General features: G+C 41.3%; 233 protein-coding genes, 1 tRNA gene, 7 pseudogenes and 1 riboswitch (2 of these 242 only partly in view). Of the genes and pseudogenes, 171 read left to right on the plus strand and 70 right to left on the minus strand.

The window, feature by feature from the left end; translation table 11 throughout:
• The 3 genes from gerPC to BQ4305_RS17560 all read right to left on the minus strand — a co-directional run.
• Window positions 1-391, minus strand: partial view of a spore germination protein GerPC gene (gene gerPC / locus BQ4305_RS17550; RefSeq protein WP_110929048.1) — the 5' portion only. 203 nt of this gene lie to the left of the window's left edge; only the first 391 of its 594 coding nucleotides appear in the window; it begins with the start codon at window positions 389-391; its stop codon lies beyond the left edge, outside the window.
• A 72-nt stretch (window positions 392-463) separates the two neighbouring features.
• Window positions 464-673 (minus strand): spore germination protein GerPB, encoded by a 210-nt coding sequence (locus BQ4305_RS17555; RefSeq protein WP_110929049.1) that lies wholly within the window; start codon window positions 671-673, stop codon window positions 464-466.
• A 14-nt stretch (window positions 674-687) separates the two neighbouring features.
• Window positions 688-909, minus strand: a complete 222-nt coding sequence (locus BQ4305_RS17560) for a spore germination protein (protein WP_110929050.1) — start codon at window positions 907-909, stop codon at window positions 688-690.
• A 158-nt stretch (window positions 910-1067) separates the two neighbouring features.
• On the opposite strand from BQ4305_RS17560, the gene BQ4305_RS17565 reads away from it, so the two are divergent.
• The 3 genes from BQ4305_RS17565 to BQ4305_RS17575 all read left to right on the plus strand — a co-directional run bounded on the left by BQ4305_RS17565 (window position 1068) and on the right by BQ4305_RS17575 (window position 4356).
• The gene (locus BQ4305_RS17565; RefSeq protein WP_110929680.1) at window positions 1068-2660 is read left to right on the plus strand and encodes a long-chain-fatty-acid--CoA ligase; all 1593 of its coding nucleotides are present in this window, start codon (window positions 1068-1070) and stop codon (window positions 2658-2660) included.
• 71 nt (window positions 2661-2731) lie between these two features.
• A complete protein-coding gene (locus BQ4305_RS17570) occupies window positions 2732-3898 on the plus strand; it encodes a DUF418 domain-containing protein (RefSeq protein WP_110929051.1) in 1167 nt (388 codons plus the stop codon).
• Between the two features lie 104 nt (window positions 3899-4002).
• Entirely contained in the window at window positions 4003-4356 is a 354-nt protein-coding gene (locus tag BQ4305_RS17575) for a YisL family protein (RefSeq protein WP_110929052.1), read from the plus strand.
• 340 nt (window positions 4357-4696) lie between these two features.
• Here the strand turns inward: BQ4305_RS17575 and BQ4305_RS17580 are convergent, their stop codons facing one another.
• A complete protein-coding gene (locus tag BQ4305_RS17580) occupies window positions 4697-5266 on the minus strand; it encodes a DUF2777 domain-containing protein (protein WP_110929053.1) in 570 nt (189 codons plus the stop codon).
• A 232-nt stretch (window positions 5267-5498) separates the two neighbouring features.
• Between BQ4305_RS17580 and asnB the strand changes: the two genes are divergently transcribed.
• Window positions 5499-7349 (plus strand): asparagine synthase (glutamine-hydrolyzing), encoded by a 1851-nt coding sequence (gene asnB / locus BQ4305_RS17585; RefSeq protein ID WP_110929054.1) that lies wholly within the window; start codon window positions 5499-5501, stop codon window positions 7347-7349.
• An 18-nt stretch (window positions 7350-7367) separates the two neighbouring features.
• Here the strand turns inward: asnB and BQ4305_RS17590 are convergent, their stop codons facing one another.
• Complete coding sequence (locus tag BQ4305_RS17590; RefSeq protein ID WP_110929055.1) at window positions 7368-9131, minus strand: glycoside hydrolase family 13 protein; 1764 nt, start codon at window positions 9129-9131, stop codon at window positions 7368-7370.
• A gap of 269 nt (window positions 9132-9400) precedes the next feature.
• Here BQ4305_RS17590 and BQ4305_RS17595 point away from each other — a divergent pair, with 269 nt between their 5' ends.
• The 4 genes from BQ4305_RS17595 (at window position 9401) to BQ4305_RS17610 (ending at window position 15243) form a co-directional block, all read left to right on the plus strand.
• Window positions 9401-10672, plus strand: a complete 1272-nt coding sequence (locus BQ4305_RS17595) for an extracellular solute-binding protein (RefSeq protein WP_199880745.1) — start codon at window positions 9401-9403, stop codon at window positions 10670-10672.
• A 121-nt stretch (window positions 10673-10793) separates the two neighbouring features.
• A complete protein-coding gene (locus BQ4305_RS17600; RefSeq protein WP_110929057.1) occupies window positions 10794-12284 on the plus strand; it encodes an alpha-amylase family glycosyl hydrolase in 1491 nt (496 codons plus the stop codon).
• An 86-nt stretch (window positions 12285-12370) separates the two neighbouring features.
• Window positions 12371-14032 (plus strand): glycoside hydrolase family 13 protein, encoded by a 1662-nt coding sequence (locus BQ4305_RS17605; protein WP_110929058.1) that lies wholly within the window; start codon window positions 12371-12373, stop codon window positions 14030-14032.
• A gap of 167 nt (window positions 14033-14199) precedes the next feature.
• Window positions 14200-15243, plus strand: a complete 1044-nt coding sequence (locus BQ4305_RS17610) for a LacI family DNA-binding transcriptional regulator (protein WP_110929681.1) — start codon at window positions 14200-14202, stop codon at window positions 15241-15243.
• Between the two features lie 47 nt (window positions 15244-15290).
• On the opposite strand, the gene BQ4305_RS17615 is transcribed toward BQ4305_RS17610, so the two are convergent.
• From BQ4305_RS17615 to BQ4305_RS17630, 4 genes are all read right to left on the minus strand, one after another.
• Window positions 15291-16160 carry an SDR family oxidoreductase gene (locus BQ4305_RS17615; protein WP_110929059.1) on the minus strand — a complete coding sequence of 290 codons (870 nt, stop codon included), beginning with the start codon at window positions 16158-16160 and terminating at the stop codon, window positions 15291-15293.
• Window positions 16161-16322: 162 nt separating this feature from the next.
• Window positions 16323-16814, minus strand: a complete 492-nt coding sequence (locus BQ4305_RS17620; RefSeq protein ID WP_110929060.1) for a YajQ family cyclic di-GMP-binding protein — start codon at window positions 16812-16814, stop codon at window positions 16323-16325.
• A gap of 114 nt (window positions 16815-16928) precedes the next feature.
• Window positions 16929-17060, minus strand: coding sequence for a DUF3941 domain-containing protein (locus BQ4305_RS17625; protein ID WP_110929061.1), 132 nt, complete (start codon window positions 17058-17060; stop codon window positions 16929-16931).
• Window positions 17061-17132: 72 nt separating this feature from the next.
• Window positions 17133-17996 (minus strand): DegV family protein, encoded by an 864-nt coding sequence (locus tag BQ4305_RS17630; protein ID WP_110929062.1) that lies wholly within the window; start codon window positions 17994-17996, stop codon window positions 17133-17135.
• A gap of 166 nt (window positions 17997-18162) precedes the next feature.
• On the opposite strand from BQ4305_RS17630, the gene BQ4305_RS17635 reads away from it, so the two are divergent.
• From BQ4305_RS17635 to tnpA, 4 genes and pseudogenes are all read left to right on the plus strand, one after another.
• Window positions 18163-19008, plus strand: coding sequence for a YitT family protein (locus BQ4305_RS17635; RefSeq protein ID WP_110929063.1), 846 nt, complete (start codon window positions 18163-18165; stop codon window positions 19006-19008).
• 122 nt (window positions 19009-19130) lie between these two features.
• Window positions 19131-19394 (plus strand): annotated as a pseudogene (locus BQ4305_RS17640) (KGG domain-containing protein); the annotation flags it as partial.
• Between the two features lie 141 nt (window positions 19395-19535).
• Window positions 19536-19910 (plus strand): glucose starvation-inducible protein GsiB, encoded by a 375-nt coding sequence (gene gsiB / locus BQ4305_RS17645; protein WP_110929065.1) that lies wholly within the window; start codon window positions 19536-19538, stop codon window positions 19908-19910.
• A 175-nt stretch (window positions 19911-20085) separates the two neighbouring features.
• Window positions 20086-20568, plus strand: coding sequence for an IS200/IS605 family transposase (tnpA, locus tag BQ4305_RS17650; protein ID WP_110926080.1), 483 nt, complete (start codon window positions 20086-20088; stop codon window positions 20566-20568).
• Window positions 20569-20701: 133 nt separating this feature from the next.
• Here the strand turns inward: tnpA and BQ4305_RS17655 are convergent, their stop codons facing one another.
• From BQ4305_RS17655 to BQ4305_RS17660, 3 genes are all read right to left on the minus strand, one after another.
• Window positions 20702-20893: a DUF3813 domain-containing protein gene (locus BQ4305_RS17655; protein ID WP_110929066.1), complete on the minus strand. Its 192-nt coding sequence runs from the start codon at window positions 20891-20893 to the stop codon at window positions 20702-20704.
• Window positions 20893-21042: a hypothetical protein gene (locus BQ4305_RS21650; protein WP_199880746.1), complete on the minus strand. Its 150-nt coding sequence runs from the start codon at window positions 21040-21042 to the stop codon at window positions 20893-20895. Before BQ4305_RS21650 ends, BQ4305_RS17655 begins: the two co-directional genes overlap by 1 nt.
• 101 nt (window positions 21043-21143) lie before the next feature.
• On the minus strand, window positions 21144-21956 hold the full coding sequence (locus BQ4305_RS17660) for a Cof-type HAD-IIB family hydrolase (protein ID WP_110929067.1): 813 nt from the start codon (window positions 21954-21956) through the stop codon (window positions 21144-21146).
• 307 nt (window positions 21957-22263) lie between these two features.
• Between BQ4305_RS17660 and BQ4305_RS17665 the strand changes: the two genes are divergently transcribed.
• The 11 genes from BQ4305_RS17665 to clpB all read left to right on the plus strand — a co-directional run bounded on the left by BQ4305_RS17665 (window position 22264) and on the right by clpB (window position 36260).
• Window positions 22264-23052, plus strand: coding sequence for an alpha/beta fold hydrolase (locus BQ4305_RS17665; RefSeq protein ID WP_110929068.1), 789 nt, complete (start codon window positions 22264-22266; stop codon window positions 23050-23052).
• Window positions 23053-23112: 60 nt separating this feature from the next.
• Window positions 23113-23421, plus strand: coding sequence for a metal-sulfur cluster assembly factor (locus tag BQ4305_RS17670; protein ID WP_110929069.1), 309 nt, complete (start codon window positions 23113-23115; stop codon window positions 23419-23421).
• Window positions 23422-23718: 297 nt separating this feature from the next.
• Entirely contained in the window at window positions 23719-24753 is a 1035-nt protein-coding gene (gene argC / locus BQ4305_RS17675; RefSeq protein WP_110929070.1) for an N-acetyl-gamma-glutamyl-phosphate reductase, read from the plus strand.
• 17 nt (window positions 24754-24770) lie between these two features.
• Entirely contained in the window at window positions 24771-26003 is a 1233-nt protein-coding gene (argJ, locus tag BQ4305_RS17680) for a bifunctional ornithine acetyltransferase/N-acetylglutamate synthase (RefSeq protein WP_110929071.1), read from the plus strand.
• A gap of 14 nt (window positions 26004-26017) precedes the next feature.
• Window positions 26018-26791, plus strand: a complete 774-nt coding sequence (gene argB / locus BQ4305_RS17685) for an acetylglutamate kinase (RefSeq protein ID WP_110929072.1) — start codon at window positions 26018-26020, stop codon at window positions 26789-26791.
• Entirely contained in the window at window positions 26788-27939 is a 1152-nt protein-coding gene (locus tag BQ4305_RS17690; RefSeq protein WP_110929073.1) for an acetylornithine transaminase, read from the plus strand. Before argB ends, BQ4305_RS17690 begins: the two co-directional genes overlap by 4 nt.
• Before the next feature lie 79 nt (window positions 27940-28018).
• The gene (locus BQ4305_RS17695; protein ID WP_110929074.1) at window positions 28019-29104 is read left to right on the plus strand and encodes a carbamoyl phosphate synthase small subunit; all 1086 of its coding nucleotides are present in this window, start codon (window positions 28019-28021) and stop codon (window positions 29102-29104) included.
• On the plus strand, window positions 29097-32210 hold the full coding sequence (locus BQ4305_RS17700) for a carbamoyl phosphate synthase large subunit (protein WP_110929075.1): 3114 nt from the start codon (window positions 29097-29099) through the stop codon (window positions 32208-32210). Before BQ4305_RS17695 ends, BQ4305_RS17700 begins: the two co-directional genes overlap by 8 nt.
• A complete protein-coding gene (argF, locus tag BQ4305_RS17705) occupies window positions 32207-33166 on the plus strand; it encodes an ornithine carbamoyltransferase (RefSeq protein ID WP_110929076.1) in 960 nt (319 codons plus the stop codon). The genes BQ4305_RS17700 and argF overlap by 4 nt, the downstream gene beginning before the upstream one ends.
• A 130-nt stretch (window positions 33167-33296) precedes the next feature.
• Entirely contained in the window at window positions 33297-33476 is a 180-nt protein-coding gene (locus BQ4305_RS17710; RefSeq protein WP_110929077.1) for a YjzC family protein, read from the plus strand.
• A 195-nt stretch (window positions 33477-33671) separates the two neighbouring features.
• Window positions 33672-36260: an ATP-dependent chaperone ClpB gene (gene clpB, locus BQ4305_RS17715; RefSeq protein WP_110929078.1), complete on the plus strand. Its 2589-nt coding sequence runs from the start codon at window positions 33672-33674 to the stop codon at window positions 36258-36260.
• Between the two features lie 69 nt (window positions 36261-36329).
• Here the strand turns inward: clpB and BQ4305_RS17720 are convergent, their stop codons facing one another.
• A complete protein-coding gene (locus BQ4305_RS17720; RefSeq protein WP_110929079.1) occupies window positions 36330-36521 on the minus strand; it encodes a YjzD family protein in 192 nt (63 codons plus the stop codon).
• A 270-nt stretch (window positions 36522-36791) separates the two neighbouring features.
• Between BQ4305_RS17720 and BQ4305_RS17725 the strand changes: the two genes are divergently transcribed.
• The 7 genes from BQ4305_RS17725 to BQ4305_RS17755 all read left to right on the plus strand — a co-directional run bounded on the left by BQ4305_RS17725 (window position 36792) and on the right by BQ4305_RS17755 (window position 42824).
• Window positions 36792-37517 (plus strand): lipase family protein, encoded by a 726-nt coding sequence (locus BQ4305_RS17725; RefSeq protein ID WP_110929080.1) that lies wholly within the window; start codon window positions 36792-36794, stop codon window positions 37515-37517.
• Window positions 37518-37608: 91 nt separating this feature from the next.
• Window positions 37609-38415 carry a hypothetical protein gene (locus BQ4305_RS17730; RefSeq protein WP_110929081.1) on the plus strand — a complete coding sequence of 269 codons (807 nt, stop codon included), beginning with the start codon at window positions 37609-37611 and terminating at the stop codon, window positions 38413-38415.
• Between the two features lie 129 nt (window positions 38416-38544).
• Entirely contained in the window at window positions 38545-38727 is a 183-nt protein-coding gene (locus tag BQ4305_RS17735) for a ComZ family protein (protein WP_110929082.1), read from the plus strand.
• A gap of 208 nt (window positions 38728-38935) precedes the next feature.
• Window positions 38936-39871 carry a beta-ketoacyl-ACP synthase III gene (locus tag BQ4305_RS17740; RefSeq protein WP_110929083.1) on the plus strand — a complete coding sequence of 312 codons (936 nt, stop codon included), beginning with the start codon at window positions 38936-38938 and terminating at the stop codon, window positions 39869-39871.
• A gap of 23 nt (window positions 39872-39894) precedes the next feature.
• Window positions 39895-41133: a beta-ketoacyl-ACP synthase II gene (gene fabF, locus BQ4305_RS17745; protein ID WP_110929084.1), complete on the plus strand. Its 1239-nt coding sequence runs from the start codon at window positions 39895-39897 to the stop codon at window positions 41131-41133.
• A 69-nt stretch (window positions 41134-41202) separates the two neighbouring features.
• Window positions 41203-42009 carry a DUF2268 domain-containing putative Zn-dependent protease gene (locus BQ4305_RS17750; RefSeq protein WP_110929085.1) on the plus strand — a complete coding sequence of 269 codons (807 nt, stop codon included), beginning with the start codon at window positions 41203-41205 and terminating at the stop codon, window positions 42007-42009.
• Window positions 42010-42068: 59 nt separating this feature from the next.
• Window positions 42069-42824 (plus strand): YjbA family protein, encoded by a 756-nt coding sequence (locus tag BQ4305_RS17755; protein ID WP_110929086.1) that lies wholly within the window; start codon window positions 42069-42071, stop codon window positions 42822-42824.
• 231 nt (window positions 42825-43055) lie between these two features.
• On the opposite strand, the gene trpS is transcribed toward BQ4305_RS17755, so the two are convergent.
• On the minus strand, window positions 43056-44045 hold the full coding sequence (gene trpS, locus BQ4305_RS17760) for a tryptophan--tRNA ligase (RefSeq protein WP_199880800.1): 990 nt from the start codon (window positions 44043-44045) through the stop codon (window positions 43056-43058).
• Window positions 44046-44143: 98 nt separating this feature from the next.
• Complete coding sequence (locus BQ4305_RS17765; protein WP_110929088.1) at window positions 44144-44497, minus strand: DUF3899 domain-containing protein; 354 nt, start codon at window positions 44495-44497, stop codon at window positions 44144-44146.
• Between the two features lie 374 nt (window positions 44498-44871).
• Here BQ4305_RS17765 and BQ4305_RS17770 point away from each other — a divergent pair, with 374 nt between their 5' ends.
• The 11 genes from BQ4305_RS17770 to pepF all read left to right on the plus strand — a co-directional run bounded on the left by BQ4305_RS17770 (window position 44872) and on the right by pepF (window position 58166).
• On the plus strand, window positions 44872-46530 hold the full coding sequence (locus tag BQ4305_RS17770) for a peptide ABC transporter substrate-binding protein (RefSeq protein ID WP_110929089.1): 1659 nt from the start codon (window positions 44872-44874) through the stop codon (window positions 46528-46530).
• Between the two features lie 127 nt (window positions 46531-46657).
• Window positions 46658-47587 carry an oligopeptide ABC transporter permease gene (gene opp3b / locus BQ4305_RS17775; RefSeq protein WP_110929090.1) on the plus strand — a complete coding sequence of 310 codons (930 nt, stop codon included), beginning with the start codon at window positions 46658-46660 and terminating at the stop codon, window positions 47585-47587.
• Window positions 47587-48615, plus strand: a complete 1029-nt coding sequence (gene opp3C / locus BQ4305_RS17780) for an oligopeptide ABC transporter permease (RefSeq protein ID WP_110929091.1) — start codon at window positions 47587-47589, stop codon at window positions 48613-48615. Before opp3b ends, opp3C begins: the two co-directional genes overlap by 1 nt.
• Window positions 48616-48632: 17 nt before the next feature.
• The gene (locus BQ4305_RS17785) at window positions 48633-49676 is read left to right on the plus strand and encodes an ABC transporter ATP-binding protein (RefSeq protein WP_110929092.1); all 1044 of its coding nucleotides are present in this window, start codon (window positions 48633-48635) and stop codon (window positions 49674-49676) included.
• Window positions 49676-50611, plus strand: a complete 936-nt coding sequence (locus BQ4305_RS17790) for an ABC transporter ATP-binding protein (protein WP_110929093.1) — start codon at window positions 49676-49678, stop codon at window positions 50609-50611. Before BQ4305_RS17785 ends, BQ4305_RS17790 begins: the two co-directional genes overlap by 1 nt.
• Before the next feature lie 217 nt (window positions 50612-50828).
• Entirely contained in the window at window positions 50829-52019 is a 1191-nt protein-coding gene (locus BQ4305_RS17795) for a putative glycoside hydrolase (protein ID WP_110929094.1), read from the plus strand.
• A gap of 182 nt (window positions 52020-52201) precedes the next feature.
• Complete coding sequence (locus tag BQ4305_RS17800; protein WP_110929095.1) at window positions 52202-52780, plus strand: GNAT family N-acetyltransferase; 579 nt, start codon at window positions 52202-52204, stop codon at window positions 52778-52780.
• Between the two features lie 663 nt (window positions 52781-53443).
• A complete protein-coding gene (gene spxA / locus BQ4305_RS17805) occupies window positions 53444-53839 on the plus strand; it encodes a transcriptional regulator SpxA (RefSeq protein ID WP_110929096.1) in 396 nt (131 codons plus the stop codon).
• 382 nt (window positions 53840-54221) lie between these two features.
• Window positions 54222-54896, plus strand: coding sequence for an adaptor protein MecA (gene mecA, locus BQ4305_RS17810; protein WP_110929097.1), 675 nt, complete (start codon window positions 54222-54224; stop codon window positions 54894-54896).
• 222 nt (window positions 54897-55118) lie between these two features.
• A complete protein-coding gene (locus BQ4305_RS17815; protein WP_199880747.1) occupies window positions 55119-56264 on the plus strand; it encodes a competence protein CoiA in 1146 nt (381 codons plus the stop codon).
• A gap of 84 nt (window positions 56265-56348) precedes the next feature.
• Window positions 56349-58166 (plus strand): oligoendopeptidase F, encoded by a 1818-nt coding sequence (gene pepF / locus BQ4305_RS17820; RefSeq protein WP_110929099.1) that lies wholly within the window; start codon window positions 56349-56351, stop codon window positions 58164-58166.
• A gap of 931 nt (window positions 58167-59097) precedes the next feature.
• On the opposite strand, the gene BQ4305_RS17825 is transcribed toward pepF, so the two are convergent.
• The 4 genes from BQ4305_RS17825 to BQ4305_RS17840 all read right to left on the minus strand — a co-directional run bounded on the left by BQ4305_RS17825 (window position 59098) and on the right by BQ4305_RS17840 (window position 61791).
• Complete coding sequence (locus tag BQ4305_RS17825) at window positions 59098-59994, minus strand: ClpXP adapter SpxH family protein (protein ID WP_110929100.1); 897 nt, start codon at window positions 59992-59994, stop codon at window positions 59098-59100.
• A complete protein-coding gene (locus tag BQ4305_RS17830) occupies window positions 59991-60395 on the minus strand; it encodes a globin domain-containing protein (protein ID WP_110929101.1) in 405 nt (134 codons plus the stop codon). The genes BQ4305_RS17825 and BQ4305_RS17830 overlap by 4 nt, the downstream gene beginning before the upstream one ends.
• Before the next feature lie 162 nt (window positions 60396-60557).
• Window positions 60558-61205, minus strand: a complete 648-nt coding sequence (locus tag BQ4305_RS17835) for a lytic transglycosylase domain-containing protein (protein ID WP_110929102.1) — start codon at window positions 61203-61205, stop codon at window positions 60558-60560.
• Window positions 61186-61791 (minus strand): CYTH domain-containing protein, encoded by a 606-nt coding sequence (locus tag BQ4305_RS17840; protein WP_110929103.1) that lies wholly within the window; start codon window positions 61789-61791, stop codon window positions 61186-61188. The genes BQ4305_RS17835 and BQ4305_RS17840 overlap by 20 nt, the downstream gene beginning before the upstream one ends.
• 316 nt (window positions 61792-62107) lie before the next feature.
• On the opposite strand from BQ4305_RS17840, the gene BQ4305_RS17845 reads away from it, so the two are divergent.
• Genes BQ4305_RS17845 through BQ4305_RS17855 form a run of 3 tightly spaced genes read left to right on the plus strand, consistent with a single transcriptional unit; the run spans window position 62108 to window position 64499 of the window.
• Window positions 62108-62737 (plus strand): GTP diphosphokinase, encoded by a 630-nt coding sequence (locus BQ4305_RS17845; protein WP_110929104.1) that lies wholly within the window; start codon window positions 62108-62110, stop codon window positions 62735-62737.
• A 32-nt stretch (window positions 62738-62769) separates the two neighbouring features.
• Complete coding sequence (locus BQ4305_RS17850) at window positions 62770-63564, plus strand: NAD kinase (protein ID WP_110929105.1); 795 nt, start codon at window positions 62770-62772, stop codon at window positions 63562-63564.
• Window positions 63565-63578: 14 nt separating this feature from the next.
• Window positions 63579-64499 carry an RluA family pseudouridine synthase gene (locus tag BQ4305_RS17855; RefSeq protein WP_110929106.1) on the plus strand — a complete coding sequence of 307 codons (921 nt, stop codon included), beginning with the start codon at window positions 63579-63581 and terminating at the stop codon, window positions 64497-64499.
• A 97-nt stretch (window positions 64500-64596) separates the two neighbouring features.
• Here the strand turns inward: BQ4305_RS17855 and prpE are convergent, their stop codons facing one another.
• Window positions 64597-65343: a bis(5'-nucleosyl)-tetraphosphatase PrpE gene (gene prpE / locus BQ4305_RS17860; RefSeq protein ID WP_110929107.1), complete on the minus strand. Its 747-nt coding sequence runs from the start codon at window positions 65341-65343 to the stop codon at window positions 64597-64599.
• A 117-nt stretch (window positions 65344-65460) separates the two neighbouring features.
• On the opposite strand from prpE, the gene mgtE reads away from it, so the two are divergent.
• The 11 genes from mgtE to BQ4305_RS17910 all read left to right on the plus strand — a co-directional run bounded on the left by mgtE (window position 65461) and on the right by BQ4305_RS17910 (window position 72387).
• On the plus strand, window positions 65461-66837 hold the full coding sequence (mgtE, locus tag BQ4305_RS17865; protein WP_110929108.1) for a magnesium transporter: 1377 nt from the start codon (window positions 65461-65463) through the stop codon (window positions 66835-66837).
• Between the two features lie 175 nt (window positions 66838-67012).
• The gene (fabI, locus tag BQ4305_RS17870) at window positions 67013-67786 is read left to right on the plus strand and encodes an enoyl-ACP reductase FabI (protein ID WP_110929109.1); all 774 of its coding nucleotides are present in this window, start codon (window positions 67013-67015) and stop codon (window positions 67784-67786) included.
• Window positions 67787-68010: 224 nt separating this feature from the next.
• Window positions 68011-68301 carry a hypothetical protein gene (locus BQ4305_RS17875; RefSeq protein WP_110929110.1) on the plus strand — a complete coding sequence of 97 codons (291 nt, stop codon included), beginning with the start codon at window positions 68011-68013 and terminating at the stop codon, window positions 68299-68301.
• A gap of 13 nt (window positions 68302-68314) precedes the next feature.
• Window positions 68315-68917, plus strand: coding sequence for a hypothetical protein (locus BQ4305_RS17880; RefSeq protein WP_110929111.1), 603 nt, complete (start codon window positions 68315-68317; stop codon window positions 68915-68917).
• Window positions 68918-68921: 4 nt separating this feature from the next.
• Window positions 68922-69287 (plus strand): DUF1360 domain-containing protein, encoded by a 366-nt coding sequence (locus tag BQ4305_RS17885; protein ID WP_110929112.1) that lies wholly within the window; start codon window positions 68922-68924, stop codon window positions 69285-69287.
• 53 nt (window positions 69288-69340) lie between these two features.
• Complete coding sequence (locus tag BQ4305_RS22055; protein ID WP_267888128.1) at window positions 69341-69466, plus strand: hypothetical protein; 126 nt, start codon at window positions 69341-69343, stop codon at window positions 69464-69466.
• A 201-nt stretch (window positions 69467-69667) separates the two neighbouring features.
• Entirely contained in the window at window positions 69668-70159 is a 492-nt protein-coding gene (locus BQ4305_RS17890; protein WP_199880748.1) for a YhcN/YlaJ family sporulation lipoprotein, read from the plus strand.
• Between the two features lie 15 nt (window positions 70160-70174).
• Window positions 70175-70648, plus strand: coding sequence for a stage V sporulation protein AC (spoVAC, locus tag BQ4305_RS17895; RefSeq protein ID WP_110929114.1), 474 nt, complete (start codon window positions 70175-70177; stop codon window positions 70646-70648).
• A gap of 3 nt (window positions 70649-70651) precedes the next feature.
• A complete protein-coding gene (spoVAD, locus tag BQ4305_RS17900) occupies window positions 70652-71683 on the plus strand; it encodes a stage V sporulation protein AD (RefSeq protein WP_110929115.1) in 1032 nt (343 codons plus the stop codon).
• A 16-nt stretch (window positions 71684-71699) separates the two neighbouring features.
• Entirely contained in the window at window positions 71700-72056 is a 357-nt protein-coding gene (spoVAE, locus tag BQ4305_RS17905; protein ID WP_110929116.1) for a stage V sporulation protein AE, read from the plus strand.
• Between the two features lie 73 nt (window positions 72057-72129).
• The gene (locus BQ4305_RS17910) at window positions 72130-72387 is read left to right on the plus strand and encodes a sporulation-specific transcription regulator SpoVIF (protein ID WP_110929117.1); all 258 of its coding nucleotides are present in this window, start codon (window positions 72130-72132) and stop codon (window positions 72385-72387) included.
• 42 nt (window positions 72388-72429) lie between these two features.
• Here BQ4305_RS17910 and BQ4305_RS17915 read toward each other — a convergent pair whose 3' ends face one another.
• Window positions 72430-74700, minus strand: a complete 2271-nt coding sequence (locus BQ4305_RS17915) for a UvrD-helicase domain-containing protein (RefSeq protein ID WP_110929118.1) — start codon at window positions 74698-74700, stop codon at window positions 72430-72432.
• Between the two features lie 140 nt (window positions 74701-74840).
• Here BQ4305_RS17915 and BQ4305_RS17920 point away from each other — a divergent pair, with 140 nt between their 5' ends.
• A complete protein-coding gene (locus BQ4305_RS17920) occupies window positions 74841-75134 on the plus strand; it encodes a hypothetical protein (protein WP_110929119.1) in 294 nt (97 codons plus the stop codon).
• Between the two features lie 48 nt (window positions 75135-75182).
• Here BQ4305_RS17920 and BQ4305_RS17925 read toward each other — a convergent pair whose 3' ends face one another.
• The 5 genes from BQ4305_RS17925 to BQ4305_RS17945 all read right to left on the minus strand — a co-directional run bounded on the left by BQ4305_RS17925 (window position 75183) and on the right by BQ4305_RS17945 (window position 78156).
• Window positions 75183-75686 carry a spore coat protein gene (locus tag BQ4305_RS17925; protein WP_110929120.1) on the minus strand — a complete coding sequence of 168 codons (504 nt, stop codon included), beginning with the start codon at window positions 75684-75686 and terminating at the stop codon, window positions 75183-75185.
• A gap of 124 nt (window positions 75687-75810) precedes the next feature.
• On the minus strand, window positions 75811-76053 hold the full coding sequence (locus tag BQ4305_RS17930; protein ID WP_110929121.1) for a hypothetical protein: 243 nt from the start codon (window positions 76051-76053) through the stop codon (window positions 75811-75813).
• Window positions 76054-76375: 322 nt separating this feature from the next.
• Window positions 76376-76801, minus strand: a complete 426-nt coding sequence (locus BQ4305_RS17935; RefSeq protein ID WP_110929122.1) for a GNAT family N-acetyltransferase — start codon at window positions 76799-76801, stop codon at window positions 76376-76378.
• Window position 76802: 1 nt separating this feature from the next.
• Window positions 76803-77324, minus strand: a complete 522-nt coding sequence (locus BQ4305_RS17940) for a YjcG family protein (protein WP_110929123.1) — start codon at window positions 77322-77324, stop codon at window positions 76803-76805.
• A 106-nt stretch (window positions 77325-77430) separates the two neighbouring features.
• Window positions 77431-78156 (minus strand): alpha/beta hydrolase, encoded by a 726-nt coding sequence (locus BQ4305_RS17945; RefSeq protein WP_110929124.1) that lies wholly within the window; start codon window positions 78154-78156, stop codon window positions 77431-77433.
• 166 nt (window positions 78157-78322) lie between these two features.
• Here BQ4305_RS17945 and BQ4305_RS17950 point away from each other — a divergent pair, with 166 nt between their 5' ends.
• A complete protein-coding gene (locus BQ4305_RS17950) occupies window positions 78323-78880 on the plus strand; it encodes a phosphatidylglycerophosphatase A family protein (protein WP_110929125.1) in 558 nt (185 codons plus the stop codon).
• A gap of 26 nt (window positions 78881-78906) precedes the next feature.
• Here BQ4305_RS17950 and BQ4305_RS17955 read toward each other — a convergent pair whose 3' ends face one another.
• Entirely contained in the window at window positions 78907-79131 is a 225-nt protein-coding gene (locus tag BQ4305_RS17955) for a hypothetical protein (protein ID WP_110929126.1), read from the minus strand.
• A 188-nt stretch (window positions 79132-79319) separates the two neighbouring features.
• Between BQ4305_RS17955 and BQ4305_RS17960 the strand changes: the two genes are divergently transcribed.
• Window positions 79320-79392: transfer RNA gene (locus tag BQ4305_RS17960), tRNA-Val, on the plus strand.
• Window positions 79393-79711: 319 nt separating this feature from the next.
• Here the strand turns inward: BQ4305_RS17960 and cspC are convergent.
• Window positions 79712-79912 carry a cold shock protein CspC gene (gene cspC / locus BQ4305_RS17965; protein ID WP_010331195.1) on the minus strand — a complete coding sequence of 67 codons (201 nt, stop codon included), beginning with the start codon at window positions 79910-79912 and terminating at the stop codon, window positions 79712-79714.
• Between the two features lie 728 nt (window positions 79913-80640).
• Here cspC and BQ4305_RS17970 point away from each other — a divergent pair.
• The 12 genes and pseudogenes from BQ4305_RS17970 (at window position 80641) to BQ4305_RS18025 (ending at window position 89879) form a co-directional block, all read left to right on the plus strand.
• Window positions 80641-81318 carry an HAD family hydrolase gene (locus BQ4305_RS17970; protein WP_199880749.1) on the plus strand — a complete coding sequence of 226 codons (678 nt, stop codon included), beginning with the start codon at window positions 80641-80643 and terminating at the stop codon, window positions 81316-81318.
• 159 nt (window positions 81319-81477) lie between these two features.
• Window positions 81478-83319 carry a BglG family transcription antiterminator gene (locus BQ4305_RS17975; RefSeq protein WP_110929128.1) on the plus strand — a complete coding sequence of 614 codons (1842 nt, stop codon included), beginning with the start codon at window positions 81478-81480 and terminating at the stop codon, window positions 83317-83319.
• A 17-nt stretch (window positions 83320-83336) separates the two neighbouring features.
• Window positions 83337-84464 carry an amidohydrolase/deacetylase family metallohydrolase gene (locus tag BQ4305_RS17980; RefSeq protein WP_199880750.1) on the plus strand — a complete coding sequence of 376 codons (1128 nt, stop codon included), beginning with the start codon at window positions 83337-83339 and terminating at the stop codon, window positions 84462-84464.
• Entirely contained in the window at window positions 84445-84798 is a 354-nt protein-coding gene (locus BQ4305_RS17985) for a PRD domain-containing protein (RefSeq protein WP_110929130.1), read from the plus strand. Before BQ4305_RS17980 ends, BQ4305_RS17985 begins: the two co-directional genes overlap by 20 nt.
• Window positions 84799-84815: 17 nt before the next feature.
• Window positions 84816-85190 (plus strand): SFCGS family glycine-rich protein, encoded by a 375-nt coding sequence (locus BQ4305_RS17990; protein ID WP_110929131.1) that lies wholly within the window; start codon window positions 84816-84818, stop codon window positions 85188-85190.
• Window positions 85183-85485, plus strand: coding sequence for a DUF4312 family protein (locus BQ4305_RS17995; protein WP_199880751.1), 303 nt, complete (start codon window positions 85183-85185; stop codon window positions 85483-85485). The genes BQ4305_RS17990 and BQ4305_RS17995 overlap by 8 nt, the downstream gene beginning before the upstream one ends.
• A 16-nt stretch (window positions 85486-85501) precedes the next feature.
• A complete protein-coding gene (locus tag BQ4305_RS18000) occupies window positions 85502-86287 on the plus strand; it encodes a DUF4311 domain-containing protein (RefSeq protein ID WP_110929133.1) in 786 nt (261 codons plus the stop codon).
• 3 nt (window positions 86288-86290) lie between these two features.
• A complete protein-coding gene (locus BQ4305_RS18005; protein WP_110929134.1) occupies window positions 86291-86941 on the plus strand; it encodes a DUF4310 family protein in 651 nt (216 codons plus the stop codon).
• Between the two features lie 5 nt (window positions 86942-86946).
• On the plus strand, window positions 86947-88071 hold the full coding sequence (locus tag BQ4305_RS18010) for a DgaE family pyridoxal phosphate-dependent ammonia lyase (protein WP_110929135.1): 1125 nt from the start codon (window positions 86947-86949) through the stop codon (window positions 88069-88071).
• Window positions 88061-88780: a KDGP aldolase gene (locus BQ4305_RS18015; protein ID WP_110929136.1), complete on the plus strand. Its 720-nt coding sequence runs from the start codon at window positions 88061-88063 to the stop codon at window positions 88778-88780. Before BQ4305_RS18010 ends, BQ4305_RS18015 begins: the two co-directional genes overlap by 11 nt.
• Window positions 88781-88918: 138 nt before the next feature.
• Window positions 88919-89380, plus strand: a pseudogene (locus tag BQ4305_RS18020) (GNAT family N-acetyltransferase).
• Between the two features lie 67 nt (window positions 89381-89447).
• A complete protein-coding gene (locus BQ4305_RS18025; protein ID WP_110929137.1) occupies window positions 89448-89879 on the plus strand; it encodes a terpene synthase in 432 nt (143 codons plus the stop codon).
• Window positions 89880-89933: 54 nt separating this feature from the next.
• On the opposite strand, the gene BQ4305_RS18030 is transcribed toward BQ4305_RS18025, so the two are convergent.
• Window positions 89934-90428 (minus strand): potassium channel family protein, encoded by a 495-nt coding sequence (locus BQ4305_RS18030; protein WP_110929138.1) that lies wholly within the window; start codon window positions 90426-90428, stop codon window positions 89934-89936.
• A gap of 195 nt (window positions 90429-90623) precedes the next feature.
• Here BQ4305_RS18030 and BQ4305_RS18035 point away from each other — a divergent pair, with 195 nt between their 5' ends.
• Complete coding sequence (locus tag BQ4305_RS18035) at window positions 90624-91709, plus strand: tartrate dehydrogenase (RefSeq protein ID WP_110929139.1); 1086 nt, start codon at window positions 90624-90626, stop codon at window positions 91707-91709.
• A 53-nt stretch (window positions 91710-91762) separates the two neighbouring features.
• Here the strand turns inward: BQ4305_RS18035 and wecB are convergent, their stop codons facing one another.
• Window positions 91763-92887, minus strand: a complete 1125-nt coding sequence (gene wecB / locus BQ4305_RS18040; protein ID WP_110929140.1) for a non-hydrolyzing UDP-N-acetylglucosamine 2-epimerase — start codon at window positions 92885-92887, stop codon at window positions 91763-91765.
• Between the two features lie 179 nt (window positions 92888-93066).
• Between wecB and BQ4305_RS18045 the strand changes: the two genes are divergently transcribed.
• From BQ4305_RS18045 to BQ4305_RS18055, 3 genes are read left to right on the plus strand one after another with little or no spacing between them, the layout of a single operon-like run.
• Window positions 93067-94266, plus strand: coding sequence for a glycosyltransferase family 4 protein (locus BQ4305_RS18045; protein WP_110929141.1), 1200 nt, complete (start codon window positions 93067-93069; stop codon window positions 94264-94266).
• A gap of 29 nt (window positions 94267-94295) precedes the next feature.
• The gene (locus tag BQ4305_RS18050; protein WP_110929682.1) at window positions 94296-95615 is read left to right on the plus strand and encodes a glycosyltransferase; all 1320 of its coding nucleotides are present in this window, start codon (window positions 94296-94298) and stop codon (window positions 95613-95615) included.
• Between the two features lie 25 nt (window positions 95616-95640).
• A complete protein-coding gene (locus BQ4305_RS18055; protein ID WP_110929142.1) occupies window positions 95641-96942 on the plus strand; it encodes a nucleotide sugar dehydrogenase in 1302 nt (433 codons plus the stop codon).
• Between the two features lie 78 nt (window positions 96943-97020).
• On the opposite strand, the gene BQ4305_RS18060 is transcribed toward BQ4305_RS18055, so the two are convergent.
• Window positions 97021-97386, minus strand: coding sequence for a transcriptional activator HxlR (locus tag BQ4305_RS18060; protein ID WP_110929143.1), 366 nt, complete (start codon window positions 97384-97386; stop codon window positions 97021-97023).
• A gap of 190 nt (window positions 97387-97576) precedes the next feature.
• Here BQ4305_RS18060 and hxlA point away from each other — a divergent pair, with 190 nt between their 5' ends.
• The 19 genes from hxlA to BQ4305_RS18155 all read left to right on the plus strand — a co-directional run bounded on the left by hxlA (window position 97577) and on the right by BQ4305_RS18155 (window position 116944).
• Window positions 97577-98209 (plus strand): 3-hexulose-6-phosphate synthase, encoded by a 633-nt coding sequence (gene hxlA / locus BQ4305_RS18065; protein WP_110929144.1) that lies wholly within the window; start codon window positions 97577-97579, stop codon window positions 98207-98209.
• Window positions 98210-98214: 5 nt separating this feature from the next.
• Window positions 98215-98775, plus strand: coding sequence for a 6-phospho-3-hexuloisomerase (hxlB, locus tag BQ4305_RS18070; RefSeq protein WP_110929145.1), 561 nt, complete (start codon window positions 98215-98217; stop codon window positions 98773-98775).
• 425 nt (window positions 98776-99200) lie between these two features.
• Window positions 99201-100223, plus strand: a complete 1023-nt coding sequence (locus BQ4305_RS18075) for a TRAP transporter substrate-binding protein (protein WP_110929146.1) — start codon at window positions 99201-99203, stop codon at window positions 100221-100223.
• A gap of 34 nt (window positions 100224-100257) precedes the next feature.
• Complete coding sequence (locus tag BQ4305_RS18080; protein ID WP_110929147.1) at window positions 100258-100812, plus strand: TRAP transporter small permease; 555 nt, start codon at window positions 100258-100260, stop codon at window positions 100810-100812.
• Entirely contained in the window at window positions 100809-102083 is a 1275-nt protein-coding gene (locus tag BQ4305_RS18085) for a TRAP transporter large permease subunit (RefSeq protein ID WP_110929148.1), read from the plus strand. The genes BQ4305_RS18080 and BQ4305_RS18085 overlap by 4 nt, the downstream gene beginning before the upstream one ends.
• An 86-nt stretch (window positions 102084-102169) precedes the next feature.
• A complete protein-coding gene (locus tag BQ4305_RS18090; RefSeq protein WP_110929149.1) occupies window positions 102170-103216 on the plus strand; it encodes a TRAP transporter substrate-binding protein in 1047 nt (348 codons plus the stop codon).
• A 24-nt stretch (window positions 103217-103240) separates the two neighbouring features.
• Complete coding sequence (locus BQ4305_RS18095) at window positions 103241-104515, plus strand: nickel pincer cofactor-dependent isomerase, group 22 (protein WP_110929150.1); 1275 nt, start codon at window positions 103241-103243, stop codon at window positions 104513-104515.
• A 34-nt stretch (window positions 104516-104549) separates the two neighbouring features.
• Window positions 104550-106751 carry a dihydroxy-acid dehydratase domain-containing protein gene (locus BQ4305_RS18100; RefSeq protein WP_110929151.1) on the plus strand — a complete coding sequence of 734 codons (2202 nt, stop codon included), beginning with the start codon at window positions 104550-104552 and terminating at the stop codon, window positions 106749-106751.
• A 54-nt stretch (window positions 106752-106805) separates the two neighbouring features.
• Window positions 106806-107576, plus strand: a complete 771-nt coding sequence (locus BQ4305_RS18105; protein WP_110929152.1) for an IclR family transcriptional regulator — start codon at window positions 106806-106808, stop codon at window positions 107574-107576.
• 33 nt (window positions 107577-107609) lie between these two features.
• Window positions 107610-108497: a fumarylacetoacetate hydrolase family protein gene (locus BQ4305_RS18110; protein ID WP_110929153.1), complete on the plus strand. Its 888-nt coding sequence runs from the start codon at window positions 107610-107612 to the stop codon at window positions 108495-108497.
• A 13-nt stretch (window positions 108498-108510) separates the two neighbouring features.
• Window positions 108511-108810 carry a UxaA family hydrolase gene (locus tag BQ4305_RS18115; protein WP_110929154.1) on the plus strand — a complete coding sequence of 100 codons (300 nt, stop codon included), beginning with the start codon at window positions 108511-108513 and terminating at the stop codon, window positions 108808-108810.
• Window positions 108800-109972, plus strand: coding sequence for a UxaA family hydrolase (locus tag BQ4305_RS18120; protein ID WP_110929155.1), 1173 nt, complete (start codon window positions 108800-108802; stop codon window positions 109970-109972). The genes BQ4305_RS18115 and BQ4305_RS18120 overlap by 11 nt, the downstream gene beginning before the upstream one ends.
• Before the next feature lie 19 nt (window positions 109973-109991).
• A complete protein-coding gene (gene gucD, locus BQ4305_RS18125; RefSeq protein WP_110929683.1) occupies window positions 109992-111461 on the plus strand; it encodes an alpha-ketoglutaric semialdehyde dehydrogenase GucD in 1470 nt (489 codons plus the stop codon).
• Between the two features lie 102 nt (window positions 111462-111563).
• Entirely contained in the window at window positions 111564-112475 is a 912-nt protein-coding gene (locus BQ4305_RS18130) for a dihydrodipicolinate synthase family protein (RefSeq protein ID WP_110929156.1), read from the plus strand.
• Window positions 112472-113419: a U32 family peptidase gene (locus BQ4305_RS18135; RefSeq protein WP_110929157.1), complete on the plus strand. Its 948-nt coding sequence runs from the start codon at window positions 112472-112474 to the stop codon at window positions 113417-113419. The genes BQ4305_RS18130 and BQ4305_RS18135 overlap by 4 nt, the downstream gene beginning before the upstream one ends.
• Before the next feature lie 43 nt (window positions 113420-113462).
• Window positions 113463-114422 (plus strand): C-terminal binding protein, encoded by a 960-nt coding sequence (locus BQ4305_RS18140; protein WP_110929158.1) that lies wholly within the window; start codon window positions 113463-113465, stop codon window positions 114420-114422.
• A gap of 17 nt (window positions 114423-114439) precedes the next feature.
• The gene (locus tag BQ4305_RS18145) at window positions 114440-115303 is read left to right on the plus strand and encodes a fumarylacetoacetate hydrolase family protein (protein WP_110929159.1); all 864 of its coding nucleotides are present in this window, start codon (window positions 114440-114442) and stop codon (window positions 115301-115303) included.
• Between the two features lie 24 nt (window positions 115304-115327).
• The gene (locus BQ4305_RS18150) at window positions 115328-116284 is read left to right on the plus strand and encodes a sugar kinase (RefSeq protein ID WP_110929160.1); all 957 of its coding nucleotides are present in this window, start codon (window positions 115328-115330) and stop codon (window positions 116282-116284) included.
• Window positions 116285-116299: 15 nt separating this feature from the next.
• Window positions 116300-116944: a bifunctional 4-hydroxy-2-oxoglutarate aldolase/2-dehydro-3-deoxy-phosphogluconate aldolase gene (locus BQ4305_RS18155; RefSeq protein WP_110929161.1), complete on the plus strand. Its 645-nt coding sequence runs from the start codon at window positions 116300-116302 to the stop codon at window positions 116942-116944.
• A 77-nt stretch (window positions 116945-117021) separates the two neighbouring features.
• Here the strand turns inward: BQ4305_RS18155 and BQ4305_RS18160 are convergent, their stop codons facing one another.
• Window positions 117022-117939, minus strand: a complete 918-nt coding sequence (locus BQ4305_RS18160) for a DMT family transporter (RefSeq protein ID WP_110929162.1) — start codon at window positions 117937-117939, stop codon at window positions 117022-117024.
• 373 nt (window positions 117940-118312) lie between these two features.
• Between BQ4305_RS18160 and BQ4305_RS18170 the strand changes: the two genes are divergently transcribed.
• From BQ4305_RS18170 to BQ4305_RS18180, 3 genes are all read left to right on the plus strand, one after another.
• Window positions 118313-119311, plus strand: coding sequence for a C40 family peptidase (locus tag BQ4305_RS18170; RefSeq protein ID WP_110929164.1), 999 nt, complete (start codon window positions 118313-118315; stop codon window positions 119309-119311).
• A gap of 189 nt (window positions 119312-119500) precedes the next feature.
• Window positions 119501-120229 (plus strand): ZIP family metal transporter, encoded by a 729-nt coding sequence (locus tag BQ4305_RS18175; RefSeq protein ID WP_110929165.1) that lies wholly within the window; start codon window positions 119501-119503, stop codon window positions 120227-120229.
• An 85-nt stretch (window positions 120230-120314) separates the two neighbouring features.
• Window positions 120315-121574, plus strand: a complete 1260-nt coding sequence (locus BQ4305_RS18180; RefSeq protein ID WP_110929166.1) for an MFS transporter — start codon at window positions 120315-120317, stop codon at window positions 121572-121574.
• Between the two features lie 53 nt (window positions 121575-121627).
• On the opposite strand, the gene cyoE is transcribed toward BQ4305_RS18180, so the two are convergent.
• Window positions 121628-122545 (minus strand): heme o synthase, encoded by a 918-nt coding sequence (gene cyoE, locus BQ4305_RS18185; RefSeq protein ID WP_110929167.1) that lies wholly within the window; start codon window positions 122543-122545, stop codon window positions 121628-121630.
• Window positions 122546-122822: 277 nt separating this feature from the next.
• On the opposite strand from cyoE, the gene BQ4305_RS18190 reads away from it, so the two are divergent.
• On the plus strand, window positions 122823-123164 hold the full coding sequence (locus BQ4305_RS18190) for a metal-sensitive transcriptional regulator (protein ID WP_110929168.1): 342 nt from the start codon (window positions 122823-122825) through the stop codon (window positions 123162-123164).
• Window positions 123165-123180: 16 nt separating this feature from the next.
• The gene (gene copZ, locus BQ4305_RS18195) at window positions 123181-123387 is read left to right on the plus strand and encodes a copper chaperone CopZ (protein ID WP_110929169.1); all 207 of its coding nucleotides are present in this window, start codon (window positions 123181-123183) and stop codon (window positions 123385-123387) included.
• Between the two features lie 72 nt (window positions 123388-123459).
• On the opposite strand, the gene BQ4305_RS18200 is transcribed toward copZ, so the two are convergent.
• Window positions 123460-124383, minus strand: a complete 924-nt coding sequence (locus tag BQ4305_RS18200; protein WP_110929170.1) for a nucleoside hydrolase — start codon at window positions 124381-124383, stop codon at window positions 123460-123462.
• A 57-nt stretch (window positions 124384-124440) separates the two neighbouring features.
• Window positions 124441-125088 carry a PAQR family membrane homeostasis protein TrhA gene (gene trhA / locus BQ4305_RS18205; protein ID WP_110929171.1) on the minus strand — a complete coding sequence of 216 codons (648 nt, stop codon included), beginning with the start codon at window positions 125086-125088 and terminating at the stop codon, window positions 124441-124443.
• A gap of 133 nt (window positions 125089-125221) precedes the next feature.
• Here trhA and BQ4305_RS18210 point away from each other — a divergent pair, with 133 nt between their 5' ends.
• The 3 genes from BQ4305_RS18210 to BQ4305_RS18220 all read left to right on the plus strand — a co-directional run bounded on the left by BQ4305_RS18210 (window position 125222) and on the right by BQ4305_RS18220 (window position 127860).
• A complete protein-coding gene (locus BQ4305_RS18210) occupies window positions 125222-125818 on the plus strand; it encodes a DUF1836 domain-containing protein (protein WP_110929172.1) in 597 nt (198 codons plus the stop codon).
• 166 nt (window positions 125819-125984) lie between these two features.
• A complete protein-coding gene (locus BQ4305_RS18215) occupies window positions 125985-126563 on the plus strand; it encodes a nitroreductase family protein (protein ID WP_110929173.1) in 579 nt (192 codons plus the stop codon).
• 134 nt (window positions 126564-126697) lie between these two features.
• Window positions 126698-127860 (plus strand): IS3 family transposase gene (locus BQ4305_RS18220; RefSeq protein ID WP_110929174.1). Its coding sequence is split into 2 segments (ribosomal slippage): window positions 126698-126974 and window positions 126974-127860, totalling 1164 coding nucleotides; the frame shifts between segments, so codons are not numbered across the junction.
• A gap of 64 nt (window positions 127861-127924) precedes the next feature.
• Here the strand turns inward: BQ4305_RS18220 and BQ4305_RS18225 are convergent.
• Entirely contained in the window at window positions 127925-128377 is a 453-nt protein-coding gene (locus BQ4305_RS18225) for an RrF2 family transcriptional regulator (RefSeq protein WP_110929175.1), read from the minus strand.
• A gap of 169 nt (window positions 128378-128546) precedes the next feature.
• On the opposite strand from BQ4305_RS18225, the gene hmpA reads away from it, so the two are divergent.
• Entirely contained in the window at window positions 128547-129758 is a 1212-nt protein-coding gene (hmpA, locus tag BQ4305_RS18230; protein ID WP_110929684.1) for an NO-inducible flavohemoprotein, read from the plus strand.
• A gap of 104 nt (window positions 129759-129862) precedes the next feature.
• Here hmpA and BQ4305_RS18235 read toward each other — a convergent pair whose 3' ends face one another.
• Together BQ4305_RS18235 and BQ4305_RS18240 are read right to left on the minus strand one after the other, a co-directional pair.
• Window positions 129863-130231, minus strand: a complete 369-nt coding sequence (locus tag BQ4305_RS18235) for a YidH family protein (RefSeq protein WP_110929176.1) — start codon at window positions 130229-130231, stop codon at window positions 129863-129865.
• 394 nt (window positions 130232-130625) lie between these two features.
• The gene (locus BQ4305_RS18240; RefSeq protein ID WP_110929685.1) at window positions 130626-131399 is read right to left on the minus strand and encodes an SDR family oxidoreductase; all 774 of its coding nucleotides are present in this window, start codon (window positions 131397-131399) and stop codon (window positions 130626-130628) included.
• A 186-nt stretch (window positions 131400-131585) separates the two neighbouring features.
• Between BQ4305_RS18240 and BQ4305_RS18245 the strand changes: the two genes are divergently transcribed.
• The 12 genes from BQ4305_RS18245 (at window position 131586) to BQ4305_RS21655 (ending at window position 142638) form a co-directional block, all read left to right on the plus strand.
• Complete coding sequence (locus tag BQ4305_RS18245; protein ID WP_110929177.1) at window positions 131586-132569, plus strand: Gfo/Idh/MocA family protein; 984 nt, start codon at window positions 131586-131588, stop codon at window positions 132567-132569.
• An 82-nt stretch (window positions 132570-132651) separates the two neighbouring features.
• Entirely contained in the window at window positions 132652-132960 is a 309-nt protein-coding gene (locus BQ4305_RS18250; protein ID WP_110929178.1) for a heme biosynthesis protein HemY, read from the plus strand.
• 35 nt (window positions 132961-132995) lie between these two features.
• Window positions 132996-134117, plus strand: coding sequence for an NADH-dependent flavin oxidoreductase (locus BQ4305_RS18255; protein ID WP_110929179.1), 1122 nt, complete (start codon window positions 132996-132998; stop codon window positions 134115-134117).
• Window positions 134118-134642: 525 nt separating this feature from the next.
• Entirely contained in the window at window positions 134643-136073 is a 1431-nt protein-coding gene (locus tag BQ4305_RS18260; RefSeq protein ID WP_199880752.1) for a carboxylesterase/lipase family protein, read from the plus strand.
• A 194-nt stretch (window positions 136074-136267) separates the two neighbouring features.
• Window positions 136268-136582 carry a hypothetical protein gene (locus BQ4305_RS18265; protein ID WP_110929181.1) on the plus strand — a complete coding sequence of 105 codons (315 nt, stop codon included), beginning with the start codon at window positions 136268-136270 and terminating at the stop codon, window positions 136580-136582.
• A gap of 524 nt (window positions 136583-137106) precedes the next feature.
• On the plus strand, window positions 137107-138552 hold the full coding sequence (locus BQ4305_RS18275) for a C40 family peptidase (protein WP_456061851.1): 1446 nt from the start codon (window positions 137107-137109) through the stop codon (window positions 138550-138552).
• Window positions 138553-138735: 183 nt separating this feature from the next.
• Window positions 138736-139182: a hypothetical protein gene (locus BQ4305_RS18280; RefSeq protein ID WP_324611601.1), complete on the plus strand. Its 447-nt coding sequence runs from the start codon at window positions 138736-138738 to the stop codon at window positions 139180-139182.
• Window positions 139170-139466, plus strand: a complete 297-nt coding sequence (locus BQ4305_RS18285; RefSeq protein WP_110929184.1) for a YxcD family protein — start codon at window positions 139170-139172, stop codon at window positions 139464-139466. Before BQ4305_RS18280 ends, BQ4305_RS18285 begins: the two co-directional genes overlap by 13 nt.
• Before the next feature lie 111 nt (window positions 139467-139577).
• Window positions 139578-140552, plus strand: a complete 975-nt coding sequence (locus BQ4305_RS18290; RefSeq protein WP_110929185.1) for an aldose 1-epimerase — start codon at window positions 139578-139580, stop codon at window positions 140550-140552.
• 103 nt (window positions 140553-140655) lie between these two features.
• Window positions 140656-141444: a serine hydrolase gene (locus BQ4305_RS18295; protein WP_110929186.1), complete on the plus strand. Its 789-nt coding sequence runs from the start codon at window positions 140656-140658 to the stop codon at window positions 141442-141444.
• A gap of 85 nt (window positions 141445-141529) precedes the next feature.
• Complete coding sequence (locus tag BQ4305_RS18300) at window positions 141530-142399, plus strand: alpha/beta fold hydrolase (RefSeq protein ID WP_110929187.1); 870 nt, start codon at window positions 141530-141532, stop codon at window positions 142397-142399.
• A gap of 62 nt (window positions 142400-142461) precedes the next feature.
• Complete coding sequence (locus BQ4305_RS21655) at window positions 142462-142638, plus strand: hypothetical protein (RefSeq protein WP_199880753.1); 177 nt, start codon at window positions 142462-142464, stop codon at window positions 142636-142638.
• Between the two features lie 71 nt (window positions 142639-142709).
• On the opposite strand, the gene BQ4305_RS18305 is transcribed toward BQ4305_RS21655, so the two are convergent.
• On the minus strand, window positions 142710-143942 hold the full coding sequence (locus BQ4305_RS18305) for an aminopeptidase (protein WP_110929188.1): 1233 nt from the start codon (window positions 143940-143942) through the stop codon (window positions 142710-142712).
• Window positions 143943-144320: 378 nt separating this feature from the next.
• Here BQ4305_RS18305 and BQ4305_RS18310 point away from each other — a divergent pair.
• Window positions 144321-145580, plus strand: a pseudogene (locus BQ4305_RS18310) (IS1182 family transposase).
• A gap of 203 nt (window positions 145581-145783) precedes the next feature.
• Here the strand turns inward: BQ4305_RS18310 and BQ4305_RS18315 are convergent.
• A complete protein-coding gene (locus tag BQ4305_RS18315) occupies window positions 145784-147268 on the minus strand; it encodes a peptide MFS transporter (protein WP_110929189.1) in 1485 nt (494 codons plus the stop codon).
• A gap of 304 nt (window positions 147269-147572) precedes the next feature.
• A complete protein-coding gene (locus BQ4305_RS18320) occupies window positions 147573-149060 on the minus strand; it encodes an aldehyde dehydrogenase family protein (RefSeq protein WP_110929190.1) in 1488 nt (495 codons plus the stop codon).
• Window positions 149061-149274: 214 nt separating this feature from the next.
• Between BQ4305_RS18320 and BQ4305_RS18325 the strand changes: the two genes are divergently transcribed.
• The 4 genes from BQ4305_RS18325 (at window position 149275) to BQ4305_RS18340 (ending at window position 153089) form a co-directional block, all read left to right on the plus strand.
• Window positions 149275-150492 (plus strand): MFS transporter, encoded by a 1218-nt coding sequence (locus tag BQ4305_RS18325; RefSeq protein ID WP_110929191.1) that lies wholly within the window; start codon window positions 149275-149277, stop codon window positions 150490-150492.
• A 288-nt stretch (window positions 150493-150780) separates the two neighbouring features.
• Complete coding sequence (locus tag BQ4305_RS21660) at window positions 150781-150951, plus strand: hypothetical protein (protein WP_199880500.1); 171 nt, start codon at window positions 150781-150783, stop codon at window positions 150949-150951.
• A gap of 158 nt (window positions 150952-151109) precedes the next feature.
• A complete protein-coding gene (gene ltrA, locus BQ4305_RS18335) occupies window positions 151110-152369 on the plus strand; it encodes a group II intron reverse transcriptase/maturase (protein WP_110926047.1) in 1260 nt (419 codons plus the stop codon).
• Window positions 152370-152620: 251 nt separating this feature from the next.
• Window positions 152621-152726, plus strand: a riboswitch (SAM riboswitch).
• A gap of 180 nt (window positions 152727-152906) precedes the next feature.
• The gene (locus tag BQ4305_RS18340; RefSeq protein WP_110929192.1) at window positions 152907-153089 is read left to right on the plus strand and encodes a Fur-regulated basic protein FbpA; all 183 of its coding nucleotides are present in this window, start codon (window positions 152907-152909) and stop codon (window positions 153087-153089) included.
• Between the two features lie 269 nt (window positions 153090-153358).
• Here BQ4305_RS18340 and BQ4305_RS18345 read toward each other — a convergent pair whose 3' ends face one another.
• Complete coding sequence (locus BQ4305_RS18345; protein WP_234397001.1) at window positions 153359-153859, minus strand: GNAT family N-acetyltransferase; 501 nt, start codon at window positions 153857-153859, stop codon at window positions 153359-153361.
• 291 nt (window positions 153860-154150) lie between these two features.
• Here BQ4305_RS18345 and BQ4305_RS18350 point away from each other — a divergent pair, with 291 nt between their 5' ends.
• The 17 genes from BQ4305_RS18350 to ltrA (BQ4305_RS18430) all read left to right on the plus strand — a co-directional run bounded on the left by BQ4305_RS18350 (window position 154151) and on the right by ltrA (BQ4305_RS18430) (window position 170144).
• A complete protein-coding gene (locus BQ4305_RS18350; protein ID WP_110929193.1) occupies window positions 154151-154837 on the plus strand; it encodes an SGNH/GDSL hydrolase family protein in 687 nt (228 codons plus the stop codon).
• A gap of 113 nt (window positions 154838-154950) precedes the next feature.
• On the plus strand, window positions 154951-156474 hold the full coding sequence (gene istA, locus BQ4305_RS18360) for an IS21 family transposase (protein WP_234396927.1): 1524 nt from the start codon (window positions 154951-154953) through the stop codon (window positions 156472-156474).
• Entirely contained in the window at window positions 156471-157229 is a 759-nt protein-coding gene (istB, locus tag BQ4305_RS18365) for an IS21-like element helper ATPase IstB (RefSeq protein WP_110927700.1), read from the plus strand. The genes istA and istB overlap by 4 nt, the downstream gene beginning before the upstream one ends.
• A gap of 268 nt (window positions 157230-157497) precedes the next feature.
• A complete protein-coding gene (locus tag BQ4305_RS18370; RefSeq protein WP_407640175.1) occupies window positions 157498-158055 on the plus strand; it encodes a M15 family metallopeptidase in 558 nt (185 codons plus the stop codon).
• A gap of 126 nt (window positions 158056-158181) precedes the next feature.
• A complete protein-coding gene (locus BQ4305_RS18375; protein WP_110929194.1) occupies window positions 158182-158700 on the plus strand; it encodes an acyl-CoA thioesterase in 519 nt (172 codons plus the stop codon).
• A 432-nt stretch (window positions 158701-159132) separates the two neighbouring features.
• On the plus strand, window positions 159133-160155 hold the full coding sequence (locus tag BQ4305_RS18380) for an ABC transporter ATP-binding protein (protein WP_110929195.1): 1023 nt from the start codon (window positions 159133-159135) through the stop codon (window positions 160153-160155).
• The gene (locus tag BQ4305_RS18385; protein WP_110929196.1) at window positions 160136-161062 is read left to right on the plus strand and encodes an ABC transporter ATP-binding protein; all 927 of its coding nucleotides are present in this window, start codon (window positions 160136-160138) and stop codon (window positions 161060-161062) included. Before BQ4305_RS18380 ends, BQ4305_RS18385 begins: the two co-directional genes overlap by 20 nt.
• A gap of 12 nt (window positions 161063-161074) precedes the next feature.
• Window positions 161075-162040 (plus strand): oligopeptide ABC transporter permease, encoded by a 966-nt coding sequence (gene opp4B / locus BQ4305_RS18390; RefSeq protein WP_110929197.1) that lies wholly within the window; start codon window positions 161075-161077, stop codon window positions 162038-162040.
• Window positions 162041-162056: 16 nt separating this feature from the next.
• Window positions 162057-162962 (plus strand): ABC transporter permease, encoded by a 906-nt coding sequence (locus BQ4305_RS18395; RefSeq protein WP_110929198.1) that lies wholly within the window; start codon window positions 162057-162059, stop codon window positions 162960-162962.
• Window positions 162963-162980: 18 nt separating this feature from the next.
• Window positions 162981-164741, plus strand: a complete 1761-nt coding sequence (gene opp4A / locus BQ4305_RS18400; RefSeq protein ID WP_110929199.1) for an oligopeptide ABC transporter substrate-binding protein — start codon at window positions 162981-162983, stop codon at window positions 164739-164741.
• Between the two features lie 146 nt (window positions 164742-164887).
• Window positions 164888-165079: a hypothetical protein gene (locus tag BQ4305_RS18405; RefSeq protein WP_110929200.1), complete on the plus strand. Its 192-nt coding sequence runs from the start codon at window positions 164888-164890 to the stop codon at window positions 165077-165079.
• Window positions 165080-165109: 30 nt separating this feature from the next.
• Complete coding sequence (locus tag BQ4305_RS21665) at window positions 165110-165253, plus strand: hypothetical protein (RefSeq protein ID WP_199880754.1); 144 nt, start codon at window positions 165110-165112, stop codon at window positions 165251-165253.
• A gap of 95 nt (window positions 165254-165348) precedes the next feature.
• A complete protein-coding gene (locus BQ4305_RS18410; RefSeq protein ID WP_110929201.1) occupies window positions 165349-166395 on the plus strand; it encodes a M42 family metallopeptidase in 1047 nt (348 codons plus the stop codon).
• A gap of 275 nt (window positions 166396-166670) precedes the next feature.
• Window positions 166671-166841, plus strand: coding sequence for a hypothetical protein (locus BQ4305_RS21670; RefSeq protein ID WP_199880500.1), 171 nt, complete (start codon window positions 166671-166673; stop codon window positions 166839-166841).
• Window positions 166842-166999: 158 nt separating this feature from the next.
• Window positions 167000-168259 (plus strand): group II intron reverse transcriptase/maturase, encoded by a 1260-nt coding sequence (ltrA, locus tag BQ4305_RS18420; RefSeq protein WP_110926134.1) that lies wholly within the window; start codon window positions 167000-167002, stop codon window positions 168257-168259.
• 296 nt (window positions 168260-168555) lie between these two features.
• On the plus strand, window positions 168556-168726 hold the full coding sequence (locus BQ4305_RS21675) for a hypothetical protein (RefSeq protein ID WP_199880500.1): 171 nt from the start codon (window positions 168556-168558) through the stop codon (window positions 168724-168726).
• Between the two features lie 158 nt (window positions 168727-168884).
• A complete protein-coding gene (gene ltrA / locus BQ4305_RS18430; RefSeq protein WP_110926455.1) occupies window positions 168885-170144 on the plus strand; it encodes a group II intron reverse transcriptase/maturase in 1260 nt (419 codons plus the stop codon).
• 212 nt (window positions 170145-170356) lie between these two features.
• Here ltrA (BQ4305_RS18430) and BQ4305_RS18440 read toward each other — a convergent pair whose 3' ends face one another.
• The 3 genes from BQ4305_RS18440 to BQ4305_RS18450 form a co-directional block, all read right to left on the minus strand.
• Entirely contained in the window at window positions 170357-170785 is a 429-nt protein-coding gene (locus tag BQ4305_RS18440; RefSeq protein ID WP_110929203.1) for a pyridoxamine 5'-phosphate oxidase family protein, read from the minus strand.
• A 242-nt stretch (window positions 170786-171027) separates the two neighbouring features.
• Window positions 171028-171807, minus strand: a complete 780-nt coding sequence (gene yidC / locus BQ4305_RS18445; protein ID WP_110929204.1) for a membrane protein insertase YidC — start codon at window positions 171805-171807, stop codon at window positions 171028-171030.
• A 27-nt stretch (window positions 171808-171834) separates the two neighbouring features.
• Window positions 171835-172122, minus strand: a complete 288-nt coding sequence (locus BQ4305_RS18450; protein ID WP_110929205.1) for a hypothetical protein — start codon at window positions 172120-172122, stop codon at window positions 171835-171837.
• A gap of 277 nt (window positions 172123-172399) precedes the next feature.
• On the opposite strand from BQ4305_RS18450, the pseudogene BQ4305_RS18455 reads away from it, so the two are divergent.
• Window positions 172400-172870: pseudogene (locus BQ4305_RS18455) on the plus strand (sugar O-acetyltransferase); the annotation flags it as partial.
• 96 nt (window positions 172871-172966) lie between these two features.
• On the opposite strand, the gene BQ4305_RS18460 reads toward BQ4305_RS18455, so the two are convergent.
• Together BQ4305_RS18460 and BQ4305_RS18465 are read right to left on the minus strand one after the other, a co-directional pair.
• Window positions 172967-173383, minus strand: coding sequence for an organic hydroperoxide resistance protein (locus BQ4305_RS18460; protein ID WP_110929206.1), 417 nt, complete (start codon window positions 173381-173383; stop codon window positions 172967-172969).
• A 223-nt stretch (window positions 173384-173606) separates the two neighbouring features.
• Window positions 173607-173810: a cold-shock protein gene (locus BQ4305_RS18465; protein ID WP_110929207.1), complete on the minus strand. Its 204-nt coding sequence runs from the start codon at window positions 173808-173810 to the stop codon at window positions 173607-173609.
• 694 nt (window positions 173811-174504) lie between these two features.
• Between BQ4305_RS18465 and BQ4305_RS18470 the strand changes: the two genes are divergently transcribed.
• The gene (locus tag BQ4305_RS18470; RefSeq protein ID WP_324611602.1) at window positions 174505-176079 is read left to right on the plus strand and encodes a peptide chain release factor 3; all 1575 of its coding nucleotides are present in this window, start codon (window positions 174505-174507) and stop codon (window positions 176077-176079) included.
• A gap of 35 nt (window positions 176080-176114) precedes the next feature.
• Here the strand turns inward: BQ4305_RS18470 and BQ4305_RS18475 are convergent, their stop codons facing one another.
• On the minus strand, window positions 176115-176867 hold the full coding sequence (locus BQ4305_RS18475) for a YqjF family protein (RefSeq protein ID WP_110929209.1): 753 nt from the start codon (window positions 176865-176867) through the stop codon (window positions 176115-176117).
• Window positions 176868-177114: 247 nt separating this feature from the next.
• Here BQ4305_RS18475 and nhaC point away from each other — a divergent pair, with 247 nt between their 5' ends.
• Window positions 177115-178497 (plus strand): Na+/H+ antiporter NhaC, encoded by a 1383-nt coding sequence (gene nhaC, locus BQ4305_RS18480; RefSeq protein WP_110929210.1) that lies wholly within the window; start codon window positions 177115-177117, stop codon window positions 178495-178497.
• A 153-nt stretch (window positions 178498-178650) separates the two neighbouring features.
• Here nhaC and BQ4305_RS18485 read toward each other — a convergent pair whose 3' ends face one another.
• The gene (locus BQ4305_RS18485) at window positions 178651-179850 is read right to left on the minus strand and encodes an FtsW/RodA/SpoVE family cell cycle protein (RefSeq protein WP_110929211.1); all 1200 of its coding nucleotides are present in this window, start codon (window positions 179848-179850) and stop codon (window positions 178651-178653) included.
• Between the two features lie 328 nt (window positions 179851-180178).
• Between BQ4305_RS18485 and BQ4305_RS18490 the strand changes: the two genes are divergently transcribed.
• Entirely contained in the window at window positions 180179-181723 is a 1545-nt protein-coding gene (locus BQ4305_RS18490) for an aldehyde dehydrogenase family protein (RefSeq protein ID WP_110929212.1), read from the plus strand.
• A gap of 286 nt (window positions 181724-182009) precedes the next feature.
• The gene (locus BQ4305_RS18495) at window positions 182010-182768 is read left to right on the plus strand and encodes a TerC family protein (protein ID WP_110929213.1); all 759 of its coding nucleotides are present in this window, start codon (window positions 182010-182012) and stop codon (window positions 182766-182768) included.
• A 108-nt stretch (window positions 182769-182876) separates the two neighbouring features.
• Here the strand turns inward: BQ4305_RS18495 and BQ4305_RS18500 are convergent.
• Window positions 182877-184068: pseudogene (locus BQ4305_RS18500) on the minus strand (IS3 family transposase).
• Window positions 184069-184659: 591 nt separating this feature from the next.
• Here BQ4305_RS18500 and sigI point away from each other — a divergent pair.
• Both sigI and BQ4305_RS18510 read left to right on the plus strand, forming a co-directional pair.
• The gene (sigI, locus tag BQ4305_RS18505; protein WP_110929214.1) at window positions 184660-185403 is read left to right on the plus strand and encodes an RNA polymerase sigma factor SigI; all 744 of its coding nucleotides are present in this window, start codon (window positions 184660-184662) and stop codon (window positions 185401-185403) included.
• Window positions 185400-186620, plus strand: coding sequence for an anti-sigma factor domain-containing protein (locus BQ4305_RS18510; protein ID WP_110929215.1), 1221 nt, complete (start codon window positions 185400-185402; stop codon window positions 186618-186620). Before sigI ends, BQ4305_RS18510 begins: the two co-directional genes overlap by 4 nt.
• Window positions 186621-186660: 40 nt before the next feature.
• On the opposite strand, the gene BQ4305_RS18515 is transcribed toward BQ4305_RS18510, so the two are convergent.
• A complete protein-coding gene (locus tag BQ4305_RS18515; RefSeq protein ID WP_110929216.1) occupies window positions 186661-186852 on the minus strand; it encodes an alpha/beta-type small acid-soluble spore protein in 192 nt (63 codons plus the stop codon).
• 227 nt (window positions 186853-187079) lie between these two features.
• Here BQ4305_RS18515 and BQ4305_RS18520 point away from each other — a divergent pair, with 227 nt between their 5' ends.
• Window positions 187080-188432, plus strand: a complete 1353-nt coding sequence (locus BQ4305_RS18520) for a TrkH family potassium uptake protein (RefSeq protein WP_110929217.1) — start codon at window positions 187080-187082, stop codon at window positions 188430-188432.
• 131 nt (window positions 188433-188563) lie between these two features.
• Here the strand turns inward: BQ4305_RS18520 and BQ4305_RS18525 are convergent, their stop codons facing one another.
• A complete protein-coding gene (locus BQ4305_RS18525; RefSeq protein ID WP_110929218.1) occupies window positions 188564-189274 on the minus strand; it encodes a TIM barrel protein in 711 nt (236 codons plus the stop codon).
• Window positions 189275-189560: 286 nt separating this feature from the next.
• Here BQ4305_RS18525 and BQ4305_RS21680 point away from each other — a divergent pair, with 286 nt between their 5' ends.
• The gene (locus BQ4305_RS21680; protein ID WP_199880755.1) at window positions 189561-189719 is read left to right on the plus strand and encodes a hypothetical protein; all 159 of its coding nucleotides are present in this window, start codon (window positions 189561-189563) and stop codon (window positions 189717-189719) included.
• Window positions 189716-189877, plus strand: a complete 162-nt coding sequence (locus tag BQ4305_RS21685) for a hypothetical protein (protein ID WP_199880756.1) — start codon at window positions 189716-189718, stop codon at window positions 189875-189877. Before BQ4305_RS21680 ends, BQ4305_RS21685 begins: the two co-directional genes overlap by 4 nt.
• A 110-nt stretch (window positions 189878-189987) precedes the next feature.
• Here BQ4305_RS21685 and BQ4305_RS18530 read toward each other — a convergent pair whose 3' ends face one another.
• The gene (locus BQ4305_RS18530) at window positions 189988-191763 is read right to left on the minus strand and encodes a B12-binding domain-containing radical SAM protein (protein ID WP_110929219.1); all 1776 of its coding nucleotides are present in this window, start codon (window positions 191761-191763) and stop codon (window positions 189988-189990) included.
• A gap of 133 nt (window positions 191764-191896) precedes the next feature.
• Window positions 191897-192931 (minus strand): acyltransferase family protein, encoded by a 1035-nt coding sequence (locus BQ4305_RS18535; protein WP_110929220.1) that lies wholly within the window; start codon window positions 192929-192931, stop codon window positions 191897-191899.
• Window positions 192932-193177: 246 nt separating this feature from the next.
• Here BQ4305_RS18535 and BQ4305_RS18540 point away from each other — a divergent pair, with 246 nt between their 5' ends.
• Window positions 193178-195316: a PAS domain S-box protein gene (locus tag BQ4305_RS18540; RefSeq protein WP_110929221.1), complete on the plus strand. Its 2139-nt coding sequence runs from the start codon at window positions 193178-193180 to the stop codon at window positions 195314-195316.
• A gap of 213 nt (window positions 195317-195529) precedes the next feature.
• Window positions 195530-195772, plus strand: coding sequence for an aspartyl-phosphate phosphatase Spo0E family protein (locus BQ4305_RS18545; RefSeq protein ID WP_110929222.1), 243 nt, complete (start codon window positions 195530-195532; stop codon window positions 195770-195772).
• A gap of 151 nt (window positions 195773-195923) precedes the next feature.
• Here BQ4305_RS18545 and BQ4305_RS18550 read toward each other — a convergent pair whose 3' ends face one another.
• Together BQ4305_RS18550 and BQ4305_RS18555 are read right to left on the minus strand one after the other, a co-directional pair.
• A complete protein-coding gene (locus tag BQ4305_RS18550) occupies window positions 195924-196655 on the minus strand; it encodes a ZIP family metal transporter (protein WP_110929223.1) in 732 nt (243 codons plus the stop codon).
• A 106-nt stretch (window positions 196656-196761) separates the two neighbouring features.
• Window positions 196762-197997: pseudogene (locus BQ4305_RS18555) on the minus strand (MFS transporter).
• Between the two features lie 285 nt (window positions 197998-198282).
• Between BQ4305_RS18555 and BQ4305_RS18560 the strand changes: the two are divergent.
• The 3 genes from BQ4305_RS18560 to BQ4305_RS18570 all read left to right on the plus strand — a co-directional run bounded on the left by BQ4305_RS18560 (window position 198283) and on the right by BQ4305_RS18570 (window position 201770).
• Window positions 198283-198720: a MarR family winged helix-turn-helix transcriptional regulator gene (locus BQ4305_RS18560; protein ID WP_110929224.1), complete on the plus strand. Its 438-nt coding sequence runs from the start codon at window positions 198283-198285 to the stop codon at window positions 198718-198720.
• Between the two features lie 215 nt (window positions 198721-198935).
• Entirely contained in the window at window positions 198936-200633 is a 1698-nt protein-coding gene (locus tag BQ4305_RS18565) for a M3 family oligoendopeptidase (protein ID WP_110929225.1), read from the plus strand.
• Window positions 200634-200747: 114 nt separating this feature from the next.
• Entirely contained in the window at window positions 200748-201770 is a 1023-nt protein-coding gene (locus BQ4305_RS18570) for a YkvI family membrane protein (RefSeq protein ID WP_110929226.1), read from the plus strand.
• A 27-nt stretch (window positions 201771-201797) separates the two neighbouring features.
• Here BQ4305_RS18570 and BQ4305_RS18575 read toward each other — a convergent pair whose 3' ends face one another.
• Window positions 201798-202385, minus strand: coding sequence for a hypothetical protein (locus BQ4305_RS18575; protein ID WP_199880757.1), 588 nt, complete (start codon window positions 202383-202385; stop codon window positions 201798-201800).
• Window positions 202386-202543: 158 nt separating this feature from the next.
• Window positions 202544-202720, minus strand: a complete 177-nt coding sequence (locus BQ4305_RS18580) for a YkvS family protein (RefSeq protein WP_110929689.1) — start codon at window positions 202718-202720, stop codon at window positions 202544-202546.
• A 347-nt stretch (window positions 202721-203067) separates the two neighbouring features.
• Between BQ4305_RS18580 and BQ4305_RS18585 the strand changes: the two genes are divergently transcribed.
• Window positions 203068-203262: an abortive phage infection protein gene (locus BQ4305_RS18585; protein ID WP_110929228.1), complete on the plus strand. Its 195-nt coding sequence runs from the start codon at window positions 203068-203070 to the stop codon at window positions 203260-203262.
• Window positions 203263-203601: 339 nt separating this feature from the next.
• Here BQ4305_RS18585 and BQ4305_RS18590 read toward each other — a convergent pair whose 3' ends face one another.
• The 3 genes from BQ4305_RS18590 to BQ4305_RS18600 all read right to left on the minus strand — a co-directional run bounded on the left by BQ4305_RS18590 (window position 203602) and on the right by BQ4305_RS18600 (window position 204759).
• Entirely contained in the window at window positions 203602-204075 is a 474-nt protein-coding gene (locus BQ4305_RS18590) for a sigma-70 family RNA polymerase sigma factor (RefSeq protein WP_110929229.1), read from the minus strand.
• A 251-nt stretch (window positions 204076-204326) separates the two neighbouring features.
• Window positions 204327-204539 (minus strand): thermonuclease family protein, encoded by a 213-nt coding sequence (locus BQ4305_RS18595; RefSeq protein WP_110929230.1) that lies wholly within the window; start codon window positions 204537-204539, stop codon window positions 204327-204329.
• 34 nt (window positions 204540-204573) lie between these two features.
• A complete protein-coding gene (locus BQ4305_RS18600) occupies window positions 204574-204759 on the minus strand; it encodes a hypothetical protein (protein WP_110929231.1) in 186 nt (61 codons plus the stop codon).
• Between the two features lie 123 nt (window positions 204760-204882).
• Here BQ4305_RS18600 and BQ4305_RS18605 point away from each other — a divergent pair, with 123 nt between their 5' ends.
• From BQ4305_RS18605 to BQ4305_RS18635, 7 genes are all read left to right on the plus strand, one after another.
• Complete coding sequence (locus tag BQ4305_RS18605) at window positions 204883-205521, plus strand: ABC transporter ATP-binding protein (RefSeq protein WP_110929232.1); 639 nt, start codon at window positions 204883-204885, stop codon at window positions 205519-205521.
• The gene (locus BQ4305_RS18610; protein WP_234397005.1) at window positions 205511-206305 is read left to right on the plus strand and encodes an ABC transporter permease; all 795 of its coding nucleotides are present in this window, start codon (window positions 205511-205513) and stop codon (window positions 206303-206305) included. The genes BQ4305_RS18605 and BQ4305_RS18610 overlap by 11 nt, the downstream gene beginning before the upstream one ends.
• 211 nt (window positions 206306-206516) lie before the next feature.
• Complete coding sequence (locus tag BQ4305_RS18615; RefSeq protein WP_110929233.1) at window positions 206517-206783, plus strand: phosphocarrier protein HPr; 267 nt, start codon at window positions 206517-206519, stop codon at window positions 206781-206783.
• Window positions 206783-208510, plus strand: a complete 1728-nt coding sequence (gene ptsP, locus BQ4305_RS18620; RefSeq protein WP_110929234.1) for a phosphoenolpyruvate--protein phosphotransferase — start codon at window positions 206783-206785, stop codon at window positions 208508-208510. Before BQ4305_RS18615 ends, ptsP begins: the two co-directional genes overlap by 1 nt.
• 219 nt (window positions 208511-208729) lie before the next feature.
• Complete coding sequence (locus tag BQ4305_RS18625) at window positions 208730-209515, plus strand: SDR family oxidoreductase (RefSeq protein ID WP_110929235.1); 786 nt, start codon at window positions 208730-208732, stop codon at window positions 209513-209515.
• A 14-nt stretch (window positions 209516-209529) separates the two neighbouring features.
• Window positions 209530-210405, plus strand: a complete 876-nt coding sequence (locus BQ4305_RS18630; protein ID WP_110929236.1) for an NAD(P)-dependent oxidoreductase — start codon at window positions 209530-209532, stop codon at window positions 210403-210405.
• A 61-nt stretch (window positions 210406-210466) separates the two neighbouring features.
• Window positions 210467-210832: a hypothetical protein gene (locus BQ4305_RS18635; RefSeq protein WP_110929237.1), complete on the plus strand. Its 366-nt coding sequence runs from the start codon at window positions 210467-210469 to the stop codon at window positions 210830-210832.
• Window positions 210833-211045: 213 nt separating this feature from the next.
• Here BQ4305_RS18635 and BQ4305_RS18640 read toward each other — a convergent pair whose 3' ends face one another.
• Complete coding sequence (locus BQ4305_RS18640) at window positions 211046-212212, minus strand: aminotransferase A (protein WP_110929238.1); 1167 nt, start codon at window positions 212210-212212, stop codon at window positions 211046-211048.
• 123 nt (window positions 212213-212335) lie between these two features.
• Here BQ4305_RS18640 and corA point away from each other — a divergent pair, with 123 nt between their 5' ends.
• On the plus strand, window positions 212336-213313 hold the full coding sequence (gene corA, locus BQ4305_RS18645; RefSeq protein ID WP_110929239.1) for a magnesium/cobalt transporter CorA: 978 nt from the start codon (window positions 212336-212338) through the stop codon (window positions 213311-213313).
• 167 nt (window positions 213314-213480) lie between these two features.
• Here the strand turns inward: corA and BQ4305_RS18650 are convergent, their stop codons facing one another.
• Together BQ4305_RS18650 and BQ4305_RS18655 are read right to left on the minus strand one after the other, a co-directional pair.
• Window positions 213481-214692, minus strand: coding sequence for an MFS transporter (locus tag BQ4305_RS18650; RefSeq protein ID WP_110929240.1), 1212 nt, complete (start codon window positions 214690-214692; stop codon window positions 213481-213483).
• 9 nt (window positions 214693-214701) lie between these two features.
• Window positions 214702-215121: a MarR family winged helix-turn-helix transcriptional regulator gene (locus tag BQ4305_RS18655; RefSeq protein ID WP_110929241.1), complete on the minus strand. Its 420-nt coding sequence runs from the start codon at window positions 215119-215121 to the stop codon at window positions 214702-214704.
• A gap of 211 nt (window positions 215122-215332) precedes the next feature.
• Between BQ4305_RS18655 and BQ4305_RS18660 the strand changes: the two genes are divergently transcribed.
• Window positions 215333-216235 carry a chemotaxis protein gene (locus BQ4305_RS18660; RefSeq protein ID WP_110929242.1) on the plus strand — a complete coding sequence of 301 codons (903 nt, stop codon included), beginning with the start codon at window positions 215333-215335 and terminating at the stop codon, window positions 216233-216235.
• A 122-nt stretch (window positions 216236-216357) separates the two neighbouring features.
• Here the strand turns inward: BQ4305_RS18660 and BQ4305_RS18665 are convergent, their stop codons facing one another.
• The 3 genes from BQ4305_RS18665 to BQ4305_RS18675 form a co-directional block, all read right to left on the minus strand.
• A complete protein-coding gene (locus BQ4305_RS18665; protein WP_110929243.1) occupies window positions 216358-216864 on the minus strand; it encodes a YkyB family protein in 507 nt (168 codons plus the stop codon).
• Window positions 216865-217438: 574 nt separating this feature from the next.
• Window positions 217439-217684: a hypothetical protein gene (locus BQ4305_RS18670; RefSeq protein ID WP_234397006.1), complete on the minus strand. Its 246-nt coding sequence runs from the start codon at window positions 217682-217684 to the stop codon at window positions 217439-217441.
• 289 nt (window positions 217685-217973) lie between these two features.
• On the minus strand, window positions 217974-218783 hold the full coding sequence (locus BQ4305_RS18675) for a metallophosphoesterase (RefSeq protein WP_324611603.1): 810 nt from the start codon (window positions 218781-218783) through the stop codon (window positions 217974-217976).
• Window positions 218784-219003: 220 nt separating this feature from the next.
• On the opposite strand from BQ4305_RS18675, the gene BQ4305_RS18680 reads away from it, so the two are divergent.
• From BQ4305_RS18680 to BQ4305_RS18700, 5 genes and pseudogenes are all read left to right on the plus strand, one after another.
• The gene (locus BQ4305_RS18680) at window positions 219004-220860 is read left to right on the plus strand and encodes an SLC13 family permease (protein ID WP_110929244.1); all 1857 of its coding nucleotides are present in this window, start codon (window positions 219004-219006) and stop codon (window positions 220858-220860) included.
• A gap of 345 nt (window positions 220861-221205) precedes the next feature.
• A pseudogene (hutG, locus tag BQ4305_RS18685) lies at window positions 221206-222063 on the plus strand (formimidoylglutamase).
• A 92-nt stretch (window positions 222064-222155) separates the two neighbouring features.
• Window positions 222156-222515, plus strand: a complete 360-nt coding sequence (locus tag BQ4305_RS18690) for an avidin-fold protein (RefSeq protein WP_199880758.1) — start codon at window positions 222156-222158, stop codon at window positions 222513-222515.
• Between the two features lie 189 nt (window positions 222516-222704).
• Window positions 222705-223910 carry an EAL domain-containing protein gene (locus BQ4305_RS18695; protein ID WP_110929245.1) on the plus strand — a complete coding sequence of 402 codons (1206 nt, stop codon included), beginning with the start codon at window positions 222705-222707 and terminating at the stop codon, window positions 223908-223910.
• Window positions 223911-224122: 212 nt separating this feature from the next.
• Complete coding sequence (locus tag BQ4305_RS18700; RefSeq protein WP_110929246.1) at window positions 224123-224719, plus strand: DUF3993 domain-containing protein; 597 nt, start codon at window positions 224123-224125, stop codon at window positions 224717-224719.
• A 35-nt stretch (window positions 224720-224754) separates the two neighbouring features.
• On the opposite strand, the gene BQ4305_RS18705 is transcribed toward BQ4305_RS18700, so the two are convergent.
• Together BQ4305_RS18705 and BQ4305_RS18710 are read right to left on the minus strand one after the other, a co-directional pair.
• Complete coding sequence (locus BQ4305_RS18705; RefSeq protein ID WP_110929247.1) at window positions 224755-224988, minus strand: glutaredoxin family protein; 234 nt, start codon at window positions 224986-224988, stop codon at window positions 224755-224757.
• A 20-nt stretch (window positions 224989-225008) separates the two neighbouring features.
• Complete coding sequence (locus BQ4305_RS18710; RefSeq protein ID WP_110929248.1) at window positions 225009-225962, minus strand: MBL fold metallo-hydrolase; 954 nt, start codon at window positions 225960-225962, stop codon at window positions 225009-225011.
• 179 nt (window positions 225963-226141) lie between these two features.
• Here BQ4305_RS18710 and BQ4305_RS18715 point away from each other — a divergent pair, with 179 nt between their 5' ends.
• From BQ4305_RS18715 to BQ4305_RS18725, 4 genes are all read left to right on the plus strand, one after another.
• A complete protein-coding gene (locus BQ4305_RS18715; protein ID WP_110929249.1) occupies window positions 226142-226381 on the plus strand; it encodes a YkuJ family protein in 240 nt (79 codons plus the stop codon).
• Window positions 226382-226488: 107 nt separating this feature from the next.
• Window positions 226489-226635, plus strand: coding sequence for a DUF8106 domain-containing protein (locus tag BQ4305_RS21690; protein ID WP_199880759.1), 147 nt, complete (start codon window positions 226489-226491; stop codon window positions 226633-226635).
• Window positions 226636-226752: 117 nt separating this feature from the next.
• Window positions 226753-227193, plus strand: a complete 441-nt coding sequence (cbpB, locus tag BQ4305_RS18720) for a cyclic-di-AMP-binding protein CbpB (protein WP_110929250.1) — start codon at window positions 226753-226755, stop codon at window positions 227191-227193.
• 90 nt (window positions 227194-227283) lie between these two features.
• Entirely contained in the window at window positions 227284-228768 is a 1485-nt protein-coding gene (locus BQ4305_RS18725) for an MDR family MFS transporter (RefSeq protein WP_110929693.1), read from the plus strand.
• Window positions 228769-228923: 155 nt separating this feature from the next.
• On the opposite strand, the gene BQ4305_RS18730 is transcribed toward BQ4305_RS18725, so the two are convergent.
• A complete protein-coding gene (locus tag BQ4305_RS18730) occupies window positions 228924-229457 on the minus strand; it encodes a sulfite exporter TauE/SafE family protein (RefSeq protein WP_199880760.1) in 534 nt (177 codons plus the stop codon).
• Window positions 229458-229649: 192 nt separating this feature from the next.
• Between BQ4305_RS18730 and BQ4305_RS18735 the strand changes: the two genes are divergently transcribed.
• Window positions 229650-230170 carry the 5' portion of a LysR family transcriptional regulator gene (locus BQ4305_RS18735; protein WP_110929251.1) on the plus strand. It continues 370 nt past the right edge of the window, so the window shows 521 of its 891 coding nt (coding positions 1-521); the start codon lies at window positions 229650-229652; its stop codon lies beyond the right edge, outside the window.

A 230170-nucleotide genomic window follows, 5' to 3' on the forward strand; every position in this document is an offset into this window, starting at 1 on the left:
TAATGCGCACCTGCTTTTCTGTCTCATGAATCATCTGATCTAACTCGGACATAATCCCATCTGCGATTTCCTGAATCATCCGCTCTCTTTCAGGAAAGAGGAAAGGGCCTGGAGTGGCTTGAGAGCCGTTCTGCTGGTTTACGGCAAACTCATCTATATTATCGAGGTCACTGGGGTTTAACCCAATATTTAATGTGCCGTCAAGGGATTCCACTTTTAATTGGTCAAATTTATATTCAATTCTGTCCACATGCACGGGCGGTCTTTTTTTCATATTCTCCATTTCTTCACTGAGGCGCTGAAGCTCATGTTCGAGTTTGATGATTCTTTGCTGCTGCATCTCCATATATTGCTGCATTTGAGTAATGTATGAATAGAAATCATAGTTCACGAAACATTCACCTCGCTGCCCAATTTTGGTAGTAGCAATATATGCGTGAAGCTGGGCGTAGGTGAATGACTATTATCCTGTCGGGGTGAATGGAGTGAAAGACACTTCATTGCCGTATTCAGGGTTTAACTCAGGCGCCGGTTCTGTAAAGCCGCCCGTATTGGACAGGATAGAATGCGGTTTAATCACTCCGGCACTGCCGATTTGAAAAACAGAAGAATTGGAAATACTTTCGATTTTTATCATATTGATATGAATGGTCTGCTGAATATTGAAATTCATTTGTGTCTCCTTTCCTAGACATTAAACGTGATAGGCTGATCCACAGAGTCAGAATCATTGGTATTTGTGGAATTATACCCGTTGTACAGCGAAATCGATTCACCTGTATTAAAAGACCCTGCACCTGCAAATGTTTTGGCCTGGGAATAAGGAGAGACTTTAAAAACATCGCCAACATGAAAAACACCGCTGCTTCCTAAATTAATGACTTGAACAATTCCTACAATGGCCGGCATGTTTCTCCTCCTTTACTACATCTATTTCGTTTTATAGTATGTCATTCACCCATTCATGTGAAAGGTTCGCCCGACAGTCAGGAAATTTATGTAAAGAATTCTATGAGTATGCTAAAATGGTGGTAATTCCAAAATTTAATAGATTGGGCGGTGCGGAAATGATGAAACCATTAGTGTTAACAGATTTTCTTGATCGGGCAGCTTCGGTGTACGGAGAAAAGAAAGCGCTTATAGGAGAAGATAAAATCTTGACGTACCGGCAATTGAATGAAAGGGTAAACCAGCTGTCATACGGTTTAACCGATTTAGGCATAAAAAAAGGAGACAAAATTGCGTATCTTGCTCCCAATTCAATAGAAATGCTTGAGGGATTTTACGGTGTATTTCAGCTTGGAGCTGTCATGGTTCCGCTTAATATCCGTCTTCGTCCAAGCGATTACCTGTTCATCCTTGATCACAGTGAATCCAAAGTGCTTTTTGTCGATCAGGAGATGTATCACTTGATTGAACCGATCAAAGACCAATTGGCAACTGTAAAACACATTATTGTCCATTATAAAGAAAGTCAAAATATTGAAATCGATTACAATAAATGGCTCGTACAGTACCCGTCCACTGTATTCCAAAGAGAACTCATCGATGAAAATGATATAGCGACGTTATTATATACGAGCGGCACAACCGGTGACCCTAAAGGGGTAATGCTGACTCACAGAAGCAATTACCTGCATGCTCTCAGCGCCATGCATCATATTAGAGTCAGTGACCGAGATGTTCTGCTGCACGTCCTTCCCATGTTCCATGTAAATGGGTGGGGATCCCCATTTTATTATACGTTAAATGGTTCGGCGCAGATTTGTTTTAGAAAGACAACACCGGAAATCATTTTCCGGGCTTTACAAGAACATCAAGTTTCCGTTTTACATATGGCCCCCTCTGTCCTGAATTCCATTCTTCAGTATCATGAGAGACATAAACAGGTGCTGGATCACGAGATTAGGATCGTTGTGGCTGGTTCTGCTCCGCCCCCGGCTTTCATCAGGAGAGTAGAGGAAGAACTTGGCTGGGAATTCATTCAGGTATACGGCATGACGGAGTCGGCTCCATTGTCTCTCGTCTCGTCCATTCGTTCAGAGTACCGGCATTTTTCTGACAGAGAGAAATACAATATGAAGGCGAAAGCTGGACATCAGATGGTCGGATGTGAAGTGAAAGTGGTCACAGATGAGGGAACAGAGGTCCCTAAGGATGGAAAAACGGTTGGGGAAATCATAGTCAGAAGCCATGGGGTGATGCTGGGGTACTGGAAAAATGAAGAGGCAACGATGAGGGCCATCCAAAACGGCTGGCTGCATACAGGAGATGTGGGGACAATAGATCAATATGGGAACATAGATATCGTAGACCGAAAAAAGGATATTATCATCAGCGGCGGAGAAAACATTTCGTCTATTGAGGTAGAAGGAATATTATATGATCATCCTGATATCATGGAAGCGGCCGTCATTGCGGTTCCTCATGAAAAATGGGGTGAAACGCCTCATGCCTTCATCGTCGCGAAAGAAGGAGTCTTATTATCTGAGCGGGATATTATTGATTTTACGAGAGAAAACCTGGCCCATTTTAAGGCGGTCACAGGTGTCAGTTTTGTAAAAGAACTACCTAAAACAGCATCAGGGAAAATTCAAAAAGTGCATTTGCGCAATGATTATTGGGAAAAAAGCGGAAAGACGGGAAGATTCGTTAATTAGCGATAAAGCGGCACCGGTCAAGCGTTGGCCGGTGTTTTTTAGGCAGCTGCCGTGATTAGGGAGGAAAGTATATGGAAAAAAGTGAAAGAATCGCAGTGATCGATATTTTGAGAGGGCTGGCCATACTGGGGATTTTTATGGTGAATATGCCTTCTTTTTATACGCCGATTAATTATATGGATGGATATGACAGATGGACGTCTGGGTCAGACCGCTATCTGTATATTTTTACGGATATTTTTGCTCAGGCAAGTTTTTATCCGCTGTTTGCTTTTTTGTTTGGATTTGGAGCGGTTATCCTTTGTGAGCGGACTGTGCAAAAAGGAAAATCTTTTCCGTTTCTCTTTAGTAAAAGACTGTTTGCTTTGCTTGTAATTGGCTGTCTTCATGCCTTTTTTGTATGGCATGGAGATATCCTGATTACGTATGCTTTGCTGGGCTTCATTTTTCTTTTCTTTTATAAAATGGGAGGGAGGGCGCTTCTTTGGATCGGCTCGCTTTTATATCTTATACCAAATGGATTGTTAGCCCTTGGGATGCTGGCTGTCACCTTGTTTGAACCATCTTTGGCGGTCTTTCCGACTGATCAGGATATGGTCCGGCAGTCCATGGAAACCTATTCAGCGGGAACTTTTATGGAGATTATGAGGCAGAGAATTTCTGATTGGTATTATGTGAACAATGGACTTAATGCTCCGTTCTTGTTTCTGTCTATTTTTCCGCTATTCTTAATTGGTGCGGGCTTTGCGAAACTTCAGTGGCTGAATGATATTCAAATACATCGGAAGAAGCTGGCGGTATTGGTTTGGGCCGGACTGTTCCTTGGTCTTGTCTTCAAGTGTTTCCCTTATCTAACGGCTTATAATGCGGGAACGATGTATGTCCAGGAATTTGGCGGCCCATTTTTGTCGATCGGGTATATAGGCGGGATAGCCCTGCTTTTCCAAAAGAAACAGGCAGCTTTGCTGTTAAGACCTTTAGGAAGCGTTGGACGGATGTCTCTGAGCAATTATTTATTTCAGTCGTTGCTCTGCTCTTTCCTTTTTTATTCATATGGTTTGGGACTGTACGGAAAGATTTCCTACACGGCTGGCTTCCTGCTTTTGGTGGGAATTTATGCGGTTCAGGTGTTTCTGAGTGAACGTTGGCTGAGAAAGTTCCGCTTCGGTCCGGCAGAATACATGTGGAGGCTTGCTTACGGTAACACGGCGCATATGCAAAGAAAAAAAGCGGGGTAACTGTTTACTCCTCCTGCACCTGAAAGCAGGGGGCTTAGTTTTGTTTTTCAATAAATGGCTATGGTATGATGGACATGTATTTAGTTTAGGGGAGGGTATTTGATTTGACTCATATTCATATTACGGCATGGGTAATAGGCATTGTTCTTTTTTTCGTTACATATTCCATGCTCAAAAGCGGCAGCCGAAAAGCAAAAATGCTCCATATGCTTACGCGTTTGTTTTACCTGATTATTATTTTAACAGGCGGAATGCTCGTATCAGGCGTCAGTGACTGGACTATTTATATTCCAAAAATGATTGTTGGTCTGATTGTTATTGCGGCCATGGAGATGGTTCTTGTGCGCCAAGCCAAAGGCAAAAGCACCGGTATGATGATGGGGCTTTTTGTCCTCGCATTTCTTGTCGTTCTTTACATGGGTTTTTCTTTGCCTCAAGGTTTTCAGTTTTTCAAATAATAAGAAATCGCTTCAACTGCAGATAAACTAGTGAAAATGCGTTTATCTGCAGTCTTTTTTATTTCAAAATAGAAGCAGGGTAATTACCGTTCCAAATAGACGCTTCCGCTGGCGGGACCGATCCGTTTCCCTCGTTGCCTTCTGTCATATGAAGGCGATGCTTATCCTGGCCGTCTATGAATTTGAAGAAAGAGCAGCTTAATTTGGCAGCCCGCTTGAAAACTAGTTGTTTGGAGCAGATGGTGCTTGACTACATGGGGATTAAGCGGACAGCGACGAAAACGCAAAAAGGCATCGAGAGGAGCCTCGCGATGCCTTTTATTATTTGCCGGGCTGTGGATTAAAATTGAGAATTCACTTTTTCAATAATAATTCTTTTCCCCGTATTGATTGTAAATTCAAACCGGTCATGGTCTTTTTCACCATAGGCAAAATGATGCTGGATGGCGCATATTTGCAGCCCGTTATCGAAGGTAAAGAAATTCACGCCGGATTGGGCTGAAATAGGTCTGAGGAAAGCCAGCTGATTATAGCTGTAGATACAGTCATATATAGAAAATCCAAGAGAATTCAAAGTCGTGATGAATTGGAAAAAAGCATCGTCATTCAGTTCCTCCAATAATTTCTCGAAGGAATAAATCAATTTTTTTCGGATCCGGATAGGTTCCTGATCTTTCAAAAAGGAAATTTCGCTGCCAAGGATGATTTTCCCTTCTTCTTGAATCATCCCCTGTCTCCATCTTCCTCCCCGGTATACTTCAACAATTTCTTGATGAAAATCCTCGATTGAAGACGCCTCGTCTGTTTCATCATCAAAGAAAATCCATTGCTGATTGATGTTTTCCACCGTTCCTTCTGTAAATGCCCTCGTTTGGTTTTTGATAAGTTTCTCTCTTTGATGCTGATTCATAATATACCTCCAAAAATGGAATGCCTCACCTACTTTGTAGACAAATTCAACAGAAAATATAATCGTATATTTTTAATAAATATGGACAAATAACCTTCTGCCCATTCTTGCATAGGCTATGTTATAGACCAATTTCATTGCTCATCTATTCATATACTTGGTTTGGGGCAGCCGGTCAGCCGATACTTATTAATAAAAAAGAAAATTCTCCGCCCTGGGAAGGATGATGTTCATGTGCGGCATAACGGGTTGGGTCGATTACCGTAAAGACCTCCGTAAAGAAACGAAAACGATTGAAGCTATGACAAAAACGTTGTCAAAAAGGGGGCCGGATGATGATAATGTCTGGTGTGAAGTCCCGGTTGCTTTTGGCCACCGGCGCCTGACAGTGGTGGATCCTGTCGGAGGCAGGCAGCCTATGGTCAAGACTCACGGAGATAGCAGATATACCCTTTGTTATAACGGAGAACTGTACAATACGGAAGATATCCGCAAAGAGCTATTATTAAAAGGATATTCCTTTAATGGCCATTCTGATACAGAAGTTTTACTAACTTCTTATATTGAATGGAAAGAAAAATGTGTGGAGCTGTTTAATGGGATTTTTGCTTTTGCGATTTGGGACGAAAAAGAGCAAAAATTGTTTATGGGTCGCGACCGTCTTGGAGTTAAGCCGCTATTTTACACAGAAAAGAACGGCGGATTCATTTTTGGCTCGGAGCTTAAAGCCCTGCTTGCCCATCCTGATGTCAAAGCAGAAATTGACAGGGAAGGGCTGGCCGAAGTGTTAGGGCTTGGACCGTCCCGGAAGCCTGGATCAGGCGTGTTTCTAGGAGTTAAAGAGCTGAGACCGGCTCACGCTCTTACCTTAAGCCAGTCCGGACTGCGGATTTGGCGTTACTGGAATGTAAAAAGTGAACGCCATACGGACAGTTTGGAGGAAACATCAGAAAAGGTCCGCTTCTTATTAGAAGATGCGGTAACACGGCAGCTGGTTTCGGATGTTCCGCTGTGCAGTTTTTTATCTGGCGGTGTCGATTCCAGTGCCATTACAGCCATTGCGGCAAATGCCTACAAAAATGAAGGGAAGGGGCCGTTTCACACATATTCCATTGATTATGAGGGAAATGACCAATTTTTCAAATCAAATGCCTTTCAGCCAAATGCTGACGGTCCTTGGATTGAAAAAATGTCTGACGCTTTTCAAACAAGACATCATAACTCGATTATTACCCAGGCTGAACTGGTGAATTACCTGACAGATGCGGTTCATGCCAGGGATCTTCCTGGAATGGCTGATGTCGACTCATCCTTGCTTTGGTTCTGTAAAGAAATTAAAAAAGATTTTGTCGTCGGTCTTTCTGGTGAATGTGCAGATGAGATATTTGGCGGCTATCCATGGTTTCATCGTGAAGATGATTTAAATAGGGGCGGCTTTCCCTGGATGAGATCAACTGAAGAAAGGGTTTCCCTTCTGAAGGATTCCTGGAGGGGGAAACTGAAGCTCGATGAGTTTGCCGCACAATCCTATTTGGATACATTGGCTGAAGTGCCCAGACTTGACGGTGAAACTGGGGAAGCAGCGAGAAGGCGGGAATTATTTTATTTAAATATTCTATGGTTCATGACGACTTTGCTCGACCGAAAAGACAGGATGAGCATGGGAGCGAGTCTGGAAGTTCGGGTGCCATTTGCCGATCACCGGCTTGTCGAGTATGTCTGGAATATCCCGTGGGAAATGAAGATGACGGGCAGCCGTGAGAAGGGGATTTTACGAAAGGCATTGGAAGGATTGCTCCCGGATGAAGTACTGTACCGCAAAAAAAGTCCATATCCAAAAACACATCACCCAGAATATACTGACAGGGTACAAACGGTTTTAAAAGAAATAATAGATGACCGGAATTCTGTCCTTCATGAATTATTTGATGAAAAGAAGCTAAAGGATATTGTCTTGACGAAAGGAGAGGCCTTTAAAGTTCCATGGTTTGGGCAGCTGATGTCCGGTCCTCAGCTGCTTGCCCATTTAGCGCAAATCCATATTTGGTTTAAGGACTATCAGATTCAGCTGATAGACCGATAACAGAAAAAAGCAGCGGAATTATTCCGCTGCTTTCTCTTTTTCAAAAGATAGAATTTTATAATCATAGCCTTTTAATCGTATTGTGGAGAAATCCTTTTGTTCTCCGGTTATTAAATCAGCAGCCGTTCCTTGGAAAGGGTGAGGCAATGAGGTGCCTTGATCTTCAGGATTCGGATTAAGTAAAATCAGAATAGAGCGTTCATTTGAGTATTTATGATAGGCAATGAGTTTTTCATTCTCCAACTCATTAAGGAAGGCGAACTGTCCCTCATTGGCAAGGAGAGGTTCTTGTTTCCGCAAGGCGATCAACTGTTTAATCTCATTGAACAGGTCTCTGTTTTGCCTTTCTTCTTCCCATTCCATGCATTTTCTGCATCCTGGATCCGGCCCTCCGTCCATTCCAATTTCATCGCCGTAATAAATACAAGGGGTTCCGTTGAAAGTCAGCAGCAGGGCGAAAAGCATTTTCACCTTATTTATATTCCCTTTGCACTCAGTCAGAATTCTCGGGGTATCATGGCTGCCAAGTAGGTTAAAGGCTGATTCAAACACATTTTTCGGATAGCTGTGATAAACTGTTGTCATTTTCTCCATAAATTGTTTGGGCGTAAGATCCTCATTCGCAAGCAGCCGAAGCGCATTGGTCGTAAAAGGGTAGTTCATCACACCGTCAAACTGGTCACCTCTCAGCCATGGCATAGAGTCATGCCACACCTCGCCCAGTATGTACAGATCCGGTTTGATCTTTTTCACCGTTTTTCGGAATTCTCTCCAAAAGGGCTGATCCACTTCATTGGCCACATCAAGGCGCCAGCCGTCTATATCAAATTCTTCAATCCAGTAAGCGGCAGCTTTAAGCAGATAATTCTTAACATCCGGATTGGCGGTATTCAATTTAGGCATGGAAGCGACAAAATCAAATGTATCATAATTCGGCCGTTCACCGCCCTTCAGCGGGAAGCTGTGAATATGAAACCAGTCCTTATATTCTGAGTCCTGTCCTTTTTCCAGCACATCCTGAAAAGGAGGGAAATAATAGCCGCTGTGATTAAAGACAGCATCGAGCATTACTTTGATACCGCGATTATGGCATTCAGCTACAAGCTTTTTCAGGATTTCTTTTGATCCAAATTGAGGGTCGATTTCCATGTAGTCAATCGTGTCATATTTGTGATTAGAGTAAGCTGTAAAGACAGGAGTAAAGTATATTCCGCTGATGCCGAGTTCGGACAGGTGATCCAGATGTTCGATAATACCGGCAAAATCGCCGCCAAAAAAATTATTTGTCTTTGGTTCTTCACTTCCCCATGGTTTTGTTCCTTCCGGGTCAATTTCCTGATCTCCATTTGCAAATCGTTCGGGGAAGATTTGATACCAGACCGTGTCTTTAACCCATGCTGGCGCCTGGAAAATTTCATTTTCATGGATATATGGAATAGCGAAATAATAGCTGTTATCATATGGTGTTTTTTCAAAAAAACCTTTCTCGCAATAAGTCCATTCCTCGTTACCTGAACGGAGGGAGAAACCATAGCGAATCCGGCCATACGGAGGCTTGACATAAACTTCCCAATAATCGAAAAGATCATCACTTCCCGAGATGTTCATGGGGGTTTCTTCAATCTTCCATTTCCCGGCTTCAAAAACATAAGGGTCACCGAATAACAATGTAACCAGCTCTATATCCTGCTTTTTTGTCCGCAGACGGATATGGAGCGCTTCGGCATCGACACTGTATGAAAAATTATCGAGGGGCCGATGAAATACTGAGGATTTTTCCATTAGCGATTCACTCCTTTTTATATGGCTTGTTTTAAGCCTATAAAAATATTGGTTCCATTTCAATAATAAGGAACAAACTGACATTAGTTATTTGTCCTTCACCTATATACCCAGAATTCTTTATGAAGTATCCCAAGTTTGCTTAATTTCTTAAGATTTCTTGAGAAGTAATAAAAAGGGCAGAGAATCGTATAATAAGTGGAAAGGGAATGCAAACGATTTCATTTTAGCGACGGCTGTCGGAGGCCTGTGTGGGAGGAAGCTGTTTTTTGAAGAAATTAATACTATATTTGTCACTGCTCTGCATTACTGCAGCCATCATATCAGGATGCGGGAAACCCGAAAGCAAACAAACAGATCATGAGCAAGTTAAGGAAGAAGAACATGCTGAACCGAAACCTGAACAGCTGATAATCTGGAGTGAGCCTGGAACTTATCGGGAACAGCAGGAGATGTTAAAAGCTTTTGAGCAAAAATATGGCATACATGTGGTGAATAAAGAAATGGGAATTGCTGATGAGATTCCGGAACAGCTTAGCATTGAGGGACCTGTAGGAAAAGGGCCGGATGTAGCAGCACTCAGGCACGAGCAAATCGGACGCATGGCAGAGGAAGGGCTTATTCAGGAAATGAAGGTGTCCGGCCGGGTGCTGAGCAAATTTCTCGACCCGGCGCTGGCTGCCGAAACGTATGATGGAATTCTTTTTGGACTTCCAACATCGGTCGAAACACAGGTATTTTACTATAATAAATCGAAAATGAAGAAAAACCCAAGGACGCTGCAGGAGCTTTATCATTCCGTCTCAAAAGGGGAAAAAGGAGATACTTATGAATTTATAGCCAATTGGACGGACTTTCCGTCGGCATATGGAATAATAGGGGGAATGGGCGGTTACGTATTTAAAGAAAACAGAGGGACGTATGATCCTTCATCCATTGGTTTATCCAACAGAGGTTCCGTTAAAGCTGCAGAATTTGTACAAAAGTGGTATGAAAATCAGCTTTTGCCTAAAATTCCTTCGGATGAAAATGGGGAAGATTTTCGTAATCGTCTGTTTTCAGAAGGAAAAGCAGCTTCGATGATAGCAGGACCCGGAGTTTTGAAAAACGAGAAAAATAAAGGAATGGATATCGGTGTGTCTGTCTTGCCGAAATTGACCAAAGGAAAAGAGATGACGCCTTTCCTGCATGTCAAAGGCCTGCACGTCACAGCCTTCACCAAATATCCGTATTGGTCAGCTAAACTTGCTGAGTTTCTTGCCAATGAGCAAAATGCGGAGAAACGATACCGGGCGGCACACGTTATACCCGCCTTAAAGCTGAAGAATGATTCTTTTATCTCCGATGATGAAGAGGCAGCAGCAATCAGCGAGCAAGCTGAAAAGGCGGTACCCGTTCCAAATGCTCCGGAAATGGAGGCAGTATGGAAGCCGATGGAGACTGCTTATGCAGCCATTTCTTCCGGAAGTACAAATACAAAGAAGGATTTAGAAAAAGCTGTACGGAAAATAAAGCAAAATATCCAGAATAACAAAGAATAAACAGTGTATCTGTATTTTAAAATTTCCTAAATATCCAAAATTTTAAAATTCTTGTTTGACGGGTGGGTTTCAAAAGGCTACGCTAAAGGCGGAAAGAGAGATATAGCTAGGAGGAGAAGACATGGGAAGAAGGTTTTTTTCACTTGTCTTGCTTCCGCTGCTTCTTTTTTACGCCTTTCCTGCTGAAGCCGCGCAAAAAGAAGTACGCACATGGCAAGATGAAATCGTTTACTCAATTATGATTGACCGCTTTTTTGACGGGAATCCAGACAATAACAGAGATACAGATGTGCATGATCCGGCAAGTTATCATGGAGGTGATTTTGCAGGGGTCACAAAAAAACTGGATTATTTGCATGATATGGGATTTACAGCCCTGATTCTATCCCCGGTGTTTGATAATGATGAAAAGGGCTACCATGGATATTGGGTTAACGATTTTTATAAGACGGATGAACATTTTGGCTCCCTTAAGGAGTTTAAACGGCTCGTGAAGGAAGCACATAAGAGAGAAATGAAAATCCTGCTTGATTTCGATGTTCATCATGTATCAGAAAACAGTCCGCTTTTCAAAGATTCAGAGAAACAGGATTGGTTCCTGAGTCAAGGAGAAAAGCAGGATACAAATGATTGGACAGCAGGATTGCCGATTATTGATCAAAACCGTCCCGAAGCGAGACAGTATCTCATAGAGGCGGCAAAATGGTGGCTGTCTTATACAGGAATTGACGGTTTCAGAATGACGGATGTGCAGCAGGGGAGCATCGATTTTTGGATGGCATTTGCCCAGGCGGTTAAATCGGAAAAAAAAGATGCCTGCTTAATTGCAGATATGCAGACAGCCGATAAAGAAACCTTTAAAAAGTATAAGGAAGCTGGTTTTGACAGCTACATCAATTATCATGAGATGGAGCTGCTGCGTAAATCATTCTCTAAACCCGATGAAAGTCTGGAAAGAACCCTGAGCCTTGATCCAGAATTTACAGGAGATCAATCTTTATTGCTGGATCATGTTACCGCAAAAAGATTTGCGAAAGATGCTGAAAGTTATAATGAGCATCCTGGGACCCGCTGGAAGCTGGCTTTATCTTACACCTATACTGCCCCAGGGACCCCGATTGTATTTTATGGAACAGAGATTGCTCTGAATGGGGGAGCAGCACCGGATAATCTTAAGCTGATGAATTTCAAAACAGAACAGGACCTTGTCGAGTATATAACCAGCCTGGCGGCGGTACGCAAAGCACATCCTTCTCTTGTCCGCGGTGATTTTGAATTACTGTATGAAGAGGGCGGTATGATGGTCTTCAAACGAACCTATGCTGGAGAAATAACCGTTACGGCCATCAATAACACATCTAAGACACAAACTGTTCAGCTGGATGAATCAATGCTTGAGGGGAACAAAGAGCTGAGGGGGACTTTGAACAGTGACTTAGTACGCAGCAAGGACGGCAGCTACACTCTGGTTATGGACCGTGAAATGGCAGAGGTTTATACTGTGGAAAAAAAATCCATTATTAATATTCCGTATCTCATTGTAATGGGTTTAGTATTAGCTGTATTTTCCATATTCATCATTCTGATTATTAAGCGCTCGAAGCACGAATAAAATTCTCTGCCTGAATGTTTGAAACAAAATTGAGTACCTCCAATCAGCAGGAGAAAGGCATTACGCGATCTAGGGAGGTAAGACGGATGAAAAGAAGCTGGTGGAAGGAAGCAGTTTGCTATCAAGTCTATCCACGGAGTTTTATGGACAGTAACGGGGATGGAATTGGTGACTTAAGAGGACTGATTGCGAAGCTTGATTACCTGAAAGACCTTGGAGTCGATGTTATTTGGGTATGCCCGTTTTATCGCTCTCCGAATGCAGATAATGGCTATGATATCAGTGATTATCAGGCTGTTGGCACAGAGTACGGGACTATGGAAGATGCAGATGCCCTAATTGAGGAAATCCATAAGCGGGGAATGAGGCTTGTTTTGGATTTGGTGCTCAATCATACAAGCGATGAGCATCCTTGGTTTATCAAGTCGCGTTCATCAAGGGCCAGTCAAAAAAGGGACTGGTATATCTGGCGGGACGGTACGAATGGAAGGGAACCGAATAATTGGGAAAGCATCTTTTCAGGAAGTGCCTGGAAATATGATAAGGAATCAGGCCAATATTATCTCCATTTGTTTGCAGAAAAACAGCCGGATTTGAATTGGCATAATGAAGAGATGCGAAAAGCACTGTATCAGATGATCAGGTGGTGGCTGGGCAAAGGCATCGATGGATTTCGGATCGATGCGATCACTCATATTAAAAAGCGCGATGGGCTGCCGGATATGCCGAACCCTTATAATGCCGAGTATGTGCCGGCTTTTGAGATGCATACGAACCAGCTTGGAATTCTCAGCTGGCTGCAAGAGCTGAAGGCTGAGACATTTTCCCGGTACGATGTTATGACGGTCGGCGAGGCCAACGGGGTTCCCATACACGAAGCGGAGTCTTGGGTGGGAGAGCAAGCAGGTGTGTTCAATATGATCTTTCAATTTGAGCACCTTGGACTTTGGAAGCGGGGGACAGATCAGACGGTAGATGTTCAAAGTCTTAAACATACTTTGACAAAGTGGCAAAAAGGTCTTCACCAGCGAGGATGGAACGCTCTTTTTCTAGAAAATCATGATCAGCCCAGAAGTGTATCAAGCTGGGGAGATGATAAAACATATTGGAAAGAAAGTGCCAAGATGATTGGCGGACTCTATTTTCTAATGCAGGGGACGCCTTTCATTTACCAGGGGCAGGAAATCGCAATGACAAACGTGAAGTTCCCGACGATTGAAGAATATGATGATGTGGGTATGAAAAACTACTATCAATTAGAGACTGCTAATGGCAGGGCACATGAAGAAATCATGGAGATTATCTGGCAAAACGGACGCGATAATTCAAGAACTCCGATGCAGTGGGATGCCGGCGAACAAGGCGGTTTTACATCAGGAAAGCCTTGGATGAAGATAAATCCGAACTATAAAAATATTAATGTGGAACAGCAAATGCAGGAAAAGGATTCCGTCTATCATTTTTATAAAACAATGATTCAGGTCAGAAAAAAATATCCAGTATTTATTTATGGAGAGTATAATCTACTATATCCGGACCATTCGAATATCTATGTGTATACAAGAAGTTTTCAAGATGATACAGCTTTTGTTATTTGCAACTTCAGCCAGACTTGCCAACACATCGCTATAGGTGAACTGAATGCAGAAAAAGCAGATCTGCTGCTGGCCAATTACCCGCCTGCCCCGATTCCTGCTGACCAATCATTAGAACTGAGACCTTATGAAATCAGAGTTTATATGAACTGAGCCAAAAAGAAGCCGAAGGAAGCGCCGGCTTCTTTTTTATCTCGGTGAATTGACGAAATACTTGAAATTTATATAAAATTCTCTGGCATACTTTAACGGGTCAGTGTATGATAGAGTCATAAAATGTATATATATTATAAAAAGCCTGCAGGAGGGGAGTGGGAAAACTGTCTATCACAATAAAGGATGTTGCACAGCTGGCAGAGGTAGCGCCTTCCACTGTTTCAAGAGTTATTGCTAACAATCCGCGAATAAGTGAAAAAACAAAGGTCCGAGTACGGGAGGCAATGGAAAAGCTGGGGTATCATCCGAACTTTATAGCGAGAAGCCTTGCGAATCAATCTACTAAGATCTTAGGGCTGGTACTTCCCGGATCTGCGGATGTTTTTTATCAAAACCCCTTCTTTCCGACCGTATTAAGGGGTCTCAGTGAGGGTGCTCAAGAAAATCAATATTCCCTGTTATTAAGCACCGGAAAGACAGAGGAAGAAATTTATGAAGGTGTCGTGAATATGGTACAGGGGGGAATGGTTGATGGGATTATTCTTCTTTATTCCAGAGTGAATGATCATATTTTGTCCTATTTGCGCTCTAAGAAATTCCCTTTTGTCCTTATCGGAAAGCCGTTTGATTTCGATGATGAAATCACCTATATTGACAATGATAATTATACCGCTGCTAAAGAAGCGACGTCTTATTTAATAGAACTTGGACACGAAAAAATTGGATTCATTTCTGGTGATTCTGACTATATGATGACGAAGGAACGGCTGAAAGGGTATGTGGATGCCCTCACAACCGAAGGAATTCCTATAAAAAAAGAATACATTATTGAAAATGGCGGGGTGGATGAAGGGGGAAAGCAGACAGCCAAACGGATTCTTTCCTTGGCTGAACCGCCGACAGCTTTGATTATTGGTGATGATCTGCTGGCGCTCGGGATGGCCAATTCATTCAGAGAATTAGGAATCAGAGTTCCTGATCATCTTTCCATGATCAGTTTCAACAATGCCTTCTTCTCAGACTTTTCCAGTCCGCAGCTGACTTCTGTGGATATTAATATATTTGATTTGGGCTATCAGGCATCACGCTCTTTGATTCACCATCTAAAACATCCGGGAAGCCCTGCAAGCAAAGTCATCATCCCGCATCAATTTATAGAGAGATGTTCCTGCAAAGGGTTTGGGAAAATGGCCATGACGATATCATAAAAAAGGCAAGCCCATTTGAAAGAGGGGCTTGCCTTGAGCAAATAACTTTATCCATTAACGACTGTACCGCCATTAACATGTAAAACTTGGCCGCTGACATAAGAGGAATCATCACTTGCCAGATATACATAAGCCGGTGCAAGCTCTTCTGGCTGTCCGGCGCGGCCCATAGGGGTATTTGAACCAAATTTGGCTACATCTTCTTCACTGAAGGATGCTGGGATAAGCGGTGTCCAAATTGGACCTGGAGCAACACCGTTGACGCGTATGCCGTCTTTAACGACAGAGTTGGACAGAGCCCGAGTAAAGGACAGAATCGCTCCTTTTGTAGATGAATAATCAATCAGTTTAGGGTTGCCTTGATAGGCCGTAATGGAAGTAGTATTAATGATACTGCTTCCTTTTTTCAAATGAGGCATTGCAGCCTTCGTTAAATAGAACATAGAGAAAATATTTGTACGGAATGTTTTTTCAAGCTGCTCGGCCGAAATATCCGTGATGCTTGTTTGGACATGCTGCTCGCCTGCATTATTGACAAGAATATCGAGCCCGCCAAATGTTTCGATGGTTTGCTTTACAACGTCTTGACAGAACGTTTCATCTCCAACATCTCCTGCAAGAAGCAAGCATTTCTGCCCTTCTTTTTCAATGGCCTCTTTAGTCGTTTGGGCATCAATTTCTTCATCTAAATAGACAACTGTAACATTGGCTCCTTCTTTTGCATAATAGATGGCAACAGATTTCCCGATACCGCTGTCACCGCCTGTGATGATGGCAGTTTTGCCGGCAAGCTTTCCGCTTCCTTTGTAAGTGGAACGTACTGAATCTGGTTCCGGTGTCATTTTGGTTTCAGTTCCAGGCTGATGCTGCTGGTGCTGTGCGGGAAAGCTATTTTGGTTTTGTTCTTGATTACTCATGGATAATTCCTCCTTTTTAATCTCTACTCCTTTGTTATTCCTTAAGTTTATGAATGAAAAACATGGAAAAAATTTCTAGTGAATAGAGTGGGAGTGCTGGGCTAGTGAAGCTTGTATTGCTATAAGTATTAGAAAAGACCTGCCCGCCGGCAGGTCTTTTCGTTATCTGTAATTAATAAATTGTACATCGATCGGAAGGTCGGCCCCTCTGATGATGGATATGATTCCTTGCAGGTCATCTCGGCTTTTTCCAGTAACGCGGATTTGGTCATCCTGTACCTGGCTCTTAACTTTAAGGCCGCTGTTTTTAATAAGTGTATTGATCTTTTTAGCTGCTTCTTTATCGATGCCTTGGATCAATTTGGCGCGCTGGCGGACCGTTCCGCCGGAAGCACCTTCGATTTTTCCGTAATCCAGGTTTCTAATTGGAACTTCTCTTTTTACGAGTTTGCTGATTAATACATCCTTCAATTGTTCCAGCTTATATTCATCATCGGAAACCAGTACAAGTTCTTCTTTATCTAATGTGATGGTACTTTGGCTTCCTTTGAAGTCATACCTTGTTTTGATTTCCTTCATTGCCATTGTTACGGCATTGGTTACTTCCTGGAAATCAACTTTTGAAACAATGTCAAATGAACTGTCTTTTGCCATCTCTTACCTCCAACAGGGTTTATTTCCCTTTATTATAGAGAAAGATAAGAGGGAAGACAACTGATCCGGACTGTGCGTTTTCCTGAAAATAAGATATAAAAAGAGACTTCCGTCTTATTTATGATCTGTTTTTTTAGAGTAAGAATGCTTGCCCGCTTTTAGATTTTCCTGATATTGTTCATTCTTTTGTGCGTTGCGGGCCTGGTTATCTTTCGGCCTTTTATTGTTGTCCGCAGTATGAGACATCACAAAAACTCCCTTCCGCTGTGTTAATGCTAGTTTGCACACTTGGAGAAGGGAGTATGTATGTTTTAATGGTTAAGAAGAAGGGCTGTCATTTAAGAAGAATATGGCAATTGTCCCTGGGCCGGTATGTGCCCCAATAGCGGCGCCAATCGTATTAATGAATACTTCTTGTGTTCCGAATTCCTGCTGGAAAGCTTCTTTCAGTTCAAGAGCAGTGTCTTCGGCTTCGCTGTGGCTGATCGCTATTGTTTGGGAAGCCAGATTTTTGCCGCGTTCCGACATAAGCTCCAAAATTCTTTTATGCAGTTTCTTTTTGCCGCGGACTTTTTCCAGCGGGGTTAATCTGCCATCCACGACATGGAGCAGAGGTTTAATGTTCAGCAATCCTCCGACGAGAGCTGCAGCCTTTGAAATCCTTCCGCCGCGGGCGAGATATTCAAGGTTATCGACGGTGAATAAATGCTCCATATGCGCCTTTTTGAATTCTATGTCTTTCAAAATTTCTTCTTTGGAAGCTCCTTGATTAGCAAGCATTGCTGCACTTTGGACAATGAGCCCTGCACCCAATGAAGCACATTTCGTATCAATAATTTCTAAATCGAGATCTGGGTACTCTTCTTTTACTTGGTTGCGCATCAGCACAGCTGTCTGATATGTGCCAGATAATTCAGAAGAAAATGCAATATAAATTCCCTGTTTCTTCTCCTTGGCCAATTTGGTAAAGTGTTCTAAGAAGCTTTCTGGCGAAGACTGAGAAGTTTTTGGTGCTTTCCCTTCCCGCATGGCCTGATATACTTCCTTCGGCTGAATGGTCTCCAAGTCTGTATAAGTATGTTCATCCAGATGAACTTGTAATGGTATAAAGGCAACATTGTTTTCTTTATAGAAAGACAATGGCAAATCACATGCACTGTCAGCAAGGATTGTGATAGCCATAGGTACACCTGCTTTCTTTCTAATTTTTATATTAATATGTAACGTACATATTGTAATTAGTTTAGCATGTCACAGAAAAAAAACAATCTATTCCGGGATTGTGTCCGGAATAAGATCATGAATTAGGCATTACCGCAGGGGGTGCCCGCTGAATGGAGGAAACATCATGTATAGGACTGAATTAAAAAAGGCTGTGATTGTCATTATCGGTGCTTTGTTGAATGCCGTGGCGATGAATCTTTTTTTAATCCCCGCAAAAGTATATGCGAGCGGTTTTACAGGGCTTGCCCAGCTGCTCTCCAGTTTAATTGGCTCGTTTGCCCCGTTTAATATTTCAACAGGAATTTTATTATTTTTGCTGAATATTCCCGTTACAATCATTGCCTGGAAAAAAGTGGGTAAGTCTTTTACCTTTTACAGCTTTCTCAGTGTTGCACTGATGACGCTGTTTATGGAAATCATTCCGGTGACTGAGGTTTCTAAAGATATATTGCTGAACGCAGTATTTGGAGCGGTCATTGCCGCTGTCGGAGTTGGGATTACCTTGAAATACGGGGCATCAACAGGCGGAATGGATATCATTGCAATGCTTTTATCCCGGATGAAAGATCGTCCGGTAGGAACGTATTTATTTATATTGAATGGGGTTATTATTGTAACGGCAGGCATGATATATGGTGCTGAGAAGGCCTTATACACCTTAGTCACGCTTTATGCTTCGACAAGAGTAGTAGATGCCATTCATACACGTCATGAAAAATTGACCGCCATGATCATCACAAAAAAGAGTGAAGAATTAAGGGCGGCAATCCATGCAAAACTGGTACGGGGTATAACAGTAGTGCCTGCTAAAGGGGCATTCACGAATGAAGATAAAGATATGCTGCTCATTGTCATCACGCGATATGAACTATATGACTTGGAGAAAATTATTCAGGAAGTTGATCCGCAGGCTTTTACAAATATTATGGAAACCACAGGGATTTTAGGCTTCTTCCGAAGAGATCATTAAGTTTATTACGGCTCAATTACAAAAAAGAAATGAGCCGTTTCGTGTGTTTAATCTCCTGAAAAACGGATATGTAATAGAGTGTACAGCACCTAGTACAAAAATCTTTTAAGGAGTGATTACACATGGCAAACAATAATAATGACAATAAAATGAGCAGAGAAGAAGCAGGACGCATGGGCGGCGAAGCAACTTCAAAAAATCACGACAAAGATTTTTACCAGGAAATTGGACAAAAAGGCGGCGAGACCACTTCCAAGAATCATGATAAGGAATTTTATCAGGAAATCGGGAAGAAAGGCGGCGAAGCCACTTCCGAAAATCATGATGAAGAATTTTATCAAGAAATCGGTGAAAAAGGCGGAAGAGCCCGCAGCGATAACAACGATTAATACCTTTTAATAGCCATAAGGACTGTGAAGCTTGAAATAGAAATGAGTATCAGACATTTATTTGGAAAAAGGGGAAAGTCCCGGTCTTTCTGTAATAAACAAAGAGGATTTTCAAAAAAGCTGAGGAGGAATTAAAAAATGGCAAACAATAACGGCAAAATGAGCAGAGAAGAAGCAGGACGCATGGGCGGCGAAGCAACTTCTAAAAAACATGATAAAGAATTTTACCAAGAAATCGGACAAAAAGGCGGCGAAGCCACTTCTGAGAACCATGATAAAGAGTTTTATCAGGAAATCGGACAAAAAGGCGGTGAAACCACTTCTGAAAACCACGATAAGGAATTCTATCAGGAGATCGGGCAAAAAGGCGGCGAAGCCACTTCCGACAGCCATGATAAGGAATTTTATCAGGAAATCGGACAAAAGGGCGGCGAAGCCACTTCCGAAAATCATGATAAAGAATTTTACCGGGAGATCGGTGAAAAAGGCGGCAACGCCCGAAATAACGATTAATATTAAGAAAGCCCTCCGGATTCCCGGAGGGCTTTTTTTCTTTTGTGGAAAAGAAAACCCTAGGCTAGGCCTAGGGTTCCGAAAAGCTTTCAGCGTGGTATTAAAAAAACTCTTCCATGGTGCTAAAATATTTTTGGTTCGCCAACCAAAATATCAGCATCACGGAGGAGTTTTGATGTCAAAAGACACTAATAGTTTAGCACACACCACCTGGAATTGTAAGTATCATATCGTATTTGCACCCAAGTACAGAAGACAAGTGATCTATGGAAAGATAAAAAAAGATATCGGTCAAATACTGAGAACGCTATGTGAAAGGAAAGGCGTAGAAATCATTGAAGCCACGGCGTGTAAAGACCACGTACATATGCTGGTGAGTATTCCACCCAAAATAAGTGTCTCTTCATTTGTAGGGTATTTAAAAGGGAAAAGTAGCTTGATGATATTTGATCGTCACGCCCATTTGAAATACAAGTATGGAAATCGCAAGTTTTGGTGTACGGGATATTATGTAGATACAGTGGGAAGAAACAAAAAGGTAATCGAAGAATACATACGAAATCAGATACAAGATGATATAGTCGCAGAACAATTAAGTATGATGGAATATATTGATCCGTTCACAGGTGAGGAGGTAAAGAAAAAGAAACGAAAGTAAGTGAAAGACCTTTGAGGTCTGGCCAGTGGAAGTAGTACAGTTGGCGAACCATTCAGAGGCCCTTGAGGGCCTGGTCAGCAACAAAGGCTTTCAGCCGCAGAGAAAACCACCCGTTACCACGGGTGGTCGTTATTTACTTTAATTCCTGATCAAGTTTTTCCTGCAGTTCTCTGAGCTGCTCTTTTTCTGCATTTGTCGAATTGGCATAAGCAGAAGAAAGAGCGTTTTTAGCAATGGACGCAGTCTCATCTTTTTCATGGCTTCCTGATGAATGCAGGGCTTTTTCAACAAAGTGGCGGGCTTCCTGGAATAGTTTGTTTCCCATTACAGCCCTCCAAAGTTTTGTTCTGACATATTCATTTTTCTTTCCTCGGCTTCTGCATACGTCGAATGATAAGGGATCCGCTCAGCGTGTTTAGCAACACTGTCTTTGCCTTGCTGTATAAATCGCTTTGATTTTGTACGTTTTCCCATTATTATCTCCTCCGTTCTGAATTGGCCGCAGGCCCACAGGATGTGAGCCATTCATAGTTTGGCTCAGAACAGATTTTTTTAATAAGGAAATTTTTCACACTTTACTTCATATTAAACTTTTCTTCAAGGAATTCGGCAATGCCGTCTTCTTCATTCGTCAGAGTCACTTCGTCCGCCAAAGTCTTGAGCTGCGGGATGGCATTTCCCATCGCAACTCCGGTACCGGCATACTCAATCATCTCAAAATCATTGTCTTCATCTCCAAATGCAATGATTCGTTCTGGAGGAATATTCAGATCTTTTGAAATACGCTGAAGTCCAACCGCTTTACTAAGTCCGCTTCTCACAATTTCGATCACATGAAAAGGGTCTGCCCAACGGCGGTGATCAATAAGCTGTGCATGAATATCTGATAGGTAATCTCTGATTTGGCCGACAAACTCCGGATCCGTATCAATAAGCATGGAGGTTGGCTTTTCCTTCAGAAATTGACGCAAATCGCCGGTGGTGACTTTTGGATCTCCCATTTTAAGCATATCGATCAGTTTTTCATCATGATAATGAAAATATACGTCATCCCGCACTTCGGCAATAATATTATTGTATGTAAAGTGATCACAGGCATCAACGATCTCTTTGACCACATTCATATCGAGAGGGGTATGATAGCTGCCCCAGCTTTTATTTCTTGGATGATGTACAAAAGCTCCGTTGAAATTGACAATCGGGGTAGTAAGGCCAAGTTCCTTATAATATGGCTCACTTGATCGATAAGGTCTTCCAGTTGCGATCATTACCTGGTGGCCATCTTCCTTTAATGTTAAAAGGGTATTTTTCGTTCGGTTTGAAATGGTTTTTTCCTTTGTTAATAAGGTTCCGTCGAGATCTAATACGATTAAATGTTTCTCTGCCATAAGCAACACCTTCAGTCTCATCAAATTTTAATCATTGAAGCATACGCTCTCTTCTATAGCTGTTATACAAAATTTGCTGTAAATGAATAAGATGGTTCATTTCCTGCAGGACGCCCATATTATCTGTGTATCTCATATACCTTTTGAGAGTGCATCCTTTGTTCAGAAAGCCATTCTTACTAAACCCTTTTTCTAAGGAATTTAATCTTATTGTAAATCAATCTCAATTCTTTTTCATTCTTCAGCTATTCATGTATGATACATAGTAGAAGATCGGTTTGTTAAATTCAAATGCGGAGGGATAGAATTGATTGCGATTGAAAAAGAATATATAAAAAATATCCCCGTTTTGCATATGGGAAAACAGGAAGTTTTTGGAGAAAAACTTCCATTGATTATATTTATCCATGGGTTTATGAGTGCAAAGGAACATAATTTGCATTATGCCTATCTGCTTGCAGAAAAAGGATTCCGGGTAGTCCTGCCGGAAGCGGCTGGTCACGGTGAAAGAGGAACCGGGCTTTCGGAACGACAAATGATGCCCCGTTTTTGGGAGATTGTTGTTCAGACCATTTCTGAATTGAATGAAGTGAAGGAAGATTTAACTTCAAGAGGCTTGGTCGATCAAGAACGTATTGGGGTGGCCGGTACTTCTATGGGCGGCATCATCACCAATGGGGCTCTCGCTGCTTATGACTGGATTTCAGCAGCTGTCAGCCTGATGGGCAACCCTGCTTATGTGTCATTTGCGGAATACCAAATAGATGCGATTAAGCAGGCAGGTTTTAACTTAGACCTCTCAGATGAACAAGCTGCGAAGCAAATTGCCGGTCTCCGGCCATTCGATCTTACGTTAAATAAAGAGAAACTTGCCGGAAGGCCGCTTCTTTTCTGGCATGGAGCAAAAGATGCCACGGTGCCTTATGATTTCGCCTATCGTTTTTATCAAAATATTAAACCAAGTTATCGAGATGAGGATAAAATTTCTTTTATTCTGGATAAAAAAGCGGACCATAAAGTTTCAAGGAAAGGCGTGCTCGCTGCTGTTTCCTGGTTTGACCAGCATTTGAACCGTCCTGCAATGCAAAATATTTAAAGCTGACGGTCAACTTTGATATCATTAGATAATTAAGAAGAATTTGAAGGAGTGTTGAAAATGGATCAAGATTTAAAAGACAGCATATTAGGAGCCTTGGAACAGGTAATCGATCCTGAACTGGGCATTGATATTGTAAATTTAGGGTTGGTATATGATGTGGATATGGACGATAATGGCTTGACGACAGTGACTATGACTCTTACTGCGATGGGATGCCCGCTTGCCGGTACGATTGTTGACCAAGTGAAAATTGCTCTGGAAGATATTCCGGAAGTGAAAGAAACAGAAGTTAATATTGTCTGGTCGCCAGCCTGGTCGAAAGACCGTATGTCCCGATATGCAAAAATTGCTTTAGGGATCAAGTAACGAAAAGGCTCTCTCCTGTAATGCAGAAGAGAGCCTTTTGTTATAGTGACCAGCAAATGCAGCTGCTAATAGGCTATTCCCTGTGATCAGGGGATGGCCTATTTTTGTTTATATTCATCTTTTTATTCATCTAACGAAAACGTACTTATGAAAAAAAGAGCGGAAGATTAGGAAAAACAGAAGAAATCTAAATTGTTTGTAAAACTTATAAAAATACATTTGATTTTATTTTTATTCAGTCATATAATAGGATAATCATAGAATAAATGGAATTATTCATTTGGGAGTTGGTCGTTAATGAAAGTTTCAATCGTTGGCGCCACCGGTTACGGGGGCTTGGAATTAATACGTTTCTTGGATAAACATCCGCACTTTGAAATTTCGTCTCTGCATACATCTTCTAAGTTTGACCAGTACATTTATGAAGAAAACCCTCAGCTTGCGCATATAAATATGCGGCTGGAAAAAATTGATCCAAAGAGGATTGCTGAACAATCGGATCTCGTTTTTCTGGCGACACCATCAGGAGTGTCTTCAGAGCTGATCGGGGCTTTTTCAGGGCTTGATATAAAAGTAATAGATTTGTCCGGAGACCTTCGGCTGAAAGAACCCGGCGTGTATGAAAAATGGTATGGAAAATCTCCTGCGCCACAGGCGGCCATTCAGGCGGCTGTCTACGGACTGGCTGAATGGAACAGAGAGGAAATCCAACAGGCACAGATCATCGCCAATCCTGGCTGCTATCCAACTGCTACGCTGTTAGGGCTTGCACCGCTGCTGACAGAAGGTTTTGCAACAGGCGAAGATATTGTGGTCGATGCAAAATCAGGCGTATCCGGGGCTGGGAAATCTCCTTCTGCTGACACTCATTACAGTGAAATGAACGAAAATTTCAAAATTTATAAAGTGAACCGGCATCAGCATATACCTGAAGTGGAACAGCAGCTGCGGCGCTGGTCACCGCAGGCGGGGCCCATCTCATTTAATACCCATCTCGTTCCGATGACGCGGGGGATAATGGCGACGATGTATATAAAAGCAAACAAGGAGACTGCAGCGGAAGAGTTAGCAAATCTATATGAATCGGTATATAAACAGCACCCTTTTGTTCGGATTTCGAAGCCGGGTCAATTTCCGTCCACTAAGCAGGTGTATGGCTCAAACTTTTGTGACATTGGACTGGACTATGATGAAAGGACCAATAAAATCACGGTAGTTTCTGTGATTGATAATTTGGTAAAGGGAGCGGCCGGCCAGGCCATTCAAAATGCAAATATCATAATGGGATTAGACGAAACAGCCGGACTAATGAATAATCCTATTTATCCTTAAATTTTTGGAGGAGAACAATGAATATAATCGAGCAAGTACAGGAAATTAAGCAAGTAAACGAAGGCAGTATACTAAGTCCCATAGGATTTAAGGCAGCGGGAGTGCATGCCGGCCTGCGTTATTCTAAAAAGGACTTGGGTGCCATTGTAAGCGAAACGCCGGCTTCAGCCGCCGCTGTTTATACACAAAATGTGGTTCAGGCTGCGCCGCTTGCTGTAACGAAAGACAGTATAGCCAAGGAGGGAAAACTTCTCGGCGTGATTGTGAACAGCGCCTGCGCCAATGCCTGTACAGGACAGCGGGGATTATCAGACGCCTTTGAAATGCGAAAGCTTGCCTCGCAAAAGTTTGAAGCAGATGAGCACTTATTTGCAGTTGCTTCAACCGGCGTCATTGGAGAATATTTAGAAATGCCGAAGATTGAAAAAGGAATCTCCCTGCTGGAGCCAATCAGTGAGCCGGCTGGGGCAGAAGGGTTTGAAAAGGCGATTTTGACAACAGATACAGTGACAAAGAACTGTGCTTATTCTGCTGATATCGATGGAGTGACAATAAAAATGGGGGGTGCTGCAAAGGGGTCCGGTATGATTCATCCCAATATGGCCACGATGCTTGGCTTTATCACGACGGATGCTGCCATCGCACCGGTTGATCTTCAGACGGCCCTGTCGGCTGTCACGGATGATACGTTCAATCAGATTACCGTTGATGGAGACTGCTCCACAAATGATATGGTGCTGGTGCTTGCTAATGGAGAAGCGGGGAATCAGCCGCTGCACCCTGAACATCCTGAGTGGGACGTATTCCTTAACATGCTGAGAGTGACATCGGAAAATTTGGCCAAACAGATTGCCAAGGATGGAGAAGGTGCGACTAAGCTGATAGAAGTGAACGTCCACGGAATGAAAACAAAAAAAGACGCTCAAATGATGGGAAAAACCGTAGTTGGATCCAATCTTGTCAAGACAGCAGCATTCGGAGCGGATGCGAACTGGGGCAGAATTATTGCCGCAATGGGGAGGAGCGGCGTTGATTTTGATCCGGCGAATGTTACTATTTCGTTTGGTGACATTGTGGTCTTAAAGGATGGGGAGCCAACAGTTTTTTCGGAAGAGAATGCGAAACAATACCTTCAGGAGCCAAGTATCTCCATTACGATTCAGCTTCAAGAAGGCATCGGAGCAGGGACTGCCTGGGGCTGCGACCTGTCCTATGATTATGTGAAAATAAATGGCAGTTATCGAACATAAGGAGTGTGAAATACGTGTCCGTTTTAGTAATCAAATGCGGCGGCAGTATAATTGATGAGCTTTCTGAATCCTTTTTCAGCAGTATAAAAACTCTTCAAAATGAAGGGCATCAAATCGTCTTTGTTCATGGCGGGGGACCCGACATTAATACGATGCTAAAAAAAGAAAAAATTGAACCGGTATTTGAAAACGGGCTTAGGAAAACGACGGAAGAGGTTCTCGGTGTGGTAGAACTCATACTGTCAGGCAAATCAAACAGGAGTTTGTGTCATAAGCTGGAAATGCACGGAATTAAATCGGTGGGCCTTAACGGTTCTGACGGAGGAATGCTTACTGGGGAATATATCGATAAGGCAATTCTGGGAGCTGTGGGAGAAATCAAGGAAGTAAAGCCAGATGTAGCCGGTATTCTTTTAGAAAATGGATACTGCCCAGTACTCACTCCAATTTCTGTTACGCCAGACGGTCAAAAGCTGAACGTGAATGCCGATATGGCTGCGGGTGCTGTTGCAAAGGCGCTTTCTGCTGAAAAGTGTCTGTTTGTAACCGATGTCCAAGGTGTCCTGGAGGAAAAAAAGGTGATCCCTGAACTGACCAAACAGGAGACGGAAAAACTCATTTCAGAAGGGCAGATTTACGGCGGGATGATCCCGAAAGTCCGAACAGCTTTGAATGTCCTTGAAAAAGGAGTGGAAGAGGTAATGATCGTAAGCGGAAAATCCTCTTTCTATATGGATGGAGAATTTATCGGAACCAAGTTCTTGAAAAAAGAGGAGGCAATCCATTGACTGCACTATTTCAGACATATGCAAGATGGGATATTGAACCAAAAAAGGCAGAAGGGGCATGGATGACAAGTACAGAAGGAAAAAAGTATCTGGATTTCACTTCAGGCATCGGGGTGCTGAATGTAGGGCATCAGCATCCGGCTGTGAAAAAAGCTGTGAAAGAACAGCTTGACAGCTTCTGGCATGTATCAAATCTGTTCAAAAGTTCAGGGCAGGAGAGAGTGGCCAGACTGCTTGCTGATAAAACCGGACTAAGCAGGGTATTCTTCGCAAACAGCGGAGCAGAAGCCAATGAAGCAGCTATCAAGCTGGCAAGAAAGGCTACCGGCAGAAGTAAAATCATAACATGCACACAATCATTTCATGGAAGGACATTTGCAACAATGGGTGCAACAGGCCAGGATAAAGTCAAACAAGGCTTCGGTCCGATGCTGTCTTCCTTTGAATATGTTCCTTTTAACGACGTGAATGCCATAAAGAAAGCGGTTGACACACAAACGGCTGCAGTAATGCTTGAAATAGTTCAGGGTGAAGGCGGAATTTATGTTGTTCAGCAAGAATACCTGGATACCATTCAGACGATTTGCAGAGAAACAGGAGCATTGCTGATCATTGATGAAATCCAGACGGGGATTGGCCGTACTGGCCAAGCATTTGCTTTTCAGCATTTTCAAGTAAAGCCGGATATTGTGACACTTGCCAAAGGGCTGGGAAATGGTCTCCCGATTGGTGCGATGCTTGGTTCAGAGGCGCTTGCTGATTATTTTGGTCCAGGAAGCCATGGATCCACTTTTGGCGGAAATCCGGTCAGTGTAGCAGCCGCCGAGGCGGTCTTACAAATTGTGTTTGAAGAGCAGTTTCTTCAAAAGGTTTCCGAGAAATCGGCTTATCTGTTTGAAAAGTTACATACTGCATTTAAGGAATCTAATGAAGTACAGGAAATCAGGGGAATTGGCTTGATGGTCGGCATAGAATGTACGAGTGAAGTATCTGGCTATGTAAAGGAGCTTCAAAACGTGGGAATACTTGTTTTAAATGCAGGACCTAAAGTTATACGGCTGCTTCCTCCGCTCACAGCTGAATTCACAGAAATCGATTTGGCCGTTGAAAAAATAAGCGAAATTTTAAAAATAAAAGAAACAGTCTGAATTGGCTGTTTTTTATAGATAAAAATGAATAATTATGCTAAAGTATATATAAATATTCATCATCTAAAGAGGTGGAAAGATGAAAAGCTATCTTCATTTAGCAAACGGATCAACATTTGAAGGCAATTTATTAACGGAAACAACAGTACCTGCAACTGGAGAAATCGTATTTTATACAGGAATGACTGGGTATCAGGAAGTGCTGACTGATCCTTCATATAAAGACCAAATTGTCATCTTCACATATCCGCTGATCGGCAATTATGGAATAAATAAAGTGGATTTTGAGAGCAAAAAGCCGCATGTTGCAGGCGTGATTGTGTATGAAGGGGGCATGGTGCATTCCCATTTCCAAGCGGAATATTCTTTAGCGGACTATCTGAATAAATGGGGAATTCCCTTGCTTAGCCATGTCGATACCAGAGCAGTTGTAAAAAAGATTCGGAAGGAAGGATCCATGCAGGCCGCTATTTCTGGTGATGAATCATTTCATATTGCAGGTTCGGGAAGCAATCCAAAACTGCAGCCGTACATTTCTCAGGTTTCCACTTCTGAAATCGTCTCATTTGGCAAAGAGGGTAAGCATGTAGTCTTAATGGATTTCGGGTATAAAAAATCGATTCTTGATTCCCTGCTTGCCCAAGGATGCCGCGTAACGGTCGTGCCTTATGATACGTCATTTGATCAAGTCCAGGAGCTGAAGCCTGACGGCGTCCTCTTATCCAATGGACCTGGCGATCCAAAACAGCTTCTTTATTTGCTGGATAATTTGAAGAAAATCATTTCACATTTTCCGTCCATGGGAATTTGTCTTGGCCATCAGCTGACGGCACTGGCCTTCGGAGGAAATACGAAAAAAATGCTGTTCGGGCATCGCGGCGCTAATCAGCCGGTCGTAGATTTGAAAACAAATAAGGTCTATATGAGCTCACAGAATCACAGCTACGAAGTGGATGAACCGAGCCTTTCCAATACACCGCTTCAAGTGCGGTTCCGCAATGTAAACGATGGAACGGTAGAAGGACTTATGCATAAAGACCTGCCGGTGTTCACAACGCAATATCATCCGGAAGCCAATCCAGGCCCGGTTGAAAGTTCCTTATTGTTTAAAGATTTTATGCAAATGATAAATGACTATAGCGGGAGAGAGAAAGTTTATGCCTAAAGACAGCACGATCAAAACCATACTAGTTATCGGGTCTGGCCCAATTGTCATTGGCCAGGCCGCTGAATTTGATTACGCGGGCACACAGGCCTGCTTGGCATTAAAAGAAGAAGGATACAGAGTGATATTGGTCAATAATAATCCGGCGACCATTATGACAGATGACATGAATGCTGATGCCGTTTATTTTGAACCGCTGACAGTAGAGACTCTGGAGAAGATTATCGCCAAAGAAAAACCGGAGGGCCTTCTGGCAACATTGGGAGGCCAGACGGGACTGAACCTTGCTTATCAATTAGAGGAACACGGCATTCTCGAAAAGTATAAGGTGAGACTCCTTGGCACACCGATTGATTCCATTAAAAAGGGTGAAGACAGGGAACTTTTCAGGCAATTAATGTTTGAGATAAATGAGCCCGTTCCTGACAGTGAAATCATTCATACATTAGATGAGGCATTGGAATTCTCCAAAAAAATCGGCTTTCCGATCATTGTCCGCCCTGCATATACACTTGGCGGAACAGGCGGCGGCATTGCTGATAATGAGAAAACCTTCAAAGAACTGGTCAGGGGGGGACTGCAGGAAAGTCCGATAACACAGTGTCTTGTTGAAAGAAGCATTGCCGGATATAAGGAAGTGGAATATGAAGTAATGCGTGATGGGAATAACACCTGTATTACGATTTGTAATATGGAAAATATTGACCCAGTCGGGATACATACAGGGGATTCCATAGTTGTAGCCCCGTCCCAGACGCTGTCAGATGACGAATTCCATATGCTCCGTTCTGCTTCCATTAAAATTATTTCTGCTTTAGGCATCATTGGGGGCTGTAATATTCAGTTTGCTCTTGATCCGGAAAGCAAACAATATTTCCTTATTGAAGTGAATCCAAGGGTCAGCCGCTCGTCCGCCCTTGCTTCTAAAGCAACAGGATACCCAATTGCCAGAATTGCGGCGAAATTGGCTGTCGGCTACCATTTATCGGAGCTGATCAATCCGGTAACACAGAGCACGTATGCAAGTTTTGAACCGGCCTTAGATTATGTTGCCGTTAAATTTCCTCGCTGGCCTTTTGATAAATTTAAAACAGCAAACCGTAAGCTCGGAACCCAAATGAAGGCAACAGGTGAAGTAATGGCTTTGCACCAAAGTTTTGAAGGCGGTCTTCAGAAGGCTGTGGATTCACTAGAGCTGAAGACAGTCGGTTTAGAACTCAAGTCATTGAAAAATGCACCGGTTGAACTGCTGTGGGAGAAGCTGGGGCAAAAAGATGATGAGCGGATTTTCGTCATTTTCGAAATGCTGCGTCAAGGTGTAACGGTTAAAGAGATTCATGAAGCAACGAAAATGGATTATTTCTTTTTGAAGGCATTTGCTTCGCTCATTGACATGGAGAACGAAATTAAAGCCGCTTCATTAAAAACGGCAGCTGCCGCAGATATAAGGAGATTTAAGGAAAAAGGGTTCTCGGACCGCTACTTGGCAAGTGTATGGGGAGTGGCAGAAGAAGAAGTCAGAGGTATGAGGAAGAACTTTGGAGTAACCGCGGTTTATAAAACTGTTGATACATGCGCGGCAGAATTTGAATCCCATACGAACTACCACTACTCTACTTATTTTGGGGAAAATGAACAAGTGAAGTCGGAGAAACGGAAAGTGCTGATGATTGGAAGCGGCCCGATTCGAATCGGTCAGGGAATTGAATTTGATTACTGCTCCGTGCATGGTGTATATGCCCTCCAGCAGGAAAATATCGAGACTATTATGATTAATAACAATCCGGAAACAGTCAGTACAGACTTTGCTACTGCTGACCGTCTTTATTTTGAACCATTGACGTTGGAGTATGTATTAAATGTTATTGAAGCGGAAGGAATTGATGATGTCATTGTCCAGTTTGGAGGACAGACGGCTATTAATCTGGCCAAAGGACTGGAAGAGTATGGGGTGCGTTTATTAGGAACTTCTTTTGATTTACTGGACCAATTGGAGGATCGAGACCGTTTTTATCAATTGCTTCAAAGGCTTGATATTCCGCATGTCCCAGGTTCCATGGCAGCCAATAGCCAGCAGCTCATCGAGGACGCAGAATCGATTGGTTTTCCTGTACTCCTTCGACCGTCCTATGTTATAGGAGGACAGGGAATGGAAATTATTCCAACGATGAAGAAACTTATTTCCCGTGCAGAAAGCGGCGAGTTAGTTTTTCCCGTACTGATTGACTCCTATATTCCTGGAAAAGAGGCCGAAATTGACCTGATTGCTGATGGAAAGGAGATTTTTGTTCCAATCATTGCAGAGCATATCGAAAAAGCGGGTGTCCATTCCGGTGACAGTATGGCAATGCTGCCTGCAAGATCACTGACAGCCGCTCATAAAGAAAAAATGACAGAGTATGCCGGTAAAATTGTGAAGGAACTGGGATACAAAGGGCTGATGAACATCCAGTATGTGATAGAAGATTCAAATGTATACGTCTTAGAGGTGAACCCGCGCGCAAGCAGAACAATTCCAATTATCAGTAAGGTGACGGGGGTACCGATGGTCCAGCTGGCGACTAAGATCTTGCTTGGAGGACAGAATGTTCACCAGCTTGCCGGCAAAACAGGATTGAATGAGAATATTCCATACACGGTCATTAAATATCCAGTCTTTTCTACTTTTGCATTAAGCGGACTCGATTCAAAAGTGGGACCGGAAATGAAATCAACTGGTGAAGGCATTGCAATCGCGGAAACGCTGGAGGAGGCTTTATCCAAAGTATATCTTCCTGCAAACAAGAAAAAGGCCAGTGGAATTTATCAATCCGATTCGGTTGATCTGTCTCCTGAAACGGCGGCTAACATTAAGACAGCCGGGATGAAAGCTGAAAGCGGGGATTTTGCCCAATGGCTTGAGAATGGGGACTGTGCTGCTGTTTTGGCCTTTGGCTCATCGGAGCAGGACAGGGAATTGCGTCTGAAAGCAGCGAAATACAGGATTCTTGCTTTCACAGAAGAAGAAACCTTTCATGCATATCTTGAATCTAAAAAAAATGCGGAAACAGGAGTGGCTTCTTTGCAGGAGTGGCTTGTACCTTATTCAAAAGGAGTGTCAGTATGAACCAGCTAGCTGAAAAAACCAATCACAAAATTCTGAAGTCCAAAGATTTTATTTCATTGACAGATCTTTCCCCGCTGCAGCTGACTGAGCTTCTGCAGCTGGCTCAGACTATTAAAACAAAATGGAAAGCGGGTGAAGAATATACACCGCTCAAAGGTAAAACATTGGGAATGATCTTCGAAAAATCTTCAACAAGAACCCGTGTTTCTTTTGAAGTCGGTATGCTTCAATTGGGCGGGCATGCTCTGTTTTTAAGCAGTAATGATATACAGCTGGGCCGCGGCGAGACTGTTTCAGATACGGCGAAGGTATTGTCGGAATTCGTGGACGGCATTATGATTCGCACATTTGAGCATCAGAAAATTTTAGAACTGGCTGAAGCTGCTTCTATTCCTGTTATCAATGGGCTTACAGACCTTGAACATCCTTGCCAGGCTATGGCGGACTTGCTGACGATTCTTGAAGTGAAAGGTAAGCTGAAGGGATTGAAAGTCAGTTATATTGGGGACGGAAACAATGTGGCCCATTCACTGATGACAGCCTGTGCATTAGCGGGTATGGAATTTTCCATTGGCTGTCCGGAAGGCTATTTGCCGAATGAAGAAATTATAGCTCATGCCAAAGAACCGGCATTAAAAACTGGAGGGAAAGTGGAAGTATATACGTCAGCGGCGGAAGCTATTCAGAATGCCGATGTTGTCTATGCTGATGTTTGGACTTCAATGGGCCAGGAACAGGAGAATGCTGAAAGACTTACAGCATTCAAAGATTTTCAGATCAATTCTGAATTGACAAATCAGGCGAAGGAAGATTTTATCTTCCTGCATTGCCTTCCTGCCCACAGAGGAGAAGAGGTAACAGCCGATGTGATAGACGGTTCGCACTCTGCTGTGTTTCAGCAGGCGGGCAACAGGCTTCATGCACAAAAAGCAATTTTAACCGATTTACTGTCTTAATCTGCAAAAGGATCCGGAACGAAGACGTTCGTTTCGGATCCTTTTTTTGAAGGAGAAAGGTAAATATATTCAGACATGTTCCGCACTCTTCCGGAAATACTATGAAAGCAGCCGGAAGGAGGAATCTTTTTTGGGTCAGAGCAGACAGTTCCATGCAGGACAAAAGGCGCCGAATAATGGGATTTATGTAGAAATTGGAGAAACCGGGAGCATGGTTGCCGAGCCGAAGCAGGTCAAGCTGAGTGCAGGAGACACTTTTCCGGAGAATTCCAATCATAACCGGCTTTGGACATACAAAAGAAAACCGTAATAAGATAAAACAGCGCGGAACTGTAGTTTCCCGCTGTTTTATTTAGTATGGAGTTTTAAAAAACAGATAGGGTAATACAGATAATAGGAAATTCAGAAGAAATCAAATGGAGTAAAATTCTTTACATAATTGGAAGAGGACGTATAATAAAGATAAAAGGTCAAAAAAGGTCAAAGGGAGGCGCAAACGTTTTTCATGGATGTTAATAAAATGACGGAAAAGACGCGGCTTGCATTGTTCGAAGCGCAAAAGCTTGCAGCCGAACATAAGAACCCGGAAGTAAATGAATGGCATTTGCTTATGGTTCTGATGAAACAGGAGGACAGCCTTTTATTGCGGATTTTATCAGAATCAGGACAGCCTGTATCCCTATTTATAGCTGAATTAGATAAACAGCTGAACCAGCTGCCGGAAGTGGCAGGAAATGATGTCCAGGTCTACTTGTCCTCTTCACTGCAGAAAATCCTGACTGCAGCCGAACGGCAGATGCTGGAATGGGAGGATGAGTATCTTTCCGCAGAGCATGTATTACTCGCGATTTTGCAGCAGTCAAATGAGAAGCTGCAGAAACTTTTCGCATTGTATGACATAGATGAAGCTAAAGCGAAACAAATCATAGAAGGAATCAGAGGGGGACAGAAGGTGACTAGTCCAAATCCGGAAAATACGTATGAAGTACTAAAAAAATATGGAAGGGACCTGGTGGAAGAGGTTAAATCAGGGAAGATTGATCCGGTCATCGGCCGTGACGCTGAAATACGGAATGTGATCCGGATTTTATCCAGGAAGACCAAAAACAATCCAGTGCTGATCGGAGAACCAGGCGTCGGAAAAACAGCCATTGTGGAAGGATTGGCACAGCGGATTGTCCGCAAGGATGTACCTGAAGGATTAAAAGATAAAAGTGTTTTTTCACTTGATATGAGCTCTCTTGTTGCGGGCGCCAAGTTTCGAGGGGAATTCGAAGAACGGCTGAAAGCAGTCCTGCTGGAAATCAAGAAAAGTGAGGGAAGAATCCTGCTGTTCATCGATGAGCTTCACACCATTGTGGGGGCTGGCCGCACGGACGGTGCATTAGACGCCGGCAATATGTTAAAGCCAATGCTTGCCAGAGGGGAGCTTCATTGTATAGGTGCGACGACACTGGATGAATACAGGCAGTATATTGAGAAAGATCCTGCACTTGAAAGAAGATTCCAGCAGGTTCTTGTCTCCGAACCCGATGTGGAAGATACTGTTTCCATTCTCCGGGGCCTGAAGGAACGGTTCGAAGTCCATCATGGGGTTAGGATTCATGACAGGGCTTTAGTGGCAGCATCTGTTCTGTCCAATCGGTATATTACGGAAAGGTTTCTGCCGGACAAGGCGATTGACCTTGTGGATGAGGCGTGTGCAATGGTCCGGATGGAGATTGATTCGATGCCAGCTGAACTGGATGAAATTACGAGAAAGGTCATGCAGCTTGAAATAGAGGAGGCAGCCCTCAGAAACGAAGAAGACGCTCAGAGTAAAGCAAGGCTTGAGGTTTTGCGGAATGAATTGGCCGAGCTGCGGGACAAGGCTGACAGGATGACAGCTGAATGGCAGATGGAGAAGGCTTCCCTGGAAAAAGTACAGGAGATGAGGGAGCAGCTTGAACGTCTCAGAAGAGAATTGGAACAAGCTGAAAACGACTATGACTTAAATAAAGCAGCAGAGCTTCGCCACGGCAGAATTCCTCAGCTTGAAAAAGACTTGGCCGAAGCGGAGGAAAAGGCGGAAAAGGACAAACAGGAGTCCAGATTGCTTAGAGAGGAAGTAACCGAAGAAGAAATCGCGGGCATTGTAGCTAGGTGGACAGGAATCCCGGTCAGCAAGCTGGTGGAAGGAGAAAGGGAGAAGCTTCTCCGTCTCCCGCATATTCTCCACGAAAGGGTAGTTGGACAGGAAGAGGCCGTAGAGCTCGTATCGGATGCTGTATTAAGAGCCCGTGCCGGAATTCAGGACCCTGGGCGTCCAATTGGATCTTTCATCTTCCTGGGACCGACCGGCGTCGGAAAGACAGAACTGGTTAAGGCACTGGCAGAAACACTGTTTGACACAGAGGAGCACATGATCCGTATTGATATGTCGGAATATATGGAGAAGCACAGTGTATCCAGACTGGTAGGAGCGCCTCCAGGCTATGTTGGATACGAAGAAGGCGGACAGCTGACAGAAGCCATTCGGCGAAACCCGTATTCGGTGGTATTGCTGGATGAAATCGAGAAGGCCCACCCGGATGTGTTTAATATTCTGCTTCAAATGCTCGATGACGGCCGGATAACGGATGCCCAGGGAAGAACGGTTAACTGTAAAAATACAGTCATCATTATGACATCTAATATTGGTTCACAGCATCTTCTTCAGGCGGAGACAAAGAATGGTATTATAGAGGATGACATCAAGGATCGTGTATTCAGTGAGCTTCGGGGGCATTTTCGTCCAGAATTTTTAAACAGGGTCGATGATATCATTCTGTTTAAGCCGCTGACTCAAAATGAAGTAATCCAGATTGTTGAGAAAATGGCAGAACAGCTGCAGAACAGGCTCGCAGACCAGAACATTAAGCTGGAATTAACCGATGCAGCTAAAACATTTATCGCAGAAGAAGGGTATGATCCAGTGTACGGAGCCAGGCCATTAAAGCGATTCATGCAAAAACATCTGGAAACAAAAATTGCCCGTGAAATCATCAGCGGCAATATCCCTGAAACCAGGACTATTGAAGTGGATTACGCAGGTGGATCATTAATTTTTCATTAAAGGTTTGCCTGTGTAAAAGCGGGATAAAACAAAAAGGACATCCATTTAAGGGGATGTCCTTTTGACTTCTTAATGATGGTGTGCATCTTGAGAAGGAGCTTTAGGAAGGATGGCAGGGATAATCAATACAAGCACTGTTACAGCAATCCCAAGAATCGTTCCTTGTGTAAAACTATACGAAGATCCGCTCATTGAAGCCACTACATATACCATCATATGCATTAATAAAAATGTCCAGAAAAATGTTAAGACATAACGCATGAATTTCACCTCATTCCAGTTCAATCTTTTTTATCTTAACATAATTAATATACAGATAAAAAGCATTTTTAATAAGCGAGGTCAAAACTTACTGAAAGCCTATTAAAACGCCTCAGAAAATGGGATAATAAGAGGAAATTAATCTTCAAATACTAGCAGTCTCTTTTAAATCTTATTTTTCTAATGCAGAAATTAGGCATAGCCCCATTCGTCTTACCTTGTTGCAACATACATTATTGGAGGTAATTTTCCTTAAAGGAGTTAAAGCAGATGGAACAGCGAACCTTTCAAATCGATGAACAATGGAGTGCCATTTATTATCCTGAACAGCCAAGCGGCTTTTCTGTAATGGTAATTGGCGATCGCGGCCATTTTGTCGGAAAAGATACCAGCTTTTGGCTCCAGAACCCTGGGAGGTTACGTATCATAGAACATTTGAAAGGCTATGGCTACACATTATTTACTTCAAATTACGGAGCGAACTGGGGAAGCCCAAAGGCTGTTGAGTTAGCAGAGAAACTATATATCTATTTTATGAAAAATGAGATCTCTAATCAAAGGTTCCATATTTTAGCTGAAGGAACGGGAGCTCTTACCGCTCTAAAGCTGGCAGAGGAACTTGGAGATCAAGTCAGGTCCATTGTCTTTGTAAACCCTTGCCTGTCTTTAAAGGAGCAGCTGAATAAAGAGAAAAACAACAAATTTTTTTATGAAAAATGGCTGGAAGAAGTAGCGCTCGAATATGGAATGGAATCAAAAGAGTGCGAGAAATTTATTATAGAGTCAAAGAAAATGCCGGATATCCCAAAGGAAATTCCAGTGAAAATCATTCACATCCTCGGCAGTCTGCGGGACAATCAATCTTCGTTTTACCGAAAGCTTCAGCAAAAGCTAGGCAGCAGTTCATTACATTTATCTTATTTACTTCCTGAAAAACGATATAAAATTCCATATCTGATTAATAAGTTTTTTAAAGAACATGAAAAACCGCTGTAGATAGTCATCTCTCCTTCGGTTCTGCATACTATACAGCAAAGCGCCATTCTTTTTTATAAAGAATAGCTGTACTGAACCGGAGGAGGAAAAGATGCATACTTCAATCGTGATGGGATCATATTCTTTCATCGGTTACTATGTGACCAAGCATTTGCTTGAAAGAGGAGAAGCGGTAATTGGATTGGACTGGGATGAATGCCAAGATTCTTTCAAAGAAGAAAAAGAGCTTGAAATTGGACGCAACAGTAATTTTTCGTATGTTTCCAAAAAGGAAATGTCCGGGTGTCTTCAGAATTTCAACGGGGACATTTATATATCAGGATATGAGCTGTATCACTCAGGCAGTGAGAGCGAAGCTCATGAAAAGATAATGCAGATTGAGGAGATAATAGAAGAAACGGGAAAGCAATGCCCTATTATCATGATTCTGCCTGCGTGGACAGAAAGAATGAACTACATAGACAAATTTCCTTTTTGGGGGAACCGGGATCGGAAGATAATTTTTCTGCCGACTGTTTATGGACCTTGGCAGCCGGAATACATGAGTTTTCAGGCGGCTATTTCAGGGAAAACGAATCAGGAAGTGACAGAGATTTTATCGAAGGAATATTGCCGGGAAGCTCTGTATATTGAAGATATTATGTGTGAATTTGCCGAACTGCTTAAGACAGAGGCTAAAGTGATATATGTTTCGGGGAAACAGGAGAACAGCTGGAGAGAATGCGCAAAACTTGTAATGGAAGAAGCCGTGTATTCCAATCTTATCAACAGATCTGATGCAGGAATATCGGGGCAAGCCCATTTCTGTCTGAAATCGTCTACTACTCCCCGGGAAGGAATTGATCGGCAAACCGAGCATTACCATAAAATCCAACAAATATTGAAGTGGAAGCAATAAATCTGCTCACTTAAGTGCTTTTCTGAAACAGGATTCTTTACGGATGAGCCGGCTGGAATTATGATAGGGAGGACATAAACCTATTAGAGGGATGTCAGTCATGATAAAGAAAGATGAGGAGGATAAAAAATGAGTGAAGACAAAACACTGGAATTCATGGGAATTGCGATGAAATATTTCCCTGAAGCGAAAGAGAAATTAGAAGCGGCGGGAATTCCATTTTCAATGGAAATGGCTGAACCATTTATGGATTTATTTAAAAAAGTCATGCAGGAAGCTTATGAGCTTGGGAAAAAGGATGCAGGCCAATAAAGGATAATGGCGGCTGCCGTGATATGGCAGCCTTTCTTGCGGGCATATGATTCAAGGATGCCTGGTTTACATAAGCGGTGCAAATCGCTGCATTATATTTTACCTATTGCATGATGGCTGGTTTTTATATAAAATTAGTACCAGGTAATAATATTTGATATCAAATCTAAATCATAATAGTTCATAAATAGATTAAGGGGTTGGGAGAATGAATGCTGGAATACTGGGTCTTGGCCGTTATTTGCCCGAGAAGGTCGTGACCAATGCAGATTTAGAAAAAATCATGGATACTTCCGATGAATGGATTAGAACGAGGACCGGAATTGAAGAAAGAAGAATCGCCGGAGATGATATGGATACTTCTGATATGGCTTTTGAAGCAGCGAAGGAAGCGATCAATCATGCTGGAGTATCAGCGGAAGATATCGATTTAATCTTAGTGGCAACTGTCACTCCTGATCGTCCCTTCCCTTCAGTATCCTGCATGCTTCAGGAACGCCTTGGTGCAAAGAAGGCAGCAGCAATGGATATCAGTGCGGCCTGTGCCGGCTTCATGTATGGAATGATCACGGCAAAGCAATTTATTGAAACAGGTGCCTATAAGCATATTCTCATTGTCGGAGTAGAAAAACTATCGAAAATTACGGACTGGAACGATAGAAACACCGCTGTCTTATTCGGAGATGGAGCCGGTGCAGCGGTTATGGGTCCAGTATCGGACGGCAGAGGCGTGCTTTCATTTGAATTGGGAGCCGACGGATCTGGCGGAAAGTATTTGCTGCAGGAAGGCGATTTTATTTCCATGAATGGAAGAGAGGTATTTAAGTTTGCGGTTCGCCAAATGGGAGAATCCAGCTTAAATGTTTTAGAAAAAGCCGGCTTGACAAAAGAGGATGTAGATCTTTTAGTTCCGCATCAGGCAAATATCCGAATTATGGAGGCTTCCAGGGAAAGATTGAATCTGCCTCCTGAGAAAATGACGAAAACGGTTCATAAATATGGAAATACATCAGCAGCTTCAATACCGATTGCGATTGTAGAGGAATTGGAGGCCGGAAGAATCAAAGACGGAGACCTATTAGTTATGGTAGGCTTCGGCGGCGGTTTAACTTGGGGAGCTATCGCGCTTCGCTGGGGAAAATAGCATAAACGGAGGGTGAAAGAAGAATGATGAATAGACGTGTAGTTGTAACGGGGATTGGAGCTATTACACCTGTAGGGAATGATGCGGAAACAGCTTGGAGCAGCATCCTAGAAGGAAAATCAGGAATCGGCCCGCTCACTCGTCAAAATGCGGATGAATATCCGGCAAAAGTGGCAGCAGAAGTTAAGGACTTTGATATAGAGGAATATGTTAACAAAAAAGAAGCCAGAAAGATGGACCGTTTTACACATTATGCAATTGCGGCATCAGTCATGGCACTTAAAGATTCCAACCTTGAAATCACCGATGAAAATGCCGGTCGCATCGGAGTTTGGATCGGTTCTGGAATAGGCGGAATGGAAACATTTGAACAGCAGCATGAAACCTTTTTGAATAGAGGGTACAAAAGGGTCAGCCCGTTCTTTGTACCGATGATGATTCCGGACATGGCTTCCGGACAAGTTTCAATCTTGCTCGGGGCAAAAGGGATCAACTCCTGCACGGTAACTGCCTGTGCTTCAGGAACTAACTCGATCGGCGACTCCTTTAAAGCGATCCAGCGTGGAGATGCTGATGCCATGATTACCGGCGGAGCAGAAGCGCCTATTACAAAAATGGCAATGGCAGGATTTTCAGCCAATACGGCACTCTCTACCAATCCAGATCCGCTGACAGCAAGCCGCCCATTTGACATGAACCGGGATGGATTTGTCATTGGTGAAGGCTCAGGAATTCTTATTCTTGAGGAATTGGAGCATGCGTTAGCTCGCGGTGCGAAAATTTATGCTGAGATTGTAGGCTACGGTTCTACAGGGGATGCTTATCATATTACTGCTCCGGCGCCGGGAGGAGAAGGCGGTGCACGTGCCATGCAAATGGCATTGGATGACGCCGGCCTCAAACCGGAAGAAGTTCAATATATTAATGCCCATGGTACAAGCACACCTTATAATGATAAGTATGAAACAATGGCAATCAAGGAAGTATTTGGTGAGCATGCAGCAAAAATTGGCATTAGCTCAACAAAATCCATGACAGGACATTTGCTTGGAGCAGCGGGAGGAGTCGAAGCCGTATTTACGATTCTCTCTATCCGGGATGCCATCATGCCTCCGACCATCAACCTTGCAGATCCTGATCCGGAATGTGACTTGGATTATATTCCGAACAAAGCCAGAAAAGGTGAAATTCAGGCAGCTGTCAGCAATTCACTTGGTTTTGGCGGACATAACGCAACGATCGTATTTACAAAATATCAATAATGTTTGGAGGCTTCCGTTTTTTCGGAGGCCTTTTGTCATGGCTAGGCACAATTTCATGTGGGCACACGTATGATGAACCAGGTGATGTTTATGGGGATAATCAACACATATGACTGGTTTGAAAAAGGCGGAGGACCATCGCGGATCACGGAAAAACTCAATAGCTTTTTCAAAGAGGAGGAAAAGCCGGAAACAATTATTCCCTATCTAAAGCAGCATGGTCTCTATTTACCAGGATCTCTCTTGAGGACAAAGCGGTGGCTGGATCATTCTGTGTGGGGAAAACTGGAGGATATATTCAGCAGGTACAAAGGGTTGTGGCGGGGACCTGATATTCCGATCTTCATTCTTCCATTTTCTCCTGGCCAAAAAGCGGCTAATAAATCAGGGGTTGCTTTTGCTGATAAGCTTTTTTTATTTTTGAGTCCAAGTGTATCAGAGAAGCAGATGGAGGCAATTTTTATTCATGAGTATCATCATGTCTGCAGACTGAACAGAGCCATGAATCGAAAGAGGCAGGAAGAATTGAACTTTCTTGATTCGATTGTGATGGAAGGGCTTGCGGAACAAATGGTGAAGAGATTTTTAGGAGAGAGTTATACAGCAGGATGGACTTCTCTTTATGAAGAAACGGAAATGCGGAAGCAATGGAAAAAATATGTGGAGCCGAATCTATTTCTTAAACGTTCAGATCCAAAGCATGACGAGTTGCTGTTTGGAAAGGGGAAATATCCTAGGATGCTTGGGTATGCGGCAGGATATTATTTAATCGGACAGTCCGGCAGGCTGCGGGTGAAGGAGTCCTTCGAACTGCCTTCAGAAGCTTTCTTACAAGGGGAGCATGAAAATGAAAAACCCTTGTATAAAGAGGAATAATTTGACTCTTGTTTGCCTATACTGATGGACAAACATTATTTCAGAAGTGAGGGAAAAGGATGCTATATCTTCATGATGTTTGGGTGAATTGGTTTGAAGGAGAAGAAAACGGCTACAATATATGCCATTTCCATGAATGGCGGAAAGATGACGGCATTGAACTTCTGGATCAAGTCCCATTATTGTATATTTCAGCAGCTTTGTTCCACTACATAGAGAATGATTTATCGGAATTGCCAAAGACTTTATTAAATGATGTATACCAAAAAGCCTATGCAAGAAAGAACCACGAACGGACTCAGCTTGATTATTGCTTTGTGGTAACAGACGGCAAAGGGATACTGGCAGTAGACACAATCGGCTATCATATCCCAATCAGGAAAAGCCGGTTAATTCCGCGCCAAGAGCAAATTGTCTATGATATGATTGAGAATCAGAAAGAAATGGATTTTCCGTTTACAGTCAAGTCTCAAGACGAAAAAGAATACCATATTCTTTCCCCGTCTCCTTTGTTCATGAACGGGCTGACAAGAAAGGAAAGACAGCTGAAGCAGCTTTTGTTCATGGCGATGGATCAATTGTTTACAGCAAAGAATACGGCGGAAATTCGTTATTGGTATACAGAATGGTCACCGGAAAAATATCGGGCCATCCAGCAAATGGACTTTGAGCCAGCCTGGAGGGAACTGTATGAAGCTCTTAAAGAGGGCTGGTCAGAAAAGCATTTGCAGCTTTGCGGGAACTTAGTGAAAGGGCAGCCTTTCTTTGAAAAGCTTTGGGAAATGGAGATTGGAGACAGCCCATCTATGCTTTAATAATACGAGAGGAAACAGGACGTAATATAGTGTCAACTACCCCGACGGGATACCGATTGGGGTGGTTGGCTGTATGCAGATATTTGGACGGCATAGGGATATAATTTGGGAGAAGGAGTCTTTTTTTTCAAATCGTAAGAGCCATTTTAGGAAAGCGGAAAGTATGATGATTGAAAAAGGCATGAGACCGGTGATACGGACTCATGCCTTTTTTAAATAAATCTTGGGAGCTCAGCGTTTGCGGCCGAGTCCCATGCCGTTATAAATTTTCCGAAGCATTTTATTGGCTTCCTTGTTGGCTTTGGCCGCACCCTCATCAAGGATTTCATCCAGCTCTTTGGAATTAATCAATTCGTGGTAACGCTCTTGAATAGGGAGAAGGTGATCCAGGACAAGCCTGGCAATATCTGCTTTAAAGTCTCCATAGCCCTTGCCGTTATACATTTCTTCTATTTCAGCAAATGATTTGCCGCTGAAAATGGAATGGATGGTCATTAGGTTAGATACGCCTGGTTTCTCCTGTTTATCGTACTTAACGATTCCTTCTGAGTCGGTTACAGCACTTTTGATATTTTTTTCAATTTGCTTAGGGTCATCCAATAAGGCGATGGTTGCTTTCTTATTAGGATCTGATTTACTCATTTTCTTTGTTGGGTCCTGAAGGGACATGATTCTTGCTCCCTCTTTTGGAAGACTGATCTCAGGAATCTTAAAGATTTCGTTATATTTCTTATTAAAACGTTCTGCTAAATCCCTTGTTAACTCAAGATGCTGCTTTTGATCCTCTCCAACTGGCACTAGATCCGTATTATAGAGAAGAATATCGGCAGCCATTAAAGGAGGATATGTCAGCAAGGCAGAGGATACCCCTTCTTTTCCAGACGATTTATCCTTGAATTGGGTCATCCGTTCCAATTCGCCTATGTATGCTATACATTGAAGCACCCATCCGGCCTGTGCGTGAGCGGGGACCTCTGATTGGATAAAGATTGTATTCTTTTCCGGATCCAAACCAATGGCCAAATACAGTGCGGCCAGTTTTTTTATATTCTTTCTTAATTCAAGCCGGTCCTGGGGAACAGTAATGGCGTGCTGGTCGACAATGCAGAAGAAGCAGTCATAATCATGCTGCAAGTCAACGAATTGCTTAAGCGCTCCTAAATAATTGCCAAGCGTAACTGAACCGGAAGGCTGAACTCCTGAAAAAATTCTTTTCAAAATACTGTCACTCCTCTAAAAACGATAAAATAGGTTCTTTCATTATTGTAAGTATTATTGCGCAAGTAATCCACACATTTTATAAAGGATCAAAACAACGATTATAAGTAATAAATATATAACGCGACAACGACAATGACCAGCATCGCAATACATGTTCCAAAAGCGGCTGCTGTCGGAAGAGAAATAAGCTCAGACAGGCTTCTCGGATCTGCTTCTTCATCATCTGAAAGCTTTTTCTCTGAATGAGCAAAAATCCTGAAACTTTCAAAGATGCGGTCAAAGAACCCTTTTTGGATGACAAAGGTTAACAGACTATAAATAAAAAGGGCTCCCGCTATATAAAAGGACAAGTCGATAAAGTGCAATAAAGAAATTTTCTTATAACAGATGAAAGATAGCAAAACGGAAAGCAAAAGACAAATAATAGTATAAACTGTAATTCGTTTTGTCATAAGGAACCTCTCTCAGTTTCCGGATATCCTTAAGTATAACAAAAAATAGGGCATAAAGCATGGTCGGGGAATCATTATATAGGTATATGAATGAAAAAGATTCAACTATAAAAACTAATGGCTAAAAGTTATATAAATGAAATATATTACTATGTGAGAAAAAATAAATATGTCGCAAAATTAAAAATATGTTGAAAAATCGACAATATTCAATTAAATTAGAAGTAGGACAAACGGATGCACAAAAAAACAAGACATTTTAAATTTTTCTAGTAATATTTTTGAAATAATTTTTAGAAAAATATATATACAACGAAAAAACTAAATTGTATAATAATTTTTGTGCATTAATATGAGAAAGGGAGTCAGACTAAATGAAAAATTCTAAATATTCATTGCTTTTGGTTCTTACTCTTGCAATCAGCGTATTCCTGGCTGCTTGCGGTGGAAAAGATAACGGAAGTGAAGATGGATCAAATCCAAAGCAAGAAATTACGATATTGAATAAATCAGAAATCCCGACAATGGATTCTGCCAAAGTTACAGACCAATACGGTATCATCTACTTGAGCAATGTGAATGAGGGGCTTTATACCCTTGATAAAGAAGGAAATGCAGTTCCCGGCCTTGTAGACGGAGAGCCGGAAGTAAACGATGACCAAACAGTCTATACGTTCAAGCTAAAAGAAACGAAATGGTCAAATGGCGAGCCTGTAACGGCAAACGATTTCGTATTTGCCTGGCAGCGTGCCATGGATCCTGATACAGCATCTGAATACGGCCCTTACATGATGAATGGCAAGATTAAAGGTGCACAGGAAATTACAGATGCAGCTGCAGCAAAGAAAGAGTATGATTTAAATTCTCTTGGCGTGAAGGCAATCGATGATAAAACATTGGAAGTTACTTTTGAGAAGCCATTGAAATTTTGGAAGGACTTCTTAGCATTCCCTACATTCCTTCCGCAAAATGAAAAGTTCGTTAAAGAAAAAGGCTCTAAATATGCAACAAGTGCGGATAACCTTTTATACAATGGTCCTTTCGTTATGACAAAATGGGACGGCCCTACTGCCCAGAACTGGGAGTTGGCTAAAAACCCGGATTACCGTGAAGCTGACCAAGTGAAACTGGAGAAAATTTCAGTCAATGTCGTAAAAGATGACCAAGGTCAAGTGAATGCGTTTGAATCAGGCGAAGCAGATATCACAGACGTATTGGCATCAGATCTTGTCCCTCAATATGAAGGAGACGACCGTATGCTTAGCCAACTTGACGCTTCTGTTTACTGGCTGAAAATGAATCAAAAAACGGATGCATTGGCAAACGTCCACATTCGTGAAGCGATTGCAAAAGGCTTTAATAAAGAAGATTTAGTTGCAAGCATATTAAACAATGGTTCTGTTGCCGCTAACTACTTTGTTCCGAAGGATTTCGTAGAATATGACGGAAAAGATTTCCGTGACAAATATCCTGACTTAGTTACATTCAATGAGAAGGAAGCAAAAGCGGCTTGGGAAAAAGGGTTAAAAGAATTGGGAGTGAAAGAACTGACGCTTCGTTACTTGGGCGGAGATACTGAATCTTCTAAAAAGATGGACGAGTATTTGAAAAATCAATTAGAAAAGAATCTTCCTGGGTTGACAGTAAAACTTGAGAGTGTGCCATTCTCTGTGCGCCTTGACCGTACAACAAAAGGAAATTACGACTTAGTTGCAGCGGGATGGGGACCAGATTATAAAGATGCGATTTCATTCACTGACCTTTGGCTGACAGGAAGCCCGAATAATGAAATGAGCTATTCAAATAAGAAATATGATGATTTGATCAAAAAAGCCACAACAGAATATACAGACAATGACGCTAAATATGCTGAAACAATGCAAGAAGCGGAAAAACTATTCTTGACTGAGGATTTCGGTGTTGCCCCTATTTACCAGCGTGCTAACAATATCCTTGTGAATACGAATGTTAAAGGGTTAGTTTCAAGCAGTGTGGGTGCTGACTATCTGTATAGATGGGTAACAGTAGAATAAGAAAGACGATTTCATTTCTGATAACTGATTAGAATGAGAAAAGAGAGTATATTCTGATATACTCTCTTTTCCCTATTAGAATTTTGTCGGATTAACACGAATTATATGTAAATAGGAGGTGGCAGAGATGGCAAGATATATTCTAAAGCGTGTGATTTATATGTTAATCACGATGTTTGTTATTGCCAGCTTGACTTTTTTCTTAATGAAATTAATTCCTGGTTCGCCATTTGCCAATGCAGGAAAGCTAACCGAAGCACAGCTGCAGGTTATGAATGATAAATATGGCCTTAATGAGCCTGTACCTGTCCAATATGCCAAATATATGGGGAATTTATTGCAGGGTGATTTAGGTACTTCTTTTCAATTCAATAATGCGCCAGTTACCCAGTTATTAATGGAACGCATTCAGCCTTCTTTAGTATTAGGGTTCCAAGCGATGTTTTTTGGAACGCTGATCGGGATTGTACTTGGCGTATTAGGAGCATTAAGACAAAACAGCTGGGTGGATTATGGGACAACGTTTATTGCAGTTCTTGGTAAATCGATTCCAAGTTTCGTTTTTGCCGGTCTTTTACAATATTATATTGGGGTGAAAATGGGATGGCTTCCGGTCTTGTTCTGGAAAGGCTGGGAATATACAATCATGCCAACGATTGCGCTTGCGATGTTCCCAATCTCGATTGCTGCCCGTTTTATGAGAACGGAAATGATCGATGTCCTTGGTTCAGATTATATAACGCTTGCCAGAGCGAAAGGTGCAAGCGGATTTGAAGTAGCCTTCAAACACGGTCTTCGAAATGCGCTGATTCCAGTTATTACGGTGCTGGGACCGTTAGCTGTCTCACTGATGACAGGTTCCTTGGTTATTGAACAAATCTTTGCGATTCCGGGAATTGGAGAACAGTTTGTGAAATCCATCCAGGTCAATGACTATTCCGTTATTATGGGAACAACTCTATTATTCTCGTTTTTATTTATCGTTATTATCCTAGTGGTTGATATTCTGTATGGAGTAATCGATCCAAGAATCAGGCTGGCAGGAGGTAAAAAATAATGGCAACTGAAAAGATTAAATTAAGTAAAGATAAATTTATGCCTGCTGTCCTTGATGCTGCTATGGGAGAAGTAATTAATAAACCAAGTATCAGTTTCTGGCAGGATGCCTGGATGAGGGTTCGCAAAAACAAAGCGGCCCTGGCGAGCATTGTCATCATGGCTCTGATTATTATCCTTGCTTTTACAGGACCTGCAATCAGCGGTTACAAAGCAGATGCGCAAGATTTAAAAAGAACCAATCTGCCGGCCAAAATGCCCGTTCTTGAAAATGTAAGCTGGCTGCCGTTTGACGGTACGAAGACACTTCCTAACGGTACGGAGGTTGATGTGTATAAGCAAAAAAACATTGATGAGTATCACTGGTTTGGGACAGACGGACTTGGAAGAGATTTATTCACTCGTGTGTCAAAAGGAATACAGATCTCTCTTTATATTGCCTTCCTTGCAGCTTTGCTTGATATGGCAATAGGAGTCACGTACGGTGCTGTATCTGGATATTTTGGCGGCAGGCTTGATAATATCATGCAGCGTATTGTCGAAGTCATTTCAGGTATCCCAAACTTGGTTGTTGTGATTTTGATGATTTTAGTCTTTGAACCGGGCATTATGTCGATTACCATTGCACTTGCCATTACAGGCTGGACAAGTATGTCCCGAGTAGTGAGGGCCCAGGTGCTTAAACTTAAAGAACAGGAATACGTATTGGCATCGAGAACTCTTGGCAGCTCGAATGCGAAGATTATCTTTAAACACCTTCTGCCGAACCTTGCAGGGGTTATTATTATCAATACAATGTTCACTATACCCAATGCGATCTTCTTTGAAGCATTCCTGAGCTTTATCGGTCTGGGTCTTCAGGCACCGCTTGCTTCATTAGGCACACTGATTGATGATGGATTTAAGACTCTGAAACTGTATCCTCATTTAATGATCTTCCCGGCGTTTTTCATCAGTTTGATCATGATTTGCTTCAATATGATGGCCGACGGGCTTCGTGATGCACTCGATCCAAAAATGCGCGATTAAAGAAAGGTGAATGAAAAGTGACCAACATTTTAGAAGTAAAAGATTTAAATATTTCATTTCACACTTTTTCAGGCGAAGTCCAGGCTATCCGAGGAGTCAATTTCGAGCTGAAGAAAGGTGAAACACTGGCAATTGTAGGAGAATCGGGTTCAGGGAAGTCGGTTACCTCTAAAGCGATTATGAGACTTCTTCCAAAAGGAAATTCTGAAATTAAAAGAGGCGCCATTCGTTTTGACGGAAAAGATTTAACGAAAGTCAGCGAAAAAAGTATGCAAAAAATCCGCGGTAAAGATATCTCGATGATCTTTCAGGATCCGATGACTTCGCTCAATCCTACCATTAAAGTCGGCAAACAGATCATGGAGCCGATTATCAAACATCAGGATATGAGTAAGGATCAGGCAAAGAAGCGGGCAATCGAAATTTTAAACCTGGTCGGTATTCCAAATGCGGAACAAAGATTTGAACAGTATCCGCACCAGTTTTCCGGAGGAATGAGGCAGCGGGTGGTTATTGCTATAGCCCTTGCCTGCAATCCGAAGGTCCTGATTGCAGATGAACCGACTACTGCCTTAGATGTAACGATACAGGCACAGATTTTGGAATTGATGAAAGATATTCAAAAGAAAATGGATACCTCAATTATCTTTATTACCCATGATTTAGGCGTAGTGGCAAATGTAGCAGACCGGGTCGCTGTTATGTATGCGGGGAAAATTGTTGAAATCGGGACAGTCGATGAAATTTTCTATAATCCGAAGCATCCGTATACATGGGGCTTGATCAGTTCAATGCCAAGCCTTGATGATGATAATGGTCAGGAACTGTACGCAATCCCGGGCACACCGCCGAATTTGCTGCACCCGCCAAAAGGAGATGCTTTTGCGGCAAGAAATGAATATGTGATGCAGATTGATCTGGAAGAGCAGCCGCCGATGTTTAAAGTTTCTGATACGCATTATGCGGCAACCTGGCTTTTGCATCCTGATGCACCAAAGGTGGAGCCGCCTCTTGCTGTCCAAAAAAGAATGCAGCAATACAGCGGAGGGGAGGAAAGGTAATGGAAACTAGGGAAAAACTTTTAGAGATTAAAAACTTAAAGCAGCATTTTAATGTCGGAAAACCTAATATGGTTAAAGCAGTGGATGATATCTCCTTTGATATTTATAAAGGAGAGACACTGGGACTGGTAGGAGAGTCCGGCTGCGGAAAATCGACGACGGGAAGAACGATCATCCGTCTTTATGATGCAACAGACGGAGAGGTTCTTTTCAACGGCGAAAACGTCCATGGCAAAAAGTCGAAAGCTCAATTAAAGGATTTTAACCGAAAAATGCAAATGATTTTCCAGGATCCATATGCCTCTTTAAATCCTAAGATGAAGGTAGCAGACATTATTGCGGAAGGCATTGATATCCACGGCCTTGCGAAAAATAAAGAAGAGCGCAATGAAAGGGTGTATTCCCTTTTGGAAACAGTCGGACTGAATCGAGAGCATGCAAACCGCTACCCGCATGAATTTTCCGGCGGTCAGCGTCAGCGGATTGGCATTGCCCGGGCACTGGCGGTAAAGCCGGAATTCATTATTGCCGATGAACCGATTTCGGCTCTGGATGTTTCTATTCAGGCTCAAGTGGTTAATTTGCTGAAAAAGCTTCAGATCGAGCATGGTTTAACCTATTTGTTTATTGCACATGATCTTTCCATGGTGAAATATATCAGTGACCGTATCGGGGTTATGTATTTTGGGAAATTGGTCGAGCTTGCGTCAAGCGATGAACTGTATAATAACCCGCTACATCCTTACACACAATCGCTTTTATCCGCGATCCCGCTTCCTGATCCTGAGTCAGAACGGAAGAGAGTCCGAAAAATGTATAACCCAGCTGTGCACCATTATGCTGAAGGAGAGGAAGTCAAGATGCGCGAAGTGAAACCAGGGCATTTTGTCCTCTGTTCAGCGAAAGAAATGGAGCTTTATCAGCAGCAAAATTAATAAGAACTTATGATTTCCTCAATAAAGGCGGCTGTTCCAATTCGGAACAAGCCGCCTTTTTTATATAATCCGAATGTTCATTGGCATGCAAAGACTTGCAGAATTAATGATTAGGGGTAAAAAAACAGGGTATGAGAAGATAGGGATGTCTGTAGTCAGTTGATGTTATATGATTTAAATGAATAAGAATTTAAATTATGACTTTTGGGGGGAGAGAATGAAGACAAAAAAGGTCCTGCTGGCGGGGGCGATCCTGTTATCAGGAGTATGTGGAAATGCAGCGGCTGAAGCGGCCGGGAATTCGGACAGTCAGAAGAGGGTATTGGCATTAGAAGAGAAGAAAATGGAATCAGTGCCGCCAAGGTTTATGTATGATTCTGGCCGTAAGTTCGAATATCCGGATTCTGTGCGGGGGATTTATGTAACAGGCCACAGCGCCGGCGGCAGCAAATTGAATGAACTCGTCCAATATGTCGATCAGACGGAATTAAATGCAATGGTGATTGATATAAAAGATGATTACGGGAATATTACCTATCAGCCGGAAGAATCAGATTCACCTTATAAAGGAATTGGTAAGGATTACATAAAGGATCCATCAAAAATGCTTGACCAGCTGGAAAAAAAGAAGATTTATCCGATTGCAAGGATTGTTGTATTTAAGGACACGGTGTTAGCTAAAGAAAAACCTGAATGGTCCTTTCAAGAAGGGGATGAGCTATGGAAAAATGGCAGGGGAGAATCTTTTGTCAATCCATTTATCAAGGACGTCTGGGACTATAATGTAGGAATCGCTATTGAAGCCGCAAAAATGGGATTCCAGGAAATCCAATTTGACTATGTGCGGTTCCCGGAAGGATTTGAAAATAAAGATGAAGAGCTGAAATACGGAATGGGTGAATACGAAGAATCAAAAATGGATAATGTTCAAAAAAGAGTCCAGGCAGTCACTGATTTTGTATCCTATGCAAAAGAAAAGCTTGAGCCTTACGGGGTAAAAGTTTCAGTTGATATTTTTGGATATACGGCAACGCTTCCGGAGGCACCGGGGATTGGCCAGAATTTCACGAAGATCTCAGAAAATGTTGATGTCATTTCATCGATGATCTATCCAAGCCATTGGACTTCATATTTTGGAATAGACAAACCGGATTTAGAACCGTACAAAATCACAGCAGAATATGCCAAATTGGAGAACAAGAAAAGGGATGAGATGGAGTCTGCCCCAATTTCCCGTCCGTGGCTCCAGGATTTTACTGCCGCATATTTAGGTACAGGCAATTACAAACGATATGGCAAAAATGAAGTCGAGGATCAAATCAAAGCGCTGAACGATAACGGAATAAAGGAATATTTACTGTGGAATGCGGCAAACCGATATACAAAAGGCGTTGACTACACTCCATGATCTGAAGGTAACTTTTAAGCTGCAGGCGGTTAATTGTTTCTGTTTTTGCGCACTGACCGGATCTTGATAAGTTTAATTACCTGGGTTGTGATGTAATCTGTTAGATAGGGAAATGTAAGGATAAGGCCGATCTTGTTACTCATGAGGCCCCCTCCTGATTAAAATGTGAGAGGAGCACATCTATGAACTGGTATGAAAAATTAAAGCAGTATTTTCCGATAGAAGAAATGAAATCGAAGGAGCATATGGAATTACTGCTCAAGGATAAAGAGGAATTTTATAAAAAAGATGAAAGCAAACATCATGTGTTAATGTATGTAGAAGATCCTGAATTTATTTTTGTTGATTATCTCTTTGTAGCAGAAACGGCAAGGGGACAAGGATTAGGGAAACAATTAATTCAAAAGCTTCAGCAAAAAGGGAAACCCATTTTGCTTGAGGTGGAGCCTGTGCTGGAAGAAGATGATGATACAAGAAACCGTCTCAGGTTTTATAAAAGGGAAGGTTTTGTCCATGCCTCCAATATTTCGTATTACCGAAATTCACTGGCAACCAAAGAAATTAACAAAATGGAAATTTTGTACTGGTCTCCCAAGCCGGTGCCTGAAGAATCCATTTTTCGATATATGAAAAAAGTGTATGAACAAATTCATACGTACCAGGATGTTCAATTGTATGGCGGTGCATACGATGCTTCAGATAAAGCAATTCGTTACAGCGAAAGCGGACAAACAGAGGATATACTAGAAGAGGTCCGATAAAATTCTTAGCCAGCCTGACTAACAATCAGTCTGCAGCTGTCGATAAAAGGTATTGAGAGAAGGTGACTCTCAATACCTTTTTCTGTTTTGGGGGATTCCTATACAGCAGAGGAAGCTTCTTGTTTTTTTCTTACCATTATCAATCGCTCATCAGCTGGACGGAGCCATTGCGGCAAAATACAAGAGCTAAAATGATCTTTTTCTGTCTAAGAGATCTGTAAAATGAGATTTACAACAGAATTGGTTGGAATATATCCAAGGGAAAAGATGTAAATAGAACCATTTTTAGAATATGGAGAAGGATTAAAAGAAAATATCCAGAATGAAAAGGGAATAGGAACGATTACATAATTGTTTACATTTCTGAACAGGGGGTATTAAAGAAAAGAATGATAAAAATCAACTTACCAATTGAGAATGCAATCAATATTTTTTCAATTAGATGAGGACACAGAGTGATGTATTATAGATCACTGAGAACTTATATAATACAGTTTTTCTCTAGTTGCGAAAGGTTTTTAAGAAGTTTAAAAAAGGTGTTCAATTCTAATGTAATAGTGTATAATATGAATTAAAGATAATTTATTTAAAATTATTTCAAATTAGAATGGTAGATGTCCCATAATAGATCACCGATTCTATAATTAGGGAGTGTGAATAAACATGGTAACATTATATACATCACCGAGCTGTACTTCTTGCAGAAAAGCAAAAGCGTGGTTAGAAGAGCATGAAATTGCTTATTCAGAAAGAAACATTTTTTCCGAACCTCTATCCATTGAAGAAATAAAAGAAATACTGAGAATGACAGAAGACGGTACAGATGAAATCATCTCTACCCGTTCAAAAACATTCCAGAAGTTAAATGTTAACTTAGAAGCGCTGCCTCTTCAAGAACTATATAAATTAGTTAAAGAAAATCCAGGCTTGCTTAGAAGGCCGATTATCTTAGATGAGAAAAGGCTTCAAGTAGGATATAACGAAGATGAAATACGTCGTTTTCTTCCAAGAAAAGTACGGACATTCCAACTTCGTGAAGCACGCCGCATGGTTAATTAATACGCTTTAAGCAAGTGAAAGCCCTGCAGAGAACGGCGCAGGGCTTTTCTTTATCTAAAATAGGCAATTTGCCATAAACTTTTTTATCATAAAAAGTATATAATAAATAATCCATTTTTGCAGAAACTGAAGCTATATAATAGTTGCATGTGCTGCAATTTTTTTATAAAATAAACGAAATATTAGGCAAACAATTGATTTTAGCTTATATAAGAGCATATTTGTTTCCCTTATACCATTTTTATCATAAAATAAGTGTAAGTGAAGGTCCTGCCGTCACAAATTGTTTTTCATGTCGTTCAAGAACAGTATTCTTGTAAGGGCAGTCACTGCCCGGGGGTTTTTATCCCTTCAAAATGGATAGAGGAAGGGAGAGGGAAGTATGGAAATTGAACGCATTAACGAAGATACAGTAAAATTTTATATATCATATATAGATATCGAAGAGCGAGGATTTGACCGAGAAGAAATCTGGTACAGCCGAGAACGCAGTGAGGAACTATTTTGGGAAATGATGGACGAGGTTCATCAAGAAGAAGAGTTTATGATTGAAGGCCCCCTGTGGATTCAGGTCCAGGCATTAGAAAAAGGGCTTGAAATTCTTGTTACCAAAGCACAATTGACAAAGGACGGTCAAAAACTCGAACTTACTCTTTCTGAAGATAAATTAAAAGAACTGACTGATTTGACCAGTATCGATAAATCTGATTCACTCTTAGATCAAGACCAGCTTCCTAAAGAGTATGGCACCATTTCTTTGGAAGAAGGCGTTATTGAGTTTGTGACAGAATTTGCAGATTTTGAAGATGTGATTTCGTTAAGTAAAAGATGGGGACTGGATCATTTAAAATCCAAGCTGTATTCTTATAATGATAAATATTATTTATATATGGAATTTCATGAGGGCGAAACAGAGGAAGAGGAAATTGATAATGTGCTGAGTCTCTTGCTTGAATATAGTCATGAGTCGCCTGTAACTGTCCATCTTTTACAGGAATACGGTAAAGTTGTGATTGAAGAGGATGTCTTTTTGACCATTGATAAATATTTTAATTAATGAATCGATTCTATTTTAGGATCGGTTTTTTTTTTTGCCCATTTATTTTCTTTGTATAGAAAAGAGGGAGGTTCATTTATTTGCTTAAAAAAGGAACGATTGAAATTAAGAGAAGGAATATCATAAAACACGGAGAAACAGTAAAAGAATCATTGAAAATGATGAAAAAGGATGTGATGGAATTTCATGCTGACAGCCAAGAGAAAGGATGGGAGTCTTTTTATGCTCCCGGAATCTCTTACAGAACAAAAAAAGACAGGATTAAAGGAAGAAAACTTTTACTGTCCCTGCTGCAATCATTCGCTCATTTTGAAAGCAGGATCAACGAAAATTCCACATTTTGCTCATAAAAGTAATTTTGACTGCAGTGCTTTTTCAGAGCCGGAATCGATCTATCATTTAAAAGGAAAACGGGTGCTGTATAATTGGTTTCGAAAGTTTGGTTATAAAACAGAGATGGAGGCGTTTCTTCCGGAAATCGGGAGACGGGCAGATCTGCTGGTTACTGCAGGAACTGCACGATATGCAATAGAATTCCAATGCTCTGTCATTCCGGAAGCAAAGTTTCAAGAGCGCACGAAAGCCTATCGTTCAATAGGCATACATCCTCTCTGGATTCTGAGTGCCAAAGATTTGAAAGAGAAGAGGCAATATGAATATTCTGTCTCGGATTTTCAGTGGCTGTTTGTGTACGGAACAATGAAACATCCTTATCTGCTATTTCACTGTCCTGAACGCAAGCTTTTCTTTTGCCTCAAAAATTTAACTCCATTTTCTCCCCGGCATGTCATCTGCGAGTGTACATCAGCCCCTTTAAGTATGCTTCATCCTTCAAAGATGGTCCCTTCTTTATCAAAAAATCTCCCTTTTCTCCATCAATGGAGGGCGAAACGGCACAGGTGGATGTTATATGGCTCCAGGTTTGCTTCCCCTTCTAATCCGTTTCACAGCGCTTTATATAACTGCAGACTTGTCCCTGCCTATTTGCCTTTAGAAATAGGCATCCCTGTTGCAGGAATGTTCTTTATCAAGACACCGGCAATTGAATGGCAGGGCTGGCTCTATATGGACTTATTCGCCCGTAAATGCATAGGGAGGACGATTACAGAAAAGGAAGCTGCTGCTTCATACCTTCGAAGGATGAAAAACGGAGATATCCGAGTGAGGGAATTTCCATTAATCATCGATCCGGATATATACGTGCCTCTGTATGAGTATTTGCATTTTCTGGAGGAGGCTGGTTATTTAAGCAGGCTGGGAAAGGGGATTTATAAAATAGAAAAAAGGTTTACGGTCCTGATGGACTTTGAAGAATATAAGAAGCTGGAAGAATTATTCTATACGAAGCATAAATGGGTGATAGAATAGTGGGAAATCTTATATAATGAGGATAGTCATTGAATTAAGAGCCATAAATAAGAGAATCAGAATTTTTTGATAGGAGGAATCAGAATGTCTAAAGATACATCTGTCAATACTCTGCCGGCCCGCAGTGAAATCCCGGCGGAGGATACTTGGAGGCTGGAAGATATTTTTGCGACTGAGGAAGACTGGGAAGCTGCTTATGCAGAAGTCAAAGAGAGTCTGAAAAAAGCAGCTGCTTTTAAAGGGACACTCGGAGAGAGTGCTGAAAAGCTATTCGCAGCACTTCAATATCAAGATGAAGTATTTGAAAAACTGGGAAAGGTCTATGCGTATTCTCATATGCGCTATGACCAGGATACGACCAACTCCTTTTACCAGGGGATGGATGACAGAGCAAAGAATTTATATGCCCAGGCATCCAGTGCATTCTCTTATCTTACACCTGAAATCCTTTCTATTGAGGAAAGCAAGATTGCCGGCTTCTTGGAGGAAAAGGAAGAATTGCAGCTGTACCGTCATTCCCTGGAGGAAATAAACCTGCAGCGCCCGCATGTATTGACAGCGGATCAAGAAGCACTGCTGGCCCAGGCGGCAGAAGTATTTGATGCATCAGGCAACACATTTGGGATGCTGAACAATGCGGATCTTACATTCCCGGTTATTAAAGATGAAGACGGCAATGAAACAGAAATCACCCATGGACGTTACATACGCTTTCTTGAAAGTGATGACCGCCGTGTGCGGGAAGAGGCCTTTAAAGGGGTATACAGTACGTATAAGGCTTTCCGAAATACATTCGCAAGCACACTGTCAGGACAGGTGAAGACACAAAACTTTAATGCGACTGTCCGTAAATATACCTCAGCGAGAGAAGCGGCACTAAGCAACAATCATATTCCGGAAACGGTTTATGATAATTTGGTGAAGACAGTTAATGAACATCTCCCTCTTTTACACCGGTATATTGAATTGCGTAAGCAGGTGCTGGGTTTGGATGAACTTCATATGTATGATTTGTTTACACCGCTTGTCAAGGATGTCAAAATGGAGATTACGTATGAAGAAGCGAAGGAACTGGTATTAAAAGGTTTGGCTCCTATGGGAGAAGACTACTTAAATGTCTTGAAAGAGGGTTTTGAAAACCGCTGGGTAGACGTGCATGAAAATAAGGGGAAACGAAGCGGCGCCTATTCTTCAGGCATGTACGGCACCAACCCGTATATCTTAATGAACTGGCAGAATAACGTGAATAACCTCTTTACATTGGTTCATGAATTTGGCCATTCTGCCCACAGCTACTATACGAGAAAATATCAGCCATATCCTTACGGAGATTATTCAATCTTTGTGGCTGAAGTAGCCTCTACCTGCAACGAGAACCTGCTGAATGATTATCTCTTGAAAACAATTGATGATGAGAAAAAGAAAATATATTTGTTAAATCATTATCTTGAGGGGATTCGTTCTACTTTGTTCCGTCAAACGATGTTTGCGGAATTCGAACATCTCATTCATGTAAAAGCTCAAAATGGAGAAGCTCTGACAGCCGATATGCTTACAGAGGAATATTATGCACTTAATAAGAAATATTTTGGCGAAAATATGGTGATTGATGAAGAAATCGGCATGGAATGGGCACGGATTCCGCATTTCTATTACAACTATTATGTGTATCAATACGCAACCGGCATAAGTGCGGCCACTGCGTTAAGCAAGCAGATTTTAGAGGAAGGGGAGCCGGCAGTTGAGCGATATATTGGATTCCTGAAATCAGGAAGCTCTGATTATCCAATTGAAGTGCTTAAAAAAGCAGGCGTAGATATGACCCATCCAGATCCAATTCGGGAAGCGTTGGAAGTATTTGAAGAAAAGCTTGGAGAATTGGAAGGCTTGCTGTTAAAATAAGATGAAAATCCGCTGTCCTGTTTAAGATTGCTGAAAGCGGAGAAGCGCAGGTTAAAATGAATAGTGAGGCAGACAGTAAAGCAGGCGGAGACTTTCCCGCCTGCTTTTTTATGGGTCTCAAAAGTCCTTTATATTTTTGGAAATTTCACGAGAAGTCCGCTGTTTTATCTGCAGCTTTTGATAGAGTTATATGCCTTTAAATCGTTTTCGGCCGTATAAGCTATAGACAATAATAAATAAGGTGATGAACAAGATAATGGAACTAAAGGTCAGAGACAGTAATTTTAAGAAGCCCAGGAGCTGCAGGAAGAGAGCGACACACAGAAAAATAAGAAGAAGGATAGATTTCATTTTCTTGGCCTCCCAAATCCAGTGTTTGTACAAATATATGGGGCAAATCGAGAAATTATGACCATTTTGTGAAATAGTGCACAAAACTATTGAATAATCATCCTATATTTAATAAGATTATAAATGTGAAATGAGTCACAAGTGAAACCCCCTTTTATTCAGATGTGAAAAATTTCTCTCAACCCCAAACCCCAAATTCGTATAAATAAAAACCCCTTGCCAGAAGGCAGGGGTTTTTCATTTTCCAGCAGAAAAGGAGCCTAAAAGGGAAAAAACTCGCAAAAGTGACAGAAATGTGACTAAAGAAAAAGTAAAAGTGACAATTATGTGAAATCATGAACAAGGATATTGAAAGGGGGGTGCTTCATTTGATATATTCTATGTGTGAAGGAAATCACATAAATCAAACTTATACCCCTTTGTTTGTTTCGTGAAAATTTCTCCATTCCCTTATCCCTTAAAATCCCTGCAGTTCAAAGCTGCAGGGATTTTTTATGGTCATTTTTTTCTGAAACAGACCAACAGGGTTTCTCCAAGAATATTCGTTTGTGAAATAACCGTAAAATAAAAAAACAGCCGATTATTTCGGCTGATCTCCAATATACTTCCAAAATGATCCGTATTTAGCTGGGATCTTTTGAGCAATTTGTTTTAAGACCAATTTTTTCATTTCAAGCTCAACAGCATTTTTGGAAAGATTATAAACTAATTCAATTTCCTTCGTAGCTACAAGCCTGAATGCTTTCAAAAATTGTTCCAAAGAAGGCGGGGGTGTCGGTTCCGGCAGTTCATCCAGCATGTCTTCCAAGATATGGACATACACTTCATACGGATAAACACCAGACAGCTTAATCCCTTCTTCCTCAATATTTTGATTGAAGAAGACCAGTGATGGACTTTCTGTGACCTCCATTTCTGAGGTGATTTTCATATCGCATTGAAAACCTTTGGCCGCACTGGTTGACTCCATGTCATTCAAGAATTCCGCCACATCAAGACCGGTGTTTTCTGCACATTCCGTGAGAACTTCAAGAGAAGAGATATCTTTCTTTTTAATAAATACATATTCCTGAAGTATTCTTAAAAAACGGATAGCCAGCTTCCGTCCCTGCAGTTCAGCTGCTTTAACAGCTATGGATGCAATATGTGGGGAGGTGATAGGATTTTCAAGCCACAGACTCCCGTCACAAGACATGCCCGAACGGCTGGCAGTCTTTTCCCAGCCTTGTGCAATATTTTCATAATTTTTTATTTTTGATAGATTCAAGGAAGTCAACTTCCCGCTTAATACATGGCGCAGGGAAAATAATTGTCCATATTCCATTTGTAATTTTTTAATGATTGGTTCCAAGCCCCAGCATTCTGGACAAAGAGGATCAATAAAAACATAAATCTCCAGAGGTTTCTTGCCAATATCATAACACTGCTGTGTCTTGATCCAATCGGATACATCAAAAACTGGTTTTTGTGCGCTCAACTGTCTTCTCCTTTCCCGGTTTCAGAAGCTGTGTTGACCATATGATGTGCTGTCATATATAACCGGCGGTAGAAATATTCACGTAGCTCGCCCTGAAGGCCGACTTCATCCATGGCTTCCTCCATACAGGCGAGCCATGCACTGGCACGCTGTTCAGTAATTTCAAATGGTATATGTCTTGCCCGCAGCATTGGGTGGCCATGCTCCTCTGTATAAAGAGGGGGACCGCCCAGGAATTGGGTCATGAACTGTTTTTGTTTACGAGCCGTTTCAGATAAATCGTCAGGAAAAATCTTCTGCAGATCAGAATGATTTTTTACTTTGGAGTAAAAAGTATCAATTAGCTTGTGTAATTGCCCTTCTCCAATCAATTCATATGGTGTAGGGTTCCCTTGCTCCATGCTGATTACTCCTTTTAAGATAAGATGTTTACTTTATTAATATTATTTTAACAATGACACTTGCAGATAACAAATTTCTAGCTCTGTCCGAGGCGACTATAGTGATTGATCAGGAGGACATAAAAAGATCCCTTTCAATAATGGAAAGGGATCTGCAGCGGGTTAAGCTAAGAAATGATTCATAATTTTCTCTACATAATTTTGTGTTTCTTTAAAGGGCGGCACACCATTGTATTTATCAACGTTTCCTGGACCTGCATTATAGGCTGCGAGAGCCGTTTTAATATCGCCGTCATATTTCTTGAGCATTTGGCTCAAGTATTTTACTCCGCCCATTACATTGTCTTCAGGATCAAAAACATTCTCAACACCAAGGCTTTTGGCTGTTGCCGGCATTAGCTGCATAAGTCCGGAAGCGCCTGCATAGCTTTTCGCTTCTGGGTTGAAATTCGATTCCTGTCTAATAACAGACTTGATCAATTTTTCAGGTACATTATACTGACTGGAAGCCTTGCTGATAATTGAATCGATGTCAGTTGCCTTGGCTGTTGCCGGGCTTGCAGATTCAATGGCCTGGGCCACGACCGGTGTTGTATAATTTGTAAAACCTGCCTGCTGATCGAGCAGAGCGGCTATTGAGCCGGAAACAGACCCGAGTGTTTGCAGGGAGGAATTGGCTGTATCTTGCTGGATAACTTCAGAAAGCAGTTCGGTAAACCCTGAACCGGAAGTGATGGAAGAATTGCTGCTGGCATTAAGCGATTCCATACTTTGAAGCTGTATCAGGGTTTTAAAATCTTGGATTCTCATCCGCTTCACCTCCGCCAAATTTGGCACGATAAAATCTTCTAACTTTATTTTCGGTCGGCCTAAGCGGAATGTTAAGTGTTTTTAATAATTGGAAAAATATACCTTCTCCTGTTTGTCGGTCACTTACTTCATATTCAAGCTCAAAATCTTCTTTCCCCTCATACATACTGCGGTCAAAAACAAGCAAGCCTCCCTTAAAAGGAATTTCTGCCCGTTCGGTTTTTAATGATCCGAAGCAAATGATCTCCTCTGGATTTATTCCTTGCTGCAGAAGGAGGCTTTCGATCTGGCCTTTTGGAAATTGTTCATGTTGTAAAAATAAGTCTGCTTCTTGCCGGTTTATCTGCTGGTTGCTTTCCAAAAGCCCTTCATCAGCCGGCTGTTTGAGTGTCAATTCAAATGTTCCGTCTTTTTCCCTGATTCGCAATGCAGACTGCTGCTCTTTTAGGTGAAAAGAGGGTGTATCAAAGTAATAATTGGTTTGGACTGCGAAATCGGATGGGGCTATATTAAAATCGTCAGTGATTTGTATGAATTCTTCCTTGGTTATTAAATTTTTACATTCAATTTCTATGTGCTGATCCATTACAGCCGTCCTTTCCTGTTTGCTAGCTTAATCATATAAAAATCATGTGTGTTGTCAATAGCGGTATTTTTGATAAAATCTATTGGATTCTTAGGAATCAATTGCGCAATATGATAAAATAAAGGGAAGGAAACATATGGCTGTAACAAGAGAAGGTCCTTATTTTTTTGAATCGTACATACAAGAATACGGCCTCTTACTCTAACTGCACACAGGGGAATAATGGGGAGACATTGGCCGGATGTTATTTAGAGGCTCTAATTACCTTTCGTTGTGAAAAGCAATGAATATATAGATAGAAATAGGTGGTGCAGCAATGGAGCATTGGGAGGATTTTTTAGCGCCTTATAAACAGGCGGTTGAAGAACTGAAGGTGAAATTAAAAGGACTCAGAAATCAATTTGAACGGGATAATACCCACTCGCCCATTGAATTTGTCACCGGACGGGTTAAACCGATTGTCAGTATTTTGGATAAAGCAGCGCACAAAAATATTTCATTGGACAGACTCGGAAACGAAATGCAGGATATAGCCGGGCTGCGGATGATGTGTCAATTTGTGGATGACATTAAGCAAGTGGTCCTCCTTTTAAGAAACCGGAATGATTTTGAAATTGTGGAAGAACGTGATTATATTTCCCATAAGAAGGACAGCGGTTATCGTTCTTATCATGTGGTGATTCGGTATCCGGTTCAGACCATTCATGGAGAAAAAAAGATTCTTGCTGAAATCCAAATCAGAACATTGGCGATGAACTTTTGGGCGACAATCGAGCATTCACTGAATTATAAGTATAAAGGGGATTTTCCAAAGGATATCCAGATGAAGCTGCAGCGTGCAGCAGAAGCCGCTTTTTTACTCGATGAAGAAATGTCTCTCATTCGGACGGAAATTCAGGAGGCACAGAGACTTTTTTCAAGAAAGAAAGAATCACAGGATCGTTAAACGGAAGAAAAAAATGGAGTAGGTGGGATCGTATGAAATTTGCCATAACATCTAAGGGAGATACAAAATCAAATACCCTCATGCACAGAATGAGGACCTATTTACAGGATTTTAATTTGGAATATGATGAAGATCAGCCGGACATCGTCATATCTGTAGGCGGGGATGGCACTCTTTTGTATGCTTTCCACCGCTATAAAAATCGCTTGGATAAAACGGCTTTTGTCGGTGTTCATACGGGACATCTTGGCTTTTATGCAGATTGGACACCCGATGAAATCGAAAAGCTTGTCATTGCATTGGCTAAGACTCCTTTCCAGGTTGTCGAGTATCCTCTGCTTGAAACCATTGTCCGCTATCAGCATGGCGGCCGGGAAGCGAGATTTCTGGCGCTGAATGAATCAACGGTCAAAAGTGTAGAAGGTACGTTGGTCATCGATGTCGAGATCAGAGGACAGCATTTTGAAACTTTTCGGGGCGACGGACTGTGTGTAGCCACACCATCCGGAAGCACTGCTTATAATAAAGCACTTGGAGGGGCAATCATCCATCCTTCGATTGACGCTATCCAGCTGACTGAATTGGCATCCATCAATAATCGGGTCTTTCGGACAGTAGGATCGCCTTTATTGCTGCCGGCGCATCATACCTGTATGCTCCGTCCGGTCAATGATGTGAACTTTCAAATCACTGTCGATCATTTAACACTGCTGCAGGAAAATGTGAAATCGATCCAGTTCCGCGTGGCAGATGAAAAGATACGTTTTGCGAGGTTCAGGCCATTTCCTTTTTGGAAAAGGGTGCATGATTCGTTTATTGCAAATTAAGGAGCAGGATGGCTATGAGCGATCAACAGTTGAAAAAGCGTTTCAAATTGAATTGGACGGTGGAAGAGAAAGAGAATGAAATGCTCCTGAGGGACTTTTTATCTGCTAACTCCATTTCAAGGCGGGCTTTGACAGATATAAAGTTTAAAGGCGGGCTGATTACACTGAATGGTTCAGTTGTAAATGTGAGGGAGCGTCTTCGGACGGGAGATAGGATCGAATTGATTTTCCCAAGGGAAATACCAAGTGAGGGACTCCTTGCAGAAGATCTTCCGATCGAAATTCTATTCGAAGATTCGAATCTGCTTGTGATTCATAAACCTGCAGGCATGACCACGATTCCGTCCAGAGAACATCCGTCCGGAAGCCTTGCCAATGCTTTGGCGGGTTATTATAAACAGTCGGGTTTAGAAGCTACGATTCATATTGTGACAAGGCTTGACAGGGATACATCAGGACTGATCCTCGTCGCCAAGCACCGCCATATCCATCATTTGCTAAGTCAGCAGCAAAAGACAGGCCTGGTCAAAAGAAGGTATCAGGCGATTGCTGAAGGAATCATGATGACGGATCAGGGAAAGATTGAAGAACCAATAGGCCGGAAGCCGACAAGTATTATTGAGCGGGAAGTCCGGAATGACGGCCAATATGCTTGTACATATTATTCAGTTGCCGCTCGGACAATGAAGCATACACATTTGGAAATACGGCTGAAAACAGGCAGGACCCACCAAATCAGGGTTCATATGTCGCATGCAGGGCATCCTTTGGCAGGAGATGATTTATATGGGGGGCATACAGACTGTATCAAACGTCAGGCCCTCCATTGCTGCTGTCTTGATTTTATACATCCCGTCACACATCAGAAAATGCAGTTTACACAGGAAATTCCGGAGGATATGCGGAAGCTGCTTGTTACGGATAGGCAGGTATGAGCCAGCTTTTTTAGGTGAAAGGCTGTCTGTTACAACAATAAAAAATAAATGTTGTAAATAAAAACTCGCTGAAAAGCGAGTTTTTACCATGTTTTGTTCAGTCATCAAAGGAAGTCCTGAATTTATCTTTAATGAACGGCATCGAAGAAGGAATAGAGACCAGCTCTATTTCGGGATAACGGAGTGCGGTCAATTTTCCGCCGAATACACATCCAGTATCAATATTATATGTTTGGTTTACCTGGCGGGCTTCTAAAACTGGAGTATGCCCGTACACAATCCAGGCAGAGCCATGGTAGTGTTTGGCCCAATCGTGGCGGACGGGGGAACCGTCGGCATGCTTGGCCCCTGTAATATCCCCGTAGAGTACAAAGGTTTTTACCTTTTTTCCATACTGGCCGATGTATTCCTGCTTAATGCCGGCATGGGCAATAAGCAGCCTGCCGCCGTCAGTCATATGATAGAGCGGAGATGTTTCGTACAGTTCCATGAATTTATGTTTTATACTCTTTTTTTCTCTCGGTGTCAGCTGGCCGTATTCAGCTGCGGTCGTTTCCAATCCATGCATCAGCTGGACATTGTTTCCCTGAAAAAAACGATACAGTTTATTACAATGATTGCCGGGTGAATAGAGACCCTTTTTCTCTTTCACTACGAGTTCATAGACGGCTTCAATCACTTTCAAGGATTGAGGACCGCGGTCTGTCAGATCCCCGACAAAACCGAGAGTTCTTCCATCAGGATGGACAGGGATCCCTGAATCCCATCTATAATCAAGTTCTTCAGTAAGCTTGCGGAACTCATCGTAACACCCGTGAATATCTCCAATGATATCAATATTCATTTGCCACACCCTTTGTTTGTTATATGAAGGTTTCATGGTATTAGTATAGTATGTTTTCGAAAAAATATAAAAAGCAAAGAAGGCATGTTGTGCACAAAAGAAAGAAGGTAGGGCATTATGGCTGATTACCCAAATAAGGAAGAACAGGCTGAATTAGATTACGATATTTTGACAGAAGCCCTTGCATCAGAGAATATCGATCAATTCCGCTTAGTATTCATGGACCTGCATTCCTATGATCAAGGGCAATATTATGCAGGTCTCACAAAAGAACAAAGAAAAGTTTTTTATCGGTTCCTTTCACCTGAGGAAATGGCGTTAGTTTTTGAAAGCCTTGATATTGATGAGGAGCGATATGAGCATTTGCTCGCTGAAATGGATCCTGCCTATGTGGCGGATATGCTTTCCCATATGTATGCAGATGATGCAGCAGATGTCCTGTATGAACTGGATGAAGAGCAGGCGGTTAGCTACCTCACCATTATGGAAGATGAATCTGCTCAGGAAATCCAGAAATTGATGGATTATGAAGAATATACAGCCGGAAGCATCATGACCACCGAATTTATTGCGATTGAAGCGGCTGAAACGGCCAAGTCGGCCCTGCAAATCTTGAAACGCGAGGCTCCGGATGCCGAAATGATCTATTATCTTTTTGTTACAGACGAAGATAAAAAGCTGTTAGGTGTTGTTTCACTTAGGACCCTGATCGTTGCAGCAGATGATGCCTTGATTATGGATCTGATGGATGAAAGGGTCGTTTCGGTTACTGTCAATGAAGATCAGGAAGAGGTAGCTCACAAAATCCAAGATTATAATTTCCTGGCAATGCCTGTCGTTGATTTTCAAAATCACCTCCTCGGCATTATAACAGTCGATGATATCCTGGATGTTATCGAGGAAGAAGCCGCTGATGACTATTCGAAGCTTGCCGGTGTTTCCGATTTGGACCGGGCAGACACGAGTCCTTTCCAAGCCGCCAAAAAAAGGCTTCCATGGCTGATCATTCTTTTGTTTCTTGGCATTTTGACAGCGAGTCTTATTGGAAGGTTTGAAGATACATTAAGCCAGAAAGCCATTCTTGCCGTCTTTATTCCGTTAATCGGAGGAATGGCAGGAAATACGGGAACACAGGCACTGGCTGTGGCGGTCAGAGGGATCGCTACAGGAGATTTAAGAAAAGAAAGCAAATGGAAATTGATTTTGCGGGAAGCGGGGACTGGACTGATTACGGGAGCCTCCTGCGGCCTGGCTGTCATTCTTATTGTGTATATTTGGAAAGGTGATTTAATGCTGGGATTGCTCGTCGGCATTTCTATTTTCATTACCCTGATATTTGCTACACTTGCCGGCTCATTCGTTCCGATTTTAATGGATAAAATGAAAATAGATCCGGCTGTGGCCTCCGGTCCATTTATTACAACTATTAACGATATTATCAGCATTCTGATCTATTTTGGACTGGCTACAATGTTTATGAATTATTTACTATAAGAATGAAATCAAAAGGGCTTGCCGTCGTGGCGGAGAGTCCTTTTGTTTTTAGAGAAGGCAGGGGATGCCATTTCAGAAAACAGAATTTGATTCAGTTCCTGTATCATTTTTGTTATACTAGGTTTAGTATCAGGTACTAATAACTTGTTATAAAATTAGGAGGAATTTATTTTATATGACGCTTTCATTAAAAGGCAAGACATATGTCGTTATGGGAATTGCAAATAAAAGGAGTATTGCTTGGGGCGTAGCTCGGTCTTTACATGAAGCGGGCGCGAGTCTAATCTTTACATACGGAAAAGAGAGAACAGGAAAGAGTGTCCGTGAGTTAGCCGCTGCACTGGAAGGGGCTGAGCCGCTGATTATTCAATGTGATGTGACTAAAGATGAGGATATTGAACGTTGCTTCCAGGAAATTAAAGAGCAGGCTGGCACCATTGACGGTATAGCGCACAGTATTGCTTTTGCTAACAAAGAAGAATTGGACGGAGAGTTTGTGAATACCAGCAGAGAGGGCTTCTTGTTGGCACATAATATCAGTTCTTTTTCTTTGACTGCTGTTTCAAAAGCAGCTAAAGAATTAATGCCTAATGGGGGAAGCATTGTGACCATGACCTATTTGGGCGGAGAAAGGGTTATGCAGAACTATAACATCATGGGTGTGGCAAAAGCTTCATTGGAAGCCAGTGTCAAATACTTGGCCAATGATCTCGGCAAACACAATATCCGGGTAAATGCAGTTTCTGCAGGTCCAATCCGAACATTGTCTGCGAAAGGCGTGCGCGGCTTTAACTCTATTTTGAAGAAAATTGAAGAAGAGGCACCGCTGCGCAGGACAACAACACCTGAAGAAGTAGGGGATACAACTGTTTTTCTTCTAAGTGATATGTCCAGAGGAGTTACTGGAGAAAACATTCACGTGGATTCCGGATACCATATCATGGGATGAGTGTGAATGTATAAAATAGGCTGACGTGGATCGTTTCATTTGAAATATGAGGCGATGCAAAGTCAGCCTATTTTTTTCTGCTCTTTTGTCAGCATTCCGAAATAATCATATTCATTTCTTCGTTACATATATTTGATACATAGATGAGAAAGCATGGGGAAAAGGGCTGTCAGTCAGTTGACAACTGTCTGCTTGAAGTAACGATCATCGAGGAGGGGCGTGCAATGGACGGTAAAAAGGATGATTCATTTACCGGGGGAACGCAAATAGCTGCAGATTGTCAAAAAAAGGAAAAGGAAAGAAAATTTTCAAAAGATACCTTGCTTGAGCTGATGGAGAGACTTCCTCCTTTTGCGAGGAAGCCGTTATGCCGGTTTGAGTTAGAAAATAGAAGGGTCATCGGCAGGCTTGAATCGAGAAAGGGGCCTTACGTTTTCATTCGCCATCAATTTGGGAAAAAGGCAGTTCCATATGAGTGGAGCAAGATTCAAGATATTCAAATTATAAAAAATTGAGGGAGGCGGCACCTTGTCTGATGAGAAGAAAAATCAAGAATCCAAACCCCTTTTATACATCGTTCAGCCTGACAAAGTAAAAGAAGAACCAAGTGTACGCACGGATATGCAATCCGTTTACAGGACGCCAAAAAAGAAAAAAAAGTTGCAGAAGGAAGTTCCTGAAAAGGAGTCTTCTAATAAAGAAGAGAAGAAAGAAGGAGACAATGAGCAGCTGGAAACGATAAAAAAGGAATTTGGCGTTTATGAAGTCATGAAGGAAATCGAAACAGAGAAGCAAAAAGTCAGGGCTATTACCAACCCATATACACAGAATCAGCCGGCTGAGGAGACTTTTGAAAATAAGGAAGCGTTTGAAGAAACCGAAGTGAAGCCAGTAAAAAAGAAGGCACTCTCAAGGCCTGTGAACAAAGAAACAGCTGAACAAATCGTCACCAGGCTGGCAGCGGAAGGTGATGAAACGGAATGTGAAGCAGTGGTTTACGGTGAAAAGATAAAATTTCAAATTTTGGGAAAAAGAGGAGAGTCAGTCAAGATTAAGGGCGGTAACAGGATTCGTTATGTCAATATTTCCGATATTGAAAACCTGAAAATTAATCCGGAAAACGGAGAATAAGCAAATGCTGATTTCTGAAACTGGATGGGTTGCTTTCCTTATGCTGGGTCTGGCCTCATTTCGTCTTACCCGATTAATTGTATTCGATAAAATAACCGAGCGATTCAGGCGCCCCTTTTTTGACGAGATTGAGGAAACGGATTCTTCAGGTGAAAAAGAAATTTTCCTTGTTCCGAAAAGAAGCGGCATAAAGGGCTGGATTGGGGAATTATTATCCTGTTATTGGTGTACAGGGGTTTGGGTAAGTCTATTTCTTCTACTTCTGTACGTGAACGGATGGTTTCTGGGGGAATGCCTAATCCTTTTATTTTCAATTGCTGCGGTGGGCTCCTTATTAGAAACGTTAAATACGAAGTGGCTGGGCGATTGAAAGATACAACTTGTCTTTTTTTTTCATATCTTATAAATAGAAAAGGAGGGCATATGATGATGAACTATAAGCAAAATCAGTGGAATACGAAGAAAGCGGTTAAAAAACCTATCCCTCAGACCAAAGTAAAGAAAAACTGCGGATGTAACAGTCCGAAAAAGAGTTATGGATATTATTAAAGTTGGACTGATATCAGGCAGGAAACAAAAAAGCTTGAAGAGGAACTCTGTAGCTCAAACATTTTTAAGTCAGGAACCTCCCATCGACTGGGAGGTTTTTTTGTATGCTGAAATACGATGAATTGCCAATTAATCCCACTTATAATATGTTCGGTCCTTTAGAAAAATAAAAGAGACAAAAGCTGAAAGTGAGGCATGCGGATGGCTCGGAAATTAATCGTTATGATGATAGTATCTTTAATTGTTGCAGGCTGTGCAAGCAAGGATGACGGCAAGTCAGAGAATATGGCATTTATAAAGAAGGTTGATCCAAAGCCAATGGATATCATCTATGGGATGGATGGAGATGATTACAGAGAAAATCCCCATGAAGGCTTAATCACAGACATCAAACGTACAGTTAATCAAGATAAAAACCTGTATGATGCAATCGTCGTGAAAAAGGACAAAGAAGTGCTCGTTGCCTATAAGGTGAAGCATATGGAGCGCTTTAGAATGAAGCAGATTGAAAAGAATTTAACAAAAAAGCTGGAAAAGAATTATCCGGACCTGAATTTTAAGGTCTCTAGTGATTACAAAATATTTCTTGAGGCGATGAGGCTGAATCGAATGCTGAAAGAAAAAGATGTGTCTGATAAGAAAGCCAGGAAAAAATTTGATGAAATTATTGAACTGAAAGATGCGATGACGTAAAGGAGGCAGAAGGGAATGGACAATCAGGATCAAAAGCAAGCTAAACAGGAAGAATATAAGAAGTTTCAAGGAAAGCATGAAACGAAGCGTCCGGTTTTATGGAATTGTGTAAAAGCATTTTTAGTTGGCGGTCATTTCTGTTTAGTCGGACAGGCTATCTCTTATTTTTATATTTATTTTTTCAATTTTACCGAGCAGACAGTCGGAAATCCGACAAGTGCCACAATGATCTTTCTGGCCCTGCTGCTGACTGGCTTCGGTGTGTATGATCATATTGGCCAGTTTGCCGGAGCGGGCAGTGCGGTGCCTGTAACGGGGTTCGGAAATGCGGTCATTTCTGCAGCTATTGAGCATCGTACAGAAGGCTTTGTACTGGGAGTCGGGAGTAACATGTTTAAGCTGGCGGGTTCTGTCATTCTTTTTGGAGTCTTTTCCGCCTTTGTCGTTTCCTTAATCAAAACCATTTATCTTATGCTGACAGGAGGCTGAAACATGTTAAAGGGAAAACAGTCCTGGACGTTCAAAAATAAGCCTATCATAATCGGCACTGGTGTTTCAGGGGGACCGTTTGAAGCAAACGGAAAGCTTTCAGAAGACTTTGACGTTCTGTATGATGATCTGTGGATAAAGCAGGAAAGTTATGAAAAGGCACATCGGAAATTACTGGAGGATGCTGTACAGCATGCTTTGAAAAAAAGCAAATTAAAAGAAGAGAATATCCAATTCTTCATGGCGGGAGATTTGATCAACCAGATAACCCCATCCAGTTTTGCAGCCAGGACGAACGGAATTCCTTATATGGGCTTGTTTGGTGCCTGTTCAACCTCCATGGAAGGACTGGCTCTGGCTGCTTTTATTGTGAATAATGGGGGTGCCCACCATATATTGACTGGTGCATCGAGCCATAATGCAGCAGTGGAGAAACAGTTCCGCTATCCAACTGAATACGGCGGGCAAAAGCCGCCGACTGCTCAATGGACAATCACAGGCGCTGGAGTGGGCATTGTGGCGCAAGCTGATTCCAGAACGGGAAGTTATCCCGAGGTTACGGCAGCTACAATTGGAAAAGTGATCGATATGGGGCTGAAGGACCCTTTTAATATGGGGGGAGCAATGGCTCCGGCTGCGGTTGATACGATTATGGCCCACTTTGAAGATACCGGCCAATCTGCTGATGATTATGATCTGATCATAACGGGAGACCTCGGCCGAATCGGCCGTGAAACTGCATTGGATTTATTGAAGGAAAAAGGAAACCGGATCAATCAGGAAAAATTTCAGGATTGCGGTCTTATGCTTTTTAAGGAGGATCAGCCTGTTCTGGCGGGAGGAAGCGGTGCGGGATGTTCAGCTGTCGTGCTGTATGGACATCTGTTGAATCAGATGAGGCAGGGAGTCTATAAAAAAATTCTGCTGGTGGCAACCGGTGCTTTGCTTTCGCCGTTATCTATACAGCAAAAGGACAGTATCCCATGTATTGCCCATGCTGTTTCTATTGAATACAGAGGGACGGAACTCACATAAGAAAGGAGTAGAGAGTATGCTCGCAATGTTCTTTTGGTCCTTTGTCATCGGGGGATTGATCTGTGTCATCGGTCAGCTCTGTTTTGACATTGCAAAATTGACACCCGCACACACATTAAGTTTGTTCGTAGTCCTTGGCGCTGTCATATCTGGTTTTGGCTGGTATGAGCCCTTTATTAGTTTTGCCGGGGCAGGAGCCACCATTCCGATTTCCTCATTCGGCAATTCATTGGTCGAAGGAGCCATGTACGAATCGGAAAAACACGGTCTGATCGGTGTGCTGACAGGGATGTTTGAAGTAACCAGCTCTGGAATTTCAGCCGCGATTGTGTTCAGCTTTATCGGCGCTCTGATCTTTAAGCCGAAAGGCTGAGAACTTTGTTCTTGGGCCGTGCACCTTTTGGGATGTATTTCATAGGATGGATACAGAACAGGAGGGGTAACGGATGGATAATAATTTTTTTAAAAATGTAGAAAGCAAAACAGGCGTGAATATGAAAGATGTGTTTGACTTAGCAGCCTCTTTGCAGGGAGCGAATTTTAAAGACGAGGCTACAGTCCGCAATATCATTAAAAGGGTTTCCCAAATTGCCAATAAGCCCGTCAATAAGGAAACAGAAGAGCAAATCGTAAAGTCCATTATAAAGGACGGACAGAAAATTGATTTTGGAACATTGACACAGATGATTAATCAAAAAAGGTAATGTAAGAAAAGGACTGTCCAAAAGTAAGGACAGTCCGTTTTCTTACATTTTCAGAAATCTGGAAGGATACGCTGTTTTTCCTCGGCGTGTCTGAAGGATGGACAAGTATAGTTCATGCTTTGCCCGTGTCGCTGCCACATAAAAGAGCCTGCGTTCCTCTTCCAGAGGATCCAGATTGCCTTTTCTGTACGATTCAAGGGCAAAGTCATGAGGAAGGCTTCCGTCTACAGCTGCTAATACATACACACAGTTGAATTCCAAACCTTTGGCTCTATGCACCGTTGTCAGCTGGATGGCATTGGTATAGCGCTTTGAAAGCTGCTTCATTTCCTGCACCATAGCAACCATGTGATCTGCATGCTCCATGAATTTCTTTACAGTGGAAAAACGTTTGGCCGCCACCCGCAAATCGCGGATATCATCGGAGCCTTTCTCCGTGGAAGCTTCATTCCCTCTTTTTTTTATAAACTCCTGATATCCCAGATCTTTTTCAATGACTTCAAGTGCTGCCAGCGGAGACAGTGTCTTCAGTTGCCGGATTAAACCTGGCAGTGTTTTTAATTTCTTTTCCTGGAAGGCATGTCCGGTTTTGACATATTGAAAGGCATCAATAAAATCGCAGTCCTGAAGGATGGTCTGTGCTTTTAAATCCTGAAGGACGTTTTGTCTTAGGAACAAGGAGGAAAGTATATCGCTGGCTGCCTTAGCATCATGAGGCTGAAGGCTTAATCGCAAGAAAGCGAGCATGCCGCGCACGACCCTGCGCTGGTAGAAGGATTCCGCATCATTTTCTATGATAAAAGGAAGGTTGGAGGAAGCAAGCCTCTCAAAAACAGCCCTTGACATAGAATGAGTTCTGTATAAAATGGCAAAAGCGCCGGGATTGGCACCCTTGGCTATCTTTTCCTGGATGTCTGATACAATCATTGTCGCTTCCAGTTCTTCGTCAAATGGATAGAAAAGAACGGGGGACGGACCTTTGTCATGCTGAGCCTTCATTATTTTATCCATCCGTTTTGTATTCCGTTTGATGATTCGGTTGGCAGCAGATACGATTTCATGGGAAGAACGGTAATTCTCGGTTAGTTTAATCATCTTAGCCCCCGGAAAGTCCAAGCTGAAGTTGAGTATATAGTGAGGATCGCTCCCTCGAAAGGAGTAGATAGATTGATCATCATCTCCCACAGCGCATATATTTTTATTCTTTTTAGACAGGAGTTTAATTAATTCATATTGAACTTTATTAATATCCTGGAACTCATCTACCAAGAAATATTGGAAGCGCTGCTGGTACTTCTGAAGAAGATCCGGACGGGATTGAAAGAGTACATAACATCCGACGAGCATATCATCGAAATCATATTTTCCCGACTGTAATTTATATTCTTCATAATATTTATATAGATGCTGACAGGATTTTTCAAAATCATCAGCCGGTTTAATATCATCAGGGAATTTTAATGAGTTCTTCCATAATCCGATTTGGCCGAGTGCCTGATCGTAAGCGAACTGCTTTTCATCCAGTCCAAGTTCCCGGCCGGCCTGCTTAAGGACCCGTTCCTTTTCCCATTCCCACTTTATCAGCAATTCGCGTCTCCATTTTTCAGGTTCATGAAAGATAAGGAGCTTATAAAAAATGCTGTGGAAGGTGCCGCTCACAATGCGGGAGACAAGGGATGCGTTTATGGATGGATAATTCAGCAGCCTTTGCTTCATTTCTTTTGCTGCTTTGGAGGTGAAAGTGACAAGCATGATACTTCCCGGATCTATCTGTTTCACGGACAGCATATAGGCTGTCCGGACAGTCAGGACCCTGGTTTTGCCGCTTCCTGCTCCGGAAAGGACAAGCAAAGGTCCGTCTGTGCAGGTGACCGCTTTTTTTTGTTCCGGGTCAAGACGGATGCCCTGTTCCTCAAGTTCAATAAAATAAGGTTCTTTGGAAATCCCAGATTCTTTTTTCTCTAAACGGAAGGCAGGGGCGCCGGCAATCGTCCGCGCTTTTAAAAAGGGTACGGCCTCTTGTTTATCACTTGAAATGGCTCTTATTTGCGGAAGTCTGTAGCCGCCATGCTCCAAAAATTGAGTATCCTCTTGATCTAATGCAGCTTTTAATGTCGGGCCTTCGCAGTGAGATGAGGCCGCTGAATGATAAAAATGCGGCTGTTCATGGATGCCGACATATAATTTTACCTGCTCTTGACAGCTTGGACATGTAAGCAATCCCTGTTTTCCCTGTTCATAAAGTGCTTGCAGTTCACCGGCAGAAACATTGGGAAGCTCGATCAATTTTTCACCTGCTATAGCTTGTTTCATCTTGTAAACCTCTAATCTTTAAAAATATCGGCATCTCCCATCATATCAAAACAAATCATGAACAAAAAGACTAAAGAAGGTTTTAATCGGAAGGAATGAGGGTAAAGGTATATAAAAAGAGCCGAAAAGAGGCGGTTTCAATGGGATATATCGCACCAGTAACCAATTTTTCATACATACATTATGCAAACAGAACAGAAGAGGCAGGCTTGAAAAAAAGACAAGTGGATGAAACGGCGCCCATTTTCCAGGCCTATCTGCTAAAAAAGGAAGAAGAGTTATTTGGGAAGGCACATGCATGGGCAGATCAATTGCGGAAGAAAGAAAAGAAACGGGCTGCTTATTCATGGACTAAAAAGAATAAGGTTTATGTGTCGGAAGAAACTGTCGCTGCAGTAACGGGCAAAGGCTTAAACTTCAACGATGCAATTTAATGGATTCAAAATAAAAAGGACACGGCTGTGTCCTTTTTTGAAATGCTCTTATAAAATGTCTAGTTCTACAATCAATGCAAGCAATAACTGAAGCAGAAGCTGGATGTTCAATGCGATTTGAGCATCAGTAGTTGTGATATCGATGTCACGGCTGTTTTCTACGATTGTTTTTTGACGAGTGATTTGTTTGATTTTAGAAGATTGGATCAACTCTTGTGTGATTCTTTCTGCATTGTCGCTGTCCGCAATAGAAATGCTGATGATGACAGCGATGGCGGCCTGCAGTGCAGCTTGCAGGGATAATGCAGCTTTTACGTCTGTGGATGTAACATTGACATTGCAGGAATCCTTGATATAAACAAGTTCTTCAGAAATTTGTACTTCTACATTTTCTTGTCTGCCCTCCTGGTCAATAGAGGTATCATCATTCCCGCAGAAATCGGTTAATGGATGTTTGCAATTATCATCCAATGCGGACCAGGTTCTTTCGTGTGTATCGCAATGGCTGGAAGAATGACAGTTGCTGCGATATACATTTTGGTTATTACCCATGCTTATTTCCTCCTTAGGATTTTATTCCCTATTAAAATATGCGCTCAGGACCAATCTGGTTGGACGAATTTCTCAATCTATGCATCTATTTTTTAGGGGAATTCATTATTTTCCTGGAACACTTCTAGCGGTCTTCAAACTTTTTGGTGACCGGGTTCACATCATGTTCTGTAATTTTTGTCTTTTGATTGATGATCAATTCCGATTGCTGTTTTAATAGCTCAACTGTCTCCCGTAAATTTCTTTTTTCTTTTTCAGAGAGGTCAAGCTTATCTGTTTTGACACCGTGCTTGCGAAGTGTCCTGGACACCAGCAGCTCCATCAGCCGTTTTTGCGATTCCTCCAAATTGAACCCATTTAAATCCATGATTTTACCCTCCTTTTTTTCCCTATATGGATAGACTATGAACAAATGCGGAGATTGGCATTGGTTAACTGCGGAAATTTATCGGTGTGACCGTTTTTTTTGTGAGTTTTATCTAATTTGATGTGAGTTATGCTCATTTAGAAAAGGAAAAAAGACGTCAGCAAAAATAAAAAGCATTAAATTTCTCTGTGAGAAATTTAATGCTTTTGCTTGCTGCAGGGTTTTCTGTATCGGAAACGGGCCGTGCATAGAGCCACCCCCAAAGAGGCGCTCCTCCCAATCCATTATGATTCATTCTGAGAATCTATAAGTATGCATTTTTCTATAAGTTTTTTACCATTGTTTTATGAGGAATGCCGGCATCCATAAATTCTTTTGAAACGATGTGATACCCTAATTTTTCATAAAAGGGAATGGCAGTGACCTGGGCGTTTAATTTTAACTGGGAGACAGGGTGCTGTTTAGCGAATTCCTCAATCTTTCCCATGATGGCGGCTCCTGCTCCTTTTTCCCGTTTATCGGCAAGAACACAGATTCTCTCCACCTTGCCGATACCGTCCAAAATTCGGAATCGACCGGCTCCTGATGGACTTCCTTGGTCATCTAACAGAAGGAAGTGGGTCGCTTCATCTTCATATTGGTCAATTTCTTCTTCGAGCGGCACACGCTGTTCCTCAACGAATACTTTTTTTCTGATGGAGTATGCCTGAGTGCGTTCTTCTGGTGTAGCAGCAATCGTAACTAACATTCTATTCTTCAGCTCCTAGGCGAAATGTTTCATATACGGACCAAGGGCCATCCTCCAGCTGATAAAGCAGGTGAACCCGGTTCGCTTTTTCTTCATGTGTTAAATCAAGCATGCTCAGCTGGCCAAGTACATCTGAATGCTCATTATCATTCAGGTCTTGAGCAATAGTAATATGAGGGACGAATGCATAACTTTCAGCTTTATCGATTTTGAAAAAGCGTTCACTGCGAAGGGCCTCATACAGCGCTTCCAATTCTTCAGTCGGCTCCACTTTAAAGAATATCGTGTTGCTGACAGGCTGGAAAGATTTTACCTTTGTCACTTTCAAGTCAAATGGATGGATTTCTTTGGCGATCTTTTTAAGTTTATCAGCCAGCTCGGAAGCTTCGATGTCAGCTTCAAAAGAAGGTTTCAATGTAATATGCGGCGGTATAAGCGCATATTTGGTATCATAACGCTTCCGATAGGAATTTGCGATATCCTGTAATTTTTTCGATGGGAAAATAACAACACCGTATTTCATAATTTGACCTCCTAAAAATAAAAAATGTGGCAATCATCTAAATATTTAGTATGGCTTCATTTTACCTGATGCGCCTTTATTGCGCCAGTTTAGGCTGAGTTCAAGCTTAAAACATTTCAGAGAGCGCCCGTTTTATATCTGCCTGCCAAAATTTCCAGGTATGTTTTCCATCGAATTCATCATAGAAATAGGTAAAGGATTTCTTCTTTAATAAATCATGAAGTTCCCTGTTTGGTTCAATGAAATTCGATGTAGACCCATCCTTAGTGGAGGGGACATCTGTTTCTCCTTTGCCGATTACGTGATAAAGATCAATCAGATGGGAATCTTCAAACTCGCGGACAGACTGCATCACCGTATCATCGACTAAAGGGGATTGCATGATACATTTTCCGAAAGTATGCGGATACTGCATAGCTGCCATGAAAGAAACAGTTCCGCCAAGAGAGTCCCCAATTAATCCCCGGCCGGATCCCATCTGATAAGTCGGGAATTCTTCGTCCAAAAATGGAACAAGCTCATGAGCAAGAAAGCGTATGTATGCACTCTGTTTTTTACCTTGCGGATGATATTTCTCCCATCGGTCAAAGCGGTCTTTATATGGAACACCGATGATAATCACATTTTCAATCTCTCCATTCGCTAACAGTTCATCAGCAAAACGGCCGATTCGCCCCATTTGGAAATAATCCCGGCCATCCTGGGCAATCAGAAGAGAATATTTATACAATGGAGAAAAGTTTGCCGGCAGATAGACAAGAAGTTCCAATTCTTCATTCAATGCCTGGCTAGTAAAAGTATATTCTTTTATCGTGCCTTTACTGGTACTCATTTCATCACGCACCTTTGTGAAAAAGTATGATTTTTTTCAATACTCGATTATTTTAGCATAGTCCCTGTTCTTTTACCCGCCAGGACTATAAATTCGGCATTAATCTGTATATAAGTCATGATATAATGAATGAAACTTCTATAAAATGGAAAAGGGGCAGATTCTTATGGCAAATTCCAGAGTTCATAGCAGGGAAGTAACAAAGGCCGCAAGAGAAGCGATTTGCAGCCGTGGCGTAACAATCGAAGCAATTGCAGAAATAGTATATGAATTGCAATATCCTTATAATGAAAAACTTGAACTGGAAGAATGTATTCACAGTGTGGAGAGAGTCCTGCTGAAACGGGAAATACAGCATGCCATTTTAGTAGGTGTAGAATTGGATAAATTGGCAGAACAAAAGAAACTCTCAGAGCCGCTTCAATCCATTGTAGAGTCCGATGAAGGATTATTTGGTGTGGATGAAACGATTGCCTTTGGGGCGGTTCTGGCATACGGGAGCATTGCTGTCACTTCCTTTGGCCACCTTGATAAAAATAAAATAGGGATTATAAGGGACCTGGATACAAAAGAGGAGGGGAAGGTCCATACCTTTTTGGATGATATTGTGGCCAGCATTGCAGCCAGTGCAGCTTCCAGGCTGGCGCATCGATTAAGGGATGACGAAGAATCGCTGACAAAAGAAGAAAAAGATATTCAGGATGAAGAAGAACTGATTGGCTAATCACCTTTCTTAACACAACCCATTTATTATTTTATTTTTTTGAAAGAGCTGCCGGCTGCCGGGCGGACCGAAAGGATATTATCCAGTTTAAAGGTCCTCTTGGTTTGCCGGAGAAAACAAATTGCCCGAATGCGGTCACTGTCTGTGCAGATGACTTGTATTTTCCTCTGGGTGAAAGCCCCGCTTTCTGATTGATAAATGATTTCAAGTACAGTTCCAGGGAGCAAAAGTGCAGCCGGAAGAGTTGCCATGGATCCAACCTCCTTTGTTAAGTATGTTTATATTATATGCGAACAATTGTTCGTTATGCAAATGAAAGGAGAATATTTGTTTGTTTTTTTGTCTCGGATCTCTTTAAAAATTCTCTAAAAAAAGCTGTTGACATTGCTTGTTAAATACATATAATTAGAAGAGTACATAAGAGGTAAATAACAAATATGATCTGTTAGCTCAGTTGGGAGAGCACAACCTTGACAGGGTTGGGGTCGGCGGTTCGAGCCCGTCACAGGTCACTAATTAAGAAGGAGCTAAACTTGTTTAAAAAGGGTTTAGCTCCTTTTTTATCTTATTTATTTTTAATCAAAATTGATTTGATGAAAAAGAGAACTTGCGTAGGATGATTCAAAATTCAATAAAAAAATAAACTATGTGCATTTCCGCACATTCTTAATAAGTATGCTATACTAAATTGAAACCTTTGAAGTATTAAATTTTTTTTACTTTACCTGTACCATTTACCCTGCTCGTTAATTGAGTAGGGTTTTTTGATTAATTAATGTGAAATAAAAAACAGACCCTATAAAAGAGTCTGTTTGTATGATTTATCTAAGATTATGCTTTTTGAACGTTAGCTGCTTGAGCTCCGCGAGCGCCTTGCTCAACGTCAAAAGTAACTTTTTGGCCTTCGTCTAAAGACTTGAAGCCTTCACTTTGAATTGCTGAAAAGTGAACGAATACGTCGTCTCCATTTTCACGCTCGATGAAACCGAAACCTTTTTCTGCGTTAAACCATTTTACTGTACCTTGTTCCATTTTTGTTGCCTCCTAGTGCGATTGCACAAATGTTACTATTCTTGCCCAAAGTGATTCTCCAGAAGAAAGGTCTAGCCTTAAACTATTGTTTACACCGAACAAAAATAATTCTTCTTTATAATAACAGTAAATATCCGAGAATGCAAATAGCCAATGATATAAGGGGGACTCATAGCTTTTAAAAAAAGAAATTTTATATCTATTCGGGTAGACCCAGTCTTTTTTGAAGCCAGTAAAATAGACCGTCTTTTTTAGAATAACAAATCATTTAATTAAAATAGATGTCAATGCAGGGGATATAGGAAACAAAATACGGATTATAATATTAAATCTTATGAGCTTATCGACGGTGCAATAAACATAAAATTATCTATATAATGGAAGTTTTTTTCTTTGCATTTTCAGATTCTTTGGATCTTATCTTAATTAGAGACGTTTAATCAGAATATCTCCGCTTATATCTGCTTTTTAAGATTCCTTCTTTACATTAACCGAAAATTCTCCGTCTATGTATTCTCATACCTTTAGAAAAAAATAATACGAGAGCTTAAAAGAAAGTCCTGAAGCTGGGGCGATTTTGAAAAAATGTTTTATTCTCTAACTTTAGATTTACCAGACAATTCTAATAGTGTATTCTAAACCATACATGTATTTCTTTAATTTGATTTGGACATTCTCCTTTAACATAAAGAAGGGGATTTGTTATACCATATTAGAAGGTGATGCCAGTGAGCAAAAATGACCCTATCATATTTGATTTAGACGGTACTATATTTGATTGTAAGGAACTGACGAATCTAACATTCCCTCGTACATTGGAAGTATTGAAGGAACGATATTCGGAAGAATTAGAAATGAAAATTTTTCCAAGTTATGAGCACTTTCTTGGAATGGTCACAGATGATATTTTTGCGATTCTTTTGCCTAATGCCGATTCAGAAGTAATTGAAGAAGCGGAAGCGATATTAGTGGATATTGAGGCGGAATATATTCCAAAGGCGGGAAAATTATTTCCGCATGTGGAAGATACCTTGAAAGCTTTGAAAAACGAAGGATATCCGCTATACATAGCCAGCAATGGAAGCAAAGAGTATGTACATAGGGTCATCGAGGAATTTTCGTTAGAGTCCTATTTTGTTGACCTTTATAGCGCAGGAGGCCAAGAAACCAGAACGAAAGTTGAACTTGTTGCTAAGCTGCTGGATGCCTATCCGGCTAAAAAAGGAGTGATGGTGGGAGACCGCCATTCTGATATAGAGGCAGGAAAGTTTAACCAACTTATAACCATTGGATGCCGATACGGCTTTGGAGATGAGAAGGAAATCCAGGATGCTGATTATACGGTTCACCATATTCAAGAGATTTTGCCCATTATAAAGAAACAATCAGAAAAGGATCCGGTCTGACCGAATCCTTTTTTTAAATGTAAAAATAAAATATAAAGTTTAGAATTATCAATTTATTTCACCAATATTGGTGAATGAATTTGGACTGTAAAGGATTTTATCTACAAGCTATACTTTTTATAAGGTCCTTAGTATTTATAAATATATGAATAAAGTGCGGTGAAGAATTTGTTAACAACGAGAGAAATTCAAATCGTAACTAAATTACTTGGAGCTGAAAAAACGGTCCGGACTAAAGATTTATCAGCAGAATTCCATGTGAGTACAAGGACAATCAAATCCGATTTAGACAAAGTCCGAAAATGGTTTCAACAGGAAGGAGTTTCCTTTTACGCTCAGTCAAATAAAGGTTATTGGGTTGAAAGCAGTAAAAACGAACGGCTGAAACTTTACAGGTTATTAATGGAAATGAAGGGATCGCCTTTATATCCTGATCAGAACATGAGGATTGAGAAAATGTTATATTTATTTCTTTCTCACAAGGAGTATATGACAACGGCAGAAATAGCAAATCATTTACTTGTAAGCAGGAATACGGTGATTAGTGATTTAGATTACCTGGAAAATTTTATTCAGCCCTGGATGGTGACATTAGAGCGAAAACCGCGTATTGGATATAAGCTTGTCGGCAATGAAATTCATATTCGGCTGCTTTTCGAACATATGATCCAAGAAAATTTAAGTCATTTTGATATGTATAAAATCATTTCTCAATTGAAATCTAATGTTTCTAATGATGGAACCAGTGTTTATATTCAGGAGATTCAACATGAATTCGATCTAGTGATGGGGTATATCCGCATGGTGCTAGCAAATGATGAGCTGAAAAACGTTCCAAATGCAGAGATATTATCCATTCTGATGCGACTGATTATTTTTCTAGTCCGTATTGAATCTGAATTCACGATTGGGAGCTATCGGTTAGCGAAAAAAGGACACTATCATTCTTCTGCCTCTTCTGAATTTATTTTTGAGGTAATGGATCAGCTTTGTCAGGAGTTAGGTCTCCCTCTTCTGGAAGATGAATTTCTCTATGTCCATCGTAACTTTTTGTTAGAAGATAAGGAACTGAATCTTTTAACGGTTACAGAGGAGATGATTCGTCATGTTAGTCAAAAAGAGCAGATCCCCTACGATAAGGATACTCGGTTATTCAATAATTTACTGACCCATTTGTCTTTGCGATTTGAAAAAAATAAAACCTATGTGACAGAAGTCAATCCGTTTACGAATGAGATTAAAAGAAATAACTCATCCTTATTTTCCAGTATAAAAGAGGCTTGTGAATTCCTTTTTGGAAAGCATTCATGTGTCATTAATGACTCGTTTCTATCCTTCATTGCTTTACACTTCCTCGTTTCATATGAAAATGGGTTTAAAAAGAAGCCGAGAATTAAAGCCTTATATGTGTGCTCGACAGGGAGAGGTGTTGCCCGTTTAATTAAAAATCGAGTAGAGCGGGAAATCGGTGAAATTAACATTACTAGTTACTGCTCGGTAATTGAAGCTGATGAAATCAGCAAAAATGAGGATATTGATTTGATTATCAGTGTTTTCCCCATTCAATCAAGCATTCCGGTAGTTGTTGTGGAGCCAGTTCCCACTGAAGAAAGTATCCAAATCATTCAAGAAAAGTTTAATGAACTGATAAAGAATAAAGTATGCGACACAGAATTTATAATTGAAAAAAATGAAACTTCCGCAAATGAAGATTATGAAATGATCAGTCAAGAAATTATTGTAAAAGGCTTTGAACTTTCTTATGAATTTTCGGAATTGTTAAAAGATAAAATTCCAGAGGACAAAAAAAGGGGATTGCAGGTTCATCTGTTTTTAATGGTGCATCGTTATTATTTCCATCAGCAGTATGACCAGTTTATTCATCAAACTAAAGATTCTCATGATGAAGGAGTATTAACTCAAATTAATACCATTTTAGAGCGTCATAACATATTTATTAATGACACAGAACGGAACGCTCTATTAACATACTTTCAATGATCGGATGTGAGGAGGAAATGAGGGAGGCAACGATTTTAAAGAATGGCTGGGTATTCGACTCAGAAGCGGAAACCTTTGTCCAAAAAGATGTCTATATCGCTGGGGGAACCTTAGTCAGTGCGGAAAAGGCAGATTTAGATAGCGTAATTGAAATTGATCTTAAAGGAAGTTATGTCGCACCGGGGTTTATTGATATGCATGTACATGTGTTTGAAACAAAAACCACCCTAGGAATCAATGCGGATAAAGTTGGAATTGATCAAGGCGTAACAACCATTGTGGATGCTGGCAGTTCAGGGATAGAAGATTTCAAAGATTTTAAACAAACGGTTGCTCAGAAAAGCCTGACAGAAGTGCTGTCCTTTCTTAATATATCAAAAAAAGGGCTTTGTGAAGGATTATCGGAATTATCTGATATGGATGATTTGATGACTGTTCAGGAACTGACCGAGATTCTTGCTGCTGAAAAAAACATTGTTGGATTAAAAGCCAGAATGAGCGCTTCAGTTGTAAAGGACAATGGAATCAAACCATTAGAGCATACGAGGAAACTAGCGGATGAAACAAAATTGCCTATCATGGTCCATATTGGAAATGCCCCGCCTGACATTACTGAAGTCCTCCCCCTTTTGAAAAAAGGTGATATGGTGACCCATGCGTTCCATGGGAAAAAAGGCGGCATTTTAAATGAAGAAGGTAAGCTGATTTCGGAAGCGCATGAGGCAATCAGTCGCGGGGTTCTATTTGATGTGGGGCATGGTACTTCCAGTTTTTCTTATCGAACAATGAGAATGTATAAGGAAAAGTATCCATATCCCTTTTCTACCAGTACGGATATTTATATGGGAAACTATCATGAACCAGTCGGCAGTTTAATGACCACAATGTCCAAATTACTGGCAATCGGTTACAGTCTGGAAGAATTAGTGGCTTCTGTCACCAGCAGACCAAAACGGGCTCTGAAATTAGTTGAACAGGGAAGTCTTGAGCCTGGAACAAGAGCAGATATTACTGTCTTTAAGGTTGAAGAACAACATGAAACACTGGTCGATTCTCAGGGTGAAATACTAGAAGTTGATAGAATGATTGTTCCTCAGCTGACAATTAGGGAAGGAAAGGTTGTTTATGAAGCACATGAATACTGAAAAAATAAATGAAGAAATACAGGATTTACTTACAAAAAGCGGGGATAGCATACGCTGTAAAAAAGTATTTGACCTTGCTCTCACCCTCTGTAAAGCGGAACAAATCACCCTGACGGATGTTCAGGCCTTATCCTTATTATCCCATCTTTCAGCGATGGTATGCCGGTCTATTACAGGGGAAAGGCTTGCACCGATCGATCAAACTTTATTTTCTGAAATTTCTGATGAATCATTTGCGATTGCAAAAAAGGTTAAAGAATTTCTAATCCATTTAGAAGAAGATGAAATTTATTTGCTGTCTATTCATTTTGAAGTGGCCAAACAAAATTCTTAACAAGGGGAGAGGTTAGTATGAGCAGTCAAGTAGTCGTCGTAATCGGAGATCGTTTAGGAAAAGGGCAAAACGTAGCGAAGGGTGTGGAAGCAGCAGGCGGAAAAGCGATTGTTGTGGATGGATTTGGGGCAGATATGCGCTTAGGCGAAGAGATGAATCTTCATAATGCAACGATAGGCATCTCATTTTGCGGAAGCGGCGGTGCCGGAGCCATTACAGCTCAGTCAAAGTATGGATATAAAGCAAGATACGGTATGCGTTCTATCGATGAAGGAATTACAGCGATCCGTGAAGGAATGCAAGTGTTAGGCTTTGGATTCATGGATGTTGAAGAGCTGGGAAAAAGGATCACAGAAGAATATATCAGAATTAATGGGACCTCTAATGTATAAAAAGTTAACACATAAAGTCCGTATCGAAGGTAAAGGAAATATAGAAGACCAGACCATAGCAAATGCACTTGGCAGGATTCAAAAGAAGGTAAACGCTGAACTTAAAGGGATGATTATCAGGATTGAGCCAATGAAGATTGAAATCGTTGAGGCAACCGAGGAAACATATAATGAGCGATTTTTAATGCTGTTTTTTCCAAGAAAAAGAAGTCTTTTTAGGATAGTGATGGATGTCGAAGTCGACCTGTTTATCCTGGATACAGATCAAATCAATTTTATAGAAAAGAAAAGGTAAGAGGGGGGATGGATGCATGGATTTTCTGATCATATTAGTGAAATCATTAATCATCGGCGGATTAGTTGGTTTTGGCACGGGTGCTGGTGCAGCACGGATGTTTCATGCTCCGAAAGTTCAGGGGATGGGGGCATTTAGAACGCTGGGGGAATTAAATGCCTGTGCTGGTGATTCTGTATCCCATTTTTCGTTTGGATTAGGGTTTTTCTTTAACGCATGGGCCTCATCTGTAGGTGCAGGTGCTTTTACTCAAGATGTAGATCACCGGATTATTCCAAACTGGGCAGCTGCTATTCTGATTGGTAAAGGAAAACGGGTAGAAGATACCTTACATAATCCTAAGAAAATGGCTATTGTCGGGGCCATTGTTGGTGCGATTGTCGTTTCTTTTCTAAACTCCACTGCAGCAGCGATTCCTGAATCTATGCAAGCGATAGCCGTTAAAGTATTAGTACCAGCAGCAAATCTATTAATCAATCCCGTTATGCCAGTTATTTTTTGGCTGGCGGCTTTGGATGCAGGGAAACGTTCAGGCACATGGGGGACCATTTTTGGAGGATTGGCTCATTTGATTATGGGGAATGCTGTTCCGGGTGTTGTACTTGGAATATTAATCGGGAAAGGCGTAGATGATAGCGGCTGGAATCGAGTGACGAAAACTCTATTAGTTTCTGTGATTATTCTATTTGTATTGAGCGGCTTCTTCCGCGGTTTCGATATGAATTTACTAACTGCTGTACATTTAGATGTTCCTGCATGGCTAACTGACTTACATAATTTAATTGGCGGAGGAGGGAAATAATAGATGGAATCTATCAATATGAAAAACTTTTGGTATGGGGATTGGTCGTTTCCAATTTTTGTAGCTTTTTTATCTTCTGGAATTTTCGCCGGAACACATATGTACTATGTCCATCACATTGGGGCATTTAATGATGTGGCAATTGTAGCTATGCTGCAAGCGGGGATGGAAGGGGGAGGCTATGGTGCTGCAGCAGCCTTTGGGGCAAGCTTTTTATTTGCTCGAATACTGGAAGGCTCTCTTGTTGGGATTCTGGATATTGGCGGTTCTTTGCAAACAGGTATTGGCATTGGAGTACCGGCATTAATGCTGGGATCTGGATTTATCGCACCGCTCACTAATTTTCCTCTTGCACTTATAACAGGAGCGATTCTTGGTCTGCTGGTTGGTTATATTGTGATAGGCTTGAAAAAATTCACTGTTGGTAAAGCAAATTCTACGTTTGGATCTGATGTAATGATGGGAGCAGGCAACCAATCCGGGCGATTTTTAGGACCGCTTATTGTTCTATCTGCCTGCGGGGCCTCTATTCCAATTGGTATTGGCTCTATTGCTGGAGCAGCAATCTTTTATGCATGGAAAAAACCAGTGGCTGGAGGCGCTATATTAGGCGCCATGATTCTTGGGGCTATCTTCCCTATAACTTTGGAGTGATAAAAATGGAAACATCTATATTTGAAACATTTGGTTTGAAAAAAATTATTAATGCCAGTGGAAAAATGACTGCACTTGGGGCCTCTGCTGTGACAGATAATATTGCTGATGCAATAAGAGACGCTGCCCAAGGATACGTTGATATGGATGAATTAATCGAATATGCAGGGACAATTATTGCTCATCATACAGGAGCAGAAGATGGCTGTCCGACCGTTGGAGCGGCAGCGGGGATTGCGATTTCCACTGCAGCGATTATTGCGGGAAAAAACTTAAACTTAATTGAAAGGATCCCTAATTCCGATGGATTACAGAATGAGATCATTATTCAAAAAGGGCATAATGTCCATTTTGGCGGAAGTATTGACCAAATGATCCGTTTGGGAGGCGGAGTTGTTGTTGAAGCCGGCAATGCCAACAAGGTAGAAATGGAACATATTGAAGGTGCCATTACCGAAAAAACAGCGGGACTCATTTATATTAAATCCCACCATGCTGTTCAAAAAGGAATGCAGTCTATTGAAACGATGCTAGGGATTGCTAAAAAACATGGGATTCCTTTAATCATTGACGGTGCAGCGGAAAACGACTTTAGAAAGTATGCCGCCATTGGTGCAGATATTGTGATCTATAGCGGCGGGAAAGCGTTAGAAGGACCGACATCAGGATTTATTTGCGGGAAAAAGGAATACATGGAGGCCTGCCGTAAGCAATACAAAGGGATCGGCCGGGCAATGAAGGTCGGAAAAGAATCTATTTCTGGATTAATTGTTGCTTTGAATGAATATCCATTCAAGGATGCCGGTGTTGATAAACAGATCAGCAGTATGACAAAGCTGTGTGAAACCCTCAATCAAATAAATGGTCTTTCTTGTACCATTCAACAAGATGAAGCAGGACGGCCAATTTACCGGGCGCAAATTGAAGTGATGAGGGAAGCCGGCATTACGGCAGAACAGTTACTGCATCAGCTTGAAAACGGAAATCCAGCTATCTATTTACGGCATCACTATGTAAACGTTGGTATCCTTTCAGTGGATCCTCGTCCGCTGTTAGATGGACAGGAGGATAGTATTGCCAGAGAAATTATTTCCATTATAAAGGAGTCTAAGAAATATTATGCCAAATAACAAAAATGTAATTTTTAATTGTATAGCAAAGGACGTGGAAAATGCCAAAGAAATCGTCCAAGTTGCAGGTAACCGTGTACTGATAGGTATTATGGTTAAGTCATTTCCGGACACTCAGAGTGCAGTTGATGAGGTAACCCTTTATCAAGAACAAAACATTCCGGTCTCTGTAGGATTAGGGGCGGGAGATCCTGCAGTTTGGAAACAGGTAGCCGACGTCTCTGCAGCAACTTTACCTAAACATATTAATCAAGTCTTTCCGGCCTCAGCCTATACTTTAGGCCGACTGGAAGAGGCAGGGGCAGCGAATACGATCATAAATGCATTAGTCAAGCCTTCTGGAATTCCCGGTCAGGTGATTATTGCAACCGGCCCGGACAGTTCCCGATTTGAAGAAACTGTTTCAGCTGACTTAGCGGCAGTAATGTTAGCGGAAATGGGAGTGGATTCTGTTAAATTTTATCCGATTGAAGGGGATAAACGATTGGAAGAAGTAGCAGCGATGGCGAAAGCAGCGGCCGATGCAGGTATTAAATATTTTGAACCAACTGGAGGCATTACAGTAGAAAATGTCGATGTGATTGTAAAAACTTGTTTGGAAAGCGGGGCAGAAACAGTCATTCCGCATTTATATACATCATTGGTAGACAGGGACACGGGTGAAACAAAAATAGAATACATGAAGAAGCTAATCGCAATGGAGTGGTAGATGTTAAGTATGGAATCTCCTCTATAATCAGTCTTTTTGGATAACGCTATGTAAATCATCTGATTTTTTGATGATTTGCATGGCATGTTTTTTTATAATAAGAGCATAACGGCTTATAAGACGAAGGGAAAGAAGAAGATGCAAATCCGGAAATTGAACGATAAGGAATCTCCCCCGATGGACTTATTGCTATTGGCGGATCCTTCTCGAGAAAGGATAGAAACCTATTTACTTGGGGGAGAGTGTTATGCAGCTGAAGAGGGAAAAAACATAATAGGGGTCTATGTATTGCTTTCTGAAAGACGGACAATCATTGAGCTGGTCAATCTTGCTGTTTCAGAGGAATATCAAGGAAAAGGAATAGGGAAGCAGTTACTTCTTCACGCGATTCAAAGAGCAAAATGATTAATGGGATATAAAACATTGGAAGTGTGTACGGGGAATTCCAGTATAGGACAGCTGGCATTATATCAAAAATGCGGTTTCAGGATGTCCGGCATTGAGCGTGATTTTTTTATAAAACATTATCATGAACCTATTTTTGAAAACGGGATCCAGTGCCGGGATAGGGTTCGTCTTACCCAAGAGCTGAATCACTGAGTCAGCGATCCAGAGAACCCTTTTTTCATACAGTAATTAGATTAATATTGGGGTAGAGGAGAGAATGATGATATCACTTACTAGAGTTTTGAAATTGCGTGATTTAGAAATTTTTCATGTATTCAAAAATGGAAAAATGCTATCTTATGTAATAATTGAAGATACTAGAAATCCATTTACAGAAGAAGATAAAAAACTGGATCCATTATGTTATATGGACGAAGAAGATATTAACGCGATTTTAAATGTTTTCAGGATTTCAATAATTAATGATAAAAAATTAAATAAAGAAGATTCACTTCTTATAAGATCTTACTTTTCGGATTTTGTTAATACTACAAATTTAACAAATTTTATTATTAAAGAATATATTCAGGAAGATTTGTATGATAATGAAGATAATATAGATTATTTTAACAAAATTTTACAAAATGTAGGTTCGGATTATATGATTAAAGAATTCGATGAAAGAAATTGGATTTATTTATCCCAATATTAAACAAAGCTATAAACCCTATAATATAAAAGGGTTTATAGCTTTTTTAGGAGGCTGTTACGTATCTCCTTTGCTTTCTCTGTCCGCGTGCTTATTTTCTTCTTTATTCTCATCATTTTCTTCTTCTTCCTCTTTTTCCTTCTTATCCGTCGTCGGGTTTTCTTCTTTATTCAATGCTTTGATAAAATAGGCGGCAGGAAGCAGCATGCCGATGCTTCCCTCAATCAGAGCGAAGAATCTGATGTTTCCTACAGGTACATAATCTCCATAGCCAATGGCTAAAAGTGTGACACCGCTGAAGTATAGCAAATCCCAGAAAGAAGGATCAACCTCTTCTCCTGTCGGAGAGTCGACCATCAGGATTACAGTGTGCTGAGAAAAGAGATAATAGATCACAGCAAAACCGAACGCAATAACCACAAAATTTAAAAATAGATGATAGAAAAGCGGGGATCTGAAAAATACCTTTTTATAAGCTTTATTGTAAAAGAAAGCATATAAGTTGATCGCTATGATAATAAGGATTAACAAAACAATTCCATTAGAAAACATGTATGTATATCGACTCCTTTCCACATTTCTATTCTTTTACCCCAACAGGCTTTGCGTAATCTGGTGATATATCGTTGCTTTAGCAAGCATTATAATATAATACAAAATTTAAATAATTTAGAAAATGTATGCTAAAATGGTAGGGCAGTGTCATGTATGGTATCGTTCATGAACCCAGAAGCGGAGGGATTTAGGATGAAGAAGTTATTCAAAATAGCCGTAATAGAAGGGGATGGGATTGGCCCTGAAGTGATTGCAGAGGGAATTAAAGTGTTGAATAAGGCAGCAGGGCTTGATGGTTCCTTTGAGTTTGTCTTTACCTATTTTCCATGGGGATGCAAGCATTATTTGGAACATGGGAAAATGATGGACGAGGATGGGCTGGAACAGCTGAAAAGCCATGATGCCATTTATCTGGGCGCTGTCGGAGACCCTGCAGTGCCTGATCATATTTCTTTATGGGGTTTATTGTTAAAAATACGGAAAGGCTTTAATCAGTATGTGAATCTTCGTCCAATAAAATTATTGGAGGGAGCGGCCTGTCCGTTGAAAGATATTAAAAAGGAACAGGTAGATATGCTTATAATCCGGGAAAATAGCGAAGGGGAGTATGCCGGAGCCGGGGACTGGCTATTCAAGGGGCAGGATCGGGAAGTGGTTTTACAGACAGGTGTTTTTTCCCGCAAAGGGACTGAACGGATAATCAGATATGCCTTCGAAGAAGCAAAAAAACAAGGGAGATCGCTTACCAGTATCAGCAAAGGGAATGCCCTTAACTATTCGATGGTTTTTTGGGATCAGGTCTTCAGTGAGGTTGCGGAAGAATATCCAGAAGTGAAAACGTATTCATACTTAGTGGATGCAGCTTCCATGTTCTTTGTAACACAGCCTTGGCGATTTGAAGTTGTGGTCACTTCCAACCTGTTTGGAGACATCGTAACAGACTTGGGAGCGGCTATAGCTGGCGGAATCGGGCTTGCAGCTGGAGCAAACATTAATCCGGAAAGGGTTTTTCCTTCTATGTTCGAGCCGATTCACCGTTCAGCTCCAGATATAGCTGGAAAAGGCATAGCCAATCCGCTGGCAGCCATCTGGTCGGCCAGTCAGCTGCTTGACTTTTTCGGGGAACAGGATTGGGGGAAGGTAGTACTGGAAGCGATAGAATCGGTTATGTCGGATGCTTCCATTCTGACTCCTGATATGAATGGGTCTGCAAGTACGAAGGAGGTCGGTGATGCCGTCATCCAGGAATTGCTTCACTGCAGGTTGATTCAGCAATAATATTGCTCGGTAAATAGAAAAAAGCAGGACTCAGAGGTCCTGCTTTTTTGCGGTCATACAACGCTGATTGGAGAAAGTTCTCTCAGCAGGCACTCAACAATCCTTTTAGCGGCTTTTCCGTCCCCATACGGATTCGCAGAGCGGGCCATATTCTGATAGGATGCCTCATCTGTCAGCAGACGGCTGGCCATTTTGTAGATGTTTTCTTCTTCTACCCCCGCAAGTGCCAGTGTGCCGGCCTCAATTCCTTCAGGCCGTTCCGTCGTATCTCGAAGGACAAGTACAGGAACTCCAAGGGACGGAGCCTCTTCCTGGATACCGCCAGAATCGGTGAGAATAAGGTCGGCCTTTGCTGCAAAATTATGAAAATCAATTACTTCAAGAGGTTCGATCAGGTGGATTCTTTCAACTCCCTCGAAAATATGATAAGCAATCTCCCGGACAGCTGGATTCTTATGGATCGGAAAGATGACTTGAATATCCTGATGATCCATGATCAGCCGTTTCACGGCACGGAATATGTTTTCAAGCGGCTTACCAAGATTCTCCCGGCGATGTGCAGTCATTAAAACCAAACGATCCCCATGTAGATCAGATAAAAGCGGATGATGATAATCATGCTTTACTGTCGTTTTTAATGCATCTATAGCGGTATTCCCAGTAATATGAATCGTGCTTGCTTTTTTATTTTCCAATAGTAAATTTTGGGCTGCCTGTTTTGTCGGGGCAAAATGAAAATCTGCCAGGGCGCCGGTCAGCTGCCTGTTCATTTCTTCAGGGAACGGTGAGTATTTATCTCCGGTGCGAAGCCCTGCTTCGACATGGCCGATCGGTATCTGATTATAAAAAGCAGCAAGACTGGCAGCGAACGTTGTCGTCGTGTCTCCATGGACAAGGGCGATATTTGGCTGCATTTCCTTCATAATATGACTTAATCCCTCAATACTGCGGGAGGTGATTTCCTCTAAACTCTGCCTGTCTTTCATCAAATTCAAATCATAATCCGGTGTGATTTTGAAGCATTCCAGAACCTGATCAAGCATGTCCCTGTGCTGGGCGGTAACGACCACGGAGGTTTCGATTTCAGCTTCATGTTTTTTTAATTCAAGAACAACAGGCGCCATTTTAATGGCTTCTGGCCTTGTTCCAAAGATGACCATTACTTTTAATCGTGTCATGTTTATCCCTCGCCTTCTAAATTTCTCCTCCATTATAGAGGCTGAATCCTCTCTAGAAATCAAATTTACATAATATTTATAATTTTCACGGTAGATTTATTCTTCGTTAACACTTCCTTAATAACCTGGTTTTACAATGAGGACATGATTTGATTAACCATGAATTGAGGTGGTGCCCCATGAAAAGTGTCCTGATGATTGCTCAGAATTTTTATCCTGAAATCGGAAGTGCGGGGAACAGGATGAAAAACGTATATCTCCATCTCAAACGGGCGGGTTATGAAGTGAAAGTGATCACATTGAATCCAAGCTATCCCGAACAGAGTTTATATGAAGATTCCCATTTTTGGGATGACGAAAGGGTAGATGAGGATGTCATCAGGATCCAGACAGACAAAGTGAAGCGGTACACAAACAGCATGTGGAGACGGCTGTTTCATTATTTGGAGGCGATGTGGCTCTTCATTTATACCATTATTTGTCTCGAAAAAAAATATGATTATGTCTTCGTCACAACCCCGCCAATCTTCCCGACCTTGGCAGCAGTTCTTGCCAAGAAAAAAATGAAGGCCAAGCTCATTACAGATGTAAGGGACTTATGGCCGGAGTCACTGATCGGGGTAGGTGTTTTTAACAATAGGTGGATTTTGAAAACAGCCTTTTTCCTGGAAAAGAAATTATATGAAAAGTCTGATCGGATCATCATTAACAGCCCGGGTTTTAAGGAATACATCCTGACGAGAGGCGTAAAGGAAGAGAACATTCGGTTCATTCCCAATTCTCTTACAGCAGAGGAACTCAGCTTGAAAGATCTGCTTCCGCCTGAGTCAGCCAAACGCATTAAAGTCGTATACACAGGAAATATCGGACTTGCACAGGATTTAATGAAGCTGATAGATGTTGCTGAAAAGCTGAAGGATCATAAGAAGATTGAATTCTCAATCATTGGCTATGGCTATCGGAAATGCGAGTTGGAAGACTTGATTGCCTCAAGAGGGTTAAGAAACATAAAGCTCATCCATGCGATGAACCGGAAGGCAACTCTTCATGAAGTTTCTTCCTCTCATATTGCCTATGTCAGCTTAGTAGAGAAGGATGTTTTCAATAAGGTCCTGCCTGGAAAGATCATTGATTACATGTGTGTAGGAAAGCCTGTAGTTGCTGATGTCTCGGGAAGAGCAAAGGAAGTGATTCTTGAAGCCGGATGCGGTTTGGTCGCAGAAACAAGAAGTGTCGAAGAGATCAGCCGGCATATCCTGAAGATGGCTTCTGATAAGGAAATGAGGAAAGAAATGGGAGAGAAGGGGCACAAGTACGCGAAGCAGCATTTCCTCTGGTCTGAAAATATAAAAGGACTTATAAAGACAATCGAAGCGTAAAACGGGACGACTTTTTAACGATGGAGGAGATTATGGCGAAGACAGTATGTATGTTCGTGTGGAATCATTTCACAAATGATGCGCGAGTCCTCCGGGAATGCACAGCGCTTACTGAAGCAGGATTTGACGTGGATCTCATAGCCATCCACGACTGGAAAAATACAAACCTTCCAAAAAGAGAAAGACATGCAAATGGTTTTACAGTCACAAGAGTTAACAGCCGCTGGAATCTGTTGAACAAGGTTTTTGGCGCAATACGCCAACTGAAAAAGAAAAAGATTGAACTCCTGCTGCTTATTCTGATGATTTGGAACACGCTTTTGAATTTAGAGGCGATAACAAATTGGAAGGGATCCTTGCTGTTTGCCGGTGCTTGTGCAGCTGCCGGACTTGTGGCGGCCGTCATAGTAAAAACAAAGCTGCCGACATTTTTGACAAGGAGCTATATCTTTAGCCAAATGGTGCTTCATGGCCGGAAAAAGAAATATGATTTTTATCATTCCAATGATTTAAACACGCTCCTGCAAGGAGTGCTTTGCAGCAAATTTTTCAGGAGAAGGAAGCTCATTTATGACTCACATGAAGTTCAGACGAGCAGAACAGGGTATAACAGCCGGATTTATGGATGGATGGAAAAAGGCTTGCTGCGTTTTGTAGATGAAATGATAGCCGAGAATCATACCCGCGCGAAATACAATGAAAAATTGTACGGACTTTATCCAAAAGTTGTCCATAACTATCCGATTCCAGCCCTGCCTGAGAAAAGCAAAGCCGTCGATCTGCATGAAATGCTCGGGCTTCCGGACTCAGAACCCATCCTTTTGTATCAGGGAGGGATTCAAATGGGGAGAGGCCTAGAAAAACTGGTTGAAGCAGTCCCGATGATGGAAAAGGGAACGCTTGTATTTATAGGAGATGGAAAAATCAAAACCAGCTTAATGAGCATGGTGGCCGAGAGAGGTCTCGAAGACCGTGTAAAGTTTATCCCAAAGGTCCCAGTTGATGATTTGCTCCATTATACAAGAAACGCCTATTTAGGCTTCCAGGTATTGAATAATATCTGCTTCAACCATTATTCTGCTTCATCTAACAAACTATTTGAATACATGATGAGCGGAGTGCCGGTTATTGCCTGCAGCTTTCCTGAAATACAAAAGGTTGTGGAGAAGGAAAAAATCGGCGTATGCGTTGATTCACATGATCCCCGTTCAATTGCGGACGGAGTCAATCATTTATTAAGGAATCCTGAAATCCGGGAACAAATGAGTCAGAATTGCTTGGCGGCCCGGAAAAAATATAACTGGAAACAAGAAAAGGAAAATTTCATTAAAATCTATCAGTCAGCTTGATAAAACTAATTTAGGAGTGGTTATGTTGAAACTTTGTACAATGGGATTAGGTTATATTGGACTTCCAACTTCACTGATGTTTGCCAAGCACGGAGTCGATGTAGTAGGAGTAGACATTCATCCGGAAATCATTAATAAGTTAAATAACGGAAAACTTCATATTGAAGAGCCAGGCCTTTCAGAACTTCTTCAGGAAGTACTGGATGCCAAACGATTCAGGGCTGTTTTGGAGCCGGAAAAAGCGGATGTCTTTATTATTGCGGTTCCTACACCAAATAAAAAGGACAAGCATAAATCCTGTGATCTTACCTACGTTATGGAAGCCGTATCAGGTGTTCTCCCATATGTAGAGAAAGGGAATGTGATTATTATCGAATCAACCATCGCCCCAAGAACGATGGACGATCACATCAGGCCGGTTATTGAAATGGCCGGTCTGACCATTGGGGAAGATGTTTTCCTTGTTCACTGTCCTGAACGGGTGCTGCCAGGCAAGATTCTTGAAGAATTGATTTTTAATAACCGCATTGTCGGAGGCGTGACAGAAGCCTGCGCAAATCAAGGTAGCCGGGTTTATGAAACGTTTGTCAAAGGAGAGATTATCCGCACGGATGCCAAGACAGCAGAAATGTCCAAGCTTATGGAGAATACGTTCCGAGATGTGAATATTGCACTGGCCAATGAGCTGGCAAAGGTCTGCTTCCAGCTGGATATTAACGTATTAGATGTCATTTCTATGGCCAATAAGCATCCCCGTGTAAATATTCATCAGCCTGGACCAGGGGTAGGCGGTCATTGCCTTGCAGTAGATCCATATTTCATTGTAGCAGAGGCACCTGAATCTGCTAGAATCATTGAATTGGCCCGTGATACAAATGTTTCGATGCCTTATTATATTGTCAACTGTGTACGGATGCTGACAGAAGGAATTCGAAAGCCAAAAATCGCGGTGTTTGGCCTGGCTTATAAAGGAAATGTGGACGATATTCGCGAAAGCCCTGCAATCGATGTTCTAAACATTTTGATGTCCATGAATGAGATGGAAGTGTCCTTATTCGACCCGCATGTTCAACCAGGTAAAATGCCGGTTGTATCTGCAGAGAATGCGGTTGATGATGCCGATTTAATACTTGTTTTAACAGACCACAATGAATTTAAGCAATTAGATTATGATAAGCTGACGGAAAACATGTCTCATAAATTAATATTGGATACAAGAAACTGTATCGATCAAACCAATACACAAATTCCTGTCGTCAATTTAGGAAATGTATTTCAATATAAAAGCAGTCAGCGGAAGGAAGAAAAGAAACGGATCATCAGTTGATCCAGTAGAAAAATTTATATCGTTTTAAATATTAAGGCATCGGGAGAGCGTTATCTCTCCCGATGCCTTTCATTATGGTTATTTGGAGGCTTCTGTTTTAATTTCAGCTTCTTTTAATGAGTTTTTCATATAATTCTTGCCCCAGCTATACATGGCATCAAGAATGGGCATCAGACTTTCACCCTGTTCAGTCAGAGAATATTCAACTTTTGGAGGCACAATAGGGTAAACTTCCCGGTGGACGATAAGATCTTCTTCAAGTTCCCGCAGCTGGCTGACAAGCATTCTTTGGGTAATCCCCGGAATTAATGCCTTTAATTCACCGAAGCGCTTTGTTCCTTCTTTGCCAAGATGCCACAAAATCAGCATCTTCCATTTCCCTCCGATCACAGACAGAGTTAATTCTTTTTCACAATTAAACGTTTTATTTTGCATTCTCGACATATTTCTTCACCTCAAACCGTATTATACAGCCTTAGTATACTTTTGGACACTATGTAAGAAAAAAGTGCGTACTTATATTTTTCTCAGAGAGAGATTATACTTAGCCTTGCACAGTTTAAAAGAAGAATAACCTTCTTTGAGCAGGGTAAAGTAGAACTGGGCTAAAAAAATCATCTAGGAGCTGAGAAATATGAAATTACAACTAGCATTAGATTTAGTAAATATCCCAGAAGGCATTGAATTGGTCAAACAAGTGGAAGAGTACGTTGATATAGTAGAAATTGGCACTCCTGTTGTCATTAACGAGGGTCTGCGCGCAGTTAAAGAAATGAAACAGGCATTTCCTTCATTAGAAGTTCTTGCAGACCTAAAAATCATGGATGCAGCAGGATATGAAGTCATGAAGGCTTCAGAAGCAGGAGCAGACATTGTAACTATTTTAGGAGCTGCTGAAGATGAGTCCATTAAAGGGGCTGTTGAAGAAGCGAAGAAGCAAGGAAAACAAATCCTAGTTGATATGATTGCTGTAAAAGATTTAGAGACACGTGCAAAAGAATTAGACGAATTCGGCGTTGATTATATCTGTGTACACACGGGCTACGATCTTCAAGCAGTTGGAAAAAATTCATTCGAAGACCTGCAAACAATCAAGCGCGTGGTGAAACAGGCAAAAACAGCGGTTGCCGGCGGAATTAAATTAGATACTCTACCAGAAGTGATTAAAGCACAGCCGGATCTTATCATTGTCGGCGGAGGAATCACTGGACAAGATAACCTAAAAGAAACTGCTGCCCAAATGAAAGAATTAATCACTAAAGGCTGATCTGTATGACTCAGACAACGCAATATTTTTCAGAAATAATAAAAGAACTAAGTCAATCTGCAAATCTCCTAAATGAAGGAGAAGCGGAGCAATTAGTGAATCGAATTCTGGAATCAAGAAAAGTATTCGTCGCCGGGGCAGGCCGGTCAGGTCTCATGGCTAAGTCTTTTGCCATGAGAATGATGCATATGGGTATTGACGCTTATGTCATTGGCGAAACGAATACACCTGCTTTTTCCAAAGAAGATTTGCTGATTATCGGGACAGGCTCAGGGGAAACGAAAAGCCTTGTGTCCATGGCTGAAAAAGCGGTAAAGATCGGCGGTTCTGTTGCGGCAGTTTCTATTTTTCCAGAGTCTGCTATAGGAAAACTGGCTGATATAGCTGTTAAATTGCCGGGATCTCCAAAAGATCAGTCAGAGGGGGATTATAAAACAATCCAGCCGATGGGATCGCTTTTCGAACAAACCATGCTTCTGTTTTTTGATGCTGTCATCTTAAGAATCATGGAGAAAAAAGGATTAGACAGCGAGAATATGTATGGGATACACGCTAATTTAGAATAGGTTAATTAGAGGCGGAGGCCAGCTCCGTCTCTTTTTTATGTTCTGAAAAAATTCGTTTTAAAGATTGAATGACTCTTTTTAAAATTATTTAAAAATAATAAACGGTGCTCGGTTCAAGAATGCTTTTACACGAAAAGAAAGTAAGAATCAGCATTTTTTAAGATTTATCAAAAAATTTAAAAAAGTCTTTGACTTTATAAAAAAGAGATGATTATAATCAAAGTAAGTTTTCCATTTAAAACTATGTTTTACATTATAAAACTTAATTGGTAAAAAATTTCACCACAGATCCTTCTCATCACTTGGTATAAAAACGATGTTTTATAATTTAAAACATATAGAACTGCAGGTGTTAAAGAGAAAGGCGGAATCAATTTTACCCAAAATGATAACGCTTACAACATTTAAAAGGGGAGGGTACATGTATGAAGAAAAGAAGGATTTACGGAATGGTATCAACGATGGTGATTGCGGGTTCCATGCTTCTTGCAGGGTGCGGCAATGGGGAAAAAACAAGCGGGTCTGCAGGCGGTACGAAAACCATTAAGGTAGCGCATTATTTCGCAGAAGATCATCCTCAAAACATTGCTTTAAAGGAAAAATTCAAAAAAATTGTGGAAGAAGAAAGCGGCGGCAAGCTGAAAGTTCAAATTTATGCGAATAGCACGTTAGGAGCTGAACAGGAGTTTTATGACGGAGTGAGAAATGGAACGATTGAAATGGGAATTCCCGGTCTTATCATGCAGGCGGATATCCCGAAAATGGGAGTTCCGGAATGGCCGTTCCTTTTTAGAGATTATGAACATGTAAAGTCTGTGCTGAATGGACCGATTGGCGAAGAGCTGACCGAGGATCTAGAATCCAAACACGGGGTAAAGCCGCTTGCATGGAGCGCAAATGGGTTCCGCATGTTTTCCAGCAATAAGCCGATGAAAAGCATGAAGGATTTTGACGGAATGCGTTTAAGAATGCCGAACATTCCGAACTATATCAAACTCGGGGACGCACTTGGCATGAATGTCAGTCCGCTGCCGATTTCGGAGGTATTTACAGCACTTGAACAAAAAGTAGTGGATGCTCAGGATAATCCGATTGCAACTCTTAGACAGTCTGGCTGGTATGAGGTGCAAAGCGATGTATTGGAATCCAGACATATGTTCAGTCCGAACATCTATATCATTAACAAAAAGTTTTGGGACGGATTGACAGAGGAACAGCAAGAAATCATTGAAAAAGCATCGAAAGAAGCCGCAGCCTATGAATTTGATTTAATGGAGAAGAGTTATGAAGATGATAAAGCATTCCTTAAGAAACATGGAATAAAATTTGCCGAGCCGAGCGAGAGTTTCACAAAAGACATGGAAAAAGCTGCAGATCCTTTATATGACGAAATCTTTAAAGAAAACGACTGGGCAGAAGATTTGTATAAAAGAATCAAGGCAGAGTAAGAAATGAGAAAAAAGTTTGAGAGGGGGAAAAGGAATGGATAAAGTTACGAGGTTTCTTGAAAATGTTTTAAACATTGTCATGGCAGCAGCTTTAGGCTTCATGGTGATCCTGGTCTTTGGAAATGTAGTCTTGCGCTACTTTTTCAATTCGGGTATCACCTGGTCAGAAGAAATGTCACGCTATCTGTTCGTCTGGCTGACTTTCTTAGGAGCGATAGGAGCTTACAAAAATAAAGAACACCTAGGTGTAGACTTGGTTATCAAGAGACTGCCGCTTGGAGCTAAAAAAATTGTGAATGTAATTTGTGACCTGATTATTCTTTATGTCCTGTATCTGATTTTAGACGGCAGCTGGAAAATGACCGTGATGAATATGGACAGTGTAACACCGGCCGTCGGAATGCCGCTTGCACTCGTTTATGGAACGGGTATTTTGGTAAGCGTTTCCATGGGGATTATGACAATCAATAATATTTATCGAATTATTTTTAAGAAAATTTCTGATGAAGAATTGACACCCATTAGTGAATCAGAAGAAATCATCGCTATGCATACTGCTAATACAGAGAGGGAGGAAAAACAGGGATGATTGGAGTATTTGTCGGATCTTTACTTGGTGCAATGGCTCTGGGCATCCCGATTGCCTTTGCCTTGTTGGTCAGCAGTGTGGCGTTAATGTTTTTCCTTGGAATCTTTGACAGCCAAATTGTAGCTCAGAATTTAATCAATGGTGCTAATAACTTTCCCTTAATGGCCATACCGTTCTTTATGTTAGCGGGGGAGCTGATGAATGCGGGAGGGCTTTCCAAGCGAATTGTCACAATGGCTATGACATTGGTTGGCCATATAAGAGGGGGCCTCGGTTACGTCGCTATTATTGCAAGTTTATTATTCGCCAGTTTATCAGGCTCAGCAGTTGCTGATACAGCAGCGCTTGGAGCGATCCTGGTACCGATGATGGTCAAAAGCGGATACAATGTGAACCGTTCAAGCGGATTGATTGCGGCAGGAGGCATTATTGCTCCGATTATCCCTCCGAGCATTGGCTTCATTATTTTCGGTGTCGCCAGCGGTGTTTCCATTACGAAGCTTTTTATGGCAGGTATTGTCCCGGGAGTACTTTTAGCGGTTGGTTTAACAACTGTCTGGGCAATTGTAGCACGAAAAGATAAGGTGCAGGTTCAGCCTCGAAAATCGGCTAAAGAAATTTTTCAGGCACTGCGTCAGGGAATCTGGGCCCTATTTCTGCCGGTCATCATTATTGGAGGATTAAAGGGCGGATTATTCACCCCGACTGAAGCGGCAGTAGTGGCAGCAGTATATGCCATGTTTGTCGGCGTGGTTATCTATCGGGAAATTAAGATTAAGGATTTATACAATGTTTTGGTAAATGCAGCGAAAATGACCAGTGTTGTCATGTTCCTGGTTGCTGCAGCTCTTGTTTCTTCCTGGCTGATTACAGTAGCGAATCTGCCGGCACAGTTTATTTCAGTTGTAGAACCGTTTATGGACCAGCCGATGTTACTGACATTACTTATTGTCTTCTTGGTCATCATTATTGGAACGTCGATGGATATGACCCCAACGATCTTGATTTTGACACCTGTCTTAATACCGATTGTTACACAGGCAGGAATTGACCCGGTTTATTTTGGAGTTCTGTTTATCCTGACAACCTCGATCGGTCTGCTTACTCCTCCGGTCGGTACGGTGCTGAATGTTATATGCGGGGTAAGTAAGATCAGTATGGAAGATATTATGAAAGGAATTTGGCCTTTCTTGCTTGTGGAAGTTGCGGTGCTTATCCTTCTGATCCTCTTCCCGCAGCTTGTATTGGTACCTTTGGGCTGGTTCACTTAAGCATAACTTAAGCTGAAAGGGACTTTTTAAAAAATAGACTGATATTATTCTGGAATTTCAATCAAATGAATTTGGGAGGGAAAAGAATGAACAAATGGTTTAAACGAACGGCAATGGCGCTTGTGCTCCCGAGCTTGTTAATAATGGGCGGCTGCGGAGGCGGAAGCACGGAAACGGGAAATGCAAGTGAAGGCATTCAGACACGAGTAATAAAAGCGGGGATAGGAAACAGCGAAAGCCATCCGCAAGGCCAGGGAATGAATAAATTCAAAGAACTTGTAGAGGAGAAGAGCGGTGGAAAAATGAAAGTGCAAAATTATTTCGATGCCACGCTTGGAGACGATCTCAAGATGACAGAAGCTCTGCAGGCAGGGATGCAGGAAATAACCGTACCGTCTACCTCTCCTTTAGTGGGGATCATTCCGGAATATGGCATCTATGATTTTCCTTTTGTTTTCCAAACAAGTGAAGAGGCTTATTCAGTACTTGATGGTAAGGTCGGACAAAAACTGCTTGATAAGCTGCCTGATTATGGATTAGTCGGACTTGGATATTGGGAAAACGGATTCCGTCAGCTGACAAACAGCAAACATCCTGTTAAGACCGCAGCAGACTTTAAAGGACTGAAAATAAGAACCATGCAGAATGAAGTTCATTTGGATGCCTTTGAAAAGCTGGGAGCAAATCCTTCCCCGATGGCCTTTTCTGAAGTGTTCACAGCATTGGAAAGTCATACAGTAGACGGGCAGGAAAACCCGCTTGCGACAATTGTGACGCAGAAATACGATGAAGTTCAAACGAATTTAAGCCTGACAAATCATGTGTATACACCATTTGTCTTCCTCGTCAGTAAAAAGTTTTGGGACGGATTATCAGAAGAAGAGCAGAAGATTCTTCGAGAAAGTGCAGAGGAAGCGCGTGATTATCAGCGCGAAGTAAATCGCAAAGATAATGAAAGCGCTCTTAAAAAGTTGGAAGACGCGGGAATGGAAGTAAACGAAGTGTCTGAAGCTGAGAGGGAAAAGATGAAGGAAATTGTTCAGCCGGTTACAGATAAATATGCTGAAAAATTCGGCAAGGATCTAGTGGATGAAATGATGGCAGAAGTAGAGAAAGTCAGAGAATCAAAATAATGGCCTTCGGTGAGGAGGAGAAAAATGGATATTATTTCAGAACTATTAGCAGAAATTCCTATTCCTAAAATGATAAGGGCCAGGCAGAAGTTCCGCACGCCTGTTCTGGAAGATACAGCAACAGCTGTTCAGGACGCCCTGGAAAGAGCCAAAGTCCTGCCGAGAATAACGCCAGGTGACAGTGTAGCCATCGCAGTCGGAAGCAGAGGAGTTGCCGATCTGCCCATTTTAGTCAGAGAAACAGTCAAGGCTGTAAAAAAGGCCGGGGGCGATCCATTCATCGTCCCGGCGATGGGAAGCCATGGCGGGGCGACAGCAGAAGGACAGACAGATGTATTGCTCCAGCTGGGCGTATTTGAGGAGTCCGTTGGAGCCCCGGTCAGATCCTCAATGGAAGTGGTTAAACTAGGAGAATTGCCTAACGGATTGCCTGTCTACTTTGACAAGCTGGCTTTTGAAGCGGATAAAGTGGTTGTCATAAACAGGGTAAAACCGCACACTGCTTTTCGCGGCAGGATGGAAAGCGGTCTGATGAAAATGATTACGATTGGTTTAGGAAAACAAAAAGGTGCAGAGGCCGCCCATTCGTTCAGCTTCAAATATATGGCTGACCATATTGTCCAAATGTCAAGAATATCCTTGGAGAAAACACCGATTATCTTTGGCCTTGCTTCCATTGAAAATGCTTATGACCGCCCGGCGAAAATCGTGGCGGTCCCGGCAGAAAAAATAGAGGAAGAAGAGCCGGATCTTTTAGAAGAAGCGAAATCATTCATGCCGAAGATCCACTTTGATACGATGGATGTTCTTATCGTCGATGAGCTGGGAAAGGATATATCCGGAGATGGCATGGATCCCAATATAACAGGGAATTTCGCCACACCTTATGCGACAGGCGGACCGGATGTCAAGCGGACGGTGGTCCTTGGACTCACTGAGAAAACCCATGGCAATGCAAACGGGATTGGCATGGCAGATATGACGACTCAAAAAGTCATGGATCAGATTGAATGGGAAAAGGGATATGCGAATGCGTTAACAAGCACAGTCACCGATGTAGTCAAACTTCCGATGGTGTTAGCTACCGAGAAATTGGCCGTCAAAGCAGCCATTAAAACCTGCAATGCTTTCGATTTGACGAAAGTAAGGGCAGTCAGAATTAAAAATACATTAGATATTGAAGAAATTTGGATTTCAGAGAGCCTGAAGGAAGAAGCTGAGAGAAATGAAAATATTGAACTTCTCTCTGAGCCAGAAGAAATGGAGCTAGACTGTCAGTCAGCCAGTTTATCAGAATGACAAAATGAAAGATTACGGAAAGGAGCGGACCTGCATGACTCATTTATACCCGCTTATAGACAATGAAGTAAATCCTTATCGAGATAATGTGCAAGGGAAAGCGAATGAGCCAATTACGGTTGCCGGTCTTCTGGACCGTGCAAAATTGACGTTGGGCTCCACCTATGAAGGCGGAAAACCGGATTGGACTCTTGAAGAAATTTATATGCGGCTGGAGAAAAATGCTCCGCGGATCGCCATAATTGGAGGTTCCTCTGATCATCCGGCCCACATCATGGATTATCAGACAAGTGCCAGAGCGGCTATCCGAATCTGGCAGAATGGCGGAGTGCCGTTCTACTTTTCTACACCGGTCATGTGTGACGGAACAGCACAAAGCAATCAGGGGATGAGTTACTCTCTGCAAAGCCGAAATGCCGTTGCCCAAATGGTAGTCAACCAGATTGAAGCCCACAGTTATCATGGAGCCTTTGTTATTCAAGGCTGCGATAAACAGCCGCTGGGAGTGGTAAGCGCACTGGCCCATGTAGACCGTGTGCGCCGAAACCGCGGAGAGGCTCCTTTCTTTGCTACATTTGCGCCTGCACATGTGTTAGAAGGCGGATCTATCCCGGATGATGTTGTGCAAGAACTTGAGCAATTAGCGAAAAAGGCTGAAAGCGAGGGGGCGCCGGATGTAGCTGCCGACTTGCGTGACACCATGGCCTATATTCTTCAATGCTCATCGAACACTGCCTTCCAGGGAGTTTTTGAGCGTGCGTTTGAACGAGGCATTTTAACAAAAGAGCAGCATAAATATTTTGAAATGCGGCTTGCTGTCGCTACTTGTGACGGTCAGGGCGGTGTGTGTGCTTTTAATGGCACTGGTAATAGCTCCCGTCATCTGGTAGCAGGGATGGGGCTCGTTCACCCAGCCGTTGAGCTTTTAACAGATCCTCCCACACAGCGTCAGATCAATGCAGTGCTTGACAGTTTTGCAGACATGATTAATGAAGAACGTTACGGTGCTGCTAACATAGTCGGTGCCAATATAAAAAATGCGATTCGGATACACAGTGCTTCAGGCGGTTCTACGAATCTGATGATGCATATTGTAGCAGGTATGCTCTATGCGGGATACAAATTCAGTTTATGGGATTTAGACCATATTCATCATCAGCATCCAATCCCGGATTTATTTGATTACAGCCTTACAGAAGGCAGGGATATTTATTCTCTAGCCATGCAATGCTGCAGCGGAACAAGCCGCGGAATGGAAACACTTTTCTATGAACTGATTGAAAACGGAGTGCCAATGGATCAGGATGCTCCTACGGTCGCAGCGAAGACATGGAAAGAGCGCCTGGCTATTTCCCGCAGCCTGCAAGCTGAAAATGTGAAAAATAATAAAGTAATTCTGTCTGAACCTCGCCGCGGTTTTAGCGGAGTGGATGTGTTAAAAGGAAACTTCTTTGAGAGCGCCGTCGTGAAAATCAGCGGCATGCCGACACCGCAGCTTGATCAATTCGATAATAAGCTCGCGTTCGCGCTTTATTATGAAAACGAAGAAGATGCAAATCGAAGCCTGCTTGATTCCTCACTGCTTTCGAAGATCAAAGAACAAAGGCTGTTCAGGCATGATCATTTACTTGCATCCCTCCGTTTCAATAATGAATCAGAGTGGATCAGACTGAAGGATGTTTCATACGATGAACTCTTTGACGAAATGGCTCAAAAAGGAACATTGAAAATAGCTGTTATCATTGCCGGACAAGGACCAGTCGCATTTGGAATGCCGGAGATGTTTACCCCGATGCAGCATATTAACGCAAACCGTGTGATGAAAAAGCTGGCAACCGTCATCAGTGACGGCCGCTATTCGGGTGTAACGTACGGCGCAGCCATCGGCCATATGACCCCAGAAGCATACGAAGGGGGAGGGATTGGCTTCCTTAAGACCGGAGACATTCTTCATCTTCAGCTCCGCAGCCGCCGTATTGATTTTGTGGATTCGGACCGTCTTTCTGAAGGATCTGTCAGCCATGAATTTCCGGAGGCGTTAAAGGCGGAGAGGCAAGACCTTGCAGCAGAGCGAAAGCAGCGGATGAAGGTACGGCAAAAAATGGTAGCAGCAAGCAATAGGATGTACGGTCATACAGATGCAGCGAACGGGGTAGTTCCCATTGCGGTTGTGGAAGATGCGGTGCTTGATTATGAGCAGGATATAGTGCTGGAGGCAAAGGCTGTAATAAAGTAATCCGCGCTCGTCAATGATCCGATTCGAAAAAATATAGATAGAGGAGTGAAGACAATGCCAATCATCCAATCGGTAGAACGCGCATTGAGAATATTGGATTTATTTGACGAGCGGGAACGAGAACTGGCTATCACAGACATCAGTAAACGGATGAACCTTCATAAAAGCACGGTCCATTCCATTTTAAAGACGATGCAGATACATCACTATATTTCTCAAAATGAGGAGAATGGCAGGTACTCTTTAGGACTGAAATTGTTAGAGCGGGGAAGTTTAGTGACCGGTCATTTAGATTTGCGCAATGTAGCGAGAAAACATCTGGAATGGCTTTCTGAGACGACGAACTTAACCATTCATCTTGTCATTTTAGATGGCCAGGAAGGCGTGTATGTCGATAAGGTGGAGGGCAGAGGAGTCACTGTTTTATATTCCCGGATTGGAAGACGTGTACCGATTCACACTAGTGCGGTCGGCAAAGCGCTTGTTGCCAATAAGACAGATCAGGAATTGGCATTGCTTCTGGATGGATACATCTACACGAAGCCGACTGGAAATTCAATTGGTTCCAAAGCGGAGTTCTTGGAAGAAATTGAAAGAGTCCGAAGAGACGGCTATTCCATTGATAATGAAGAAAATGAACCGGGCATCTACTGTTTAGCAGTGCCTATCAAAAATTATTCAGGAAAAGTGATTGCTGCCATGAGTGTATCCATGCCGGCTTCAAAGATTAAGGATGAAGAAACACGCGATGAGTATGTAAGGATCTTAATGGAGTGCAGCAATAAGATTTCAGCAGAAATGGGCTATGAATACCAAAAAATTTAAAAGCGGCCGAAGGGTCCTATAGGAGGAAAAAGAATGAGAATTATTAGATACGTTTTGGAAAACAAAAAACAGCTTGCTGCCGTAACGGATGAGAACAAAGTGGTAGATTTACCGTTTGAAGATTTTATGTCATTGATTGAGACAGCACGTCTGCAAAACAGAACGGCGTTTGAAATAGTAAAACAAGCTGCCGTTACGGGCGAGGAAAAAGACTTAGAAGGATTAACATTAACAACGCCGATCGATGCACCGGAAGTGTGGGCCTCGGGGGTTACATATAAAAAAAGCAAGGAAGCCCGCAATTATGAAGCTACTCAAGGAAAGCTTGACCGTCAAACCTTTTATGACAAAGTGTATGACGCAGTCCGGCCTGAGATCTTTTTGAAATCAACGGCGGCAAGGACGGTAGGCCCGAATGATCCTGTCTATCTCCGTTCTGATTCCAATTGGCAAATTCCTGAGCCGGAACTGGGGCTTGTTATTGATAAAGAGGGAACGGTTCTTGGCTACACAGTCGGAAATGATATGAGCTGCCGGGATATCGAGGGGGAAAATCCGCTCTATCTTCCGCAGGCAAAAGTGTGGAAAAATTCATGCTCGATCGGTCCGGCTATTTTATTGAAGGAAGCTGTGTCCGATCCTTATGAACTTAAGATTATTTGCCGGATCTATCGAAATGACGAGAAGGTATTTGAAGGAGAAGCCCAGGTGAATCAGTTAAAACGAACACTTGATGAACTGGTCCATTATCTTGTCCTCGATAATACAGTCTTTGATGGAACCGTTTTGCTTACAGGCACGTGCATTGTTCCGCCAAATGAATTTACATTGCAGGACAGCGATCGTGTTGAGATTGAAATTCCGGGCATCGGCTTGTTGAATAATCCAGTGGTTCAAGGGAAGACGGTTCAAGCGATTTAAAGGAGTGAAGGAAATGGGTGAATACAAAACGTTGTATTTAAATGCAAAGGATACAGTAGCTGTTGCGCTTTCTGAGATACCTGAAAACACTCCGATCATTGTAAAAGCAGGTGAGGAAGAACGGCAGGTCACAATTATCGAACCAATTCGATTTGGTCATAAGTTTGCTGTCAGAGCGATTGAAAAGGGAGAAGACATTATTAAATATGGAGAAGTCATAGGGGCGGCTTCATCAGACATTCCTGCCGGGGCTCATGTCCATGTCCATAATCTAGAGGGGAAAAGGGGAAGAGGTGACAAAGTTGCTGAATGATAAACGTCAGTTTTGGGGATATCGGCGTCCGGACGGCCGTGTCGGTGTTCGGAACCATGTATTGATTTTGCCGACCATTACGTGTGCAACGCAGACAGCTCAGCGGGTAACAGAACTTGTCAGCGGAACCGTTACATTTATCCATCAGCATGGCTGCGCACAAGTAGGCAAGGATTATGATCAAACGGCGAGAACCTATGCCGGCATGGGAATGAATCCTAATGTATATGGTGTCATTGTGTTAGGTCTGGGATGTGAAACCCATCAAGCACACAGGATTGGAGACGAGATCGCAAAGTGCGGCAAACCTGTTGAAACCGTTTCGATTCAAGAGCATGGCGGTACATTGCAAACCATTGCTGAAGTGGCGAAAATCGCGGTCAAAATGGTCCAGGATGCCTCGATGGTTCAGCGGGAATTATGTGATTTCAGTGAGTTAATCGTCGGCACAGAATGCGGCGGGTCGGATGCATGTTCCGGCCTGTCGGCGAATCCGGCTGTAGGCCGCACAAGCGATCTAATAGTGGAACAAGGCGGAACGGCCATCTTGGCGGAAACAACTGAATTAATTGGCGCGGAGCATTTACTCGCAGATCGGGCAGCTAATGATCAGGTTGCGAAAAAGGCATATGCTGTGATTCGTATGATGGAAAACCGATCAATCGAAATGGGCGTTGATATCCGCACGGGAAATCCGAGTCCCGGAAATATAGAGGGGGGCTTGAGCTCTTTAGAGGAAAAATCGCTGGGAGCCTCAGCTAAGTCCGGTACGACACGCCTTGAAGAAGTCATTGATTATGCACAGCAGCCAACTAAGAAGGGTCTTGTGTGGATGGATACTCCTGGTCATGATATTGAGCAGTTAACCGGCATGGTGGCAGGAGGCGCACAGGTTGTTCTTTTTACGAGCGGCAGGGGCACACCGACAGGATCGCCGATAGCACCTGTCATCAAAATTTCTACGAATACTCCAATGTTTGAGCGCATGAGTGAAAATATGGATCTCGATGCAGGAACAATCGTGGACGGAATTGAAACAGTCGATAACGTCGGGCTTAGAATCATGGATGAAATTCAGCAGGTTTCAAATGGAAAGCTGACAAAATCGGAGATTCTGAAACAGCATGACTTTGGAATATGGCGTATCGGCCCAACATTTTAATAAAAAAGGAGCTAATAAAATGATTACAACTACTTTTACAGCCAAAACTTATCAAAATTATATCAATAACGAATGGGCGGACACGATTGCTGAAGATACAATCGTCAGCATTAATCCCGCGGATAAAGAGCCTGTCGGGTATGTACAAAAATCCACCAAAAGTGATTTGGAAAAAGCGGTGGAGGCAGCCCATCATGCGAAAAAATCCTGGCGCAGACTGGGACAGTCAGCAAGAGGCCAGCTCCTTTTTAAAACAGCCAATATTTTAGAAGAAAATCTGGATGAAATTGCAGAGACAATGACCCGTGAAATGGGGAAAACCCTGCCGGAAGCAAAAGGGGAAACCGCAAGAGGCATTGCCATTCTCCGTTATTACGCCGGTGAGGGCATGCGTAAAGAAGGAGATGTCATTCCATCTTCTGATAAAGACGCGCTGATGTTTACAAAACGCACACCGCTGGGAGTTGTAGGGGTTATTACACCATGGAATTTCCCGGTAGCCATTCCTATTTGGAAAATGGCTCCTGCCTTGGTTTATGGCAATACAGTTGTGTGGAAACCGGCTACAGAAGGTGCGGTAACTGCGGCAAAAGTAATGGAGTGTTTTGCAAAGGCAGGCTTCCCGGCCGGGGTTATAAACTTCATAACAGGCTCCGGCTCAGTAATCGGGCAGGGACTGATTGACCATCCTCTTTTAAATGCCATTACATTTACTGGTTCTGAGCAGGTAGGTAAGGGAGTGGCTCAATCAGCTGCGGCACGGGGAATTAAATTTCAGCTTGAAATGGGCGGCAAAAACCCTGTCATTGTAGCGAAGGATGCGAACATTGACCAGGCAGTAGAAGCAGTGATCAGCGGAGGATTCCGCTCTTCCGGACAAAAATGCACAGCATCAAGCCGTGTCATCGTTGAATCTTCTGTCTTCGAGGAATTTAAAGAGAAGCTGGTTAAGGAAACAGAAAAAATCACCGTCGGAAATGGGCTGCAAGAAGGCATTTGGATGGGGCCGTGCGCGAGTGAAAGCCAATTCAATACCGTCAATGAATATATAGAAATAGGCAAACAAGAAGGAGCAAAGCTTGTATATGGCGGTGAGGTATTGACAGGAGACGAGTATGATAAGGGCTTTTTCGTGACACCTGCTATTTTTGAAAAAGTCAGTCCGGATATGAAAATTGCTCAGGATGAAATCTTTGGCCCGGTTATTGCTCTTATTAAAGCGTCGGATCTAGAAGAGGCTATCAGCATTGCGAATCATACAAAATATGGATTAAGTGCATCCATTTTCACTTCTAATATCAGCTCCCTTATGGAATTTATAGATGAAATCGAAGCAGGTCTTGTGCGCATCAACGCAGAGAGTGCGGGAGTAGAGCTTCAGGCTCCATTCGGAGGAATGAAAGCTTCCAGTACTGGATCACGCGAACAGGGAGAGGCAGCCAAGGAATTTTATACGTCTATTAAAACGGTGTTTATAAAAGGCTCTTAATTTAAAAAACTTACAGATCTTCCCCGGGAAGGATATATTCCGGGGGAGTTTTCGAAATAATCCATTTTGGAGATCTAATCAGTAAACAAGAGGAGGGAGAACATGAAATTTCACGGAATTATTCCGCCGGTCGTAACGCTGTTTGATGAAGCAGGGAATTTAGATTTAGAGATGAATAGAAGGTATTTGGATCAGCTAATTTCAAAAGGTATTGACGGGATCCTGCTAATGGGAAGCTCAGGTGAGTTTTCTTCTCTCTCTGCTGAAGAGCGAAAGCTGTACGTTCGGGAAATGATCAAGCATATTAATGGACGTGTCTCTGTCATGGTGGGCGTTGGCCATACTGCATTGAAAGAAGTGCTTGACTTGATCTCTTATGCGGAACTTCAAGGGGCAGATGGAGTACTGGTTGTAAACCCATATTATTGGAAGTTCTCGGAAGAGCAATTATTCCGTTTCTATTCGATCGTTGCCGATCATACCAAACTGCAGGTGTTTATCTATAACATTCCGCTTTTAACCGGACAGAATCTGTCGGTTGAGCTGATCAAATCATTGGCCGAAACCTTTCCAAACATTAAAGGAATAAAAGAAACGGTTACCGATTTCGGCCACTTACGTCAAGTGCTCACCGAAGTAAAAAAAGTCCGCAGTGACTTCCTGGTCTTCTCTGCTTTTGATGAACATCTGTTTCCTGCTCAGATGATCGGAGCCGCAGGCAGCATTAATGGAACAGCCTGCTTTTTACCGGAGGTTTCGGTTGGTGTCTATACGGCTTATCGAAAAGGAGAGTTGGCAGATGCAGAACAGCATCACCAAAAGATTTCGCAGCTGATGGACATTTATTCATACGGTCCGACTTTTTTTACTCAAATCAAAGAAGCTGTTCACTGCCGGTGGTTTGATACACCTGCCGGGCATCGGGCTCCCTGCGATGTCTTTCCGGAAGATTTAAGAAGTAAAGTAGCACAGCTGCTGAAAAAAATAGAATGGAAAGAAGGCGTTCAATCATGAAAGAATCCCGTGAGTTACTTAAACAATTAGGCTATCCGTCAACAGATCTGACGGAACTTCCCACATCTAATAAAACGTTTCCGGACGGAGCGCAATACCGGATTGAGCTTCCAAGTGTAGAAGGTCCGGTTGCTTTAAAAGAAACGCTGGATGAAATTGACCGGCTTGGTTTGAAAATTCATCGGATCTCCCAGGGGAGCGGCATTATGCTTCAAACAGATGAAGAAATTAAGGAAATGTGTGAGCTGACTGCAGAAAGAGGAATGGAGCTCAGCCTGTTTGTCGGCCCGCGCGGTTCATGGGATGTAAGCGCCGGACCTTTTACCCCAGGCGGAAAAACGCAGGGAATCCGGCATGAAGGCGCCGATCAGCTTGTCTATGCCATGGAAGACTTAAAAAGGGGAGCGGCACTCGGACTGCGCGGTGCTTTAGTGGCAGATGAAGGACTGCTGCTTTTAACAAAAGAAATGAAGCGCAGCGGCCAGCTGCCGGAAGATTTTGTTGTAAAGGTCTCTGTGCAGATGGGTTCTGCCAATCCAGTTTCCGTGAAATTGATGCAAGATATCGGCGCAGATACGTACAATGTCCCTCCGGCATTAACGCTGTCTAAACTTGCAGCCATTCGGCAGGCAATTGACATACCGATTGATTTATATGTAGAAGTACCGGATACATTCGGCGGATTTATCCGCTATTATGAAATTCCGGAAATTATCAGGGTTTTGGCTCCGGTCTACATAAAATTCGGCCTTCGCAACCATCCGGACGTCTATCCATCAGGGAAACAATGGGAAAGCACAAATATTTCCTTAACAAAGGAACGAGTTCGACGTGCATCACTTGGAATACAAATGATCGAAAGATACTATCCAGAAGCCCGGACCTCCGAACTGGGAGCAGAAGGACTTGGAATCGCAAAAATTCAAAAACCGGCAGCGAAATAACGAACGGGCAGGCCTGATAATAAATGAGAGGAGTCAAAATGAAATGACTTTTAAAGTGCTGTTAACAGATTATGAGTTTGCTGATTTACGATATGAAGAGGAAGTTTTTCAGGAAAGCGGGCTGGATATTGAATTCATTAAAGCTCAATGCAAAACAGAAGAAGAAGTGATGGAACAGGCGCAGGAGGCGGATGCCATATTGAATCAATATGCCCCGATCTCACGCCGTGTCATTGAATCGCTTCATCAAACAAAAATCATTTCGCGTTATGGGGTCGGTGTTAATACGATTGATCTGGATGCAGCGAAAGAAAAGGGGATCACAGTTGCAAATGTACCGGATTATGGAATGGAAGAGGTTTCTAACCATGCCCTGGCATTATTGCTGTCATGGGCCCGGAAGGTAACGCTGTTAAATAATGAAGTGAAAAAGGGGAATTGGGATTTCAAGTCCGGAGTGCCGATTAACCGGTTCGACCAGCAAACGGTCGGAGTGCTTGGATTTGGACGGATTCCTCGCCGTTTTATTGAAAAAGTAAAACCGCTCGGTTTTCAAGTTGCAGCCTATGATCCGTTTGTAACAGAGAAAGAAATGGCAGCGGCAGGCGTACAAAAAATGGAGCTTGATGAAATAATTCGTACAGCGGACTATTTGTCCGTACATGTTCCGCTTGTGAAGGATACGTTCCATTTAATTAATGAGGAAAGACTTCAGCAGATGAAGCGGAATGCGGTGATCATTAATACGGCCCGCGGCCCGATTATAGATGAAAAGGCTTTGGCAGATGCACTGGAAAAGGGCATTATTGCCGGGGCTGCATTGGATGTGACGGAAGAAGAGCCGGTCAGCCTCCATAGTCCGCTTCTCAAAATGGATCAGGTTCTTATCACTCCTCACAGTGCCTGGTATTCAGAAGAAGCCATGATAGAACTTAGGCAAAAAGCTGCTAAGAATATCGTCCAAGTTTTAAGCGGTGATAGAACACCATACAGCCTAACGTAAGAAATGGAGGAATGGATATGAAATTAGCGGTATTTAAGGCGGATGGCGAGCAGCATCTCGGTGCCGTTTACGGCCATCAGATCACCAGCCTGACAAAACTTAATGCAAATCAGTTTCCAGCGGATATGAAAACGTTCATTGAACATGGCGATGAACTCCGCGAAAAAGCGGAGCAGCTAATCGGGGAGCACAATAACGAGGCGGCGGTATTTAACGTAAATGAAGTGGAATTTATGCCGCCTGTATCCCAGCCGGAAAAAATTATCTGCGTGGGGCTGAATTATCTTGATCATTGTAAAGAAACGGGGATGGAGCCTCCGGCTTCACCTGTTATTTTTTCAAAATATCCGAATGCACTGACCGGACATGAGGATGCTGTTGAACGACCAATCAATTCAAATGAGGTTGATTTTGAAGCGGAGCTTGCCATAGTGATGGGAAAAGAAGCCAAGCGAGTAACAGAAGAAGAAGCAGAAACCTGTGTTTTTGGCTATACGATTTTAAATGATATCAGCGCGAGGGACTTACAATTTAAAGACGGACAGTGGTCGCGCGGAAAAACGGCAGATACTTTTGCTCCAACGGGCCCTGTTGTTGTGACCCAAGATGAAGTAGGGAATCCGCACCAGTTAAAGATCAGTCTCGATTTAAATGGCGAAAGGATGCAGGATTCAAATACAAGCAATTTAATTTTCAAGGTACCTCAAATTATCTCCTTTCTATCCCAGTCCATGACCTTAAAACCGGGTGACTTGATTGCTACAGGCACCCCGCCGGGAGTTGGGATGGGCAGGGATCCAAAAGTGTGGCTGAAGGATGGAGATCGGATGGACGTGACGATTGAAAAGATTGGCACACTCTCCAATTTCGTAAAAGGGTAAAGAAAAGAGAAGGAAGGGCTCAAAATGGATGTAGTAACAATTGGCGAAACGATGGCGTTGTTTACCCCCAATGAAGAAGGACCGCTGCGCCACGCCCGTTCTTTTTCCATGAAGTTTGGCGGGGCGGAATCAAATGTGGCGATCGGATTAAGCCGTCTCGGACATAAATCCCGCTGGATCAGCCGCCTTGGCATGGATGAATTCGGAGATGCGATGCAGGCTTTCATTCGGGGAGAAGGCGTCGATGTCTCATATGTTACACGCGATACAAATGCCCCGACTGGTGTTTTCTTTAAAGAATTCCGGCGCCTGAATGACACCAGAGTCTATTATTATAGAAAAAACTCAGCGGCCAGTAAAATGAACGCTGAGATGCTCCCGGCAGTAGCTATCTCCGATTCGGCCTATCTTCATCTAACAGGCATTACGCCGGCTCTCAGCGAATCATGCCGTGAGCTTCTGGATAAAGCGCTCCGCATTGCTAAGGAGAATCAGATGAAGATCGTCTTTGATCCGAATATCCGTCTGAAATTATGGGAGGACAAAAGTGAAGCCCGCCGTTTTATGAAAAAGTATGCTTCAGAAAGCGATTTGGTCCTGCCGGGGATTTCTGAGGCTGAATTCTTATTTGGTGCCTGCTCACCGGAGGAATATGCGAATCTTTTTCATGAACTCGGAGCAGAAACAGTGCTTTTAAAAATGGGAGAAAAAGGTGCGCTTGTTTCCTCTTCTTCCGTGCCAAAAACTTTTGTACCTGGATTCCAGGTGGAGCGTGTTATTGACCCGGTCGGTGCGGGAGATGCATTCGCTGCCGGAGTGCTTTCAGGTCTCCTTGACGGATTGCCGCTAATTGAAGCAGTACGCAGGGGCAATGCGATGGGAGCAATGGTTACCATGGTAAATGGAGATGCAGAAGGGCTGCCGGACCGAAACGACTTAGCTTCGTTTATGAATGGCAGTCTGGAAGATGTAAAGAGATAGGAAGGTGGAAAAAACGTGGTAATTACAGAAAGGCTGAAACAAGAGAAATTAATTGCCGTGATCCGGGGGGCCAGACCGAATCAAATTGTTCCGATTGCCCGGGCTTTGAAAAAAGGCGGGATACGTGTACTTGAAATAACAGCAGAAACGCCCGGATTCCGTCAATCGATTGAAACAGTAAAGAGTGATCTTGGCGATAGCATTATTGCCGGTGCCGGCACTGTACTGGATGCAGAAACGGCCCGGATGGCGATTCTGTCTGGTGCAGAATTTATCGTCTCTCCGACAGTCAGCCCTGACACAATAAATATGGCAAAGCGCTATGGGATTATCAGTATGGCAGGAGCTTTAACCCCCACTGAAATATTGACAGCGTATGAACAGGGAGCGGACATTATTAAAGTGTTTCCGGCCAGCACAGTTGGTCCTGGTTATTTTAAGGATATAAAAGGTCCCCTTCCGCATATCCCGCTGATGCCGACAGGCGGTGTCAATCTTGAGAATCTCGGTGACTTCTTAAAGGCCGGAGCTGTCGCCGTCGGCCTGGGGGGTTCCTTGGTCAATGCGGCGAAATTAAATTCGGCTGAAGACTATGAACAATTAACAGAAACAGCTAAACGCTTTTCAGAGGCTGTCCAAAAAAGCAAAGTTCTTTTATAAACGATAAATATAGATTATTATATGACAAAACAAAAGCCCCTTTCTAATCTTTGCATGATTAGAGGGGACTTTTGTTTTTATACAGAAGTATTTTTGCTTTTCTTTTGATACATCCACATCTCAATGGTTCCCGACCCAAGCATAACTCCGGATACAATGAAAATTAAGCCGACAAATTGGGCAGGCATGATGGTTTCTTTGAGGAACAGGGCAGCTCCTACTAGAGAGAAGAATGTATTTAGATTAAGGAAAATGGAGGATTCCGCAGCACCTACCTTGCCGATCGCATAGTTATAAACCATATGTCCGATACCTGTTGCGATAATCGCAGAGAAAAAGAAGGCGGTCCAAATCGATGCAGGAGCAGATAGGACGGAAGTCAATCCGCCAGGTTCCTTCCAAATGCTGATGCAAAATAGAATGATAGATCCTATCAGCATCATATACCCTGTTAACAGGCGCGGATCCATTGTTTTTGCCGCCCGGTTAATTAAGATGAAGCTTAAGGCCTGAGAAAGAATAGCAAAGAAAATATCTGCATCTCCTAGATTGACAGACTGGATGTTACCGCTTCCAGCAAGGACGGTGAAACTGACGCCGACACCGCCGCTAATAAATCCTATAAAACGAATGAAGGAAGGCTTTCTTCGCAAAAAGGCCATCGATAAAAGGACAGTCAGAAGAGGCCCCATCCCTAATATTAACCCTGCATTAGTAGCTGATGTCTTTGTCAGACCTTCCGCTAAAAGGAAATGGTGAAATACAATACTTAAAAGGGTTCCTCCTAAAATAAAGGATAATTCGCTTTTTTTAGGAAGGCGAATGCTGCACATGAAACCGAGAATCAAAAAGACAATTAGCGAGGCAGTGAAAATTCTTAAAGATGTAATGGTAATCGGCTCTGCATACTCTACTAATATTTTCACTACTGAAACATTTAATCCCCAGGTAATCATGATCCCGGTCAGCAGGATGTAGATTTTTGAATGACTCATTGGAAACATCCTTTCAACTATAACGATTGGATAATTATACACTATTTTCAAATTATTAGTACTTGTAAATTTATTATTTTTAATAAAGCAGCTTCCGCATTTGTTAAATGGAATACCCGTCTTTTTAGAATAGTTCTTAAGCAGATGAAAATCTACAAAAATCTGAATAATTCAAAAACATTGTCAATTGATAGTCGATATCTTACAATATGAGGTACCAAACTGTTTTTTTACAGAGATTGGTAATGGGAGGGCTGAAGAAACGGGCTGTATTTATGCAGGACATGTCAATCCAAAATGGTAAATAAATACAAGTGCGGCAGACGCGGAGTTCAGAGGGGCCTTTTATAAATAGAGCGAAAGGATGTTGAGCATGAGCGGACCAAAATGGATTGTTATACTTTTGTCACTGGTCATACTCTTTTCAGGACCTGTATTATCAAAAGCTGAAGAAAGAGAAAGCACAGCTTATATTGATGTTGCTGCAGCCACACTGTGGACAGAACCGGGTCTGCTAAGGGACTTGGATGCTCCTTCGGCTTCGCATCCTGTCGATTTAAAAAATTGGACGGGCAGTATGAGCTATGAAGATAAACTGTGGCTTGTCGGGAACTTAGAGACTCAGGCATTATACGGATCAAGAGTAACCATCCTCGAAGAAAAAGGGGATTGGGTGAAGGTAGCCGCTGCAAACCAGCCTACACCAAGAAACAGTGAGGGTTATCCTGGTTGGATGCCAAAGAAACAATTGGTGTATAACAGGGGATTCGGACAAAAACTCGACCGGAATTTTGCTATCGTCACCTCGCCTTCTGCCTGGCTTTATAAAGACCAAAAACAGAAAAAAAGATTCTTGGAGCTAAGCTTTGATACCCGGCTTCCTGTCCTGCAGCAAAAGAAAGACGCGATTCAAGTCATGACACCGGGAGCAGGAGCAAAGTGGATTTCTAAGATGGATGCATCTGTTTATAAAAATGAGGATCAAATCCCGGTCCCTGCTGGAGAAACCATCGTCGAAACGGGGGAGATTTTCCTTGGTCTGCCTTATCTTTGGGCTGGAATGTCAGGCTTTGGTTTTGACTGTTCTGGATTTACGTATACGGTGTATCATGCCAACGGGATCACGATTCCGCGTGATTCTTCTGTACAGGCAGTAAATGGAACACCAGTGAATAAGGAAGATTGGCAAGCGGGTGATCTTTTGTTTTTTGGCTATGATGAAGGAAAAGGAAAAATTCATCATGTGGGCATCTATATAGGCGACGGAAAAATGATCCATTCTCCGAACAGCTCAACCCACGTCAGAATTGATGAGATTGCAGTCTCCGGCTATGGAAATGAATACGCTGGAGCCAGAAGGTATATAAAATAAAGTCCGGAAAAGCTTAAGGGAATCAGTCTCCCTTAAGCCTTTTTTGCCCTGTTTCAAATGGGGAAAATGCAGGGTATAACAAAAGATTCCTTCGTTAGGTATCATTTTTAGTCTAATGGCTGGATGAAATATTGCAGGAAAACTTCACGTGGATCAAGGGAAGTTCTGTAAATGGAGGGGTGAAAATGTATGTGGACCGCAGCTTTTTGGGGAGCGGTATCAGGGTCAGCCGTTTTCATTGGGGCTGTTATAGCTTTGCTGATAAAAATCCCTAAAAAAATCATTGGATTTATCATGGCTTTTGGTACAGGCGTCTTAATCGGAGCGGCAGCTTATGAATTGCTCGCCGAATCTGTTGCCGATGGAGGGATGCTGGCGACTGCCGTTGGATTTATTGCCGGGGCCGGCATATTTACTTTGCTGGATACCTGGATTTCTAAGAAAGGGGCAGCGGACAGGAAACGCTCAGGCGATCAGGGAGCCCCAAAGGGAATGGCGATTTTTATTGGAACGGTGATGGATGCCATCCCTGAATCCATTATGATTGGGGCGAGTCTCCTGACAGGGCAATCTGTCAGCTGGCTCCTTGTTGCTGCCATATTTATCAGTAATATACCAGAGGGACTTTCGAGCACAAGCGGCTTGAAGAAAAGCGGTTATACTGCATCGAGAATTTGTCTTTTGTGGGCAGCTGTTATTGTCATATCCTCGTTAAGCTCTTGGGGGGGATATTTCTTTCTTGCTGAAGCCCCTGATTCTATTCTTGCCGGAATCGCTGCATTTGCCGGAGGCGGAATTATTGCCATGATATCTTCTACGATGATGCCCGAAGCGTATGAAGACAGCGGACCGGCAACAGGATTTATTGCCTCCTTAGGTTTGCTGGTGTCATTAATTTTGAATCAGTTTTCTTCATGATTATTTCTTTCTTTGATCTTTACATAGAGAGAATAAATGCATACAAGCTGAAATAGCTTATAAAAAAGGTTCCAGGAGGGATGGGATGAGCAGCAGGCTGTCCGTGAAGGAAAGAAGCTGGGCTTTCTATGATTGGGCCAATTCGGCCTATTCTGTTGTTGTGGTGACAGCTATATTCCCTTTGTATTTTAAAGAAGCGGCTTCCGCGGCAGGTATTTCGGCTTCCGTTTCCACAGCATACTGGGGATATGCCAATTCTATTTCCACGCTTTTTATTTCATTACTTGCTCCTATTTTGGGAACACTTGCTGATTTTAAAAACTTTAAGAAGCGGTTTTTTTTCTTTTTTGCTTCACTTGGAATTGTTTTTACTTTCCTGCTCGCTGCTGTGCCTGCAGATCAATGGCTGCTCCTGCTCATTTGTTTCATTCTTACTTCTGTTGGCTATGCGGGCGCCAATATCTTTTATGACGCCTTTTTGGTTGATGTAACGGATGAAACCAGAATGCACCGTGTCTCTTCGTATGGCTTCGCTTATGGATACGTGGGCAGCATAATCCCATTTTTATTTGGAATTGTACTCATTCTTCTTTCACAGAACCAGGTAATTTCTTTGACTCCTGTCATGGCTAGTCAGGCTGCCTTTGCTATTACCGCTTTATGGTGGGGGCTTTTTACCATTCCTTTAATCAAAAATGTCGAACAGGTCTATTATGCAGAAAGAGTCCCAAAACTGATAACCGCAAGTTTTAAAAAGCTGTTTGCCACAATAAGAAATATCCGTTCCTACAAAACATTAAGTCTGTTTTTGCTGGCTTACTTCTTTTATATTGACGGCGTAAATACGATCACGGTTATGGCGACTGCGTTCGGTTCCGATTTAGGAATTGGTTCAGCGGACTTATTAATGATCTTATTGGTGACACAGATAGTTGCTGCGCCATCGGCCATTTTGTTCGGAAACCTTGCAGAACGATATCAAGAGAAAAGGATGATTATGGCTGGTATCGGGATATATATTGGAATATCCGTTTATGCGTATTTTCTTGATTCTTTACTGGATTTTTGGATTATTGCATTGCTCGTAGGCTGTGCCCAGGGGGGAGTGCAGGCATTAAGCAGATCGTATTTTGCCAAGCTGATTCCTAAGGAAGCCTCTAATGAATTTTTTGGCTTTTATAATATTTTCGGTAAATTTGCTGCCATTATCGGGCCGCTGCTTGTCGGGGTCACGGCCCAAATGACGGGGAGGACAAATGATGGCGTTTTCAGCTTGATTCTGCTTTTTATCATTGGGGTTCTTATCCTGATGAAGCTGCCGCGTCAGGAGAGACCTTTTTCATAGAAGACATAAAAAAAGGAAGCTCGATTCTGCTGCGAATGGAACTTCCTTTTTTGCTATCTGATAAATGAGAAGATAATCATCGTTACTAACAGGATCGTCAGGTGATTTAAGGAAATGATGAACGAAAGCTTCGCCCATTTTTGATCATCCTTCTTATTAAAACTGTATACGCATGCTGCAAACCATACGATCGTAAGAAGCAGCATTGTCAGTGCAAGAAACTTACTGAAAGGCCAGAATAAAAATGATGCAGCCATTAATAGGATTAAATAAACAATCGATTGAATTTTAGTCCGTTTAATGCCTTTAATCACGGGGAGCATCGGGATGCCGGCCGCTTTATATTCTTCAAGTCTGCGGATTGCAATCGCATAAAAATGCGGAGGCTGCCATAAAAACATGAGCATAAATAACCCAATCGCAACCGGATGGAAGAGATCATTAGACACGGCTGCCCAGCCAATAAGCGGAGGCATAGCACCGGAAAGACTGCCTACCTCTGTATTTAATACGGTTGTGCGTTTAGTCCACATCGTATAGGGGAAGACATAAAATAAAAACCCTAACAGTCCCATTAAAAAGGCAAGCATTGACGCAGAATATAAGAGCACAAGTCCTGCCGCTGTTAAGAAGATTCCGAGCCATAAAGCAAATTTGGGATTGATCGAACCATCCACTGTCGGCCGGCTCTGGGTCCTTTTCATAATGGCATCAATATCCTGATCATAAAAATTATTGATGGCTCCTGCACCGCCAACTACCATTGAAGTACCTATTATAGCTAAAACGATGACCGGAATGTATGCGGCAAAGCTTAGGTCGAAAGCATACAAAGCAAGACAAAGTCCTGCAATCATTCCCATCACGTTCGACTTAATGATTCCTGTTTTAATGATTCCTCTTATAACATTCCATGAAAAGTAAGACTTTAAAGAAAAAGAGGTCTTTTCCATTACTTCTGTATTGTTCACTATCATTCTCCTCTTTTTTTATGATTGAGAATAAAGGATTGGTTTTTCGTTGCCTTATTATTTTAACATAAATTTAATTTAGAAGGCTTGATTAGGCTCGGTCAAATTTCGTCAATAATATGGACAAAGTGTGAATATTTGAAAAATGACAGGTTTTCCTGCTGGAATTCCTATCCATAAGCCAGAAAGGGATAATACCGAAAAAAATCGGTGAAAAGTAAACGTTCTTTACATAGGGTAGGGGGGTATGGTAATTTGAGTGTAAGGAGTGATGCGAATGGAACAGGAAAGTAATCCTAATTTGGAAGATCATCCTCATTGCCAAGAACCTTCCCAGAGCAGAAAAAGCCATCATTCAGAAGCGGTGAAAAAGAATTTAGTCAGCCGTTTGAATCGTATCGAAGGCCAAATAAGAGGGATTAAAGGACTTATTGAAAAGGATACGTATTGTGATGATGTTATTACACAGATATCGGCAACTCAAGCGGCTTTGAACAGTATCGCTAAAATTCTTTTAGAAGGACATATGAAGAATTGTGTTGTCAGCCGCATTCATGAGGGAGACCTGGAAGTAGTCGATGAAGTGTTGGTAACCATCCAAAAATTAATGAAAAAGTAAAGGAGAAGATGATTGAATGGAAAACGTAACATTAAATGTTAAAGGAATGTCTTGCGGACATTGTGTAAAGGCAGTAGAAGGCAGCGTTGGGGAACTGGAAGGTGTAAAAGAAGTGGAAGTCAGCCTGGAAGATGGAAAAGTAAGGGTTCTGTTTGAAGAAGATAAAGTGAAACTGGCTTCTATTAAAGAAGCTATAGATGACCAGGGATACGACGTCGAATAACACAGCTTTCATGTAGTTTCCTCAAAAAAACGTACTGTTTTTATACAGTACGTTTTTTTGAGGAAAGCTGTTTTATACCCGTTCCATGAAAAGCTGCAGGAATTTGTCTGCGTCAACCCCAAAACCGACCTTGACATTCGGTTCCTTGCTCTTGATTCTTGAAAGGTCTTCTACAGTTTCTCCGATTGCATGATCCTCTAAATCTACCTTCAGAAACATCGGATGTGTATGGATGAGCCCGGGATGCGTTACAGCCCCTACAGCCAGCGGGTCATGCAGGGCACAGCCGTTTAAAAAAGGATACCTTTCACTGTAGAAGGTAAGATAATGGGATGAAATATCTGCCAGAAATGTATGTACTTTATCTTCTTGCTGCCGCCAGGTTTCAATCGATTCTCTCGGCAGGACGGTTTTCATCGTCACATCAAGACCTATTAATGTGATTGGCAGGCTGGACTGAAAGACCTTTTCGGCCGCATGCGGATCAGCATATATATTAGCTTCTGCAAATTTCGTTACATTGCCTGGGGCGGCTACTGCACCGCCCATGATGACGACATGTCCGATTTGCCGGCTGAAATCCGGTTCTTTTTCCAAAACGACTGCCAGGTTTGTTAGAGCAGCGGTCGTAATTAATGTAAGATCTTTTCCATACATATTGGCTGCCTGAAGAATGAATTCTGATGCCGGCATATCTTCTGCAGTCAAAACTGGTTCAGGAAGAAATGTATTCCCAAGTCCGTCAGCACCGTGTACATCCGTTGCCGTATGGAATTCCTGTCGAAGGACCAGCGGTTTTGACGCCCCTTTGTAAACCGGGATTTTCTTCTCAAGCAATTCAAGAACTTGTAAGGTGTTTCTGGTAGTTGAATTGATTCCGATATTTCCGTGAGAAGTCGTGATCCCAATCACTTCAATTTCCGGAGAATTCACGGCATATGCTATGGCTAACGCATCGTCAATGCCAGTGTCTACATCTAAAATGACTTTTTTCATCTTTTCATCACCTCATTCTCCAGTTTAATGGTTTAGAACAGGTCTGTCTCTAGTAAACTAAAGAACATAAAGATATATACAAAAGAAGTGAGACAAGGTGCCAAGCATGATGAAAATGTGAAAGATTTCGTGAAATCCCCATTTCCCCCATTGAAAGTAAGGAGGCTTCAGTCCGTAAATAATTCCGCCTGCTGTATAAAATACTCCTCCTAGAATTAATAAGGAAAGTCCCTTTAATCCAATGACGGAAGCAAGCGGGGCAGAGGCAAAGATAATGATCCAACCCATTGCAATATACAAGAATGTGGAAAGCCATCTTGGACAATTGAACCAAATCATTTTAAAAGCGACTCCCAAAACGGCCAGAACAAGAACAATTGTAAAGTACGTCCAACCGATTGTTCCGTTTAAGCTTACGAGACAAAAAGGAGTATAAGAACCCGCAATCAGAACAAAAATCATAGAATGATCTACCTTCCTTAAGAAAGCAATCACCCGGTCACTGGCTATAGCAGAATGGTAGAGGGCAGAGGCGGAATATAACAAAATCATACTGATGCCAAATATGATAACCGCCCCAATGGTCAGTGATGATCCATCCAATTTCGATGCTTTGATGGTAAGAGCCAGTAAGCCAACGAAAGATAGAACAGCTCCCCAAAAATGAGTTAATGCGTTAATAGGTTCTCTAATATAGCTCTGCATGCAATCACTCCTTTTATGTAGTTTTAATAACTATATAATATGATACTCATATATCATCACGTAGTCAACCTTTACTTGGAGCGGTGTGTAGGATAAAATAAATGGTATCAATGATGTAAGCAGGTGAAATCCTTTGCAGCAGAAAGAGGAACTTTTGAAGAAGATTGGCATAGAAAGCAAAATCAATATTGAAGATGTGCCTGACATCGATTTATATATTGATCAGGTTCTTCAGCTTTTTGAAAAGAAATTTGAAGGCACAAAAAGGAATGCTGATGAAAAAGTACTGACTAAGACCATGGTCAATAATTATGCGAAAGGAAAATTGTTTTATCCTATAAAGAATAAGAAATACTCCAAAGATCATCTATTATTGATCAGTCTGATTTATCAGTTAAAAGGCGCTCTTTCCATTAATGATATAAAATCCACGTTAAGCGGCCTGAATCAGTTAATCACAGAAGAAGGATTTGAACTGGAGCCGTTTTACCGAAGTTTTCTGGAACTTCAGGATAAAGGAGCTGCCCATTTTAAGGAGAACTTAGAATCTCTTATGAATGAATCAAAGAAAGAAGTGAAAAGAGAAGGGCAGGAAAACGAATATCTTGAAAAAGCATTAATGATCGCCTCTCTTGTAAATGTAAGCAATCTGTATCGGAGAACCGCGGAACAGCTTATTGATGAATTGGTGAAAACACTGCCGGCTGACGGCGTAAAGAAGAAAGATTGATCAGCAGGGACCCGTGAGTGAACACCAATGGGACCGCAGTCAGCTGTTTTCCCCTTCTGAATAATTGTTGATCAGTGCTGATTGTTATCTTTTTTTTTAGAAATATACTACTATTTTTAATGTAGACTTATAAATTGATTATATATAAGAAGGGGAAGGTGAAACAATGGATGTACTTACTGCCATAAAAACACGCCGGAGCATCGGGCTTGTCAAACAAGAACCGGTTCCAAAAGAAATGATTGAAACGCTTCTTGAAGCTGCTACATGGGCGCCTTGCCATCATCGCACAGAACCATGGAGATTTTTTGTGATGACCGGTGAAGGCAGAAATGCACTTAGTGATACATTTGTAAAAATGGCAAAAGCGAAAATGGAAGAGCCTTTAAGCGAAGAGGATCAAAAAAAGCTGGAAAAAGAAAAGAATAAACCATTAAGGGCACCGGTTGTCATTGCAGTTGCAGTTAAACCGGCTGAAGATAATCCAAAGGTCGTTTTGGAGGAGGAATTTGCTGCAGGCCATGCAGCAGTGCAAAATCTGCTTCTCGCTGCCCATTCCTTAGGTCTTGGCGCTGTATGGAGAACCGGTGCGGTATGTTCTGCACCTGAAATCAGAGAGTTATTTCATTTGCAGGGAAAAGCAGAGATCATCGGCTTTGTTTATGTTGGATATCCGGATTTGAAAAAAGACCCTGTTGCCAAACGAAAACCTGTCTCTGACGTAACACAATGGATGGATAAATGAGAATGATGATTCAGATAATAAAGAAAAGCCCAGGCAGATTTATACGTCATAGACTAACCTGAATTAATGAGACACTATAAAACACCTTCGAAATGGTACACTTAAACAAAGTACTAATTCGGAGGTGTTTTTGCATGGGCAAAAATGTATATTCAAATGAAGTTAAGTGGGCAGTTGTGAAAGATAAAATGAGTGGTCAGTTTTCGAACCGTGAAATCATGGAGAAGTATGAGATTAAAAATGTTTCTCAAATCAAAACGTGGATGAAATGGTATCGAGATAATCAGGTTCATCGATTTAATCAACCAATAGGAAAACAATATTCCTATGGTCATGGACCAGACAGTTCGAGTCCTGAAGAGAAAAAAGAACGTCAATTGAATCATTTAAAACAGGAAAATGAAATCTTAAAAAAGTATTTGGAGATCGAAAAGGAGTTGAAAAAGAAATCGTTCTCCAATTAGTTCAGAATTCACGAAAGAAATATACAGTATCAGCTATTTTATCAGCTTTAAATGTTCCTAGATCCACCTATTATCGCTGGGCAAATGCGCAACTAGTTGAGTTGTCTAAGGAAGAAGAAGCGATTATTTACCTTTGCGAAAAAACTAAATACCGATATGGTCATCGAAAAATCAAGGAGCTTTTAAAACGTGACTATCCTATCAAATTGAACCGTAATACTGTTCAACGAATCATGCAGAAATATCACCTTCAATGTAAAGTAAAACAAAAGAGAAGGTGGAAATCTCAAGGAGAATCTGTCGTTGTCGCGCCAAACTTATTACAGCGAGAGTTTCACGCAAGCAAACCTAACCATAAGTGGGTAACAGATATTACCTACATTCAATATGGGCCAGACACTTTATATTTATCAACGATCATGGACTTGTTTAATAATCAAATTGTTGCCTATAAACTTTATACTCATCAACAAATTCCTTTGGTGATTGATACCTTGAATGAAGCACTAGAAAAGCGAGGAAACCCTAAAGGAGTCATCATCCATTCAGATCAAGGAAGTGTCTATTCTTCTTATGCTTATCAGAATCGGATTAAAGAAAAGAATTTAGTTGGTAGTATGTCACGCAGGGGAAACTGTTGGGACAACGCAGTGATTGAGTCATTCCACTCGAACCTTAAATCAGAAGAATTTCAGTTTGTTAAATTCCATTCTTTGTCGCTAGAAGAAGTAAAGGAACGTGTGGATCAATTTATGAGTTATTATAACGAAGAGCGTATCCAAGAAAAATTAGGCTACCACACACCAATAGAGTTTGGTGATATGGCTGCCTAAGAAGAAGATGTTTTATTACTGTCTCAAATGAATAGGTCAGTTTACTATCAGCCTGGGTTTTTCTTTATTCATTTTTATCTCCTTTAGAGTCAAAAAAGGCTTTTAATATGATCCGGTTGGCTGTGACATCTTCTAAGGTATATCGGTCCAGCACTAAGAAAAATGCTTCCAATGCTTCATTAATCATATGTTTCAGGCCGCAGACCGGTGTAATCACGCAGGCACTCCCATCTTCTTTAAAGCATTCTACCATATGAAAATCTTCCTCTGTTTTCCTGACAATTTCCCCGATATTCAACTGATCAGGACTTTTTGCCAGTCTCATGCCTCCGTTTCTGCCCCGGATTGTTTCGATATATCCCATTTTCCCAAGATTGTAAGTAATTTTCATCAAATGATTCACGGAGATATCATATGCCTCCGAAATTTCTTTAATTGTCACTAATTTTTCATTTCGATTGACAGCTAAATATAATAAAACTCGTAAAGAGTAATCAGAGTAGCTAGTTAAACGCATGTGAATCCCTGCTTTCTTTTAATGACCATATCATAGCATAAATGTGACAGATTCTTAACTTTTGCAGCTTGCAGATATAAAAGAAGTATTTTATATATTGCTTTAATTCATGCGGGCTCGTACAATAAACATGTAAATAAAATACTTCTTTTCGAGAGGCGATGTCATGATGTTATCTCAGCAAACTATTCAAATTATTAAAGCAACCGTTCCCGTGTTAGAAGCAAAAGGGGTAGAAATTACAACTGTTTTCTACCGGAACTTATTTCAAGACTATCCTCAGTTATTGAATATCTTTAATCAAACGAATCAAAAAAAAGGGCGCCAGCAAACAGCACTTGCTAATACCGTTTTGGCTGCTGCTAAATATATCGATAGGCTGGAAACTATATTGCCCGTTGTGAAACAAATAGCTCAAAAGCACCGGAGCCTGATGGTTAAGCCGGAGCATTATCCAATTGTGGGCGAATATCTTCTTGCCGCTATTAAAGAAGTTTTGGGTGATGCAGCAACTGATGAAATTATTGGTGCTTGGGGAGAAGCCTATGGTGTCATAGCCCAAGTCTTTATCGACATTGAAAAAGAAATGTATGAAGAAGCTGAACAGAGAAGCGGGGGATGGGCTGACTTTAAAGAATTTATCGTAGCTGACAAGGTGAAGGAAAGTGAAGTCATTACTTCCTTTTATCTAAAGCCGGTAGATGGCGGAATGGTACCGTCATTTATTCCTGGCCAGTATGTCACTGTCAGAGTAAAAATTCCTGGTGAGGAGTATCTGGTCAACCGTCAATACAGCCTGTCAGCGGCCCCAAATAAGGAAAGCTTCCGGGTTTCTGTCAAAAGGGAAAAGGAACCGAACACACCAGAAGGACGCGCTTCTAATTATTTGCATGATCAAGTGGGAGTCAATGACCGAATCGCACTCACTGTTCCTGCTGGAGTCTTCACCCTTGAGGCAGAAAAAAATAAAGCACCGCTCGTATTCATTGGAGCAGGAGTTGGGGTAACCCCATTAATGAGCATGGTTCAGTCTATTGCAAAACAGGAGCCTGGCCGAAAAGTAACATTTGTCCAAGCAGCAAAAAATCCCCGTGTGCAAGCTTTCCAAAATGAGCTTGAGTCACTTGAAGATAAGCTGTCTGATTTCCGTTTAACTTTTGTATATTCAGAGCAGATGGGCGGCGAACAAAATGATAAAATCAAGCAGGGGCATGTGGATGAAGAATTTTTACGCAATTTAAAGGCGGATGCTGATTCTGAATATTATATTTGCGGACCTGTTCCGTTTTTAAAAGCAGTGACAAGCGGATTGAGAGAACTCGAGATACCGGATGAAAAAGTTCACTTTGAGTTCTTCGGTCCTGCGGAGGCCATCCATTAATAGATTGAAACTAAACGATACAAATCAAAAATAGAACGGAATGCTTTTCTAAAAGCAGGCTGATTGAATATTTCTCAATCAGCCTGTACTTATAATGTCATTTTTTATTCGGCCAGATAATAAATCCCTAAAACGACAGTAATGAGGACAACCATGACAGATAAAAAGAAAATAGAAAATTTAGTCGATCTAAAAGTGTTTTCATTAATCTGCCTTACTTTCAGCAAATAGCTTCGCAATGCCAGTATAATCGTAATGATTCCCGACATAATGGCCAGGATTCCGATTCCTTTTATGGCTAGATCAGAAAGAGCGTTTTTGGCGGAACCATGAAGATTTGTTACTAAAAATCCAATCCCGATGATGGCAATGGCGGTTCTGACCCAAGCCAGGTATGTTCTTTCATTGGCCAAATGCTGCTGGATATATTGAGATTCCTTGGTGACTGCCTGTTTCTTTTTTTGAGAGGTCATTATGTTTCACTCTTTTCTGTTTATGCTTTTAGAACTTTGATAGGAAAGCGTAATTCTACTATACCCATATTTAAGTTCATCTGTCCTGTTTTGGAATACCATCTGAAGGAAAAAGGATGGGATAAAAGCAGATAACTCTCAGGATGGGAAAAGAATCTATAATATTCCTAAGGAAACAGCGAGATCTGTGCCTTTGAAAGCACAGTTGAAACGGAAATTATGCAGCATAAGCAAAGGAGCTGGGACATAACTGTTTCATTTAATGAAAAAACCGAACTATCATGCGAAACTCTAGTTAGAGTTTCACAATAGTCCGGTTTTTTATTAATAAATTATTCGACTTGAGATTGGTCTATTTAGTTTTGTTCCAGTCTTTCCCGAGGTTTTAAATTTTTTAAAGGAGAGACTCTGCTCCGTCAATATATACTTCTGTTCCGGTAATATGCGAAGACATGTCTGAAGCAAGAAATAGAACAAGGTCTCCAACCTGTTCAGATGTCCCGGCTTTATGAGCGAGCGGCTGAGCACCTTCCGGATATTCGATCGGGATTCGGATTTTTTCCAGGCTTTCTTGATTTGGAAATGTATTGTCATGAATATTCGTATCAATTGCTCCGGGACAGATCATATTTACCCGGATTTTATATCTGGCGAGTTCCAAAGCAGCCATCTTTCCAAGTGCTACTTGCCCGGCCTTGGAAGAGCTGTAAGCGGAGAAACCAAAATTTTTGAAAAAACGGTTCCCATTAATAGAACTGTTGATTGCTATGCTCCCGCCGGATTCCTTCATATAGGGTATCGCATATTTAAGAGTAAGAAAGGTCCCGCGCAGATTCGTATGGATTGTTGTATCCCAATCTTCGGGAGAAAGATCTTCAAGCGGGGCAATGACCCCGTTAATCCCGGCATTGGCGAAGACGAAATCAATTTTGCCAAAATGGCCGTATGCTTTTTCAAAGCCTTGTTTCACTTGTTCAGGATCAGCGATGTCTGTTTTGATAATCAGGGATTTTGTCCCGAATTTCTCAATCTCTTTTTGAACGGTTTCTGCTTTTTCGACTGTTCTGTCAAGGAAAACAATATGAGCACCGTTTTCGGCCAGTTTTAAAACAGCTCCTCTTCCGATGCCGGATCCACCTCCTGAAATGACTGCCACTTTATCTTTCATTAAATTTGACACTACATCCTCACTCCCTTTTTTTCAATACTTCTTCCCCTTAAGGAGTATGTGAAAACTTCGGTGTAATAATAAAATTATAAATGACATGATGAGAAAAAATCCAATAGTTTGACGATTGAGATTTTTATTCGTTATGATTTGAAAAATGCCTATTTTTGAAAGGGAGAGGAAACGATGATTAATTTTGGGGTTATAGGAACAAATTGGATAACAGAAGCTTTTATTAACGCAGTTTCTCATATAGAAGATTTCCATTTATATGCTGTCTATTCACGAACAGAGGAACGAGCTAAATCCTTTGCTGAGAAGTATCAGGCTTCTGCAATTTTCACTGATTTAGAGGAAATGGCAAGAGATGAACAACTGGACGCGGTTTATATTGCCAGTCCAAATTCCCTGCACAGCAGACAAGCCGTACTTTTCTTGAATCAGAAGAAGCATGTGCTGTGCGAAAAGCCAATTGCTGCGAACGCGATTGAAGCTGCAGAAATGATTGCGGCCGCCAAAGAAAATAAGGTACTGCTGATGGAAGCGATGAAGTCGACTCAGATGCCGGCGTTTCAGCAGATTCAAGAAAACTTACATAAAATTGGGAAAATCCGGAGATATACAGGTACTTATTGTCAATATTCTTCCCGTTACGATGCCTTCAAAAGGGGAGAGGTTCGCAATGCGTTTAATCCTGAGTTTTCCAGCGGGGCTTTGATGGATCTCGGAGTCTATTGTCTGTACCCCCTTGTTACTTTGTTTGGCTCTCCTGAGAGAGTCCAGGCAAGTGCAACACTGCTTTCGACAGGTGTGGATGGACAGGGGAGTTTGCTTTTGACGTATCCTGATATGGAAGCGGTTATCCAATACTCTAAACTCGCTGATTCCAGTGTGCCTTCGGAAATACAGGGGGAGAAAGGCAGCATAATGATTGATAAGATTTCTTCTCCTGAAAACGTATGGATTGAGTATAAAGATGGAACAGTGGAAAATATATCAGAAAGTATTGATTTTCCTGATATGTATTATGAAGCAAATGAGTTTATTGAGTTACTGAAGTCTCAAAAAACAGAATCGGCTATTAATTCGTTTTCTGCTTCGCTTTCCGTTATGAAAATTATGGACACGGCAAGAAAACAAACCGGTATTATATTCCCATCAGACCGCTAAGCATTAGAATGGACAAACAAAAAAGGTGAGAGTATAACTTATATAAGTAAATTTCTTTAAAGAATGGAGAGGGACTGACAAAATGAAATGTAAAATCAATCGCAATGCTGCAAAAGTTCTGACTAAAATGCTTGAGCAAGAAGAAGCTAAAGGGAAATATATTCGTGTATACATAACTCATATGCATGGAGATCACGCTCACTATGAGCTTAAGCTGGATACCCCTCAGGAACATGATGAGATTGTAACATCCGATAAGGGTATCGAGGTGCTCCTTGATTCAAGAGAGGAATTTCTTGACGGAGTCTGGATTAAATACTTCTATGTGCCTCAAGAAGGCTTTGAAATTACAAATCCATCTAAAGAACCTAAAGGACATCATCATCATTAATCATTGATATAAAACTTTTAAAAGGAGGATATACAATGAACCCAAAATACAGTCCAATCTTTCGTTCTTATACGTTCCGGTCAGGAGTTGATGTGAAAAACCGGATCATCCTTGCTCCGATGACGCATTATTCATCAACAGATGCCGGTGAAGTAACAGAGGAAGAATTAGCGTATTATGCTGAAAGAACAGGCGGTGTAGGGACGGCTATTACAGCTTGTGCCTATGTAAATGCCGGAGGAAAAGGTTTCCCAGGACAGTTCAGCATCGACGACGATTCTTTTATACCGGGATTATCCAAACTTGCACAAACCATTAAAGCAAAAGGAGCTAAAGCCGTCATTCAAATTTATCATGGCGGAAGACAAAGCCCTCTTGAATTATTGCCCGATGGCCAGCCTGTATCTGCCAGTGCAGTGCCATCTGGTGAAGGGGCACCTGTTCCCCGTGAAATGACGGATGCAGAAATCAGACAGGTCATTGCTGATTTTGGCGAAGCTACAAGAAGAGCAATCGAAGCTGGTTTTGACGGAGTGGAGATTCATGGTGCCAATACGTATCTTCTGCAGCAATTCTTCTCTCCGCATTCTAACCGCCGCAATGATCACTGGGGCGGCACTCTTGAAAAAAGGATGATCTTTCCTTTAGCCATCGTGGATATTGTGAAAAAGACAGTGGCTGAATATGCGAAAACTCCTTTCTTAATCGGCTATCGGATTTCGCCGGAAGAGGGAAGCAATCCGGGAATCACGTTAGAAGATACAATGGATTTTGTGGATCGCCTGGCTGACAAAGAACTGGATTATTTGCATATCTCTGTGATGCATTTCTGGAATGGGTCTTTCCGCGATCGATCTAAAACAGAGTCAAGAATCGTAAAAATTCAGGAGAAAGTCGGCGAGCGTGTGCCGGTAGTTGGTGTCGGTTCACTCCATACACCGGAGGAGGTAACGGAGGCATTAGAAAGCGGCGTGCCATTTATTGCACTTGGTCGTGAACTTCTGATGGAACCCCATTGGGTGGAAATGGTAGAGTCAGGAAAAGAAGACCAAATCAGGACAACCTTATCTAAACAAGATCAGTCCCAGCTTGTCATTACAGATCAGCTTTGGGAAATGCTGATCAATACAGAAGGATGGCTCCCTGTCGTTGACTAATAAGTGACAGTCTTCGTGCTAGGCTGTAAAATTTTTATGCCCGCATTTTGCCTAAGTCAGAATGCGGGCTATTCTTTTTAGTCAACAAGATAAAAATGAAGTTCTCTCATGCCGCCCATGCTATTTTTTACCCGCATTCAACCGTTGTTTTTTGAACCAGACAGGGATGATTAGTTCAACATATCCGCTTTTTTCTGTTATTGCCCAGGCTGACCATTTCTGCAAATGTTTACGATTTGGATCTATAAGATTAAATCATTCTTCCTGATGTATAATTTTAATTCGATTGATATTTCTCCATCCACACAAAATGAAATAGTGATTCACTCTTTTTTCTATATTGAATGATTGCCACTCTGTCCGTAGAGATGTCGCTTATACGGAAATTATTGATTATATTCTTGAGAGACCGACAAGGATCAAAGCGTTATATGTAAAAAAATCTGCTTACGGATTCTTTTTTGGATAACCAGAAGGAAAAACAGGGAGTGAGAAAGAAAGAGAAGTAGAGAGGGAGGGATGAAGATGATCGGTTCAATCGTGACGACTGCCAAAGGGCATATTCAAGGAGTGGCTGAAGGACAAACATATGTCTGGAAAGGGATTAGGTATGCAAAAGCTCCAACAGGAGAACGGAGGTTTCAGGCTCCTGAACCTATGGATGCCTGGGACGGTGTCGCGGATGCAAAAGAATTCAGTCCGCAGGCTCCTCAGTCTTTTAACGGTTCTGTCGGGAATAGAATGACAGGGAACAAGGTTCCGGACGAAGATTGTCTGTTCCTGAATGTTTGGGTGCCTAAAACGGCTGGAGACAAGCTGCCTGTCATGGTCTGGATTCCGGGAGGGGCGAATACAGCCGGATCCGGTCTCATTGATTTATATAATGGTAAAGCCCTGGCTGAAGCAGGGAATATCGTGGTTGTCACAATCAATTATAGAATGGGTGCGTTAGGGTACTTGGATTTTTCCGATTTTCTTGATACGGAAACGGTCTTTGATTCGAATATAGGCCTGAGGGACCAAGTTGCGTCTCTGAAGTGGGTAAATGAAAATATTGCAGCATTTGGCGGTGATCCCGAAAGGGTTACTGTATGGGGAGAATCAGCTGGAGGAGATACAGTGACTGCCCTGCTTACTATTCCATCTGCGAAAGGGCTTTTCAGCGGGGCCATTGCTCAAAATCCGGCTCCTTCTTCTGCACCAAAAAGCCTGGCTAAGAAACTTGCCAAAAGATTTCTGGAGCTGGCAGAAGTCTCAGAAGATGATGTAGATGTTTTGAAAACACTGCCTATAGAAAGAATAACGGAAGCGGCAGAGCTGCTGAGGCAGGAGAATTCCAAAATGAGGCCTGGAACACTCACATTTGCACCTGTTGTTGATGGCGAGTTTCTTCCTGTTGATCCTTTGGAAGCTGTTTATTCCGGCAAGGCGGGGGATCTCCCTCTTCTAATAGGGATTAACCGGAATATGCCACTTGGGGGCGAAGAAACGCGTGCAGAAGTACCGATACATACGATTGTTGATGAGGATCCTGAACTGGATCGCCGTGTCACGGCGCCATACCGCAAGTTGTCCGACAAGAAAGCAGTTATGGATACGGGCGGGAATGCCCGAGTGAATAGGCAGACAGTTTGGTTCACAGAGGGCTACAGCAAACAGGCCAAGATGTGGATGTGCCATTTTAATATACAGTCTGGATCTTTTCAGGTGAATAAAGGGAATAGTCTGTTCCCATTACGGCCATGGAGAAACTCTAAGAAATTATCGGAAAAAATTCTGTCGCATTGGCTGAATTTTGCCAAGTATGGAACCCCAAATCCTCCCGATGGGGAAATTTGGCCGGTTTATGATACAGAAAACCGTTATACGATGAGATTAGATGAACCCAGCGGAATTGAAAAGGATCCATATAAGAACATAAGAGAAGCTTGCATGGAAAGATCTGCTTATAAATAAATGTCCTTTTTGTCAGTTTTTAAAATTGGATGGTGAGCAAGTCATAAGGGGATTGCCCAATTAAATAGGAAAGTCTCCTATCACTTCAAGCGTCTCTGAATACCTTGCCTGTTTTTTTTTGATATAATAAACAGGAAAGCAGCAACAGACGAAACGATCCATATGATGTTTCAAATGATGGAAGGATGAACGTATTGGAAAAAGCAGAAGTGATTGGCACTAAGGCCGAGAAAGAACAAAATTTATATATTTTCCTGGGACGCTATTATGCTGATGACTTTAGCAGTGAAAAAGCTGGGGATTTTGTATTCATACAGCACTTAGAAATTAATGGAGTGAATGGTGTCATTAAAGGTACGCCTAAATTTGATGAATATTTTATGAAGTCACCAGAGAAAGAAAGACTGAAGAGTTTGATTAATAAAACTGTGAGGGATTATATCCAAACAAACAGACTGAAGTTCATGCTGGAAGAATATGATGTAGCCGCCAGGCTGGGGGAGAATTAATTTTTCCTTTTTTTATGAAGCAGACCGATACCAAAAATTAAAAAGAGAATAAGCAAAGCTGCCTCCAAACAGGGCAGCTTTTTCTTGTTTATTACGTCTAATTTCCCATTTTTTAAAAAAATATCAAAAACAGAAACTACTAAAATACTAGTTTGCATTCTTACAGGAACAGCAGATGAGCGTCTGATTTTTGCAGAAAATATCATTTAATTACAAAGATTATCCGAAACATAGTAGCTGAAAAAACAAAAATACTTCTTTTTATTTCCCTCTTTTGTCGTAAAAACACGTTTAATGTTAAAAATGAAATGTAATTGTAATAAACCTATCATCTGTTTGATAAAAACAGGTGCTATACTTCGATATAGGTAAAAATGAGCAGTTTACTTCTGCTCATACTAGGCAGAACATCAATAGACTTAAACATAAAAATAAAAAACTACTAAAAAAAAGATATTCTGGTTGGCTAAATAGACAGAGAGAGAAGCAGGAATGAACCAGGAAAGAAAGCAGGGGAAATGATTTTGAAGAAAAAGCTGATCGTATTGAACACTACTCTTATGCTCGGGTTAGGAAGCGTTTTTGCAGTACCTTCTATTCATGCTGAGTCAATCCAATCGATTGAAGGAGAAAGATCTGGCATTCAGACAGAAATTACGGAAGCGCAAAAGCTGATTGACGGTTTGAAAGCAGAACAGACAAAGCTTACAAAGCAGCTGAATCAAATTGAGGAAGCAGTAAAAGAAAACCGTGAAAAAATCGATTCAACTAAAGATGAAATCGAACAGACTAAATCTGACATTGAAGATTTGAAGAAAGAAATTGCTGTACTTGAAGAAAGAATCGCCAATCGGGAGGAAGTGCTGAAGAAGCGTGCTGTAACTTTCCAGGAAAACGGCGGCGATGTCAAATATCTTGAAATTTTATTTGGTTCCAAAGATTTCAGTGATTTAGTTGACCGGGTAGGAGCAGTTGCCTCTTTTGCAAAAGCAGACCGCGATATTCTTTTGGATCAAGAAAAAGATAAAAAAGATCTTGAAGATAAAAAAGCCTCTGTTGAAGAGAAATTGGACAATCTAACTAATATGAAGGTTGAACTTGAGGGGATGCAGGCTCAAATCGAAGAGCAAAAAGCCCAAAGTCAAACTTTGAAAAAAGAACTTGAGAAGAAAGAAGAAGAGACTTCTTCTCTTATTGACAGTTTAGAAAAGAAAGATTCCAATCTAGAAGCGAAGATAGAGTCTATTAAAGAAGAAAATCGTAAAAAAGAAGAACGTGAAGCAGCAGAAAAGGCTGAATTGCAGCGTATTGCAGATGAAGCGGCTGCAAACGAAAGCGAAGGTTCTGAACCTGATTCAGAGCCTGCAGCTAAGGCAGAAACAAAGAGTACATCAAATACAGAGACAAAGTCAGCCTCTGAATCTAAGCCAGAAGCAAAATCGCAATCTGAATCTAAGCCTAAAACAGAAGCAAAATCTGAATCAAAACAATCTTCTGGAAGCTCATCAGCTTCAGCTAAAGAAAGCAAACCGGCAGTAAAAAGCGCTTCTAAGAAACCTGTTTCTTCAAGCAAGCCTAGCAGTGCCAATGTGAGTGCGGCTATTTCAGCTGGTTATAAGTATATTGGGAATTCAACTTATAAATTTGGCGGAGGCCGTACTGCTTCAGATATCGCGAACGGCAGATTCGACTGCTCAGGATTTGTATCATGGGCATATAAACAAGCAGGCGTAAACCTTACTCCTCAGACTGACAGCATGAAGAATCAAGGGCGAACAGTGCCTGCAAGCCAAATGAAACCTGGCGACCTTGTTTTCTTCGACACGTATAAGAAGGACGGACATGTAGGAATATATGTAGGCGGCGGAAAATTCATCGGTTCCCAAAGTTCTACAGGAGTTGCTATTGCAAACATGACTAGCGGCTATTGGGGAGATGCTTTTAACGGACGTGTGGTTCGAGTAAAATAATGTTAAGAAAGTAGGCGGAGTTTTCCTCTCCGCTTATTTTTTTTATTTTTTTTTACTATAATGAAACTTATCGGAGGTTTAATCGTAAATACTAATAGGGAAGAGGAAGGTTGTGAATCAGCCTTCTTAAAAGAGTAATAAACAAAATATGAACAGAAAGATACTTGGAGGGAACTTTACAAGATGATTAAGAAATTATTAGCTGCATTACTCGTGATTACACTTTCATTTTCAGCGGCTGGCGGGTATGTATTCCATGATGAAACGACTGTAAGCGCAAAAGGGTATAAATCCGGTAAGAAAGGCTTTTCAAACAATAATACCAATAATAACTTCAATTCGAATATCCAAAAGAAAGATACCAATAAATCAGATTCTTCCGTTGCAAATAAGTCAGCAGCGAATAAAGGCGGCTTCATGGGCGGAGGTATGATGAAAGGACTTATGCTTGGAGGTTTGGCCGGTCTGATGTTTGGCGGCCTGTTGGCAAATATGGGGGCTCTCGGATCTTTTATTGGTTTGCTTGTGAATGTGCTGGCTATTATCGTAGTGATCGCTCTGATCAGAGGAATATTCAACTATTTCAAAAATAAAAGGAGAAGAGAGGATTCAAATTCGTGGAGAAGCTAAAACTTTCCGAACAGGATATCATTAACGCTCTCTGTGTGTATACTGCAAGAAAAAAACAGATCAAGCCGGAACAGGTGGAAGCTGAATTAATGTATGATGATGACTATGGTTTTTCTGCTGAAGTATATTGGGAGGGCAGAAAACAAGTATATATTACAATCAATATTATAGAAGCTTTGAGAATCTGGCTGGATGAATATATGGGAAAAGATCCGTATTCCGGCATTGAGCTTGTCCTCGACGATGAAGAAGGAATCATCGCTATCGTGAATGAGAGCAGATAATGCAGAAAAGCGTAATTTTCATCAAACAAAACAGCGGGTGGCAGCACTCGCTGTTTTGTTTTAGATAGAAAACAAGTAGATTCGTTTGATCAGAAAAGGAGGAGCCAAGATATGTTGTTAAAGCCTTATTTGGAGAAAATAAAATATATGGGAGAGGATGCTCTCCGTTTTGGAAATGATGAATTGGAAGGGGTTCTCGTCCCAAATCTGGGAAGTAATTTATTATCTCTCGTCTATAAAAAAAGCGGAACGGACATCTTCAGAACTCCTGACAGTATTGAGGAATATCATCAAGCTCCGACTTTGTTTGGACACCCCGTTTTATTCCCGCCTAATCGAATTGAGGACGGGGCATTTAAGTTCCAAGGAAGGGACTATCAGTTTACAATCAATGAACCAGAAAAACATAATCGTTTACATGGTTTTGTACATGACAAGCCGTGGAAGCTGATTGCGCAACATGTAACAAATGATCAAATTCAAATCCAGACTCAGATTTGCAGCGAAGATTTCCCGTCCATTCTGCAGGAATTTCCTCACTCTTTTTCGATTATAATGACGTATAACCTGAAAGGAAGTAAGTTAAGTATAGAAGCGGAAATCGAAAATAAAGGGGAGGAAGTAATGCCCGCCGGGATTGGGTATCATACAACAATTCCTTTGCCGCTATGCAGACATAGCATATCGAAGACTGTAATGGTCCGCCTGCCTGTCCATAAAAAATGGCTGCTTAATGAAAGATCTTTGCCAACAGGAGAATGGATACCGGAACTCCGGCTTAAAAGCGGGATACTTATTAAAGACAGAACATTTGATGATATTTATCAATATGATGCTGAGAGTACTGACATCAATGAAGCGCTTTTAGAGGACAGAGAAGAAGGGCTTAGGATTCGCTATCAAAGCGATGAAAATTTTCGGCAGTGGGTTCTGTTTAACGACACGGGTTTTATCTGTCTAGAACCGTATTCCTGGGTAACGAATGCGCCTAATCTTGATTTACCGGAAAATGTGACAGGCATGAAAAGCTTACAGCCAAAGGAAAAATGGACAGTTGCCGTCAAGTTTTCAGCTGAAACAATATAGAGCTAATTCTAATTGTGTATTTCATGGCATGTCTTGAGAGGTTCTTTATATAATATTAAATAAAGCTCCATATAGTAATGTCATAGAAAGGTAGGATGTGTATATGTCTTTACAAGCGATAGAGAAAGAGGTTTTGCAGCTTGCAGAAGAGTTTAATGGGAAATTTGCCTGCCAGATTGTTTGGGATGAGGAAATCATTGACTATCATTCAGATGAACGATTTCAATCCGCCAGCCTGATAAAAATACCGATGATTGTAGAAGGATTTCGGCAGGCAGAAGCAAAAGAAATTTACTTGAATCAGCCAGTAACGATCCGCCGAGAACAAATAACAGGAGGATCGGGTGTCCTGCATGCTCTTTCGGATAAGGTGTTTTTAACACTGGAAGACTTGCTTACTCTAATGATTACGGTTTCCGATAATACATCGACTAATATCCTGATTGATTTACTTGGTTTTGATAAAATCAATCAGTGCTGCCGTGATCTTGGTTTAAAAAATACAGTCCTTGAGCGGAAAATGTTTGATTTTAAAGCAAAGAAAGAAGGCAAAGACAATTTCATTACGGCGGCTGATACAATCACTTCTCTAAAGGCAATACATACCGGGAGCGTATTAAGTAAGGAGAGCCATGAGAAGATTCTCCGTGTGTTTGAGAATCAGCAATTCAGAGAAAAATTACCGGCCAGGATGGGCAAGGGAGTGAAGGTTGCCGGCAAAACAGGGGGAATACAGGGAGTATCCCATGATGCTGCGATTCTTCGTTCCGACACTCAGACAGTATATGCAGCTGTGTTAACAGAAGAAATCACTTCTGATGAAGACAGCCGTCAAGTTATGGGGAAAATCGGAAAGCTGCTATATGATGAAATAATGAAGAGAGAAAGCTGAACGTTCCGCAGAGAAGTTTCTGCGGGATTTTTTATGTTTAGGCTGGATTTTAAAGGTTATCATGGCAGAAGAGCATGATTAAGATATGGAAGAAGCAGAGGGCGGCGGTAAAATGAACAAATTTATACCATTAAAAGACGGAAGGAAAATTGGTTATAGAGAAGCAGGAATGAAAGATGGAATCCCTCTATTTGTATGCCACAGTACTGAAGGAACCGGACAGGGCCTGGATGATGTAAATCAGCTCGCCTGCCATTTTGGAGTTCGGCTTATCGAATTGCACCGTCCTGGATATGGATTATCTGCGGATTTGAAAGGGAGAGAACCTTTGGACTTTGCAGAAAAGGTCATAGAATGTGCACAGTATTTGCGCCTGAAAGGCTACTTTGTTCTTGGAATATCAGGCGGCGGGATTTATGCTTTAGCCTGTGCTTATGTATGTCCTGAAAAGGTGATGGGAGCTATTCTTTTTCCCGGCTTTGGAGCTTTCTCGACTGCTTGGAGAAAAAAACATCCGAAAAGAGCAGGTCAATTTTTTTCTAAATATTTTGCTGCTTTATCTCTTATGACTGTCAAAAGCCAATTTAAACGAATTTATAAGAGACGTCCTGGTGAACGAAGTAATACAGTCAGCGAGTTAGATGAAGAGATTAAAGAGATGCAAAAGGAGTATGAGCAGGCTGTTACTTCTGTCATGTATGAATCGAGGATGCTTCAAAACGCATGGGAAATTCCATTGAAAAAGATAGCGGTGCCAGTGGAGATTTATGAATATAGAAAATTCAGAGGGAGCAGTATTTTGTCTGCCCAGCAGCAGAAACAGCTTCCCGATGTAAGGGTGCATAAGGCTCCGGGGGAATCCCGTGATTTATGGAGTCACAAGCTTTCACATGTGAGAACAAGTTCACAAGCAGGCGATTCGTCCCGAAAAGAATCGAATTCAGAAGAGGATTGAGCTTGCTGGCGGCATAGAGTAGAATGAGAGAAGAGAATCTAGTTTTTTGAAGGAGCTGCACTATGGTAAAGTTGGGATGGATTTTAACACTGGCAGGGGCTTTGGCGATTATTGGAAGTATATTATATCCCCTGGACGTAATTAGTAAGACAGAAGTGCTCTATCTATTAATTGGGGGAGCTGTCTTAATGTTCGCAGGATCGATGATCAGAAATTTCGCGGTGCTCCGAAAAAAATAAAACTGAAAAAAGGCTGCTGTCATATGACCGCAGCCTTTTTATTTACAATAAATGAATAGGAAGAAATAGGATTAAAAAGCCCAATCTCCGTTCTTGAAGACAGGCTCTTTAGTGCCGTCTTTCTTAATCCCGTCTATATTCATCTTCTCAGAGCCAATCATGAAATCAACATGGGTCAGGCTTTCATTGATTCCTCTGTCCTTTAATTCTTCGGGGCTCATTGTTTTTCCGCCCTCAATACAAAATGCATATGCGCTTCCGATCGCCAGATGATTAGACGCGTTTTCATCAAATAGAGTATTAAAGAATAATACATTAGACTGCGAGATAGGGGAGTTGAAAGGCACTAATGCCACTTCTCCTAAATAGTGTGAGCCCTCATCTGTTTCCACAAGCTGCTTCAGAATACTTTCACCTTCTTCAGCTGTAACGCGCACAATTCGCCCTTCTTCAAATGTGATTGTAAAATTGTCGATGATATTCCCGCTGTAACTTAGCGGCTTGGTGCTTGTTACCGTTCCATTGACGCCTGTTCTAAGAGGGACCGTGAATACTTCTTCGGTCGGCATATTTGCCATGAATTCATGGCCTTTTTCATTAACAGAACCGGCTCCGACCCAAAGGTGTGTTTCAGGAAGCTCGATGGTTAAATCGGTGCCTGGCGCCGTATAATGAAGTTTATGGTAGCGTTTTTCATTTAGATAGTCTACTTTCTCATGAAGGGAAAGGTCATGTTTCTTCCAAGCTTCCACTGGATGATCTGTATCTACTCTGACCGCTCTAAAAATAGCATTCCAAAGTTTATGTACTCGCTGCTCTTCCGGTTCATTCGCAAAGACTTTGTCCGCCCAAGCCTGAGAAGGGACGGCAATAATGGACCAGCTGACTTTGTCTGACTGCATAGCCTGTCTCCAAGGTTTCAGCGCTTTTCCCGCGGCCTTTTGGAAGTTCGCAATCCGCTCTCCTTTTATACCTTTCAATAAATCTGGACCGGAGGATACGATGGAAAGGAATGCGGCTCCTTTTTCAGCTAACTCTATCGTCTCTTTAGCCCGCCATTCTGGATATTCTTTAAAGGCTTCCTCAGGGGCTAATTCGTATTTGGTTCGTGAAACTATGTCATCTGACCAGTTTACGATTACATTGCTGGCACCTGCCTCATAGGCTTTCCTGACAATGAGCCGAACGATTTCAGCACCTTCTAATGCTGTATTGATAACAAGCGTTTGCCCTGGCTGGATGTTCACGCCTACTTTTACGGCTAATTCTGCGTACTTTTCCAAATTTGTCTGAAACTCAGTCATGAAACTGACACTTCCTTTCCCATTTCTCTATATAATTGTACTGATAATTCAGGGAAAAAGAAACAATTTTACTTATAGCAAGGGGGAAAGCATGAGAATTTTCCAATAAAAAAGGCCCAATATTATAATTGGGCCTCAGACTGTAGACAAACTCGAAATTCGAGTTTGCCTACAGTCTTTTTTCTTTTAAAATAATAGTAATAGTTTTTGAAATAGTGTTAGTTGATTTTCGTTTCGGCGGACGCTTTCCGCGGGCGTGGCCCAATCCTCCTCGTCGCTTTGCTCCTGCGGGGTATCGGCCTTCACGCTTTTCCCGCAGGAGTCGCCGCCTGCACTACAATCAACTCCTTTCTAAATAAATGTCTGAGGTGAATGGATATGATGACAAAAAATCAAATAAGTGAACGTGATCAAATGGAAATGATTACAATAGAGCAACTTGTACCACAGGATCATTTGGTCAGAAAGCTTGAATCAGCGATTGATTTTTCTTTCATCTATCCACTAGTTGAATCACTGTATTCAACACTAGGTCGACCTAGTGTTGATCCAGTCGTATTAATTAAAATGACATTTGTTCAATATGTATTTGGAATTCGTTCAATGCGTCAAACAATAAGAGAAATTGAAACAAATATGGCGTATCGTTGGTTTTTAGGGTTTGGATTTCATTCAGAAGTACCGCACTTTTCTATCCTTCGGTAACAATTATGAATGTCGTTTCCAAGATACGGATATCTTCGAACAGATTTTCTATCGAATTCTTAAAGAAATTGCAGATAAAGGACTACTAAGTGCTGACCATGTCTTCATCGATTCAACACATGTTAAAGCAAGTGCGAATAAACATAAATTCGAAAAGAAGATAGTTCGTAAAGAGACTCGGGCATATGAAGCTAAACTTCAAGAAGAATTGAATCAAGATCGAGTTGATCATGGGAAGAAACCATTCCCATCAGATAAATTTGAAAAAGAAGAAGTTAAGGAGATTAAAGAGAGTACAACAGATCCTGAAAGTGGCTATTATGTAAAAGATGAAAGAACGAAACAGTTTGCTTATTCATTCCATGCGGCTGCGGACCGGTATGGGTTTATACTTGGGGCGGTTGTGACACCTGGAAATGTTCATGATAGTCATATGCTTCAGCCACTTGTTGAAAAGGTTATGGAAAAAGTGAAGAAGCCACTTGCTGTTGCTGCCGATGCTGCTTATAAAACTCCTGCGATTACTAAATTCTTATTTGAACATGAGATTCAACCAGTACTTCCTTATACAAGACCCAAAACGAAAGATGGGTTTTTACGCAAGCACGATTATGTATATGACGAGTACTATGATTGCTACCTATGTCCGGAAGGACAGGTTCTAAAATATTCAACTACCACCAAAGAAGGCAAACGCCAATACAAGTCGAACCCAGTTCAATGTGCCAATTGTCCTTTACTCGCTCAATGTACAAATAGTAAGGAGCACAGAAAAATGATTGAACGTGTCTTTGCGAATGCGAAAGAAAAGCATGGTATGCGATGGACATTCGAGGGATTAAAAAATTGTCCATGCAGGCGATGCTTACTTTTGCTGCTATGAATTTAAAGAAGCTTGCCAATTGGACATGGCAAGCTTCGGCTATGGTCTAAAATAGAATACTCGAAGAGCATTTTGCTTAAAATCAGACCATAAAATACCTAAGAAAATCTCAAAAAGACAAAAGGCCTTCAGAATGAGACCATTCTGAAGGCCTTTTGTCGACAATCTGAGGCCCAATATTATAATTGGGCCTCAATACCGATTAATCCCATTTTTTTGATAATTCAGGTTAAAAAAGGATTTAGATATTTTTTTACAGAATGCCTTTCATGGCACGCTGAATTTTTGATGATAAGATGAAGAGCAAGATTCCTAAACCAATGGCAAGGAATCCTAAGATTCCGAAATACATCAATTCAGTATCTTTGTCATAAAAACGTACAAGCTGGGCATTGACAGCCTGGGCAGCAGCATTCGACAAGAACCAAAGACTCATCGTTTGTGCAGAAAAGGCAGCCGGTGCCAATTTCGTTGTAGCAGATAATCCTACAGGAGAAAGAAGGAGCTCTCCGATTACAACTAGGAAATAACTTAGTACAAGCCATAACGGACTTACTAAAGACTCAGTCCCATTCATAGCTGGAATCATCATCACGATGAAAGATAAACCAGCGAATATTAAACCAAATGAAAACTTCTTAGGTGTCGATGGCTGTCTTTTACCTAATTTAAGCCAAAGCCATGCGAAAATAGGTGCAAATGCAATAATGAACAATGGATTAAGAGATTGGAACCAAGAGGCTGGAATCGTAAACCCGGCAAGTTCCAGCTGTGTCCGATTCGCTGCATAGTCAGTCAAAATAGATGAACCTTGCTCTTGAATCGCCCAGAACATCATAGCAGCAATAAATAATGGAATATAGGCAAGAATTCTTGAACGCTCAACATCTGTTGTTTTTTTGCTTCGATACATCACGATGAAGTATGCAGTTGGAATTAGGATTCCTAAAAAGCTGACAATCAGGATAAATAATTCAATTGTCAGAATTCCGGTTGTAATCCCGATTGCTGCAAGAATGATGATGATCAGTAATCCAACACCGATTCTTCCAAGGACAAGCTTGCGGTTTTCCTTAGTTAATGGATTAGGTACCTGAGAACCGGCAGTCCCAAGAAAGCTTTTCTTTGTCAGCATAAAAATGATAAGTCCGATAAACATACCAATAGCAGCTAAACCAAAGCCTAGGTGGAAACTGTAATTTTCTCCGATAGTTCCGACAATTAAAGGTGCAATGAAGGCACCGGCGTTAATACCCATGTAAAAAATACTGAATCCTGAATCACGGCGGGCATCTTCCTTACTGTAAAGGTCACCGACAATAGAGGAAGCATTTGGTTTTAGTAAACCAGTACCAATTACGATAAAGAACATGGATGCCAGTAAAGCTGTAAAGTTACCAGGTAAAGCAAGGATGATATGGCCGATCATTATTAACACGCCGCCATAAAAAACGGTCTTTGTTGTACCAAACAAACGGTCAGCGATCCATCCGCCAATGATTCCGGACATGTACACCAATGAACCGTAGATGGCCATAATAGAAAGGGCGGTGCTCTTGTCTATATCAAAATTGCCGCTGTTGATTTCGGCATACATGTAGAGAAGCAGGATTGCTCTCATTCCATAATAAGAAAACCGTTCCCAAAATTCAGTGAAAAACAGGGTGAACAGCCCTTTAGGATGGCCGAAAAATCCTGTCTGAGGAATATGACGGGCCTCCTTATTTTTGTCTGTCATTACGTCTTACCTCCCATAATAGTGCTAAACTACTCTTTTATCTCTAAAGTAAAAATGATAAACCTATTTAACACAAAATTCAACAAAAAATCGCAGAATAGAATAATTTCTGTATTGTTAGAAGTAACTGAAAATTCTGTATTAAATAGGTGTTTAGAGACATTAATTATTATTTTAGTATATAAAAAAAAAGAAGAGTGTCAATGAGGGGAATGCTGGAAGGTCCTGAATCGTCATGGAGAAGGATCGAGGGAAAGACAAGTGAAAAAGGCCCATTCAAAGAGAATGGGCCTTTTTTCTTGGATTAACGTTCCAGGCTTACCCAGACGCTCTTCACTTCTGTATAGTTGTCCAAGGCATAAGAGCCCATTTCTCTGCCGATGCCGGATTGTTTGTATCCCCCGAAAGGAGAGGCTGCATCAAAAGCATTGTAACAGTTAACCCAGACAGTGCCGGCACGAAGTTTACCGGCTATATAATGGGCATTTGCAATATCTTGTGTCCAAACGCCTGCAGCCAGGCCATATTCGGAAGCGTTCGCCCGTTTGATTACATCATCAAGGTCTTCATATGGCAGAGCGGATATGACAGGACCAAAAATCTCTTCTTTTGCAATCGTCATTTCATCTTGAACGCCTGCAAAGATCGTCGGTGTGACGAAATAGCCTTCATTTTCAAGTCTATTGCCGCCGGCAAGCACTTCGGCCCCTTCATTTTTTCCCTTTTCAATATAGCCTAGCACGCGCTTTTGCTGTTCTTCGGAAACTAAAGGTCCGATTTGAGTAGCTGGATCAAGGCCCGCACCCTGCTTGATATTTTTCGCATGGCTTGCCATATCGGCTACTACATTATCGTAGTGCTTCTTTTGGATGAAAACCCTTGAACCTGCACAGCAAACCTGCCCCTGATTGAACATAACTCCATTCAGAGCTCCGGGAATTGCTTTTGAAAAATCGGCATCAGGAAGGATAATGTTTGGTGATTTTCCCCCAAGTTCCAATGTCACTCTTTTTAATGTATTTGAAGCGTTGCGCATAATCAGTTTGCCCACTTCAGTTGAACCTGTGAAAGCAATCTTGTCTACTTGAGGGTGATCAACAAGAGCCTGGCCGGCTGTTTCTCCAAAACCGGGAACGATATTGACCACCCCGTCAGGAAATCCTGCTTCAGAAACCAGTTCTGCCAGGTACAAAGCAGACAGAGGGGTTTGTTCTGCCGGTTTCAGAATGACCGTGCATCCTGTTGCCAATGCGGCACCGAGCTTCCACATGGCCATAAGTAAAGGAAAGTTCCAAGGGATAATTTGTCCTACAACACCGAGAGCTTCATGCCTGGTATAGTTGAAATAGTTTCCGCTTACTGGGATCGTCTGGCCGACAATTTTCGTAGACCAGCCTGCATAATATCGAATATGCTCGATAGCCAGAGGGATATCGGCATTTGTAGTTTCATTAATCGGTTTTCCGTTATCAAGTGTTTCTAACTGAGCCAGTTCTTTACTGTTTTCTTCCATTAAATCAGCAAGCTTATACATTAACCGGCTGCGCTGAGCAGCGCTCATTTTTGACCAGGGACCTTCATCGAACGCCTTGCGGGCTGCTTTTACGGCCAGATCAATATCTTCTTTGTCGGCTTCGTAAACGTCTGCCAATGTCTGTCCGGTTGCCGGATTTGGAGTGGCGAATGTCTTTCCTGAAGCGCTTTCGACAAAACGCCCATTGATATACAATTTTTTAGGACCAGATAAGAACTTTTGCAATTTTTCCGAAACATCTAACGTGAGATTTGACATAAAATACCTCCTGTAATTGGTAGTGGTATTGTGCAAATCATGATGCTGGGCTGAACAGATTGCTTTTTGGCACCTGCATGTCTATAATAGCTAAAATATATTGAAAATTCAATAAACAAATAACGACAATAATTATGAAGCAATTCGGATAATTTTGTTTTATAATAGAAGAAAATGATGAATATCTAGAGAAAAAGTAGGATGGTATAAGCATATGACGGAAACGAATGGGGTCAAAAGGAAAACCGTTTCGGAAAAGAAATTATTAGGCATTGCCGGATTTGGCTGGCTGTTCGATGCAATGGATGTTGGCATGCTTTCATTTATTTTAGTTGCCCTGCAGAAGGATTGGGGACTGACAGCCGAACAAACTGGCTGGATTGGCAGCATTAATTCAATCGGAATGGCCGTCGGAGCACTTGTTTTTGGGGTGCTGGCAGACAGGGTGGGGCGAAAGAACATCTTTATTATTACTCTATTGCTTTTTTCCATTGCAAGCGGTCTTTCTGCACTGGCAGGAACGTTCACCCAGTTTTTAATTTTGCGTTTTTTAATTGGTATGGGACTTGGCGGAGAACTGCCAGTCGCTTCTACTCTCGTTTCAGAGAGCGTCGCACCGGAAAAAAGGGGGCGCGCCGTTGTCTTACTTGAGAGTTTTTGGGCATTTGGCTGGCTGCTGGCCGCTCTCATTTCCTATTTTGTCATTCCTGAATACGGCTGGAGGATTGCACTTCTGTTGAGTGCGGTTCCTGCGCTTTACGCTTTATATTTAAGACTGGGTCTTCCAGATTCACCGAAGTTTGAAGAGCTTGGCCAACGTGAAAAAAGCCCGTTTTTCAGCAATATAAAAAGAGTATGGGACCGAAAATATTCCAGACAGACGCTGGTCCTTTGGGTGGTCTGGTTTACTGTAGTCTTTTCTTATTACGGAATGTTTTTATGGCTGCCAAGCGTTATGGTACTTAAAGGATTCAGCATGATCAGAAGTTTTGAGTATGTGTTGATTATGACCATTGCCCAGCTTCCGGGATATTTTACAGCAGCCTATTTCATAGAAAAAATGGGCAGGAAATTTGTTTTGGTTGTTTATTTAATTGGGACAGCCATAAGTGCGTATTTCTTTGGAACAGCAGACGAACTTTCCATGTTAATTGTTTCTGGTCTGTTTTTATCTTTCTTTAATCTGGGGGCGTGGGGGGCTCTTTATGCCTATACACCTGAACAATACCCGACAGCTATCAGAGGGACAGGGGCCGGTCTCGCTGCCTCTGTCGGCAGAATTGGAGGGATTTTGGGCCCGCTGTTGGTTGGATATCTTGCCGGAGCCGGTAAACCGATTTCACTCATTTTCACCATTTTTACCGTCTCTATTCTGATTGGGGCAGCAGCGGCTGCTTTAGGAAAAGAAACAAAGAATACAGAGTTAGAGTAGAAACTTAGCATATTAAAAGGCAAACTCCAGAAAAAGGTCTTGACTTTCAAGACTTTTTGTTCTGTGTGCGCCCGGCATGGGTGCAGTCTATAGGGTGAGAGTCCCGAACCATGAAGGCAGTAGTAATGGTTAGCTTAACGCAAGGGTGTCTGTGGTGACGCAGAATCTGAAGGAAGCGAGCGGCAAACCTCCGGTCTGAGGAACACGAACTTCATATAAGGCTAGGTACCATTGGATGAGTTTGCACAACAAAACGAAGTCCTTACTGCCGAAGGTGGTACAGAGTAAATGAAGCAGATAGATGGAGGGAAAGACTGTACTCTTACCCGGGGAGGTCTGATTGGAACGCCAAGTTCCCTTGGTAACCTATCCAGCGATGGACAGCTGAACAATCAGAAGTCAGCCGAGGTCATAGTACCATTCCAACTCGAGATGGAATGGGAAGGACTGAACTATTAGGAAGAACGAGAACTAGGCATATAATTCCTGTATAGAAGCAGACAATCCGAAAGGACTTACTTGAAGGAGGAAGTGGTGAATTCCACAGGGGACTTCATGAGGGTGGAGCAGGAATAACATAATTAGTTTTCTACGTTCACGTCGAAAGGAAATATCACATGTTAATGGATCTGATTCTGTCACGGGAAAACTTAATAGAAGCACTTAAACGTGTGGAGAAGAACAAAGGGAGTCACGGCATAGATGGAATGTCCGTAAAATCCCTACGAAGACATCTCTATGAGAACTGGGAAACTCTTTGTGATTCATTAAGGGAAGGTACCTATCAACCTAACCCAGTCCGTCGAGTCGAAATCCCGAAACCGAACGGTGGAGTAAGATTACTAGGAATACCTACCGTGACAGACCGGTTCATTCAACAGGCTATCGCCCAAGTTCTAACCCCACTTCTTGACCCAACCTTCTCAGAACATAGTTATGGGTTTAGACCAAATAGAAGAGGTCATGATGCGGTTCGTAAAGCAAGGGAATATATAAGTGAAGGTTATAGATGGGTGATTGACATGGACTTGGAGAAATTCTTTGATAGAGTCAATCATGATAAGTTAATGGGGATATTAGCAAGTAGAATCCAAGACCGGCAGGTCTTGAAACTTATACGGAAATATCTCCAAGCAGGAATTATGATGAATGGTGTAGTCTATGATGCAGAAGAAGGAACACCACAAGGAGGTCCACTGAGCCCCCTTCTTTCGAATATTCTTTTGGATAAACTTGATAAAGAGTTAGAAAGGAGAGGTCACAAGTTTGTCCGCTACGCCGATGATTGTAATATTTACATGAAATCGAAGAAAGCTGGAGAACGAGTGATGAACTCAATTACATGCTTTATTGAGCAGAAATTAAAGCTCAAAGTAAATAGAGAAAAGTCAGCAGTTGATCGCCCGTGGAAACGAAAGTTTCTTGGCTTTAGCTTTACGGTCAATAAGAAACCGAAGGTTCGAATAGCCAATGAAAGTATTAAAAGGCTTAAGGCTAAAATACGGGAGTTAACCTCCCGTTCTAAACAAATTCCTATGGAAGTTAGAATCGAGAAACTAAATCAATATCTAACGGGATGGTGTGGATATTTTGCATTGGCTGATACACCAAGTAAATTTAAAGAATTTGATGAGTGGATTAGACGGAGACTCCGTATGCTTGAATGGAAACAATGGAAGAAACCGAGGACAAGAGTAAGAAAACTCAAAGGTCTAGGTGTCCCTGACCAAAAGGCATATGAATGGGGAAACTCCAGAAAGAAATATTGGAGAATAGCCTGTAGTCCAATCTTACACAAAACCCTCAATAACTTGTATTGGAGTCACCGAGGGTTGAAAAGTTTATATAATCGATATGAATTTCTGCGTCAAACTTAATGGAACCGCCGTATACCGAACGGTACGTACGGTGGTGTGAGAGGTCGGGGGTTAATCACCCCCTCCTACTCGATTAGGGACGATTGAGGAACATTGACCGCACTTCTTCTGGATGCTGAAACGGTTCTGCAAGCAGGTTACTGAATGTACAAACTTTTTTGGAATAAGTATTCTTGTCAAATGAAAATAAAAATAGCAGTTGACAGAACGAAGGAAAAAAAGTAATATATTTCCCAACAGTATATCGTGATTTCTTATCCAGAGAGGTGGAGGGATTTGGCCCTTTGAAGCCTCGGCAACAGACCCGTTAGGGAACTGTGCTACTTCCAACAAGCTTTCCGGCTTGAAAGATAAGAAGAGCAGTTCAGATAACAGCCTCTTCTTATGACAGAAGAGGCTGTTATTTTTATATGAAAATAAGGTTTGAAAACGTGATGAGAAAGGTATATTAGCTTTGGAAAAATTATTTTATTATAAAAAAAGTCTTATTCAATATATATTGGGGAAAGATATAGAATGAAAGGGGAAGTATAGAAAATGAATGAATTCTTTAAACGGCTGGAACAGAAAAAAGCCGTGCTGATCGAAAAGCTTCTTGCTAATGGAGTATACAAAACATCTGATGAGAGGCATCTCTATGATGCGCCAATCAGTGTCCTTGAGAAAGAATATAAAATGGTTCGGACACGCGGGGAAGCGCAGGATGTACCGCCTTTGTGAGAGGGGCAGATACACAGAATACATTTCAAAGTACCCAGAAAAAAGTAAGGATGACTTTCCTCTTCCCTCCCTCCATTCACTGACATATCGTTTATATCCCTAATCAGCTTGAGGTATCTAGATGAAACAGACAGAGAATTGTTAAGAAAAAGGCAGGAAAGATTTATAATTGGGCATATGCACTTTGGAACACTTGTAAATCTCTCTTCTTCATAAAAATAAATCATGAAGGAAAGCTATTCGGGAATAAATAATAGCTTTCCTTTATTTTAGTTTACTCTTTTTCCAAGAATGACAAGATCTCGTTCTATATTGTCGAGTTCGGCGATTTTTGGCATATGAGCCCAAGTTTCAAATCCGAATTTTTCAAAAAGCTTCAGGCTCGGTGTATTGTGTCCGAAGATAAAGGCCAGCAGTGTCTTAATCCCTAAACGGGGGCATTCATCGAGTGCTTTCTGAACAGCCTGCCTGCCAATTCCGTTTCCGCGGTATTTTTCATCTAAATAGATGCTGACTTCAACGGTTGCCTGATAAGCGGGCCGTCCGTAAAAAGCCTGAAAGCTTAGCCATCCGACAATTCTGTTTTCCATTTCTATGAGGTATAAAGGTCTTGACTCATCGTGCTCATTAAACCAGGCAATCTTCGATTCAACAGTCACCGGCTCCGTATCAGCTGTCACAAGTCGGGAAGGGATGGTGGAATTGTAAATGTCCACAATACGTGGAAGATCTCCGATTTCAGCCATTTTAAAATCAATAGTCATTGTCATTTCAAAACTCCTTTTTCTACTTTAACTCCTTTAATAATACTCTCTAAATAAACCCCTGCCAATCGTAGAAGACATTCATGTTCAAGCAGTTATAAAAAAGGGTAATAAGATTCTAAGACAAGCAGCTCTTTTTTTGATTTTTCATCACAAATCATTAAAACTCCATTCCCTTCGGACCAGCAATAAAAATAGTGTGAAAAATCCTGCTTTGGGAGAAGGGAGTTTCTCTTGGATCCTGAATGGTTACAAAAAAGACACAGATTTTAAAATCAGCTAAGGGAGTTATTAAAAATGAAGAAAATTACATATTTGTTAGGGATTGTTTTACTGATTTGCACAGGGGTGTTTGAGTATCAGCAAAAAAAACTAAAGGATGATGAAATCGTTATAGCCTTTGGAGATTCTCTTACATATGGATACGGTGACAAAGAGGGAGAAGGGTATATTGACGGGCTTGAACACGAATTGAATCATCAGCAGGATCAGAAAAAAATTCATATCTGGAACTATGGGATTGTAGGACTGGAAAGTGAAGGAGTTTTGAAACAGCTGGATAAGGAAATGATTCGTACGAAACTGGATAAAGCAGATCATTTTATTGTCTTTATCGGGACAAATGATTTTATTAACAGTAATGGAGGAAATCTAAAAGAGATACATGGAGAGCAAATTAAACAAGAGAAAAAAGAATACGTTCAGAATCTGAAGAAGATTACATCAATTCTTTTGAATGAAAATGATAAAGCCAGTATCCTTGTACTGGGGTTATACAATCCGTACAAAGAGAATGATGAAATTGAAAAGTATATTGAAGATTATGATGCTTCCATCAAAAAGATCGCCGGACAAAATGAACGGATTTTCTATATTGAAACAAACGATCTTTTTAAAAATAAAGAGAAACAAGATTATTTCAGTGATTCTCTTCATTTGAACGAAAAAGGTGTATTTGATAATTTAATATTGAGCCACTTTTGAAGGGTTCGATCACATAAAAAATGAGCCACATGATTTCCAATTTTGATAACCTCTCTTATGATTGAAAGTGACCAAACTATCACTTTTAGAGAGAGGCACAAAGGATGATCGATATGGCTCAATTTTATAATATCAAATTCTTACATGAGGTAGAAGGACTATCACAAAGACAAATAGCTAAAAAGCTTGGTATTTCAAGGAATACAGTAAGTAAGTATTTAAAAGAACAGGAAGCTCCAACAACCATACAACGCCAAAGAATCTATGGTGGTACTAAAGATTATTCTGAAGAAACAAAACGGGTATTACCAATAATTGACCAATGGTTAGAGGATGACCTCAACCGATGGGGTAAGCAGAAACATACGGCTACCAATATATATAACAGATTAGTTAATGAATATGACTTTGAAGGTTCGGAATCTAATATACGAAAAATAGTAAGGAAACGCAGAAAAAAGCTTCAGGAAGTCTTCATTCCTCTTGATTTTCAACTCGGCCACCAATTCCAATTCGACTGGGGAGAGGCGGACATCATTCTACAGGGTCGAAAGAAACGTATTTACCTCTTTTGCATTCAGCTTTCCGCAAGTCGTGTAAGGTTTGTGAGAGCTTATCTTCATGAAAAACAGGAAGCTTTCCTTGATGGATTTGTTCATGCGTTTGAATTTTTTGGAGGAGTTCCAACTGAAGGTCTATTTGATAATTTAAAAACAGCTGTGGTAAAAATCCTTCAAGGTAGAGACCGATTGGAACAGGAATCATTTCTTGCCTTACAAACACATTATCTATTCAAATCTGAGTTCTGCAATGTCAGATCTGGAAATGAAAAAGGACGTGTAGAGGGATTGGTAGGCTATGTAAGAAGAAATGCCTTTGTACCTGAGCCGGAGGTTCAGACACTAGATGAATTGAATGATTATTTACAAGATTGGTGTTTTAACGAGGCAGAACGCAAAACCGTTCCTTATACCAAAGAAACAATCGCTGATATGTGGGCTAAAGAAAAGGAATATCTTCACCCACTTCCTGAACAACGGTTTGAAGCCTGTAAGCTAGTCTCTTGTCAGGTAAACAAGACTTCACTAATCTCAATCGAAACCAATCAGTATTCTGTCCCATGTGGTTATGTCGGCCAAGCTGTATGGGCAAAAATTTTTGTCGACCGAGTGATCGTTGTGGCTCAAAACCAAGTGATCGCAGAACATTTACGTTCAAATGAACGAAATCAAATGATTACTGTATTGGACCATTATCTAGAAGCGTTGATAAAAAAGCCTCGTGCGATACGTGATGCACATGCTTTCCAAGCTTCTGACATTCCAGCTGTGTTCAGGCGTTTTCATCGGAAGATGAGAGAACAAGAAGGAGCCATTGGAGATCGAAAGTTCATACGACTTCTCCTCCTTCATCGTGAAATTGGAATGGAAAAGTTAACACAGGCCTTGAGTGAGGCTGAGGAAGCACAAGTTTTTCGTTATGAAGTTGTGCATGAAATCATCCAAAGGCTAACGAATAACCATTTGAAGTCTCACGAGCTCTCTAAAGAGAAGACACCTACAAATCTGCTAGACTATAAAGTTAAAAAGTCAAATGTAGCTCAATATGAACAACTAACTGGAGGTCAGACAAAATGAATGCAGAAATCATGCTAGATCATATTGTAAAGCAACTTAGAATGCCGACAATCGGAAGACAGTATCGCTCTCTCGCTAGAGAAGCGGAGGAAAGAAACCTAAGTTATGAAGAATACCTATTGGCATTACTAGAAACAGAATTAGAAACAAGAGAAGAAAATCAGAGACAGAGGAGACTTAAGCAAGCTGCGTTCCCTGTCCAGAAAACATTAGATACCTATGATTTCAGCTTAATGCCAAGCTTGAATCGAAACCGCTTTATCACCATGGCTAAGGGTGAATTCGTAGACAAAAAGGAAAATCTAATATTTTTGGGGAATAGTGGTACTGGTAAAACTCACTTGGCAATCGCTCTTGGGGTAGAAATGATTCAAAATGGTTATAAAACTAAGTTTATTACAGCATCGGCGTTAGTAGAAGAATTACTTATGGCCAACGAGGAGCATAAGCTTGGGGCATTTGAGAAGAAGTGGCTCAAATTTGATTTGATCATTGTTGATGAGTTAGGGTATGTCCCCTTCTCCAAAATTGGAGCAGAGTTATTGTTCCAATTCTTTTCAAGTCGTTATGAACGCGCGAGCGTTATTGTTACAACTAATCTAGAATTCTCGGAATGGACAAACATATTTGGCGACGATAAAATGACCGCTGCATTACTTGATCGCCTTACGCACCGATCGCACATCCACCTACTTAACGGAGAATCCTATAGATTCCGTCAAAGTATGCAACATCGGGAAGTTGTCGAAGGGTAACAACGGCGGGCGAGGTGTTTGGGTGTCTTGCCCCTCTCCGGGGCAAGGCACCCAAACACCCAACTACTCCCAAATATGGGAGTTAACAGACACTAAGTGGCTCACTTTTAAAGTGATCGCTCTGGCTCAATATAATATTGACAAAAACAAAAGGCTACCACTTACTGACGGATAGAATCCTGGACCAATACAGGTTTTAGTTTTTGTAAGCAAATCACATTTTTTATCTAAGGGAAAGCAGTCCTGGACGGATTCAACAGGAGGTCATATTCGGATAGTGAAAAATTTTTTTAAGACGATCATGTTTTTAGCTTTTTTGGCTGCTTTTTTCTATTGGATATGGAGTCAGTTTTTAAGGCCGGTGGAACTTAAGGAGATTGAATTGCCAAACGGACTGAATCCGATTGTTTCAGAAAAAAAGGATGAATTAATCAAAAAAGCAAAGGACAAAGGTATTCAGGTGATTATAACTGACGGATATCGGAGCAGGGAAGAGCAAACGAAAATATATAATAAAGGAAGAGAAGCACCTGGTGAAATCGTCACCTATGCAAAGGCGGGTGAATCCCTTCATAATTTTGGTCTCGCCATTGATTTTGCGCTGCTAAACAAAGAAGGGAATCCTATTTGGGATACAGACTATGATGGTAATAACAACGGCCGTGCTGATTGGGATGAGGTGGTGGAAATTGCCAAAGGACTGGGTTTTGAATGGGGCGGAGATTGGGTAAGGTTTAAAGATTACCCGCATCTGCAAATGGATTTTGGACTTTCTTTGCGCGAATTGCAGCGAGGGAAACAGCCGCCGGAGAGCAACCGTGAATGAATAGGAATCCGCTAAAGTAAGAAAACTAAAACGGATTCTAAAAAAATGAGCGAGATTGTTGATTTCATGAAGAAATTCGGATAAAGTGAACAAGTAATAATAAGGAGAATAAAGGAGTTTTTCACCATGGCAGAAACGAAGAAATGCAGGGATTCACTAGTAGTAAAAACAGCTTTGGTACTTCCGCCTGATGCGAATAATATTGGTACGATGTTTGGTGGTAAATTAATGTCCTACATTGATGATGTTGCAGCCATTTCAGCTATGAGGCATGCACGAAGCGATGTGGTCACAGCTTCTACGGATTCAGTAGATTTTCTGCATCCCATACAAGTTGGAGATGCAGTGAGTTTGGAAAGCTTTGTAACGTATACAGGGCGCACTTCTATGGAAATTATCGTTAAAGTGACAACAGAAGATCTTGTGACCGGGGAGCAAAACCTGTGTGTCATTTCCTTTTTAACATTTGTGGCCATTGATAAAGATGGCAAACCGATTCCGGTTCCTAAATTAATACCAGAAACGGAAATTGAAAAAACTCTTAATGAATCAGCAAAAGGACGGGCAGAAGTCCGTAAGAAAAGAAGGAAAGAAACTCAATTTATTGCGAATACTCTTGGCGCTGAATTGCCTTCATCCTTATAAGTTCATATATACAAGGGGTAACTATAAAGGCATCAAATACCGATCAAAGGTATTTGATGCTTTTTTATGTGCTAAAATATCTGCTTCATAAGAATAAGAATCGAATATAATTATTCATCCTGGGATATTTAAAGCAGAGAAAATTACTTTTTCGATATAAAGTATTAAACAGAATTTTCCCTTTTTTGTATAAAAGAAAGAGCGGTGTCAGAAGGAGAAATATTTTGGATTTTTATTTTATTTTAACGTAGCTAAAGCAAGCTATAGGCACAAAATTCAAAAATGGTACTTTCAAGAAAAAAAGTATATATTTTTAAAATAAACCAATATTTTTTTACAAAACTATTGAAAAATCATTAAAAATTTATTAAACTCATAATAATTATCAGAAAATTTATTATTTTCCTAAAAAAAAGTGAGGGGGATCAAAATATGGATAAAGCGATCCTGGAGATTGAGAACCTTACTACCTCTTTTCGGATTGGCGGCGACTTTTTTGCCGCTGTAGACAATGTCTCATTAACAGTTAATGAGAATGAAATTGTAGCGGTAGTGGGAGAGTCGGGCTGCGGAAAAAGTGCTCTTGCTCTGTCCATTATGCAATTACATAATAGCAAAAGAACGAAATCTGAGGGAGCCATTCGCTATAAAGGTCAGGATTTAATTACTGTAAATGAATCTAAAATGAATAAAATCCGCGGCAAGGAAATTGGGATGATATTTCAGGAGCCTCTAACAGCTTTGAACCCCTTAATGACAATCGGAAAGCAAATCGAAGAAAATCTTGATTACCATACGAAGCTATCCAAAGAGGAAAAAAAGGCAAAGGCTTTGGAGCTGTTGAAGCAAGTTGGAATCCATCTTCCTGAGCGGACTTACAAGCAATATCCTCATGAACTTTCAGGCGGCATGAGACAAAGGGTTATGATCTCCATTGCGATCGCCTGCAATCCTTCCCTAGTGATTGCCGATGAACCGACAACTGCTTTGGATGTAACTATACAGGCTCAAATCTTGGATCTATTAAAAGAAATTCAAAAAGAAACGAAGATGGGCATCGTGCTTATTACACATGATTTAAGTGTAGTGGCTGAAGTTGCAGACCGGATTGTTGTGATGTATGCCGGACAGATTGTGGAAACAGGAAGTGTGGAGGGAATTTTTAAAAATCCGCTGCACCCTTATACAAGGTCTCTCCTCAATTCGATACCTTCTGTCAGCACTGAGCGAAATCGGTTGCACGTCATACAGGGAATTGTCCCTTCTATCGCGAATATGAAACGGGAGGGCTGCCGTTTTAAAGAAAGAATCCCCTGGATATCTGAAGCAGCCCATGAAGAGGCACCTGAACTGCATGAAGTTAAGAAGGGGCATTTTGTAAGATGCAGCTGTTATAAGCATTTCCATTTTCAGGATGAAGGAGAATCAATCAGAAATGACGCTATTAAAAGTTGATGACCTGAAGGTCCATTTTCCAATCCGGGGGGGCTTATTTCGCAGAGTCGTTGATCATATTAAAGCAGTAGACGGTGTTTCTTTTGAGCTGCAGCAAGGGGAAACGTATGGATTGGTCGGGGAATCGGGAAGCGGGAAATCCACAACTGGAAAAGCTATTGTGAAGCTTAATCATGTAACGGAAGGCCGCATTTCATTTGAAGGCAAAGATATTTCTCATATTAGCAGGTCTGACCTGAAGCCTTTCAGAAAAGATATTCAGATGATATTCCAAGATCCTTACTCCTCGCTTAATCCAAAGAAAAGAGTACTGGATATCATTGCTGAACCGCTTCGAAACTTTGAAAAATTATCCCCTGGGGAAGAGAAAAGAATTGTACAGGATTATTTGGATAAAGTTGGACTGAATCCTGAATCTATTTATAAGTATCCCCATGAATTTTCAGGCGGCCAGAGGCAGCGGATTGGAATAGCCAGGGCCCTGACGCTAAAGCCGAAGCTTATTATCGCAGATGAACCGGTTTCAGCGCTTGATGTCTCGGTACAGGCGCAAGTCTTAAATTTCCTTCAGGATTTGCAGGAAGAGTTCCATTTAACTTACCTATTTGTGGGCCATGATCTTGGTGTTATCCGGCATATGTGTGACCGAATGGGCGTAATGTTCAGAGGAAGACTTGTGGAAGAAGGGAAGAGCAGCGAAATTTATGAAAACCCTCAGCATATTTACACGAAGAGGCTGATTGCTGCCATTCCCGATTTAGAGCCGGGCGAGCGGGAAAAGAAAGCACACCTGAGGAAACAAGTTGCCAGTGAATATGAACAGTCCTACGCCAGTTATTTCGATGAAACGGGGCGGGTTTACGATTTAAAACCAGTTTCTCCGACACATAGAGTCGCATTACCATAGGAGGTTAAAGGAATGTGGAAGTTTATCATAAGAAGATTTTTAGTAATGATTCCCCAGCTGTTTATCCTCAGTCTTATTGTGTTTGCACTGGCTAAAGCCATGCCTGGCGATGCCCTGTCAGGCAGAGAGATGAATCCAAAGGCGAACCCTGAGGAAAATGAAAGAATACGGGAAGAACTTGGGCTGAATGATCCATGGTATCAGCAATATGGCAGATGGGTTACGAATGCGGTACAGGGAGATTTCGGGATTTCCTATACACACAAGACGCCGGTTGTCGATGTTATTCAGGAGCGGCTGGGCAATACCGTGCTGCTCGCTGTTGTTACTTTCATATTCACCTATCTCCTGGCTATACCTATGGGAATTCTCAGCGGACGATATGAGGACTCCTGGCTCGATAAAGGCATTATCGGATACAGTTACATAGGGTTTGGAACGCCAATATTTATTTTTGCACTTATCATGCTATTTGTTTTCGGATTTTCTCTTGATTTGTTCCCGACAGGAGGAAGTGTAAGTTCGAAGGTGGATGAAGGCACCTTTGCTTATATGATGAGCAAGCTATACCATGTGATACTTCCTGCATTGAGCACGGCCTTAATCACGACAACCAGCATTATTCAATATTTACGAAATGAAGTCATTGATAATAAAATTAAAGATTATGTAAGAACTGCTAGATCAAAAGGAGTGCCTGAAGCGAAGATCTATTCAAGGCATATTTTCAGAAATTCCTTCCTGCCCATTGCGGCTCTTCTTGGTTATGAAATTACGACCCTGGTCAGCGGGTCCGTTATCATTGAAACGATATACAGCTATCCGGGACTTGGACAGCTGTTCCTAAGCTCAATTGGACTGAGGGATTTCAGTGTTGTAACGGCAATTGTACTGATGCTTGGATTTGCCACTCTTATTGGTACACTGATATCAGACATCATCTTGAGTATCGTTGATCCGCGGATCCGGATTGAATAGGAAGAGGGTGAGTAAAATGGAATTGAAAATCGAATCACAAGAAAACAGACCCAAGAAATCGGACAGCCCAACAGGCATGAAAATTTTTTGGAATGAGATAAAGAAAGATAAATTGGCTTTGGGTTCTTTTATCCTGCTGGCTGTCATCCTGATTTATGTATACGGAGCCTCCATATTCATGGATGCCAAAGAAATAGCAAGAGTGGACTTTTTCTCCATCTATTTGCCGCCCTCGGCTGAACATTGGCTGGGTACGGATTATGGCGGGCGCGACATATTTGGACAGCTGATCATCGGCACAAGAAACTCTTTTACAATTAGTTTGCTTGTGACAACCTTTACAGCTATTATCGGTCTGACTTTAGGTTTGCTGTCTGGGTATTTCGGCGGTTTTATCGATAACGCCATAATGCGCCTGACTGATTTCTTCTTATCGCTGCCAACCATTATGTTTATCGTTGTCTTGGCCGTAGTTGTTCCTAAGTTCAACGTGATTACTTTTGTACTGATCATGACCTTGTTTCTCTGGATGGGAAAAACGAGGATTATTCGATCGAAGGTACTGGCTGAAAGGGAACTGGATTATGTACATGCCTCCCAGACCCTGGGAACTCCTCATTGGAAGATCATTCTTTTCCAGGTGCTTCCCAATGTCAGCTCTATCATAATAGTTAATTTTATTCTGAATCTGGCAGGCAATATCGGTCTGGAAACAAGTTTGACATTTCTTGGTTTCGGACTACCTGAAAGCACACCGAGTTTGGGAACACTGATCAGTTACGCAACAAACCCGGATGTGTTAGAGAATAAATGGTGGATTTGGATACCCGCATCAGTCATGATTTTGATTTTGATGCTGAGTATAAATTTTATTGGCCAGGCACTGAAGCGTGCGGTTGACGCAAGACAAAGAAGAGGATAAAAAGGGGAGGAATATTTCATGAAGTCTAAAGGATATTTTAAAGTACTGAGCGCAATTGGTATTTCCGCATTATTGCTGGCAGCCTGTAACTCTGATGAAGCCGGCAAGAATGAAGGGAAAAAAGGAGAATCAGAAAAGGCCGATACGGCTTCTTTCCCAACCAAAACAGCAGTGGATGAGAATGCGGCAGAAGGCGGTTCTATCACTTATGGCCTTGTTTCCGATACACCTTTTGAAGGATTGCTGAATTATGTATTTTATGAAGGAGACCCAGATAATCAGGTTATCCGATTCTTTGATGAGCAGCTGTTGGACACGGATGACGATTACGTTTTCACCAATGAAGGGGCTGCCACTTACGAACTTTCTGAGGATAACAAAACGATTACTCTGACCATTAAAGATAATGTAAACTGGCAGGACGGCAAGCCTGTGACTGGAGCTGATCTTGAATACGCGTATCTTGTATTAGGAAGCCCGGATTATAAAGGTCCGCGTTATGATTCGCAAATGGCAATGATTGAAGGGATGGAAGAATACCATCAAGGGAAAGCGGATACTATTTCCGGAATTAAAGCGGATGGAAATAAAATTTCCATCACATTTAAAGAAGCCAACCCTTCTGTGCTGACAGGGTTATGGACTAACCCGCTGCATAAGGAATATTTAAAGGACGTAGCGATCAAGGATTTGGAATCCTCTGATAAAATCCGCAAAAATCCAATTGGATTCGGTCCGTTTAAAGTGAAGAAAATCGTTCAGGGTGAGTCCGTTGAGTTTGAAGCTAATGAAGATTATTGGCGCGGCCGACCAAAATTGGACGGCGTCACATTAAAAGTGGTTAATCCGGCTACTGTAGTGAAGTCATTAGAAAATGGGGATGTTGATGTTGCTGAAGTGACGGCAGATCTTTATGAGCAGGCGGACAAGCTGGATAATGTTGAATTGATTGGAAAAGTAGATCTTGCTTATAGTTATATTGGATTTAAATTGGGCCATTATGATGCAAAAAAAGGCGAAAATGTCATGGATAATCCTAAGCTTCAAGATAAGCGTCTGCGTCAGGCAATGGCCTATGCGATTGACAACAAAGAAGTCGGCGAAAAAATGTACAAGGGTCTTCGCTTCCCGGCAAATTCAGCGATCACGCCTAACTTCAAATATAATAATAAAGAGCTGAAGCCGTATGAATATGACAAAGAAAAAGCTAATGAATTATTGGACGAGGCTGGATATAAAGACGTTAATAATGACGGAATGCGTGAAGATCCGGACGGCAAGGAGTTCAAGCTGAATTTTGCAGCAATGAGCGGTGACGGCATTGCCGAGCCGCTTGCCAAGTATTATATTCAGCAATGGCAGGATGTCGGCCTGGATATCGATTTAATGGACGGCCGCCTGCATGAATTTAACTCCTTCTATGATAAGATTGAAAAAGACGATGACAAAGTGGATGTATTTTCCGCCGCATGGGGCGTGGCCTCTGATCCAGATCCATCTGGTATATGGGCAAGAGAGGCGCCATTTAACTATACGCGCTGGACAAATGAAAAAAATGATGAATTATTGAAGCAAGGCATCTCTGAAAAAGCCTTTGATGAAGATTATCGGGTTGATGTCTATAATCAGTGGCAGGAGCTGATTCATGAAGAAGCTCCTCTGATCCCGACTTTATTCCGTTACAGGCTTGTTGGAGTAAATGATCGAGTAAAGAACTTCGACTTTAATGCTGAACGTGAATGGGCATGGTACAACGTATCAGTTGATGATGCCAAGTAAGATCAGAATAAGAAAAGGCGGTTTCCATAGGGGAGCCGTCTTTTTAACTATTAAAGAAATCATTTGTACAAAAAATTATAGTGTTTGAGTCTGTAACAGAACGGTTATATATTTTATAGAGGAAGAATCAGGAAGGGAGCACGATCATGAGCGAAGTAAGGGATCCTGAGAACACGAGAAGAGAGCTGGAAATCTTGTTCACAGCCGTTCTGAATCGTTTGCTTAAGCCCGTTGAGCAGGAAATTGTAGATGACATTGTAAATTATCCGGATGAAAAGAGAATTGCCTTTTTAGAAATGATGCAGGAAATGACGAATAAACAAAGGCAGCTATTTTAAGACTAACAGCAAGAAGGAGGAGAATTATCAATGGAATACACTGGTGAAAAGGAAGAACGTTATGATACCTGGAGAACGAAATGGTCTGCAAGGGTGCATACACATAACCTTTTGCTATATGGCATCCCATCATTGCTCATGGTTGCATTAATTGTTTTAGATAAAACGGTCTAAGGAAAACCGCTGCAGTCGTTATGCAGCGGTTTTATTTTACGTCAATGACAGTTTCTTCAGAAAAGAAGTATAATAAAGGGAAAGGAGTGAGAGTTATGAATAGTATAAATGAAAAGCAAATGGTTACTTACATAAAAGATTTAGTCGAAATTCCGAGTCCCTCAGGGTTTACAGAGAGGGCGATCGCCTATGTGGCAGAGGTATTGGATCAAAAAGAAGTATCTTATCAGCTGACGAATAAAGGTGCTTTGCTTGCCACTTTGCCAGGAACTGATAACAGCAGGCATCGGTTATTAACGGCTCATGTCGATACACTTGGAGCGATGGTCAAGGAAATTAAGCCGGGCGGCCGTTTGAAATTGACTATGATTGGCGGATTTCGCTGGAATTCTGCAGAAGGGGAATATTGTAAAATCCATAAAGCGGATGGAGAAATCATTACAGGAACGATTTTGATTAATCAAACTTCTGTACATGTGTATAAAAATGCCGGTGACGTTAAGAGGGACGATGATACGATCGAAGTAAGAATTGATGAACCCGTACGCACAAAAGAAGACACAGAAGCTTTAGGGATTTCTGTAGGGGATTTTGTTTCATTTGAACCTCGGACTGTCATAACCGACAGCGGATTTTTGAAATCAAGGCATTTAGATGATAAGGCGAGCGTTGGGATTCTGCTTCATATTATTGATCTTATTCAAGACGGAAAATTAACACTCTCCCATACAACACACTTTCTAATATCAAACAATGAAGAAATCGGGTATGGAGGGAATTCTAATATTCCGGCAGAAACAGCTGAGTATCTGGCGGTTGATATGGGAGCCATAGGAGAGGGCCAGAGTACGGACGAGTATAGTGTTTCCATCTGTGCCAAAGATTCTTCCGGTCCCTATCACTACAAGTTAAGACAGCATCTGGTTGAACTGGCAAAGGTGAATGGAATTGATTACCGTGTGGATATTTATCCTTATTACGGATCAGACGCATCTGCTGCTGTAAGAGCGGGATACGATGTGGCTCATGCTTTGATTGGGCCGGGTATTGATGCTTCGCATGCCTTTGAGAGAACACATGTCACTTCGTTAAAACATACTGCAGGGCTTATCTTTCATTATTTACAGTCAGAGATGGTTTGAACCTTCCAACAGAACAGAAGACGCCCGGCCGATATGACCGAGCGCTTTCTGTGTGCGCCCGGCATGGGTGCAGTCTATAGGGTGAGAGTCCCGAACCATGAAGGCAGTAGTAATGGTTAGCTTAACGCAAGGGTGTCTGTGGTGACGCAGAATCTGAAGGAAGCGAGCGGCAAACCTCCGGTCTGAGGAACACGAACTTCATATAAGGCTAGGTACCATTGGATGAGTTTGCACAACAAAACGAAGTCCTTACTGCCGAAGGTGGTACAGAGTAAATGAAGCAGATAGATGGAGGGAAAGACTGTACTCTTACCCGGGGAGGTCTGATTGGAACGCCAAGTTCCCTTGGTAACCTATCCAGCGATGGACAGCTGAACAATCAGAAGTCAGCCGAGGTCATAGTACCATTCCAACTCGAGATGGAATGGGAAGGACTGAACTATTAAGAAGAACGAGAACTAGGCATATAATTCCTGTATAGAAGCAGACAATCCGAAAGGACTTACTTGAAGGAGGAAGTGGTGAATTCCACAGGGGACTTCATGAGGGTGGAGCAGGAATAACATAATTAGATTTCTACGTTCACGTCGAAAGGAAATATCACATGTTAATGGATCTGATTCTGTCACGGGAAAACTTAATAGAAGCACTTAAACGTGTGGAGAAGAACAAAGGGAGTCACGGCATAGATGGAATGTCCGTAAAATCCCTACGAAGACATCTCTATGAGAACTGGGAAACTCTTTGTGATTCATTAAGGGAAGGTACCTATCAACCTAACCCAGTCCGTCGAGTCGAAATCCCGAAACCGAACGGTGGAGTAAGATTACTAGGAATACCTACCGTGACAGACCGGTTCATTCAACAGGCTATCGCCCAAGTTCTAACCCCACTTCTTGACCCAACCTTCTCAGAACATAGTTATGGGTTTAGACCAAATAGAAGAGGTCATGATGCGGTTCGTAAAGCAAGGGAATATATAAGTGAAGGTTATAGATGGGTGATTGACATGGACTTGGAGAAATTCTTTGATAGAGTCAATCATGATAAGTTAATGGGGATATTAGCAAGTAGAATCCAAGACCGGCTGGTCTTGAAACTTATACGGAAATATCTCCAAGCAGGAATTATGATGAATGGTGTAGTCTATGATGCAGAAGAAGGAACACCACAAGGAGGTCCACTGAGCCCCCTTCTTTCGAATATCCTTTTGGATAAACTTGATAAAGAGTTAGAAAGGAGAGGTCACAAGTTTGTCCGCTACGCCGATGATTGTAATATTTACATGAAATCGAAGAAAGCTGGAGAACGAGTGATGAACTCAATTACATGCTTTATTGAGCAGAAATTAAAGCTCAAAGTAAATAGAGAAAAGTCAGCAGTTGATCGCCCGTGGAAACGAAAGTTTCTTGGCTTTAGCTTTACGGTCAATAAGAAACCGAAGGTTCGAATAGCCAATGAAAGTATTAAAAGGTTTAAGGCTAAAATACGGGAGTTAACCTCCCGTTCTAAACAAATTCCTATGGAAGTTAGAATCGAGAAACTAAATCAATATCTAACGGGATGGTGTGGATATTTTGCATTGGCTGATACACCAAGTAAATTTAAAGAATTTGATGAGTGGATTAGACGGAGACTCCGTATGCTTGAATGGAAACAATGGAAGAAACCGAGGACAAGAGTAAGAAAACTCAAAGGTCTAGGTGTCCCTGACCAAAAGGCATATGAATGGGGAAACTCCAGAAAGAAATATTGGAGAATAGCCTGTAGTCCAATCTTACACAAAACCCTCAATAACTTGTATTGGAGTCACCGAGGGTTGAAAAGTTTATATAATCGATATGAATTTCTGCGTCAAACTTAATGGAACCGCCGTATACCGAACGGTACGTACGGTGGTGTGAGAGGTCGGGGGTTAATCACCCCCTCCTACTCGATTTTNCCCGGCATGGGTGCAGTCTATAGGGTGAGAGTCCCGAACCATGAAGGCAGTAGTAATGGTTAGCTTAACGCAAGGGTGTCTGTGGTGACGCAGAATCTGAAGGAAGCGAGCGGCAAACCTCCGGTCTGAGGAACACGAACTTCATATAAGGCTAGGTACCATTGGATGAGTTTGCACAACAAAACGAAGTCCTTACTGCCGAAGGTGGTACAGAGTAAATGAAGCAGATAGATGGAGGGAAAGACTGTACTCTTACCCGGGGAGGTCTGATTGGAACGCCAAGTTCCCTTGGTAACCTATCCAGCGATGGACAGCTGAACAATCAGAAGTCAGCCGAGGTCATAGTACCATTCCAACTCGAGATGGAATGGGAAGGACTGAACTATTAGGAAGAACGAGAACTAGGCATATAATTCCTGTATAGAAGCAGACAATCCGAAAGGACTTACTTGAAGGAGGAAGTGGTGAATTCCACAGGGGACTTCATGAGGGTGGAGCAGGAATAACATAATTAGATTTCTACGTTCACGTCGAAAGGAAATATCACATGTTAATGGATCTGATTCTGTCACGGGAAAACTTAATAGAAGCACTTAAACGTGTGGAGAAGAACAAAGGGAGTCACGGCATAGATGGAATGTCCGTAAAATCCCTACGAAGACATCTCTATGAGAACTGGGAAACTCTTTGTGATTCATTAAGGGAAGGTACCTATCAACCTAACCCAGTCCGTCGAGTCGAAATCCCGAAACCGAACGGTGGAGTAAGATTACTAGGAATACCTACCGTGACAGACCGGTTCATTCAACAGGCTATCGCCCAAGTTCTAACCCCACTTCTTGACCCAACCTTCTCAGAACATAGTTATGGGTTTAGACCAAATAGAAGAGGTCATGATGCGGTTCGTAAAGCAAGGGAATATATAAGTGAAGGTTATAGATGGGTGATTGACATGGACTTGGAGAAATTCTTTGATAGAGTCAATCATGATAAGTTAATGGGGATATTAGCAAGTAGAATCCAAGACCGGCTGGTCTTGAAACTTATACGGAAATATCTCCAAGCAGGAATTATGATGAATGGTGTAGTCTATGATGCAGAAGAAGGAACACCACAAGGAGGTCCACTGAGCCCCCTTCTTTCGAATATCCTTTTGGATAAACTTGATAAAGAGTTAGAAAGGAGAGGTCACAAGTTTGTCCGCTACGCCGATGATTGTAATATTTACATGAAATCGAAGAAAGCTGGAGAACGAGTGATGAACTCAATTACATGCTTTATTGAGCAGAAATTAAAGCTCAAAGTAAATAGAGAAAAGTCAGCAGTTGATCGCCCGTGGAAACGAAAGTTTCTTGGCTTTAGCTTTACGGTCAATAAGAAACCGAAGGTTCGAATAGCCAATGAAAGTATTAAAAGGCTTAAGGCTAAAATACGGGAGTTAACCTCCCGTTCTAAACAAATTCCTATGGAAGTTAGAATCGAGAAACTAAATCAATATCTAACGGGATGGTGTGGATATTTTGCATTGGCTGATACACCAAGTAAATTTAAAGAATTTGATGAGTGGATTAGACGGAGACTCCGTATGCTTGAATGGAAACAATGGAAGAAACCGAGGACAAGAGTAAGAAAACTCAAAGGTCTAGGTGTCCCTGACCAAAAGGCATATGAATGGGGAAACTCCAGAAAGAAATATTGGAGAATAGCCTGTAGTCCAATCTTACACAAAACCCTCAATAACTTGTATTGGAGTCACCGAGGGTTGAAAAGTTTATATAATCGATATGAATTTCTGCGTCAAACTTAATGGAACCGCCGTATACCGAACGGTACGTACGGTGGTGTGAGAGGTCGGGGGTTAATCACCCCCTCCTACTCGATTTTTTTATTTAGGGCTGTCGTTTTTATCCGGGTCTCTTTGTGCGCTGATATCTTTATCGTCCTTTTTCTTTTCCTTTTGTTCAACTGAATCGGATTTTTTGATTTCTTCTTTTTTCATTTGAAATCCCTCCTTAAAAGTTATAGTTCAAGTTCCGCTGGCGTATTGCCGTTATTGTTCATTAGACGTATACTTTCGGGTTTGATTTGAAGAAATATATAATCGGGATCTTCTGGACCCTCAAACCAAGGTTTGAAAGAATCACTCCAATATTTTTGTTTCAAATCTTGTGAATCATTGATTTTTGATGTGCCGGCAATTTCGACATATGAATCTTTCAAGCCTTCTCCGCTGTATCCTAAAAGGATATGAACGTGCGGGTTTTTTTCAATTTCATCCACTTTTTCAGTTTTCTTGCTGGTTGGAGTATATATAGTGAGACCGTCATCTTCATGTATGAAGGTCATGTACCGTGAATGAGGCTTATCGTTTTCAATTGTTGATAACACCCCGGTACGGCTTTCATTTAAGATTCCGAGTATCTTTTCCTTTAATTCCTGTTGGTCCATGTCGATTTCCTCCTTAATCCCTCATTGAATAGAAGCGGTGTCCACTATTACTGTTCCTCATTTGGATTGCACTTAAACACGGAAGCAAGAATATCAAAAATATATTTCTATAAAATCTATAAACAGTAAATATTGTCAGCCGGGAAAATTAAATTAGAGAGGCAGTGATCTGTTTTGAGCCATAAAAAGGCACCGAGAAGATCTCGGTGCCTGTTATGCTTACCATTTAAGATAAGTCCTTATTATCCTTTTTTTACAGGAGTTCCTGAAGATTCCTGAGTGACAACGGCTGTATCACGTTTGTACACTTTTTGCAAAATGATCGTTTGGATGATCAAGAATATACCGCTGGCCGACCAGTAAAGCGGCAGGGCAGCAGGAGCAGAAAAAGAAATAAACAAAATCATCAATGGAGACAGCAGACCCATGAATTTCATTTGTCCTTGCTGTTCCGCTGGCATTTGATTTAGTGAAAGTCTGAATTGGAAGTAATAAATCAAACCGGCAACCAATGCCATAATGATGTCTGCCTGACCAAGGCTGTACCATAGGAAATTATGTGTGGCAATTTCATGAGAACTTTTAATAGCGTAATAAAAACCCATTAAAATCGGCATCTGAATCAGCATAGGCAAGCAGCCCATATTTAAAGGGTTCACGCCATGCTTTTTATAGAGCTGAAACATTTCTTGCTGTAATTCAGCTTTTTTGGATGGATCCTGTGTCTGCTTAATTTTCTCCTGAATCACAGTCATTTCTGGTTTAAAGGCTTCCATTTTCTTTTTCATGGCTGCCTGATTTTTATACTGTTTAGCTGTTAACGGCATTAACACGAGTCTAATCATCAAGGTAGCCAAAATGATTCCCCATCCGTAATTCCCATGAAATAAATCCGCATTGAATTCAAGCAGCTGAATGAGCGGGGAAACAAAGTATCTATGGAAAAAGCCGTCGCCTCCCGTGTTTGCGGAACAACCTGACAATAAGACCGTTATGAATAGTAAACCTGCAATTTTTTTCAATCCATTTCCTCCTCTTAATTGTTATGTTTAATGAGTGAGAAGGAAAGGGATATCGTCAGGATCTCCCGGCGTCTGCTTGATACGGAACAAGGTAAAGAAACGCTGCATTCCGCGTCGGTCAAAGACATGACGTGAGACAGGCTGATGTCCTGACAATTTTCCTGCCAGATTTTCAACATTATTTTCTTTAAAAGCATTATTTTGCCCGGAAACAAAAAAGAAGGCAGCCAGGGGAAAGACCATGGATAACAAATAGGCAGCCATCAGAGCTTGCCGGATGGCCTGGTAATCTAATTCGATTAATATTTCCAACATGAATTTGCCCCATTTTTATTGTAATTTTGAAATTCTAAATAAAAAGAGTGATGTTTATTAAAATGATATTATACACTATATCAAATTTTGGACAAAAACAGGAAAGATTTTTTACTTATAAAAAAAAATTAAGCAAAGGGATTGGAAAGTAATGGATTATAATAGGAAGTGAAGTAAGAAATGGGGATAGGGTGAAGAAGTTGATGAAAAATGAAAAGGAAAAAATGTTAAATGGAGAACTTTATCATGCAGCTGACCTACAATTACAGAAGATAGGATGAATGCAAGAAAATTAACCAGATTATTCAATGAGTCGCCGGAAACCAAAGAACAGGAACGAACTGCATTATTGAAAAGACTGTTTGGCTTTACTGGCGAAAACTTATACATAGAACCGTCCTTTCGCTGTGATTATGGCTATAATATCCATGTTGGTGAAAATTTCTTTGCCAATTTTGACTGTGTCTTTCTGGATGTATGCGAAATTCGTATTGGTGACAACTGTTTTTTTGCACCAGGTGTGCACAGTTATACAGCGACTCACCCTATAAATGCAGCGGAAAGAAATACAGGAGCAGAATACGGCATTCCGGTCATAATAGGCGATAATGTCTGGATTGGCGGGAGAGCCATTATTAATCTTGGAGTCAAAATTGGTCATAATGCGGTGATTGCTTCCGGAGCCGTCGTAACCAAGGATGTCCCTGATCATGTGGCTGTCGGGGGAAATCCTGCGAAAATCATCAAAGAAATCGAGGAATAGAAAAATAAAAGTGAAAAGGGCGGCTGCTGTGCCGCCCTTTGGTTGACTTTATGTCCAAAATGGATGAATCTGCACAAACTTTTATACTACGTGCAGGGTCACATCAATATTACCGCGGGTTGCTTTTGAATAGGGGCAGGTTTGATGTGCCTGCTGTACATACTTTTCAGCTTCCTCCCGGCTTAATTCAGGTATAGATATTTCGAGCTCTACTCCAAGCATGAGTCCGTCATTCTGCAGATCTTTCCCAATTGAAACATTTGCAGTTACTTCAGTATTTGCTTTAACTTTGGCTTTTTGGAGGGTAAGATTTAGTGCCCCGTCAAAGCACGCCGCAAAACCTGCTGCAAATAATTGTTCAGGATTGGTGGCTTTTTCGCCAGAACCGCCTAATGCTTTCGGCATTCTTACATCAAAGTCGATTAATCCATCTTCAGATTTTACATGTCCTTCACGTCCGCCGCTGGCTTTTACTTTTCCTGTATATAATGCTTCCATCTTCATCAGCTCCTTTGTCACGATATAATTCTGATTCCCTTTTTTTACGTAATTAAACAAGCTGCCGAGTTAATATTTAAAATATTCATTTTTGCATGAGTATGATAAAGACTCTCCCGTTTAAGCAGTAAAAAGATTTTTTTGGCTGGGTATGAATGAGAACGCAAAAAGGACTGCCGAATTTACCGGCAGCCTTTTCACAATGTACTAATCCATACATTTTTTATAGTTTTACTACATTTTTAGCTTGAGGTCCGCGATTGCCTTCTTCGATTTCAAATTCAACATCTTGGCCTTCATCAAGAGTTTTGAAACCTTCTCCTTGAATAGCTGAAAAATGAACAAATACGTCATTTTCTCCTGGTACTTCAATAAAACCAAAGCCTTTTTCACTGTTAAACCATTTTACTTTACCTGTAACTGTCATTCAATGAATCCTCCTAAAAAATAAAAAAAGATTAATGGTGAATGTTCAGGGATATGAATATTCACACATTAGCAACCATCTTAATGGATAAGGTAGTTGCTAATATGCGAATTTTTCTGATAGTTCCTATATAAAAATTATATAGCAGACCTTTTGAAATCTCAATATAGAAACAGTGGGCATATCCGCTTATTTCCATATGCTTGCCGATTATATAGAATTTATTCATCTTTCATTTATTTCTCGTATACCCTTAATTTTGTTTTGGTAAACTAAAAGGACAGCAAATTTCTTTTTGTTTTGGACATGCAGGCTGGATGTTTTTTGGTTCTTTTATACGGGTAAAGAGAACTAGCTGATTTTAAAAGGAGTGCACAATAAATGAGAACATTAATGAAGAGGGCGCTCGTATTTGCAGCACCCATCATATTCAGGGAAATAAAAAAAAGAATAAGCAAAAAGAAAGGGCGCTGATGCGTCTTTTTTTATTGCGCTTTTCTTGAATTCCTCTGTTTGCTTTCTATACATTCGATTTCATATCATGGTAAAATAGATTAGTTAAAAAGATGAAGTGCTCAGCAAGCAGTTAAGGAATCTTATCTCATTTTGAAAAAGGGGACTCCAATGTAAACAAGGGCTGAACTTTATATATTTATAAGCAACCAGAAAATTTTTAAAACGAAAGGAACGTATTATGAGCAACCTTAAAGAAGAGGTCCAGTCTAGACGGACCTTTGCCATTATCTCTCACCCGGATGCGGGGAAAACGACTTTAACGGAAAAGCTGCTGCTTTTTGGGGGCGCTATTCGGGATGCGGGTACAGTAAAAGCCCGGAAAACAGGAAAATACGCAACAAGTGACTGGATGGAAATCGAGAAGCAGCGGGGAATTTCTGTTACCTCTTCCGTTATGCAATTTGATTATGAAGACTTTCGGGTAAACATTTTAGATACACCGGGTCACCAGGATTTCAGTGAAGATACATACAGAACCCTGATGGCAGTGGATAGTGCGGTCATGATTGTCGATTCAGCAAAAGGAATCGAAGATCAAACCGTAAAATTATTCAAGGTCTGCAGGATGCGGGGAATTCCTATTTTCACATTTATTAATAAGCTGGACCGACAGGGGAAAGCACCGCTGGACCTGCTTGCCGAGTTGGAAGAAGTCCTTGGGATTGAGACGTATCCAATGAATTGGCCAATCGGGATGGGGAAAGACTTTATCGGAATATATGACCGTTTCAACAACCGGATTGAACAATTCAAAACAGAGGGCGACGAACGTTTTCTTGCTCTGAATGATGAAGGAGAACTTGATGGAGGACATGAGCTGAAGGAATCCTCTTTATATGAGCAAACAATGGAAGAAATTCTTCTTTTATCTGAAGCGGGAAATCCTTTTTCTGAGGAAAAAATTGCATCCGGCCAGTTAAGTCCGGTATTTTTCGGCAGTGCGCTGACAGCATTTGGTGTACAGACCTTTTTGGATGCTTATCTGCAATTTGCACCAGCTCCGCAGCCAAGAACCTCTACAAGCGGAGAAGTTGATCCGGAATCAAAGGATTTTTCCGGTTTTATTTTCAAAATCCAGGCTAACATGAACCCTAAACATAGAGACCGAATTGCGTTTTTACGTATTTGTTCCGGTAAATTTGAGCGGGGAATGAGCGTTAACTTGAGCAGGACCGGTAAGCCTATCAATCTGTCTTCCTCTACTCAATTCATGGCAGATGACCGAAATACAGTGAATGAGGCTGTAAGCGGAGATATTATCGGTCTTTATGATACTGGTAATTATCAAATTGGTGATACGATCACAACGAGCAAAGATATGTATCAATTTGAAAGGCTTCCTCAATTCACACCTGAATTGTTCGTAAGAGTAACGGCGAAGAACGTAATGAAGCAGAAGCATTTCCATAAAGGAATTAATCAGTTGGTCCAAGAAGGAGCCATCCAGCTTTTCAAAACCATAAGGATGGAAGAATATCTTCTCGGCGCAGTTGGGCAGCTTCAATTTGAAGTGTTCGAGCATAGAATGAGAAATGAATACAACGTTGAAGTAATCATGGAAAGGATGGGAGGCAAATTAACACGATGGGCGGCCGATGAAAAGGTTGACGAAAACCTTCACAGTTCCCGCAGCATCTTGGTTAAAGACCGGTATGATAAGTATGCTTTCCTCTTTGAAAATGAATTTGCTTTACGTTGGTTCCAAGATAAGAATCCGGATGTAGAATTGTATAATCCTATGGATATTAAATAAGGGAAAGGATCCGCATGCATGCATGTGGATCCTTTTTATGCTTTTTTTATCGGATAGAAAAAGCAATGTCTTCTTCTTGCGTAGTGCATGAGTGAGGGTGCCTTATCAGTCTGAGGCAGCAGACAGGGGGCCATCGTGTTTTCTTTTATATCTGCTCTCACATCTGATATCTTCCATTGGTCATGGTGAATATCAATATACACCAGTTGGTTTCTTTGAAAACTATAGAGGCGGTATCGCTCCAGAAGCCAAAACTCAAGAGACTCTTTCTCAGGCTCATACATTTTAGGACCAGGCTGATAGGAGGCACGGAAATCCTCCTGGTTTCCTGCTTTTGTAAAACTGCTTTTGAAGGTAACGTGTCTGTCTCGGCCCGTTTCCATTCCCATTTTTGCTTTACGGTAAGGAAGTCCGGTCCCCAGTCTTGCCCCTAATACGGCAGAATACCTAGTCGTATCAAGACTGAAAAAATAAATGGATGGAATTCCTTTGTTGATCACATACGTCCTTACATTAAGTTCCGGCACAAAGTTCAGGTGCGGGATGGGGGGAAGATACCTGAATCTGAAATCAGTAATATGAAAGGAAACCAAACTGATCCAAGCTGTGCCATTAAAGGTATCCAGTTCAATAGATTCAGGAAGCAATTTTTTTATTTTTTCGGGTTCACAAGGCCAATGAGCAAAAAAAACATCATTCCATACTTGTGTCATGGCCCAATTGGAGTCTGGCATAGGGAAGGGCCGGTGCTCTGTTTCTTGAAATTCCCAATGTTTGCTGCTATTCATAAAATAAATCCCCCCAAAAGCTGTGGCTAGTTCTTAAAACATCTAAAAGTATGCTTAGTTTACTCAGCTTTTATATAGTTAAGATACCCTTACCGTTTTATAATAATCTTATCTGTCTTTATAAATAATAAGGAGAAAATCTATTAAACTTTGACAAGAAGGATAAAAGTCGTTATATTGATATAGTGCTTTAACGCTTAAAAGTGTGTTAGTATGTATAAATATTAGTTGAAATGGGGATATATTTATGTTTGTAGAGGATGCAAAGCTAAAGCTTCCCGTTATTGAAGCTTTAAGTATTTTAACGTTCCTTTTATTAATAATCGGAATTGGGATAATTCAATATGGACAAGGGCCGCATATCCCAATTGCTGCTTCCATTTTCTTTTTGTTTTTATATGGAAAATGGAAAGGTCTTTCGTTTTCAGATATGGAATCGGCTCTTATAAAAGGAGCTGCATCAGGTCTTGGAGCAATTTATATCTTTTTCCTGATTGGCATGCTGATTGCTGCCTGGATGGCCGGCGGCACTATCCCAACCATTATGCACTATGGCCTGTCCATCATTTCCGGAAATTCCTTTTATGCTATCGTATTTATTATAACTTCAATTTTGGGGCTTTGTATTGGCAGTTCCTTGACAACGGCTGCAACGTTAGGTGTTGCTTTTATAGGAATGGCTTCCGCTATGGATATTTCCCTGGAAATAACTGCCGGTGCAATCATATCTGGTGCCTTTCTTGGAGATAAAATGTCGCCGGTTTCGGATACAACCAATCTTGCTTCGGAAACAGTCGGTGTACCGCTTTTTGAACATATAAAAAATATGATGTGGACCACACTGCCCGGTTTTATTATCACATTTATACTATTTTGGATTCTCTCACCGAATGCAGGGAGCATTAATATGGAGGAGCTGACAAAGCTTAACAATCTTCTTCTGGAAGAAGCGGTAGTCAGTCCATGGAGTCTTATTCCTTTCATCGTTGTTGCCATTCTGGCACTGAGAAGAGTACCTGCGCTGATGACTCTGGCTGGGGGTGTTGTTTCTGCATGTATCATTACACTGTTTCTGTCAGATATAAGCATAGCCCAAATTGCCGAAATCTTGTTTAGCGGCTATGTCATGAACAGCGGTGTCGAGCAGCTCGATTCCATCCTGACAAGAGGGGGAATCGAGAGCATGATGTTTTCGATTTCCTTGGTCCTTCTGGCACTGGGGATGGGCGGGCTTCTGTTTCAGCTGGGTATCATTCCTTCCATTTTGATGGCTGTTCAAAGAGCATTAACAACTACTAGAAGGCTGATAGGAGTTACCATTATCTCTGGTATAGGTGTTAACGTAAGTGTCGGTGAACAATATCTATCCATCCTTCTGCCTGGGAGAGCCTTTGCGGATCACTATGACAGACTGGGCCTTCAGCGGAAGACGCTGGCGAGAGTTCTGGAAGACTCAGGTACAGTGATTAATCCGCTTATCCCGTGGGGAGTCTGCGGTGTATTCTTAACAAAAGTGCTGGGCGTAGCAACATTAGATTACTTGCCTTTTGCGATATTTTGTCTAGTAAGTCCAGTCTTGAGCCTTCTAAGCGGTCTCACAGGAATCGGTATTCACAAGAAGCATAACTGAGCAGCCTGTTTCCAATAGTGATAAGGACTGATATCGAGCTGGTTTTAAGTATTTGTCGATGAGGAGCAATATAAGAATTGCATATACATCCGAAAAAAGGGAAAACCCATGCAAAAAGGTCCAAGCATTAGTGCTCGGACCTTTTTGTATAGGTTATCTGGGAGTAGCTGTTTGTTCGGTGAAGGCACTATCAGTAATGGGGTTCTCCTTGTCGGCCAAGAGATTCATTCTCATAATTATGTTCTGGTAAATTCCCATGGAAATCATCAAAACTAATAGGGAGGAGCCTCCATAGCTTATAAAAGGAAGAGTGATTCCGGTGATCGGAATAAGTCCCGTCACTCCGCCGACATTAATGAACACCTGTATGCCAATCATCGATGAGATGCCAATCAGCAAAAGGCTCCCGAATGGATCTTTACACTTTGCGGAAAGTAAAAACCCGCGTAAAACAATGAAGCCAAGTGCCAATAAGACAAAGGCGACTCCGAAAATCCCTAATTCTTCAGCAATCACAGCCATAATAAAATCAGTATGTGATTCAGGCAGATAACCATACTTTTGAACACTATCCCCAAGACCGACACCGGTCAGGCCCCCTGATCCGATTGCAAACAAGGAGTTAACCAGCTGGTATCCATCTTTATCGGCCGTGCCAAAGGGGTCCATGAACCCGGTAAAACGGGAAATCTTATTTTCTGAAAGCAGCGACGAGAAATTTCCTGTCACGAAAAATCCCAAGCCAAAGATTAAGGCTACTCCCATCGTCAGGAGACCTAATTTAAAAAGGCTTTTGAAACTCATGCCTGATGAAATGATTATAGCGCCAGAAATTAAAAAAATGATGGCAGCTGTTCCATAGTCAGGCTGAATGGCAATCAGAAAGCAGATGAAAACCAGAAAAATGATAGGTGGCATAATCGCTTTATCCATATTATTGATTAAATTCTGGCGTTTTCCATAAATGGCTGCAAGGTAAATAATCAGTGCCAGTTTGGCAAATTCACCTGGCTGAATGGAACTTGAACCAACTTTGAACCAGCTTTGCGCGCCGCCGGCCGTATGTCCAATAGAGTTAACCAAAAACAAAAAACCGGCAATCCCGAACATCATAAACATCAAGAACTTTTTATTCTGATAAGCTTTATAAGGGAAAACCATCGCCATTAGCATAGCAATAAAAGAAATTATCAAATAGGTTCTTTGTTTGTCAAAAAAGAAATCCGGCGACTGGTCATAGCGGGTAACGGCAGTAATCATACTTGAACTGTATATCATTACCAGACCGAACAAGCAGAGCAGCACAACAGCAATAAAGGTAGGGTAGTCGTAGGCTTTAATAATTCTTTTCATCTGTCCGTTCACCTCAATCAATATACGCGAAAAAATCGCCTTCTTCTATACTACCGGAAAAACACCAACTATGATAATAAAAATCTCAAATAATCGCAAAGAAAATATCTATTCTAGGATGAAATCTAATTACTTTTTTATAAATTCGAGAACAGTCTAAATGATCCCTTCTTTGAAAATAATGAAAATAAAGGCATTATAATCTGCTTGCTGTATTTGATCTAATCCGTTGCTTGCAAAACTGTTTAACGATATGTTTAAGAATTGAAACATATCTGAATAGACAGCCACTGTATAATAGATAAAACTAAATAGAAGGGGGAACAGCATGAAAGAATCTGTAGGAGAATGGAAGGTATACTCACCTGCAACGGGAGAGGAAATAGCTAGAATGCAGGAGACTGCGGCTGAACAGGTGCCATTCATCTATAAGGAAGCCAGAAAAGCACAGGTCTCCTGGGCAGCCTTTTCAATTAAAAAGCGTTTAGCCTTTTTAAAGAAGCTCCGGCTATTAATGGTTGAGAGAATGGAAGAGATGGCTGAGGCTATTTCTCAAGATACAGGTAAGGTGAAAACGGAAGCGCTTGTTGCTGATATAATGCCTGTTATAGAGGGAATCAGACATATTGAAAAGACAGCTGAAAAAAATCTGGCCAGGCAAAAGAAAGCAACGCCGCTTCTTATGTTTGGGAGAAAGTCTTATGTGGATTATATGCCGCGTGGAGCTGTACTCGTTATTTCACCATGGAATTATCCTCTTCAATTAGCGATGATCCCGATTGTCAGTGCATTGGCAGCGGGGAACAGTGTAGTTGCTAAACCATCCGAAGTGACTCCTTATGTTGGGGTATATATGGAGAGACTGTTCAGGGAGGCCGGATTCCCAAAAGGAACCGTCCAGTTTGCCCATGGCGGAAAAGAACTCGGGGCTCTGCTGACAAATGCCAAGCCGGATTATATTTTTTTTACGGGGTCTGTCAGAACGGGCAAAATAATCGGAGAGCTTGCGGCCAAAGAGTTGATTCCAGTAACGCTTGAGCTGGGAGGAAAGGATCCAATGATTATCTTTAAGGATGCTAACCTTGAACGCGCTGCCAATGCAGCGATCTGGGGAGGATTTACAAACAGCGGTCAAGTCTGCATGAGTGTAGAAAGGGTATATGCAGAACGAACGATTTACCTTGAGTTTCTTAAGCTTATAAAGGAAAAGACTCTTTCTTTGCGGCAGGGAGCCAGTGTGGATGATGATATCGGCTCAATGACTTTCCCTGCACAGCGGGAGATCGTCTCAAGCCATATAAGGGATGCATTGGAAAAAGGAGCGATTCTGGAGACTGGGAAGTATCCAGATCAATGGAAACTGGATGAGAAGACATTGTTCCTTGAGCCGATGATTCTTTCCGGTGCAGATCATTCCATGAAAGCAGTAACGGAAGAAACATTTGGCCCTGTTTTGCCCATTATTCCTTTTGACACAGAAGAAGAAGCAGTAAATCTTGCGAATGACAGTAAGTATGGGTTAAATTCCAGCGTATGGACAGAAGATCTGGCAAAAGCGGATCGCGTCACCAAACAGCTTGTAACTGGAGCAGTCAATATAAATGATGTCCTTGGCACGGTTGCCAATCATGAATTGCCTTTTGGAGGAGCGAAACAAAGCGGAATTGGGCGGTATCATGGCGAAAATGGCTTAAGAATCTTTTGTCACGAAAAAGCGGTAATGATTCATTCAGGCAAAGGAAAGACAGAAATCCAATGGTACCCCTATAAAAAGAAGTATGATTCTTTCCTTTCTCTCTTCAAAAATTATTTCGGGAGACGTACAAATTGGATAAATTTAATAAAAGACTATATAAAAATAAGAAAAATGTGAATTAACGAACTATTTTACAAATAAGGCATAAAATGACTTGTAATTAGCGTATTTATCGGTTAAACTGAACTTATCATAACTGATTTTCCTTTACAAAGGGGAGTAGCGTTAGGGGCAACCCTAAAACAAAGTCGTCATTACATGGATGTCTATGCATCCATCGGCTTTGTTAGCATGGTATTCATGCTCAGCAAGACCTTTGCCTATCCGCGGCAGAGGTCTTTTTGTTTTTGCCGATTAGAAATAGGGTGGAGAGTTCAAACTATCTATAATGGAGGTAGAAAACATGGAAGCATCATTATTTCTTGAGTATGGCTGGGTCTTGCTAGTGCTAATTGGACTTGAAGGGATTCTTGCAGCTGACAATGCTGTTGTTATGGCTGTCATGGTTAAGCATTTGCCTAAAGAACAGCAGAAAAAGGCTTTGTTCTATGGACTTCTTGGAGCCTTTGTTTTCCGATTTGGAAGTTTGTTCTTAATATCATTCCTGGTTAATGTTTGGTATATCCAGGCCTTGGGCGCTATTTACCTGCTTTATATTGCCGGAAGTCATCTGGTGAAGAAATATAGCAGCGGAAAGACGGATGAAGTGAAGAAAAAAGAATCGAAATCCGGTTTTTGGATGACTGTTTTGAAGGTTGAACTGGCGGATATTGCTTTTGCAATTGATTCCATGCTGGCCGCAGTTGCCTTAGCCATCACGCTGCCGGAAACTGGCTGGGCGAAAATTGGCGGTATAGACGGGGGGCAGTTTACGGTGATGCTGCTTGGCGGAATTATCGGACTGGTCATTATGCGTTTTGCTGCTACGGCTTTCGTTAAACTGCTTCATAAAAGGCCATCACTTGAGACAGCAGCATTTTTGATTGTTGGCTGGGTAGGTGTAAAACTGGCTGTTTATACACTGGCTCATCCGGCATTGGGAATACTTGATGAACATTTTCCTGAAACAGCTGCTTGGAAAACTGTATTTTGGACAGTTCTCGTCGGCATAGCTGCAGCAGCCTTTTTCATAACAGGAAAAAAAGATACGCAGCAGGCGTAATATTCTAGCGCATTCTATAGGAAACACGGCTGAAGGGGCAGAGATAACAAAAAACCATCACTTTTCTTACAGTGGACTTACCCCTGTCAAGTAGACAGCTATAAAAGACTATGCAGCCATCTGGCATCGGAATTCAATCGGTGCTAGGTGGCTGAGTCGTTTTTGAAAGCGTTGATAGTTATAAAAATAAATATAGTTTTCAACAGCGAGGGTTAATTCTTCATCCGTTTCAAAATGTGAGAGATAAATGCATTCACTTTTTAAGTGGGAAAAAATGATTCGATACAGGCATTATCATGGCAGTTCCCCTTACGGGAATGGCTACCAATAATCCCTAAATGACTCAGCTGTTTATGATACGCATGAGATGTATACTGAAATCCTTGGTCAGAGTGAAGGATACTTCTGTACACATTTCTTTTTTTCGTTAATGATTCAACTGTCTCTAAAACGAGTTTTAGATCATTACATTTACTGATTTTCCAAGCAACGATTTCATTATTATATAAATCTTGTACGGCCGATAGATATAAGAATCCTTCTTTTGCCGGTAGATATGTAATATCTGTAACCAGCACTTCATTCCATTGTCGATCTTTAAACTGACGATCTACAATATTCTCAAAAATTCGTGACTCTTTCCCTTTGAAAAAACGCCGTTTCTTACGAATGATGGATTGTACACCGAGCTCATGCATTAATCGATACACTTTTTTATGATTCACCAAGAAGCCTCGTTCTTGTAAAGCAATTTTCATGCGAGGATAGCCATATTCCTTATGTTCTTGGTGGATTGTTAAAATCTGTTGTTTTAATGATAGGTCTTTTTTCGCACGACTTGATTGACGACCATTCTTGATCCATTTGTAGTAACCAGAACGCTGTATTCCCGCCATTTCAGCTAACCAAGTGATGGGATAACGATCCTTCATGGAATCGATGATTTGATATCGATCGGAATAACTCGGTGCACCTCCTCTTACAGATTTGGATACTGCTTTTTTAAGTATTCGACCTGTGCTTTGTAATAGTCTCTTTCTTCTTCAATCGATGTAAAGTGAATGCGTTTCCCCTTTAATGGGTTCGCTACTCCCTTAGCTCCAGATCCAATGGATGGTAATCGTTTAAAGGCCTCCGTACTTTCGGCTTCCTTGAATTTTTTGACCCAGGCTTTTACTTGTGACGAATTTCTAATATTGTAAGTATCGGCAATGACTTGATAACTGCCTTCCCCACGGAGATAGGCATGAACAACCTCTAATTTTAATTCGTTTGTATAGACTTGGTTTTTTCTTGTCATAGAAAAATCCCCTCCAAGTATAGTGTATCACCATTCAATGGAAATGGTTTTTTACACTGTCTACTTAAAGGGGATAATATCACAGGGAGAAATGTGATGGTTTTTTACTTATGCGTATGGGATTTAAATTCAGGGGGAGTGCTTTGTAGTCTCTCTCGCTGTTCCCCTGGAGGACTTTCTGTTCTACCCATAACTTTATCCTAAAAATATTCTGCTTCGGTAACAGCCTCTTATAAATCCTTTTTCAATACATAGTTAGCTGATATAAAAAATAAATAAAAAACTTTCTTTCGGCGACCCTCAAATCTGTAAAAAGTAAGCCGAATTTATGTGGTAGATGAGTATTAAAATAAGATGAAAAATATATCTTTTTTAATTTAAATCTTCTGTTTGGCGACAAGTTGAAAACAAATAGTAATGTAGCTGTAAGAAAAGATAAAGAAAAAGCAGTTTGCCTGATTTTCATCAATGTTTGTAATGGTTTTGTTAGAGGGAAATAGGCCTTTTGGTACTGTTGAATGAACCCGCTCCGCTTAAGAATAAATATGTTGGCCTGTTTATATATAGGGTCGGCAGGAGCGAGGTGCAAATATGTTTGGCATGGTGTTATCAACTATGCATAAAAAACGGTCTTTAGAATCGACCATTCTTAAAATCCAGTCTGGAGATACAGAGCTGCGAAATGAAATCATTCACTCTTTCAAACCATTTATTGCTAAAACTGTATCTTCCGTCTGTAAACGATACATAACGGAATCAGATGATGAATTCAGCATGGGATTAATCGCATTCAATGATGCAATTGATAAATTTACTCCGGAAAAAGGGAGCTCATTGCTTTCGTTTGCAGATATCCTGATCAGGCGGAAAGTGATTGATTATTTGCGGAGCCAGTCCAGAAACCAAGAAATGATCTTGGATATGGGAACCGATCAGGATGAAGGTTCCAGCCAGTCTTTTTTAGACAATGAAAAATCCTTACAGCAATATGAACAAATTAAGGAATCAGAAAAAAGAATAGAAGAAATTCAATTATATACAAAACGTTTAAGCGATTTTAGTTTAACCTTTAATGATCTAGTTAAGAGTTCCCCGAAGCATGCTGATGCGAGGGAGGGGGCCATAAAGATTGCGAAGACTCTAATGAGTGATCATGAAATGAAGGAATTTCTCTTTGCGAAAAAGAGGCTCCCGATTAAACAGCTGGAAGATAAAGTCCAGGTCAGCCGGAAGACAATTGAACGCAATCGTAAGTATATCATTGCCATTTCCATCATTTTAAACGGAGAGTTTTTATACTTATTTGATTATATTAAAGGTGTGAACAATGCATGAAAAAAGGTGTAGTCCTTTCTATTGACAGAAAGTTTGTGACCGTCATGACTCCTGATGGAGAATTCATAAAAACGGAACGCCGTAAAGGGCTGGACCATATTGGCGAGGAAATTTGGTTTTCTCCTCGCTCAGAAAGTCACAGACAGACCTTTTTTAAGCATTCCTCTGTTAAAGTGATGTTCGCTGTGTTGGCAGCCTGCTGGATCCTGTATTTTACGCTGCCTTCAATCCAGGGCAGCAGGGTTTATGCTTATATGACGATTGATATCAATCCCAGTATTGAGCTGAGTATGGACGGGGACATGAGGGTTATCGATCTGCAGGGAATAAATGCTGACGGAAAACAGGTAGTTAACAGCATGAAGGGCTGGAAAAAAGAAGATATCATGCAAGTAACCGAAAAATTAGCAGCAGAAACAAAACGTCTTGGGTTCCTTGACAAGATTAAGGGAAAGGATATTCTCATATCAACGACTGTCAAAAATGACGAGAAGAGTGCTGTATTAGAAAAAGATATGAAGAAGATTTCCCAATTAAATCTATTTAGCGGCAATGAGTTAGAGATCATTGAAGCTTCAGAAAAAGAAAGAAGAATGGCAAGGGAAAAAGGAGTCTCAACAGGAATCTATGTGGAACAAAAAAGGAAGAATAATGAAAAACCGAAAACGGACCAGATACAGAAAGAACCTGAGGCTAAGAAAAGTGACAAAAAGCAAAGCAGCCCTGTTAGTGAAGAAAAGGACATTCATCCTATAATACCTGGCGATGAGAAGAATAAGACAGCAGTTTCCGTAAATAGCAAAAGCCTGAATAACAATCCAATTAAAGAAAAAGAAAGGATACAAGTTGAAAAGAAAGCAGTTGAAAACAATAATCAGCTGCGTCCTGTTAAACCGGTGAAGAAGGAATTTAAAAAACCGGAGCAGGCTGAGACAGTTAAAGAGACGCATGCCAAAACGCTGTCTAAAAATAGGCCGTTTGCCGGAACAAAAAAGAAAAATAAGGAACCGTATAAGAAGATTAAAGTAATGGAGAAAAAGGATTCTGCAAAACATCTTAAGAGACCAGAACCGCGAGAGAATGGGAAACAAAAGAAGGAATTCAAACAAAAGATTAACGAAAACCATCCGAAAGACTCTTCGAAACAGATTCACCATGAGCCCACAAAATCGAATCCAATAGAAAAAAGAAAAGAAAAAAATAACAGAAACAAGTAAAAGACCTGCAAAGACAGGCCTTTTTCATATCAATCATTATTTATTTACCTTTTAGCTGAGCCTGTGCCTGCTGCACAAGTCTTTTTGTCATTTCTCCGCCTACAGAACCATTGGAGCGCGAAACGGTATCAGAACCCAGCTGAACGCCAAATTCTGAGGCGATTTCGTATTTAAATTGGTCCAGAGCCTGTTCAACGCCTGGAACGAGGAGTTTATTGCTGCTGTTGGGCATTTCTGTTTTCCCTCCTTTCGTTACTGTCAGGGACTGCCAGCCCCTGTGCTTTTAGTATGCTCGGAATATGCTATCATTAATGGTAGGTCTTATTGGCAGAACATCCAGATATAGAAAATGGATGCAGAGAAGATCTGAATAGGGTTGGAAATTAACCGAAAAACAAGTAAACTAAGGTAGATTTCGATTATCTTACTCCTGATTTTTCTCGAGAAAGGAAATAATGTATGATGGATATTAGAAAAAAGTTGGTCAAGCTCTCGCCTGCCCAGCTAATCATCGGGTATTACTTACTTGCAGTCAGTATATCCACCTTGCTTTTTAGTCTGCCTATAGCTACAAAAAAAGGATTTGAATGGAACTTTATTGATGCTTTATTTACTGCTGTCAGTGCTGTTAGTGTCACAGGTTTGACAGTTGTGGATACTGCTGATGTATTCAGCCTGCCGGGATATTTCATCCTGATGTTTGTACTGCAGTTCGGCGGAATCGGTATTATGACTCTGGGAACCTTTTTCTGGCTGATTGTAGGAAAAAAAATCGGGCTTAAAGAACGCCAATTGATTATGACGGATCAAAATCAAACTCAATTATCAGGTCTTGTAAAATTACTGATTGAAATTATTAAAATATTTGTCATTATTGAAGCGATCGGAGCCGTCATCCTGGGAATTCATTTTCTGAATTATGATATGACGTTCCCTTATGCAATGCTGAATGGGCTGTTTTTGTCGATTAGCGCAACGACAAATGCGGGCTTTGATATTACCGGTTTTTCGATGATTCCGTATCAGAATGATTATTTCATTCAATTTGTATCTATTCTTCTTCTTATATTAGGGGCAATAGGATTTCCGGTTCTTATCGAATTAAAGGCCTTTTTATCCTCTTCCTCAAGAAAGTATCGATTTAGGTTTTCCTTGTTCACCAAGCTTACAAGTGTAACATTTTTTCTTCTGGTTGCTGGCGGGAGCCTGGTGATCTACTTACTGGAGTGGAATGGCTTTTTCTCTGGGAAAACATGGCATGAATCTTTTTTCTATTCCTTGTTTATGTCTACAAATACAAGGAGCGGAGGATTGGCTACGATGGATGTTAATCAATTTTCCGAAGCAACTTTGCTCTTTATGAGTATTCTGATGTTCATTGGGGCTTCCCCAAGTTCGGTGGGCGGAGGAATCAGGACTACTACGCTCGCCATTATAATCTTATTTCTCTGGAATTTTGCCAGAGGGAGGAAGTCTATTAAGGTTTTTAAACGGGAAGTTCACCCTGATGATGTTCAAAAGGCTGCAGCAGTCTTTATGATGGGCACACTTCTTTGCATGTTTTCCGTATTTATTTTAACGATTACAGAGGATATGAGCGTGACAGCTATTACGTTTGAAGTATGTTCTGCGTTCGGCTCCACTGGCCTTTCAATGGGGGTCACGCCTGATTTTACAAATATAGGGAAGATCATTATCATTTTATTGATGTTCATCGGCCGTGTCGGTATAACTTCCTTTTTATATATCATTGGAAGGAAAGAGGTCACTGAGCTATATCATTACCCAAAAGAAAGAATCATAATAGGGTGATGATAAAAGAATCCTCAAATTAGTAAAAAAGCACCTGCTGACAGAGAAAGCTTAACTGACAGCAGGTGCTTTTCTATAGTTTGGAATGAATGACGGAGGAATCAGTTCAGGTTCAGAAAAAGCAAAGGTCATCACCCGGTATGATGCTTTTTATGAATCTCAGCCAAATCATAAATAGGGTTGTGGATAGGAAAATATTCAATTTCTACGTAACCGCTATAGTCTGTTTGTTTAATCGCATCAAATATATTATCATAATTCAATTCGCCAAGAAATAATTCATGCCTTCCAGGTGTTCCTGCTGCCTGGATATGGGCGATATGCTGAATGTTCTTCAGCATTCTGGAGATGACATGGCCTTCCATTATTTGAACGTGGTATATATCATAGCAAACCTTGACTAAAGGATGATGAATGTTTTTAACGATTTCGAATGCTTCTTCAGAGGTATTTAAATAATAGCCCTTTAATTCGGCATCCGCTTTTGTATTGAGCGGCTCAATAGCAATTGTTATTTTATGTTCTTCTAAGATCGGAATAGAGGCTCTCAGGCCTTCTGACAGGCTTTTGTGCATTTCTTGTCTTGTTAGTCCCTCTGCTTCGAATCCGACCGTTTGAACCATAAGTTTTGTGCCCAGATAGTTAGCATTCTTTGCTGTCTCTTTAAGGGCTTTAAGGGCTTTATCCCGGTTGGAAGGATCCACCCAGCTTTCTGGTTTAACAACAATACTTGCTACTTCCATCCCCAATTCATCTTTTGTGTTTTTAATTTTTTGAAGATCTTTATCATGAGAGGACCAGAATTCTATAGTGTTCATTCCATATCTGTTTAATGCTCTCATACTGTCGGAAGGGGCTTTTTCTTGGAATAAGGATTCGATATTATACTTTTCAAGACAGACACTCCTCGATTCATTTTTTATTCCTGATGAGATAAAAGGCAGAGTCAGAGGGGATTTTCGTTTTTTCTATACCCCAATCTCCTTTAAGGTAATCAAAAGAGTTCAAGGATGAAAAGGACAGCTAAACTCCTGTAATTTGTTCGTCCCGCTATTCTTATCCATGAATAATTAATCCGAATCACCTTATCCTAAGGCTGTAAGGCTAAATTTTTGAGGAGGTCTGAAAATGAAACGAAAAGCAAATATAGATGGTGCAGTAAAAGCAAGCAAGACACCAAAGAAGAATCAGGCTGCAGATGAATATGCCAATGAATTTGCAGCGGATGATAACGTCATGAAGGGGGCTAACAGAAATTCCAAAATGGGGAGGAAAGGCCGAGGATGACAAAGAAAAAAACAGACGAAAGAAAAACGGCCAATACACAGGCTGAATTTGGCAATGAATTGAGCGGGGATATGAATTGGACGAAAATTTACGAAATCTTGTCATCAAAAAACAAAAAAGAAAAAATAGAGGCCGAGGCAGAAACAGAGAATTCTTAGAATAGGTGAAGGGAAAAGAACGGACTCGAGCCGTGTGCCTCGGAAAACGTCTCTGGAACAGAGTATATATAAAAAAGTATCCAATTTCTCACAGAGAAATTGGATACTTTTTATTTGGTCCCAGCCTCTTCTTTACCGGATTTTACTGACGTTGCTGAAAAAATACTCACTCCAGTACCGGCAGGATCAAAAAAGGCTAATAAGATAGAAGGTGCTTTAATAATCGAGCCTTTTTCTAAATAACTAAAAAGGTCAAAAGGAAGTTCATCGAACATAGTATGCTTGTGAAAATCCTTTTCATTTAAATTCAATTCTTGATATTGAGGTCCAAACATATCAGGTGAAGCAGAAATCTCCTCAAACATGGCAGAACGCTGTTGTTTATCGGGAATTTGATTCCACCAGGATTTCCGAGGCTTATATTTTTGATTGATCAAATAATCGTATTTCATCAGTCCTTCCATCACATCTAAATGTTCAGGCTTTGCAGCAGAAATAAACTGGCGGAGTCTGCGGAATAAATCCTCGAGCTGATGGCCGATACGTGACCAGCCTTGTTGATCCCAGTACGTTCCAAAGCTTTGAAAGAAATAAAATGGAGATTGAAATACATCGGTTACTAAATATTCGATGGTCGTATCCATACGATGATCATTCCAATACTTTTCTAAAACATCTTCTACCTGCTTTATACGGACAATGTCATCGAAGGAAAGGACATTGTTGCCGAGAATTTCATAAGGGGCATGGTCACTATAAATATAATGATGTTCTTTTGCTCTTATACGAAGCCCTGTGCCGCGAAGCATTTTTAAGAAACCGAGCTGAAGTTCTTCAGGACGCATGGCAAATACATCATCGAACGTCTTCTGGAATGTTCGATAATCTTCCTCAGGAAGTCCCGCTATTAAATCCAAATGCTGATCAATCTTTTTGCCGTCCTTTACCATGGTGACTGTCCGCTTTAGTTTTTCAAAGTTTTGTCTTCTTTTAACGAGTTCATTTGTTTCGTCGTTGGTGGACTGAACTCCGATTTCAAAGCGGAACAGGCCGGCAGGGGCATGATCATTTAAATATTGGATGACTTCAGGACGCATGATATCAGCCGTGATTTCAAACTGAAATACTGTACCAGGACGATGTTCTTCAATCAGAAACGCAAACATTTCCATGGCATAGCTTCTGCTGATATTAAAGGTACGGTCTACAAACTTAATAGTTTTGGCACCATTCTCCATTAAATACCGGATGTCTTCCTTAATTTTTTCACGCTCAAAATATCTTACGCCCACTTCAATGGAGGAGAGGCAGAATTGGCAGTTAAAAGGACATCCCCGGCTGGTCTCAATATACGTTACCCGTTTAGACAAGTGTTCTCTGTCTTCCTTCAAACGGTAAGGACTCGGCAGGGATTTAAGATCAGCCTTGCCTATTTGGGGCTGAATCACTTTTTTCCCATCCTTCCGATAAGCGATGCCGCCAACTTTTGTGTAATCTTTAGAACCATCAATTTCCTTGAGAAGTTTCTTAAACGTCACTTCTCCTTCGCCTATTGCGATGAAGTCCGCACCAGGAATCTTGTCAAGCCAATAACCAACATCATAGGTAACTTCCGGTCCTCCAAGGATAATCACAATATCTGGATTGATTTTCTTCAGCATTTCAATTACTTTCATTGTCTCTTCAATATTCCATATATAACAGCTAAAGCCTATCACATCTGGTTTTTTAGAATGCAGGTCACCAACAATATTCATGATTGGATCTTTTATTGTATATTCTGCTAGCTGAACATCATACTCAGGAGCTGCGTAAGCTTTCAGGTAGCGGATAGACAGGGAAGTGTGAATATATTTTGCATTTAACGTACTCATAATAATTTTCATAATAAAGCGCGGGTGCTGTCCCCTTTCGAAATATTACTTGGCTTGTATATAACAATTCATTTTAACACAGGGATATTGTTTTGAAAAATTCAATAAAAAAGGATTTCCGCCGAGTAGGGGAAATCCTTTTTTATTAGGCATTAGGTGATTCTTGCTGTTCTTTGCGTTTCAAGGAAGTCATGCACTGCTTAGCCTTTGTCCATTTCAGCTCAATGATAGGCTGTGCGATGGAGGCGATTATTGAGCTGGAAAGAACGATGGTAATTAGCAAAGAAATTCCCGCAAGGATCAAGAAACTCTCTACACTGGAAAAGAGATTTTGTATATCGCTTTCCCGGAAAAAGCGAATGAAGAATCCATGGAGAAGGTAGACATACAGGGTTTGCTTTCCCCAGTTCGTGAAGAAATATTTCCCGCGGGGAACAAGGGCTAAGAAACTCATCACTGTGACAAGGCTTAACATATAAAAGCCTAACCGTTTAAACATGGAAATAAAGGTTGCGTCCTCAAGGATGGCATAAGGTTTAGAACCAAGCAGCCATTTATAGTTGATATCCGGGAATAGATAAAAGCCTATAAAAACCACTCCCAGAATGATCACGGAAGCTGCCTTGAAAGACGGTGTCACAAGACGGCACAGGCTTTCCTTGCTTAAATGATAGCCAATCAGGAACATAGGGAAAAAGACGAAAGTCCTGGAGAGGCTTAAATAATTGCTGATCCAATCAATATATCCTACAGCCAGAGCCATGCTGACTGAAAGGAGGATCCCTGTCAATGGTTTTAATTTAGCAAATGCCAGCAGCATGATATTCCAGCAGAACAGGCTGATTAAAAACCAAAGAGACCAATGCGGATTCAAAATATCAACTTTCATGGTCGAATGATGATAAAGAAAATAATAGTAAACCGTATAAATCATTTGAAAAATGAGATATGGGATAATAAGTTTTTTTGTTATCTTCAGCAAATATCCTTTTTGATAAAAACCCTTTGCAAAAAAGCCGGAGACTAGAATGAAAGCGGGCATATGAAAGGAATAGATGGTTTTATACAGAGAATAAATGACTTCATTGTCATGGATGTAGGTATTCAGAAGATGACCGAAAACTACAAAACCTATTAGAATGAATTTAGCATTATCAAAAAAATAGTCACGTTGATTCACGTAGGTTTCACCCCAATTTGTTGTTGGTCTTTCACGAGTCTAACACCTAATACCCAATAGTATCTACTGGAAATCTTTTTTTAGTTAAAGATTACCAAAAGGTAATCAAAGTGTAATATTTTTAATGGAAAATGATCCTTTCGATGAAAAAGTGGTCAAAATTCACTATTTTTAAAAAAGAAATAGGGTAAAATTTGTAAAACGTCGAATAGATACAGGGAAGAGAGTTTCGGAGGGTAATAAGAAATGAAAATAATTGCTGGTAATGAAATGAAGGTACAGAATAAGCAGCTTGAAGAAAGCAAGTTAATATTTGATGCTTTGTATGATCCTTATATCATTGTGGATGAAACTGAAACGATTACTCATGTGAACAAAGCTGCATGCCGTTTGCTGCAATTGTCAGCGGATAAGCTTCTGAATACGAAGCTCGATGAATTTTTTAATATTGTTGTGATTAAAGAGAATTGGGGACCGATGCATACCCAGGAAAAAATCTTTCAAATGGAAGATGGGGAAATTAAGCATATCGAATTTTTAATTGTGGATGTCGAATTAGAGGGAAAGACGCTTTACCGGCTGAGAGACCGAACAGAGGAAAAGGCACGCGATCGCGAACAGGCCCTATCAAGCAAAATGTTTTTAGATTTGTATAATACGGCCATTGACAGCATTATTTTATTTGACAGGAGCGGTATTATTTATGAGGTGAATGAAGCTTTCACAAAACTGGCTAAAATCAGCAAAAGTCAGATTGTAGGAAAAAACATTAAAAATTTAGTGGCGCCGGAATATAGAGAATTTTGGGAAGAGAGCATGGACACTGTGACACAGAATGGTGTGGACAGCGGAGAAATAGAAATGAGGATAGGTTTGCAGCACCTTCATTTTACATTCTCCACAAGTCTGCCGATCTATCAAGGTTTCTTTATGTCCATTTTTGAGGACGTGACTGATTCTAAGCTGATAAAAAAAAGGCTGGATTCCAGTGAACGCATATTTACTGAACTGTTTGAACAGACAGTGGACGCCATTATTTTTTGGGACCATAACGGAATCATTTTCAGGGTGAATGAGTCGGCCTGCCGGATTTTCGAGTCAGAACGGGATCAGTTATTAGGAAGTCATATATGGCAGCATGTACACCAGAAAAACCATCATTTTATTAAGGTTGTCGAAGCAATCCAGACCGAAGGGCAGACCCGGGCGGAGCTGTTTTATAAAATGCCGAATGGTCAAATTAAGTTATTAGAACTCACCGCCAAAAAGCATGTTGGAGAGGGCTACTATATTACGATTTTTAGAAATGTCAGCGAACGCTGGCAAATTGAACAGGATCTGAGGGAAAGCGAAAAAAAATTCCGTAAAATATTTGAAGGTTCATTGGACGGGAAGATCATTTGGAGCGAGCAGGGGTTTGTTGATATTAATGAAGTAGCGATTGAAATATTGGAAATTCCCAAACATGTTTTTCTTGGATTATCACTGGAAAAATTCATAAGCATTCTGCCCAATACAAAAAAAGTATTAAAAGATCATATCGAGATTGCTCTTAAGAAACAGGAATATACCTCGCTGATTCCCATTACTTTTAAAAATGGACGTAAAAAGCATCTGGAATTTTCAACACGGGCCAATTTGTATTCGGGACTTCATCTTACGATTGTCAGAGATGTCAGTGAAAAGCTTGCCCTTCAGGAGCAAATCAGAAAATCCGATACTCTGAATGTCGTTGGAGAACTGGCAGCAGGGATTGCCCATGAAATCCGAAATCCGATGACCGCTTTAAAAGGATTTATCCAGCTGCTGCAAGGGAGCGTTAAAGAGGATTACTCAAATTACTTCACTATTATTACTTCAGAAATCGAAAGGATCGAATCTATCATTACAGAATTTCTTGTTCTTGCCAAACCTCAGGCAATGAAATACTTCGAACAGGATGTAAATACGATTCTTCGTGAAACACTAGGTTTCCTTAAGGCTGAAGCATTATTGAAAGATATAGAATTCAGTATCGACTTTAAAGAGCCTGAATTTAAGATTTTTTGCGAAAGCAATCAGCTCAAACAGGTGTTTATTAATATTATCAAAAATGCCTTTGAGGTAATGTCTGACGGCGGCACAGTTTATATTAAAACAAGGAAAAACGAAAAAAATATGGTATGTATCTCCATCAGGGATGAAGGCTATGGTTTATCTGAGGAAAAAATTAAAAGGCTGGGAGAACCTTTTTATACAACTAAGGAGCGGGGAACCGGTCTGGGGCTTATGGTAAGTTACAAGATTATTGAGGAACATAATGGATTTATTGAGGTTGAAAGTGAAGAAGGCAAGGGTACGGTATTTCACCTGTATCTCCCTGTCAATATGAAATGTGCCGAGTAAAAAGAATGGATCGGGCAGCTTAATGGTTACAATTACCAAAAGTGTATAAATGCGTTGCAGCTTCGACCTGTCTGTTTAGGCAGGTTTTTTGTATCTCTTTTTATCACATATTAAGAAGTTTTGTCTTATTTTGCTTATCTATTTACATATTAAGGATAATTTGTAATACTACTTAATTATATGCTTTAAAAAGGCAGGAGGATTTATCAGGAGATGAAAAGAAGGAGTGTTACGGAAATTTGTTCGGATATCCAGTCGAAAAGGAATAAAATGCTGAAGTTTGCCAAAATGTACGGCATGAATCACGAATATACTTTATCAGCCAGTCAAGAGCTTGATTATGTCATATTGGAATACCTGTTGGCCAAGCATCCATTAGAAAAGGACGGCAAGGGGCTTGAATCGCAGCTGGACATAGTAGATGACAGGCAGCTGGATATGCTTTCCGGTGTGTAATAGTCACAGAAGTGAATGAACGCTCATTTCGTTCGAAAAGGGACAGGCTCCTGGAAAGGAGGAGAAACCCGATGACCCGTATTTTCAATCATGAATTTAAGTAAAAAGGAGTGCTCCATTCGATATGGCACTCCTTTTTACAATGGGAGTTTTACATTGTTTCCAGTAATAACACCATAAAAAGCAGACCGACAATAAATGAATAGGTGGAGCTTCTTTCATTGCCGTCACCGTGGCTTTCGGGAATTAATTCTTTATACACGATATAAAGCATAGCTCCTGAAGCGAAAGCCAGCCCATATGGAAGAAGAAAATCCAGGTAGCTGGTCAAATAATAGCCAAGCAATCCGGTCACAATTTCGATGGAGCCGGTCAGAGTAGCGATAATAAAAGCCTTAAACCTGCCAATTTGTTGATTTACCAGAAACAAGGCAACTAATAGACCCTCGGGCGCATTTTGAAGGCCGATGGCCAATGCGATTAAATTGCCGGTATCCGATTGATCCGTCGCATAGCTGACACCGACTGAGAGGCCTTCCGGGATATTATGCAAGGTTATGGCCATAATGATTAAAAGAGCTTTCTCATCAAATTGAATACCGCTTTGAGAATGACTCAAATCATTATGGGGGATATACATTTCCAGAAGCGTTAAAACAACAATCCCAAAAATGATGCCTATCAGAAGTTCCAGAAAGCCTCCTAAAGCAAGGGCTTCTGGTATCAAGCTTAACATCGATGCAGCCATCATGATACCTGCTGTAAATGCAAGAAGAGTGTCCCGAAAACGGTGAGACATTACTTTGTAAAGAAAAAGAACCGGCAAAGCCCCCACACCGGTTGATAAGGCTGACAGCACACTTCCTATAATCACTTCATTCATACTTTAGTCCTTCTTTTCCGTTAGTTTTCTTTAAAAAGATGAAAATCTGCATATCTTTATGCCATTCCCCATGTTACAAATGATAAACTTGATTCTATATATGCATTTATGGGCGTCCTTGTTCTTTATTCCATTCTGCTAAAACTTTATCGGACGGCAAAAGTAGGCCTAATAAGCCAATGAGAGGAAGAAAACCGACGATTTCTATCATTGAACTAATTCCAATTTTATCAGCGATAGCCCCTAATGCCACCGAGCCGACTGCGCCCATTCCAAATGCTAGCCCAACTGTTAATCCAGCCATAGTGCCCACTTTGCCTGGCACGAGTTCCTGAGCATAAATATCGGTGACAGAAAAGCATGTCATAATGACAAATCCGATCAGAAGCAGCAGGACAAATGAAGGGATGGATGGAACAAAGGGCAGTAAAGCAGTCAGCGGTGCACTCAATATGAAGGAGAGAAGAATAATATTTTTCCGTCCAAAACGGTCAGCTAAAGGCCCGCCGAAAAAGGTCCCGACTGCCCCTGCCGCCAAAAAGGCAAACAGGAAAATTTGAGCTGACTTTATGGAAAAAGCATGTTCCTGAATAAGAAAAAAACTATAAAAATTTGTCATGCATGAAATGTACCAAGATCTGGCGAATATAAGAAAAAGAATGATTCCCAACGATTTGAAGATCTTTTGTTTCACCCCGGCAGTCTGGCTCCTGCTTCGGCTGCTTCTCTTCGGTGTAAATACTTTTAATTGATTTGAATACCATTTTGCAATGTAGCTTAAAAAAGCACGGCTGTCATAGCCACAGGAGCAAACCAGAGGGCGCCCTTCTGGCCAAAGGGTACAAAATCAAGGCAGTGATCAGCAGGGCCAATGCCTGTCCGGTGTTACCGCCTACTTGGTAGATAGATTGAGCGAGCCCCCGTTTGCTCCCGCCGGCCATATAGGCTACCCGTGACCCTTCTGGATGGAAAATGGCAGAACCGAATCCCATAAATAAGACTCCAAGAATGATCATTGCATAGCTTGGGGCTGTTCCGAGGATGATAACGCCGGCAAGTGTACTCGTTAACCCGACAGGTAAAGCAAAGGGCAACGGGTTTTTATCTGAATAGAATCCTATAATCGGCTGAAGCAGGGATGAAACAATGTTCAGTGTAAAAGCAATCATTCCAAGCTGCGTATAGGTTAATCCCATTGATCTTTCCAAGATGGGGACATTGCAGGGACAACAGCCTGCAAAGAATCATTCAACAGATGGCAAAACCCGATAATGAGCAAAACTTTCATTGTCAGTTCACTGCTTTTGAATGATGAATGGTTAGCGGCTGAAACATTGGCCATGGGAAAATCTCCTTCTATGTTTTATGTATGAGGTAAAACCTGAAAGAATGACGAATCTTTCTTAGCCTATTTTCCTTCAAAAAAAGGCATAATATGATAAAATAGCAAGGAAATGAAAACATCTTGTTAAAATCTAAATTTTATTTAATTATTCTAAAATCTTACAATAAAGCATCGCGATTAACAACCGATCCGATTCAACAATATTGACAAACCCCTCGTACTTCAATATAATAATTTTAATTCGAGATTCTTTAATTTAATATATAAAGGTTGTGAAAGAAAATGGGAGATGAAAGTATCCAACACTCTTTAAAACTTTTTATCGTTTTATCGAGAGCCCATCGTTCTATAAATGATGTTGTTAATAAGCATATAGCCGAGAACGGACTGAACCCGACTGAATTTGCCGTATTAGAACTTCTTTATCACAAAGGGGATCAGCCTCTTCAGCAAATAGGCGGAAAAATACTGTTAGCGAGCGGAAGTATCACATATGTCGTTGATAAACTTGAAAAAAAGGATTTCTTAAAAAGGGTTGCCTGTAAAACAGACAGAAGGGTGACCTTTGCTCAGATTACTGAAAAAGGGAAAGCTTTCATTGAAGAGATGTTCCCGGATCATGAGAAAAAGATAGATAATATCATGAGCGTTCTTTCTTTGGAAGAAAAGAAAACCGCAATAGAGTTATTGAAGAAAATTGGCTTTCATGCTGAAGGATGATAAAGAAACACCCCGTATCTAAAACGCGGGGGTTTTTTTATAGCTGAAATATGTTGTTTAAAACAAGAGCGGATCTTTGTGGATATGGATGGGATTTTATTACAGATGATTGTTGTAAGGTATAATAGACATATCGTTATCCATTTTTAGTATCTGGGTTTTACATAAAGCGTAAGCTGGAACGTTTATAAAACATTTGAAAGGGTGATATCTATATGAAATTCAGTGAGTATGAATATAAGAGACCGAATTTTGAAGAGGTTAAAAGACATTTCCAGGCTGAATTGCAGTATTTTAAAAAAGCAGAGAATGTAGAAGATCAAGTTGCTGCCATGAAAAAGATCAATGATTTAAGAAACAATGTCTCTACGATGTTCAATATTGGATATATTCGTCATTCCATCGATACGAATAATGACTTTTATAAAGCAGAAAATGATTTCTTTGACGAATTTGGTCCAGAAGTAGAGAATCTGACTTCTCTTTATTACAAAGAATTGGTGAAATCCAAGTACCGTAAACAATTGGAAGAAAAATGGGGCAGACAATTGTTTGCTCTTGCAGAAGCTCAGTTGAAGACTTTTTCTCCGGAAATTATTCCTTTGTTACAGAAGGAAAACAAACTTTCCAGTGAATATTCCCAGCTGATTGCCTCTGCAAAAATAGAATTTGAAGAAGAAGAAAGAACGCTGGCTCAGTTAGTTCCATTTATGGAAGATTCGTCCCGGAAGATGCGCAAAAAGGCACATGCTGCTTATTTTGGGTTTTTAGAAGAAAAAACCGGAGAAGTGGATCGTATTTTTGATGAACTGGTAAAGGTGCGTCATGAAATCGCCCAAACGCTTGGGTATCGGAATTTTATCGAGCTGGGATACTGCCGTATGGCAAGAACGGATTATGATGCGGAAATGGTTTCCAATTTTCGCAAACAAGTCGAAGAATATATAGTTCCGCTTATGAGCAGACTGAAAGACAGGCAGCGCGAAAGACTTGGCCTGGACAGTCTGAAACATTATGATGAACCATTTGAATTCGTCTCAGGCAATCCGATGCCAAAAGGCGATGCAAAATGGATTGTTGATCATGGAAGGAAAATGTATCAGGAACTTTCAAAAGAAACGGGGGAGTTCTTTGAATTCATGCTCAAAAGGGAATTGATGGACTTGGAAGCGAAGAAAGGGAAGGAGAGCGGCGGTTACTGTACCTATATAGAAGATTATCAATCTCCTTTTATCTTCTCAAATTTCAATGGGACTTCCGGTGATATTGATGTTTTGACACACGAAGCAGGGCATGCCTTTCAAGTTTACAGCAGTTCTCATTTTGATATCCCCGAATATTATTGGCCTACTTATGAATCGGCCGAAATACATTCAATGAGCATGGAATTTTTTACATGGCCGTGGATGGAGCTGTTCTTCAAAGAAGATGAACTGAAATATAAGTTTTCTCATATAGCTGGAAAAAGTCTGGAGTACATGCCTTACATTTGTGCAGTGGATGAATTTCAGCATGTGATTTATGAAAACCCTAACCTTACACCGACTGAAAGAAAAGAGGAATGGAAGAATCTTGAAAAGAGATATCTTCCTCACCGGGATTATGAAGAGAATGAATTTTTGAAGTCTGGAGGTTTCTGGCAGCGGCAAGGGCATATTTTTAGTTCCCCTTTCTATTATATCGATTATGGACTTGCACAGGTATGTGCTTTCCAATTCTGGCAGCGATCGATGGAAGGGGACAAAACAGCCTGGCAGGATTATTTACATCTTTGCAGCCTTGGAGGAAGCAAATCCTTCCTTGGTTTGATTGAAGCAGCCAACTTGAATTCTCCTTTTGAAGAAGGGACGGTCCAAACCATAGTGAAAAGCTTGCAGAGATGGCTGGATTCCGTGGATGATAAAGCCTTATAAGTGCATGTCAGAGCTGATCAGTTAATGATCAGCTTTTTTGAATATATGGATTTATGAAGAGCCTGTCTTAAAAGCCCTCTCCCAATCATATAGTTAAGGGGAGGAGGGGAAGAGATGCTCTCAAAGTGGTCAGGTGCTTTCCAAGTGGCTGCCGTCTATGTAGGCACAATAGTCGGTGCAGGGTTTGCAACAGGGAAAGAAATAGTTGAATTTTTCACCCGCTACGGATTCTTTGGATTCCTTGGCATTTTAATTGCGGGTTTCGTTTTTATATACGCTGGTACAAAAATTATGCTGGTGGCAAAAAGAATAGAGGCAGAAAGTTATGAGGAACTGAATTGTCATTTGTTTGGCAGGAAAATTGGCACCCTTATTAATATTTTGTTTTTTATTATGCTTATTGGTGTGACAGCAGTCATGATATCTGGAGCAGGAGCCATATTTCACGAACAATTAGGCATGTCGCGGCATTTTGGGATGTGGTTTACGATTATTCTTGCAGCCCTAACCATGGTTTTTGGTGTAAAGGGTCTGTTTGCCGTTAATACTTTTGTTGTGCCGGTTATGATTGGATTTAGCCTAACTTTATGTGTATTAAGTTTGGGAGATGGTTTTTTTCTAGCCTTTTTCAGCATTCCGGAAGAGACAGCCAGTTTAAAAATGTTTCTGTCCCCTTTTTCTTATACGGCCTTTAATTTGGCTCTGTCACAGGCGGTTCTTGTTCCTCTTGCCAAAGAAATTAAAGAAGAGGAAACGATTCGGAAGGGTGCTGTATTGGGCGGTGTTTTCCTGACAATCATTTTGCTGTCAGGACATCTTGCCTTAATCGCTCTTCCAGAAGTAATGAAGTTTGAGATTCCAACTGCTTTCCTCATGAAAGCTTTTGCGCCGGGGTTATATGGTCTCTTCATTCTGGTGATTTTTGGAGAAATTTTCACTTCTGTTGTCGGAAATCTTTTTGGATTAGGGAAGCAGGCTAAACAATATATCCCTCTTTCGGGTTTTATAGTATTGGCTGTAATTGTTTTTTTAACCTTTTTTATCAGAGAAATTGGTTATGGGAAATTATTGGGGGGGCTGTATCCGCTATTTGGGTATATCAGTATGATCTTTCTTTTTCTTGTCTGGAAAAAATGAAGAGAGGCGGAATGACCGGCCTCTCCTTCATTTTTGCTTATTAATCGTTTTAGCCATTTCCAGAAAGGCATCCCTATAATCAGATTCTCCGGTTGAATAGATCGTAATTTTTGCGGGATGGTTCGGTTCTTTTAGCAATATAGATGTCACAGAACCTTCTTCTGATTTAGCCTCAAAAGAACTTCCATTATCAATATTCAGGCCGGGATCAATTAACGATTGAGAAGAGGACTGCAATTCACTCTTTGCGTTTTCCGCTAATTCTGTCCAATTCGCATCTTCAGGTACGATTTCTATCCTCATAAAAATACGCTCATCTTTTTTTAAATAGACGATATCTTGGCCGGGTTCTTCTGAACTCAATTCAAATTCAGGCAATACATACATTGAAAAAGATTGATTGTCGCTTGTTTTCAAAAAAGCTGTATCTTCTATACTTTCCCCGGTTTTCGTGTATGTTAGATTGTGTTCTCCTGCTCTTACTTCCGGAGCTTTTTCAGAGACAGACTCCATCTTTTCGGGTTCTGCTTCTTTTTTGTCTGCTGTCCCTCCGCATCCGGCAAGCATGAATAAGGAGACTGGCATAATACATAAGAGTATGGCGTGTTTCTTCATTCTGACTGCCTCAACTTTCATATAGAATTAAATGAATTGCTTTAATGATTGTACCCTATCATATAGACGAGAATAAAGAGAAAGAGTGACGGCAGCATAATTGGCAGTAAAAAAAGAGAGATACCTATTGGAATCTCTCTGGCGCTGGCAGTTTATGGTCATCCGATAATTTTATAATTTTTATGATTGACCACGGTTTTTTGTTCGAGTTCTAAGTCTCTGTAATTGTCCATATAGGTAATGTCGACAATTACAGAGTTTTCGTTGACCTTTTCCACTACACCCTTTAAACCTTCTTTGAATTCAATGACATTGCCGACTTCCGCCTTTTTCATGTCAATCATCCTTTCCCATCCCCTCTATCCCCAGTATTTAGGCTAATGATCGAAATATGTAGTCATGCCTCTTCTCATTGCAGAAGGGGACTTTTGCCTTCACCCGTCTTATGAATCCAGTTATCCAGGCGGATCATAAAAGCCCGCGATGAAACGGCTTTATATTTTTGTTATACAGTTTGCACTATTTCGTAAATTTAGTAAAGAGTTTTATTCGAAAATTTGAAAAAATATCCATCGCTACATGTCTGTCCTGCCCTGAATGGTTCTTGAAAAAGACTTGTTTTTCCTTTAAGGTTAATAATGTTAACGATCTTTTTTGAGAGTGCGGAAAGGGAGAGGGAAGAATGGACGGCCAGATTTATAAAGATGTGCTGGATAAGCTTGCAAATAAAGAAATAGAATCATACACAATTACCCAGGAGAATTTTTTAGAGTTCCGGGAGCAGCTGGTGAAAAGGGAAGATTTCAAGCATTTCAGAGGCAATGCCCAGCATAATGGGGTAATTATCTATACATACTTAGATGTACCGAGAAGCTGATGGGATTCTGCTGGAAAAGCGGCTTTGACAGTCAGTCAGCTTTATTGAGCGAGGCTGAGATAAAATAAGAAAGAGGCTGGGACATAACTAGAATGTTCATCACTAAATACGAATATTAAGGGTCAAAAAAGTCCTTTTATAGAAAAAATACGAACTATTCACCATTCTTATTATCGAATGATGAATCTCAGTTCGGATTTTTCTTTAGCTGATCCTTTTGTCTTAGTCTCTTTTTTTGCTTTAACTGGATTGATTTTCATTTCTGGGGGGCGGTTCGAGCCTGCAGACTTTCACCCCATTCTAAGAGTTTTCTGTTACTTCAAGAACACCTGTTTTCTTCTATTTAATGTGGATTTTTCGCAGTTTTTTGAGTGCCTGGGCCCTCCATGATTTCACGGAAGCTGCCGTAACACCATGCTGTTCAGCGATTTCAGCAATCGATCTGCCGTCCAGAAAAGTTCCGGTGACCCACTTTTTCTGATTCTGAGTCAATCCGGAAGTATAGCATAGAACGGATTCCTCCTCGAAGGGCTTATCATAAGAAAGGAGGGAGATGTTCTCAGTTTTCCCAAAGGATAGACTCTGAGATTGAAGTCTGTTTTGCCGATTAATTTCATTAATGATTCGCCTTTTTACGACCATATAGGCAAAGTTAAGGAATTTCTCGCTGTCTTCCTTTCTTCTGGATGCTTCCCAAAGAGCTATCAAACCGATTTGAAAGAACTCCTCCTTATTTTTATAGATGGAGAGAGTGTGAATGACTTTATGAATCATCGGGGTATATTTTTCAGCGAGTTCAGTGAAATTTTCCAATTGCAGAGACCTTTCGAACCGTGCACGTTTCAGTTATTCCCGGGTAGCATAAGCATAAAAAAATGAAGGCTTTATTTCGAATCGGAAAATGCAGTTTTTGGGTGCTGGAAATCGATAAAATTAAAAAATTCAGCTTGAATTATCTATTTTTCAAAGGGGAAAACAAGCTTTTTAGTGATTTTCCCTTCGAAATGGAATGAATATAGAAAGAGTCTGGAACAGATCAGCAGCTATTGACTGCAAATTCTGTGTTAGCCACTCCTGCTGCCCCTCTTTTCAATCAGCGTATAATTGAACAGCTTTCCATCGACATAAAAATAGGCAAGGAACCTTCTGTATTTATCAAGTTCACTGATGCCGGGCTCCACTTCGGCCTTGTTCTCCGGCGGCAGAAGCTCTTTCACGAATTTGCTGGCTTCTGATCCGAACGGCTGAACATCAAGGGATGGAACTCTCAGATGTATCTATAAGAAGACGTACAAGTTTCTTCCTTCATCCTTATACGTTTGTCTTTCTGTGCGTGAGGAATCCATAGTATGCTCCTTTACGGTTTTTAGCAGATTCCTCTTGATTAGAAGAAGGGCTTTCAGTTGCAGTATTGCTGTATGCTCCAATGAGAAGCAAAATGAATAAAGAAAGAGCAATTCCTCTGGCGTTTCTGAAAAAATGTGTTTGGCGGCCCATAGTAATCCCCCTATTTCGAGTAGTATTGTATGATGGGAGGGTAAAAACATATTTAAACGTAAACGAATTGATCCAATAAAAAACGAAAAAATCCGGAAGTGTGAAAACAGGGAGGGAAAAGGATTGTTCGAATTAGAAAAGGTTGCATACAAAGGGATAATAAAGATTGACAGTTTACATATAAAAAAAGGCGTCGTTACTTGTATTGTCGGTGAAAGCGGTTCAGGCAAAACATCTCTGCTCAAACTCCTGAATTGGATGGCAGAACCCGATGCGGGGGATATAAGATATAACAATGAATCAATCTTCAACATGAATCCCATTGAATACCGGAGAAAAGTATCCATGCTTTCTCAAACACCTTTTATTCATCCTGGAACAGTTAAAGATAACCTTCTGTTAGGGCTCAAGCTGACAGGCAGAAAAAAGATTTCGGAACCGGGTCTGGAAAAGCTGCTTCAGATTGTTTTTTTAGAGAAAAGTCTTTCCGAAGATGCAGACAATCTTTCAGGAGGGGAAAGACAAAGATTGGCCTTAGCCAGGATCCTTTGCTTAAACCCGGAGGTCTATTTGCTTGATGAACCGACAGCAGCATTGGATGAAGAGACAGAGATGAAAGTAATGAGCCGTTTTTTTCATAAGATTAAAGGGGAGGGAAGATCGGCCGTCATGATTACTCATTCTAAACGGCTTGCGGAAAGCTTGGGAGATGAAATCATTATGTTAAACAAAAATAGAGAGGGGGAAAAAAGTGCAGAATGAAGTGAATGGAATCATAGACATAGAATTTTGGAGACTGGCTGCTGCGTATATTTTTATCCTGCTCCTCATCTTATTTATCAAAAGGCGCGGTATTTCCCGTGAGAAGGAAATCATCCTGGCTGCTGTCAGGATGACAGTCCAGCTTGTATTAGCAGGATATTTTTTAACAATTTTATTTAAACATCCTCATCCGCTTCTTTCTTTAAGTGTGCTGGCCGTAATGGTTGCTTTTTCGGTTTTTACAATCATAAGGCAAATGAAATTCACTTTAAAAAAAGAGATGAAGAAAATCATTGCGATAAGCATGATGACAGGTCCGGTTGCTGCGTTATTCTATTTCAATCTTATCGTCATTCACTTTGTACCATGGTATGAAGCGAGATACTTTATCCCGATAGCCGCTATGATTATCGGCAGTTCGATGACAGGTCTGTCTCTGGCAATAAAAAATCTTCATGAGTCTATCTCGGACAATAGGGAAAGAATTGAATCTTTACTTATGATTGGCACAAGGCCCGAAGATGCGGTTGAAAAGTATGTAAATCAAGCATTTGATTCTGCAGTGATGCCAACCTTGAATAATATGCTTGGAATGGGCATCATATTTTTGCCCGGTATGATGACCGGACAAATTCTGGCAGGTGTCAGCCCTGCTGTCGCAATCGAGTATCAAATCGCCATTATATTAGGCGGCCTTGGCGGTGTTTCGTTAACCGTATTTGCTTTTATTAAGATGAGTTTCAAGGCATATTTTACCAAAAACATGCAATTAAACCTTAATTAATCATAAAAGAAAAAAAATTTCGCGAAATTGAGTAGCTCCTGATTGTCTGTACACAATAGTAATGCTATCCTTTATTAAGAAATGGGAAGGTCATAATCAGCTAAAGAAGCTTTATCATGCTCCCGTTTGGGAAGATGCAGCATATTTATTAAAGCGCTATTATGCCGTCTCCATTCACTATTGTAATTTATCCAAAAGGAGACTGATTTATATGGTAGAAAGAACATTTAAGGTTACAGCAGATACTGGAATTCATGCACGTCCGGCAACACTTCTTGTACAAGCAGCAGGAAGATTCAGTTCAGAAATTAATTTGGAATATAAAGCGAAAAAAGTGAACATGAAATCCATTATGGGAGTCATGTCATTGGGAATTGGCAAAGATGCTGAGATTACCATTACAGCGGACGGAAGTGACGAAACAGAAGCGTTAGACACATTGGCTGCCACTTTAAAAAATGAAGGCTTGGCAGAATAATGTCTACTTTGCTGACAGGAATCGCTGCTTCAGCCGGTATCGCAATGGCGAAGGCTTATCGATTTATTGAGCCAGAACTTACGGTCGAGAAAATAAAAGTGGATCAGCCAGAGACTGAAGTCGCCAGGCTGGATGGAGCTGTTGAAAAATCCCAATCAGAATTAGAAGCTATCCGCGAAAAGGCTCACAAAGAACTTGGGCAGGAAAAGGCAGCCATTTTTGATGCTCATCTTTTAGTTCTGCAGGATCCAGAATTACTGGGACCAATAAAAGACCGAATCCAATCGGAAAATGTGAATGCTGAATTCGCTTTGAAGGAAACAGCAGACATGTTCATTACGATGTTCGAGCAGATGGATAATGAGTATATGAAAGAGAGAGCAGCAGATATCCGGGATGTGACAAAAAGGATTTTATCCCATCTCTTGGGCATTCATATCCCAAATCCAAGCCTTATTGCTGAAGAGGTAATCATTATAGCTGAAGATTTAACTCCTTCTGATACGGCTCAATTAAACCCTGAATTTGTAAAAGGGTTTACAACGGATGTAGGAGGAAGAACTTCCCATTCTGCTATTATGGCCAGATCAATGGAAATTCCCGCTGTGGTTGGTACAAAGGAAGCGGTAGCTTCCATTCAAAACGGCGATTTTATCATTGTTGACGGTTTGAATGGAGAAGTACATATCAATCCTACACCAGAAGTCGTTAAACAATATGAATTCAAGCATTCCGCTTACGAAGCTCAAAAAGCTGAGTGGGCTAAGCTTGTTTCACAGCCAACATTGACGAAGGATGGACAGCGGGTTGAACTAGCTGCTAATATCGGCACACCGAAAGATCTAAAAGGTGTCCTTGATAACGGCGGAGAGGGAATTGGACTGTACAGAACCGAATTCTTATACATGGGCAGAAATGAATTGCCAAGTGAAGAAGAGCAATTTGAAGCATATAAAGCTGTTTTGGAAGGGATGAAAGGGAAGCCGGTTGTCGTTCGGACGCTTGATATTGGCGGAGACAAGGAACTGCCGTATCTGGACCTGCCAAAAGAAATGAACCCATTTCTTGGCTACCGTGCCATTCGATTATGTTTGGATGAGCAGTCCATCTTCCGGACTCAGCTGCGTTCTCTTCTTCGTGCCAGTGTTTACGGGAATTTGAAAATCATGTTCCCAATGATCGCAACGCTGACCGAGTTTAGGGAAGCGAAGAAAATGCTTGAAGAAGTAAGGCAGGAATTAACGGCAGAGGGTGTCAGCGTTTCTAATAACATAGAGCTTGGAATCATGGTGGAAATTCCATCTACTGCCGTCATGGCAGATGTGTTCGCTAAAGAAGTGGACTTTTTCAGCATTGGAACAAATGATTTGATTCAATATACGATGGCTGCCGACAGAATGAATGAGCGGGTTTCTTACCTTTATCAGCCATATAATCCAGCCATTCTAAGATTGGTGAAAATGGTTGTAGATGCAGCCCATAAAGAAGGTAAATGGGCCGGTATGTGCGGTGAGATGGCCGGAGATGAAATCGCTATACCAATCCTTCTTGGTTTGGGTCTGGATGAATTCTCAATGAGTGCATCATCCATTCTGAAGTCTCGTTCACTTATCAGCAAGCTGACCAAGCAGGAAATGGAAAGCTTGGCCAAAGAAGTGCTGCTGATGGAGACAAATGAAGATGTTAAACAAACAGTGGCAAACGCGGTTGAAAAAAATAAAAAATAAAAGTTTACTGCCTAGAGAAAGGGGTATATACAGAATAAGCACAGTTGTTTAGCTCTATTCGAGCAGCTGACATTCTCATTTCCCCCTTTTAAAGCCGGTTGAGGAATCCTCAGCCGGCATTTTTTTGTGATTTATCCTAACAAATAAATTTCAGATTTTTCAAATTTGTTGAATATCGTTATAATAAAAGAGTCATATTCAAGCAGGGAGGGAAAAAGAATGGATTTGGAGCTGAAAAATAAAAATGCGTTAGTTCTGGCGTCAAGCCAAGGGCTTGGAAAGGCTATAGCAGCCGAACTGGTACGTGAAGGGGCAAATGTCATGATTTCCAGCCGGGATGCAGAGAAGCTTGCCGGTGTACAGAAAGATCTTTCGAAAGATGCTGCCGGGAAAGTGGCGTTTTACGCAGCCGATATTACTAAGCATGATGACATTGAAAGATTGATTGAAAAGACAGCCAGTGAATTTGGCGGCATTGATATCCTTGTGAATAATGCAGGGGGTCCTCCTGCCGGCACTTTTAAGGATATGGATGATGAAGCCTGGCAGCGTTCATTCGAGCTGAATCTTTTCAGTTATATTCGTGCAATCCGGAAAAGTCTCCCGTTTCTGAGGGAAAATGGCGGGAGAATCGTTAACATTGCATCTTCATCTATTAAGGAGCCAATCCCGGGACTTGTATTATCCAATACTTTCAGAACGGCTATTGTAGGTTTAAGCAAAACTCTTGCTGATGAACTGGGTCCGGATCATATTTTGGTAAATACTGTAGGACCAGGAAGGATTTCCACTGACCGCATTAAATATTTGGATAAGGCGGCAGCGGACAGGAAAGGCATCAGCCAGGAGGAGATTGCTGACGGCATAATAAAAAATATACCGCTCGGCCGGTATGGCGAACCTGATGAATTTGCAAAATTCATAACTTTTCTTGTGTCCGGAGCCAATACATATTTAACTGGCCAAGCCTACTTAGTCGATGGGGGATTAGTGAAGTCAATATAAAAGGAGGCAGCTGAATGCTTACAAAAGAAAATACAGTCATTGGTTTTATTGGAACGGGCGTTATGGGAAAGAGTATGGCAGGTCACCTGCTTACCGCAGGCTATCCAGTATACGTCTACACACGTACAAAGGAAAAGGCGTCAGAATTGATTGATAAAGGTGCCAAATGGGCTGAATCGCCGCGTGAGCTTGCAAAAACGGCCAATGTGATAGTTACAATGGTCGGTTATCCGAAAGATGTGGAGGAAATCTACCTTGGAACCGAGGGTATAATTCAAAATGGAAACCCGGATACCTATCTGATTGATATGACTACATCTACTCCTACTTTGGCTGAAAAAATCGCCGGAGCGGCAAAAGAGAAAGGGATGCATGCACTAGATGCCCCGGTATCAGGCGGGGACATAGGAGCAAGAGATGCCAAGCTTACGATCATGGTCGGAGGGGAGGAACAGGCTTTTGAAACAGTGAAACCACTGTTAAGTCTGTTAGGCGAAAATATTATACTTCAAGGGAAAGAAGGAGCAGGACAGCATACGAAGATGTGCAATCAGATTGCCATTGCAACCAATATGATTGGGGTCAGTGAAGCAGTCGCTTATGCTGAAAAGGCTGGACTGAATCCGGAGAAAGTCCTTCAAAGTATTACATTTGGGGCTGCGGGCAGCTGGTCACTGTCCAACTTGGCTCCGAGAATGATACAGGGGGATTTTGAACCGGGGTTTTATATTAAGCATATGCTGAAGGATTTAAATATCGCTTTAGAAGAAGCAAAAAAGTTAGGCATGGAGACACCCGGTTTGTCCTTAAGTCAGTCATTATATGACAGGCTTGAAAAATCAGGAGAAGAAAACAGCGGGACACAGGCACTCTACAAAATCTATAAATGAATATCGGCTCCTTCCCCGGAATAGATTGAAGAAGTAAGCCATTGACGGGGGAGGGATATCAATGGGTGAATTTGATGACATCGAAAATAAATTTCAGGAACTGGAAGATGGAAGGTATATTGTCCGGATTGAAGGGTATAAAAGAGAGTCCACGATCAATCAGACAAAGCCCATTCGCTGGGATTTGAAATTAATGAATGACAGTCCATATATTTTGCCCATGAAATTCAGCCATATTGAAACGGATGCCGGTTTCCAAATCCTTATGAGAGAACTTAAACAGCTGGGGTTTAGTAAACCGAGATCAACGAGGGAATTTGAGGATGTGCTTTCCAGCTTGCTTGGTTCGATCATTGAAATTAACCTGGTTACAACGAATGAAAAGGAAAATTATCGCGACATTCGTTTTGTAAGGAGATTATATTAAGAGTTCGAAAACTATTTTTTTGCCATTTTTTTGTAAAAAATAAACAGACAGAGATAGATATAAAAAATATCAAATTGGAACTGCACCCCAATTATCAGATGGATCTATCAATTGGAGGTGCAGTTTCATTATGGCCAAATTTACAGCTCAACAGAACGTACGAGCTCTAAAAAGTTAGCTTGAAGGTAAAAAGTATAGCCTGAAGTATGCGTGTTATTCCGCATGCTTTTTATTATTATTCAATAGGAATTTTTCAAGACGGTCCAAGGCTTCAGCAAGAGCAGACATCGAATAAGCATAAGAAATTCTGAAATACCCTTCCCCAAGAGAAGAAAAGGCATCCCCCGGTACAACAGCAAGTCCTGCCTTTTCAACAAGCTGCAGACAGAATTCCAAAGAGTGCTCATATCCTGCCGGAAGCTTAACGAAAAAATAAAAAGCGCCATCAGGCTTTACAACGTCAAGGTTCAAAGAGACAAGGCGCTGGTATACATAATCCCGTCTTTTGATATATTCAGCTTTCATAGGTGCTGCATCGTTTTTGCCTGCCGTCAATGCCTCGATAGCGGCCATTTGGGAAATAGACGATGCGCAGGTCACATTGTACTGATGAACTTTTAAGATCTGACTGCATATGGCAGCCGGAGCGAACAATAAACCAATTCTCCAGCCTGTCATGGAGTGAGATTTCGAAAGACCATTCAGCACAATCGTCTGTTCCCTGAGAAAGGAGGCGATGGAGACGTGGGCCTGTTCATAAACCAGTTCGCTGTATATTTCATCTGCCAGAATAAATATATCTTTTCCGCGGATTAAATCAGCAATTTCTTTCAGTTCTTCCCCGGTCAGCGTAACCCCGGTCGGGTTTGACGGATAAGGTAGAACGAGACAGCGTGTTTGATCGGTCAGGTGCTTCTTAATAATATCCGCAGTTAAGCGAAAGCCGTTCTTTGTTGTATCAGCATGAACAGGCACAGCTCCGGCCATTTTTATGATCGGTTCATAGCCAGGATAAACCGGTCCTGGCAGAATTACTTCATTTCCTTCTTCTAAAATAGCTCTGAAGGTAATATCTATTGCTTCACTTGCCCCTGTGGTGACAATGACTTCCTCTGTGGGAAGGTATGTGAGCCGGTATTTGTCCTGAACATAGCTGCAGGCTGCTTCACGAAGTTTCAAATATCCGGCATTATGGGTATAGACTGTGAAGTTATGATCAATTGCTTGTTTGGCAGCTTCTTTAATATGCTCCGGGGTAGGAAAATCGGGCTGTCCCAATGTTAGGGAGACTGTGTCCTCTATGTCCGCTACAAGGTTGTAGAATTTTCGAATTCCTGAAATTTCTACTGCCTTTACGCGAGGGTTCAGTAAATGTTCCATTATGTATATTCCTCCTTCTTTCTCTTACATTTTACCACTTTAGCATCTAATTAACGAATCGAAGTTTAACGGAGTGAGGAATACAGATATAATAGATAAGGGAGTGACAAAGGGGATGTTACTGTGATTCGCACATGTTTAATCGATAGAAACGATGAAATTATTTTGGATGTACCCATTGAAGAAATCGATCCAGAAAAAGTGAAATGGTACTGGGCGGATTTTGATCGTCCTGATCTTAATGAAATCGCTAAACTTTCCAGTTATTATCCATTTCATCAGCTGGCGGTTGAAGACTGTATTGATGATCATCTTCAAAGGCCAAAAATTAACTTTTATGAAGGCTACCATTTTTTAATTATTGATGCGTTAAGAGAGGATGGCACTCAGGTAACCGAGCTGGATATGTTTGTCAATCAAAAATGGATTGTAACCTACCATAAGGAGGAAGTACAGGAACTGAAGACGGTATGGGAGAAAATTCAGTCCAAGCCAAAAAAACCCAAAAATCCTATGGTTCTCATGCATCATCTAATAGATGAAGTGGTGGATCAGTATTTCCCGCAAGTATATGAAATAGAGTCCAGACTGAATGAATTAGAGGACAATACAAAGAATATCAGTGTCGCTGAGCTGATTGATCAGCTATTTGATCTTCGTTCTGATTTATCGCGTCTTCGCAGAACAATTCTGCCTATGAGGGATTTACTGTACCGGATGGTCTCCTCTGAGCGTCTGAATGCTCAGGAGCAGCATTTATATTTTACGGATGTATATGATCATCTGCTGAAATTGACAGAAATGGTGGAATCTTATCGCGAATTTTCATCAGATATCCGAGATAATTACCTATCTGTCAATTCAAACAATATGAATGAAACTATCATGACGCTTACTGTATTTACAACCATTTTCATGCCGCTTACTTTTATTGCAGGCATATATGGGATGAACTTTGAAAAGATGCCTGAACTTAAGTGGGATTTTGGGTATTACATAGTTTTGGGGCTTATGGCCGCAATAAGTATACTGATGGCAGTATTCTTTTATAAAAAGGGCTGGATCTTTAGAACAAGCTCCCATAGGAATAAAAACAAATGAAGAAAAGGCTGGATTGGAGTTAAGGGAAAAAGTACGAGGGATTGACGCCAGGCTCGAACCATGAAACTGAAAGCACACCTTACACAGAAATTCATGAAGAATAAGCAAAAGGACATCCAATTTCTCAGTGAGAATTGGATGTCCTTTATTTTTACTTGACTCAAGTTTTACGACTGCTGTTTAAGGAGCAGGCTTTTAGAAAGTTCTTTATCTTTTCTTCCGTGAAGAAAGAAGTACAGGATGACAGAAATAACAATTACAGCTGACATGGTTTCAAACAGCCCGCGATATCCAATCAATGGAACAAAGAAACCAAGTAAGTATGGTCCTAAACCAAGTCCTAAGTCGAGAAATACAAAATAGGTTGAAGTAGCAAGACCCATACGGTGGGAAGGTGTTACTTTAATGGCCAATGCCTGTGCACATGATTGGAAGTTCCCATAACCAAGACCGATAATGGCACCGGCAGCAAGTAAAACCCAGCCATAATTAGCTTGGCTGAAAACAAACATGCCAATTGCGAAAAAAATTAGGGCCGGATAAGCTACGATATTTGCTCCTTTAATATCCATCAATCGGCCGGTGAATGGTCTTGAGAGCAAAATGACAATTGCATAAACAAGGAAATAGAAGCTTGAGGCCTCTACTAGATCTATTTCTTCGGCATAGACTGTTAAAAAAGATAGGATTCCGGAATAAGCAAATGCAGCTACAAGCATGACGATGGCAATAGGAATCGCCCGGTATTCAAAGTAATTGGCCAAAGAAAATCGTTTGGAGACCATTTCTTTTTTCGCAGATTCCGGTTTTTCAATTTTAGGAACACGAACAACAAATGAAATGGCCAAACTTATTGCCGCCAAGACAATGGAAAAAACAAAAATAGTGCTGTAAGTTGTATATTGGCTTAATAAAATTCCCACTAAAGGACCTACTGCGGTAGACATTACGATACTGAGACTGAAATAACCAATACCTTCTCCTTTGCGGTTGGCCGGGATAATGTTAGCAATAATGGCTCCTGTTATAGTACTGGCCATACCAATGGCAATACCATGGAGTAAGCGGACCGTAATCAGTAAAGGCACTGTGGACGCTCCAAAATAAAGAGCTGTAATTAAGACATTACAGGACAAGCCGACTAACAAGATTTTTTTATTATTAAATAGCTCACTGATCCGTCCGGCGGCCAGTCTTCCCACTAAAGAACCAATGATAAATATACTGGCAATCAGGCCGGCTGTACTGGTGCTTGCTTGAAAGTGTTTTGAAGCATATGGTGCCATGGTTACCAGCAGTAAATACATGGACAAGGTCAGAAAAAAAGTGATAACAGATACAATGATGAAATCCTTTGTCCAAAGTTTTTCTTTTTTCATGTTTGCCTCCTATTTTAATAAGTTATTACGTGCAATTTTTATAATGCGGTTAACCTGCTGTATTTCTTCTTCGTTAATTCCTTGCAGGGCGTGCTTTTGTAAATGGCTGATTTCCTCTGCTGCCTTTTTGTAAGTTGCTGTTCCAAGATCTGTCAGAAAGAGTTTTTTCTCACGCTTATCTTTTCCGGCTATAACCCCTATATAGCCGAGTTCATGCAGTTTTTTTAGAATAGGCGTAATCGTCGGTTTCTCGACAGACTGACGGACTGCGATCTCTGCAGAGGTAATGGGAGCTTCATGAAAGAGAAGAACCAGTACAGACCATTGAGCTGCATATAGCTGGTATTTCGCTAAGCAAGAGTTTAATTTAGTCGTATAATGTCTCAGTAGCATTGCGTGTTGTGTGAAAAATTCCTGGTTCTGTTTCATATATCTCTCCTTTAAATTAGTTAGGCTAACTAACGATATTAAATATTAGCACATATTATCATTGATAGCAAGATTCTTCCTATATTTAATGAAGGCTATTAAGAATAGCAGATTTTTGCCGAAAAAAAGGGGGAAGGTATGACTTTGAAATAAAAATTAATCATCAGCATTGAAAACGTGCTGGATAAAGTGCTGCATAGGAGAGAGTAAAATGGAGAATAAAGGTATATTGCTTGAGAGCGGGACGAATGAATTAGAAATCGTTGAGTTTGGAATCGGTCATAATAAATTTGGGATTAACGTCATAAAAGTGAAAGAAATCATCAACCCAGTCCAGATTACGACCGTGCCTCATGCCCATCAAAATGTCGAAGGGATTATTGAACTGAGAGGGGAGGTTCTTCCTGTCATTGACGTGGCGCGTGCCCTTGGCTTTCCGAAATCTGAAAATCCGGAACAGGACAAATTTATTGTATCTGAATTCAATCAGCAAAAAATTGTATTCCATGTACATACAGTGACACAAATCCATCGCGTTTCCTGGACTCAAATTGAAAAGCCTTCTAATATGTATCAGGGCTTAGAAAGCCAAATAACAGGAATCATTAAACTGAATGGGGAAATGGTGCTGCTGCTAGATTTTGAAAAAATAGTCGTGGAAATCAATCCGGAATCAGGGATCAATGTCCAGCAAATCAGAAAACTGGGAGAACGGCCTAATTCTGAGAAAAGAATTGTCTTGGCTGAAGATTCTCCTTTATTAAGAAAGCTGCTGTTCGATACGCTTTCTGAGGCAGGTTTCCGGCATTTAGAGTTTTTTGAAAATGGGAAAGATGCTTTGGCTTTTTTGGAAGGTCTTGTGGATGAAGGAAAAGACATCGCAAAGGAAGTACATCTTCTGATAACGGATATCGAAATGCCTCAAATGGACGGTCATCATCTGACTAAACGAATAAAAGAACATGAAACCCTTTCAGAAATCCCAGTTATTATCTTTTCGTCCTTAATTACAGACAGTTTAAGGCATAAAGGCAATATGGTCGGAGCCGATGGGCAGATCAGCAAGCCTGAGATTGCAAAGCTGATAGAGATGATTGATCAATTCGCGTTATAAGTTTGGGCGTTATTGCTAGTGAAGCAACTGTGTTCCTTTTTTTCATTAGAGTTAGTAAAACACTTAGGAGCGGACCGTGTACGGCCCGCTCCTAAGTGTTTGGACTTATTGGCGAATCTGCTTCAATATTTTGATCCTTTACTGAGAAAGGTTGAAGGAAAAGGATTTTGATAATTTTTTGAAGCTGGCTTAACTTTCTGGAATTTTATTTTATCAGCTGTGTTCTTAAAGGACGGATGCTCTGCTTGTCCCACATAAGACTCCAGTATATGCTTAGCTTTTGAAAGGGATAGAATGGTTTTAGGATTTCGGGTGTTAGCCGAGCGGTTGCCCAAGTGAGGAAGCGATTTTAGGTCATCCTTAGCAGGAGGAAGATGAAATGTGTATTCCCCGCATGAAATGATAACATCAGACTGCTGTGCGGCAAACCGAGGATTATCAGAGTAGTGAAGGCCGATTTTTTTTGCTTTGCCTTCCGCTATCATTTTATTTAAAGCCCTTTTTTTTAATTGATATAAATATTTTGGGTCCAACGCTGTTTTTGCATGTTTATTTACAATAAAAACGGCTGGGGCTAATAATTCCGGCAATATCTCATTCTCCTCTGAATGACCCTTCGTTTGATTCATGCTTGAAGCTCCTTTTCTTAGTAGCCATTATGGCAAATATTATTCTTTACTTCATTATATATTTTATAAATTTGTACCTCTCATATTATATCACTTCCCAAAAGATAAGAAAGAGAAACAAAAATTTGTGAAATTTATGTTTTTGTGTCCTTCCATATAAGACTGGTCTGCAATAATTTCTCGCTTCCTATGGCCGTCCCTGCAGAAAACTCAGCTTATTCTCTAAGAGGCGGAGCAGTCTATGCCTTTCTTTCAATCCGGATTTAAAATAAATTGAGAAAAAGAAGCACTAAATGGATCAATAGGTTTTTCGAAAAGTCTTCATTAGAGTGTATGTATAGCTCTGAAGGAACATGCTGAGATAAAACGGCTGCTGAGTCCCAGGTTAAGTAAATCGGGGATTTCTGGATTTCTTCTATTAAATAAAAAGACAAAAGCTATCAAGAGAATGCTCTCAATACTTTTGTCATTTCAAGCGCACAAGCCTTCTTATCTTTTTGCAATGAATATAAAAACCAATTGATAATGTCCAACTGGCCCAGGTCTTGTCTATTTAGCTGCGGACAGCTCAGCACTATCCGATTCTGTATCCAGGGTAGGGAGGATAGGCAGGATACGGAGTGGGGTAGACTGGATAGGCTGGAGGGTACGGCGGATACACAGGCGGCCTGTTGAAGAAGAAAGGGCTGGCAGCCAATCCAGTAACTCCGCCTAATAAAAATGGGAAGAGGAAAGGGAAAAAGCGATCTTGGTCTCCGTATCCATTTCTATTCATTGCCGGATAATGGAGAGGGTAGGAAGGATAATAGATGGGTTGCATGAAATACCTCCTTTTTCTCTGTCTCTTTCTTTATAATGTATGTTTTTATGTCAAAATAGGAGCCTGTCTTATAGCAGATATTGATGAGAGAAGAAGTTTGAAAGAAGAAGGGCTTCGAAGTCTTTGCAGCCAAAGGATGATTTGCAACCGCTAGTAAGGGTGAAGATGAACTCCACATCCAAAAAGCCATGAAAATATGTCATGGCTTTTTAGGTTTCAAGAAATTTCATGTGTTTCATTTTCAAAGGAAATGCTATAATGCATGAAGGAATCCTTTTTTAAAATGATTTTAAATAGAGAATTCATATACCGTTATTTCCGGCCGGGATAAAAAGCGATAAGGGAGACGTGTAGTACCCAATCCTCGGTTGACATGTAACTGTAAATTATCAATAATATAAGTTCCTTCCCGATATTTCTCGGAATAGGGAGGGGTAACAAGGGCGCCCGCAAACGGAATCTGAATCTGTCCTCCATGACTGTGCCCGCTTAATTGCAGCTGTACTTTAAAGTCTTTTGCATGATCGGCAAGGTCTGGAGCGTGTGAGAGTAAGACCGTATACAGATTTCCTGGTATTGTGCCGAGTGCCTGTTCCATATCGGGAGTACCCAGCATAGGCTCATCGATTCCTGCAATGTAAATCTTCTCTGAAGATAGCAAGGTGACAGGCTTATATGTATTTTGAAGCAGAGAGAAACCTGATTTCTCCATAATCTCCCGATAGGAGTCTGAACCATTACCGCCATGATCGTGGTTGCCAAATACACAAAACTTTCCTAGAGGCGCTTTTAATTGCCGAAGAAGAGGGATGATTTTTTCTTTGTGGATATATTCGTCAGGTGCGTCCATTAAATCTCCTGTGAAAAAGAGGATCTCTGGTTCAAAGGTATTTATTTTGCTGATGACTTCCTGCAAATCCTTTAGCTGAAATTGGAAACCAAGATGGGTGTCACTGAATTGAATCATTTTCATGCCGTGAAAACCTTTAGGAACCAGCTTGTTTTTAATTTCGAGATGTTGGATCTCCAGCCAGTTGGGCTCTATGTCCTTAGCGTAGTATCGGCCTCCGACTCCTGCGCCAGTGACAGCAGCAGCCAAACCAAGGCTTTTTTTTTAAAAAGGAACGGCGAGATATTTTCTTGTCCATAATTATCAACCTATCTAAATCAAATTGTTACTTTCCCATATTATCAAAGAAACGATATAAATAGAAGAATATATTCATAGCAAGTATATTACATATTCATTTACTTTTATTACGAAAAAATACATGTGAGTTACAGGCTTCATTCGAGCACTTATCCTGGAGGTACCATAAATGTTCCAACCGATGTTTCTGACATTCATTATACTGGCCTGCACGCTCTTGTTATTTATTCATGGCAAGGTCCGTGCAGACATTATGTCTATAGGCGCTCTGCTTATTCTGGGATTGACCGGAGTAATCCCTGTTGAAGATTTAGTAGCGGGTTTTTCGGATCCTGCTGTTATTATTCTCGCGGCTTTGTTCATTGTGAACGGAGGAATTTTAAATACTGGTCTGATAGAAAAGGCTGGGAATGGACTGCTTCGCTTTGGGGCTGGAAGTGAATTGAAAATGCTTCTTTTCATCATGGCCGCAGGAGGGCTGCTGGGTGCCATTTTGACCAGGGCTGGTATGGTCTCGGTTCTGCTCCCGATTATTATGAGCATGGCTTTGCAGCAAAAGCTGAGTCCTTCCCGTTTTCTCCTGCCGTTTGCCTATGTGAGCAGTATAGGAGGCGTCATGACTTTAATTGGGACTGTGCCCAATCTTTTTGTCAGCGATCTTCTTCGAAAGCAGGATATCACAATCTTGACATTTTTTGATTTCTTGCCTATTGGCTTGATTGCCCTTATTTCAGCTATTCTGTTTTTGGCTACATTGGGCCGATGGCTTATTCCTGAAAAAACAATAGCGGCGAATAATAGTGTGAAGGGGTTATCTGCAGGAGAGCTTGCAGGAATGTATAAGGTGTACGATCGTTTACATTATCTTTATATACCCGCCCATTCCGAAATTGTCGGTGAGCGTTTATCTGAACTGCAATTGCCGGTGAAATATGAGATTACCTTAATTGAAATTAAAAGGAAATCCAAGGAAAAGCAATTATCTCTTCTTTCAAAACAGCATTTCATCTCTGCAAGGGCTGATGAAGTGCTGCATCCGGATGACGTTATACTAGTTTTTGGTGAAGAAGAGAATGTAGAACGGCTGATCGCTGATTATGAGCTGGAGGACCGATTCTTTCATCATGATCAAATCAGAAAGCATTTTCTCAGCAGTAAGTTTGGGCTTACGGAGATATTGATCATGCCCAATTCTGATTATGAAAATCAGACGCTGGCTAATGTCCATTTTCGGGAAAAATACAGATGTAATGTATTAGCCATTAACCGTAATGGTGAATACATTCAGGCAGATGTCGGTTCAGAATTGCTTAAGCCGGGTGATGCATTGCTGATTCATGGGGAATGGGAAAGTATAGAAAGAATCTCTTCTGATCATCAGGACGTAATTGTTATCGGCAGTACACCAGATGAAATAGAGGTGTCAAAATCGAATGCCCAGCCATGGATCGCCTTGGGTATCATGGCATTAATGGTGGTCATGCTGATGTTTGAATCGATACCTCCGGTTGTCTCTGTATTGACAGCCGCGGCGCTCATGGTAGTGACGGGCTGCATTCGTTCTATGGAAGAGGCCTATCAAAAGGTTAATTGGGAGCCGGTATTATTATTGGCTGCAATGATCGGGATTGGGAAAGCACTGGAAACAACTGGAGGGGCCAATTTGATAAGCAACCTCCTTGCTGTTCCGTTCAGTGACGTGGGACCATACGGAATGCTCCTTAGTTTCTATTTGCTGACAATGTTTTTAAGCCAGTTCATTCCTTATGGTGCTTCGGCGATTCTTGTTATTCCAATAGCAATGTCCTCTTCCCTTACGCTTGGGGTGAGTCCGGTGCCGGTGTTGATCAGCATTGCTGTTGCGGCAAGTTTGGCCTTGGCGACCCCGAGGGCTTCAACGATTGATGCACTAGTTACAAAGGCAGGAGATTATAAATATAAGGATTTCGTGCTGGTTGGTATTTCGCTGGAAATTTTTATCTGCGCCATTATGATTGTCACAATTCCAATATTTTTCCCGTTTTAATTAATTTTGACCCCCTGCTTTTAAGCGGGGTCTTTTTATATATGCTGATTATGAAACTTCGATTTTTAGGATTTGCCATGTCATGAAGATTCATGATTTTGAGAAGCCTGATTCTAAACAAGTATGCATGCTACATAAAATAATTATGTGATAAATGTAAGGAAATATATGTAAATAGTTGGCGGATATAACTGACTTAAAAGGAGTGGAAACATGTATCAGCCCCCCTCTGACTGGAAGGGAAGGATAGACTCAGCAACTGATGCTCTGGCTGTTCGTTATCATCAAAAAGTGCAAGTCAAGAATATAACTGAATTAAGGAAAATAGATCCTTCATCAAAAAGGATGGGAATCATTGGGTTTCGATGTGATGAAGGGGTAAGGAGAAATGGAGGCAGAGTGGGTGCAGCTGAAGCACCAACAGTTATTAGAAAGGCTTTAACTCAAATTCCATGGCATCATTCTTCTCATGCCGACCTTGTTGATGCAGGAGATTTTTATTGTGATTCAGAGAAATTGGAGGAAGCTCAAGAAGAACTGGGGATTGGGGTCTGCCGTTTATTGGGGTGCGGAATACATCCGATTATTTTAGGCGGAGGGCATGAGACATTATTTGGACACTATTTAGGTGTGAGGGATTTTATTGGCCCGACAGCAGAATTAGGAATCATTAATATTGATGCTCATTTAGATATGAGGCCCTATCAAACAAGAGGTTCTTCAGGCACGATGTTCAGGCAAATATTAGATCGGGACTTTCATGCAGGTTACCTGTGTGCAGGTGTTCAGAAATCCGGAAATACGATGTCTTTATTTAAAGCAGCCGAGGAATATGGCGTGGAAATGATTTCCGAGGAGCTGCTGAATATAGATCAAATAGATCGTGCCGTCAAGTAAATTGATGAATTTAGTGAAAAATATGACTTTATTATACTGACTTTGTGTATGGATTTCATTGCTTCAGCATATGCGCCTGGTGTAAGTGCTCCCTCTCCGTTTGGCATAGAACCTAAAACGGTCCGCCGGCTAATCAGGCATATTGCTGCTAAGGCTGCACTGCTGTCTTTTGATATATCTGAGGTGAATCCAAGTAAAGATGAGAATCAAAAGACCATTTCACTGGCAGCTCAGCTAATAAATGAAGCCTTCCTGCATTTCAATCCTTCCGTTCCAAGGGTTAATGACGATCATTATTCCGGCTGAAAATGTTTTTTTTTTTTTAAAATAAGTCAGCTAATAGGGGGGAGTGTGATAAAATGTCAAAAAATGAGAAAGTGAATAAGGAGCGGTGAAAAGTGATTGATTATCATAATAGGAAATTCGTTTCCGCAGCAAATACAGAAAATGGGGAGGTGTCTTCTTCTACTGTATTTACTTATAAACAGGAAGGAAATATTCTGACGGCGACGTATAAAGGTGGAGATATTATTCAGGGCTGCTTGATTGGCTTAGTGAACGAAGATGGTTCATTGATATTTCGCTATAATCATATAAACCGTCATAACGAAATAAGAGGCGGTGAATGCCGGTCTGAGCCAGAGTTATTGCCAGATGGACGAATCAGACTTCATGAAAGATGGAAATGGAATGATCGGGACTCTAGTGAAGGAAATTCCATAGTGGAAGAATGCCTGTGGCAAAAAGAGAACCTTTAAGTACCCTTTTTTCTTGATTTACCAGCAGCATGTTAATTGCTTGGAAGACCTTACCTATTTTGTATCATTCGGATCGGGGAGGCAGACATTTTCATTCTGGATGGGCTGTTCTTCTAAAATACATATTATCAGCCATTCTATTCAATGGTATAATTTTAATGTTGATGTTTCTTAAGAGGGGGGAAACCCATGGATGCAGATAAAATATTAGCAAACTTGGATAAAGTTCAACCGTTTTTTCAGCCTGTTTTCAGTGCAGATCAGCACCAGGTAATCGGTTATGAAATTTTGGGGAGATATGAAGAGGATGGGGATTATAAAAGCCTAGGCTCTTTTTTTCATGATGGCTCTATACCGGGAGAATATCGGGTAGAGGTAGATAACTACATATTGGAATCAGCTCTTGAAAGAATCAGAGATTATGACGAGGAATTTCTCGTTTTTATAAACAGGGATCCAAACCTGCTTATGATGGATCATGGGGAAGAATTCATGGAAATATTGAAGCGTCATTTCCAGCCTGAAGATTTAGGAAGAATTGTACTGGAATTGTCGGATACCATAAAAGCTGAAACATTTGATCCGCTTCAGCATGTGCTTGCTTATTATAAAACATATGGCATTAAGGTTGCTTTTGATCACATCGGTGAGCATAGTCAGCTGGATAAAATCGCCCAAATTTCACCGAATATTTTGAAGGTAGATGCAGAGAAATTGAGGATGGCAGGGGGGGACTCTTATCGAGTAATCTTACACTCTGTCAGTGTACTCGCCCGTAAAATAGGGGCAAATCTGCTGTTTGAACATATTGAAACGGACTACCAGCTCCGTTTTGGCTGGAAGAATGGCGGTCGTTATTATCAAGGCTATTTCCTGGCTAAGCCTTCAGATGAATTTATCCCAAAAGATTTGCTTCAGGAAAAATTCCATTTGGAATGCCAGCGTTATATTTTACATGAGACGAAGAAGCTTGAAACAGTTTACCAAAAAACCCAGGAATTTAATCAATCACTGCATGAATTTCTAAAACAGCAGAAGAGTAATGTTACACGCGAAGAGATGCTGCTTATTTTGGCCGGTAAGCTGGATTCTGTTTGCTTCAGGCTTTATGTGTGTGATGAAGAGGGGTACCAGACATCTCCGAATATTTTATACAGAGACGGGCAATGGCATACTCAGCAAAGCTATCAAAACAAAAATTGGAGCTGGAGACCGTACTTCCTGGAAAATATCGTGAAAATGAAAAATGAGAAAAAAGGAATATTGTCAGATTTATATAGTGATATTGAAACAGGTGAGACAATCAGAACATTTTCTTATCCATTAAACAATAAGGAATTTATCTTCCTTGATTTATCTTATGCATTTTTATACGAGAATGATGCTTTGCTGTAAAAAGGATTGATATAGATCAAGATGCCAAAACGGCTCTCCATATGGAGGGCTTTTTTATGCGCGTAATTGCCTATACATGCAGAATTGTTAACTCTTTTGCACATCATCCTATATCGGCAAAATGTTTGTCCCTAATAAGCAAGGGTATTGTAAAGTACAAGCAGAGGAAGGCATTGATGCTGAAAAAACTAAACATGAAGGGGTGACAAGTGATGCATAAGAAATTAATGCTAACTGCCGTTCTAAGTCTCCTTTTAATGGTATTGGGTGACTATCAGGTCTCAGCTGAAGCAAAGGACCGTGAAGAAGTACTTTCCTTGGTGAAGGAAGCACAGTCCAGCCAGCGGTCAATCAGTGAAGAAGCCCGTTCGCTGGATCAAATAAAAAATAAGCTGGGCGCTTATTTTACAAAGAATGCCGTTAATCGGTTCATTAAGGCCAATGTGACTAAGACAGACAGCGGTTATACCGCTTTAGGCAGTGATTTTGCACCGGAGTATGTTCCGTTCTTTACATATGGTAAAGAAACGAAAGTAATTTATGAAAAAGATGGTCAGACAATTTATGTACAGGAAGAGTTTCCCTCTGAAACCGATGGGCCTGTAGCTGCTGAAGAACATTTTCAATCCGTAACTCTCGTTAAAGAAGCAGGCAGCTGGAAAGTGCAAAATGTGGACTATCAAAGTGAGGACAAAGAGCAGGCTGTAAAGAAGAATGAAGAAGCAGATGACACAGCAGCTGTCATCCCGGCTCAGTTATATAGCTTTCTTTATAATCCTGCAAATAAATGGTTTCCGCTAGCCTATTAAAAAAGAACGCCCGGTCTGCCGGGCGTTCTTTTTCATTATAATTCCAAAGCTTTTTCGACTTCGTCTAATTCAAAGCCAATAATGGCTTTTCCGTCTATAATGACAGTCGGTGTTGTATACGAACCATATTGTTTGGTTAATTCATTGAAAGCCTTTTTGTCTTGTTTAATATTTTTTTCAACATATTCTACGTTATTTTCACTGAAAAAGTATTTCATGATTTGACAGGGGGGACAATCAGGCTGTGTATATAATATTACTTCTTTCATAGGTACCTCCGGTAATTAAGCTATTCGTTATTCTTTTTCAGATAATCAATCAGGCCTTGTGAGCTGACGTTCAGATCAAGGGACAGGATGTCATAGACGGGGTGTTTTTCTGGAACGCCCAGCTCTGTTAATTTTATTATAACCTTTTCAAGCAGCATCCGTGAAGCAGCAGCTATCTGCTGTTCAGCCGTCTCCTTGGAGTGAAAAGCTTCTGCTGCTGTTTCTATAAAGACAGGCAGCCATTCTCTGATTTGACTATATACCTCTTCAGGGCGGTCTGATACCCCGTAATGGCCAAAGTAAATTTTCTCTGCCCCTATCTTTTCATATAAAGACAGGGCGTCCAGCATAGCCTCCGGATTAAACTGGTTAGGAGACGTGGATGGGAGAAAAAAACGAATTTGATCCTGATCCAGTTCACGATAATAAATCCCTGCAGTGTCACCGGTAAACATGCCATTAGAAACTGAATCATGAATGCTCATATGGTGGTTTGCATGGCCTGGAGTGTCATAAAATGTTAAAAGAGAATCTTCGCTTAGCTGAAGTGTTTCTAAATGATTCTTAATGATTATCCGTTCCTTTGGTATGGGAAGGATTGGGTCGAAAAGAGTGTCGAAGGATTCGCCATAAACGGCTTTGGCGCCTGCTATAAGACGGCTGGGGTCAGAGAGATGCCTGGCTCCTTTTGGGTGGACAATCACTTTGGCGTTCGGGCAATATTCCAGCAGTTTTCCTGCTCCGCCGGCGTGATCTAAGTGAATATGTGTCAGAATAATGTATGAAATTTGATCCAAAGGCACATCAAGTTCTTTCAAGCCTCTCAGCACGAAAGGAATGGAAGGGCTGGCTGAGGTTTCCACCAAGACATATTGCTGCTCTTTAATAACATACGTACCCGTACGGCGTTCCCGATTTAAATCATGGCCGTCAATCAGGTAAATTCGATTTCCCAGGTCTGTAAAAGATGACAAAACAGCCCACCTCCAATAAAATTTCCATGTACAAATTTCCAACCTTATTTTATTCTGTTAATAGTCAGGTGTAAAGTAAGTTAAATTATTCTGAATTTAATAATGCTTGTATACTGGATAGAAAAGTATGATATAGTGAAACCTATCGAAAAGGTTTTATTTTAGAAAGGAGTGGGAGTATGTCTCAATTACAGGGCATTCTTACCAGATTGAAGAATCTTGAGGAGCAAGCCAGGGATAATGAATCTGCACAGCGTTTTTTTGAAATAGATGGTGTCAAAAAGTGTCAGGTTACATATTTCACAAAAACTGAAATGTTTGAGCTGGAAGTATACAGTGATAAAGGAAAATCCGCAAAATATCAATTTGATAATGTGGATATGATTACGATTGAAATTTTCGATCTGCTTCAGTCATAAACATGCAGAAACCGTGCCGCAATGGACGGTTTTTTCTTTATTTTTTTAATCGCTGGATGAATGGGATTCAAACATCTTTCGCATGATAAAAAAATGGAGGGATGTAGATGGAAAAAACGGTAGTTTTCTGTCCGGAATGCGGCGCTTCTGCAGCACTGAATGAAGTATTGACAGCGCAATCCAATCAAAATGTGATTTATACCTGTCCCCGATGCGGTTTTGAGGAAAGAAATATTGAAACGTCAAAAGGGTAGCTAGTTGGATATTTCCATTTTATTGAAGAGACGGTCGTTTTGGGAAGCGGATTTTACTTACCTATGTTACACTGTATAGGAGTCTTTTTTTAATAACATATGGTAAGGGGTTATAACATGATTGGTTCTCACGATGGAGATTTATTAGGTTCGCGTGTAAAAGAATTTATCATTTCTTCAGAACGGGTTGCGCACGTCCAAATTGGAAATAATTTAGAACATACACTTTTAGTTTTAATAAAAAGCGGATATACGGCTATACCAGTATTAGATCCAATGTATAAATTACATGGTTTAATCAGTACACCGACAATATTAGAGTCTATTTTAGGGCTGGAACGCATTGAATTTGATGCACTTGAACAAAAGAAGGTTTCTGAAGTGATGAATAAGGATATTCCTCGGCTCAATGTAGATGATAATCTGGCAAGAGGCTTGGAACTCCTTATCGATCACCCATTTGTTTGTGTGGAAAATGATGAAGGCGTTTTCGAAGGGATTCTGACGCGGAGAGTCATCTTGAAAAAAATATATAAGGGCAATACGCAGCCTAAGTAATACAAGCGATTCACAGGCCTCCATTTTGGAGGCTGATTTTGTGTTGAAGAGGAGAGTAAAGTATCGGTGGATAAAATAAGTGGGGTACAGATGAATCAGCAAAAACCTTTGAAACGGCCGCTCATTTTGGCGTCTGTCATGCTGGCCATGTTCATGAATGCGATTGAAGGAACGATTGTCGCAACGGCAATGCCTGCCATAGTCAGTGATTTGGGCGGTTTTTCTCTATACAGCTGGATTTTTTCTGGCTATTTGCTGATGAATGCTGTTACCGTTTTAATTTATGGAAAGTTATCAGATTTACTGGGAAGAAAACCGGTTTTTATCTTTGGGGTCACTGTTTTTTTAATTGGCTCGCTTCTATGCGGATTAGCGGATTCCATGCATGAATTAATCATATACCGCTTCATTCAAGGATTTGGGGCAGGAGCAGTTGCACCTGTGGCCACAACCATTATTGGAGATATATATGAAAAACATGAACGTGCAAAAGTACAGGGGTATTTATCGAGCGTGTGGGGGATATCTGCTGTAATGGGACCGGCGCTTGGCGGTTTAATCGTTGAAACATTAACCTGGAAGCTTGTTTTTTGGGTGAATATACCGCTTGGTATTCTCTCGCTGCTTGGAATTGGATTTTTCCTGCATGAACATCTCGAGAGAAAAAGCCGTCAAATTGATTATATGGGAGCAGTTTTGCTGACTGGCGCCATTTCGGTACTCATGTACATTTTGGTGGAAGGCGGTGTTAAATGGCCCTGGAATTCCGAAGAGGTGTATGCATTTGTTTTGGCAGCGGCTGTTCTCTTCATTCTGTTTGTTTTTCAAGAGCGCAGGGTGAGCGAACCAGTGATGCCATTTTCGATATGGAAACAGCGGCCGATATTAATAGCGAATCTCGTTTCGTTAACAACAGGGATTTTAATGATCGGTCTTTCAAGCTTTTTACCGACATATGTTCAAGGAGTGATGGAACGATCTCCTACGGTTGCGGGCTTTACATTAACAGCCATGTCAATTGGATGGCCGATTGCTTCAACGGTTGCGAGCAAATTAATGTTTAAGATTGGTTTTAAAGCGACCTCTGTCACCGGGGGTTTTTTCTTAGTGGCGGGAAGTATTGTTCTGGCAGGGCTAAGGCCAGAAGCCGGTCCATTGACAGCTGCTGCGGGTTCTTTCCTGATTGGTATAGGAATGGGACTGACATCAACGTCTTTCATCGTCTTGATTCAAAGCACCGTAACATGGGAACAGAGAGGGATAGCGACGGCCTCGAATATGTTCATGCGAAATCTGGGGAATACGGTGGGGGCTGCTCTGCTTGGCGGTGTTATGAACAGTGCTCTTCAGAAGTACTTAACCGCTCACCAGCCTGCAGGGGAGCATCTGACACTGGATACGGCCAATAAATTATTGAACAGTGAGGAGAGGGCGTCCTTATCAGCAGGCGCTGTGGAGTCCTTACAGGCAGGACTGACTGTTTCACTACATAATGTGTATGTTATTGTTTTAATTATTGCTGTGGTCAGTTTATTAATCTTAGCCTTCCTCAGAAAAAGGGGTGCAGGAACCTGATAAAGGTCCTGCTCTTTTTTTGTGTGTTTGGCTTTATTGTGTGATAACCCGATAGGCGAGCTGAATGATGAGAGCTATTGTTACTGTATGAAGAATAACGGTCAGGTGCCGATTTTTCAGTCTGCCCGCTTTCCTGAGTGCTGCCTGGGCACCAGCTAAAGATCCGGCCGCATATAAAACGCAACATCCCAAGCAATGTTCCCTGCTATGAAAAAGGTAAAGAAAGCTGCAGTACAGCTAATAAATGTTTGGAATCTTGTATAGGCCAGTGACTGCAGATAGGTGGCTCCATAATTTAAAAAGGTATACATCAGCATGGTTGCCTGCCCGGGTCCGAACATGCCATCATATACACTGATTCCAAATAAGGCAGGATAAGATTTTTTCGGCATTTTCCATTGCCCATCATTTTTAGGTGCAGGTTTTCTGATAAAACTGAGAAGCATGGCCGAGGCAAGTAAAAACAATGAGACCAGATTCATGGTTTTTTCGGTGAAAGTATTGGCCAGAAGTCCTCCGCAAAGCCCTCCAAGCAGGGCAAAAGGAATTAAAGGCAAGACATTGCGAAGTGTTAGTTCCATTTTTTTGAACAATACATAAAAGCTTGAGAAGGAAGCAATCATATTGGAGAACTTAACGGACCCGATCACTTGGTGTATTGGAACCCCCAATAGTAATAAAGAAGGCATCCCAATTAGCCTCCGCTGCCGGCAAGCGTGCCGACAAACGAAGCTGCAAAACCAATGGCTGCAAATATCAAATGATCCATATTAAACACCTCTTTGCTTTTTCGCTTGTATTATACCTCGATTTTGTTGATAATTAAATGTGTATTATATTTAAGATATCAATAAGAATAAATTATCAAGGTGTTGATATAGATGTCGTTTTCAGAATTTCACTTATTATCCGTGCTTGCCCAGGAAATGAATATGAGAAAGGCAGCAGAAAGGCTTTTTGTTTCACAGCCTGCTCTTTCCCAAAGATTGCAGTCTATCGAAAAGGATTGGGGAAAAAAACTTTTTTTGCGTTCGCAGAAAGGACTGTCACTGACTCCGGCAGGCGAAGTCGTTATTCGATTTGCAAATGAAATATTGGAAAAGGAAGAAAAGGTGCGGGATCAAATACAATCAATGGATCACGAAGTGTACGGAACGCTGAAGATCGCCTGTGCATCTATTGTCGGGCAGAATTGGCTGCCGCAAGTTTTGAAGAAATTTGTCAGTAAGTATCCATATGCTAAAATTTCACTGATTACTGGATGGAGCAGTGAAATCTTAAAGTCCCTTTATGAAGGACAGGTGCATATTGGCATCATAAGAGGAACCCCGGATTGGAAGGGATTCAAGCAGCATTTGTTTAAGGATATGCTATATTTAGTGGATACCGAGATGAATGAACT

The organism is Bacillus massiliglaciei (assembly GCF_900098925.1).
Classification (GTDB): Bacteria; Bacillota; Bacilli; order Bacillales; family DSM-1321; genus Peribacillus; species Peribacillus massiliglaciei.

Bases quoted from the DNA above. Each gene is read 5' to 3' on its own strand.
- BQ4305_RS17555 (WP_110929049.1), bottom strand. From the start codon at position 673: ATGAATTTCAATATTCAGCAGACCATTCATATCAATATGATAAAAATC.
- BQ4305_RS17560 (WP_110929050.1), bottom strand. From the start codon at position 909: ATGCCGGCCATTGTAGGAATTGTTCAAGTCATTAATTTAGGAAGCAGC.
- BQ4305_RS17565 (WP_110929680.1), top strand. From the start codon at position 1,068: ATGATGAAACCATTAGTGTTAACAGATTTTCTTGATCGGGCAGCTTCG.
- BQ4305_RS17570 (WP_110929051.1), top strand. From the start codon at position 2,732: ATGGAAAAAAGTGAAAGAATCGCAGTGATCGATATTTTGAGAGGGCTG.
- BQ4305_RS17580 (WP_110929053.1), bottom strand. From the start codon at position 5,266: ATGAATCAGCATCAAAGAGAGAAACTTATCAAAAACCAAACGAGGGCA.
- asnB (WP_110929054.1), top strand. From the start codon at position 5,499: ATGTGCGGCATAACGGGTTGGGTCGATTACCGTAAAGACCTCCGTAAA.
- BQ4305_RS17590 (WP_110929055.1), bottom strand. From the start codon at position 9,131: ATGGAAAAATCCTCAGTATTTCATCGGCCCCTCGATAATTTTTCATAC.
- BQ4305_RS17600 (WP_110929057.1), top strand. From the start codon at position 10,794: ATGGGAAGAAGGTTTTTTTCACTTGTCTTGCTTCCGCTGCTTCTTTTT.
- BQ4305_RS17605 (WP_110929058.1), top strand. From the start codon at position 12,371: ATGAAAAGAAGCTGGTGGAAGGAAGCAGTTTGCTATCAAGTCTATCCA.
- BQ4305_RS17615 (WP_110929059.1), bottom strand. From the start codon at position 16,160: ATGAGTAATCAAGAACAAAACCAAAATAGCTTTCCCGCACAGCACCAG.
- BQ4305_RS17620 (WP_110929060.1), bottom strand. From the start codon at position 16,814: ATGGCAAAAGACAGTTCATTTGACATTGTTTCAAAAGTTGATTTCCAG.
- BQ4305_RS17625 (WP_110929061.1), bottom strand. From the start codon at position 17,060: ATGTCTCATACTGCGGACAACAATAAAAGGCCGAAAGATAACCAGGCC.
- BQ4305_RS17630 (WP_110929062.1), bottom strand. From the start codon at position 17,996: ATGGCTATCACAATCCTTGCTGACAGTGCATGTGATTTGCCATTGTCT.
- BQ4305_RS17635 (WP_110929063.1), top strand. From the start codon at position 18,163: ATGTATAGGACTGAATTAAAAAAGGCTGTGATTGTCATTATCGGTGCT.
- gsiB (WP_110929065.1), top strand. From the start codon at position 19,536: ATGGCAAACAATAACGGCAAAATGAGCAGAGAAGAAGCAGGACGCATG.
- tnpA (WP_110926080.1), top strand. From the start codon at position 20,086: ATGTCAAAAGACACTAATAGTTTAGCACACACCACCTGGAATTGTAAG.
- BQ4305_RS17655 (WP_110929066.1), bottom strand. From the start codon at position 20,893: ATGGGAAACAAACTATTCCAGGAAGCCCGCCACTTTGTTGAAAAAGCC.
- BQ4305_RS21650 (WP_199880746.1), bottom strand. From the start codon at position 21,042: ATGGGAAAACGTACAAAATCAAAGCGATTTATACAGCAAGGCAAAGAC.
- BQ4305_RS17660 (WP_110929067.1), bottom strand. From the start codon at position 21,956: ATGGCAGAGAAACATTTAATCGTATTAGATCTCGACGGAACCTTATTA.
- BQ4305_RS17670 (WP_110929069.1), top strand. From the start codon at position 23,113: ATGGATCAAGATTTAAAAGACAGCATATTAGGAGCCTTGGAACAGGTA.
- argC (WP_110929070.1), top strand. From the start codon at position 23,719: ATGAAAGTTTCAATCGTTGGCGCCACCGGTTACGGGGGCTTGGAATTA.
- argJ (WP_110929071.1), top strand. From the start codon at position 24,771: ATGAATATAATCGAGCAAGTACAGGAAATTAAGCAAGTAAACGAAGGC.
- BQ4305_RS17695 (WP_110929074.1), top strand. From the start codon at position 28,019: ATGAAAAGCTATCTTCATTTAGCAAACGGATCAACATTTGAAGGCAAT.
- BQ4305_RS17700 (WP_110929075.1), top strand. From the start codon at position 29,097: ATGCCTAAAGACAGCACGATCAAAACCATACTAGTTATCGGGTCTGGC.
- argF (WP_110929076.1), top strand. From the start codon at position 32,207: ATGAACCAGCTAGCTGAAAAAACCAATCACAAAATTCTGAAGTCCAAA.
- clpB (WP_110929078.1), top strand. From the start codon at position 33,672: ATGGATGTTAATAAAATGACGGAAAAGACGCGGCTTGCATTGTTCGAA.
- BQ4305_RS17720 (WP_110929079.1), bottom strand. From the start codon at position 36,521: ATGCGTTATGTCTTAACATTTTTCTGGACATTTTTATTAATGCATATG.
- BQ4305_RS17725 (WP_110929080.1), top strand. From the start codon at position 36,792: ATGGAACAGCGAACCTTTCAAATCGATGAACAATGGAGTGCCATTTAT.
- BQ4305_RS17730 (WP_110929081.1), top strand. From the start codon at position 37,609: ATGCATACTTCAATCGTGATGGGATCATATTCTTTCATCGGTTACTAT.
- BQ4305_RS17735 (WP_110929082.1), top strand. From the start codon at position 38,545: ATGAGTGAAGACAAAACACTGGAATTCATGGGAATTGCGATGAAATAT.
- BQ4305_RS17740 (WP_110929083.1), top strand. From the start codon at position 38,936: ATGAATGCTGGAATACTGGGTCTTGGCCGTTATTTGCCCGAGAAGGTC.
- fabF (WP_110929084.1), top strand. From the start codon at position 39,895: ATGATGAATAGACGTGTAGTTGTAACGGGGATTGGAGCTATTACACCT.
- BQ4305_RS17750 (WP_110929085.1), top strand. From the start codon at position 41,203: ATGATGAACCAGGTGATGTTTATGGGGATAATCAACACATATGACTGG.
- BQ4305_RS17755 (WP_110929086.1), top strand. From the start codon at position 42,069: ATGCTATATCTTCATGATGTTTGGGTGAATTGGTTTGAAGGAGAAGAA.
- BQ4305_RS17765 (WP_110929088.1), bottom strand. From the start codon at position 44,497: ATGACAAAACGAATTACAGTTTATACTATTATTTGTCTTTTGCTTTCC.
- BQ4305_RS17770 (WP_110929089.1), top strand. From the start codon at position 44,872: ATGAAAAATTCTAAATATTCATTGCTTTTGGTTCTTACTCTTGCAATC.
- opp3b (WP_110929090.1), top strand. From the start codon at position 46,658: ATGGCAAGATATATTCTAAAGCGTGTGATTTATATGTTAATCACGATG.
- opp3C (WP_110929091.1), top strand. From the start codon at position 47,587: ATGGCAACTGAAAAGATTAAATTAAGTAAAGATAAATTTATGCCTGCT.
- BQ4305_RS17790 (WP_110929093.1), top strand. From the start codon at position 49,676: ATGGAAACTAGGGAAAAACTTTTAGAGATTAAAAACTTAAAGCAGCAT.
- BQ4305_RS17795 (WP_110929094.1), top strand. From the start codon at position 50,829: ATGAAGACAAAAAAGGTCCTGCTGGCGGGGGCGATCCTGTTATCAGGA.
- BQ4305_RS17800 (WP_110929095.1), top strand. From the start codon at position 52,202: ATGAACTGGTATGAAAAATTAAAGCAGTATTTTCCGATAGAAGAAATG.
- spxA (WP_110929096.1), top strand. From the start codon at position 53,444: ATGGTAACATTATATACATCACCGAGCTGTACTTCTTGCAGAAAAGCA.
- mecA (WP_110929097.1), top strand. From the start codon at position 54,222: ATGGAAATTGAACGCATTAACGAAGATACAGTAAAATTTTATATATCA.
- BQ4305_RS17815 (WP_199880747.1), top strand. From the start codon at position 55,119: ATGCTCCCGGAATCTCTTACAGAACAAAAAAAGACAGGATTAAAGGAA.
- pepF (WP_110929099.1), top strand. From the start codon at position 56,349: ATGTCTAAAGATACATCTGTCAATACTCTGCCGGCCCGCAGTGAAATC.
- BQ4305_RS17830 (WP_110929101.1), bottom strand. From the start codon at position 60,395: ATGGAGCAAGGGAACCCTACACCATATGAATTGATTGGAGAAGGGCAA.
- BQ4305_RS17835 (WP_110929102.1), bottom strand. From the start codon at position 61,205: ATGAGAATCCAAGATTTTAAAACCCTGATACAGCTTCAAAGTATGGAA.
- BQ4305_RS17840 (WP_110929103.1), bottom strand. From the start codon at position 61,791: ATGGATCAGCACATAGAAATTGAATGTAAAAATTTAATAACCAAGGAA.
- BQ4305_RS17845 (WP_110929104.1), top strand. From the start codon at position 62,108: ATGGAGCATTGGGAGGATTTTTTAGCGCCTTATAAACAGGCGGTTGAA.
- BQ4305_RS17850 (WP_110929105.1), top strand. From the start codon at position 62,770: ATGAAATTTGCCATAACATCTAAGGGAGATACAAAATCAAATACCCTC.
- BQ4305_RS17855 (WP_110929106.1), top strand. From the start codon at position 63,579: ATGAGCGATCAACAGTTGAAAAAGCGTTTCAAATTGAATTGGACGGTG.
- prpE (WP_110929107.1), bottom strand. From the start codon at position 65,343: ATGAATATTGATATCATTGGAGATATTCACGGGTGTTACGATGAGTTC.
- mgtE (WP_110929108.1), top strand. From the start codon at position 65,461: ATGGCTGATTACCCAAATAAGGAAGAACAGGCTGAATTAGATTACGAT.
- fabI (WP_110929109.1), top strand. From the start codon at position 67,013: ATGACGCTTTCATTAAAAGGCAAGACATATGTCGTTATGGGAATTGCA.
- BQ4305_RS17875 (WP_110929110.1), top strand. From the start codon at position 68,011: ATGGACGGTAAAAAGGATGATTCATTTACCGGGGGAACGCAAATAGCT.
- BQ4305_RS17885 (WP_110929112.1), top strand. From the start codon at position 68,922: ATGCTGATTTCTGAAACTGGATGGGTTGCTTTCCTTATGCTGGGTCTG.
- BQ4305_RS22055 (WP_267888128.1), top strand. From the start codon at position 69,341: ATGATGATGAACTATAAGCAAAATCAGTGGAATACGAAGAAAGCGGTT.
- BQ4305_RS17890 (WP_199880748.1), top strand. From the start codon at position 69,668: ATGGCTCGGAAATTAATCGTTATGATGATAGTATCTTTAATTGTTGCA.
- spoVAC (WP_110929114.1), top strand. From the start codon at position 70,175: ATGGACAATCAGGATCAAAAGCAAGCTAAACAGGAAGAATATAAGAAG.
- spoVAD (WP_110929115.1), top strand. From the start codon at position 70,652: ATGTTAAAGGGAAAACAGTCCTGGACGTTCAAAAATAAGCCTATCATA.
- spoVAE (WP_110929116.1), top strand. From the start codon at position 71,700: ATGCTCGCAATGTTCTTTTGGTCCTTTGTCATCGGGGGATTGATCTGT.
- BQ4305_RS17910 (WP_110929117.1), top strand. From the start codon at position 72,130: ATGGATAATAATTTTTTTAAAAATGTAGAAAGCAAAACAGGCGTGAAT.
- BQ4305_RS17915 (WP_110929118.1), bottom strand. From the start codon at position 74,700: ATGAAACAAGCTATAGCAGGTGAAAAATTGATCGAGCTTCCCAATGTT.
- BQ4305_RS17920 (WP_110929119.1), top strand. From the start codon at position 74,841: ATGGGATATATCGCACCAGTAACCAATTTTTCATACATACATTATGCA.
- BQ4305_RS17925 (WP_110929120.1), bottom strand. From the start codon at position 75,686: ATGGGTAATAACCAAAATGTATATCGCAGCAACTGTCATTCTTCCAGC.
- BQ4305_RS17930 (WP_110929121.1), bottom strand. From the start codon at position 76,053: ATGGATTTAAATGGGTTCAATTTGGAGGAATCGCAAAAACGGCTGATG.
- BQ4305_RS17935 (WP_110929122.1), bottom strand. From the start codon at position 76,801: ATGTTAGTTACGATTGCTGCTACACCAGAAGAACGCACTCAGGCATAC.
- BQ4305_RS17940 (WP_110929123.1), bottom strand. From the start codon at position 77,324: ATGAAATACGGTGTTGTTATTTTCCCATCGAAAAAATTACAGGATATC.
- BQ4305_RS17945 (WP_110929124.1), bottom strand. From the start codon at position 78,156: ATGAGTACCAGTAAAGGCACGATAAAAGAATATACTTTTACTAGCCAG.
- BQ4305_RS17950 (WP_110929125.1), top strand. From the start codon at position 78,323: ATGGCAAATTCCAGAGTTCATAGCAGGGAAGTAACAAAGGCCGCAAGA.
- BQ4305_RS17955 (WP_110929126.1), bottom strand. From the start codon at position 79,131: ATGGCAACTCTTCCGGCTGCACTTTTGCTCCCTGGAACTGTACTTGAA.
- cspC (WP_010331195.1), bottom strand. From the start codon at position 79,912: ATGGAACAAGGTACAGTAAAATGGTTTAACGCAGAAAAAGGTTTCGGT.
- BQ4305_RS17980 (WP_199880750.1), top strand. From the start codon at position 83,337: ATGAGGGAGGCAACGATTTTAAAGAATGGCTGGGTATTCGACTCAGAA.
- BQ4305_RS17985 (WP_110929130.1), top strand. From the start codon at position 84,445: ATGAAGCACATGAATACTGAAAAAATAAATGAAGAAATACAGGATTTA.
- BQ4305_RS17990 (WP_110929131.1), top strand. From the start codon at position 84,816: ATGAGCAGTCAAGTAGTCGTCGTAATCGGAGATCGTTTAGGAAAAGGG.
- BQ4305_RS17995 (WP_199880751.1), top strand. From the start codon at position 85,183: ATGTATAAAAAGTTAACACATAAAGTCCGTATCGAAGGTAAAGGAAAT.
- BQ4305_RS18000 (WP_110929133.1), top strand. From the start codon at position 85,502: ATGGATTTTCTGATCATATTAGTGAAATCATTAATCATCGGCGGATTA.
- BQ4305_RS18005 (WP_110929134.1), top strand. From the start codon at position 86,291: ATGGAATCTATCAATATGAAAAACTTTTGGTATGGGGATTGGTCGTTT.
- BQ4305_RS18010 (WP_110929135.1), top strand. From the start codon at position 86,947: ATGGAAACATCTATATTTGAAACATTTGGTTTGAAAAAAATTATTAAT.
- BQ4305_RS18015 (WP_110929136.1), top strand. From the start codon at position 88,061: ATGCCAAATAACAAAAATGTAATTTTTAATTGTATAGCAAAGGACGTG.
- BQ4305_RS18025 (WP_110929137.1), top strand. From the start codon at position 89,448: ATGATATCACTTACTAGAGTTTTGAAATTGCGTGATTTAGAAATTTTT.
- BQ4305_RS18030 (WP_110929138.1), bottom strand. From the start codon at position 90,428: ATGTTTTCTAATGGAATTGTTTTGTTAATCCTTATTATCATAGCGATC.
- BQ4305_RS18035 (WP_110929139.1), top strand. From the start codon at position 90,624: ATGAAGAAGTTATTCAAAATAGCCGTAATAGAAGGGGATGGGATTGGC.
- wecB (WP_110929140.1), bottom strand. From the start codon at position 92,887: ATGACACGATTAAAAGTAATGGTCATCTTTGGAACAAGGCCAGAAGCC.
- BQ4305_RS18045 (WP_110929141.1), top strand. From the start codon at position 93,067: ATGAAAAGTGTCCTGATGATTGCTCAGAATTTTTATCCTGAAATCGGA.
- BQ4305_RS18060 (WP_110929143.1), bottom strand. From the start codon at position 97,386: ATGTCGAGAATGCAAAATAAAACGTTTAATTGTGAAAAAGAATTAACT.
- hxlA (WP_110929144.1), top strand. From the start codon at position 97,577: ATGAAATTACAACTAGCATTAGATTTAGTAAATATCCCAGAAGGCATT.
- hxlB (WP_110929145.1), top strand. From the start codon at position 98,215: ATGACTCAGACAACGCAATATTTTTCAGAAATAATAAAAGAACTAAGT.
- BQ4305_RS18075 (WP_110929146.1), top strand. From the start codon at position 99,201: ATGAAGAAAAGAAGGATTTACGGAATGGTATCAACGATGGTGATTGCG.
- BQ4305_RS18080 (WP_110929147.1), top strand. From the start codon at position 100,258: ATGGATAAAGTTACGAGGTTTCTTGAAAATGTTTTAAACATTGTCATG.
- BQ4305_RS18085 (WP_110929148.1), top strand. From the start codon at position 100,809: ATGATTGGAGTATTTGTCGGATCTTTACTTGGTGCAATGGCTCTGGGC.
- BQ4305_RS18090 (WP_110929149.1), top strand. From the start codon at position 102,170: ATGAACAAATGGTTTAAACGAACGGCAATGGCGCTTGTGCTCCCGAGC.
- BQ4305_RS18095 (WP_110929150.1), top strand. From the start codon at position 103,241: ATGGATATTATTTCAGAACTATTAGCAGAAATTCCTATTCCTAAAATG.
- BQ4305_RS18100 (WP_110929151.1), top strand. From the start codon at position 104,550: ATGACTCATTTATACCCGCTTATAGACAATGAAGTAAATCCTTATCGA.
- BQ4305_RS18105 (WP_110929152.1), top strand. From the start codon at position 106,806: ATGCCAATCATCCAATCGGTAGAACGCGCATTGAGAATATTGGATTTA.
- BQ4305_RS18110 (WP_110929153.1), top strand. From the start codon at position 107,610: ATGAGAATTATTAGATACGTTTTGGAAAACAAAAAACAGCTTGCTGCC.
- BQ4305_RS18115 (WP_110929154.1), top strand. From the start codon at position 108,511: ATGGGTGAATACAAAACGTTGTATTTAAATGCAAAGGATACAGTAGCT.
- gucD (WP_110929683.1), top strand. From the start codon at position 109,992: ATGATTACAACTACTTTTACAGCCAAAACTTATCAAAATTATATCAAT.
- BQ4305_RS18130 (WP_110929156.1), top strand. From the start codon at position 111,564: ATGAAATTTCACGGAATTATTCCGCCGGTCGTAACGCTGTTTGATGAA.
- BQ4305_RS18135 (WP_110929157.1), top strand. From the start codon at position 112,472: ATGAAAGAATCCCGTGAGTTACTTAAACAATTAGGCTATCCGTCAACA.
- BQ4305_RS18140 (WP_110929158.1), top strand. From the start codon at position 113,463: ATGACTTTTAAAGTGCTGTTAACAGATTATGAGTTTGCTGATTTACGA.
- BQ4305_RS18145 (WP_110929159.1), top strand. From the start codon at position 114,440: ATGAAATTAGCGGTATTTAAGGCGGATGGCGAGCAGCATCTCGGTGCC.
- BQ4305_RS18150 (WP_110929160.1), top strand. From the start codon at position 115,328: ATGGATGTAGTAACAATTGGCGAAACGATGGCGTTGTTTACCCCCAAT.
- BQ4305_RS18160 (WP_110929162.1), bottom strand. From the start codon at position 117,939: ATGAGTCATTCAAAAATCTACATCCTGCTGACCGGGATCATGATTACC.
- BQ4305_RS18170 (WP_110929164.1), top strand. From the start codon at position 118,313: ATGAGCGGACCAAAATGGATTGTTATACTTTTGTCACTGGTCATACTC.
- BQ4305_RS18175 (WP_110929165.1), top strand. From the start codon at position 119,501: ATGTGGACCGCAGCTTTTTGGGGAGCGGTATCAGGGTCAGCCGTTTTC.
- BQ4305_RS18180 (WP_110929166.1), top strand. From the start codon at position 120,315: ATGAGCAGCAGGCTGTCCGTGAAGGAAAGAAGCTGGGCTTTCTATGAT.
- BQ4305_RS18190 (WP_110929168.1), top strand. From the start codon at position 122,823: ATGGAACAGGAAAGTAATCCTAATTTGGAAGATCATCCTCATTGCCAA.
- copZ (WP_110929169.1), top strand. From the start codon at position 123,181: ATGGAAAACGTAACATTAAATGTTAAAGGAATGTCTTGCGGACATTGT.
- BQ4305_RS18200 (WP_110929170.1), bottom strand. From the start codon at position 124,383: ATGAAAAAAGTCATTTTAGATGTAGACACTGGCATTGACGATGCGTTA.
- trhA (WP_110929171.1), bottom strand. From the start codon at position 125,088: ATGCAGAGCTATATTAGAGAACCTATTAACGCATTAACTCATTTTTGG.
- BQ4305_RS18215 (WP_110929173.1), top strand. From the start codon at position 125,985: ATGGATGTACTTACTGCCATAAAAACACGCCGGAGCATCGGGCTTGTC.
- BQ4305_RS18225 (WP_110929175.1), bottom strand. From the start codon at position 128,377: ATGCGTTTAACTAGCTACTCTGATTACTCTTTACGAGTTTTATTATAT.
- hmpA (WP_110929684.1), top strand. From the start codon at position 128,547: ATGTTATCTCAGCAAACTATTCAAATTATTAAAGCAACCGTTCCCGTG.
- BQ4305_RS18235 (WP_110929176.1), bottom strand. From the start codon at position 130,231: ATGACCTCTCAAAAAAAGAAACAGGCAGTCACCAAGGAATCTCAATAT.
- BQ4305_RS18240 (WP_110929685.1), bottom strand. From the start codon at position 131,399: ATGAAAGATAAAGTGGCAGTCATTTCAGGAGGTGGATCCGGCATCGGA.
- BQ4305_RS18245 (WP_110929177.1), top strand. From the start codon at position 131,586: ATGATTAATTTTGGGGTTATAGGAACAAATTGGATAACAGAAGCTTTT.
- BQ4305_RS18250 (WP_110929178.1), top strand. From the start codon at position 132,652: ATGAAATGTAAAATCAATCGCAATGCTGCAAAAGTTCTGACTAAAATG.
- BQ4305_RS18255 (WP_110929179.1), top strand. From the start codon at position 132,996: ATGAACCCAAAATACAGTCCAATCTTTCGTTCTTATACGTTCCGGTCA.
- BQ4305_RS18260 (WP_199880752.1), top strand. From the start codon at position 134,643: ATGATCGGTTCAATCGTGACGACTGCCAAAGGGCATATTCAAGGAGTG.
- BQ4305_RS18280 (WP_324611601.1), top strand. From the start codon at position 138,736: ATGATTAAGAAATTATTAGCTGCATTACTCGTGATTACACTTTCATTT.
- BQ4305_RS18290 (WP_110929185.1), top strand. From the start codon at position 139,578: ATGTTGTTAAAGCCTTATTTGGAGAAAATAAAATATATGGGAGAGGAT.
- BQ4305_RS18295 (WP_110929186.1), top strand. From the start codon at position 140,656: ATGTCTTTACAAGCGATAGAGAAAGAGGTTTTGCAGCTTGCAGAAGAG.
- BQ4305_RS18300 (WP_110929187.1), top strand. From the start codon at position 141,530: ATGGAAGAAGCAGAGGGCGGCGGTAAAATGAACAAATTTATACCATTA.
- BQ4305_RS21655 (WP_199880753.1), top strand. From the start codon at position 142,462: ATGGTAAAGTTGGGATGGATTTTAACACTGGCAGGGGCTTTGGCGATT.
- BQ4305_RS18305 (WP_110929188.1), bottom strand. From the start codon at position 143,942: ATGACTGAGTTTCAGACAAATTTGGAAAAGTACGCAGAATTAGCCGTA.
- BQ4305_RS18315 (WP_110929189.1), bottom strand. From the start codon at position 147,268: ATGACAGACAAAAATAAGGAGGCCCGTCATATTCCTCAGACAGGATTT.
- BQ4305_RS18320 (WP_110929190.1), bottom strand. From the start codon at position 149,060: ATGTCAAATCTCACGTTAGATGTTTCGGAAAAATTGCAAAAGTTCTTA.
- BQ4305_RS18325 (WP_110929191.1), top strand. From the start codon at position 149,275: ATGACGGAAACGAATGGGGTCAAAAGGAAAACCGTTTCGGAAAAGAAA.
- BQ4305_RS21660 (WP_199880500.1), top strand. From the start codon at position 150,781: ATGAAGCAGATAGATGGAGGGAAAGACTGTACTCTTACCCGGGGAGGT.
- ltrA (WP_110926047.1), top strand. From the start codon at position 151,110: ATGTTAATGGATCTGATTCTGTCACGGGAAAACTTAATAGAAGCACTT.
- BQ4305_RS18340 (WP_110929192.1), top strand. From the start codon at position 152,907: ATGAATGAATTCTTTAAACGGCTGGAACAGAAAAAAGCCGTGCTGATC.
- BQ4305_RS18345 (WP_234397001.1), bottom strand. From the start codon at position 153,859: ATGACAATGACTATTGATTTTAAAATGGCTGAAATCGGAGATCTTCCA.
- BQ4305_RS18350 (WP_110929193.1), top strand. From the start codon at position 154,151: ATGAAGAAAATTACATATTTGTTAGGGATTGTTTTACTGATTTGCACA.
- istA (WP_234396927.1), top strand. From the start codon at position 154,951: ATGGCTCAATTTTATAATATCAAATTCTTACATGAGGTAGAAGGACTA.
- istB (WP_110927700.1), top strand. From the start codon at position 156,471: ATGAATGCAGAAATCATGCTAGATCATATTGTAAAGCAACTTAGAATG.
- BQ4305_RS18375 (WP_110929194.1), top strand. From the start codon at position 158,182: ATGGCAGAAACGAAGAAATGCAGGGATTCACTAGTAGTAAAAACAGCT.
- BQ4305_RS18380 (WP_110929195.1), top strand. From the start codon at position 159,133: ATGGATAAAGCGATCCTGGAGATTGAGAACCTTACTACCTCTTTTCGG.
- BQ4305_RS18385 (WP_110929196.1), top strand. From the start codon at position 160,136: ATGACGCTATTAAAAGTTGATGACCTGAAGGTCCATTTTCCAATCCGG.
- opp4B (WP_110929197.1), top strand. From the start codon at position 161,075: ATGTGGAAGTTTATCATAAGAAGATTTTTAGTAATGATTCCCCAGCTG.
- BQ4305_RS18395 (WP_110929198.1), top strand. From the start codon at position 162,057: ATGGAATTGAAAATCGAATCACAAGAAAACAGACCCAAGAAATCGGAC.
- opp4A (WP_110929199.1), top strand. From the start codon at position 162,981: ATGAAGTCTAAAGGATATTTTAAAGTACTGAGCGCAATTGGTATTTCC.
- BQ4305_RS18405 (WP_110929200.1), top strand. From the start codon at position 164,888: ATGAGCGAAGTAAGGGATCCTGAGAACACGAGAAGAGAGCTGGAAATC.
- BQ4305_RS21665 (WP_199880754.1), top strand. From the start codon at position 165,110: ATGGAATACACTGGTGAAAAGGAAGAACGTTATGATACCTGGAGAACG.
- BQ4305_RS18410 (WP_110929201.1), top strand. From the start codon at position 165,349: ATGAATAGTATAAATGAAAAGCAAATGGTTACTTACATAAAAGATTTA.
- BQ4305_RS21670 (WP_199880500.1), top strand. From the start codon at position 166,671: ATGAAGCAGATAGATGGAGGGAAAGACTGTACTCTTACCCGGGGAGGT.
- ltrA (WP_110926134.1), top strand. From the start codon at position 167,000: ATGTTAATGGATCTGATTCTGTCACGGGAAAACTTAATAGAAGCACTT.
- BQ4305_RS21675 (WP_199880500.1), top strand. From the start codon at position 168,556: ATGAAGCAGATAGATGGAGGGAAAGACTGTACTCTTACCCGGGGAGGT.
- ltrA (WP_110926455.1), top strand. From the start codon at position 168,885: ATGTTAATGGATCTGATTCTGTCACGGGAAAACTTAATAGAAGCACTT.
- BQ4305_RS18440 (WP_110929203.1), bottom strand. From the start codon at position 170,785: ATGGACCAACAGGAATTAAAGGAAAAGATACTCGGAATCTTAAATGAA.
- BQ4305_RS18450 (WP_110929205.1), bottom strand. From the start codon at position 172,122: ATGTTGGAAATATTAATCGAATTAGATTACCAGGCCATCCGGCAAGCT.
- BQ4305_RS18460 (WP_110929206.1), bottom strand. From the start codon at position 173,383: ATGGAAGCATTATATACAGGAAAAGTAAAAGCCAGCGGCGGACGTGAA.
- BQ4305_RS18465 (WP_110929207.1), bottom strand. From the start codon at position 173,810: ATGACAGTTACAGGTAAAGTAAAATGGTTTAACAGTGAAAAAGGCTTT.
- BQ4305_RS18470 (WP_324611602.1), top strand. From the start codon at position 174,505: ATGAGCAACCTTAAAGAAGAGGTCCAGTCTAGACGGACCTTTGCCATT.
- BQ4305_RS18475 (WP_110929209.1), bottom strand. From the start codon at position 176,867: ATGAATAGCAGCAAACATTGGGAATTTCAAGAAACAGAGCACCGGCCC.
- nhaC (WP_110929210.1), top strand. From the start codon at position 177,115: ATGTTTGTAGAGGATGCAAAGCTAAAGCTTCCCGTTATTGAAGCTTTA.
- BQ4305_RS18485 (WP_110929211.1), bottom strand. From the start codon at position 179,850: ATGAAAAGAATTATTAAAGCCTACGACTACCCTACCTTTATTGCTGTT.
- BQ4305_RS18490 (WP_110929212.1), top strand. From the start codon at position 180,179: ATGAAAGAATCTGTAGGAGAATGGAAGGTATACTCACCTGCAACGGGA.
- BQ4305_RS18495 (WP_110929213.1), top strand. From the start codon at position 182,010: ATGGAAGCATCATTATTTCTTGAGTATGGCTGGGTCTTGCTAGTGCTA.
- sigI (WP_110929214.1), top strand. From the start codon at position 184,660: ATGTTTGGCATGGTGTTATCAACTATGCATAAAAAACGGTCTTTAGAA.
- BQ4305_RS18510 (WP_110929215.1), top strand. From the start codon at position 185,400: ATGAAAAAAGGTGTAGTCCTTTCTATTGACAGAAAGTTTGTGACCGTC.
- BQ4305_RS18515 (WP_110929216.1), bottom strand. From the start codon at position 186,852: ATGCCCAACAGCAGCAATAAACTCCTCGTTCCAGGCGTTGAACAGGCT.
- BQ4305_RS18520 (WP_110929217.1), top strand. From the start codon at position 187,080: ATGATGGATATTAGAAAAAAGTTGGTCAAGCTCTCGCCTGCCCAGCTA.
- BQ4305_RS18525 (WP_110929218.1), bottom strand. From the start codon at position 189,274: ATGAGAGCATTAAACAGATATGGAATGAACACTATAGAATTCTGGTCC.
- BQ4305_RS21680 (WP_199880755.1), top strand. From the start codon at position 189,561: ATGAAACGAAAAGCAAATATAGATGGTGCAGTAAAAGCAAGCAAGACA.
- BQ4305_RS21685 (WP_199880756.1), top strand. From the start codon at position 189,716: ATGACAAAGAAAAAAACAGACGAAAGAAAAACGGCCAATACACAGGCT.
- BQ4305_RS18530 (WP_110929219.1), bottom strand. From the start codon at position 191,763: ATGAAAATTATTATGAGTACGTTAAATGCAAAATATATTCACACTTCC.
- BQ4305_RS18540 (WP_110929221.1), top strand. From the start codon at position 193,178: ATGAAAATAATTGCTGGTAATGAAATGAAGGTACAGAATAAGCAGCTT.
- BQ4305_RS18545 (WP_110929222.1), top strand. From the start codon at position 195,530: ATGAAAAGAAGGAGTGTTACGGAAATTTGTTCGGATATCCAGTCGAAA.
- BQ4305_RS18550 (WP_110929223.1), bottom strand. From the start codon at position 196,655: ATGAATGAAGTGATTATAGGAAGTGTGCTGTCAGCCTTATCAACCGGT.
- BQ4305_RS18560 (WP_110929224.1), top strand. From the start codon at position 198,283: ATGGGAGATGAAAGTATCCAACACTCTTTAAAACTTTTTATCGTTTTA.
- BQ4305_RS18565 (WP_110929225.1), top strand. From the start codon at position 198,936: ATGAAATTCAGTGAGTATGAATATAAGAGACCGAATTTTGAAGAGGTT.
- BQ4305_RS18570 (WP_110929226.1), top strand. From the start codon at position 200,748: ATGCTCTCAAAGTGGTCAGGTGCTTTCCAAGTGGCTGCCGTCTATGTA.
- BQ4305_RS18575 (WP_199880757.1), bottom strand. From the start codon at position 202,385: ATGAAGAAACACGCCATACTCTTATGTATTATGCCAGTCTCCTTATTC.
- BQ4305_RS18580 (WP_110929689.1), bottom strand. From the start codon at position 202,720: ATGAAAAAGGCGGAAGTCGGCAATGTCATTGAATTCAAAGAAGGTTTA.
- BQ4305_RS18585 (WP_110929228.1), top strand. From the start codon at position 203,068: ATGGACGGCCAGATTTATAAAGATGTGCTGGATAAGCTTGCAAATAAA.
- BQ4305_RS18600 (WP_110929231.1), bottom strand. From the start codon at position 204,759: ATGGGCCGCCAAACACATTTTTTCAGAAACGCCAGAGGAATTGCTCTT.
- BQ4305_RS18615 (WP_110929233.1), top strand. From the start codon at position 206,517: ATGGTAGAAAGAACATTTAAGGTTACAGCAGATACTGGAATTCATGCA.
- ptsP (WP_110929234.1), top strand. From the start codon at position 206,783: ATGTCTACTTTGCTGACAGGAATCGCTGCTTCAGCCGGTATCGCAATG.
- BQ4305_RS18625 (WP_110929235.1), top strand. From the start codon at position 208,730: ATGGATTTGGAGCTGAAAAATAAAAATGCGTTAGTTCTGGCGTCAAGC.
- BQ4305_RS18630 (WP_110929236.1), top strand. From the start codon at position 209,530: ATGCTTACAAAAGAAAATACAGTCATTGGTTTTATTGGAACGGGCGTT.
- BQ4305_RS18635 (WP_110929237.1), top strand. From the start codon at position 210,467: ATGGGTGAATTTGATGACATCGAAAATAAATTTCAGGAACTGGAAGAT.
- BQ4305_RS18640 (WP_110929238.1), bottom strand. From the start codon at position 212,212: ATGGAACATTTACTGAACCCTCGCGTAAAGGCAGTAGAAATTTCAGGA.
- BQ4305_RS18650 (WP_110929240.1), bottom strand. From the start codon at position 214,692: ATGAAAAAAGAAAAACTTTGGACAAAGGATTTCATCATTGTATCTGTT.
- BQ4305_RS18655 (WP_110929241.1), bottom strand. From the start codon at position 215,121: ATGAAACAGAACCAGGAATTTTTCACACAACACGCAATGCTACTGAGA.
- BQ4305_RS18660 (WP_110929242.1), top strand. From the start codon at position 215,333: ATGGAGAATAAAGGTATATTGCTTGAGAGCGGGACGAATGAATTAGAA.
- BQ4305_RS18665 (WP_110929243.1), bottom strand. From the start codon at position 216,864: ATGAATCAAACGAAGGGTCATTCAGAGGAGAATGAGATATTGCCGGAA.
- BQ4305_RS18670 (WP_234397006.1), bottom strand. From the start codon at position 217,684: ATGCAACCCATCTATTATCCTTCCTACCCTCTCCATTATCCGGCAATG.
- BQ4305_RS18680 (WP_110929244.1), top strand. From the start codon at position 219,004: ATGTTCCAACCGATGTTTCTGACATTCATTATACTGGCCTGCACGCTC.
- BQ4305_RS18695 (WP_110929245.1), top strand. From the start codon at position 222,705: ATGGATGCAGATAAAATATTAGCAAACTTGGATAAAGTTCAACCGTTT.
- BQ4305_RS18700 (WP_110929246.1), top strand. From the start codon at position 224,123: ATGCATAAGAAATTAATGCTAACTGCCGTTCTAAGTCTCCTTTTAATG.
- BQ4305_RS18705 (WP_110929247.1), bottom strand. From the start codon at position 224,988: ATGAAAGAAGTAATATTATATACACAGCCTGATTGTCCCCCCTGTCAA.
- BQ4305_RS18715 (WP_110929249.1), top strand. From the start codon at position 226,142: ATGTCTCAATTACAGGGCATTCTTACCAGATTGAAGAATCTTGAGGAG.
- BQ4305_RS21690 (WP_199880759.1), top strand. From the start codon at position 226,489: ATGGAAAAAACGGTAGTTTTCTGTCCGGAATGCGGCGCTTCTGCAGCA.
- cbpB (WP_110929250.1), top strand. From the start codon at position 226,753: ATGATTGGTTCTCACGATGGAGATTTATTAGGTTCGCGTGTAAAAGAA.
- BQ4305_RS18725 (WP_110929693.1), top strand. From the start codon at position 227,284: ATGAATCAGCAAAAACCTTTGAAACGGCCGCTCATTTTGGCGTCTGTC.
- BQ4305_RS18730 (WP_199880760.1), bottom strand. From the start codon at position 229,457: ATGCCTTCTTTATTACTATTGGGGGTTCCAATACACCAAGTGATCGGG.